This window comes from Paenibacillus sp. GM2FR (assembly GCF_002803325.1).
Classification (GTDB): domain Bacteria; phylum Bacillota; class Bacilli; order Paenibacillales; family Paenibacillaceae; genus Paenibacillus_AQ; species Paenibacillus_AQ lautus.
The window spans coordinates 3,743,401-3,974,086 of sequence record NZ_MKZM01000008.1; the positions used below are offsets into that span (position 1 = coordinate 3,743,401).

General features: G+C 49.7%; 200 protein-coding genes, 3 pseudogenes, 1 riboswitch and 2 other annotated features (2 of these 206 running past the window's edge). Of the genes and pseudogenes, 63 read left to right on the forward strand and 140 right to left on the reverse strand.

Annotated features, from left to right (window positions below; all coding sequences use genetic code 11):
* From PAEVO_RS16960 to PAEVO_RS16970, 3 genes are all read right to left on the reverse strand, one after another.
* A protein-coding gene (locus PAEVO_RS16960; protein WP_100538596.1) for an ABC transporter substrate-binding protein crosses the window boundary here: on the reverse strand, window positions 1-1,223 show its 5' portion. 397 nt of this gene lie to the left of the window's left edge; the window shows 1,223 of its 1,620 coding nt (coding positions 1-1,223); it begins with the start codon at window positions 1,221-1,223; its stop codon lies off the left edge, out of view.
* 329 nt (window positions 1,224-1,552) lie between these two features.
* The gene (locus PAEVO_RS16965; protein ID WP_100538597.1) at window positions 1,553-3,826 is read right to left on the reverse strand and encodes a helix-turn-helix domain-containing protein; all 2,274 of its coding nucleotides are present in this window, start codon (window positions 3,824-3,826) and stop codon (window positions 1,553-1,555) included.
* Window positions 3,827-3,972: 146 nt separating this feature from the next.
* On the reverse strand, window positions 3,973-4,317 hold the full coding sequence (locus PAEVO_RS16970) for a winged helix-turn-helix transcriptional regulator (protein ID WP_100538598.1): 345 nt from the start codon (window positions 4,315-4,317) through the stop codon (window positions 3,973-3,975).
* A gap of 200 nt (window positions 4,318-4,517) precedes the next feature.
* On the opposite strand from PAEVO_RS16970, the gene PAEVO_RS16975 reads away from it, so the two are divergent.
* Together PAEVO_RS16975 and PAEVO_RS16980 are read left to right on the forward strand one after the other, a co-directional pair.
* A complete protein-coding gene (locus PAEVO_RS16975) occupies window positions 4,518-5,693 on the forward strand; it encodes an MFS transporter (RefSeq protein WP_100538599.1) in 1,176 nt (391 codons plus the stop codon).
* Window positions 5,694-5,849: 156 nt separating this feature from the next.
* Complete coding sequence (locus PAEVO_RS16980; RefSeq protein WP_100538600.1) at window positions 5,850-6,719, forward strand: cupin domain-containing protein; 870 nt, start codon at window positions 5,850-5,852, stop codon at window positions 6,717-6,719.
* A gap of 90 nt (window positions 6,720-6,809) precedes the next feature.
* Here the strand turns inward: PAEVO_RS16980 and PAEVO_RS16985 are convergent, their stop codons facing one another.
* From PAEVO_RS16985 to PAEVO_RS17000, 4 genes are read right to left on the reverse strand one after another with little or no spacing between them, the layout of a single operon-like run.
* Window positions 6,810-7,463, reverse strand: coding sequence for a metallophosphoesterase (locus PAEVO_RS16985; protein WP_100538601.1), 654 nt, complete (start codon window positions 7,461-7,463; stop codon window positions 6,810-6,812).
* Complete coding sequence (locus PAEVO_RS16990) at window positions 7,460-8,539, reverse strand: ABC transporter ATP-binding protein (RefSeq protein WP_100538602.1); 1,080 nt, start codon at window positions 8,537-8,539, stop codon at window positions 7,460-7,462. The genes PAEVO_RS16985 and PAEVO_RS16990 overlap by 4 nt, the downstream gene beginning before the upstream one ends.
* Window positions 8,540-8,592: 53 nt before the next feature.
* Complete coding sequence (locus PAEVO_RS16995; protein ID WP_100538603.1) at window positions 8,593-10,305, reverse strand: ABC transporter permease; 1,713 nt, start codon at window positions 10,303-10,305, stop codon at window positions 8,593-8,595.
* A 9-nt stretch (window positions 10,306-10,314) separates the two neighbouring features.
* A complete protein-coding gene (locus tag PAEVO_RS17000; RefSeq protein WP_100538604.1) occupies window positions 10,315-11,439 on the reverse strand; it encodes an extracellular solute-binding protein in 1,125 nt (374 codons plus the stop codon).
* Window positions 11,440-11,601: 162 nt separating this feature from the next.
* Between PAEVO_RS17000 and PAEVO_RS17005 the strand changes: the two genes are divergently transcribed.
* Window positions 11,602-12,531: a LysR family transcriptional regulator gene (locus PAEVO_RS17005; RefSeq protein ID WP_100539490.1), complete on the forward strand. Its 930-nt coding sequence runs from the start codon at window positions 11,602-11,604 to the stop codon at window positions 12,529-12,531.
* Between the two features lie 95 nt (window positions 12,532-12,626).
* Window positions 12,627-13,988, forward strand: coding sequence for a dipeptidase (locus PAEVO_RS17010; protein WP_100538605.1), 1,362 nt, complete (start codon window positions 12,627-12,629; stop codon window positions 13,986-13,988).
* Window positions 13,989-14,391: 403 nt separating this feature from the next.
* Here the strand turns inward: PAEVO_RS17010 and PAEVO_RS33515 are convergent, their stop codons facing one another.
* Window positions 14,392-14,598 carry a hypothetical protein gene (locus tag PAEVO_RS33515; RefSeq protein WP_133120333.1) on the reverse strand — a complete coding sequence of 69 codons (207 nt, stop codon included), beginning with the start codon at window positions 14,596-14,598 and terminating at the stop codon, window positions 14,392-14,394.
* 251 nt (window positions 14,599-14,849) lie between these two features.
* Window positions 14,850-14,978 carry a hypothetical protein gene (locus PAEVO_RS34670; protein WP_279300458.1) on the reverse strand — a complete coding sequence of 43 codons (129 nt, stop codon included), beginning with the start codon at window positions 14,976-14,978 and terminating at the stop codon, window positions 14,850-14,852.
* 201 nt (window positions 14,979-15,179) lie between these two features.
* Here PAEVO_RS34670 and PAEVO_RS17015 point away from each other — a divergent pair, with 201 nt between their 5' ends.
* Window positions 15,180-16,319, forward strand: coding sequence for a zinc-dependent alcohol dehydrogenase (locus PAEVO_RS17015; RefSeq protein ID WP_100538606.1), 1,140 nt, complete (start codon window positions 15,180-15,182; stop codon window positions 16,317-16,319).
* A gap of 237 nt (window positions 16,320-16,556) precedes the next feature.
* Here PAEVO_RS17015 and PAEVO_RS17020 read toward each other — a convergent pair whose 3' ends face one another.
* Entirely contained in the window at window positions 16,557-16,928 is a 372-nt protein-coding gene (locus PAEVO_RS17020; RefSeq protein ID WP_100538607.1) for a hypothetical protein, read from the reverse strand.
* An 88-nt stretch (window positions 16,929-17,016) separates the two neighbouring features.
* The gene (locus tag PAEVO_RS17025) at window positions 17,017-17,937 is read right to left on the reverse strand and encodes a phosphotransferase family protein (protein ID WP_100538608.1); all 921 of its coding nucleotides are present in this window, start codon (window positions 17,935-17,937) and stop codon (window positions 17,017-17,019) included.
* A gap of 213 nt (window positions 17,938-18,150) precedes the next feature.
* Between PAEVO_RS17025 and PAEVO_RS17030 the strand changes: the two genes are divergently transcribed.
* The 3 genes from PAEVO_RS17030 to PAEVO_RS17040 all read left to right on the forward strand — a co-directional run bounded on the left by PAEVO_RS17030 (window position 18,151) and on the right by PAEVO_RS17040 (window position 20,010).
* The gene (locus PAEVO_RS17030) at window positions 18,151-18,648 is read left to right on the forward strand and encodes a DinB family protein (RefSeq protein WP_100538609.1); all 498 of its coding nucleotides are present in this window, start codon (window positions 18,151-18,153) and stop codon (window positions 18,646-18,648) included.
* A 61-nt stretch (window positions 18,649-18,709) separates the two neighbouring features.
* The gene (locus PAEVO_RS17035) at window positions 18,710-19,702 is read left to right on the forward strand and encodes a helix-turn-helix transcriptional regulator (protein ID WP_100538610.1); all 993 of its coding nucleotides are present in this window, start codon (window positions 18,710-18,712) and stop codon (window positions 19,700-19,702) included.
* 5 nt (window positions 19,703-19,707) lie between these two features.
* Window positions 19,708-20,010, forward strand: coding sequence for a putative quinol monooxygenase (locus PAEVO_RS17040; RefSeq protein WP_100538611.1), 303 nt, complete (start codon window positions 19,708-19,710; stop codon window positions 20,008-20,010).
* Window positions 20,011-20,074: 64 nt separating this feature from the next.
* Here the strand turns inward: PAEVO_RS17040 and PAEVO_RS17045 are convergent, their stop codons facing one another.
* The gene (locus PAEVO_RS17045; protein WP_100538612.1) at window positions 20,075-20,902 is read right to left on the reverse strand and encodes an AraC family transcriptional regulator; all 828 of its coding nucleotides are present in this window, start codon (window positions 20,900-20,902) and stop codon (window positions 20,075-20,077) included.
* 119 nt (window positions 20,903-21,021) lie between these two features.
* On the opposite strand from PAEVO_RS17045, the gene PAEVO_RS17050 reads away from it, so the two are divergent.
* From PAEVO_RS17050 to PAEVO_RS17060, 3 genes are all read left to right on the forward strand, one after another.
* The gene (locus PAEVO_RS17050; RefSeq protein ID WP_100538613.1) at window positions 21,022-22,371 is read left to right on the forward strand and encodes an alpha-L-fucosidase; all 1,350 of its coding nucleotides are present in this window, start codon (window positions 21,022-21,024) and stop codon (window positions 22,369-22,371) included.
* A gap of 227 nt (window positions 22,372-22,598) precedes the next feature.
* Window positions 22,599-23,486 (forward strand): ATP-binding cassette domain-containing protein, encoded by an 888-nt coding sequence (locus PAEVO_RS17055; protein WP_100538614.1) that lies wholly within the window; start codon window positions 22,599-22,601, stop codon window positions 23,484-23,486.
* Complete coding sequence (locus PAEVO_RS17060; RefSeq protein ID WP_165789679.1) at window positions 23,483-24,271, forward strand: ABC transporter permease; 789 nt, start codon at window positions 23,483-23,485, stop codon at window positions 24,269-24,271. Before PAEVO_RS17055 ends, PAEVO_RS17060 begins: the two co-directional genes overlap by 4 nt.
* 408 nt (window positions 24,272-24,679) lie before the next feature.
* On the opposite strand, the gene PAEVO_RS17065 is transcribed toward PAEVO_RS17060, so the two are convergent.
* The 4 genes from PAEVO_RS17065 to PAEVO_RS17080 all read right to left on the reverse strand — a co-directional run bounded on the left by PAEVO_RS17065 (window position 24,680) and on the right by PAEVO_RS17080 (window position 27,320).
* Complete coding sequence (locus tag PAEVO_RS17065) at window positions 24,680-25,477, reverse strand: TetR/AcrR family transcriptional regulator (RefSeq protein WP_100538616.1); 798 nt, start codon at window positions 25,475-25,477, stop codon at window positions 24,680-24,682.
* A 145-nt stretch (window positions 25,478-25,622) separates the two neighbouring features.
* The gene (locus PAEVO_RS17070) at window positions 25,623-25,982 is read right to left on the reverse strand and encodes a VOC family protein (RefSeq protein WP_100538617.1); all 360 of its coding nucleotides are present in this window, start codon (window positions 25,980-25,982) and stop codon (window positions 25,623-25,625) included.
* 271 nt (window positions 25,983-26,253) lie between these two features.
* Window positions 26,254-26,991, reverse strand: a complete 738-nt coding sequence (locus PAEVO_RS17075; RefSeq protein ID WP_100538618.1) for an SDR family oxidoreductase — start codon at window positions 26,989-26,991, stop codon at window positions 26,254-26,256.
* A 65-nt stretch (window positions 26,992-27,056) separates the two neighbouring features.
* Complete coding sequence (locus tag PAEVO_RS17080; protein WP_100539491.1) at window positions 27,057-27,320, reverse strand: Atu4866 domain-containing protein; 264 nt, start codon at window positions 27,318-27,320, stop codon at window positions 27,057-27,059.
* 198 nt (window positions 27,321-27,518) lie between these two features.
* Here PAEVO_RS17080 and PAEVO_RS17085 point away from each other — a divergent pair, with 198 nt between their 5' ends.
* Window positions 27,519-28,448, forward strand: coding sequence for an AraC family transcriptional regulator (locus PAEVO_RS17085; RefSeq protein ID WP_100538619.1), 930 nt, complete (start codon window positions 27,519-27,521; stop codon window positions 28,446-28,448).
* 107 nt (window positions 28,449-28,555) lie between these two features.
* Here PAEVO_RS17085 and PAEVO_RS17090 read toward each other — a convergent pair whose 3' ends face one another.
* The 3 genes from PAEVO_RS17090 to PAEVO_RS17100 form a co-directional block, all read right to left on the reverse strand.
* Window positions 28,556-29,389 (reverse strand): carbohydrate ABC transporter permease, encoded by an 834-nt coding sequence (locus PAEVO_RS17090; protein ID WP_098748258.1) that lies wholly within the window; start codon window positions 29,387-29,389, stop codon window positions 28,556-28,558.
* Window positions 29,390-29,405: 16 nt separating this feature from the next.
* Window positions 29,406-30,296, reverse strand: a complete 891-nt coding sequence (locus PAEVO_RS17095; RefSeq protein ID WP_100538620.1) for a carbohydrate ABC transporter permease — start codon at window positions 30,294-30,296, stop codon at window positions 29,406-29,408.
* A gap of 98 nt (window positions 30,297-30,394) precedes the next feature.
* Window positions 30,395-31,795, reverse strand: coding sequence for an ABC transporter substrate-binding protein (locus PAEVO_RS17100; RefSeq protein ID WP_100538621.1), 1,401 nt, complete (start codon window positions 31,793-31,795; stop codon window positions 30,395-30,397).
* 402 nt (window positions 31,796-32,197) lie between these two features.
* On the opposite strand from PAEVO_RS17100, the gene PAEVO_RS17105 reads away from it, so the two are divergent.
* The 3 genes from PAEVO_RS17105 (at window position 32,198) to PAEVO_RS17115 (ending at window position 34,623) form a co-directional block, all read left to right on the forward strand.
* Window positions 32,198-32,683, forward strand: a complete 486-nt coding sequence (locus PAEVO_RS17105; RefSeq protein WP_100538622.1) for an anthrone oxygenase family protein — start codon at window positions 32,198-32,200, stop codon at window positions 32,681-32,683.
* A 282-nt stretch (window positions 32,684-32,965) separates the two neighbouring features.
* Window positions 32,966-33,652, forward strand: coding sequence for a G1 family glutamic endopeptidase (locus PAEVO_RS17110; RefSeq protein WP_100538623.1), 687 nt, complete (start codon window positions 32,966-32,968; stop codon window positions 33,650-33,652).
* Window positions 33,653-33,735: 83 nt separating this feature from the next.
* Window positions 33,736-34,623, forward strand: coding sequence for a DUF2268 domain-containing putative Zn-dependent protease (locus PAEVO_RS17115; RefSeq protein WP_165789680.1), 888 nt, complete (start codon window positions 33,736-33,738; stop codon window positions 34,621-34,623).
* Between the two features lie 74 nt (window positions 34,624-34,697).
* On the opposite strand, the gene PAEVO_RS17120 is transcribed toward PAEVO_RS17115, so the two are convergent.
* Both PAEVO_RS17120 and PAEVO_RS17125 read right to left on the reverse strand, forming a co-directional pair.
* Window positions 34,698-35,924, reverse strand: a complete 1,227-nt coding sequence (locus PAEVO_RS17120; RefSeq protein ID WP_100538625.1) for an amidohydrolase — start codon at window positions 35,922-35,924, stop codon at window positions 34,698-34,700.
* 52 nt (window positions 35,925-35,976) lie between these two features.
* Window positions 35,977-36,567, reverse strand: coding sequence for an ankyrin repeat domain-containing protein (locus PAEVO_RS17125; RefSeq protein WP_100539492.1), 591 nt, complete (start codon window positions 36,565-36,567; stop codon window positions 35,977-35,979).
* A 206-nt stretch (window positions 36,568-36,773) separates the two neighbouring features.
* On the opposite strand from PAEVO_RS17125, the gene PAEVO_RS17130 reads away from it, so the two are divergent.
* Complete coding sequence (locus PAEVO_RS17130; RefSeq protein WP_100538626.1) at window positions 36,774-37,643, forward strand: LysR family transcriptional regulator; 870 nt, start codon at window positions 36,774-36,776, stop codon at window positions 37,641-37,643.
* 83 nt (window positions 37,644-37,726) lie between these two features.
* Here PAEVO_RS17130 and PAEVO_RS17135 read toward each other — a convergent pair whose 3' ends face one another.
* The 8 genes from PAEVO_RS17135 to PAEVO_RS17170 form a co-directional block, all read right to left on the reverse strand.
* Entirely contained in the window at window positions 37,727-39,577 is a 1,851-nt protein-coding gene (locus PAEVO_RS17135; RefSeq protein ID WP_100538627.1) for an ABC transporter ATP-binding protein, read from the reverse strand.
* Window positions 39,561-41,336 (reverse strand): ABC transporter ATP-binding protein, encoded by a 1,776-nt coding sequence (locus PAEVO_RS17140; protein WP_100538628.1) that lies wholly within the window; start codon window positions 41,334-41,336, stop codon window positions 39,561-39,563. The genes PAEVO_RS17135 and PAEVO_RS17140 overlap by 17 nt, the downstream gene beginning before the upstream one ends.
* 350 nt (window positions 41,337-41,686) lie before the next feature.
* Window positions 41,687-43,744 (reverse strand): HelD family protein, encoded by a 2,058-nt coding sequence (locus PAEVO_RS17145; RefSeq protein WP_100538629.1) that lies wholly within the window; start codon window positions 43,742-43,744, stop codon window positions 41,687-41,689.
* A gap of 202 nt (window positions 43,745-43,946) precedes the next feature.
* On the reverse strand, window positions 43,947-44,780 hold the full coding sequence (locus tag PAEVO_RS17150; protein WP_100538630.1) for an ABC transporter permease: 834 nt from the start codon (window positions 44,778-44,780) through the stop codon (window positions 43,947-43,949).
* A complete protein-coding gene (locus PAEVO_RS17155; protein WP_100538631.1) occupies window positions 44,777-45,733 on the reverse strand; it encodes an ATP-binding cassette domain-containing protein in 957 nt (318 codons plus the stop codon). Before PAEVO_RS17155 ends, PAEVO_RS17150 begins: the two co-directional genes overlap by 4 nt.
* A 60-nt stretch (window positions 45,734-45,793) precedes the next feature.
* On the reverse strand, window positions 45,794-46,612 hold the full coding sequence (locus PAEVO_RS17160) for an NAD(P)H-binding protein (RefSeq protein ID WP_100538632.1): 819 nt from the start codon (window positions 46,610-46,612) through the stop codon (window positions 45,794-45,796).
* A gap of 35 nt (window positions 46,613-46,647) precedes the next feature.
* Window positions 46,648-47,559 carry a helix-turn-helix transcriptional regulator gene (locus PAEVO_RS17165; RefSeq protein WP_100538633.1) on the reverse strand — a complete coding sequence of 304 codons (912 nt, stop codon included), beginning with the start codon at window positions 47,557-47,559 and terminating at the stop codon, window positions 46,648-46,650.
* A gap of 268 nt (window positions 47,560-47,827) precedes the next feature.
* Window positions 47,828-48,586, reverse strand: a complete 759-nt coding sequence (locus PAEVO_RS17170) for an MBL fold metallo-hydrolase (RefSeq protein ID WP_100538634.1) — start codon at window positions 48,584-48,586, stop codon at window positions 47,828-47,830.
* Between the two features lie 124 nt (window positions 48,587-48,710).
* On the opposite strand from PAEVO_RS17170, the gene PAEVO_RS17175 reads away from it, so the two are divergent.
* Window positions 48,711-49,142, forward strand: coding sequence for an Lrp/AsnC family transcriptional regulator (locus PAEVO_RS17175; RefSeq protein WP_100539493.1), 432 nt, complete (start codon window positions 48,711-48,713; stop codon window positions 49,140-49,142).
* Between the two features lie 92 nt (window positions 49,143-49,234).
* On the opposite strand, the gene PAEVO_RS17180 is transcribed toward PAEVO_RS17175, so the two are convergent.
* The 15 genes and pseudogenes from PAEVO_RS17180 to PAEVO_RS17250 all read right to left on the reverse strand — a co-directional run bounded on the left by PAEVO_RS17180 (window position 49,235) and on the right by PAEVO_RS17250 (window position 69,015).
* Window positions 49,235-50,506 carry a Gfo/Idh/MocA family protein gene (locus tag PAEVO_RS17180; RefSeq protein ID WP_100538635.1) on the reverse strand — a complete coding sequence of 424 codons (1,272 nt, stop codon included), beginning with the start codon at window positions 50,504-50,506 and terminating at the stop codon, window positions 49,235-49,237.
* A gap of 35 nt (window positions 50,507-50,541) precedes the next feature.
* Window positions 50,542-52,164 (reverse strand): extracellular solute-binding protein, encoded by a 1,623-nt coding sequence (locus tag PAEVO_RS17185; protein ID WP_100538636.1) that lies wholly within the window; start codon window positions 52,162-52,164, stop codon window positions 50,542-50,544.
* A gap of 48 nt (window positions 52,165-52,212) precedes the next feature.
* Complete coding sequence (locus PAEVO_RS17190) at window positions 52,213-53,097, reverse strand: carbohydrate ABC transporter permease (RefSeq protein WP_100538637.1); 885 nt, start codon at window positions 53,095-53,097, stop codon at window positions 52,213-52,215.
* Between the two features lie 19 nt (window positions 53,098-53,116).
* Entirely contained in the window at window positions 53,117-54,076 is a 960-nt protein-coding gene (locus tag PAEVO_RS17195; protein WP_100538638.1) for an ABC transporter permease, read from the reverse strand.
* Window positions 54,077-54,811: 735 nt separating this feature from the next.
* Window positions 54,812-55,849 carry a LacI family DNA-binding transcriptional regulator gene (locus PAEVO_RS17200; protein ID WP_100538639.1) on the reverse strand — a complete coding sequence of 346 codons (1,038 nt, stop codon included), beginning with the start codon at window positions 55,847-55,849 and terminating at the stop codon, window positions 54,812-54,814.
* A gap of 209 nt (window positions 55,850-56,058) precedes the next feature.
* Complete coding sequence (locus PAEVO_RS17205; RefSeq protein ID WP_100538640.1) at window positions 56,059-57,243, reverse strand: MFS transporter; 1,185 nt, start codon at window positions 57,241-57,243, stop codon at window positions 56,059-56,061.
* Between the two features lie 150 nt (window positions 57,244-57,393).
* Complete coding sequence (locus PAEVO_RS17210) at window positions 57,394-57,696, reverse strand: ArsR/SmtB family transcription factor (protein WP_100539494.1); 303 nt, start codon at window positions 57,694-57,696, stop codon at window positions 57,394-57,396.
* 54 nt (window positions 57,697-57,750) lie between these two features.
* Window positions 57,751-58,965: a glucuronate isomerase gene (locus PAEVO_RS17215; RefSeq protein ID WP_100538641.1), complete on the reverse strand. Its 1,215-nt coding sequence runs from the start codon at window positions 58,963-58,965 to the stop codon at window positions 57,751-57,753.
* 29 nt (window positions 58,966-58,994) lie between these two features.
* Window positions 58,995-60,566, reverse strand: a complete 1,572-nt coding sequence (locus PAEVO_RS17220; protein WP_100538642.1) for an extracellular solute-binding protein — start codon at window positions 60,564-60,566, stop codon at window positions 58,995-58,997.
* A 317-nt stretch (window positions 60,567-60,883) separates the two neighbouring features.
* Window positions 60,884-61,797, reverse strand: a pseudogene (locus tag PAEVO_RS17225) (alpha/beta fold hydrolase).
* Window positions 61,798-61,835: 38 nt separating this feature from the next.
* Window positions 61,836-62,594: a MerR family transcriptional regulator gene (locus PAEVO_RS17230; RefSeq protein WP_100538643.1), complete on the reverse strand. Its 759-nt coding sequence runs from the start codon at window positions 62,592-62,594 to the stop codon at window positions 61,836-61,838.
* A 172-nt stretch (window positions 62,595-62,766) separates the two neighbouring features.
* Window positions 62,767-63,930, reverse strand: coding sequence for an MFS transporter (locus PAEVO_RS17235; RefSeq protein ID WP_100538644.1), 1,164 nt, complete (start codon window positions 63,928-63,930; stop codon window positions 62,767-62,769).
* Between the two features lie 405 nt (window positions 63,931-64,335).
* Window positions 64,336-65,898, reverse strand: coding sequence for a 2-isopropylmalate synthase (locus PAEVO_RS17240; protein ID WP_100538645.1), 1,563 nt, complete (start codon window positions 65,896-65,898; stop codon window positions 64,336-64,338).
* A 102-nt stretch (window positions 65,899-66,000) separates the two neighbouring features.
* Window positions 66,001-66,230: a binding site (T-box leader), on the reverse strand.
* An 81-nt stretch (window positions 66,231-66,311) separates the two neighbouring features.
* Window positions 66,312-67,382 carry a bifunctional 3-deoxy-7-phosphoheptulonate synthase/chorismate mutase gene (locus tag PAEVO_RS17245; protein ID WP_100538646.1) on the reverse strand — a complete coding sequence of 357 codons (1,071 nt, stop codon included), beginning with the start codon at window positions 67,380-67,382 and terminating at the stop codon, window positions 66,312-66,314.
* A gap of 427 nt (window positions 67,383-67,809) precedes the next feature.
* On the reverse strand, window positions 67,810-69,015 hold the full coding sequence (locus tag PAEVO_RS17250; RefSeq protein ID WP_100538647.1) for a DUF418 domain-containing protein: 1,206 nt from the start codon (window positions 69,013-69,015) through the stop codon (window positions 67,810-67,812).
* A 351-nt stretch (window positions 69,016-69,366) separates the two neighbouring features.
* Between PAEVO_RS17250 and PAEVO_RS17255 the strand changes: the two genes are divergently transcribed.
* Window positions 69,367-70,056 (forward strand): response regulator transcription factor, encoded by a 690-nt coding sequence (locus tag PAEVO_RS17255; protein ID WP_100538648.1) that lies wholly within the window; start codon window positions 69,367-69,369, stop codon window positions 70,054-70,056.
* Complete coding sequence (locus PAEVO_RS17260) at window positions 70,053-71,510, forward strand: HAMP domain-containing sensor histidine kinase (protein ID WP_100538649.1); 1,458 nt, start codon at window positions 70,053-70,055, stop codon at window positions 71,508-71,510. Before PAEVO_RS17255 ends, PAEVO_RS17260 begins: the two co-directional genes overlap by 4 nt.
* 64 nt (window positions 71,511-71,574) lie before the next feature.
* Here PAEVO_RS17260 and PAEVO_RS17265 read toward each other — a convergent pair whose 3' ends face one another.
* Window positions 71,575-72,531 carry a 3'-5' exoribonuclease YhaM family protein gene (locus PAEVO_RS17265; RefSeq protein ID WP_100538650.1) on the reverse strand — a complete coding sequence of 319 codons (957 nt, stop codon included), beginning with the start codon at window positions 72,529-72,531 and terminating at the stop codon, window positions 71,575-71,577.
* Between the two features lie 185 nt (window positions 72,532-72,716).
* Here PAEVO_RS17265 and PAEVO_RS17270 point away from each other — a divergent pair, with 185 nt between their 5' ends.
* Window positions 72,717-73,613 carry an NAD(P)-dependent oxidoreductase gene (locus PAEVO_RS17270; protein ID WP_100538651.1) on the forward strand — a complete coding sequence of 299 codons (897 nt, stop codon included), beginning with the start codon at window positions 72,717-72,719 and terminating at the stop codon, window positions 73,611-73,613.
* A 162-nt stretch (window positions 73,614-73,775) separates the two neighbouring features.
* Here PAEVO_RS17270 and PAEVO_RS17275 read toward each other — a convergent pair whose 3' ends face one another.
* Window positions 73,776-74,696: an aldo/keto reductase gene (locus PAEVO_RS17275; protein ID WP_100538652.1), complete on the reverse strand. Its 921-nt coding sequence runs from the start codon at window positions 74,694-74,696 to the stop codon at window positions 73,776-73,778.
* A 216-nt stretch (window positions 74,697-74,912) separates the two neighbouring features.
* Between PAEVO_RS17275 and mgtE the strand changes: the two genes are divergently transcribed.
* The 3 genes from mgtE to PAEVO_RS17295 all read left to right on the forward strand — a co-directional run bounded on the left by mgtE (window position 74,913) and on the right by PAEVO_RS17295 (window position 78,498).
* Window positions 74,913-76,268 (forward strand): magnesium transporter, encoded by a 1,356-nt coding sequence (mgtE, locus tag PAEVO_RS17280; RefSeq protein WP_100538653.1) that lies wholly within the window; start codon window positions 74,913-74,915, stop codon window positions 76,266-76,268.
* Window positions 76,269-76,606: 338 nt separating this feature from the next.
* Window positions 76,607-77,203: a DUF1349 domain-containing protein gene (locus PAEVO_RS17290; protein WP_100538655.1), complete on the forward strand. Its 597-nt coding sequence runs from the start codon at window positions 76,607-76,609 to the stop codon at window positions 77,201-77,203.
* A 218-nt stretch (window positions 77,204-77,421) separates the two neighbouring features.
* Complete coding sequence (locus PAEVO_RS17295; protein ID WP_100538656.1) at window positions 77,422-78,498, forward strand: SDR family oxidoreductase; 1,077 nt, start codon at window positions 77,422-77,424, stop codon at window positions 78,496-78,498.
* A gap of 72 nt (window positions 78,499-78,570) precedes the next feature.
* On the opposite strand, the gene PAEVO_RS17300 is transcribed toward PAEVO_RS17295, so the two are convergent.
* Window positions 78,571-78,945 (reverse strand): winged helix-turn-helix transcriptional regulator, encoded by a 375-nt coding sequence (locus PAEVO_RS17300; RefSeq protein ID WP_100538657.1) that lies wholly within the window; start codon window positions 78,943-78,945, stop codon window positions 78,571-78,573.
* 34 nt (window positions 78,946-78,979) lie between these two features.
* Window positions 78,980-80,326 (reverse strand): aminotransferase-like domain-containing protein, encoded by a 1,347-nt coding sequence (locus PAEVO_RS17305; protein WP_100538658.1) that lies wholly within the window; start codon window positions 80,324-80,326, stop codon window positions 78,980-78,982.
* Window positions 80,327-80,505: 179 nt separating this feature from the next.
* On the opposite strand from PAEVO_RS17305, the gene PAEVO_RS17310 reads away from it, so the two are divergent.
* The 4 genes from PAEVO_RS17310 to PAEVO_RS17325 all read left to right on the forward strand — a co-directional run bounded on the left by PAEVO_RS17310 (window position 80,506) and on the right by PAEVO_RS17325 (window position 83,893).
* A complete protein-coding gene (locus tag PAEVO_RS17310; protein ID WP_100538659.1) occupies window positions 80,506-81,138 on the forward strand; it encodes a nitroreductase family protein in 633 nt (210 codons plus the stop codon).
* Between the two features lie 126 nt (window positions 81,139-81,264).
* Window positions 81,265-82,248, forward strand: a complete 984-nt coding sequence (locus PAEVO_RS17315; RefSeq protein ID WP_100538660.1) for a glycoside hydrolase family 43 protein — start codon at window positions 81,265-81,267, stop codon at window positions 82,246-82,248.
* A 168-nt stretch (window positions 82,249-82,416) separates the two neighbouring features.
* A complete protein-coding gene (locus PAEVO_RS17320; RefSeq protein ID WP_100538661.1) occupies window positions 82,417-83,082 on the forward strand; it encodes a YczE/YyaS/YitT family protein in 666 nt (221 codons plus the stop codon).
* A 139-nt stretch (window positions 83,083-83,221) separates the two neighbouring features.
* Window positions 83,222-83,893, forward strand: a complete 672-nt coding sequence (locus PAEVO_RS17325; RefSeq protein WP_100538662.1) for a hypothetical protein — start codon at window positions 83,222-83,224, stop codon at window positions 83,891-83,893.
* A 127-nt stretch (window positions 83,894-84,020) separates the two neighbouring features.
* On the opposite strand, the gene PAEVO_RS17330 is transcribed toward PAEVO_RS17325, so the two are convergent.
* From PAEVO_RS17330 to PAEVO_RS17345, 4 genes are all read right to left on the reverse strand, one after another.
* On the reverse strand, window positions 84,021-84,659 hold the full coding sequence (locus PAEVO_RS17330) for an SdpI family protein (protein ID WP_100538663.1): 639 nt from the start codon (window positions 84,657-84,659) through the stop codon (window positions 84,021-84,023).
* Window positions 84,643-84,927: an autorepressor SdpR family transcription factor gene (locus PAEVO_RS17335; RefSeq protein WP_100538664.1), complete on the reverse strand. Its 285-nt coding sequence runs from the start codon at window positions 84,925-84,927 to the stop codon at window positions 84,643-84,645. The genes PAEVO_RS17330 and PAEVO_RS17335 overlap by 17 nt, the downstream gene beginning before the upstream one ends.
* 227 nt (window positions 84,928-85,154) lie before the next feature.
* On the reverse strand, window positions 85,155-85,664 hold the full coding sequence (locus tag PAEVO_RS17340; RefSeq protein ID WP_100538665.1) for a GNAT family N-acetyltransferase: 510 nt from the start codon (window positions 85,662-85,664) through the stop codon (window positions 85,155-85,157).
* A gap of 143 nt (window positions 85,665-85,807) precedes the next feature.
* Window positions 85,808-86,389, reverse strand: a complete 582-nt coding sequence (locus PAEVO_RS17345; protein WP_100538666.1) for a TetR/AcrR family transcriptional regulator — start codon at window positions 86,387-86,389, stop codon at window positions 85,808-85,810.
* Window positions 86,390-86,673: 284 nt separating this feature from the next.
* On the opposite strand from PAEVO_RS17345, the gene PAEVO_RS17350 reads away from it, so the two are divergent.
* Entirely contained in the window at window positions 86,674-87,942 is a 1,269-nt protein-coding gene (locus tag PAEVO_RS17350) for an MFS transporter (RefSeq protein ID WP_207797485.1), read from the forward strand.
* 246 nt (window positions 87,943-88,188) lie between these two features.
* Here PAEVO_RS17350 and PAEVO_RS34415 read toward each other — a convergent pair whose 3' ends face one another.
* From PAEVO_RS34415 to PAEVO_RS17370, 4 genes are all read right to left on the reverse strand, one after another.
* On the reverse strand, window positions 88,189-88,338 hold the full coding sequence (locus PAEVO_RS34415) for a hypothetical protein (RefSeq protein WP_243390808.1): 150 nt from the start codon (window positions 88,336-88,338) through the stop codon (window positions 88,189-88,191).
* Between the two features lie 138 nt (window positions 88,339-88,476).
* Complete coding sequence (locus PAEVO_RS17360) at window positions 88,477-89,778, reverse strand: DUF1963 domain-containing protein (RefSeq protein ID WP_100538667.1); 1,302 nt, start codon at window positions 89,776-89,778, stop codon at window positions 88,477-88,479.
* Window positions 89,779-90,142: 364 nt separating this feature from the next.
* Window positions 90,143-90,997, reverse strand: coding sequence for an NAD-dependent epimerase/dehydratase family protein (locus tag PAEVO_RS17365; RefSeq protein WP_100538668.1), 855 nt, complete (start codon window positions 90,995-90,997; stop codon window positions 90,143-90,145).
* 846 nt (window positions 90,998-91,843) lie between these two features.
* The gene (locus tag PAEVO_RS17370; protein ID WP_100538669.1) at window positions 91,844-92,026 is read right to left on the reverse strand and encodes a GapA-binding peptide SR1P; all 183 of its coding nucleotides are present in this window, start codon (window positions 92,024-92,026) and stop codon (window positions 91,844-91,846) included.
* 544 nt (window positions 92,027-92,570) lie between these two features.
* On the opposite strand from PAEVO_RS17370, the gene PAEVO_RS17375 reads away from it, so the two are divergent.
* Entirely contained in the window at window positions 92,571-93,218 is a 648-nt protein-coding gene (locus PAEVO_RS17375) for a transcriptional regulator (protein ID WP_100538670.1), read from the forward strand.
* 1,081 nt (window positions 93,219-94,299) lie between these two features.
* Here the strand turns inward: PAEVO_RS17375 and PAEVO_RS17385 are convergent.
* From PAEVO_RS17385 to PAEVO_RS17400, 4 genes are all read right to left on the reverse strand, one after another.
* Window positions 94,300-94,911: an SRPBCC family protein gene (locus PAEVO_RS17385; protein ID WP_100538672.1), complete on the reverse strand. Its 612-nt coding sequence runs from the start codon at window positions 94,909-94,911 to the stop codon at window positions 94,300-94,302.
* Window positions 94,912-94,991: 80 nt separating this feature from the next.
* Window positions 94,992-95,960, reverse strand: coding sequence for a helix-turn-helix transcriptional regulator (locus PAEVO_RS17390; RefSeq protein WP_100538673.1), 969 nt, complete (start codon window positions 95,958-95,960; stop codon window positions 94,992-94,994).
* Window positions 95,961-96,268: 308 nt separating this feature from the next.
* On the reverse strand, window positions 96,269-97,192 hold the full coding sequence (locus PAEVO_RS17395; RefSeq protein ID WP_100538674.1) for an NAD(P)-dependent alcohol dehydrogenase: 924 nt from the start codon (window positions 97,190-97,192) through the stop codon (window positions 96,269-96,271).
* Between the two features lie 149 nt (window positions 97,193-97,341).
* Window positions 97,342-100,158, reverse strand: coding sequence for a winged helix-turn-helix domain-containing protein (locus PAEVO_RS17400; protein ID WP_100538675.1), 2,817 nt, complete (start codon window positions 100,156-100,158; stop codon window positions 97,342-97,344).
* A gap of 223 nt (window positions 100,159-100,381) precedes the next feature.
* Between PAEVO_RS17400 and PAEVO_RS17405 the strand changes: the two genes are divergently transcribed.
* Window positions 100,382-101,254 carry an AraC family transcriptional regulator gene (locus tag PAEVO_RS17405; RefSeq protein WP_100538676.1) on the forward strand — a complete coding sequence of 291 codons (873 nt, stop codon included), beginning with the start codon at window positions 100,382-100,384 and terminating at the stop codon, window positions 101,252-101,254.
* A 157-nt stretch (window positions 101,255-101,411) separates the two neighbouring features.
* Window positions 101,412-102,482 carry a hypothetical protein gene (locus tag PAEVO_RS17410; RefSeq protein ID WP_243390809.1) on the forward strand — a complete coding sequence of 357 codons (1,071 nt, stop codon included), beginning with the start codon at window positions 101,412-101,414 and terminating at the stop codon, window positions 102,480-102,482.
* 90 nt (window positions 102,483-102,572) lie between these two features.
* On the opposite strand, the gene PAEVO_RS17415 is transcribed toward PAEVO_RS17410, so the two are convergent.
* The 23 genes and pseudogenes from PAEVO_RS17415 to PAEVO_RS17525 form a co-directional block, all read right to left on the reverse strand.
* Complete coding sequence (locus PAEVO_RS17415; RefSeq protein ID WP_100538677.1) at window positions 102,573-103,661, reverse strand: NAD(P)H-dependent flavin oxidoreductase; 1,089 nt, start codon at window positions 103,659-103,661, stop codon at window positions 102,573-102,575.
* Window positions 103,662-103,967: 306 nt separating this feature from the next.
* Window positions 103,968-105,227 carry a tyrosine--tRNA ligase gene (gene tyrS, locus PAEVO_RS17420; RefSeq protein ID WP_100538678.1) on the reverse strand — a complete coding sequence of 420 codons (1,260 nt, stop codon included), beginning with the start codon at window positions 105,225-105,227 and terminating at the stop codon, window positions 103,968-103,970.
* 90 nt (window positions 105,228-105,317) lie between these two features.
* Window positions 105,318-105,548 (reverse strand) — a binding site (T-box leader).
* A gap of 118 nt (window positions 105,549-105,666) precedes the next feature.
* Window positions 105,667-106,482, reverse strand: a complete 816-nt coding sequence (gene tetB(58) / locus PAEVO_RS17425; RefSeq protein ID WP_100538679.1) for a tetracycline efflux ABC transporter Tet(58) subunit B — start codon at window positions 106,480-106,482, stop codon at window positions 105,667-105,669.
* Entirely contained in the window at window positions 106,479-107,510 is a 1,032-nt protein-coding gene (gene tetA(58), locus PAEVO_RS17430) for a tetracycline efflux ABC transporter Tet(58) subunit A (RefSeq protein WP_100538680.1), read from the reverse strand. The genes tetB(58) and tetA(58) overlap by 4 nt, the downstream gene beginning before the upstream one ends.
* Before the next feature lie 307 nt (window positions 107,511-107,817).
* A complete protein-coding gene (locus tag PAEVO_RS17435; RefSeq protein ID WP_100538681.1) occupies window positions 107,818-108,765 on the reverse strand; it encodes an ArsR/SmtB family transcription factor in 948 nt (315 codons plus the stop codon).
* A 247-nt stretch (window positions 108,766-109,012) separates the two neighbouring features.
* Window positions 109,013-110,410 carry a family 43 glycosylhydrolase gene (locus PAEVO_RS17440; protein WP_100538682.1) on the reverse strand — a complete coding sequence of 466 codons (1,398 nt, stop codon included), beginning with the start codon at window positions 110,408-110,410 and terminating at the stop codon, window positions 109,013-109,015.
* An 89-nt stretch (window positions 110,411-110,499) separates the two neighbouring features.
* A complete protein-coding gene (locus PAEVO_RS17445; RefSeq protein WP_100538683.1) occupies window positions 110,500-112,242 on the reverse strand; it encodes a glycoside hydrolase family 2 protein in 1,743 nt (580 codons plus the stop codon).
* A 66-nt stretch (window positions 112,243-112,308) separates the two neighbouring features.
* On the reverse strand, window positions 112,309-113,313 hold the full coding sequence (locus PAEVO_RS17450) for an aldose 1-epimerase (protein ID WP_100538684.1): 1,005 nt from the start codon (window positions 113,311-113,313) through the stop codon (window positions 112,309-112,311).
* 12 nt (window positions 113,314-113,325) lie between these two features.
* A pseudogene (locus tag PAEVO_RS17455) lies at window positions 113,326-115,105 on the reverse strand (glycoside hydrolase family 2 protein).
* A 49-nt stretch (window positions 115,106-115,154) separates the two neighbouring features.
* Window positions 115,155-116,090 (reverse strand): carbohydrate ABC transporter permease, encoded by a 936-nt coding sequence (locus PAEVO_RS17460; protein WP_100538685.1) that lies wholly within the window; start codon window positions 116,088-116,090, stop codon window positions 115,155-115,157.
* 15 nt (window positions 116,091-116,105) lie between these two features.
* Complete coding sequence (locus PAEVO_RS17465; protein ID WP_100538686.1) at window positions 116,106-117,077, reverse strand: ABC transporter permease; 972 nt, start codon at window positions 117,075-117,077, stop codon at window positions 116,106-116,108.
* Between the two features lie 29 nt (window positions 117,078-117,106).
* Window positions 117,107-118,840, reverse strand: a complete 1,734-nt coding sequence (locus PAEVO_RS17470; RefSeq protein ID WP_100538687.1) for an extracellular solute-binding protein — start codon at window positions 118,838-118,840, stop codon at window positions 117,107-117,109.
* Window positions 118,841-119,467: 627 nt separating this feature from the next.
* Window positions 119,468-120,421: a glycoside hydrolase family 43 protein gene (locus tag PAEVO_RS17475; protein WP_100538688.1), complete on the reverse strand. Its 954-nt coding sequence runs from the start codon at window positions 120,419-120,421 to the stop codon at window positions 119,468-119,470.
* Between the two features lie 310 nt (window positions 120,422-120,731).
* Complete coding sequence (locus tag PAEVO_RS17480) at window positions 120,732-121,382, reverse strand: formylglycine-generating enzyme family protein (protein ID WP_207797511.1); 651 nt, start codon at window positions 121,380-121,382, stop codon at window positions 120,732-120,734.
* Window positions 121,383-121,442: 60 nt separating this feature from the next.
* Window positions 121,443-121,811, reverse strand: a complete 369-nt coding sequence (locus PAEVO_RS17485) for a DUF4180 domain-containing protein (protein ID WP_100538690.1) — start codon at window positions 121,809-121,811, stop codon at window positions 121,443-121,445.
* Between the two features lie 2 nt (window positions 121,812-121,813).
* Window positions 121,814-122,473 carry a TetR/AcrR family transcriptional regulator gene (locus PAEVO_RS17490; protein WP_100538691.1) on the reverse strand — a complete coding sequence of 220 codons (660 nt, stop codon included), beginning with the start codon at window positions 122,471-122,473 and terminating at the stop codon, window positions 121,814-121,816.
* A 285-nt stretch (window positions 122,474-122,758) separates the two neighbouring features.
* Window positions 122,759-124,216, reverse strand: a complete 1,458-nt coding sequence (locus PAEVO_RS17495; RefSeq protein WP_100538692.1) for an ABC transporter substrate-binding protein — start codon at window positions 124,214-124,216, stop codon at window positions 122,759-122,761.
* Window positions 124,217-124,286: 70 nt separating this feature from the next.
* Complete coding sequence (locus PAEVO_RS17500) at window positions 124,287-125,183, reverse strand: carbohydrate ABC transporter permease (protein ID WP_100538693.1); 897 nt, start codon at window positions 125,181-125,183, stop codon at window positions 124,287-124,289.
* Entirely contained in the window at window positions 125,183-126,109 is a 927-nt protein-coding gene (locus tag PAEVO_RS17505; RefSeq protein WP_100538694.1) for an ABC transporter permease, read from the reverse strand. Before PAEVO_RS17505 ends, PAEVO_RS17500 begins: the two co-directional genes overlap by 1 nt.
* A 32-nt stretch (window positions 126,110-126,141) precedes the next feature.
* Window positions 126,142-127,407 carry a Gfo/Idh/MocA family protein gene (locus PAEVO_RS17510; RefSeq protein WP_243390810.1) on the reverse strand — a complete coding sequence of 422 codons (1,266 nt, stop codon included), beginning with the start codon at window positions 127,405-127,407 and terminating at the stop codon, window positions 126,142-126,144.
* Window positions 127,408-127,454: 47 nt separating this feature from the next.
* Window positions 127,455-128,546, reverse strand: a complete 1,092-nt coding sequence (locus PAEVO_RS17515) for a DUF4832 domain-containing protein (protein ID WP_100538696.1) — start codon at window positions 128,544-128,546, stop codon at window positions 127,455-127,457.
* Window positions 128,509-129,852 (reverse strand): acyltransferase domain-containing protein, encoded by a 1,344-nt coding sequence (locus PAEVO_RS17520; protein WP_100538697.1) that lies wholly within the window; start codon window positions 129,850-129,852, stop codon window positions 128,509-128,511. Before PAEVO_RS17520 ends, PAEVO_RS17515 begins: the two co-directional genes overlap by 38 nt.
* Window positions 129,830-131,194 carry a DUF4832 domain-containing protein gene (locus PAEVO_RS17525; protein ID WP_100538698.1) on the reverse strand — a complete coding sequence of 455 codons (1,365 nt, stop codon included), beginning with the start codon at window positions 131,192-131,194 and terminating at the stop codon, window positions 129,830-129,832. The genes PAEVO_RS17520 and PAEVO_RS17525 overlap by 23 nt, the downstream gene beginning before the upstream one ends.
* A 357-nt stretch (window positions 131,195-131,551) precedes the next feature.
* On the opposite strand from PAEVO_RS17525, the gene PAEVO_RS17530 reads away from it, so the two are divergent.
* Window positions 131,552-132,574 carry a LacI family DNA-binding transcriptional regulator gene (locus PAEVO_RS17530; protein WP_100538699.1) on the forward strand — a complete coding sequence of 341 codons (1,023 nt, stop codon included), beginning with the start codon at window positions 131,552-131,554 and terminating at the stop codon, window positions 132,572-132,574.
* A 211-nt stretch (window positions 132,575-132,785) separates the two neighbouring features.
* Window positions 132,786-134,768 (forward strand): DUF4832 domain-containing protein, encoded by a 1,983-nt coding sequence (locus PAEVO_RS17535; RefSeq protein ID WP_100538700.1) that lies wholly within the window; start codon window positions 132,786-132,788, stop codon window positions 134,766-134,768.
* 138 nt (window positions 134,769-134,906) lie between these two features.
* Here the strand turns inward: PAEVO_RS17535 and rpsN are convergent, their stop codons facing one another.
* From rpsN to PAEVO_RS17555, 4 genes are read right to left on the reverse strand one after another with little or no spacing between them, the layout of a single operon-like run.
* Complete coding sequence (gene rpsN / locus PAEVO_RS17540) at window positions 134,907-135,176, reverse strand: 30S ribosomal protein S14 (protein WP_100538701.1); 270 nt, start codon at window positions 135,174-135,176, stop codon at window positions 134,907-134,909.
* Between the two features lie 27 nt (window positions 135,177-135,203).
* Window positions 135,204-136,016 carry an AAA family ATPase gene (locus tag PAEVO_RS17545; protein ID WP_100539496.1) on the reverse strand — a complete coding sequence of 271 codons (813 nt, stop codon included), beginning with the start codon at window positions 136,014-136,016 and terminating at the stop codon, window positions 135,204-135,206.
* A 48-nt stretch (window positions 136,017-136,064) separates the two neighbouring features.
* The gene (locus PAEVO_RS17550; RefSeq protein ID WP_100538702.1) at window positions 136,065-136,397 is read right to left on the reverse strand and encodes a DUF3024 domain-containing protein; all 333 of its coding nucleotides are present in this window, start codon (window positions 136,395-136,397) and stop codon (window positions 136,065-136,067) included.
* A 35-nt stretch (window positions 136,398-136,432) separates the two neighbouring features.
* A complete protein-coding gene (locus tag PAEVO_RS17555; RefSeq protein WP_100538703.1) occupies window positions 136,433-136,681 on the reverse strand; it encodes a type B 50S ribosomal protein L31 in 249 nt (82 codons plus the stop codon).
* Between the two features lie 257 nt (window positions 136,682-136,938).
* Here PAEVO_RS17555 and PAEVO_RS17560 point away from each other — a divergent pair, with 257 nt between their 5' ends.
* The 4 genes from PAEVO_RS17560 to PAEVO_RS17575 all read left to right on the forward strand — a co-directional run bounded on the left by PAEVO_RS17560 (window position 136,939) and on the right by PAEVO_RS17575 (window position 142,346).
* A complete protein-coding gene (locus tag PAEVO_RS17560) occupies window positions 136,939-137,646 on the forward strand; it encodes a response regulator transcription factor (RefSeq protein ID WP_100538704.1) in 708 nt (235 codons plus the stop codon).
* Between the two features lie 131 nt (window positions 137,647-137,777).
* Window positions 137,778-139,103 carry a HAMP domain-containing sensor histidine kinase gene (locus tag PAEVO_RS17565; RefSeq protein WP_243390811.1) on the forward strand — a complete coding sequence of 442 codons (1,326 nt, stop codon included), beginning with the start codon at window positions 137,778-137,780 and terminating at the stop codon, window positions 139,101-139,103.
* A gap of 96 nt (window positions 139,104-139,199) precedes the next feature.
* Window positions 139,200-139,964 carry an ABC transporter ATP-binding protein gene (locus PAEVO_RS17570; protein WP_100538706.1) on the forward strand — a complete coding sequence of 255 codons (765 nt, stop codon included), beginning with the start codon at window positions 139,200-139,202 and terminating at the stop codon, window positions 139,962-139,964.
* A 6-nt stretch (window positions 139,965-139,970) separates the two neighbouring features.
* Entirely contained in the window at window positions 139,971-142,346 is a 2,376-nt protein-coding gene (locus PAEVO_RS17575) for an ABC transporter permease (RefSeq protein WP_100538707.1), read from the forward strand.
* A gap of 76 nt (window positions 142,347-142,422) precedes the next feature.
* On the opposite strand, the gene PAEVO_RS17580 is transcribed toward PAEVO_RS17575, so the two are convergent.
* Entirely contained in the window at window positions 142,423-142,848 is a 426-nt protein-coding gene (locus PAEVO_RS17580) for a DUF5946 family protein (RefSeq protein WP_243390812.1), read from the reverse strand.
* A 258-nt stretch (window positions 142,849-143,106) separates the two neighbouring features.
* Here PAEVO_RS17580 and nikA point away from each other — a divergent pair, with 258 nt between their 5' ends.
* From nikA to PAEVO_RS17605, 5 genes are read left to right on the forward strand one after another with little or no spacing between them, the layout of a single operon-like run.
* Entirely contained in the window at window positions 143,107-144,636 is a 1,530-nt protein-coding gene (gene nikA, locus PAEVO_RS17585) for a nickel ABC transporter substrate-binding protein (RefSeq protein WP_100538709.1), read from the forward strand.
* Window positions 144,637-145,584, forward strand: a complete 948-nt coding sequence (nikB, locus tag PAEVO_RS17590; protein WP_100538710.1) for a nickel ABC transporter permease — start codon at window positions 144,637-144,639, stop codon at window positions 145,582-145,584.
* Window positions 145,581-146,429, forward strand: a complete 849-nt coding sequence (nikC, locus tag PAEVO_RS17595) for a nickel transporter permease (RefSeq protein WP_100538711.1) — start codon at window positions 145,581-145,583, stop codon at window positions 146,427-146,429. Before nikB ends, nikC begins: the two co-directional genes overlap by 4 nt.
* Window positions 146,426-147,226 carry an ABC transporter ATP-binding protein gene (locus tag PAEVO_RS17600; protein ID WP_100538712.1) on the forward strand — a complete coding sequence of 267 codons (801 nt, stop codon included), beginning with the start codon at window positions 146,426-146,428 and terminating at the stop codon, window positions 147,224-147,226. The genes nikC and PAEVO_RS17600 overlap by 4 nt, the downstream gene beginning before the upstream one ends.
* Window positions 147,223-147,984 (forward strand): ABC transporter ATP-binding protein, encoded by a 762-nt coding sequence (locus PAEVO_RS17605; RefSeq protein ID WP_100538713.1) that lies wholly within the window; start codon window positions 147,223-147,225, stop codon window positions 147,982-147,984. Before PAEVO_RS17600 ends, PAEVO_RS17605 begins: the two co-directional genes overlap by 4 nt.
* 82 nt (window positions 147,985-148,066) lie before the next feature.
* On the opposite strand, the gene PAEVO_RS17610 is transcribed toward PAEVO_RS17605, so the two are convergent.
* From PAEVO_RS17610 to PAEVO_RS17630, 5 genes are all read right to left on the reverse strand, one after another.
* Complete coding sequence (locus PAEVO_RS17610) at window positions 148,067-148,309, reverse strand: Spo0E family sporulation regulatory protein-aspartic acid phosphatase (protein WP_100538714.1); 243 nt, start codon at window positions 148,307-148,309, stop codon at window positions 148,067-148,069.
* 225 nt (window positions 148,310-148,534) lie between these two features.
* On the reverse strand, window positions 148,535-149,263 hold the full coding sequence (locus PAEVO_RS17615) for a helix-turn-helix transcriptional regulator (protein ID WP_100538715.1): 729 nt from the start codon (window positions 149,261-149,263) through the stop codon (window positions 148,535-148,537).
* Between the two features lie 154 nt (window positions 149,264-149,417).
* Window positions 149,418-149,512: riboswitch (cyclic di-GMP riboswitch) on the reverse strand.
* Window positions 149,513-149,660: 148 nt separating this feature from the next.
* Complete coding sequence (locus tag PAEVO_RS17620) at window positions 149,661-150,317, reverse strand: YitT family protein (protein WP_394054310.1); 657 nt, start codon at window positions 150,315-150,317, stop codon at window positions 149,661-149,663.
* Window positions 150,318-150,495: 178 nt separating this feature from the next.
* Window positions 150,496-151,362, reverse strand: coding sequence for a phosphosulfolactate synthase (comA, locus tag PAEVO_RS17625; RefSeq protein ID WP_100538716.1), 867 nt, complete (start codon window positions 151,360-151,362; stop codon window positions 150,496-150,498).
* 112 nt (window positions 151,363-151,474) lie between these two features.
* Entirely contained in the window at window positions 151,475-152,785 is a 1,311-nt protein-coding gene (locus PAEVO_RS17630) for an MFS transporter (protein ID WP_100538717.1), read from the reverse strand.
* A 199-nt stretch (window positions 152,786-152,984) separates the two neighbouring features.
* Between PAEVO_RS17630 and PAEVO_RS17635 the strand changes: the two genes are divergently transcribed.
* The 10 genes from PAEVO_RS17635 (at window position 152,985) to PAEVO_RS17680 (ending at window position 163,671) form a co-directional block, all read left to right on the forward strand.
* Entirely contained in the window at window positions 152,985-153,695 is a 711-nt protein-coding gene (locus PAEVO_RS17635) for a 2-phosphosulfolactate phosphatase (protein ID WP_100538718.1), read from the forward strand.
* 121 nt (window positions 153,696-153,816) lie between these two features.
* Entirely contained in the window at window positions 153,817-154,200 is a 384-nt protein-coding gene (locus tag PAEVO_RS17640; protein ID WP_100538719.1) for a YhjD family protein, read from the forward strand.
* The gene (locus tag PAEVO_RS17645) at window positions 154,197-155,465 is read left to right on the forward strand and encodes a DNA polymerase IV (RefSeq protein ID WP_243390813.1); all 1,269 of its coding nucleotides are present in this window, start codon (window positions 154,197-154,199) and stop codon (window positions 155,463-155,465) included. The genes PAEVO_RS17640 and PAEVO_RS17645 overlap by 4 nt, the downstream gene beginning before the upstream one ends.
* Window positions 155,462-155,803 (forward strand): YolD-like family protein, encoded by a 342-nt coding sequence (locus tag PAEVO_RS17650; RefSeq protein ID WP_100538720.1) that lies wholly within the window; start codon window positions 155,462-155,464, stop codon window positions 155,801-155,803. Before PAEVO_RS17645 ends, PAEVO_RS17650 begins: the two co-directional genes overlap by 4 nt.
* Window positions 155,804-155,993: 190 nt before the next feature.
* Window positions 155,994-156,950, forward strand: coding sequence for an ABC transporter permease (locus PAEVO_RS17655; RefSeq protein ID WP_100538721.1), 957 nt, complete (start codon window positions 155,994-155,996; stop codon window positions 156,948-156,950).
* 12 nt (window positions 156,951-156,962) lie between these two features.
* A complete protein-coding gene (locus PAEVO_RS17660) occupies window positions 156,963-157,892 on the forward strand; it encodes a carbohydrate ABC transporter permease (RefSeq protein WP_100538722.1) in 930 nt (309 codons plus the stop codon).
* Window positions 157,893-157,981: 89 nt separating this feature from the next.
* Window positions 157,982-159,478 carry an ABC transporter substrate-binding protein gene (locus PAEVO_RS17665; protein ID WP_100538723.1) on the forward strand — a complete coding sequence of 499 codons (1,497 nt, stop codon included), beginning with the start codon at window positions 157,982-157,984 and terminating at the stop codon, window positions 159,476-159,478.
* Between the two features lie 140 nt (window positions 159,479-159,618).
* Window positions 159,619-161,382, forward strand: coding sequence for a sensor histidine kinase (locus PAEVO_RS17670; protein ID WP_100538724.1), 1,764 nt, complete (start codon window positions 159,619-159,621; stop codon window positions 161,380-161,382).
* Window positions 161,357-162,118, forward strand: a complete 762-nt coding sequence (locus tag PAEVO_RS17675; protein WP_100538725.1) for a response regulator transcription factor — start codon at window positions 161,357-161,359, stop codon at window positions 162,116-162,118. Before PAEVO_RS17670 ends, PAEVO_RS17675 begins: the two co-directional genes overlap by 26 nt.
* A 32-nt stretch (window positions 162,119-162,150) precedes the next feature.
* On the forward strand, window positions 162,151-163,671 hold the full coding sequence (locus tag PAEVO_RS17680) for an ABC transporter substrate-binding protein (protein WP_100538726.1): 1,521 nt from the start codon (window positions 162,151-162,153) through the stop codon (window positions 163,669-163,671).
* A 166-nt stretch (window positions 163,672-163,837) separates the two neighbouring features.
* Here the strand turns inward: PAEVO_RS17680 and PAEVO_RS17685 are convergent, their stop codons facing one another.
* Window positions 163,838-164,269: a DnaJ family domain-containing protein gene (locus tag PAEVO_RS17685; RefSeq protein WP_100538727.1), complete on the reverse strand. Its 432-nt coding sequence runs from the start codon at window positions 164,267-164,269 to the stop codon at window positions 163,838-163,840.
* A gap of 351 nt (window positions 164,270-164,620) precedes the next feature.
* Between PAEVO_RS17685 and PAEVO_RS17690 the strand changes: the two genes are divergently transcribed.
* From PAEVO_RS17690 to PAEVO_RS17705, 4 genes are read left to right on the forward strand one after another with little or no spacing between them, the layout of a single operon-like run.
* Window positions 164,621-165,670 (forward strand): iron-siderophore ABC transporter substrate-binding protein, encoded by a 1,050-nt coding sequence (locus PAEVO_RS17690; RefSeq protein WP_100539499.1) that lies wholly within the window; start codon window positions 164,621-164,623, stop codon window positions 165,668-165,670.
* The gene (locus PAEVO_RS17695) at window positions 165,663-166,703 is read left to right on the forward strand and encodes a FecCD family ABC transporter permease (protein ID WP_100538728.1); all 1,041 of its coding nucleotides are present in this window, start codon (window positions 165,663-165,665) and stop codon (window positions 166,701-166,703) included. The genes PAEVO_RS17690 and PAEVO_RS17695 overlap by 8 nt, the downstream gene beginning before the upstream one ends.
* Complete coding sequence (locus tag PAEVO_RS17700; RefSeq protein WP_100538729.1) at window positions 166,700-167,731, forward strand: FecCD family ABC transporter permease; 1,032 nt, start codon at window positions 166,700-166,702, stop codon at window positions 167,729-167,731. The genes PAEVO_RS17695 and PAEVO_RS17700 overlap by 4 nt, the downstream gene beginning before the upstream one ends.
* Window positions 167,731-168,546, forward strand: a complete 816-nt coding sequence (locus PAEVO_RS17705; protein ID WP_100538730.1) for an ABC transporter ATP-binding protein — start codon at window positions 167,731-167,733, stop codon at window positions 168,544-168,546. Before PAEVO_RS17700 ends, PAEVO_RS17705 begins: the two co-directional genes overlap by 1 nt.
* A gap of 134 nt (window positions 168,547-168,680) precedes the next feature.
* Here the strand turns inward: PAEVO_RS17705 and PAEVO_RS34885 are convergent.
* From PAEVO_RS34885 to PAEVO_RS17770, 13 genes and pseudogenes are all read right to left on the reverse strand, one after another.
* A pseudogene (locus PAEVO_RS34885) lies at window positions 168,681-168,812 on the reverse strand (YfzA family protein); the annotation flags it as partial.
* An 80-nt stretch (window positions 168,813-168,892) separates the two neighbouring features.
* Window positions 168,893-169,519 (reverse strand): ABC-2 transporter permease, encoded by a 627-nt coding sequence (locus PAEVO_RS17715; RefSeq protein ID WP_100538731.1) that lies wholly within the window; start codon window positions 169,517-169,519, stop codon window positions 168,893-168,895.
* Window positions 169,512-170,378: an ABC transporter ATP-binding protein gene (locus PAEVO_RS17720; protein WP_100538732.1), complete on the reverse strand. Its 867-nt coding sequence runs from the start codon at window positions 170,376-170,378 to the stop codon at window positions 169,512-169,514. The genes PAEVO_RS17715 and PAEVO_RS17720 overlap by 8 nt, the downstream gene beginning before the upstream one ends.
* Window positions 170,375-170,758 (reverse strand): GntR family transcriptional regulator, encoded by a 384-nt coding sequence (locus PAEVO_RS17725; protein WP_100539500.1) that lies wholly within the window; start codon window positions 170,756-170,758, stop codon window positions 170,375-170,377. The genes PAEVO_RS17720 and PAEVO_RS17725 overlap by 4 nt, the downstream gene beginning before the upstream one ends.
* Before the next feature lie 207 nt (window positions 170,759-170,965).
* Window positions 170,966-174,079: a beta-galactosidase, LacZ type gene (gene lacZ / locus PAEVO_RS17730; protein ID WP_100538733.1), complete on the reverse strand. Its 3,114-nt coding sequence runs from the start codon at window positions 174,077-174,079 to the stop codon at window positions 170,966-170,968.
* 23 nt (window positions 174,080-174,102) lie between these two features.
* On the reverse strand, window positions 174,103-174,924 hold the full coding sequence (locus tag PAEVO_RS17735; protein WP_100538734.1) for a carbohydrate ABC transporter permease: 822 nt from the start codon (window positions 174,922-174,924) through the stop codon (window positions 174,103-174,105).
* Window positions 174,921-175,778: a carbohydrate ABC transporter permease gene (locus PAEVO_RS17740; protein WP_100538735.1), complete on the reverse strand. Its 858-nt coding sequence runs from the start codon at window positions 175,776-175,778 to the stop codon at window positions 174,921-174,923. Before PAEVO_RS17740 ends, PAEVO_RS17735 begins: the two co-directional genes overlap by 4 nt.
* 200 nt (window positions 175,779-175,978) lie before the next feature.
* Complete coding sequence (locus PAEVO_RS17745; protein ID WP_100538736.1) at window positions 175,979-177,289, reverse strand: ABC transporter substrate-binding protein; 1,311 nt, start codon at window positions 177,287-177,289, stop codon at window positions 175,979-175,981.
* Window positions 177,290-177,474: 185 nt separating this feature from the next.
* Complete coding sequence (locus PAEVO_RS17750) at window positions 177,475-179,265, reverse strand: cache domain-containing sensor histidine kinase (protein WP_100538737.1); 1,791 nt, start codon at window positions 179,263-179,265, stop codon at window positions 177,475-177,477.
* The gene (locus PAEVO_RS17755; RefSeq protein WP_100538738.1) at window positions 179,262-180,833 is read right to left on the reverse strand and encodes a response regulator transcription factor; all 1,572 of its coding nucleotides are present in this window, start codon (window positions 180,831-180,833) and stop codon (window positions 179,262-179,264) included. The genes PAEVO_RS17750 and PAEVO_RS17755 overlap by 4 nt, the downstream gene beginning before the upstream one ends.
* 239 nt (window positions 180,834-181,072) lie before the next feature.
* Entirely contained in the window at window positions 181,073-182,086 is a 1,014-nt protein-coding gene (locus PAEVO_RS17760) for a zinc-binding alcohol dehydrogenase family protein (RefSeq protein WP_100538739.1), read from the reverse strand.
* A gap of 16 nt (window positions 182,087-182,102) precedes the next feature.
* Window positions 182,103-183,047, reverse strand: a complete 945-nt coding sequence (locus PAEVO_RS17765) for an aldo/keto reductase (RefSeq protein ID WP_100538740.1) — start codon at window positions 183,045-183,047, stop codon at window positions 182,103-182,105.
* Window positions 183,034-183,894 carry an amidohydrolase family protein gene (locus PAEVO_RS17770; protein WP_207797486.1) on the reverse strand — a complete coding sequence of 287 codons (861 nt, stop codon included), beginning with the start codon at window positions 183,892-183,894 and terminating at the stop codon, window positions 183,034-183,036. Before PAEVO_RS17770 ends, PAEVO_RS17765 begins: the two co-directional genes overlap by 14 nt.
* A 139-nt stretch (window positions 183,895-184,033) precedes the next feature.
* On the opposite strand from PAEVO_RS17770, the gene PAEVO_RS17775 reads away from it, so the two are divergent.
* From PAEVO_RS17775 to PAEVO_RS17785, 3 genes are all read left to right on the forward strand, one after another.
* A complete protein-coding gene (locus tag PAEVO_RS17775; RefSeq protein ID WP_100538742.1) occupies window positions 184,034-184,909 on the forward strand; it encodes an AraC family transcriptional regulator in 876 nt (291 codons plus the stop codon).
* A 140-nt stretch (window positions 184,910-185,049) separates the two neighbouring features.
* Window positions 185,050-185,505, forward strand: a complete 456-nt coding sequence (locus tag PAEVO_RS17780) for a MarR family winged helix-turn-helix transcriptional regulator (RefSeq protein WP_243390814.1) — start codon at window positions 185,050-185,052, stop codon at window positions 185,503-185,505.
* A gap of 59 nt (window positions 185,506-185,564) precedes the next feature.
* Window positions 185,565-186,386 (forward strand): NmrA family NAD(P)-binding protein, encoded by an 822-nt coding sequence (locus PAEVO_RS17785; protein WP_100538744.1) that lies wholly within the window; start codon window positions 185,565-185,567, stop codon window positions 186,384-186,386.
* Between the two features lie 226 nt (window positions 186,387-186,612).
* Here the strand turns inward: PAEVO_RS17785 and PAEVO_RS17790 are convergent, their stop codons facing one another.
* From PAEVO_RS17790 to PAEVO_RS33875, 8 genes are all read right to left on the reverse strand, one after another.
* Window positions 186,613-187,980: a sensor histidine kinase gene (locus PAEVO_RS17790; protein WP_100538745.1), complete on the reverse strand. Its 1,368-nt coding sequence runs from the start codon at window positions 187,978-187,980 to the stop codon at window positions 186,613-186,615.
* Window positions 187,977-188,651 (reverse strand): response regulator transcription factor, encoded by a 675-nt coding sequence (locus PAEVO_RS17795; protein WP_100538746.1) that lies wholly within the window; start codon window positions 188,649-188,651, stop codon window positions 187,977-187,979. The genes PAEVO_RS17790 and PAEVO_RS17795 overlap by 4 nt, the downstream gene beginning before the upstream one ends.
* Before the next feature lie 348 nt (window positions 188,652-188,999).
* Window positions 189,000-190,208, reverse strand: coding sequence for an outer membrane protein assembly factor BamB family protein (locus PAEVO_RS17800; RefSeq protein ID WP_100538747.1), 1,209 nt, complete (start codon window positions 190,206-190,208; stop codon window positions 189,000-189,002).
* 188 nt (window positions 190,209-190,396) lie between these two features.
* Window positions 190,397-190,597: a helix-turn-helix transcriptional regulator gene (locus tag PAEVO_RS17805; RefSeq protein WP_100538748.1), complete on the reverse strand. Its 201-nt coding sequence runs from the start codon at window positions 190,595-190,597 to the stop codon at window positions 190,397-190,399.
* Window positions 190,598-190,607: 10 nt separating this feature from the next.
* Window positions 190,608-190,988, reverse strand: coding sequence for a DUF2178 domain-containing protein (locus PAEVO_RS17810; RefSeq protein ID WP_100538749.1), 381 nt, complete (start codon window positions 190,986-190,988; stop codon window positions 190,608-190,610).
* The gene (locus tag PAEVO_RS17815) at window positions 190,981-192,204 is read right to left on the reverse strand and encodes a hypothetical protein (protein ID WP_100538750.1); all 1,224 of its coding nucleotides are present in this window, start codon (window positions 192,202-192,204) and stop codon (window positions 190,981-190,983) included. The genes PAEVO_RS17810 and PAEVO_RS17815 overlap by 8 nt, the downstream gene beginning before the upstream one ends.
* On the reverse strand, window positions 192,201-192,950 hold the full coding sequence (locus PAEVO_RS17820; RefSeq protein ID WP_243390815.1) for an ATP-binding cassette domain-containing protein: 750 nt from the start codon (window positions 192,948-192,950) through the stop codon (window positions 192,201-192,203). Before PAEVO_RS17820 ends, PAEVO_RS17815 begins: the two co-directional genes overlap by 4 nt.
* Entirely contained in the window at window positions 192,913-193,071 is a 159-nt protein-coding gene (locus PAEVO_RS33875) for a hypothetical protein (protein ID WP_165789681.1), read from the reverse strand. The genes PAEVO_RS17820 and PAEVO_RS33875 overlap by 38 nt, the downstream gene beginning before the upstream one ends.
* A gap of 169 nt (window positions 193,072-193,240) precedes the next feature.
* Between PAEVO_RS33875 and PAEVO_RS17825 the strand changes: the two genes are divergently transcribed.
* Window positions 193,241-193,672, forward strand: a complete 432-nt coding sequence (locus tag PAEVO_RS17825; protein WP_100538752.1) for an N-acetyltransferase — start codon at window positions 193,241-193,243, stop codon at window positions 193,670-193,672.
* A 179-nt stretch (window positions 193,673-193,851) separates the two neighbouring features.
* On the opposite strand, the gene PAEVO_RS17830 is transcribed toward PAEVO_RS17825, so the two are convergent.
* From PAEVO_RS17830 to PAEVO_RS17860, 8 genes are all read right to left on the reverse strand, one after another.
* Window positions 193,852-194,334, reverse strand: a complete 483-nt coding sequence (locus PAEVO_RS17830; RefSeq protein ID WP_100538753.1) for a hypothetical protein — start codon at window positions 194,332-194,334, stop codon at window positions 193,852-193,854.
* Window positions 194,331-195,128: a DUF3100 domain-containing protein gene (locus tag PAEVO_RS17835; RefSeq protein ID WP_100538754.1), complete on the reverse strand. Its 798-nt coding sequence runs from the start codon at window positions 195,126-195,128 to the stop codon at window positions 194,331-194,333. The genes PAEVO_RS17830 and PAEVO_RS17835 overlap by 4 nt, the downstream gene beginning before the upstream one ends.
* A gap of 24 nt (window positions 195,129-195,152) precedes the next feature.
* Window positions 195,153-196,415, reverse strand: a complete 1,263-nt coding sequence (locus tag PAEVO_RS17840) for a M20/M25/M40 family metallo-hydrolase (RefSeq protein ID WP_100538755.1) — start codon at window positions 196,413-196,415, stop codon at window positions 195,153-195,155.
* Window positions 196,416-197,013: 598 nt separating this feature from the next.
* Window positions 197,014-197,259 (reverse strand): hypothetical protein, encoded by a 246-nt coding sequence (locus PAEVO_RS34420; protein ID WP_243390816.1) that lies wholly within the window; start codon window positions 197,257-197,259, stop codon window positions 197,014-197,016.
* 162 nt (window positions 197,260-197,421) lie between these two features.
* Window positions 197,422-198,036: an SGNH/GDSL hydrolase family protein gene (locus tag PAEVO_RS34425; protein WP_243390817.1), complete on the reverse strand. Its 615-nt coding sequence runs from the start codon at window positions 198,034-198,036 to the stop codon at window positions 197,422-197,424.
* Between the two features lie 49 nt (window positions 198,037-198,085).
* Window positions 198,086-199,624 (reverse strand): extracellular solute-binding protein, encoded by a 1,539-nt coding sequence (locus tag PAEVO_RS17850; protein WP_100538756.1) that lies wholly within the window; start codon window positions 199,622-199,624, stop codon window positions 198,086-198,088.
* Window positions 199,625-199,715: 91 nt separating this feature from the next.
* Window positions 199,716-200,627, reverse strand: a complete 912-nt coding sequence (locus PAEVO_RS17855; protein ID WP_100538757.1) for a carbohydrate ABC transporter permease — start codon at window positions 200,625-200,627, stop codon at window positions 199,716-199,718.
* A gap of 31 nt (window positions 200,628-200,658) precedes the next feature.
* A complete protein-coding gene (locus PAEVO_RS17860) occupies window positions 200,659-201,564 on the reverse strand; it encodes an ABC transporter permease (RefSeq protein WP_165789682.1) in 906 nt (301 codons plus the stop codon).
* A gap of 306 nt (window positions 201,565-201,870) precedes the next feature.
* Here PAEVO_RS17860 and PAEVO_RS17865 point away from each other — a divergent pair, with 306 nt between their 5' ends.
* Window positions 201,871-204,162, forward strand: coding sequence for an AraC family transcriptional regulator (locus PAEVO_RS17865; protein WP_100538759.1), 2,292 nt, complete (start codon window positions 201,871-201,873; stop codon window positions 204,160-204,162).
* A gap of 109 nt (window positions 204,163-204,271) precedes the next feature.
* Here PAEVO_RS17865 and PAEVO_RS17870 read toward each other — a convergent pair whose 3' ends face one another.
* The 7 genes from PAEVO_RS17870 to PAEVO_RS17900 form a co-directional block, all read right to left on the reverse strand.
* Window positions 204,272-205,897, reverse strand: a complete 1,626-nt coding sequence (locus PAEVO_RS17870; RefSeq protein WP_100538760.1) for a hypothetical protein — start codon at window positions 205,895-205,897, stop codon at window positions 204,272-204,274.
* A 459-nt stretch (window positions 205,898-206,356) separates the two neighbouring features.
* Window positions 206,357-207,025 carry an SGNH/GDSL hydrolase family protein gene (locus PAEVO_RS17875; RefSeq protein WP_100538761.1) on the reverse strand — a complete coding sequence of 223 codons (669 nt, stop codon included), beginning with the start codon at window positions 207,023-207,025 and terminating at the stop codon, window positions 206,357-206,359.
* Entirely contained in the window at window positions 207,022-210,069 is a 3,048-nt protein-coding gene (locus PAEVO_RS17880; protein WP_100538762.1) for an alpha-mannosidase, read from the reverse strand. The genes PAEVO_RS17875 and PAEVO_RS17880 overlap by 4 nt, the downstream gene beginning before the upstream one ends.
* A gap of 93 nt (window positions 210,070-210,162) precedes the next feature.
* Window positions 210,163-211,788: an ABC transporter substrate-binding protein gene (locus tag PAEVO_RS17885; RefSeq protein WP_100538763.1), complete on the reverse strand. Its 1,626-nt coding sequence runs from the start codon at window positions 211,786-211,788 to the stop codon at window positions 210,163-210,165.
* 104 nt (window positions 211,789-211,892) lie between these two features.
* Entirely contained in the window at window positions 211,893-212,789 is an 897-nt protein-coding gene (locus PAEVO_RS17890) for a carbohydrate ABC transporter permease (RefSeq protein ID WP_100539501.1), read from the reverse strand.
* An 11-nt stretch (window positions 212,790-212,800) separates the two neighbouring features.
* Window positions 212,801-213,715 carry an ABC transporter permease gene (locus PAEVO_RS17895; protein ID WP_100538764.1) on the reverse strand — a complete coding sequence of 305 codons (915 nt, stop codon included), beginning with the start codon at window positions 213,713-213,715 and terminating at the stop codon, window positions 212,801-212,803.
* Between the two features lie 477 nt (window positions 213,716-214,192).
* Window positions 214,193-215,041 (reverse strand): helix-turn-helix domain-containing protein, encoded by an 849-nt coding sequence (locus PAEVO_RS17900; RefSeq protein WP_100538765.1) that lies wholly within the window; start codon window positions 215,039-215,041, stop codon window positions 214,193-214,195.
* 145 nt (window positions 215,042-215,186) lie between these two features.
* Here PAEVO_RS17900 and PAEVO_RS17905 point away from each other — a divergent pair, with 145 nt between their 5' ends.
* Window positions 215,187-216,128 (forward strand): MTP-1 family protein, encoded by a 942-nt coding sequence (locus tag PAEVO_RS17905; RefSeq protein ID WP_100538766.1) that lies wholly within the window; start codon window positions 215,187-215,189, stop codon window positions 216,126-216,128.
* Between the two features lie 333 nt (window positions 216,129-216,461).
* Window positions 216,462-217,541 (forward strand): substrate-binding domain-containing protein, encoded by a 1,080-nt coding sequence (locus PAEVO_RS17910; RefSeq protein ID WP_100538767.1) that lies wholly within the window; start codon window positions 216,462-216,464, stop codon window positions 217,539-217,541.
* Between the two features lie 355 nt (window positions 217,542-217,896).
* On the opposite strand, the gene PAEVO_RS17920 is transcribed toward PAEVO_RS17910, so the two are convergent.
* From PAEVO_RS17920 to PAEVO_RS17965, 10 genes are all read right to left on the reverse strand, one after another.
* Window positions 217,897-219,411 (reverse strand): glycoside hydrolase family 43 protein, encoded by a 1,515-nt coding sequence (locus tag PAEVO_RS17920; protein ID WP_207797512.1) that lies wholly within the window; start codon window positions 219,409-219,411, stop codon window positions 217,897-217,899.
* A 47-nt stretch (window positions 219,412-219,458) separates the two neighbouring features.
* Window positions 219,459-220,349 carry a carbohydrate ABC transporter permease gene (locus PAEVO_RS17925; protein ID WP_100538770.1) on the reverse strand — a complete coding sequence of 297 codons (891 nt, stop codon included), beginning with the start codon at window positions 220,347-220,349 and terminating at the stop codon, window positions 219,459-219,461.
* Window positions 220,350-220,374: 25 nt separating this feature from the next.
* Window positions 220,375-221,298 (reverse strand): ABC transporter permease, encoded by a 924-nt coding sequence (locus PAEVO_RS17930; RefSeq protein WP_009593292.1) that lies wholly within the window; start codon window positions 221,296-221,298, stop codon window positions 220,375-220,377.
* Window positions 221,299-221,382: 84 nt separating this feature from the next.
* On the reverse strand, window positions 221,383-222,909 hold the full coding sequence (locus tag PAEVO_RS17935) for an ABC transporter substrate-binding protein (RefSeq protein ID WP_100539502.1): 1,527 nt from the start codon (window positions 222,907-222,909) through the stop codon (window positions 221,383-221,385).
* Window positions 222,910-223,017: 108 nt separating this feature from the next.
* Entirely contained in the window at window positions 223,018-224,637 is a 1,620-nt protein-coding gene (locus PAEVO_RS17940) for a helix-turn-helix domain-containing protein (protein ID WP_100538771.1), read from the reverse strand.
* Window positions 224,638-224,653: 16 nt separating this feature from the next.
* On the reverse strand, window positions 224,654-226,417 hold the full coding sequence (locus PAEVO_RS17945) for a sensor histidine kinase (protein WP_100538772.1): 1,764 nt from the start codon (window positions 226,415-226,417) through the stop codon (window positions 224,654-224,656).
* A 263-nt stretch (window positions 226,418-226,680) separates the two neighbouring features.
* Complete coding sequence (locus tag PAEVO_RS17950; RefSeq protein WP_100538773.1) at window positions 226,681-228,390, reverse strand: ABC transporter permease; 1,710 nt, start codon at window positions 228,388-228,390, stop codon at window positions 226,681-226,683.
* Window positions 228,387-229,415 (reverse strand): ABC transporter ATP-binding protein, encoded by a 1,029-nt coding sequence (locus tag PAEVO_RS17955; protein WP_100538774.1) that lies wholly within the window; start codon window positions 229,413-229,415, stop codon window positions 228,387-228,389. Before PAEVO_RS17955 ends, PAEVO_RS17950 begins: the two co-directional genes overlap by 4 nt.
* A gap of 87 nt (window positions 229,416-229,502) precedes the next feature.
* Window positions 229,503-230,609 carry an extracellular solute-binding protein gene (locus PAEVO_RS17960; protein WP_165789683.1) on the reverse strand — a complete coding sequence of 369 codons (1,107 nt, stop codon included), beginning with the start codon at window positions 230,607-230,609 and terminating at the stop codon, window positions 229,503-229,505.
* A gap of 41 nt (window positions 230,610-230,650) precedes the next feature.
* A protein-coding gene (locus tag PAEVO_RS17965) for an MBL fold metallo-hydrolase (protein ID WP_100538776.1) crosses the window boundary here: on the reverse strand, window positions 230,651-230,686 show its 3' end. Its footprint extends 783 nt past the window's final position; 36 of the gene's 819 nt are visible here — the last part of the coding sequence; the start codon falls outside the window, past its right edge — the gene reads right to left on this strand; its stop codon occupies window positions 230,651-230,653.

The following is a 230,686-nucleotide window of genomic DNA, read 5'->3' on the forward strand; positions in this document are numbered from 1 at the left end:
TCGGCAGGAGGCAAAACGGCATATGTACCGTCTCCGTTATCTTTAATATTCGGACCGATGGATCCGAACAACACTTGCATACCCACCTCGGGAGCATAGAGCTCGTTGATGAATTTCATGGCCGCTTCCTTGTTCTTGGTCTTGGCGGACATCACGATATGGTTGGTTCCATAGTTCAGGGAGTAATGATCATAACTCCAGGACAGCTTCCCAGCATAATCTGCCGACACCTTCATCGGCGGCATGGAAGCATACTGCGGTGCCAGCTGTTCGCCGAAACGGTCGGAAGCCACCCATCCCCAAGTGAAGCCGACCTTGGCTGTGTCCCCTTCGCCGCGCGCAATGGATTGATATTTCGTATAATCATGGGTGAACACTTCCGGGTTAATCAGCCCGGCCTTGTACAGCTTGTTCAGGAACATGACCATCGTTTTGTACCGGTCATCGGTGAGGAAGTTCTTCACCTGTCCGTCCTCCACGAAATAACCCTGCCCGCTGCCGTCTGTCAGCGTGATGCCCATGCTGCCCAAGAGGACCGCAGGGTTAAAATATCCGCCGATGCCTCCCGGCCAATCCATCGGAATCTCGTCATTGGGATCGCCATTGCCGTTGGCATCCTTCTCTTTGAAGGCCACGAGCACTTCATACAGCTCATCCCATGTCGTCGGCATGCTCAGGCCGAGGTGATCCAGCCACTGCTGGTTAATGAATTGCCTGCTGGCGGAAGCCGGCCAGAACCGCTGGTATTTCGGAAGACCGTATATTTTGCCGTCCGACTGCGTTGCAATCACTTTGGTATCCGGTTTTTCATTAAACATGTTCTGTACGTTGGGTGCTTGATCAAGCATGCCGGACAGATCCTGGAAGAGCCCCTGGAACTGTGCAAAGTCGGCATCCGTAATGACGTTCGGCCCGATAAACAGATCGGGAATATCTCCGCTAGCCAGCATCGTCCCTTTCTTCTGTCCCCAGTCTGCGGTAATCTCCTGCCATTCGATGTCCACGCCCGCCGTTTCCTCAACCTTCTGCAGCCATTCCATTTCGGCCAGCGGCTTCGTGAGCGGGTGCTTGGTAATGATGGCGGTGAGCTTTACTTTGCTGCCGGTTTGCTCTCCGGGCGTCTCGGCCGATTCGTTCTGGTCGCCTCCTGCCCCGCTGCAGCCTGTTAACAACATGGCCGTGATGGCGACGAGCGAGATGAAAACGTTTACCCTTTTCTTCATTCCATTACCTCCTGGTTTGGTTTGTTGGTCTGGTCCATAGGAAATGCAGCCATGTCTTGGCCTTGCCTTGGGACACATATCACTCTAAACGGAGGGGAAGAGCCCCGTAAACGAACAGTTTTTTAAGCATCCTCATTTTTTGAAAGCGCTTATAATCAATCGATTGAAAGCGTATCCAGTTTGGCCCGCTGAAGGTAATTCAAATATTGTATATGTTCAAAAATTGAAGCTGCTTTGCTTAAAAAAGCGCCGGCACAGAAGCTTATAAAGAAAAAAGTTTATAAAAGACCGCTGTAAAGCTGCCTTAGTCGGCATCAGCGGTCTTCGTTTTATGCTTTATGTGTATTCCGATATTGTCCGGGTGTCGTGCCCACCATCTTTTTGAAGGAACGGATAAAACTCGAGGTGTTGGTGTACCCGACCTGTTGGGAGATGGCTTCAAGGGTCTCCTCGCTGTTCCGCAGAAGCTGAATGGATTTCTGGATGCGAAGCTGATCGATATACTCTTTGAAATTTTGCCCCATCGTTTTTTTGAAGTGATGGCTGAAGTTAGAGACCGACATATCAAAATAATCGGCCATCATCTGCAGCGAGCAGTTCGGATCCATTCCTTTCTCCGCAATGAGGGACAGAATCTCTTCCTGCGATGCCGAACGGGACACGGGGAGCGTTTCGCTGATCATGTCGCACAGCTTGGCACAACTCTCCCTGATAATTCCGATCATCTGCTCCAGCGTATAACGGTGGTTAAATGCCGCCTCGGTTAGCCGAAGCAGGCTCTGATCGTCATGACGGAACCGCTGGAGGCCGTTGAAGATGACGGTAACCGTATTGAGGTACACGCTCCGTATCATATGCGGCGGCAGGCTGTCATTGCTTAAATAACCGATCAATCGCTCCGCCAAAGAGGCCAGCATGGCCGCATCGTTCTTGAGGATCGCAAGTTCGAGGGATTGCAGGATTTCGGCAAAATAGGATACGGCTCCGGTTTGGGGGACCTCGAGGTTGTCAAAAATCAGCACGGTCGCTGTCTTCCGGATGCGCAGAAACTCCGCCGTGCGGAGCGCCTGCAGGTAGGAGAGATGGAGGTCCACCGGCAATTGAGCTGCGCTAGGCTTGCCAATCCCAATCACCGTTCGCCGGCCCGTATACTCCAATATTTCATCTTGCATCCGTTCCAGACAGGATTTGAGGGGGAAATTCTCCTCATGGGAGCACACCAGAATCAATTCCTGTTGATAGATGCTTTTAAAGAAATAGCCTTGGACATCATCCGGCAGCCGTCCTTCATAGTTCCGGCAGTAATCCAGTATCTTCTCTATCCCTTCTCCATCCGCTTCGCAGCATAGTACGGCAACCGTGAAGTAATCATGATGAAACCGGATACCGACCTTTCCTGCTTCCCGTTCAAAATCATCCCAGGCTGCAATATGCCCGCTCACCAGCTCAAACAGCAGGTTATCCCGCATAATCGGCAAAGATCCCTTCATATGCTCGTCCAGCTTGCTGTTGGCCAGCGAAAGCTCCTCCAACGTATATTTGATCGTATCGATTTCATTCATGTGTTTCCGCTCCCGCGGTTCAAAAACTTGAACGGCGAGATCAACCAAACGGCGGATCGGCTGGTAGTTCTTCCGGATGGATACGTAGATGATGAACATTTCAAGCAGCAGAATCAGCCCGACCAGGATGGCCGTATTCAGCTGAATCGTCCGAATGCCCTGCAGGGACTCAGTTACCGGCAGCAGACTCACATATTTCCAGCCATTCTTATCCGAAACGGAGAACGACACCAGATAGTCCGTTCCGCTGATTTGGTAAATGCCCGAAGAGGATGCTGACTCTTCCCCTATGCCGTGCACAAGATTCCTGAAATCATCGGAGGATTGGTATGACGTATCATTGGAGGATACCAATCGCCTTCCCTGGCCGTCAAACACATAAAAATCACCGCTATAGGTTTCCGAAACGGACTTCATCATCCGGACAATCGTATCCTCCCTGACCATGATCATGACGGCTCCGGGAGAATTCGAGCCTCCTACCGGCAGCGGCTGTACGAAGGTCAGCATTCTGACCCGGTTATTGCCGGGCACAACCACATTCTCCACAGGCCTGACGATAGGAGAATTAAGATCATTCAGGGTCTGGATCATATCTTCATGCGCCCAGTTTTCATAATAGTAACCGACGCCCGGAATGGAAAGGTCGTCCAGACTGTATGCGCTTCCAGTTTTGGAAAACAAATAACCGATGTTCTTCACATACAGCAAGGTGTTGTAAATAAACGCATCGGTTGCATTGTATTTTTTCATCTCATTGGCAATAAGCACCCGCTGGTAGTCGCTTTCCTCCGCCTTATACATCTTGAATTCCCGGTTCTGCACCAGTTCAAACGGCAGATTGTACACATACCTTGTAAACGTATCCATCGATGTCATGAACTGCTCCGTAATATGCGCATTCCAGTCCATTTCCTTCTCTTTCACCACTTCTGCCGAATACGGATAGTAATAACACAGGATGACAATCACGGGAAACATCAGCACAAGCAAATAGGAAATCAACAATTTTGTCAGCAGGTTAATCTTATGGATTCGCAAGCGGCGACCACCTCCCTGTCCTTCATACCCAATCTGAAAATGTTATCTATAAGAATACGTAATTTTCAAAAAAAAGAAAACTCATTTCCTGTTATAAACCTTGGGAAATGAGTTTTCTGATATGTGTACTATTTTTGTGGCAGCAGTCAAGAGGATTGCTCCACGCCCCATTTTTCGGCCCACTTCTCCATCTCCTGCAAAGAATCCAGGAAGTCCAGCCCTTTCTCGGTCAATGAATACTCCACGGAGACCGGAACGGTAGGGAATACCTCGCGTCTTACGATCCCGCTGCCTTCCAAATGCCGGAGCACATCCGTTAAGGATTGCGTCTTGATGATGGCTGCATCCCGATGAAGCTGATTAAACCGTTTCGGTCCTTGAGCTAATTGCGCGATGACGAGAAACGCCCATTTGGCTCCAAGAATTTGCAGCACCGAGCAGATATGATTGAACGCTGGCTTTTCCTGAAAGTCTTCTCTTATCGGTTCCACTGCCTCACCCCACCACTAACTAATCGTAAGTTAGTCAAAATGATTGGATAATATCCAAATACTTTGCCTTCTTACATAATATATGCGCGCTACTTATAATACAAACACAAAGAGATTTCAAGTTATACCAACCCGCTTGCAACATGTGCTAGCCATGATCGCAGAGGGTATTGATCTCCTATCGAGAGGATGAATTAGATATGAATCGATTTACGATATATTTATTGGCGCTTGGGGTTTTTCTTACCGCCACCTCGGAACTGGTCGTCTCGGGTATTCTGTATGCGATCGCTGACGACCTTCATATTTCCTTGGCCTTTGCCGGCCAGCTGATTACCGCTTTCTCGCTGGCTTTTGCGATCGGGACACCGTTTCTGGTCTCGCTGACCGCTCGGATGAACCGTAAAAAAGTACTGCTCGGCTCGCTTCTGCTGTTCATTGCCGGCAGTCTGGTTTCCTATTTCAGCACCGAGGTATGGATGCTCATGGCCTCCCGTGTCATCCTTGGTGTTAGCTCAGGCGTCTATCTCGTTGCCGCAATGGGGACCGCAGCCAAAATGGTGTCCCCGGATAAGTTGGGCCGTGCCATCGGCACCATCGTGCTGGGTTTCAGCAGCGCCATGGTGCTGGGCGTTCCGATTGGAATATGGATCACAAATCTGCTGAACTGGCAATCCATCTTTTTGCTGCTGGCTCTGCTCAGTCTGGTGGTCGCCTTTGTCCTGATTAGACTCCTGCCGGATGTTGAAGGGGACGCACCTATTCCCTTTCACCAGCAATTCAAAGTGCTGGGGAGCGTGGTCATCGTGAGCGCACTGCTGCTCACGTTCTTCCGGGAATCGGGTAACTCGGTACTGTTCACGTATGTTACGCCATTTATCCAGGATATTTTCCATATGGGGCCGTCAGGCATCAGCATCATTATGCTCGGCTTTGGACTCTTTGGAGCAATTGGCTCCAGGCTCGGCGGATATGGGGTCGACCGGTTTGGGCCTGCGAAAGTGATTACCCTCAGCACGCTCATTCATATCGCGGTATTCGCGCTTCTTCCGCTGCTCGCCGGCCAATCGTTCATAGGGCTCGTGCTGATGGGAATCATGGTGCTGTCCATGTTTGCGGCGGGTCCGGCCGTTCAGAGTTATTTTATCCAGCAGGCTCCGGGCTCTTCCAATCTGATTCTCAGCCTAAACACCTCCATTGTGCATCTCGGGTTAGCCGCAGGCGCGGGTGCAGGAGGCTTCATGGTGAATACAACGTCCACGCTTCAATATCATCCATGGCTCGGTGGATTTGTGCTCGCGCTCGGCCTGGTTGCAGGACTGGTCAGCTTCTCGGCTGGTCGGAAGTCCCCGATTTCCATACCGAAATCGGCCTGACCTCGCCTGCCCACCATAGGATTTAAGCGCAAGCCGCCCTGCCAGCGGGCGGCTTGCATCTGCTGATTCATAAAATGGGCTCACGGATGTTTGCCCATGGGCATAACGTGTGTTATGGGTCAACGCCTATTACATTATGAAGGGCAGGAATCAATAGTGGCGGTCTCTTATATGGATTTCACTTCTCCCTCCGTTCGGTATACTTACGATATGAGCAATAACCCTTTTTTCAAAAAAGATAGTCAGAATTACATTAATTCTCTCTCCGTAAAAGAATTAAACACGCTTGGCAACGCTTCCCTGCTGGATATATATCTCAGTACCGGAAACGTAGTGGAGCCGCATATCCATCAGAATGCAACGGAGCTGGTCTATGTCGTTTCCGGCTCAGCCATCGTCTCCCTTATCAATCCGTTTACGAAGGAGCTGCTGAACTTCACGGTAACGCCGGGTCAGGTTGCGCTTGTGCCCCAAGGCTGGTGGCATTATGAAATGGCGACGGTTGACAACACGCACCTGATCGCGGTCTTTGACGCGCCGGTGCCTGAATTCATTGGAGGTTCGGATCTTTTGAGATTGACGCCGGCCAGCGTGTTCGCTCACACCTACTGCCTAGATGAAGCCAAAGTCAAAGAGACCTTGGCGCCGATCACCGACACGGTTGTCATCGGGCCGCCCAAAAACTGCCGGCAGCAAGGGCAAGTGCAAGGACAGATGAAACATCAGCCTCATGCGTCTCATCATAATCAGCACTATTATCATCAAGAAGGCACTGTGAACCGTGATTATGAGCTGCTACAACAACAGCAGCAGCAGCAGTTGTTCCAGCAGCAGTTCCAGGCTCAGGATCAACCGCAGCATGGAACGTATGCTGCTGAACCACAGCGACTACCAACTCAAGAACAAGTGCAGTTCCGTTCGCAGCAGCAATTACAAGAACAACAGCGTCAGCAGTTCATTCAACAACAGCAGCAGTTGCCATTCCTGCAGCGCCAGCTCATTGGAAATGGCTGGGATCAATTCTGATCAACCCTCTGGTGATGAGTCCTCCATAGAAATACGCAGCATCACGATTCAACAGCGATGCTGCGTATTTCTTGTTTATATGGAAGTATATTATTTAGGAAGACCGGATGCTCCCGTTATTTTCATCTTCCGGCACGTAATGTTCTCAGGCCGCATAACCGATATGGACCACTGTATACCCGAGGTCAGATTAATCAGACTTAAATAATATCCGTGTCCTGCGCCGGTATCGATACCCAGCTTACCGTCGCCATACCAGAGCTCCTCTGGCGGTACACCCAACCGAAACGTAGAAGTATGACCAAACACAATCATCTTATCCAACCATCGGGGGGACAGAAGAAACGGCTCGCGAATTTCCGTTAATTCTTCCGGGCTCTGAGCATGAAGCGGAATTCCGGGCCGAATGCCTGCATGCACAAACAAGAATTGATTATACTCGGTCCATAGCGGCATTGTTGTTATGAACTGCTGATACTTCTTGAGCCTGGGAGCCGCAAGCCCTGCTTGTTCCGGTCGGTGATGCAGCCATTTGCGTTCGTTATTACCCTGCAGCGCAATAGCACCGGAATCTCGCAGTTCCTCCACATAATCCAGTGTCCCTGCTGAATCCGGTCCCTTATTTACATAATCCCCAAGCAAGAACAAGCGGTCCACCTCCGGATCATAATGTACATGCCGCAGGAGAGTTTCAAGCAGATAACCGTAACCATGGACATCCGAAACCGCGTACACCTCGCTCATGGGGCTAACATACTGCTGTCTGCATAGATCATGGTTTGATCCGGAGACAGTCGTATCAACAATTCGCTTCCGGCATCCACGCTGCAATCATGGAATAAATGAATGGGCTGCTGATCTGCCGTTTCCACAATGACTCTCCATCTTGTTCCTTCGTATACCGTCTGCACCACCGTCACCTTCAGCAGGCTCCCTTCCTGCGAAGCTTCGCCGCGCCAAATCCGGATGGATTCAGGATGGACCATCATCACGGCCCTGCCGTCTCCCTTATCCACGCCGATGCGGAGCCCGGCTATCGGACTCCCGGCAAGCATGGCCATAGGCTGTCCATCCTGGGTCAGTTTGGCTTCCAGCTGATTATGGTAGCCCATGAGCTGCGCAACCCAAGGGCTTGCCGGTCTCTCAAACAACACCCTCGGCTCTCCGAATTGGTCAATTCCTCCATCCCGTAAAATCAGGATTCGATCAGCGACCGTAAATGCCTCCATACGATCATGCGTCACATACAGGGTAGCGATGGATAATTCGCCGAGCAATCTGGCTAATTCACCGCGCATATCCGTTCTAAGTTTGACATCCAGATTAGACAACGGTTCATCCATTAATATCAGCTTTGGCTCTGTTGCCAACGCTCTCGCTATGCCTACTCGCTGCTGCTGACCACCAGACAGTTGGGCCGGCAGGCGGTCCAATAAGCCTTCCAGCTTCAGAAGCGACTGGAGTCGATCTAATGTATTCGCTCTGTCTTTAGTGTCTAACTTTCGGCGTTTCATCCCATACTCCATATTTTGCTTCACCGTCATATGCGGCCAAAGGGCATAATCTTGAAACACCATATTAATGGGCCGGTTCTCCGGGGGAATATAGTGTCTCCCCCGTTCAACGGTGACCCCCGCCATCTCTACCTCGCCTGAATCTATGCCCTGCAGTCCGGCAACCATCTGCAGCAGCGTCGATTTTCCGCAGCCGGATGGACCGAGAATGCAAATGCGCTCCCCTTCCCTCACTTCAAACGTGATCGGCTTCAAGACTTGCTGCGAGCCGAATGACTTCGATACGCCCTTTACCTTTAAGATCATTCCACTCTCCATCCTTTCTAAGTTGGATCACGTCTATCGATACCCATTGCCGTCTACCGCATTCTATTGCCATCCAGCCATCGAAATACAAGACGTCCCGCAGCTTGAAGCAGTACGATGATGAGCACCACGGTGCCGCAGCTTACAACGGTAGCAGCCGTAGCATAGCCGTAGCGCGAGAATTCAAAAGCTCTGTCGATAACCAGTGGCATCAGTGAATAATTAGCCGGTTTCAGCATCGAGGCCAGGGCCAAATCAAACACGCTGGTTCCAAACGAAGCCAGGATCGCGATAAGCAAAGACTGACGCACCATGGGCAGTACGATATCCCGCATCCGTTCGAATATGCTCGCCCCTTGGATAGCGGCTGCCTTCAGCATCGTGCCGGACAAATTGCCGAACGCTCCAAGCTGGACCCTGACTGCGTAGGGGATGGCACCGGCTATACCCGCAATCACGAGCAGCGAGGGGGTTCCGTATAAATGGAGTCCTAAAGGCTCCAGCCATTTCTGATTCCATATGAAAATATAGCCAATCCCGAGCACAACGCCGGGGACCGCGAGGGATATGATGGAGAACAGCTGAAGCATGGGCTTTAGCCTAGACTCCGTGAAGGTCAGCATGTAGGCAACAACAAACCCGATCAGCATGCTAAACAATGCGGCTGCGGCTGCAATTGCGAGTGAATGATACATTCCTTCCAGATAACCGAGCAGCCGGTGATCCCCAGCCTGTCCTGCAAATAATTCACGATAATGATCCAGCGTGAAATTGCCCGGATTCAGGCCTCCGCCTGCCTGTTTCAGCAGAGATACCGCTGCACTCGTCCCAATCGGAATCCCGAGACTCAGGAAAAGAAAAACCGTAATGGACAGATTGTACATCCAGGCAAACCGCGGTTTAACCTTCTCCATTTTGACTGCTCTCGCATTCAGAAAGTCGAATCTGGATTTACGGAGGGTCACCATCAGCAAAGTCATCGCCAGCACCAGGATCAATACCAGGTAGAATGCCAGCACTCCCGCCATATCAAAACGTACAGGTGACTGGTAAATGGCCGAGTAAATGGAGTAGGTCAGCGTCGGGAATTTATACACAGTTGCCAATGCGGCAGGCAGCCCGAAATCGCCGATCGAATCCATAAAGACCAGGGTCCAGCCCGCAACATAAGAAGGGAGTGCCAGTGGCAATTCGACGGTTCTCCATACGGTGAAAGGCCTCGCGCCGTTCAGCCTGGCTGCATAACCGAACTGCCTTATATTCCACTCCGAAGCTGCCATAATAGCCAAGTAAGCTAACGGGAATTTGCTTAGGGACATGACAAACACAAGTCCGGCAGGCTGAAATATAAATGAGGTGACCCATGTCAGCCCCAGCCACTGATGAACCAGTCCATCCGCACTGGCAAACAATACCCAGCCCTGTGCAATCATGAACGATGGCGCGATCAGCAGAACCCACGCCGTCATATCCAGCAATCTTGCTGTTGCAAAGTTCCATCTTGCCCGGATGGTAGCAAGTACGCCTCCAAGGATCGTACCGAACGTAGCCGTCCCCAGCGCTAATGTGACTGAATTCAGGAGGGATTGTTTCCACAGAGGTCGATGAAATATGTCTCCGATCAAGCCCAAGCTGCTGGACTGGATCTGACCGAAAAAGAGTCCAGGGAAAATCACGTTGATTAGCACGGCAAGCAGCGGCAGAAAAATAAAAACAAACAGGAGGAGGGTTACCCCGCCTCCATAGCGAGCTTCCGAAGTATTCATGTTATGTGCCTACCTTACGTTTTGATCCGCAAACCAAGTCTTGATCTCAACCTCATGCTCTGAGGCCCACTTCGCAGAAGGCAGCATAAAGGCTCCGTTCGGTTCACGTTCACTTCGCGTTGACACACCTTCAGCGAGCGGCGTAAAGAAGCTGTCCGTTGAATCCTGATTCGTTAACATCTGCTGTGTCTCGGGTTTTAGCATATATTCCACAAACGCCTTGGCCGCTGCCGGGTTCTTGGTATGTTTGCTGATCGTTACAACACGCAAGCTGCCTGGCGCACCCTCGCGCGGCCATATCACCTCAATAGGCTCACCTGCAAGCTTCAGTTCATAAGCATTGTGCTCCTGGAGTGCCGCAACCTCGATTTCTCCGCTTAACAATGCTTTTCCGACCGGACCATTCTTGGGGTAGACATGCAGCTCCTTCTTAAAACGCTGCTCATATTTCTGCTCTGCCGCTTCGACACCCCATTGCTCAAAAAAAGCAGATACAAGCGGATAGGCAGGCGCTGCTACGGCCGGATCTGCATGACCCACAGGGCCGTCATAGGCAAAAAATTGCTCCCAGGTCGTCGGTGCCTTCTCCGGCGTTACCAGCGTTGTGTTATAAGCGATGACCCCGGCCGCATGAATGCCGACAGGAAAGTATGAAAAATCTTTGGGCACATAACTCCTTCCGTTTTCGGACAGATTCCCCAGATTCTCAGGCTCCCAGTCAGTCATCAGGAAATCGCGATCTGCCAAATTGCGCACCGAGCCGTGCCCATCCATCATCAGGACGTCCCACTGCGGGTTACCCTGCTCGGCTTCTATTTTGGCCAATGCTTCTCCCCCGCCGTAATGCACGGCTTCTATCTTGAAGCCTGTCTCTTCCATAAACTTCGGAGCAATGAAATCTACAAAATCATTTCCGTATAAGTAGATCGTTTCTCCGGTATCCTCTGCGTCGTCGCTGTTCAAGGATACGTCCGACTGTCCGGCGGTACTTCCGCTTCCGCTGGTAATAGGTCCGGTCGTTTCCTGAGATCGAACCGTTTGCTGTCCATCCGATTGCGCGCAAGCCGACAACATCATCATCAACGCAGTTAATGCAATGAATATCCCGTGTTTAAAGCCTCTTTTTTGGTTCATGTCACCCTCCTGTTTCTGATTTCCTTCTTGGTTCCATTTCAGCATAACGCGCCAAATTCAATTAAAAATTATCGCTGCGTTAACAAAGAGTTAAATAATATCTATCAAATGTTAGATAAGATTAAGAGTATCAATGATGAAATGGAAAGAGAGGATAGCAACATGAACTTACAGCAATTAAAAGTATTTGTGCTTACCGTGGAGTTGAGGAAGCTGTACCTTGTGGCTCAGAAGCTGGGCATTACCCAGCCAACCGTCACCTTCCATTTAAACAAGCTGCAGGAAGAGCTTGGCCTTGCCCTGTTTCACACCAAGTCCTACCATGTCATCAAGCTTACGGAAGCCGGTCAAGCCTTTTATCATTACGCATCGCAGATCCATTCCCTGTCTGAGGAAGCTTCATCAACCATGGATGTCTTCCGCGGAACCGCTGCAGGAGTACTCGCCATTGGCAGCACCCATACTCCCGCTACCTACCTGTTACCGCCGTTTCTGCAACAGTTGAAACTTAATTATCCGGGATTGTCCATCCAGTTGGATGTCCGACCGGCAGCTTATATCATCGAGAAAGTCAAAAAATACGAGCTCGATGTAGGCATCATATCGAACACGCAAGTAGATGAGCCGGAATTTATCGTACAGCCGCTGGTCCATGATGATCTGGTGCTTATATTTGCCTCGGATCATCCCTTCGCCAGCATAAGTGATTTAATTCCGAGCGATCTGGTCGAACATCCCTTAGTTTCGCATGAACCAGGCTCCATCAGCAGACAGCTTATTGACCGCTGGGCTGACAAACATCATATCCACCTTCAAATATCATTGGAAATCTCGGGAACCGAAGCACTGAAAGCAGCCGTTCGGCACCGTCTGGGGTATGGCATGATCGCAGAAGCTGCCATACAAGAAGAACTGGCAGAGGGGAAACTCCAATCACGACCTATTCCGTCCTGGCTGCCCGAGCGCCGGATTTATGCCGTTCGCCACCGCAATAAGCTGATCAGTCCCGCGCTGCGGATGTTCTGGAGAAACCTTTTGGACAATTTTGCATCACAACAGCCGGAAGAGAGTCATGACACGATTCAAGATTAATCCCGCTATATTTCGTATTCTTCGAAAAACGGTTAGAATAGTAAGGTACGGCATCTATCGAATGCCAATGTATATTGAAGGAGGATCCCTATATCATGAGCGTTGATTATAAAGCGTATTTCGCTGAACACCGCGAAACCCATCTGAATGAGTTGAAGGAATGGTTGTCCATTCCGAGCATTTCGGCCCTGTCCGAGCATAAAGGCGATGTGGCAAAGGCTGCCGAGTGGCTCGCAGGCAAGCTGACCGAAGCGGGACTTGAGCATGTGGAAGTTCATCAAACGGCAGGACACCCTATTATTACGGCAGACTATTTGCATGCCGAAGGCAAACCGACCGTGCTCGTCTACGGCCACTATGACGTACAGCCTGTAGATCCGCTTCATCTGTGGGAAACGCCGCCCTTTGAGCCGGCTATCCGCAACGGTAAATTGTATGCACGCGGAGCAACGGATGACAAAGGCCAGCTGTTCCTGCATGTCAAAGCCGTTGAAGCCATTTTGAAGCAAGAGAAAGAGCTTCCGGTCAACATCAAGTTCTGCATTGAAGGCGAAGAAGAGGTGTCCAGCCCGAACCTCCCGCTCTACCTTGACAACCATAAGGACAAGCTGGCTGCTGACGCCATCGTGATCTCGGATACGTCCCTGCTCGCACCTGGCAAACCGGCCATTTCTACAGGCCTTCGCGGATTATGCTCCCTGGAGTTGTCTCTGGAAACAGCTAATACCGACCTTCATTCCGGTACATATGGCGGCGGGGTACCCAACGCCCTGCATGCCCTCGTCTCCCTGCTCTCCTCGCTTCATGACGAGCAAGGCCGCGTCGCCGTAAAAGGCTTCTATGACGGCGTGCTCGAGCTGTCGCCTGAAATGCGCGAGGAATTTGCCAAGCAGGAATTCGACGAGGATAAGCTGAAGCAGGATCTCGGCCTCGATTCCCTGTACGGTGAGGAAGGGTTCTCCTTCGTTGAACGCGTGGGAGCGCGTCCGACCCTTGAGCTGAACGGCGTATATGGAGGGTTCCAAGGAGAAGGCAGCAAGACGGTCATTCCGAGGGAGGCCCATGCCAAAATTACGTGCCGTCTGGTAGCAGACCAGGATCCGCAAGCGGTGCTTGACGCGATTGAAGCCCACTTACATGCCCACACTCCCGTCGGATCGAAGATTACCTTTAAGCCGAAGGAAAAAGCATTCGCCTTTAACATCGATCCATCCCATCCGATGCTGCAAAAAGCCGCGGACGCGTTCGAGCATGTCTACGGCACGCGTGCCCTCTTTACGAAGGATGGCGGGTCCATCCCGATCGTGGAGAAGCTGTCCAGCACGCTCGATGCACCTGCCGTCATGATGGGCTTTGGCTTGCCGGACGAGAATCTGCACGCTCCGAACGAGCATTTTAATTTGGAGAATTTCGATCAAGGCTTGCTGACGATCGTAGAGTATCTGAAGCTCGTGTAACTTTTGACACCCAGCACAGTCCGTAGAGTAAAAGTAATATTCTAAAAAAAGAACGCGTATGGCGGGAGAACCGACTCCCTGACAATACGCGTTCTTTGGTTTGTATGAAAACCCCCTTATTACGCCATTCATAAGCTTATCCTTGGGGGCGGCTTGATGACCGAAGAAAATGGCCATGTTGGCCTGCAGCTTCGATTAATCGAATAAATCAGCCATGGGCGTGTCCTTACAAACAAACATATGCTGTGAACATCGCGGATTTTGGGGTCGCGGGTCCTTCCCAGGGGGTGTGCCCCTATGCGGCCCCATCACTTATTAGCTGCATCCCCAAACATACGGCTGTCATCCCCAAACAAACAGCTGCCATCCCAAACATACGGCTGCCATCCCAAGCAAACGGCTGTCATCCCAAGCATACCGCTGCCATTCCCAAACATACGCCTGCCATCCCAAGCAAACGGCTGTCATTCAAAACATACGGCTGCCATCCCCAACATACAGCTGCATCCCCAAACATACCGCTGCCATTCCCAAACATACCGCTGCCATTCCCAAACATACGCCTGCCATCCCAAGCAAACGGCTGCCATCCCAAGCAAACGGCTGTCATTCAAAACATACGGCTGCCATCCCCAACATACAGCTGCATCCCCAAACAAACAGCTGCGAACGGACCACAGATCTGTTATTTGCCACGATTTAGGCCAATCTCATATGGTAACGGACACCCAGTCCGCTATTCAACCTTTTCGCTGCGGAAAAACGGACTTTTTAAGCATATAACGAACCTCATGTCCGCTAGAATCGAAGTTTAGCTCTTATCGGATCAAATAACGTCCGCTGAGTCCGGTGAATCCGAAATTACATTTGACACGCTGTCCACTCCCCCTTCTCTCTCGTTAATGTCAGCAGCTCATTATTCACTTCGTTTTGTATATCCCGTTCTTGCGAGCTAAGATTCTCCAAATAACGATTAGCCTCATTCATCATTGCTCTAAGCCCCTCCATTTATGGAATCAGCAGTAATCTTATCACCGTGATCGTCCTATGGTTCAGCATTGGCCTTTCTTCTTCCACAAACTATGTTGTTGCGCTAGCAGCGCATATGCATTCATAGCGATGGGGATGTTAATAAAAGTGCATATCGGGTATTAACAAGATAACATCTGTACATCGCTGAGGAGGGAACGTATGAGAGCAGTCACATTTCAAGGCGCAAAAGACATTCAGGTCAAACACGTGGAGGATCCTTCCATCCAGACTCAGGATGATATTATCGTCCGCATCACCTCTACGGCTATTTGCGGTTCCGATCTTCATATATACCTAGGGGCTATGCCTGCGACTAAAGATTACGTGATCGGCCATGAGCCTATGGGGATAGTAGAAGAGGTCGGAGCTAACGTAACCCGCGTGAAAAAAGGCGACCGCGTCGTTCTTCCGTTCAATGTTTCTTGCGGCCACTGCTACTATTGCAATCACGATATGGAGAGTCAGTGCGACAATTCCAATGGCAACCCGGATGTTCATACCGGAGGTTACTTGGGTTTAACTGAACGCTATGGCAACTATCCTGGCGGGCAGGCTGAATATTTGCGCGTACCGTACGGGAACTTTATGCCGTTTGTCATCCCCGAGTCATGCGAATTGGAGGATGAGGCGCTTCTCTTCTTGTCCGACGTTCTGCCTACGGCCTATTGGAGCGTGGAGAATGCCGGCGTGAAGCCAGGCGATACCGTCACGGTGCTCGGCTGTGGACCGGTCGGTCTGATGACCCAGAAATTCGCCTGGATGAAGGGGGCTAAACGGGTAATCGCCGTGGACCGCCTTCCTTACCGGCTGCAAAAAGCAAAGCGAATGAACAACGTTGAGATCTACAATTTTGAAGACTATGATGATATGGGCGCGTACATCTGCGAGATCACCAAGGGCGGAACAGATATTGTGATCGACTGCGTCGGCATGGACGGGAAGAAGTCAACCATGGAAGCCATCGGTCAAAAGCTGAAGCTCCAGGGCGGAACGTTAAGCGCAATTGATATTGCCATCGATGCCGTTCGCAAATTCGGTACCGTTCAGCTGACCGGCGTATACGGCTCATTGTACAACATGTTCCCGCTGGGCCATATTTTTGAACGGAACATTACCCTTACCATGGGACAAGCCCCCGTCATCCATTATATGCCGGAGCTGTTCAAGAAGATCACCGCCGGGGAATTTGATCCAACCGAGATTGTATCCCACCGACTTCCACTGGAACAAGCAAGCGATGCCTATCGGATATTTAGCGATCATGAAGAAGACTGCACCAAGGTGGTTCTGAAGCCGTAGCGTCAATTCACAGCGACAAGAATAAACCAAGCATCTCCTCTCACAACCTTTGGATTGGATAGGAAGTGCTTGGTTTTTTGTGTCCCGTTTCATGGAAATTAGTGATTTTGTGTCCCGGTTCATGAAACTTAGTGAGTGAGCTAAAATCTTCCGGATGCGTGTTGGAGGTTTCGACATAACCTCAAGTCTCAAGGGATGCGTGTCTTCAACGGCAAACACATACGCCGGGTCGCACGCCTATTCGGTTGCTTTTCTGGGATTCACCCGAATGATCGTCCCGCATGGATCGGATATCCAGTAGCCCTGCGAGTTCTCGTAAACCTCCACCTCATCCCTGCGATCCACCTGACGCTCTCTCAAATAGGAAGCGGCCGCCTCGGGATGATCCGTAGTGACCTCTAACCAGACATCCTGCTGAGCATAGTGAGTCATGCAATCCAGCCATAAATTGTTGGGGCCGTGCTGAAAGAGGTGTGAACCATCCTTGAAGCCCAAATAAGGCAGCTGCAAAACCTCTTTGTAAAAATGCACCGTTTCCTCATACTTGTACTTCGGAATTTTAAGGGCAATATTGTTTCCGCCGACAAACCGAATATCCGCTGATGACATGAGTACAAACCTCCGTCTGTTTTTTTATTATCGTATCATGCTGTGGCTTCAATAAATTCTTCTAGATTGCTATCCTGTCAATGATAGGCTAAGACGACCTCGGCATCGGTTTATACCAGTTTGGTATATGCGTCTGAAACCCCTCATACCAGTTCAGTACCTCTTGCGCCTGATTCAGCATAACCTCCACTTCCTGCTCTCCGAAGGGAATCGCCCAATGAATCGAGGAAATCTGATTGCTCGCGATATAAAGTGCCATTAATCTGAAGAATGAATCCGGTACCTCTCCACCTTGGAAATATCCGTGAATACGACCGGATGCAAACCACGGGCTAATTACGGCATCCCATGTAATCCGGTTAAACTCCTCCCAAGGATCACCGGAATCCGCCCGGTTGAAATCGATGATGCCCAGTTCACCTTCTGGAGTAACCACCATATTGCCGATATGATAATCCCCATGCTGAAAAGCACAGGGCCGCTCCTCAAGCAAATAGCGATGCTCCTCCATATAACGAATCATGTTGTCCGCACCTGGGAGTCGGATGCCACAGCTCCCATAATTTTTGATGTACCTATCCATCTTGGAATGATAATAAACCGCCCACGTATCAAAGCCGCTTTCAGCCGGAATTCGATGCATTTCGCTTAAATATCTGCCTGCCTGAACGCCAAGCCGGTACTGCTCCTCAGAATCCAGCAAAGGAATCACATCCCTTGCATCTTCTCCCGGAACCCATGTGAACAGGGAAAATACTTGCCTGCCCTCATGGCAGACGCCAAAATCAATCGGACGGGACATTCGCATTTCGATAGGATCCAGCTTTTTTACCGCTTCAAACTCCCACCGCTTTCGCTCATATTGAGAGATATCGGATAATCGAAGGAGCCACTCCTGGCCTTCCGTATCCTGAACATAGTATTTACGATCTGCCGACCAGCCCTTGGCAACCGTTTGAACGGTCAGCCATTGATCTGCCCCCGGGATTTCGCGAATCGTGTCCTGCATGCTGCACACCCCCTATATTCGATATCCGGCACGATCTTTAAATCTCATACATTATAAATGAAGAGGGTTCTATAGACCATGCAGATAATTTCCGGCTAAACACGGAAATACATAAATTCATCTTCTCCCCATAATCACTGACCGTAATTGTCAGGAATGATGTAATATACTCGACTTACAGCATCCATCCTAATATAAAGCGAGGGTTTACACATGAACATGAGCCTAGAGGATTTTACGACAGAATGGTTAAAAGAGGCACGGATCACGGAACAAGTCATGGACGCATTAACCGACGATTCGCTCAAAACCGCCATGACGGATCAGCATCGCACGCTCGGTCAGCTGGCATGGCATTTGGTCATGTCGGTTCAGTACATGACCATGCTCGGTCTACAATTTGAAGGCCCGTCCCGCGAGCAGGAAATCCCGGATTCCGCCGCCGAGATTCAGAACAGCTACCGCCGGATCCGGCATGCCTTTCTGGATGCCGTGAAATCACAATGGAGCGAGGATGATCTTCGCGCTACCCGTGAATTCGACGGAGAGCCTTGGACCAATGCGGCATTCCTGCATTTTACCCTGGTTCATCAAGCGCATCACCGCGGACAGATGACGGTGCTGATGAGACAAGCCGGCCTGCGGATTCCCGAGCTCTACGGTCCGACCTACGATTCCTGGATCGACAAGGGCATGGACCCGCTCGTGTAAAAAGGATACAATTTATTCGAAGTAACATGGGGATTCTCCCCATCTGGAAGGAGCACGCTTGATGTCTAAAGCGGATAATATGCTGTCGATTCTGTGGATGCTCCGCTCGGGCAAAAAGATGACCGCACAGCAAATTGCCGATGAACTGGAAATCCATGTTCGAACGGCGTACCGCTGCATCGATTCGTTATGCGCCAGCGGCGCGCCCATCATCGCCGATTCCGGGCCGAACGGCGGCTTTCGGATCCTCGGACAGTTTGCCGAATCCCCACTGATGTTTGATGCAGAAGAGCAGAAGGCATTGGTGCATGCTTCGATCTTTGCCAAAGAAAGCGGCTATCCGTTTACCGACGCGCTGCAGCGGGCGATTGACAAGCTGAAGCTGTATACGAACGAAGAGCAGCTTTCTCAGATCGAACGGCACAGCGGCGGCGTCTCGGTGTTGCAGCCTCCTGTCCATAAGGGGCTGCGGCCGCTGCTTCAGACGCTTGAAAGTGCCGCGGCGCACGGGCAAACCCTGAAAATGACGTATTCGAAGGGCAGGGAAGGCGCCAGCATTACCCGAAACTTTGACCCCTACGGCATCATCCACTGGAAGGGTCAATGGTATGCCGCCGGCTTCTGCCATCTGCGTCAAGAGATTCGCAATTTCCGCGTGGATCGGATCATTGGGCTGGAGCCGACAGAACATGTATTTGAAAGGCCCGCTGATTTTTCGGCCAAGGATGTACTGCTTGGCAGTCTGCTGCCCGATCAAGGCAGCCATGAACGGCTGGTCCATGTCGTCATCCAAGGCCACGAGCATGTTCTGAATGAATTAAGTCAGCATTGGTTATTTGGACATACGCTTGTGAAACGCTGTGATGGAGAAGCCCATTTCCGACTGGATACGTCTTCGCTGACGTCCTATGTTCCCTATTTTCTTCTCCCTTATGGCAAATCTTTAACCATTCTGGAGCCCGCTTCTCTTGTTCTGAAACTGTCAGAAATCACGACAAGCATGGCGCTCCATTACGAACGCATGTTAAGCGACATGACCAAAAAGGAAGGGTGAACCCGATGGAGAAATTCGCGATGTACGGAAAGTTGATCGCCCATCCCGGAAAACGGGATGAACTTGCAGAGATCCTGCTCGAAGCAGCAGCGATGCTTAGCGATAACAAAGATTGTGAACTCTATATCGTCAACGTTTCGGACAGCGATCCGAATGCCGTATGGGTCACGGAATTGTGGAGCAGCCAAGACGCGCATGCCGCTTCATTGCAGGGAGCCGATACGTCCGAGCTGCTCCAGCGCGGACGGCCGCTGATCGCCGGCGCGGAGCCGCTCAAGCTTAAACCGCTTGGAGGAAAAGGTTTTTAGATATAGCTGGTCTGAAGAAAAGAGGCTTTCCCCGAATCGAATTTCTGGGATAGCCTCTTTTTTGCTATATATTGTTCCGGTATTCCGAGGGGCTGTAACCAACCTCTTTACGAAACGTTTTCGAGAAATAGTTCGCCGATTCAAAGCCGGTTGCGTCCGCAATTTCTTTGATGCTCAGAGGGGTCGTTCTCAGCATGAGTTTGGCCTGCTCCATCCGCTTAAGGCTTAAATATTTCTGCGGCGTGATCCCGAAATGCCGCTTGAAGTACTTAATAAAATAATTCGGATGCAAATGCAGCGTCCCCGCCATCTGCTCCAGCGTAATCTCCTCATGCAGGTGATTCTTAATGTACTGCTGCACTTTGTGGAGCCTGCCCATATCTTCCATTTTGTCCTTATGAATCTGCGGGTGCTGGTGTTCGAACACTCGGGACAGGATGTCCAGCATCACCGACTTTTCCCGCAAACGCGCGGCGATGGTATCGGAGCGATGCGCATCGACCAGCTGCTGGAATAATGCCGGCATCTCTGCGTTCCCCGACAAATCATAGCAATAGGGAACGTTCAGCCAGGAAAATACATCGGAATCGCCTACGGTCGCCGAGAAGTGCGACCAGTATTTAAGATAGGGGCGGCCGCTGATGACAGAGTAGGATTGCCTGGTCCGTGCCGGCATCAGAACCAATTGACCCGGAACGGGATACAGCTCCTCATCGCCGATTTTCACCCATCCTTCCCCATCCAGGATAAAATAGAGCTTGTTGTAAGACACGGTGTAGTCGAATTCCTTCCACTCCGGCCAGCACTGCGTTCTTTCGGCCTCCCAGATCTGAACCTGCATGTTCAGGAGCATCTGCTGAATGGCTTCATGTTCATTTCGTTCATTCTTCATCTTCGATTATCCTCTAAAGTTATTATAATACCCGTCAGAGTTAAGTAATTATCTATTCATACTAACACATTCTTGTTAAAATCAAACTCGACAATTCCAAGAATCGGAGGTTTGAATCCATGACAACGACTACCACTCCAACCAATCAAGTCATCCAGGAACGAAACCAGCGTGTGAAATGGTTCCAGAACGACCGTTTCGGCATGTTCATCCACTGGGGGCTCTACTCGATCCCAGCCAGAGGCGAATGGCTCCGAAGCTCGGAACAGATGAGCATCGAAGACTATCAGACCTATTTCGATGAATTTGATCCCGTTGACTATAATCCGCGGGAGTGGGCCAAAGCGGCCAAAAAAGCAGGCATGAAATATGCGGTGCTGACGGCCAAGCACCATGACGGATTCTGTTTGTTCGACAGCAAGCTGACGGAATATAAATCAACGAATACCAAAGCCGGGCGGGACCTCGTGCAGGAGTTTCTGGAAGCTTTCCGTGAAGAAGGCCTTAAAGTCGGCCTCTACTTCTCGCTGATCGACTGGTACCATGAGGACTATCCGGCCTATGGAGACCGTATTCACCCCATGCGCGCGAACGAAGCCTTCAAGCGCGATCCTAAAAACTTCGACCGATACCTGGATTACATGCACGGGCAGGTCCGAGAGCTGCTGACAGGCTACGGCAAGCTCGATATTATGTGGTTTGACTTCTCCTATGGCAACATGCGCGGCGAAGTGTGGCGCGCCACCGAGCTGATGAAGATGATCCGCGAGCTGCAGCCGCACATTCTCATCGACAACCGGCTCGAAGGCAGCGGCGAGAGCGGAGGCAGCATCTATACTACCGATCCTTCCGTTTACAGTGGAGATTTCGCTTCACCTGAACAAATCATTCCGCCGCACGGCGTCGTGGATCAGACAGGTGCCCCGATCCCGTGGGAAGCCTGCATCACGCTGAATAACAACTGGGGGTATGCAGCCGCCGACCGCAATTACAAATCGGCAACCACGATCATCCGCAAGCTGGTGGAATGCGTCAGCAAGAACGGCAACATGCTGCTGAATGTTGGACCAGACGCTAGAGGCGTCATCCCGAGGGAGAGCCTCGACGTGCTGGAGGAAATCGGTGACTGGATGAGCAAGAACGGCGACAGCATCTATGGCTGCGCGGCCGCTGATTATCCGAAGCCGGATTGGGGTCGGTACACCCAAAAAGGCAATAAGCTGTATGCCCACGTCTTTGAGGAGTCCATCGGACCGATCAATCTCATCGGCATGGCCGACAAGGTGAAGAAGGCCCGTCTGCTCGCGGACGGATACGAATTGTTCCTCAGCCGCCCATGGAGCGCAGCGGAATTCATCGAGGACGCATTTGTGAATTTCGCGCGGCCTGAACACTTCACCTATCCGCTCCCCGACAAACGCAATACCGTCATTGAACTGGAGCTTTATGACGAATCCGATCGTTCGTAACGATAAGATCGCATATACCATGAACTAATTCCTATAAGAGCCTGACTTGATGTTTTGTTACATCGCGTCAGGCTTTTTTTTATGCCCCGACACCCCTATCCTCCTGGAACATCAAACCATTCCAAACGCAAAAAAATCGTATTGCACAATAACTGTTTATGCTATATACTAATTATCAATTAAACTGTTTATTATATATACAATTAATTAAAGGAGATGTTCTGACAATGAGTAACTATGCTGTTGAGATTCGGCAACTTCGCAAAAGCTTTGGGCACCAAACCGTGCTGGACGGGATCGACCTGGGCGTGCCGCAAGGAAACGTATTTGCTCTTCTGGGTCCTAATGGGGCCGGCAAAACAACCCTGATCAACATCCTGTCCACATTGGTGACGCCCGATGCCGGCAGCGTGAGGATTAACGGATTTGATCTCCGCCATCACAAGCAGGATGTGCAGCAGTCCATCAGTCTGACCGGCCAATTCGCTGCCGTTGACGAAGTATTGACTGCGGAAGAGAACCTGCGGATGATATGCAGGCTGTCCGGTCTATCTGCAGCGGAAGCGCGCCTGCGAACCGCCGAACTGCTCGAACAATTCGATCTCACTGCTGCTGCCGCCAAGCGCGTGAAGACGTATTCGGGCGGGATGAAGAGACGGCTTGATCTTGCGATCAGCCTTGTCGTTCCGCGGCCCGTGCTGTTCCTGGATGAACCGACCACGGGACTGGATACACGCAGCCGCCGTACCCTGTGGGATATCATTCTGCAATTGAAGAGCCAGGGCATCACCATACTGCTGACCACGCAGTATTTGGAGGAAGCGGATCAGCTCGCGGATCGGATCGCGGTCCTGGATGGCGGGCGAGTCGTTGCTGAGGGAAGCCCGGCCGAGCTGAAGGCCCGGGTCGGAGGAGAAGTGCTGGAGCTCCGTAACGAACACGAAGAGGTGATTCACAGGATTCCGACAAGCGGCAGCATCGGGGACGTCGCGCAGACGCTTCAAGAGTTCACTCGCCTGATACCGAATGAGACGCGCGTAAGTCTTCATAGACCGAATATGGATGATGTATTCCTGTCGCTAACCGACAAGAAATTGGAGGAAATCATATCATGAGAGCAACAGCTTCGAATACAAAAACAACGTCCTTCGCGGTCACCCAGACCGTCTTTATCGGTCGCAGCTTGCGTCACAGCATCCGGAACGCGGAGGCGATGATTACGGCAATGATGCTGCCAATCATGTTGATGCTGCTGTTCACCTATGTATTTGGCGGCGCCATTGATCCCAGCGGACAGTATGTAGACTACGTGGTGCCGGGAATCATTCTGCTATGCGCAGGTTTCGGATCGTCCAGCACGGCCGTCGATGTCTCCCAAGATATGACCAATGGCATCATTGACCGCTTCCGGACGATGCCCATTCAAAGCATGAGTGTTATTACAGGACATGTGGTAGCCAGCCTTGCCCGAAACATGCTGGCAACTGGCGTCGTTATCGCTGTGGCTCTGCTCGTTGGTTTCAGGCCTTCAGCCGGACTTCTGGATTGGATTCTCGCCATCGGCTTGATCGCGCTCTTTATCTTTGCTTTCACCTGGCTTTATGCCGCCATCGGCCTCGTTGCAGGCAGTCCGGCAGCGGCCAGCAGCTATGGATTCGCCCTGCTCTTCCTCCCCTACCTCTCCAGCGCCTTCGTTCCTACGGAGACGATGCCGCGATGGCTGCAAGGGGTCGCAAGCAATCAACCGATCACGCCGGTGATCGAGTCCATTCGTGGGTTGCTGACGGGAGGTTCCATCCAGGGTCATATCGGCTGGGCAATAGGATGGTGTCTGTTCATCCTTATCGGCTCCATGGTATGGAGCATGTGGACCTTTAAGAGAAAAGCTGGGCGACGCTAAATATGCATAGGGGGCGACAGCTATCCAAGGATGCCCCGGACCATGCATCGTGCGCATATTGGAGCAGTGCGCACGATGTAGCATTGCTTTTTTAAGAGCCACTCTGGACATGGCATCTGCCTTCCAGCGGATGTCATGTCCGTCCCGGAACGATATCTACCAAACCCGACGCTTGTTAAAACATCCGCTTTGGCCTAATCAACCAGCAAAAAAACCGATCCTCATGCGAGGATCGGTTTTTTTACCCAGCTGCGGCGCGCTTTTACGGCACTTTCTTACGGCAAGTTCATACTCCACACTCTTACTGCACTTTCTTACTATACACTCTTATCTGCATGCTCTTACGGCACTTTCTTATTGCACTCTCTTATCCACCACGACCTGTAACTGTAACTTTGGCCGATATCATTACTTGTCCGACTTTCCCGGCTGTGTCTTGGTCTGGAGATAATGATCAATGCCGTCCAGAATGCGTTCTAACCCGAAATCAATGTCATTGCCAATCGGATTCACTTCCTCGTTGTCTTCCGTATAGACCCCCGACATCACAACCGGATACAGGAACGGAAACCGATCCGGCTTCATAAGCTGTTTCAGCGCTGCCGTATAATCGATTCCACTGAACTGTTCCGGGGTGGAGCCTGCCTGTATGGCGCGGTCCATATCCCGCTGCATCATGCCGCTTGATCTAGCGTAATTGCTTAACAAGAGAATCAAAGACATCCGCTCATAATCATTCAGCGGCAGATCCGTCATGAACCGCAGACCCCAATCGATAAATCGCAGATTATTCGGCGTAATGGGAATACCCGTAATCGGAATGTCTCCAAACCAGGGGTGATCCCGGAATACCTGCATCGTCGATTTGACGTAGACCCGCATATTCTCGCGCCAGTCGGCAGAATCTTCCGGCGGAATGGGAATATCGCACGCGGCGTTCTGCATCAGCAGCAAAAGGTCGTCCTTACTGGAAATGTACCGGTACAGCGACATGGCGGTAAAACCCAAGGAGGACGCGATTCGATTCATGGAGACAGCGGAAAGCCCTTCTTTATCGGCGATCTCGATAGCCGTCTCCACAATCTGCGACAGGCTCATCTCCCGTTTCGGTCCCCGCTGCGGCGGCTTTACCAATCCCCAGCTAAGAGCCGCCCCTCTGGGCAGCTTGGATCCAATATCCGAATCCATACTCTCATCGTTTGACATAAACAGTGTATCCTTTCTGCATCCTAGCTTCTGATGGCAACTGCTAATTGTTTATATTATAAACAGTATATCACATGTGTTCACCCTTATGAACCAGGTAGAATATGAGCACGCATGCGAGGATACCGACTTGACCCACGTATACTCAATCATGTGACAGATGCATCAAAATGTTGACCAGCTTCCCGAACGGATCGCGGACAAAAAAGCGTCTTACTCCCCAAGGCTCATCAACCGGTCCATATTCAATGGAAAAGTCTGACCGCCTCATCGCATCCAGCACAGTCTCTAGCTCATCCACTTCGATCGACAGATCCGGGACGGGCGTGCCGCCGCCTCCCTCGGAAGCAAAGCTGATCTGTATGCTCATCCTCTCCTGCGAGCCATAAGTGGTGATCCAGCCATGATCCATTAACATATCCAGACCCAGCACATCTTGATAAAACGTCTTGGCTGCGGCGACATCCTTCGTTGCGACATTTGCGACAATGCGTTTAACTCCCAACTTATACTCCTCCATTCATCACGCTAAAAATATCATTACAGCTACGTTATACACACCCTCATGTAGCTACACGACTAAAGTATAACAAATCCTTCCAACAAAAAAAGCTGTTGAGATTTAATTCAACAGCTTTTTCGTTAGCTCCCTGATGCAGTTGTTGTTCCCTTCCCTCATGCAGAAGCCTGACGGCTTGTGCTCAGACCTTAGCTTTTTCGGTAATATGAACCAACGCTCCATAGGGGGTTGTTCTCATCATGGACGTATCCTTGAATTAAGCGGAACTCGAGGTCGGCCTGATGATGATTTCATTCACATCGACTTCCGGCGGCTGCTCGATGGCGTATAAAATCGCATGCGCAATCGAAGTCGCCGGGATGGATATTCTTCGATATTCCTTCATGACCTGTCTGGCCGTATCATCGGATATACTGTCGGCCAGCTCCGAATCCGTCACGCCCGGCGATATTTGCGTGACCCGAATACCGCTGCCGACCTCCTGGCGCAGGCCCTCCGAGATTGCGCGAACCGCATGCTTGGTGGCACAATAAACGGCTGCGGTTGGCGATACTTCGTACGCACCAATGGAAGCGATATTGATAAATTGGCCAAAGCCCTGCTTCTGCATCACCGGCAGCCCTGCTGCGATACCATGGAGGACGCCGCGGATGTTCACATCGATCATCCGGTTCCACTCGTCCACCTTCAAGGCCTCCAAGGGTGATAGAGGCATGACCCCGGCATTGTTGAGCATGACATCCATCCGCCCGAACTGGCTTACCGCCAAGTCGATGAAAGATTCCATTTGATCGAGATGAGCCACATTCAGCGATTGGTAAACCGCTGAGCCGCCTTCCCCATTCAAATCGGAAGCAAGCTTCTCCAGCCGGTCCGTTCTTCTTGCCCCAAGAACCACATGGGCGCCATGATGAGCCAGCAACCGGGCTGCCGCTTCGCCGATCCCGCTGCTCGCGCCTGTAATGGCCACGACTTTTCCTTTTACGTTAGACATACAACTCTCCTCCTGATCCTGTTCTGAACTTCCAAGCCAAGCCGTCTTCTGCTATAAACGCACGGTCAGTTTTCCCGATACAATACCATCCCTGCATGATAGAGAACGCCGTCCCGAAAATCACCGTCAGCCGTAAATCCGGTGTCATCCACATATTCGATATGATCGCCTTGAATGAAATAGCGGCCTTGATAGGCGCTTTTGCGCCGACCCCGTGCTTCATCATAACGACCGTTCGGCAGCAGCTCGTGGCGGATATATCCGTCCTTGGTCACCCACATGCCTGCATAGGGATGCTGCACCCCATTCGCGTTAAGAGCTGGATCCATTGCATATACCCCCATTCCTCTTATCTGATCCTCTTGAATTTCATGAATAACCGTCCTGTCTTCAACCATCGAGGATATTCTTATTATGCGTTCACACAGCATTCATTCGGTAGCCGAATCCACCACGATTCTTGCCTATTCCTACAAACTTGATTAAGATTAAATCAGATACCATCGGAGGAGGTTTATCGAACCGGGATGTTAGATCATGAAGGAATCAGTCTGCAGAACGAACTTGCAGGATACATAGAAAAATACACGGGTACTGACGGTACGCATGCTACGGCTATAGCCGATCTATCTTTTATACGGGCATCCAATGAGTCGGAAATGATTCACTCGATTCATGAGCCCGCACTGTGCATCGTGATTCAAGGCAGAAAACTAATCATGCTGGCACAGGAATGCTATTTTTACGACCCGTCCAGTTATCTTGTCGTCTCGCTGCAATTGCCCTTATCCGGCCAAGTGATTCAAGCATCACCGGAGAAGCCCTACCTGTGCCTTCGGCTGGATTTGGATCGACATCAGATCTTCGATTTACTCAAATCCTGCCAAGGGACTCCTCCTAAGAAATCCGATTCCAAAAAAGCCCTGTTTGTCAGCCCGATGAATCAAGCGCTGCTGGATGCCGTCGTCCGACTCGTACGCCTTCTGGATACGCCAAAGGATATTCCCGTCCTTGCTCCTCTGATCACGAAGGAAATTCTTTATCGAATCCTTCAAGAAGAACAAGGCCAATCCCTGAAACAGTTTGCCGTCAGCGGCAGTCATGCGCAGCGAATCGCGGCAGCGGCCCAGTTGATCGAGCAGCATTATAATCAGCCCTTACACATCGCTAACCTGTCCGCAGCCGTCAATATGAGCCCTTCTTCGCTTCATCATCACTTCAAGGAAATCACCGCCATGAGCCCGCTTCAATATCAAAAACAAATCCGATTGCAAGAGGCCCGCCGGCTCCTGCTCTCGGAAACATCCGAAGCCGCGGATGCCGGCTTTCAGGTCGGCTATGAGAGCCCCACTCAGTTCAACAGGGAATATGCCCGCATGTTCGGTTTGCCTCCGATCCGAGATATCAAGCGTCTTCGCGATTCATTGGACCTCGGCCCCAGGCAGGGCCATGCTTGATTGGGACAATACAGCTCACGGTAAAGATTTCGCCAAACACAAAAAAACGGCATGGCTGCCGTTTTTTCTACTTTGGGCACCCGATGCCCTGCATTCTTTTATTTTTCCTATCCCTTCGTTCCGCCCTGCAGCCCGAAGCCCTTGGACATGAATTGCTGGGAGAGAATGTACATGATGATCGCCGGGATGGCGTACAGCACCGAGAAGGCGGCCAGGCTGCCGTAATCGACCATGCCATACTGCCCGAAGAACTGATAGAGCTTCAGGGAAGCCGGGAATTTCTCAGGCGACTGCAGCAGGATATACGGGACGAAGAAATTGCCCCAACTGCCCGAGAAGGTAAATATCGCCACCGTACAAATACCCGGAACCATCAGCGGTGCCACGACCTTGCGCATTCCCGTAAACACCGAAGCCCCGTCCACCCAGGCGGCTTCCTCCAGATCGCTCGGCACGGAATCCATGAAATTCTTCATCATCCATATCCCGTATGGCATGGACGACGCTACATAGAACAAAATGACGCCCAAAATATTGTCATACAGCTTCAGCCCCAGGAACAGCTGGTAAACAGGCACCATCACAGCCGTAATCGGGAGCGATGTCATAAATAGAATGGTCAGCATAAAGGGTTTCTTATATTTCATCTGATAACGGGATAGCGGATAAGCTGCAAGCAGCGCCAGAAGAACAACCAATACGGCTTGGCCAAGCGACATCACCAGACCAATCAGGTAAGCACGCTGGTTCTCGCTGCTGGTCATCACCTCGACATAGTTTGCGCCGGTAACCTTGCTGGGCATCTTCAGCGATTGCATCGCATTCGGATCGACGGAAGCCACGAGCACCCAGAGCAGCGGCAGCACAAAGCATATGCCGATCCCCGTAAGGATCGCGTACGGCAGAATACGATAGATTAATTTACGTTGTTTGGCATTCATATGATCTCACCTCTGGTTACTCTTTCATCGACCTGATATACAGCAGGCTTAAGACAATCCCGATCAACAGCAGCAGCAGCGAAATGGCGGTTCCATAGCCTAATTGATAGTTTACAAACGCCTGATTGTACATAAAGATCGGCAGGGTTGTCGTGGAGTTGCCCGGACCGCCTCCGGTCATCGCATAGATGAGCCCGAACACCCCGAGCGTCTGTAAAGTAACCAGCATCATGTTCGTTGTAATGGTGCTTTTGATGTAAGGGAGGATGATGCGCGTGAAGATTTTCCACTTGGAGGCTCCATCCACCACCGCCGCTTCCTCGATTTCGTTAGGCACGTCATCCAGCGCTGCTTGAAATACCAGCATCGAGAAAGCCGTGCCGTGCCAAATATTCGCAAGAATGATCGTCAGCATCGGGACGGTAAACAGCCAGGTCACTTCCGAAAATCCAAAAAAAGTGATAATTGCATTGAGCGTGCCCTCATCCCCGAAAAAGCTGTACAGGCAAAGGGCGCATACAATCTCGGGCGTCACCCAGCCCGCCAGCACAATCGTTCCAATCACCCGCCGAAACGTCTTGTTCCGCTGCTTCATCAGCAGCGCGATTAGAAATCCCAGCACCTGCTGCCCGATCACCGCCGAGCCGATGAGGAAAACCAGCGTGTTCCAGATACTGATTCGAACCGTGGGGTCCTGGAACATCCGGGTATAGTTGTCAAGGCCGATAAACTTGAGCTCCCTCGCCGCTTCGCCGGTTAACGCCAGATTGGTGAAGGAATAGAAGAACGTTAACAGGATGGGATATATAAAAAACACGAGCATAATCGCGATTGAAGGCAGCAAAAAAAAGAGCCAGGTATACGTTTTTCTTCGTTTCGGGTAAACGTCCACGGACAGACTGCTCATGTGTGGTTCTCCTTCCATACGGATGATCTGAAAAACCGCTTGCCCAAGCCTCCGCGATGAATGGAGTGCTTGAGCAAGCTGGTTTTGCTTATAGCCGATTATTTCTCCACGATATGATCCGCTCCGACAATGCGGGTGACGTCCTGCGCATATTTATTCATGGCATCCGCAGGCGACGTTCCCGTTGCCACGGACTCCACCATCGTCTGGATTTGAGTCGACACTTCCGGATACTTCTCCTGCGCCGGTCTGAACTCTGCGTTCTGCAGGTATTCGGTCGCGATTTCGTTGAACGGCATTTTCGTATATTCCGGATCCTTGGCAACATCGGCACGTACCGTGATATTCCCCGAGGACATGACAAGCTTCTGAGTATTTTCCTTGTTTAGCGCATACTTGATAAATTCCCAAGCCTCGTCTTTATTCTTGGAGTTGCTTGGAATCGACAGCGCCCACCCTCCGGCCAATGTAATCGAACCAGGGTCCTGCCCTTGGCTGGTCGGCATCGGTGCGAAACCAAGCACATCTTTGTATTCAGGCCATGGCGCCGCACCTGATTCCATATAGTTGCCCGTAATCCAGGAGCCATCAAGTGAAATGGCCAGCTTGCCCTGCGGCAGGTATTCGCGGGAAGCCGTGTTACCTGCCTGGCCATTCAATACTTTGGAGAGCGGCGGTCCGAGCTTCTCTTTATTCACCGTCTCCACAAAAGTCAGCGCATCCAGAATGCCCTGGCTTTTCGTAATCCATTTGCCGCTGGCATCGTCATACAGTCTTTCGCCTGTTCCATAAAGCAGCATTTCGTAGGTTTGCATGGAGGTTGCTTCGCCTGTAGCCTTGCCCATGTTCATCCAGATCGGCACAACGTTAGGCACCTTCTCCTTGATCGTTCGCGCAGCGCTTAAGACCTCTTCCCAATTCTTAGGCTGCCAATCCTCCGGAAGACCCGCTTGTTTGAAAATGTCCTTGTTGTACCAGAGTCCCCTGGAATCCGTATTGTACGGAACGCCATATACCTTGCCATCGCTGGCGGTGACCCCCTTCTTCATCGCTTCGATAAAGGAACCGTTGCCCCAGTCCTCCCACGCAGCCAATCTATCGTCAAGAGGCTCCAGATAACCTGCACTTGCATCAGAGTTAAGGATAAAGGTATCCTCTGTCACAATATCCGGCGCCGTATCTTTAGACTTGAGCGCCAAGGCCACCTTGGCAAAATAATCGCCTTCCGATGCCTGAATCGGTGTCGGCTTAATCTCTACACTTTTATCGGGGTAACTGGCCGATACTTCCTTAAGCCATTTATAGAACGCTCCGTTCTCGCCGATTCCGTCATCCCGAAACGTAACGGTAATGATTTTCTTAGCCGTTTCTCCATCCTTTCCCGGCTCCGGATCACCTGTATCGGCCGGCGTTCCCTTCCCCCCGGTACAACCGAATAACAAAGAAACGCTTAATAAAGCCGTCGTTACTAGCCAAAATCCCCTCTTACCTGACTTCATACGGATCCCTCCTTTTGGCTGCAGCATATTTGATATATTATCCAAAATTTGTATACGCTTACGAGAGCGTATATATAACTCTATTTTGAAAATAGTGTGGATATTCTGAACTTTTTTTCGTTGAAAGGAGGCCACTCGATATGAAAGCAACGTGCAGCAGCCATTCCTTCGGCATTTTCTCTTCATATTCTTTATTTTCATAACGGGCGACATAACAAACTAATTACCAGAAATAGAAAATATTAATATGTATTTCTGAGTCTATAGATTGATTATGAAGTCTCTGCATGTTTAGGTCTTTACTTTTGCTGGAAACCCCATTATATTTGTATGTACAAACAATTAAATGAACTTACTGGAACCATACCCGTAATAACCTATGACATTGGAGGTATACCATCCATGAGTGACCGCTTGATTTTTTTGTTGGCTTTATTCTCGGTAACTGGATCAGGACTCATAGCCGGGCTGTTCTTCGCTTTCTCGTCTTTTATAATGACAGCGCTGGCCCGGATTCCGAACGAACAGGGGATCAACGCCATGCAGTCCATTAATGCAACCATACTCAACCCGACGTTCGGTGCACTGTTTACAGGTACTGCCCTAACGAGTATCGTCCTTGCAGTCCTATCCCTTATGCGCTGGGGGGAACCGGGCTCGTTATACTTGCTTACCGCCAGCCTGCTCTATTTAGCAGGATTCCTCGTAACGATGGCGTTCAACGTCCCGCTAAATGACGCACTGGCCGCCGTTGACCCGGGAAGCAGTGCTGGTGGCGAGGTGTGGAACAACTACCTGAAACGCTGGTTGCCCTGGAATCATGTACGAACCATCACTTCTTTAGGGGCGATGATCCTGTTTGTTTTTGCGCTAAGGCATCTTAACTAGCATGCGATAATGAGGTGTCGATGACCCCATAAGCCTTAAATGCCTGTCCATCGTTCCACATGTTATGAAATGCCGATTCTAAACTTGCGCCCGTCGCTTGATCCTCGATGATAACCGAGACATCGCCGTTCTCTCCCATGGACATTGAGTTTGCTGCAGGGAGGGCTTTACGAAGGAACAACGTTCCTCAAAGCCGTGCAATAACTTTCTAACAGATCACCCATACCAACTCTACCGATTCTTCATTAGATATACTATCAATCTAGTAAAGGCGGTGGAGATATGGGGATTCTCACGATAGATCAGTGGAATCATACATGCCAACTTGACACTTCAGCCAAGCCGCGTCGTAACATCGGATGGATATCAAGCAATTGGAGCGGGTACAGCATCACTGAAAAAAAAGGGGCTTTCAAACGGATCTCCGCCAAATGGAATGTGCCGTTTGTTCGTCCAAGCCGCGGGGCGTCCTACTCCTCGGCTTGGATCGGCATTGACGGATTCGGCAACAGCAATCTGATACAGACCGGAACGGGTCATGAATTCATAGACGGCAAGGCTCATTATTATGCTTGGTGGGAGATTCTCCCCGCCTCGGTTACGATCATTCCGCTGCCCATTCAGCCGGGCGACCGTATGCTTGCCAGCATCATCAAGCGCAGCGGCTCGAACTGGTTGATCTGTCTTCGAAACGTATCCCGGAACTGGACCTTTCGCACATTGCAGCGGTACAATGGTCCACAGACCTCGGCGGAATGGATCGTCGAAGCGCCGCAGGTCAATGGGGCTCTTGCGACCATGGCACGATTATCCCCCGTCGCCTTCTCCTGCTGCCGCGTCAATGGGAAAAGCCCCAAACTCACGGCGGATGATGGGGGCATTATGCTTCAGAATCTAAGCGTCACCTCCATTCCTTCTAATCCGAACAAGGCAGGAGACGGTTTCATTGTCAAAAGCGTTCGTCAATAAGGGGCTTGACCTTCACGCAGCGTAAAGGATTATCCTCATGATAATACGGAGCAGCCATGCTCCGGTTAGAGGAGGAAATCAACATGCAATTGATCGCTATCGATACACTAACCCATCAACAACAAGCTTTGAAATCTGCGCCTGAGCTGCGGAGCTCCGCATATGAGCAGCTTGTGAATCAGCCGCTTCAGCCGTTTATGGACACGATACGTAAGCGTATGCCTCAAGGGCAGGACGATTACGATATGACGCAGCTGCTGGGATTATACCGCTTGGCCGCTCATCCTGAAGAGGCGCTCCAGGCTTTGTCCCGACTTGAACAAGCCGGCTCCTGGAGCCGGTGCAAGGAAGCCGTGATGAAGGCTTATACTGCATTGAAACCGCAAGCTCACGGCATTGAGCTGGGGGAATTGCTCTTCACCCTGGCGCTCGGTGATCATGAGCGGTTCGGCCCGCATCCCGGATATACAGGCTCAGGGGGAACGCCGGGGCAAATCATGGTTGTTGTGTGGCCGAACGATTATAATCTGCCAAGGCTCGCAGCCATTACGGCACATGAATTCCATCATAACGTCCGGCTCTCTTACGAGCCATGGAGCGCAGAGACAACGGTCGCTCAATACCTTGTGCTGGAAGGACTCGCCGAAGCTTTTGCCGCCGAGATGTACGGGGAGGATCACTTGGGACCCTGGGTTCATTCCCTGGACGAGGACCAGCACAGCGAGCTCCTGCCGCGCTACCGGAAAGCGCTGCACATAACCGGGTTCAATGAGATACGAGGTTACATGTTCGGGGATCTGGAAGGGGACTTTTACGGGTTCACGAAGATGGGCATTCCGCCTTATGCGGGTTACGCCATCGGCTATCGGATCGTAACCGAATATTTGAGGCAGAGCGGTAAATCCGTGGTGGAGGCTACTTATGTTCCCTGGAAGGAAATCATAGCGGAGTCTCCCTACTTCAGGGAATAACAACTCCGTAGCCCATTAACCAACAACAGCCGCTGCACACCGGAAAAGCCCGGCATGCAGCGGCTGTTTCTATATCATGCTTCGTAAACCGGTTTTCCCTTGAACAGCACGGCCCGGCGGCGTGACCTCCTGGCAACGGCTTCTGCGGAGCAGCTGGCTTCTACGATCACCGCGTCCGCCGCATCTCCGACATTAGGCCAGGCATAACGGCCGTCCTGTTCTAACGGCGTCACGCCTCCCGTAATAAACCCGAGAGCCTGTCCGAGCGAACGCTCATCGTACATATGGAAGCGTTCGGCCAGCGTGCCCGCCTTGTCCAGATTATCCCCTTTGCCAAACGGGGACCAATGGTCCATAATGCTGTCTTGCCCAAGCGAAATGTCTACGCCGCAGCGGTGCAGCTGCGGAATCGGGATGGTTCGGCCAAGCGGTACGGAAGAGGTGACGGAAATGCCCAGATCCGCCAACCGAATCGCCACTTCATCCACTTCGCTTGGTGAGACGTCCGCGAAAGCCAGCGCATGGCTGAGCGTGACTCTCCCGTTCCAACCCGCTTCCTCCGTAAGGTCAGCTACATACTTAAAGGTATTCAGCCCTACATGCGACGACTCATGCAGGTGCAGGTCAATGCCGGCGTTGGCTTCAACCGCCAGCTCCATCACGGTGTTCAGTGATTTCTCCATGTTCTCATCCACCGTTGTGGGATCCAGACCACCAACAAGCGCTGCTCCGTTCCGGAGCGCTTCCCTGACCAGGGAGACGGACTGGCTTCGAAGCAAGCCGTGCTGAGGAAATGCTACAATCTCAACAAAAGCTTTTTCCCTGTATCCTTCAACCGCCTGCAAGGTGGCCTCTAAATTTCTCAAGCCAACAACAGGATCCACATTGCAATGGGAGCGGATATGGGTAGACCCGTAGCGCAGCAGCAGATCCAGCAGCCCCTCCGCTCTTTCCTTGGCGGTAGGAAGAAGCTTCGGAAGCAGTCTCTCTTCCTCCTCGATTCGGCTGAATATTCCGTGAGCCGGACGGCTCGGTGCCTTCCAAGGGCCTCCATAATAGGTTTTGTCCAGGTGGATATGCATATCCCTAAATGATGGGAGCATTAGATCCCCCAACATGTCCCGAGTCGGCAATAACGTATCAGGCAAAGCATCCGCCGGGCGGATCTCTGAGAAAGCCCCATTCTCTATTTTCATATGAAAAAGTCCCGTTTCGGTTCCGATCACGACGTCATCTTCGCAGCGATAACCTGTTTCCAGACGGACATTCAGCAGCCAATATGCAGTGCTCTGTTCGTTCATAGCGTTCATCCCCTTCTCGCTTATACTGCCTTCTATTTGACTTGCTCTTTGTTTATAGCGTCGCATCCAATAGGATGCGTTCGATCTCTTGGTATCCCCGCTCCCTGGCATGCTGCAGGGGAGTTACGCCATTCCCGTCGGAAATCCGAGGGTCCGCTCCATGATCCAGCAGCAGCTTCACGATACGCTGATAATTCTCGCTGCCGTCACCCAGAATAACAGCCTCCAGCAGTGCGGTCCAGTTCAGATTATTGATATGGTTCACATCGACGTCGGTCCGGGTCAGCAGCTCCTGAACAATCTTCACATGTCCGCGGTCAGAGGCCGGAATGAGAGCCGTCCCGCCATAACGGTTGGTCAACGTCACATCCGCATCAGCATCGATCGCCAACTGCAAAATTTCCATCATTCCCTCAGCACCGGCGTACAAAAATACATTGTTCAGTTGATGATCCCGAATATTGATATCGGCGCCTGCCTGGATCAAAGCCTCTACCGTTCCGACATGATTATGGTAGGTTGCAGCCATCACGGCCGTTCTTCCTCGCTCATCCGTCGCATTGATGTCTGCGCCGGATTGAAGAAGCTGTCGTACTTGCTCCGTATTGCCTTGCTCGGCATATTCAATGAGTTCACGATTCATATTCTGCACCTCTTCTTTCTCCGGATTGGGTTGACAGGCCGACAGGAAAAGGATCAATAGAATGGCTGATAAACGCGGCACTCGATGCTCCCTCCTCTTTCTATCGTGTATATTGGTATGCTAACATGAGACAGAACCATATGAAAAATACTTAAAAAATTGAATTCACTAAGGTTTTTCATATACAAGGAGGGTTGCATCAACCTATGGACATCAGACAGCTCCGCTATTTTATTGCCATCGTGGAGGAAGGTACGATCTCGCTTGCCGCCAACCGGCTTCATATATCCCAGCCGCCTCTCAGCCAACAGCTGAAAGCAATGGAGGAAGAGCTCGGGTCCGTCTTGGTATATCGTAGAGGGAAGCGGCTTGAAATCACCGAATCGGGTAAAGCGCTGTATAAATATGCGCTCCAGATGACCCAGCTCATGGAAGAGGCCAAAGCCGAGGTGAAAGAGGTCGGGAACGGCGATAAGGGTACGCTGAGTCTTGGCATCAATACATTATCTTCGTTAGAACTGCCGTCATGGCTGCATGAGTTCAAAGCAAGATACCCCCAGGTTTCGTATAAAATTCAGCAGAACGAGTCGTATCAGCTCTGTGAGCTCGTGAGAAACCGGTCGCTTGAAGTAGCGATCGTTCGCCTGCCGCTTGAATTGGATGATTTCTCGATCCTTCATCTGCAGACGGAGCCTTTTTATATGCTCACTTCTGAGCCATCCATCGAACAGGAGATAACCCTCCCGCATATTGCGCAGTATCCGCTCATTCTGCCAAGTACGGAAGGGTTAGGCGTGTATTATACGATCCAGATGGCTTTCTCGGAACAGAAACTGCAGCCGAACATCGTAGCCGAATGCTCCGACATTTCGCTGCTGCTGCGTTTGGTCGCTTCGGGTTTTGGCGTGGCGATTGTTCCCGAAACGCTGGTCAAGCAGCACGTGCCTGCATCTGTTCATGCCTTCAAAATCAAGGACACCCCGGCAGCGGCTTCCACAGCCTTGATCTGGCTGAGGGATCATCACGTCTCCAGAACGGCTCTGAACTTCATTGACTTGTTGTCAAGCGCCTTATAAATACGGCTTCCCTAATCGCACGCTCATAAAAAAAGAGGACAGCGCTAATGAAAGCTCCGTCCTCTGGCAAGAATCTGATGCGGTTATTTTGTACGATTCAATGAACGGGCAGTCTCATGCTCCTGCTTCTGTCCTTGGGAGTGAAGATACAGCTCTTCATAATACCCATGGGAGTCCAGCAGCTCCTGATGCGTGCCTTGCTCCACGATCCGACCTTTGCTCATGACCAGAATCCGGTCTGCCCCCATGATGGTAGATAGGCGATGGGCAATAACAAGGGTCGTTCGCCCTTCGGCCACGAGCTGCAGCGCGTTCTGGATCAGCTGCTCCGTATGCGAATCCAGGTTGGCGGTCGCTTCATCAAGAATGAGAATCTTGGGCTGGAAGACGATGATCCGAGCGAAGGAGATCAGCTGCCGCTCGCCGGCGGACAGGCCGCTCCCCCGCTCCGACAACCGGGTGTCATAGCCTTCCTTCATCCTCATGATGATCGAATCCGCACCGATAAAGCGGCAAGCCTCGATCACCCGTTCCCTCGAGATGGTCTCATCGAACAACCGTACATTGTCCAGCACCGTCCCGGAGTAGAGATACGGCTCCTGCTGAACAAGGCCTACCATCCGGTGCAGATCGGACTGTGCGAGCTCTCTGATGTCGATTCCATCAATCCGAATGCTTCCTTCGTTCACGTCATAGAAACGGCACAGGAGACTGATGAGCGAGCTTTTTCCCGCTCCGGTGGTTCCGACGATTCCGATCATCTCTCCGGGGTTGATATGGAGATCCAGGTCCTGAATAACCGGCGCTCCGCCTTCGTAACCGAACGTGATCCGGTCAAAGTCAACGCGTCCCTCGACGCTTGCTTTCTCAATGGCCGCCGGCTTGCGTTGATCGGTAACCTCAGGCTGAATCGCCAAGAGACCCCATATCCGGTTAATCGCCACCGTCGCCGATTGCAGCGTATTCCACTGCTGGGTGATCGTGTTAATCGGCTGGAAGAATAAACGGATATACGTTATGAAGGCGTACAGCACGCCGAACTCCAGCGTTGTCCCCAGGACGGCTTGTCCGCCGAGCCACGTCACGAACGCAATGGCCAAGTTGTTCAATATTTCGTAGGAGCGGTTAAACAGCACATTCGTCCGGATCTCCCGAATATTGGCCTTGAAGTAAGAGCCGTTCCGTTCCTCGAACTGCTTCTCCTGCTCCTTCTGCTGATGGAAAACTTGAATCAGATTCATCCCCGAGAGATTCTCGGCCACAAAGGCCACCAGCCGGGATAACCGCGTTCTGGCCATCTGGTAGGTGTGGCGCATATAACGCCGGAACGCAATGGCGATCCCTGCAATGATCGGCAGCAGGATCAAGCAGTATAAGGTCAGCGTGACATCGAGCTGGAACATCAGGATCAGAATGAAGATCAAGGTGAAGCCGTCGCGGAACAGGCTGAGCAGCACCTGGTTAAAAAATTGATTAATCGCTTCGGTATCACTGGATACATGCGTAATCAAGCTACCGCTCGGCACTTTATCGAAATAAGACATCGACAGCTTGGATATATGGGCAAACAGCCGTTTGCGAATGCTCGCTACAATGCTCTGCCCCGCCTTTTGCAGCAAATTATTTTGCAAATAGGTGAACACCATACTGAGCAGCGATAACAAAAAATAAATGCCGCAAATGACCATCAGGCTCCGAAAATCGTTCTTGCCGACCATCAGATTATCATCGATTGCGATTTTCATCAGGTACGGCTGCAGCAGCTCTGCCGATATGGCAATCAAGGTGCAGCCGATAAACCCGGCAAAGATCAGCCGATATTCCTTCATGTAACCCGATAAAGCACGGAATGTGGATATATACTTGGGCTTGGACTGAGGGGCATTCAGATCCGCCTTCTGGTCCAGCTGCCAATTGTTAATGGCCTGTGCCATGATGCTTCATCCCCTCTTCCTGAATGTCATGCAGCGTTCGGTACAGTCCGTCCTTCGACAGCAATTCCTCATGCGTACCCCGCTGAACAATCTCTCCCTGATCCAGGACGATGATCTCATCGGCATGTTTCAGTGCACTGATCCGGTGCGCAATAATGATCGTAGTCTTCCCATCGCGGATATCCCGGATCGTCTCCATGATTTCCGTCTCCGTCACCGCGTCGACCGCGCTTACGCTATCATCCAGAATGAGGATCGGTGCATCCTTGATCATGCCCCGTGCAAGGCTTGTCCGCTGCCGCTGTCCTCCGGAAAGCGTAATGCCTCGCTCCCCAAGGCGGGTTTCGAACTTGTCCGGAAACTCTGCGATGTTGTCATACACCCGAGCTTTTCGTGCCGCTTCCTCAACGATTGCCGGCTCTGTGTCCCGTTTATAGAAGGCAATATTCTCGCGGATGGTCGAGCTGAACAGGAAGCCATCCTGGGGAACATAGGCGATCCCTTCACGCAGGCTTTTTAATGTAAGCTTCCGAATATCCTCCCCCCCGATCAGCACTTTCCCCGGAGGCGGGTCATAGGTACGCAGCAGCAGCTTCATAAGCGTAGTCTTGCCGCTTCCCGTTCGGCCAATGATGCCTAGCGTCGATCCTGGCGGAACATCCAATTGAATACCGCGCAGAACCTGTCTGGCCCCCTCCTCTTGACCATCCACATCGTCGTAGGAAAAGGATAAATCACGCACTTCAATGCCCGGGATCTCCTGATTCAGCTCCTTGGCGCCGGGCAGTTCCTTAATATCGGCCTGCTTGCCAAGCAGGTCGTTCAATCGGTCAAGCGAAGCCCTCGCGCGCTGAACGACATTAATAACATTGCCGATCTGCTGCAGGGGATTCATCAGCATGCGAATGTAAAGCGTCAATGCGACAAAGTTTCCGACCGTAATGCGTCCCAGAATCGTCAGGTAACCGCCGAATAAGAGGGCGATAATGAGTGAGGTGGCGCCCAGAAACGGAATGATCGATTGAAAGAGCGATGATACGCGTACCAGCCGCAGCTGCTTGTCCCGGATGCGGTCCACCGTCGTCCCAAAGCGCCGCTTCATCGTATCTTCCACCGCGAACTTCTTGGTGACGCGGATCCCGCCAAACTGCTCCTCCGCGGATTCCGTCATCAAGCCCAGCGCTTCCTGCACCTGCAGCGATCTTCTTCTGATAATCGGTCCGAGCCAAACAACAATAACCGGAATCAGCAGCAAAGGGGCGATGCTCGCAGCCACCAGATACAGCGGTACGTTCGTGATCAGCAGCATGACGATCGTGGAAACCAGCAGGATGGAGGAGTTTGCCGTCTGATTGATCCCCATCGAGATGGCTTCCCTTACCGTAGTCACGTCATTCATGAAATAACTTAGCAGCTTGCCAACGCCATGCTTGGAATAAAATCGCTCACTGAGCCCCGTAAAGTGGACAAACAATCGGCGCCGGTTCATAAATTCGAAATACCGCCCCGTGTACATAACCAGAAACTGGCCGATCCCGCCGATGACGGCAAAGCCGACGCCGATGCCCAGCAGCGTCCAGCTGTAACGCACGATGCCATCGACAGACAATAAACCATCCTTCAGTTCATCCGTAAAATGGCCCAGCACCCTTGGGAAATTCACGTGAATGATGTTGGCTACCAAATGGCAGCAAATCGACAATACATAAAACGGCCACGTCTTCCTGAAAAAATCTCCAAGTATTCGATGAGAGTCCAATGTCCCATATCACTTCCTGTCCCGTTGTTGGATTGATTAGCCCGTTACGTTCCTCCTTCCATACGTTTGCTGTGCTACTCTCATATTAATAGGTTCGAGAAATAAATCAGTCCTCCTTCCTAAACGCCATATGATTTATTCAAATTCAGACATAACCAAAACGTTTATCGAAGTAATGCCTAAGAAGCGGCGCTAAGGTTAAGTTCTCCTGCGATGATCGAATGGGCTCAGCTTCGCTGAAATCTTATGCATGGTCTTAAGAAAAAAAGCCGCAAGCATCGGTTGCGACTTCCTTAAAAGGTGTTTCTATGGATGACATGGATGACGCTATCCTGATTTTCGGCTCACGCTCACACGGCCAACCAAGCTGCCGGCTCACCCGAATAGGTCAGCGAAAGTTTATGCATGGCCCGGGTACAAGCAATGTAGAGTAAGCTTCGGTCCATCTCGGAACGATAGTTTTCGCCGTCCGCAAAAGGAACGATAACCTGATCGAATTCCAGGCCCTTGGCCATATGGGCGAAGGTGATCGTAATCCCATCCTGAAAGCGGTCGCTGCTAAAATCGAGCAGATTCACGCTGCCCCCAAGCTCACTGATGGACTCGTACACCTGCCGGGCCTGCGAGGACGTTTTGCATAGGATCCCCATCGTCTGCAGCCCGGAATCTAAAAAGTGACGGCTAAGCTCTTGAATGAACGCCAGCTCCTCCCGGGCGTCACGACACCGGATCACCTGCGGTTCTTCTCCATGCCGCTCCACGGGAATCATGGTGCTGCCCGGACGGATTCGCTTCGCAAGTCCCATAATCTCCAGCGTGGAGCGATAGCTTTTTAACAGTTCAATCGTATCGGCATGTGGAAACACGCCCTTGATATCATGCAGTGAAGTGGACGTATATACGTTGACCGACTGGTTGCTGTCCCCAAGAATCGTTTTTTTGCACGAAAACCATTTGGAGAGCACGGCATATTGAATCGGTGTATAATCCTGCATTTCATCGACGAGCAGATGCTTCACCATATCGTATGATGTGCTTCCCTCCAAATACATTTTGAGATACAGCAGCGGAAAAACGTCAGCATACTCGATCGTTTTCCTTCCGATCATGACGAACATGTCCGGTTTGTTCCTATGCGAGAAGAATTCCTTGTACATGCTGAGCGCATTTTGAAATTTGAACATTTTTTTGATCGCGGTTTTGACTTTATTGGCTTCTGCGGTTGTCAGCCTCTCTCCATCCTCCGTACGAACCCGGCTTGACAGGATGGAGGCCGTCTTCTCCAATCGCTGCCTGAGCGGCATGGTCATGGTGCCAAGGTAACCCTCCATGATCTCCGAAGCCGAAATGCATACGCCCTTCAGCTGAATATCCGCAGGCAGGAAGAACTGCTCATCGGCATATTTCATATAAGCCTCCAGCTCGTGCACGAAGTGCATCCCGGCCTTATACCGGATCCGTTCAATAGCCTGCTCGTCATGGGCGTGCACGATTTCGTCCACCTGTTCGGAGAAGGTCTGGAACTGACATAATCCTCCCAGCTCTTTGGCAGCAAGCTCCTCCATCGTAACCTCCATGATTTTCTCTTCGCCAAGCTCTGGCAGAACGTTGGATATATAATCAGAGAATACTTTATGGGGGGATATAATGAGCACGTTGCTGGAATTCAAAGTCTCCTTATGGCGGTACAACAGAAAAGCTACCCTGTGCAGAGCCACTGAGGTTTTGCCTGAACCTGCCGCCCCCTGTATGATCAGCTCATTTGCGGTTTCGTTTCGTATGATGGCATTTTGCTCCTGCTGGATGGTAGCCACAATATTCTTCATCTTCTCGTCCGACGTGCTGCTGAGCTCCTTCTGCAGCACGTCGTCATTGATGTTCATGGAGCTCTCAATCATATATTCCATTTGACCGTCTTTGATTTTGTACTGCCTTTTGACGGTAATTTCGCCTTGCATCCTGCCCATGGGGGCTTCATACGACGCAGGACCGACATTGTAATCATAAAACAAGCCTGCTACCGGCGAGCGCCAATCATAGATGAAATGCTCCTGACTCCCTCCGTCCGTGAAAGAATGGATGCCAATATAGTAAGCATCTTCTTCCATCGTTTCATTCGTTCGGAAATCCACCCTGCCAAAATACGGCGAGGCGAGCAGTTTGCGAATCCTTTGCAGCCTCGATACCGTCTTCTCTCCCGTATCAATCGACAAGGAAATATCAACCCGGTTGGCCGCCCGTTCCGCCGCATCCAATTGGGCCATGTTCACCCACAGGTATTTCTTCGCTTCAATGATCTCCTTATACGAGTCGGACACCTTCCCCTCTAATTCCTCCGATGCTCGATGAAGCTCCTTGAATACAAACTCAAGATATGCCCGCTCCGCGCTTTCGCTTCGATTCAGCATTCCGATTTCCCCCTCTTTGCTAAAGAATAGCTTTAAGTATAGGGGTTTCCCGAAAAAAATATAGACTTATACTTTCCGTTGTAGTATTGTGTATTTATCGTGGGTCCAAAAATAGTGATACGATTTACATCAACCGCAAATGACATACCATAGATAAAAAACCAGGCTGCATGCTCATGCAAACCTGGTTTTTTTGTGTCTCTTACCGCTCGTTTTTTGTCTGATACAGATACAGCGTGAGCGGGGCGAAAATAGCGATAATCACCACGCAGACCCCGATTCCGAACATGCTCACGGCCATGGTAGCCGTGCCGTTCATCAGTCCCCTGACCGTGGCTGCCGCCATGCTGATCGGATTCAGATCGATAAGAATGCCCGTCCATTTCGGCATCGTCGACGAATCCACCAGAATGTTGCTGGCAAACAGCAGCGGATATATCGCGATCATGCTGGACCCCGACACCGTCTCCGGCCGCTTGGCCACAACGCCGATCAGCGCAAATATCCAGCTGACGCTGAATGCAAAAAACAAAATGAAAGCAATGGCGCATACCATTTGGATGGCGTTGCCCTCGGGGCGGAAGCCCAGCGCAAGCCCCGTACCCAGGGCAACGATAACGCCGACCGTAAAACGCAAACCATCCGTAAGGATGGAGCCGATGACGGAAGCGGGCTGCCAAAAGGGCAGCGTTCGGAAACGATTGTACACCCCTTTGGTAATATCCGAGCATATCGTGGTTCCGCTGTACACCGTCATGGGAACGACCGTCAGGATGAGGATGCCGGGCAATAGGAATTGAATATAAGCTCCGGTTGACCCGGCCATGGCACCGCCGAACAAGTAACTAAATATGAGCAGCAGCAGAACCGGTGACAGAACCGCATCCATCACCAGACCAAACCCGTTATGCTTCGTATGCTGCCAAGTTCTCCACATAAAGATTCGGATCGCCGTCAGGGCATTGGGATGATCGATATCGGCTTGACGAACAGGCAGCACGCCGTTCTTATTCGCTGTATGTTGGCTTACACTCATGGCTTGCCTCTGCCTCCCTTCGACTTCGCATGGGTCAGTGACAGAAAGACCTCATCCAGACTCGGTTCACTTAAGGCGAAATATTCAATGGCGAATCCGTTATTCATCAGCGTACGCAGAGCCTCAGTGGCGGCACTTGCGTCCTCCACCGGGATTTTAAGTACCAACGGATGATCATCCTCCAATACGTTCAGCGCGTGTGCCTCGTTTAACAAAGTACCGACCCTGCGCTGATCGGCCGGTTCGATGAATTGGATGGTTAACGTTCTGTTGCCAACGGAAGCCTTTAATTGGCGGGGCGTCCCTTCCGCAATCAAACTCCCCTTATCCATCACGGCAATCCGGTCCGCTAACTGGTCAGCTTCCTCCAGATATTGCGTCGTCAGCAGCACAGTGGTTCCCCGCTTCAAAAGAGACCCTACAACCTCCCACACTTGATTGCGGCTTTGCGGATCGAGGCCTGTTGTCGGCTCATCCAGAAAAATAACATCGGGCTCGGTAACGATACTGGCGGCAATATCCAGCCGCCGCCGCATCCCGCCAGAGTAATGCTGCACCGCGCGCTCCTTCGCTTCGCTGAGTCCAAAGGATTCGATCAGCTCCTCGCTTACGGATCGAGCCGTTTTCGCCGAATAACCGTAAAGCCTTGATATCAGCATTAAATTCTGAAGACCGGAGAGCCCTTCATCCAGTGCTGCAAACTGGCCTGTCAGGCTAATCCTTCTCCGAACGTTCCGGGCATTGCCCACAATATCAAAACCGGCCACGCTTGCGAAACCCCCGTCCGGCTTAACCAGGGTGGATAGCATGTGGATGGTCGTTGTTTTTCCGGCGCCGTTCGGGCCTAACAAGGCAAACAACTCTCCTTGTTCGACTCGCAGATCGATTCCTCGAACGACCTCCATGCCGTTGTAAGATTTGCGAAGCTCCTTCGTTTCAATGGCGTAAGGCAAGTTTCACAGCTCCTCCTCTTCCTATAAAAATAGCCTTTAGAATGTCATGCTGGCTTACTCTTAAAAATCGTCCAGATGATCACGGACCCAATCAGCAAGCGTGGCTGCTGGCCGCCCCGTGACTTCCTCCACCGTCGGCAATACGGTATAACCGATCTCGGGCGGATTTTTTCCCATTTGCACAAAAAACTCAATCGATTCCTCGTCATAGCCTTGCGCTCTCCATTGATCTCTCGCCTGTTCCTCGGTCAGTTCGACAAAACGGATGTCCTTGCCTGTTACCTCGCTTATGATCCGAACCGCTTCCGTTCGCGAGAGGGCTTCCGGTCCCGTAAGGAAATATTCTTGGCCATGGTGACCCACCTCAAGAAGTGCGGCGACGGCAACCCGCGCAATATCGGCTTCATGGATTCTCGCACTCAGCGCATGGCCGAACGGCTCGCGGACTACCCCCTCCGTGCGGATCGACTCCTGCCAATCCACCAGAATATTCGCCATAAATTCCCCTGGCTTAAGCAAGGTCCATTCCATTTGGCTCTCTCGAAGGGCAGCTTCGACAGGACCTTCTTCATAGCCTACCAATACCGTTACCCGCTTTATGCCTGCCTCCTCGGCAAGCTCAATAATTCGCGGATCCGTCTGCAGGGACCCGTACGCCTCATCACTGGAGATGATCAAATGCATGGCCGTTACGCCTTGCAGGGCGGGAATCAGGCTTTCCGGGTCATTGAGATTTCCGGCAACCGCCTGAACGCCCTCCGGTACTTTCGCTTGCTGCGGATTGCGTGAGATTGCTCTCACTTCGCTGCCTTGCTGCACAAGCTGCTGCACGATGTGTTTTCCTACGGTTCCTGTTGCTCCTGTTATCAAAATGGTCATTTTGAACTTCCTCCCTGATATCGTTGGGTTACGATTCATATTTTTGGATTGTTCATCATTACATAACGTTTACGGATTTCCTCCATCTCCTGCAGCAGATCTTCTTTCAGCTCCGGCGGGGAGATGATCTCCACCTTTGAACCGTAGCTTAAGATCACCGAGATGGCATAAGCTTTGGTGTAAAAAATAGTTTGGACATCAAGAAGCCCCTCGCCGGAGATGAAGGCCTCCGGAAATTGCTCGGTCACCCGCGGTCCGGCGGATGAATCGAAGCGGAGATGAGCCTGTATCCCCTGCACCGCCTCCCGATCCTCCCGCTCTAGGTTACCTCTTGGGAGGAACGTGTCGGTGGATACTTCAAGACTGGATATGCGCGATACTCTGAAAATTCGTTTCGCCTGCTTTAACAAGCAGTAAGCCTCCAAATACCACACGCCTTGTTCCCAGTACAGCTGCAGCGGCTCCACTTGCCGCTCCGAGCAGCTGCCGGATGTACTTGTATACTGAAGTGTTATCAGGTTCGAGCATTCCATGGCATTCAGAATGGGCTGAACCCATGCCCGCTCATGCTTCGACGTGCTCATATCGAATAGGATTTGTTCATGACATCCTCCGTTCAACAGGGCAGGCTGCAAGGTTCCGAGCTTATTCATAATGCTGGTGTATCTCCCCTTCACAGTCCCTTCGATGCCCTTTAAAAGATTGTAGATGGCCAAAAAGTCATCAACGGAGAAGTGCTGCCTTGTCAGATAGAACCCGTTCATTAATTCAAACCCGCCATCCGCACCGGGATAGGAAGCAACCGGAATGCCGGCCTGATTAATGAGGTCCACATCGCGGTAGATCGTACGAACCGAGACCTCATACCGGGCGGCAAGCGCCGTGGCCGTCACTCTTTTTTTGGTCAACATTTCCATTGTAATGCCTAGCAGCCGGTCGAGCTTCATCGTTAACACTCCTCGCGCTTCGTACTTTTTGACTTCTGAATCGAATATTAAAACATAAATCCTGACATCTAGTATGTCAGGATTAAATATCGTTCCTGTTGGAATAGGGATTATTTTTGATGAAAAGCAGTAGATGAGGTGGGACAACAAAAAAGCTCCGCATCACGGAGCTTCCTGCATAGATTATATCATGTTCAGACAGTCCTACTACTACAGAAACCAGCGGCTGACAGCAGCCTTTCCCGCTGCTGTGCTTAGCTGTTGCGTATTACACTTTCCATTCGACCCATTCACCATCCTGCGGAATTTCAATTTGATCGCGCAGACCTTCCGCTGCCAGACGACCGGACAGCTCCTCTCTTGTCACAAGGCAGTGGTTGATGGCTTCCATATGGACCGCAACCGCCTTCGTGTAGGGAGCATGACGCAGCAGTTCGATCACATCGTCCTCATCCATGATAATCGGGTCTCCTGTGAGAAACCGGGCACCGCCGGCGTTGACAACCGTCATATCAGGCTTGTGGACATCCAAAACTTCTTTCACTTCATCACACCAGATGGTATCTCCTGCTATATACAGGGTCGGCTGTCCTTCTGCTTTCAAAATAAAACCGGATACCTGTCCCATCATCTGACCGATCTCACCCGTGCCATGATGACCACCGGTTCGGATTATCGTAACCCCCTCATATTCCAGGGTTTCCTGGACTGCCGTCACGGACGTAAAGCCTTGCGAAACCAAAGTATCCTCGTCCCCCGGTTGACACAGGATCGGCTTCGTCTTTGGCAGTGCATCAATCGCAGCTTGATCCCAGTGATCCTGGTGCAGATGCGTAACCAGCACCACATCCGGATGGACCTTGTCAGTCACGGAGAACGGCAGCGGTACAAGCGGATTCCGTCTGTCATTCGCGGAGTTGATGACCGGCGGGTTCGCCTTGGCTTCGCTAAACATCGGATCGACCAGCAGTTCAAGATGGGCGTACTGTATTCTTAACGTAGCATTACGTATCAGTTGAAGTTTCACTTTCATTTCCCCTTTGTTTCATTTAATATGGTTCTGAACCCATTATAGAGAACGCTGAACTTCCCGCCTACAGCTTCGTGAAAGGTATTAGGGGGACTCACTTTCATCGTGAAAGGATATGACCATGCCAAGCGCTCATGAACTCGACGAAGTCGATCTTCGCATATTACATCACCTGCTGGAGGATGCGAGCCTGTCCCACAAAGCCATCGGAGAGCGGGTGCATTTGACGGGACAAGCTGTCGGGGCCCGTGTTCGTAAGCTGCAGGATCTGGGTGTCATCGAAGGCTTTACGCTTCGTTGGAACCCGGACAAAATCGGTCTGGCCGTACATGCTTTTATCACCATGTTCTTGGCGTTAAATACGGCTCATTCTCCCTTCTTATCCTTTGTTCAGTCCCACGACATGGTCGCCGAAACCCACCGCGTCAGCGGTGAGGGCTGTTATTGGCTCAGGGTACGGGCGGGCTCGCCCAAGGAATTGAATGATTTTCTGGAAGAGCTTCTGAAGTATGGGAATTATAAAGTCAGCCTGTCCATTGATCAGGTGAAATAAAAAAGAAGAAGCCGCGGATCTACGAGATCGGCGGCTTCTTCTTGTTATCTATTATGAATTTCTCACATGATGTATTTTTAATATAATTCCATTTATTTCACCGCGTTTTCTTCCGCCATCAATTCCTGCGCATATTCGTTCAAATTGATGGATTGGCCGTGATTCAGCCTCGATTTCTCTGCCGCGAACGCAATAAGGTGGCTGCGTACGGAGGCATTGGCCGACGTCAGGCTCTCCTGCCCATTATAGCTCCGAACCTCTCTCAAGAAGCTGGACACAATTCCGCTGTCGCCCCCGCCATGTCCGCTGGACTGTGAAGGAATGGTAATCTCCGTTTTCTGTCCGGTCAGAAAATCGTAAACCGTAATCTTTCCTTCCTCTCCCCGAAGCTCGCCGCGGGTGCCCATGATCTGAATTCTGCGCTCCTGTTCATACGTAAATCCACACATGCTGAACATCGCGGTGGCGCCGCCCTCAAACTCCATATTGACAACCTGATGATCGACCACGTTGTTATCGCTCCGATAGACGCAGCGGCCATAGTCCGTATCGCGAAGCCCTTGGATGATGTTCGGCTTGGTCAGCTCCTGGGTGAAATGCCCCGCCCATCCCTTGTATTGATCGCTCAAGTAAAACCGAGGTGCCGAATATGGACAGGTTGGTTCCACCTGGCAATCAAGGCAGCGGTCGGCCGCACCTTCGGGGGCCTGCTCCTCACGGAAATGCATCAGAGAGCCAAACGAAGTGACCTGCGTGCAAGGACGGTCCATCAACCACGACAGCACATCCATGTCATGGCAGGATTTGGCCAGTATCATCGGGCTTGCCTTGTCGGAGTTATTCCAATTCCCCCGCACAAAGCTGTGGGCAATATGCCAATATCCCACATTCTCGTTCAGCTGGATCGAAGCCACCTCGCCGATGGTCCCTTCCTGAAGCACGCGTTTGATGGTACTCCAAAAAGGGGTATATCTCAGCACGTGGCATATGGTCAAAAGCCTGTTGTTACGTATAGCAGCCTGCTCCATCTCTAGACATTCCTTCGGTTCCGGAGACATCGGCTTCTCCAGAAGCACGTGATACTGTTTCTCCAAAGCCTGCATGGTTGGGCCATAGTGCATGCGGTCCTGCGTACAGATGACGGCGATATCGGCAAGCTGTGGCTCTGCCAGCAGCGGCTCCCAGGATTCATAACACCGCTCCGGCGGGATTCCATGCTTCTCGGCAAAACCGATGCGCCGCGCCGGATCGGCCTCGGCTACGGCCACGAAGGTCAGCTCATGCGGGTAATCCAGGGCATAGGGGGCGTAACCCCCGGCGCCGCGCGCGCCTGCCCCGATCAATATGGCTTTCAATTGTGTCATATCATGTCGCTCCTTTTAGGTTCTGGTACTCGCATTTATTCGGTATATCGGTCTGCCGCGGACTGGTAAATGGCCAGATAGCGCTCCGACCCCATCTTCTGCAGGTTTGCTACATATTGATCCCAGTTCTCAAAGGACTCGTTGCCGGCTATGAATTTATCCCGCATCTCATCCACGTACGTGTGAATGTCGGTCTGGATACCGGTAAGCTCGGACTGCTCATCGGCCGTAAAATTAAACGGCGGCCAAACCTTGTCTTGAGGGATGACGTACGGCTCGGCTTTTTTTGCGTTATCTCCGGACGTCGGCAGACCTTCCGCTCCCTTGAAATACTTCTGTGTCACGAAGCCCGGATAATATCCGCCAGGCCATATCAGATACTGCCCTACCGCCTGGTCCAGATTGAGGCCGTCCGGATTGTTCTTGATCTCGTCCACGTAATCCACATTGCCTTCTGCATCTTCCTTATACGTATCGTCTTTCCAGCCCATGAAGAACATGCGGATGCCTTCGTCGCTGTAGAAGTAATCCATCCAACGGATCAGCGCGGCCGGATTCTTCGCTTTATCGGTCAGGACAAACATCCCGATGTTCCCCAGCGGAGAGCCTGTGGCGCTGAACATCTGATCGCCGTGCGGCCCCTTCAATACCGGAAGTCCTACATAACCCTCCTGGTTGTAGATGGCGACCGGGTCCACATTATCAACCACGCCGAGAAGACCCTCTACGCCTTTGGCGTCCACCTCCGTGCTCTTCACGGACATGATGTCCTGCTCCAGCAGGCCGTCCTTGTAAAGCTTGTTCACGAACTGAAGCAGTTCCTTGTATCTTGGATCCGTCGGAATGAACCGGACCTTTCCGCTCGCCGGATCGGTATCCACGTTAATGTTCGAGGTTCCGTGATAATTGAGGCCGAACGAACCGCGCAAATAGTTGACGATGCCGGCGGTTCCCACACCACCCCAGGCATATTCATCCTTCTGGCCGTTGCCGTTCGGATCCTTCTCCTTGAACGCCTTCAACATATCGTAGAATTCATCCAGCGTCTGCGGCTCTTGAAGGCCAAGCTTGGTCAGCCACTCCGACTTCACCCACGGCGTTCCGTACAGCACGGACCGGAACTCCGGATCATACAGCGTCGGCAGCCCGTAAATGTTGCCGTCGGGCATCGTAATCCCCTTCTCAATGACCGGATACTTCTCCATCAATGCCTTGAAATTCGGCGCATATTGGTCAATTAGGTCATTCAGCGGGATAAAAGCGCCCTGCTTGCCGTATTTCAGCAAATCTGCCCTCGGGAATGCGGAAGCATAGAACATCTCCGGATAATCGCCGCCGGCGAGCAGCAAATTCCGTTTTTCCGCCAAGTTGTCTTTGTGCACCGTGTCCCACTGTACCTGAATATTGGTCATTTTCTCATATTCCTGCCACAGCTTGATGTTGTTCCAGTCGGCGTTGGCAAAGAACTTTCCGGCAAATCCGGTCACCGTCATCTTGTCACTGACAATCGGAAACCCGGTCTCATTCATCGCTGTTTTCCCTTCACCCGCGGAGTCCGATTCAGCCGTTCCTCCCGAACCTTTCGAACTGCAGCCCACCGCCAGCGATACCGACAACATGCAGGTCAACAGAAGACTTCCCCATTGCTTCAGCTTCATCCGTAATCCTCCCCTTTTCATGTTCCATCCATCTATCCATACAAGGAATTATCCTTTGATGGCCCCAATCATCACGCCTTTGACAAAATACCGCTGCAGGAACGGATAGAGCACCAGCACGGGAATATTAGCCACGACCAGCACCGCGTACTTTATGCCCTCCACTTCCCTTTGCTGCTTGATCGCCGATTCGGTCGACATTTTGACCATGTCGTTCGTTTGCCCCTGAATCAGAATTTCGCGCAGGATGAGCTGCAGCGGAAATTTATCTTTATCCGATAAATACAGAAGTGCATTGAAGAACGCATTCCAATGACCGACCGCATAGAACAAAATGGTCACCGCGATAATCGGCATGGACAGCGGCAGTATGATCCGGGTCAAAATTTTAATGTTCGAGCATCCATCGATCGTCGCGGCCTCCTGCAGTTCGCCGGGTATGGACTGCTGAAAGAAGGTACGCATAATGATGATGTTCCAGATCGATACGGCATTCGGGATAATCATGACCCAGAGCGTATTCAGCATGCCGAGGTTCTTGATCAGCAAATACGTCGGAATGAGTCCTCCTCTGAAAAACATCGTGAAGACCAGCAGCGCCATGATGGCATTTCGGCCGACAAAATCCTTCCGCGACAGCGGATAGGCCGCAAGGATGGTCATCGTGAGATTAATGAACGTGCCCAGCGATGTATACACCAGCGTGTTGGTAAAGCCGCTGATGATATCCTTGTTCTGAAATATTTTCACATAGGAATTCAGGTTGACTCCCTTGGGCCACAGCAGCATCTCGCCCCTCAGAACCGCCTGCGGGTCGCTAAACGATGCGCTGAGCACAAAGACCAGCGGGTACATAACAATGATGGTAACCAGGATCAGAATCGTATAGTTGATAACATTAAACATGCGGTCCCCTCTGGTTTCGATTTGCATGGCTCTTTCGCTCCCCTCTTTACCAAAGACTGGTCTCGCTCACGCGCTTTGAAATAAAGTTCACGGCAACCAGCAGGACAAAATTGATGACGGAATTAAACAATCCGATGGCTGCGGAGAAACTGTACTCGGCATTCTGAATCCCCATTCGGTAGACATAGGTGGCAATAATGTCGGAGCTCTCCATATTCAGGTTGTTTTGCATCAGGAGCACCTTCTCAAACCCGATGCCCATAATGCTGCCCATGTTCAGGATCAAGAGGATGATGATCGTTGGCATAATGCCTGGGATGTTAATATGCCATATGCGCTGAAGCCTGGTCGCACCATCGACACGTGCGGCTTCGTGCAGCTGGCTGTCTATGCCGGCAAGGGCTGCTAAATAGATAATGGAGCTCCAGCCCATGGTCTGCCATACATCCGACAGAACGTACAGGGATTTGAACCAGGAGGGCTCCGTCATGAAATTGATCGGCTGACCGCCGAACATTTCAATAAAATGATTGATGATGCCGTAGCGGGGCGATAGGAAAATCATCATCATGCCGACAACGACCACGGTAGATAGAAAGTGAGGAGCATACGTGATGGTCTGCACGAATTTCTTGAAACGTTCAGCCCGAACCTCGTTCATAAGCAAAGCCAGAATAATCGGGATCGGAAAACCGACAGCAAGGCTGTATAACCCGATGCCCAGTGTGTTCTTGATCAGGCGCCAGAAATAATAACTGTTGAAAAAGCGATCGAAATGCTCAAAGCCGACCCACGGACTGCCCCATATCCCTTGCGTTGCTATAAAGTCCTTAAAGGCGATCTGGATGCCGTACATCGGAACATACTGGAACAGGATGTAATAGGCGATGACCGGTGAAATCAGGGCATATAGCTGCCAATTGCGTAAAACACGATTCCACAGTAAGCGCTTACGTTTCGTTTCAGGTACCTCGATTGCTGCGGGCTGCAGGGTCGTATTAGCCAATGAGCATCACCTCGTATGTATGGATTGGGTTAACCTCTTAATCCTAGCAAAGCCATCTTGACATGCCATCAAAGCACGGGGTGTCCGTTCATTCAGCGGATCAGTTCCAATTCACATGCATGGAGCTTGGAAAGTACTCGTTTATGATTTCCCTCCTTTTCTCTGCATTCCGTCATATGACTAAGCTACCACCGCCTCAGCTATCCATAAGTCAATACGGTTATTGTGGCGCACTATATGTTAGGTATAGTAACACCAAATCATGATATAAATAAAACCCGAATAAGTCAGGTATTATTTCATTTCTTTGGATTGTTTTTGGATAAAACTCCGTTATTTTGGATTATATTTGGATAAATATTGATACACGAAAGGCTTTACGCAGACAATGCGAAGGGCCCTAATTCATGAATGAGAGGAATTAATATATTATTAACATTTCTTTATATCAAGGGAATGAAAACGCAATCAATAATAGGGTGAAATGAAACGAAGAGTACTTTTTTTCGAATTCCTAAACCAGAAATCCCATTCCAAATATTTCATTGATTTGCACTCATGATAATATAGCGATATGGCATTGTCAAACATTTTTTTGGACTCTTTTGGCACAAAAATATTGATATTTGGGTGAAAAAGCGTGAAAAACAGCTGCTGGATTTCAAGCCGGCAGCTGTACGACGATCCTCTTATATATTATATGTCAACTAATCATACATGATGGGGTAGTTAAATTCATTCTCTAGTAAAACTGGAGGACTCCCGAACAATCAATGAGCATGGCAGTAATATTTTGGTTGCCACCTTGAAGTGCCCGTCCAAATAATCCACGATGGATTTGGCAGCTACCCTGCCGATTTCGTACTTCGGTACGGAGACGGAGGTTAACGGGGGCGTTGTATATTGGGCTACATCAATATTATCCATCCCCACGATCGCGATATCTTCCGGTATGCGCCCTCGATTCTCGACAACGGCACGCATGGCCGGAATGGCAAGCATGTCGCTGGCACAAAAAACAGCCGTTGGCCATAACTCTTTGGGAAGCCCCCCCAATAACTCGGACATCTTGCTGAAGCTCCGATCCACATTCCATCCGGTATTCATCAGCCACTCCTCGCGCACTTCCAGGTTGGCTTCCAGCATCGCGAATTTATATCCGACATACCGTTCTTCGCTCTCCATCTGCTTGGAATACGCAGGGCCCCCGATATAAGCGATTCGCGTGTGTCCCTGGTCAATCAGGTGGCGTACGGCTGCCCTTGCTGATAAAATCCGGTCACAGTCTACAACCGGCACGGTCAGCCGGTCATCATTCAAACTCACGCCCATGATGGCAACCCCGGCCTGCTGTATCAGTTCAAACAGCTCCTTGTCGTACCAACTGACCGCTACAATCCCCTGAGCGCCTGTCTCCCTCAGCATGTGGCGTATTTTGTCCGCATCGCCGACTTCCTCGCATGTACGAACGATTGCCGGGGGCTGTCCGAGTTCCTCCATTTTTTTATGGAAACCGGCAAGAACCGTTGAGAAATACGGGTGGTCGTCCATCAGGTTTTGGGGAACGACACAGACAACCCGCTTATCGGCCATGCCGTTAATATGCACGCTTTGGGATGGCTCAGGTAGTTTATAACCAAGATCAAGCGCCGCTTGCCGGATTTTCTGCTTGGTATCCTCGTTGACCGGACGGCTTGCATCATTGCTGATGGCCCGCGAAACCGTAGATATGGATACCCCGACCCGTTCGGCGATATCTTTAAGCTTAGCCAATCGCATCTCCTCCTTCGCAAAATTTGGAACCAAATTTTCCGCCATCCATTGATCATAGCATAAACTTTCTCATTTCGGGGCGTCAAATTGATGTCCGGTTCTTCGCTGGAGAAGGACGATGTCTTATGGATTCTTACGTTTTCAGACCGTCTTAAAGATGCAGCATATCAGGCTCCGTCACGGCGTAGCCGTTGCCAGCGGTTATCCCATTAAGCTTCCAATGGGGCGCGCGCCGCGCTCTCCTGCTTCCCTAATCGGAAAAGAACAAACGACACTATCATGGCTATGGCAACGCCCCCGGCACCGATCCAGGTAATGGATGACAAGGACCATTGCTCGACGGCAACCCCTCCGATGCCTGCGCCCGCAGCCATGGCGAGCTGCATCACGGACTGGTTCAGGCCCAGCATAACCCCGGATGAATTCGGCTCCAGCCGGACAAGGTTATACTGCTGCGTCGGACCGGAAGACCAGGCAGATAACGACCATATAACAAGAATCGCAAACACGAGAATGACAGATACGGCTGCTTGGGTAAAAGTCAGAACGATTAGCGCGAGAATATGCAGAATCATGCCACCGGATAAAGTAAGCGGTACTCCCCATCGATCCGTACTGAATCCACCGAACTTGGAGCCAATGAGGCTGGCAATGCCAAAGGCAAACAGTGCTGCACTAATCAGACCTTCGTTCAGGCCGCTAACAAGAAGAAGGTAGGGAGACAGGTACGTATAGGCAATGGAATACCCGCCCAGCCAGAAGAACGTGATCGCCAAACCGAGTGCAACTTTAGGCTTCTTGAGCAGCGCGAATTGCTGGAGCAGCGGTACGGGAGCATCTCCTTTTGTTTTCGGAATCGCCTTATGCAGCACAATCATGGAAACAACCCCCAGAATGGCAATGAAACCGAACACTGACTTCCATCCAAAAGCAGCAGCTACGACACGGCCGAGGGGGACGCCAATGATCAGGGAAGCCGTGAAGCCCATGATGACCGTAGCGATCGAACTCGCCTGTTTGCCCGACGGCGCGATTTTGGCGGCAATCCCGAGTGCAGTTACAACTACCATCCCTGCGCCCACCGCCATCATAACGCGCGCAATCACAAATGGAACATACCCCGGAAGGGCAAATGACAGTAGATTCGCAATCACAAAAATGCCTAATGAATAAACCAACAGCTTCCGTCTCTCCACTCTAGCGGTTAGCGCCATAAGAATGGGGGTCAAGATCGCATAGACCAATGAGAAAATCGTGATTAGCTGACCAGCAGCGGTTATTGTAATCCCTAACGAATCTGCAATTTTATCCAAAACTCCCGATATAATATACTCCGACGTTCCTACTAAAAAACTAACGATAGCCAAAAAATAAATCTTCCAAGCACCCGTCATAATATGAATTACACTCCTTTATTTAATATTTATATATCGCGAATTGTCGATATGTTAAACCGATAAAAATACATATCGCAATATGTAGATGTGAATTACGGAGCAAGACTGAATACTCCTTATTTCTTAAGGAATCATTCAGTGCCTGCGCTATATCTCCTGCTTCAAATACTCTCCGATTTCCCGGATAACCTCTTCATCCCGCGTATAATACGTGAATTTCCCAAGCCGCTCTGTCTTGATCAGACCTGCCCGATGTAGAATCGCTAAATATTGCGATGCGGTGGACTGCGTCATATTCAGTTTCTCGGTCACCTGGCTTACGCATACCCCGACTTTCCTCATATCAATCCCTTCATGGGGCGTAAAATGTTGTTCCGGTTCCTTGAGCCACTGCAATATTTCAAGCCTCGATTCATTGGACAATGCTTTAAACACTTCGATTGGTTTCATACGTATCATTATATCGAGAATTATCGATATGTCAAACTATTTTCCTTATTTTCCTCAGTCATGATCCTCCGAACGAATGCCATAGCGTCTCATGGCACTCGCGTAGAACCATTCATTTGCCGTATGCAGTGCCGTCTCCTCGTCGATCCAGCCAGATAGGACCCGCTCCCACAGAAATTCGGCGGCCAGCTTCTTCACAAGCAAAATCTTGCCGTAACTCCATTCCATAGAGCGGGCATCCGAGACGATAATCGAGCTCTTGCTTGCCGGGAGTGCCTCCAGACGGTACTGCATGCTGTCCCGGTAGGTGCTCGCTCGGAAATTGAACCACCACATGCCGCCGACATGAACGTTCGGGAAATTCCAGGCTGCCTGCACCGCATCGAGATTGTTCAGCTCCGATGCAAGCACAAGCTCAAATTCACAACGGTACGACTCAAACAAAGCAGTCAGCTTTAGAATCCGCTCTGTATCATTGGCAGGGAACGCCGCACCGCACCATGATCTCTCCACTCCCAAAAACAACTGAACGAGCAGGCCGTTCCGAGCCGCAGCACCACATAGGACGTGCAGCAGCTCCATTAGAATGTCGTCACGCCCGCTTGCCGGCCCAATTTCCTTACGGATGTGCGAGCTCGATTCATACCGCGGCAGCGTTGTCATGATGCCCGGGAGACCAGCTTCGCGAAATTCGCCGAGCAGCAAGTCAATCTCGCCTCCCACATCCAGAAAGGTCCTGGCCGGATCATTAGATTGCACGATCCGGTCAACCCATGGACCCAGCACTCCGTCAATCCGGGGGATCAATACGGCATCGTCCCGCATGCCTTGAAACGCCGCATGTTCCGGATGATTCACGACAAACCGGCGGATATTCATTCGGTCTGCCGTTTGCTGTGCCCAGCCTTGTTCGGCGGATGTATGCTGAACGCGAGCCATGGCTTCCCGCACCGAATGTTCATCCTTGATGATGACTCCGTATAATTCACGCATAATGGAGGTGAATACCCAGTTCATCAGCGTGCTTCTCGTTGATCGATAGGCTTTTAGAAAAGCTGCAATTCGCTGCTCCTCAGGCAATTTATCGGCCTCATCCGGGTAGCCACCGGCTTGGAGCTCTCGATAGAACCAGAAGTAATGGGCGATTTCCCAGAAGTCCCTTGCACCAAGCCGGTCACCGATAAGATGGGTATGGGTATCGAAGACCGGCAGCCCCATGATTCGCTCGAAGAATACAGCTTGTTTGCCGCTCCTGTCATGCAAGCTCATGTGTACATCTCCTTTTCTTCATGAATCGATTATTTCCGGTTTTCCGAGACGACAACGCCCTTTCCTTCGTTGTAGCGGTCTGTGGCTTCCTTAATAATCTCAAGGCCGCCCTTCTTCTTGTACTCCTCAATCACTTTCGGCCAATCCGAGATCGGCTCTCTGCCGTAGATCATCTTGATCATATGATCAAGAACCAGCTTTGGCCCCACGTCATCGCCTTGCGGCGCGGTGTCCGGATATTTGGAATAAGCCTCCAATGCCGGGGAGAAGCGGATCGACCCCAGCCCTTCCTTGAAGACCACCGAATCCATAAACTTGATCATGTCCTGCCCGTCCTCGGTCAGCTCTTCCTTTGCCTTGTTGTACACCATATCGTGGACGAACCAGAACATGCCGCGGAAACCGTCTTCGTCCATGGCTTCAGGCGTGGATGGCGGCGTAAACTTGATCGCGCCGTTCTCCCGGGTGAAAGTTTCGCCTTCAATGCCGAACGAGAAATATGTCTCTGCCTCCGGCGTCAGCATCCAGTCAAAAAACTTGATAATGCCGATGGCCTTCTCTTCTGAGACCTTGCTGTTAATATAGTAAGACGTATTTATGCTTGAATACAGCAAATGGCCTCCGGTGTTCTCCGGACCGCGCGGCGATGCAATGATATCAACCTTGGCGTCCGGCACGGCATTTTTCAGCTTACCGCGGAAGCCTGACAGAAGCTGGGCGTTGGCGGACCACATGCCGGATTTGCCGCTTTCAATGTTTTTGCCGTAGTCACTGGAGGTCAGGGTCGCAAAATCCTTAGGAATTAGTCCTTCATCGTACATGGTCTTATAGGTCTCCAGCGCCTTTGTCATATTTTCCACGTCGAAGAACTTGGGAACGACCTCCCCGTTCTGCAGTTCGTACTGGGATGGCAGCACATCGAACGCTCCCAGAATCGTGTCCGCATATTTAAAGTTCTCCCGCATTTGATATGGGAACTCAACGCCTTCCTTCTTCATCGCACGCATCACGTCCAGAAATTCATCCACCGTCTTGGGTGCCGGGAGCCCTGTCTTTTCCAGCAGATCGGTCCGGATATACAGCCCTCTCCGGGACGGGTTGGACAGCCATGCCGGTATTCCGTAAATTTTGCCGTCATAGCTTGTCTCCTGCCAGGCTTCCTTCGGCACGCTCTTCATCAAATTCGGAGCATGCTCCTTCAGCAAGTCGTCAAGCGGCATAAATACGCCTGCTTCCACGGAACCGGACATTCCCTTGCTTGTAGCCCCTCCCACGTTCTGAACGACGTCAGGAATATCATTAGAGGCAAACATTAAAGTCATTTTGCTGTCGAAGTCCTTCAGCGGCAGCATGGTCAGTTCAATATCCGTATTGGTCAGCTTTTCAAGCTCCTTCACCCATCTCTCTTCATTTACGTCCTTCGAACGCTCGGCATGTTTGTTTCCGCTGGTTGCCATGGACATCGTGAAAGACAGCTTGCCATCAGCGGCAGCGCCGGAAGAACCGGAGGTTCCGCCATCCGCTTCCTTGGCACCATTACAGCCGACCGCGGTTAAGGCAATTAGCGTGCTCATCAAAATCAAACTCCATTTTCTTCTCATCCACATCGCTTCCTTCCATATTTCTGACAGATTGTTTACCTTTGTCGCTTCTGCATCGCGGCTCGGATTTCGAGCTGCCCATCTCCCTATGAACCGGAATATCCCTATCCCCCTGAGCGTCTCACCTCAAACCTAAAGCGCTTTCATAATAACATCCAACTCCCGAAAATTAACATGTACTTTCTTCTGATCGCATGTGTTTTCCTATGCTGTCCGTTTGCTGGGAGGAGAACAACCTCTCTACACCCCGTTCATGTATTCTTTAAAGTACCGGGTTATGAGGATAAAAAAAGACGGCCGAAGCCGTCTGTCATTGACTAGATAAGTTCGTTATCAGAATGCTGATCAACAAAAGCAAGTATTCTTGCATTCACCTCTTCCGGAAACTCGCCATTCATGGCATGCGAGGCGCCAGGCCAGTTCTCGATTTGAATATTCGGCACATGGGTTTGCCTTGCTGCACCGCTCTTTGCGAGTTATGCATTGTGCTTTTTTCTGCCATTAGAGCCAATACGGGGATATGAATGTTCTTCAAATCCTCCGCGCTCATCAAATCCGGCGTCGGCAGGCTGATCTTATAATTTGCCATACCCGACTCTATCAGCCTTGCAATTGGTTCACTGTCATCCGCTTTGGCTCCGCCTGAAATGCAGCTCAGCATTTTCTCTCTGATAAACTTGGGAACGATCGGTACGGATGCAGGAATTGAGGCAGCCATCATTTTAAGTGACAGAGGCGCAAAAACAAGGACCGGATCCAATAAACTGATCGTTGCCACTTTCGATGGAGCGTGTCTTGCAAGATTCATGGCCGTCCAGCCTCCAATGGAAACGCCTATGAGATGGACGGTTTCTACATCCACTTTGCTCAATGCCTCACTCAACCAACTGGCTTGATCCTCAGCATTTCGGATCGGCTGTGTTTGACAGCTCATTCCCGGCTCTCCCAGCAGATCGAGAGTATACACCGGCCGTTCCTTCATAAGTCCAGGCAGGTTCGGCTCCCACATCGGAGTGGATGACGAGCGTCCGGGCAATAGCAGGAGCGGCTCTTTCCCCTTATGTTCTTCTTTGGTAAATCGATAGATCCGTACACGGCCAAATGCAGTTTCAATATCTTTCGTTTCAAGCGGCGGAGGGAGAAACTTCATGGCAGCTTCATAAGCCGCCTCAAACTTTGCCTTTCCCTTCTCTGTGAGGAAACGCCCGGTAGGCTTATCATTTGTCACCATCTGTCTCTCCTTTCTTCAAAAAAGACTGATGAGCCGCTTCAATAAAAGAATCGCAATGTTCCATGAGAAAACGGTCCTCCTGCGGCCAAGTTTGCTTTGATGCATAACCTGCCCGATAAACGTCTAAGATCTCCCCGTTGTCCTGCGTAGCATTTTGAACCAAAGCAATGCCACTTCTCGCCGAAGACATATCCAGCTTCGCTGCCAGGGTCAATCCCATTGTTGGTCAGCAAGAACGCCTCCAGAACCAGTTCTTTCCACTTCCAATATACTTGGAGTGCGGTCTCGAGATCCGGAAAAAACTCTTCGAAAGCCTGTGCTGCCTGTGGTGGAAGCGACATATCCTGATAATCCAATAAAATATGTTTCCTTCTGTTCACAGTGAGCCCCAGCATCGTCTCCAGGTTCATAGGATGATTCGTCTCCAGGCTCGCCACCATCGCATCTATATAGGCCCGGTCACTTCGGAACTCCATCTCTTTCTTGAAAAGAACGTCGCTTTGACGCTGCAATATCTGCTTAAGATCCCCTTTGGCTCCGAGAGCCAAGCACTGATCTTGTATTTCCTTTAAGGTGAATCCCAGATTTTTATAGAATAGAATTTGCTGGAGTTTCACCAAATCATGTTCGGTATAATATCTGCTGTTCTTATCTCCGCTGCGAGTCGCCACAAGCAATCCGATTTTATCGTAGTGCTGCAAAGTTCTGACGGTGGTACCACATATCTCTGCCAACCGACCTACCGTATACATTGCTTCTTCCAGATGCCGCACCTCCTGCATCCTATTCTTACACATGACGTTGCGTCATGTGCAAGCAGGGGCGTTTATTTCTTCATAATAAAAAAAACGGCATTTCTGCCGTTTAGTGGTGATGCGAGCAAGTGGGTCGTGGAAGGGTTCTCGGAGTCCCTGTTTGATAAACCACCAGCCCCCGTTATAATCGGTGATGGTGGTTTCAGGTAATCCATCATTGATCGGAAGACAAAGGCTGTGCTTTTCCTCCACCTCGCGCGGCTGGCAGCAGGGACAGCAGGCCGAGAACAGCCAGCAGTGCCCCAACCCATAGAGGCGATGCCAAGCCATAATCGGCATCGATCGCCATTCCTCCCATGGAGGAACCAACGACAACGCCGAGGCTGATAACGGACCCATGCACCGTCGTAACAAGCGATCCCGTATCGGCAACCCGGGTGACCCGGGTCGCCATGGCCGGGTTCATGGGCACACCCGCCAAACCAACGATCACAACCGCAATCATAGCTATCGCCTGGCAGTGCACAAATAATCCGAATACCACTAAAGCCGCGGCTAGAGCGACCAACCCAATGGTGAGGATCTGCATCATATATCGATCTGCCAGCCTGCCGGTGACCATGTTGCCAAGCACCGTTGCCACGCCGTAAACGCCAAGCAGGATCGGAACCGCCCGAGCGCCAAAGCCGGCGAGATCGGTTAAGATCGGCGAGAAATAACTGAATGCGGCAAAGGTAGCTCCGATAATCAGCATGCTAGTCGCATAAGCAGCCCATAGATGGCGATTCTTTAGGGCGACAAACTCTCCCCGGATGCCGGACGATTCAGGTCTGGGTAAGGACGGGATCGTAAACTGCCCTACCAAACCGGATACCGACACCAGAACCACCACGGCCCAGAAGCTGGCGCGCCAGCCGAGCAGCTGCTCGATCCACATCGCCAGCGGAAGTCCGATCGCCGTTGCCACCATTAAACCGCCGAGGACGATCGACGCCGCCCTTCCACGCGACTCCGGACCGACGAGGGAAAAGCAAATCGCAAGCGATACGCCAAACGCTGCCGCAGAGGAGATGCCCGTGATCACTCTGGCCGCCATCATTACTTCATATGTGGACGCGACAGCGCCCAGCGTCTGACCGACAAGGAAGATGGCAGCCAAGATCATAAAAGCCTGTTTGCGCGGCACCTTTAAAAGCCCCACCGTCAGCAGCGGCCCTCCTATAATCATGCCGACAGCATAAGCGGTAATGAGATACCCGATGGCTGCAACCGAAACGCCGAATTCTGCTGAAAGCGAAGGCATCATGCCTGCTACCATAAACTCAGAGGTTGTCATCGAGAAGATCATTAAACCCAATATATAAATGGAAAATGGCAATGGGAACAACTCCTATCATGATGATTCTATAGTTTTGTAACTTTCGGTACAAAAATAAACGCAATAACTCCGACTATTTTACCGTTTGGTACAGAACCTTACAAAAAAATAATACACCTCGCCCACTCTAAATTTCTGCATGGATGAACATGCCATTTCGCAGCAAGGACGTATCCCTCCGAATTCTTCGCATCATGAGCGGCTCCTCTCCTATAGTTTCCAGCTCATTATATATATTTTGTAACGATCGGTCAATAAGCATGTTTCTAAAAAACAATCCGATGCGGGCGGCCGCATACCCCCCATCTACATTAGTAGTAGACGTGAGGTATCCACCCTCCGCACCAGCATTACATTACTGTTATGACTTGGCCTTTGGTGAACGCAACCATCTCATAACATGAACTATCGTGCATCCACCGGCGCTTGCACCTGCGCATCCTGGCCGGCATCAAGCAATACCGCGTTAATCCCGTTAAGAAAAGCCAAAGCGCTTGCCTTAATGATATCCGTATCCATGGCGCGCCCGGAATAGACTTTGCCTTGATATTCGATTCGGATATTCACCCGGCCGATGGCCTCTTTTCCCCTGGACAGACTGTTGATTTTGTAATCCTTCAACTGTACGTCCAAACCGACCAACGCTTTCATGGCGCTGTACAGCGCATCGATCGGGCCATCCCCCACCATGCTGTCCCTGAACGTCTCGCTGCCTTTTCTCAGCTTCACGGTTGCCGTCGGATACAGATCATTGGTCACGACCTGGAACGAATCCAGCTCATACAGATGACTGCTGACTTCTTCATGGGTACGATGCTGGGTCACCAGATAAAAAACGTCATGGTCATATACTTCCTTCTTGGCATCGGCAAGCTGCAGGAATTTCTCAAACAGCGCTTCAAAATCTTCGCCTTCGCCTGTCTCGAAGCCCAGCTTCTCCACCGCATTCTTGAACGCATGCCTTCCGGACCGCGCCGTCAGGATCAGCTCCATGCTGTCGGCGCCGACTTCCTCCGGCGACATAATTTCATAAACCTGCTTATCCTTCAGCAGACCATCCTGATGAATACCGGAAGAGTGCGCGAATGCGTTCTCGCCCGTAATCGCCTTGTTCACCTGCACATCCAGGCCCGTCAAATGCGTCAGCAGCCGGGAGGTTCGGATCAGCTCCTTAAGCCGGATGTTGGTGGAGGCCTTAAAGTGATTCTCCCGGACCTTCAGCCCCATGACCACTTCTTCAAGCGACGTATTGCCTGCGCGCTCCCCCAAACCGTTGATGGTGCATTCCACTTTCTCGGCGCCGTTTCTCACTGCGCTGAGCGTATTTGCCGTAGCAAGCCCCAGATCGTTATGACAGTGAACGCTGAGGACAACCTGATCGTTCAGATTCTTCAGGCGCTCGTTGATTTTGCGGATCAATTCGCCGAATTCATCCGGAACGGCGTAACCGACCGTATCCGGCACGTTAATCATTGTTGCTCCGGCCTTCACGACGGCTTCGATCGTTGTCCACAGATATTCAAAATCGGACCTGGAGGCATCCTCCGTCGAATACTGCACATGGGGCAGCAGCGTTTTGGCGTACTTCACGGCATCCACGCCCATCTGAAGCACGGCATCCTTGGAACGGTTGAATTTCTTCTCCACATGGATGTTCGAGGTGCCGAGCACGATATGAATCAGCGGGTTTTGCGCGAGCTTAATGCTTTCATATACGGCATCGATATCGCCCTTCACCGCGCGTGCAAGCGCAGTAATGGAGACGCTGTCTCCCACGGTTCTGGCGATTTCCTGAACCGCTTGAAAATCCCCTGCCGAAGACGCGGGAAAACCCGCTTCGATAATATCGACGTTCAGCCGCTTTAGCTGCTGTGCAAATTCGATCTTTTGCTGTACGTTCAGTTTGGCGCCCGGAACCTGCTCTCCGTCGCGCAAAGTCGTGTCCAATACAATAATGTTGCGTTCCATTTGATATTCCTCCTCGATAATCGATCGTTCATTTCGTTGATTTATATCAAGCGGGGTTGGTTAAACCCGGAATTTAACCAACAAAAAAACCCCGCCTCTACGTATAGAGGCGGGGTTGAACCCGCGGTACCACTCTAATTCATTTTATGCAAAATGATCTTCTTCGATGGCCATCACCATCTATCCCTATAACGGTGGAACTCCGGCTAACCCTACATGATCAGGCAGCTGTTCATAGACGAGTTCAAAGGGAACGACATTACCGTTTCACACCTGCCAACGGCTCTCTGAAAAGTCATTTCGCTTTTACTATTTCTAATCAAAACATTTCGATATGAATTTTGATAACTATCTTAAGGAATGAGAATCGTTTTGTCAACCCTTTATCTTCCAGAGGCCAAAGAATGCATGGTTTACAGCAATCCGGACTTCTTCACATTCGCCAGGAAATCATGGAATTCCGGAATATTCAGCTGCTGCGCCGCATCGGACAACGCCGTAGCCGGATCGGGATGAACTTCGACCATCACGCCGTCCGCACCTGCAGCTAGAGCCGCTCTGGCACAAGGAGCCAGGATGTCCTTGCGGCCTGTGGAATGGGTCACGTCCACCAGCACAGGAAGATGCGTTTCTTGTTTCAGAATCGGCACCGCCGAGATGTCCAAGGTGTTTCTCGTCGCCTTCTCGTACGTCCGTATGCCGCGTTCAATCAGCATCACCTGCGTATTGCCGCGAGACACGATGTATTCCGCAGCGTGCACGAACTCATCGATCGTAGCCGCAAGACCGCGTTTCAACAGCACCGGCGTCTGAACGTCGCCCGCCGCTTTTAACAGCTCAAAGTTCTGCATGTTCCGCGCACCGATCTGAATAACGTCAATGTATTCGCACGCAAGCTCGATATGCGCAGGGTCCACGATCTCGCTGATCGTCTTCAGCCCGAACTCGGACGCCACTTCCTTCAGAATTTTCAGACCTTCAATGCCCAAGCCCTGAAAATCGTAAGGCGACGTTCTCGGTTTGAACGCGCCGCCGCGCATGACGGTTATGCCTGCTTCCTTAAGGGCAGCCGCAACCTGGCGTACTTGCTCATAACTCTCAACGGAGCACGGCCCTGCGATCATGACCGGCGTGCCGCCGCCAATGATGGTGCTGCCCAGTTGAATCAGGGTATCTTCCTGTTTCTTCTTCCGGCTCACCAGCAAATGCTTCTTGTGATCGACTTGCTGCAGCTTCAAGGACGCCTGGAAAATCTGTTTAAATAAATGACGCACCGTTTCATTATCAAAAGGACCTTGGTTATGCTCCACCAGAGTATCCAACATTTTTTTCTCGCGTACCGGATCAAAATCAGGAACTCCCTGCTTTTGCTTCTCCTGACCGATCTCCTGGGCGATCCGTGCCCGTTCCGACAGCAGCTCCAGCAGCTGAAGATTAACGGAATCGAGCTCCGATCTTAATTGTTCCAAACGTCCTTGACTCATCTGAAATCTCTCCCTCACCTATTTTTCTAGTTTATGAAAACAAAAAGACCCCCCGCCCGGAAAGGGACGAGGAGTCGTGGTACCACCCTTATTAGATATGCAAAAAAAAGCAAACACATCTCACTTGAACCTCTTAACGCAAGGGTTACGGGTAAACCTACCATCTGCACGAAACATGCAGATTATCAGCATACCAGCTCCGGAATGAACTTCAGCGGAGAACCTTCGCCCGGGCGCTCTCAGTCGGTGGCGGCCCTTTCCTGTCAGGAACGTTCTTTCGCTTACTCTTTCCATCATCGCTTGTTATAACATATCGTGTTGGTTAATTAAGAAGCATTGTATTACACCCGGGATCGATAATGCAAGAGTTTTATTTAAAGCTTGGGTGCTTTGATGCAGCGAAGACTTAAATGGGCGGCCTTGTTCTTCAGGAAGAAACATGCACCCTTTCTCTTTGTTTCACCGGATTTCCCCAATACGTAAACATGCGCCAAACGTATTCAAATGGTCCGATCGGAAGCCGCTTTAACCAGGCTCTACTGAATACAACTTGCATAGCGAAGATAATGAATACCATCACCATCTGCCAGATCGGTTCGATCATTCCGTACCACCCCAATCCGTAGCTGTAAAAGATCAATCCGCAAAGGATCGATTGCAGCAAATAGTTGGTGAAAGCCATTTTTCCCGGATAAGAAAATAGATCCAACACCTTCTGCCACGATTTGTTCTGGTATAAAAGTGCAAACAATCCGATATAGCCCAGGGTCAAGAGTGGTGCCCCAACGAATAAAACGACGGCCTCGCCCCAGGATGGAAGTCCTTCCGCCAGCGACATCACGAGTTGAAGGACAAGACCCAGACCTCCGCCCATCGCGACCAATCGGATGATCCCCTTCCGGTTCTTCCGGACCTCATGCAAAATACGGCGCTTGCAGAAGTAGGCACCCATTAGGAACATCCCTAATACTTGCGGGTAAAAGACCACCATATTCAAGATGGAGCCGATGTAATCATTCAGCCGCTGAGCGATGATCTTGGCCATCGTCCCCTCACCGTATATGGCGGCATCCCGCTCCTGGAAATAGATTCCGATCTGATGGGCATCCGCCTGGCTAAACGGCTCAAAGACTTGTCCGGCCGAAGAGCTCAGCAGGCTTGCTCCCGTCAGGAGAACGGGAACGAGCAGCAGCAGGGACAGTGACCAGATCAGCAGCGTTCTCGGCTTGCAGCGTTGAAACAGCATCAGTAGAAAACCCATGAGTGCATAGTGGGTCAGAACGTCTCCGTACCAAATCAGGATTCCATGGATCAGACCGATCAGAAGCAATGCCGTCAACCTTCGAGCATAGATGCGATTAAAGTTCCGGCCTTTTGCCTGACTGCTCTCCTGTAACATCACCATGCCAAAACCAAACAGGAAAGAGAAAATCAAAATAAATTTGCCGTCAATGACAATTCCGCGCAGCAGCATCAGGACTTCATTGTACCAGCCTGACCATAATTCGACCCCGAAAGAAATCGTTTGTAGCGATGTCGTAAAAAACGTAATGTTCACCAAAAAGATGCCTAATAGTGCAAATCCCCTCAAACTGTCAATGAGCCTTATTCTTGGCTGTAGATTCGTTGCCATCATTGTACCTCCTTATCAATGTGCCTTCAGGTTAAGGTACAATCATAAAGAAAGGATAAAGAAACTCATCTACTAACCTGTAAATTTACAGTAGCTTAAACATCACTCCGCATGCGGATCATTCTTCCGATCGCTGTTGCCCCCAGATTTCTATCTATCCACTAAAGAATGGTTGAAATCCGTGAGCAAAGGCGACCGCTGCCGCTTCTCCAGAATGATTCCGTCTGCTCCGTTGAAGTATGGGCACTTATAAACTTCAAGTAATCCAACTTTCTTTATTCATTCTTTAGAAATGACGTGTACACTAATCAGATATATTTTAAAAGCTATTTCTTGGAGGAAGTAATCGATATGGCAAACGAAACGATCCTATTGGTAGATGATGAAGAAGAGATCATCTCTTTTATACAAGACGCGCTGGAGCTTGAAGGCTATCACGTACTGACTGCCGGAAGTGGACGGGATGCATTGATCCAGAGCAAACAACAACCGTCCCTGATCATACTCGATGTGATGATGCCCGAGATGAACGGCATTGAGGTCTGCGAGCACCTTAGGGAAAGGACGCAGTGTCCCATTGTGTTCTTGAGTGCTTGCCAAAGTGAAGTGGACCGGATACGAGGGCTGGCTGCGGGCGGGGACGATTATCTGCTCAAGCCCTTCAGCCTCGCGGAATTGAAAGCCAGAATCCATGCCCATCTTAGGCGAGAACAGAGAATCCACACGCAAAAAGAACAAGGCATCCTGCGGTTCCAAGCCCTGACGATCGATTGCAAGGGACATGCTGTTAGCTGCAACGGGCACAGCATCGCTCTGACGAATAAGGAGTATCAGATCGTGGAACTGCTGGCGATGCATCAGGGGCAGGTCTTTTCCAGAGAGCAGATTTACGAGAAGTTATGGGGGTTTGACGCCGAGGGGGACGACGCTACCATTACCGAGCACATCAAGAAAATCCGGGCCAAGCTGGCCGCCCATGCACAGAACCGCAGCTATATTCAAACCGTATGGGGCATTGGCTACAAGTGGGATCCCAAATGATGAAGCAGCGTTCCATCAAAAACACGTTCGCCCGCCATTTCGTCTCGATTCTGGCCTGCAGCCTGCTGGCTACGCTTGTAACCTGGGGGCTGCTCGTGCTGCTGCTCGGGTACCTGTTCAACCATGACATCGCGCTCCCGGCGAATCATTACGAAGCTCAAATCCCTGTTATTTCGGAATACGTCGAGGCCCGGGGCGATTCGGTCATCAGCACGCAGGGACAAGCCGATCTGGAAAAGGTAATCCCCTCGCAGGGCATGTCCTACCTCGTTGTGTCCCTTACCGGCGAACCTTTATACGGGGATCTTCCTCTCTACGAATCGCTTGACCGGCGGAAGATCATGGCACGCTTAAACCAGATCCACAGAAGCATGAATCAAGTCGTTAAGTACATTCCGGTTGTCTCCAGTGACGGAGATCTTGCAGGGGCTCTTCTGCTTGGATACAACCTGAAGGTGACGGCAGCCAATCCGGCGCTGAATCCTTTGGTAACCTTCGGGTTCCTGGCCTTTTTTCTGACCCCTTTTCTGTATATCATCCTGTTCACTCTGATATTCGGAAGGCGATTCAGCCGAAAGATCAGCACTCCGCTGCAGCAGCTTCTGCAAGGAGCCGAACAGATTAAAGAGCGAAACTTACACTTTTCCATGACAGGAACATCGTCCATAACGGAAGTTAACCGGCTTACGAATGCTTTTGAGGACATGCGTCAAGAGCTTGAGCAATCCATCGAGCGGGAATGGAGATTGGAGCAGGATCGAAGCACCATGTTTGCGGCTCTCGCTCACGACCTTCGGACACCGCTTACGATTATTCAAGGACATGTTGAAGGCCTGGAGCAGATGAGCGGGGAGTCTTATGAAACCAAACGATCGCAATATCTGCAAGTCATCAAACGCAACACGGCACGTGCTTCGAAACTTCTTCAGGATATGAACACCATCGCAGAAATTGAAAAGGTGTCTTTTCGGCTCCAGCCCCTTCCCGTGGATATTGAGGAGCTGGCGGATGAAAAAACCATGGAATATACCGCTTTATGCAGCAATATGAACATAACCTTCCATACAGAAATCAATGATAACCGAATGAACAAGAAACCCGTCATCTTGGATCCTTATCGCATCATGCAGGTTCTGGATAATCTCGTTTCGAACAGCATTCGATATACCCCTGAAGCCGGACAGATTCTATGGCGTATCGAACTCACCGAGCAGCAGGTGATGATGTCTGTTACGGATAATGGAGCAGGCTTTGGGAAGCAGCAAGATCTGCAGCAGGTATTTAAGCAGTTTTATCAAGGAGAACATCCTTCCTCCAGACAAAAAGGGCATTCCGGTCTGGGGCTGTATATCGCCAAACTTCTAATTCAGCATCATGGAGGGCATATTTCCGCCGAGAATACCTCACCTTGCGGGGCGACAATCCGCTTTACCATACCGATCCAAGAATCATAAGCCTCCCGAGGCATCATAAAGAGGCATCCTGCCCGATCCCATGAATCGGGGGATGCCTCAATCGTTATACCTTTAACCGATAAATTGCCTTATTGTCGAGTCCGCGGATCATCGGTGTCCATGGCTCCGTTTCAAGCGTCGTATCCAGGGCGTCCTCCACCATCTGCAGCTTGGCGTCCAGCAGGTCGATATGGTGCAGCGCGACGGCTTCGGCCGTTTGCGGCTGAACCGGGCTCCCCCACTCTCCGAGGTTATGGTGGGAAAGTACGAGATGCTGCAAGCCCAAAACCACTTCGGATTCCAGCGCGATGTCGTTCTGAATGGCCGCTTCCACGATCCAGTTGGATGCCAGGGCGATATGTCCGATCAGCTTTCCCTGGTTGCTGTAGTCCGTAACGATGCCCATCTGGGCGATCATCTCTTCCGGCTTTGCGATATCATGCAGGATAATGCCGGCCTTGATCAAGTCCGGATTCAGAAACGGCCGCTGCTTGCAGATGAAATCGCCAATCTCCAGCATGCGGACAATATGATAGGCAAGTCCGGCAAAATAGGCATGATGATAGGTTTTGGCAGCCGGATAATGCATCAGCTTCTCTTCCACCTTCGACACGCAATACTGCACAATGCTTCGTACCTGCGGCTCCGCAATCTCGTTCATCGTAAGTTTAATTGTATGTAACAGATCCACGGGGCGAATTGGCGCAGCCCTCACAAAATCGGTCAAGGAAACGCCATCCTCATCCGTTGCCTTGCGGATTCGGCTGATTTTGACTTGAGGCTGATCCCGGTAGCTCAGCACGGTTCCCTGGATTTTGACTAATTGCATCGGCAGGAACGTTTCTTTATCCTGAATGGTCACATCCCAGTACTTGGCCGAAATCTGGCCGCTCGCATCCGAGAGAATAATGTCAAAATAATCTTTCGGCGGCGTGCCGTTGGTCTGTCTCATATTTAATTCCTTCAGCAAGTAAAAACCAACAAAATCATCTTGAATGCTAAGTTTATTAATAGGTTTCATCTGGTTCCTCCCCAAAAAATCCCGTTAAGTTAACTATAACAAAGTCCCGTGCAATGAGTCTATCACACTGAAATATCCGCTCTGCAAAATCACAGAATCATAAGCCGAACTTCAGCAGTTGACTTTGACACCAGTGTCATCGTTTAGCATGGGGTTAGACTTATCGAGAGGAGCTATAATTCAATATGAAAAACAGTACGCAAAGTCAATCATCAGTGACGATCATAGGCCTGGGACCGATGGGCCAAGCGATGGCACGCACGTTTCTAAACCATGGCCACGCAGTCACCTTGTGGAATCGTACGGCCAGCAAAGCCGATGAGCTTATCAAACTGGGAGCTGTCGGAGCCTCTACAATTAAGGAAGCACTGGATGCCAATGAGCTAGTGCTTCTAAGTCTTACCGACTACAGCGCAATGTACGCCATCCTGGAAAATGCCATAGAAAGCCTCGCCGGCAAGGTATTCGTTAATCTAAGCTCGGACACCCCGGAGAAAGCCCGGGAAGCAGCCAAATGGCTGGCCGGACATGGTGCTTCGCATCTAACAGGCGGTGTGCAGGTTCCTCCGTCGGGAATCGGCAAGTCGGAATCCTTCACCTTTTACAGCGGACCCTTGGATGTCTTCGAGGCACACAAGGAGGTGCTTGAAGTGTTGACTAGCACGGACTACAGGGGGGAAGATCCTGGACTCGCCGCGCTGTATTATCAGATCGGAATGGATATGTTCTGGACGGCTATGCTCAGTTATCTCCACGCTGTTGCAGTAGGACAAGCGAACGGCATCACGGCAGAGCAATTGAAGTCACATGCAATCAGCACGATGGCTTCGCTGCCACAATTCATTGAGTTCTATACCCCGCGCATCGATGCAGGAGAATATCCGGGGGACGTAGATCGGCTCGCCATGGGCGTTGCCAGCGTTGAGCACATCGTTCATACCACACAGGATGCAGGCGTTGACGCTTCATTGCCTGAAGCGGTTCTGGAGATCTTCAAGCGGGGGTTGGCGAATGGCCGTGAAGGGGACAGCTTTACCAGCCTGATTGAATCGTTCAGGAAAACCGCGGCATCATCGCATTGAACCATCCCGCGCATCATCGAGTGAACTTTAAATTTCGATTCTTGCCTGAGAAGCGAATGGTTGATCGGTTTCCAACAAGATACGGATGACACAAGAAAAAGCACCCGCGGGTGCTTTTTCTGTCATCGCCTTTTCGCATTCGAGTCGAGGCCAGTATTAATTTTAAGATTTCCATGCACCCGGATGGTCGTCTTGAACCAAATCCAGCTCCACGGCTCTCGCGTTTGCCTCCACCTGCTCGACGCTCTTGCAGCCTGGAATGACGCAGCTGACAGCCGGATGCTTCAAGCACCAGGCCAGCGCCCACTCGGCCATATTCACGCCCTCCGGCACTTCGTTCTGCTTAATCTCTTCCACAAGCTTCAGCTTGGCGTTGATCTCGTCCTGGTCACGGTTCTTGCGCACGTTATCGCTGAAGACCGTCCCTGGCTTATACTTTCCGCTTAAGTACCCGCTTGCAAGCGGAACTCGCGCCAATACTCCAAGATCCTGCTTCAAACATGAAGGAAGAACCTCTTCCTCCGGAGCTTGCTCCAGACGGTTATACACGACCTGAATGGCTTTGGCATTCACCTCCGCAGCCTTATCCGTTTGATAGATGTTTCTGTTACTTCCAATAGAAATGCCCAGATTACGGATGGTTCCCGCCTGAACCTGCTTGTCCAGCATCGTCCACATCTCATCATTGTTGAACACTTCATCCGAGCCGGAATGGAATTGATACAGGTCGATGTAATCGGTACGAAGCGCTTTAAGTGATTCCTCGAGCTGAATTCGAATCTGCTTCGTATCCCATGCGTTCTCCCACTGCTCATGCCATCGATGACCAAACTTCGAGGCAATGACCCAATCCTCGCGGCGGTCGCGCGACAAGAAATCACCGATGAAATTCTCGGACATATGATGAGGACCATAACATTCGGCTGTATCGAGCAGATTAATGCCTAGCTCCTTCGCATGCGTTAAAATGGCATCGACTTCCTGTTGGTTGAAATCCTTCCCCCAATCACCGCCAAACTGCCAGGTTCCCACACCGACTACCGATACTTTCAGATCGGTTTTTCCGAGACGTCTGTACTTCATATACTCACCCCTACTCTTAGATTTGTGCGCCTATATCTTATTTGAAATTGCAACCGTTTGCAACTGATGCTGCGGACTCTTTTTTCTCGTCCATCACCTATATTTTTCATCCGCTCGCCGTATCCGGATTGTTTAATAATAAGTCGTTATGGTGAACCCTATAATACGTAATCATTTCGTTATTATAGAACGGAATCAGAAAGGAGGATTGTCGGCGTGAATACTCGGACACTGGAGCAATGGATGCCGGACATTATAGAGAGTCTGAAAGCAAAAACACCCAATGACTTTCAGCGAATGATCGATGAATTTCTTCCTTATGACCTGGCCAGAATACATAGCCATCTCAGCGATGCGGACCAGACCCGATTTCTGCAGTTTCTGAACGAGGAGCAGCTGGCCGATATGATTCAGGAAATGGAGCATGACCAGCAGATCGAAGTTTTGGGCAGGCTGGGCAAAGAAAGAACGGCCATCATCATGGACTTGATGGATAACGACGACCTCGCCATTTTGCTGGATGAGCTGTCACCTGAGCAGAAAGACGAATTCCTCAAGGGAATGCGGGACGAGGAATCCCAATTTGTCTTGAACCTGATGAAATACCCGCCGGAAACTGCGGGCCGAATCATGACCAATCGTTACGTGTGGATTCCCCAGCATTACACCGTATCCGAGGTCGTCCAGAAGCTGAAAACCTACGTCTCCATTTCCGAAACGATCAACTATCTGTACGTCATAAACCAAGACAAGAAACTGATGGGCGTGGTGTCTTACCGGGGTCTTATCTTGGCCGAACCGGATGAATATATGGTGGATATCATGCACAGCCGGGTGCTGTCCGTACCTGTGGATGCCGATCAGGAGGAAGTCGCTCAGATGATCCAAAAATACGATCTGGTCGCCATCCCCGTCGTTGAACAGGATAACAAACTTGTAGGCATCATTACGGTTGACGATATTCTCGACGTCGTCATCAAGGAAGCCGATGAGGATATTCGAAAAATGAACGCCACCGGGGGCAAATCCATTGACTTCAACACCAAAGCAACCGTTGCCGCCTTTCGAAGATTACCGTGGCTGATCCTGCTCTTATTCATCGGTCTGATCTCGGGAACGATCATTTCCCGATTTGAAGAGACGCTGGCACAGGTTGTGGCGCTAGCCTTCTTCATGCCCATGATTGCCGGAATGACCGGCAATACCGGCACGCAGTCGCTAGCTGTTATTGTACGCGGCCTGACTACGAAAGAAATGACCAAATCGCTGGTGTACCGGCTGTTAGCAAGAGAGCTGAAGGTCGGCTTGATGATCGGGGTCACATGCGGGATCCTGATATCCTTGATCGCATATTTCTGGCAGGGCAATCTCTATCTGGGGTTTGTGGTCGGAAGCTCGTTGATTGCAACACTCATCGTGGGCACGATGGCAGGTACAATCATTCCGCTCATTCTGTTCAAATTCAAAATTGATCCGGCCGTGGCCTCGGGACCGTTAATTACAACCATTAACGATATTCTCTCGCTTGTCATCTACTTTGGCATCGCGACCCTGTTTCTGTCCTATATCTAGCCGACCGCCGGGATGAACATTCCCTTTCAAAAAAAAGACTTCCGATTCATTCACCGGAAGTCTTTTTATTTGGAATCCGGCAGTTCGATGTCGAGGATATCATCAACTCAAAAACGGCTGGGTCTTATGAAAACTTACGGAACAAGCATGATGATACATTTCCTTTTCTACCTTTTTTTTCTTGCAAATGATGCCACCTGGTTTATTATATATGTAGTTCAGATCAAGAACTTAAACATGCTAAATACGAAGTACATAGAGTATATGTTATATGCTAGAATCTGCCCGGCTTGGTTCAACATGAAGTTTGCATTCAATCCAATAGAGGAGTGATGGTTATGAGTATGAATTTATTTCATCCCGAAACAAGACAGAAATTAATGTGGTTGAATGAGCCTGAGCATTGGGAGTTTACATCAGATGACCGGCTAATCATGGATGCCCCGTCGAAGGCAGACTTTTTCAAAGACCCTGGAGGAAAACATATAGCTCATTCTGCCCCCTATCTTCACCTTCAGGTTGATTCTACCTTCCAGCTAGTAACGCAGCTTCAGGTAGATATGCTCCATTTATATGATTCCGGGTGCTTGATGTTGATGGCAGACGAGAATAATTGGGCCAAGCTATGTTTTGAATACAATGGTGAGTATGCTACGATTGTGTCCGTTGTTACCCAGAACGGCTTTTCGGATGATTGTAATTCCGAGCGTGTATTCGTTAGCAAGCCTTATCTAAAAATAACGAAGAAGGATAGAACTATTTCTTTTTACTACTCATCGGATGGTGAAGCTTGGAAATTGATTCGATACTTTGGAATGGATGCCTCGACTCCATTTACAGCGGGTGTGGTAGCCCAATCACCGATGGGAGCAGGTTGTCGAGTCCAATTTCTGTCTTTGTTTTTATCTGAATCGGATGAGAAAAGCAGGTTTTAGTATAATATATTCAAAATAATAACATTTTTCTCACTCGAACTGGCCATCATGAAAATGATAGGGTGAGCTCATCGTATCTCCTTAGATTGAAAAATGGTTGGCATAACTTAAACATTACCAAAAAGTAATTATATCACTTCAAAGTGCGTACTTCTCAAGCCGAACCCTAACGTGCAAAATGACATTAATCAAGAACATCACGTTAGGGAGATGAACCTATGAATACAGATCAACGTTCACATCATTCGCAAAAAACAGCTTTGGTTGTAGGGGCCAACGGGGTGATCGGCCGCAACCTCATCGAGCACCTTTCGACGCTTCAAGGCTGGGATATCGTCGGCGTATCGCGCCGAGGCGGAGATTCCACGAACCGCGTACGTTATATCTCCGCCGACCTGCTTGATCGGGAGGATACGATTGCCAAATTAAGCTCTTTGACCGAAGTGACGCATATCTTCTATGCGGCTTATCAGGACCGGCCAACGTGGGCCGAGCTTGTCGCACCAAATCTGGCCATGCTTGTCCATGTCGTGGAAGCTATCGAGCCCATTGCTGCCAATCTGCAGCATGTCAGCCTGATGCAGGGCTACAAGGTATACGGCGCGCATCTCGGTCCATTCAAGACGCCGGCCCGGGAGACGGATGCGAACCATATGCCGCCAGAATTCAATATCGATCAGCAGAACTTTTTGGAGGAACGGCAGCAAGGCAAAGCCTGGACCTGGTCCGCGCTGCGTCCATCCGTTGTCAGCGGATTTGCCCTTGGAAACCCGATGAATCTGGCGATGGTCATTGCCGTCTATGCCTCGATTTCAAAAGAGCTCGGCATTCCTCTGCGTTTCCCAGGTAAGCCGGGAGCCTATCACAGTCTGCTGGAGATGACCGATGCCGATCTGCTCGCCAAGGCCACGGTTTGGGCTGCTACCGATGAACGATGCGCCAATCAAGCATTTAACATCACGAACGGGGACCTGTTCCGCTGGAACGAGTTGTGGCCGAAGATTGCGAATTATTTCGGCATGGAAACCGCGCCGCCCCTGCAGATGAATCTGGAAACGGTCATGGCGGATAAAGAGCCGGTCTGGAATCGTATGGTTGAGTTGCATGGACTTGCGGAGCACACGTATCAAGAGGTTTCATCCTGGAAGTTCGGTGATTTTGTGTTCTCCTGGGATTATGATTTCTTTGCAGACGGTTCGAAGGCACGCCGCTTCGGTTTTCATGAGTATGTCGATACGGAAGCCATGTTCATGAATATCTTTGACGAGCTCCGGCGGCGTAACGTTATTCCATAAATCATCGCGCAAGCTGCATGACGAAGAGCCGACTATACGTGGAATAGTCGGCTCTTTCATTTATCACACCTTTTAATGCCGATCCTCAAATGCCGGCTTCTCCAGCACCATGGCCGATTCCCCATACTTCCGTTCGATATGAATATCTCCCCATCTGCACATCAAATGAAGAATTTCCTTCAAGCTCCAGCCATACTCGCTCAATTCATACTCCACCTTGGGCGGAACCTGATTATACGTCTTGCGTAATATAATGCCCTCCTCTTCCAGCTCCCGCAGATGCTGTGTCAGCATTTTTTGGGTGATCTGGGGAATCAGGCTTAAAAATTCGCTGTTGCGTCTTTTACCGAAGGTAAGATGAAATAGAATGACCGGTTTCCACTTTCCGCCGATGACCTCCAGCGTAGCTTCGACCGCGGTGTTGTATACTTTTTCCTTATGCTCCATGAAAAGCCTCGCTCCTTCGTTCCACGATATGGCATTACCAGTGATTTCCGACCTCTCGCTTTACTTCTTCCACTATAACACGAACCCCTTCCTCGATCTGATCCAATCGCGCTCTGGAAATACTGATACGTATAAACTTCTCGCGCATAAGGTAGTCGGACAGATAAAAAAGCTTGCCGGACACCACATGAACGTTCCGCTCTTGCAGCCGCCTGATCAATCGCTCCAGGTTAACGGTCTGCGGCAGCTTAAACAGTTTATATATGCCGCCGTCGCCGGGCATGGCTTCAATGAATCCGGTTCCCTCGTACCGCTGCAAAGCGGCATTCAGGGCTTGCATTCGGGTTTCATACTGGCTGTAAATTTTCTGCTTATGCCGCTCGTACATCCCGTTGCTGATATAAATTTCGAGCGCCGCTTGGGACAGCAGCGACGTATCCCCATAACTTTTGAAAGCATGAAACGTTTCAAGCAAACGTTCCGGCAGGACGACGGCTCCTAAGCGTAGTCCGGGGAAAATGATCTTGGAGAAGCTCTTCAGGTATACGACGTGCGATGTTCTGTTGTACGCATAGACAGGATCATATCCCCGTTCTTCGCCTAGATCGGCCATATAGTCGTCTTCGACGATATAGACGTTATATCGGGTCGCCAGTTTCGCAATGGCCTTCCTCTGTTCGGCGCTGTAGGAAGTGCCCAGCGGATTATGATATCTCGACATGGTATAGAAAAATTTAATATGTCCGGAGCGGAAATGCTCCTCCAGAGCCTGCAGATCGATGCCAGCTGCCGTGCGCGCGATTCCGATAACGGGTACTCCTTCACTCTCCAACAACTGCAAATAATTATTGTAGCTAGGCTGTTCGACCAGAATGACGGACTTTCCGCCGGGAAACGGCATTTTAGTCAAAATCTCAAGTGCCTGCTGGGCGCCCGCCGTAATCATGATCCTCTCCGCGGTAGTGAACACTTGAGCTCCTGCCAGATGGGAGACCAGCGTATGGCGCAGTTTCTCCATCCCTTTCGGATCGCCATAGGTAAACAGCTCGTATTTATAGGTATCAATCGCCTTGTTCAGGCAATGCTGAAAATCCAGATACGGGAATACATTCACGTCCGGAGAGGCCGATGCAAAATCAATCCAACTCTTATCCATGTTATCCGAATCCCCGTCTTTCTGGACGACATAATAGCCGCTTTGCGAAACCGAATAAATGGCGTGCCGTTTCTCAAGCTCGGAATAGGCACGAATCACCGTACTGATGCTGCACCCGTAGGATTGTGCCGCACTTCGAACGGAAGGCAGCTTCTGCCCTGAACGGTATTGGCCTTCCTGAATTTTTAATTCCATATCGGTAAGAATGGATAAATACTTTTTCACGATCACGCCCCCTTGTGACTCTTATTATACAGGACCTCACCACTGTATCGGTACAGTTGTGAAAATAGGGAATGGTTTCAAACGCATCATTATCCTATATTTCAAGTAACCGTTCGCCGCTTGGGGAACACCTTCCCAGCTTTAAGAATGAAGATAACTGTGATAGGGAGCTGATTCGTATGTCATCCATCTCGCATACCGATTTTTTAACTACTGTACGTGAACGTCAAGCGGTTAAACATTTTGACCCGCAGCACAACCTCCGTCATGAAGAGATTCAAGAATTGCTTGAGATTGCGAGTACCGCACCTTCCGCTTGGAATCTGCAGCATTGGACGTATCTTGCCATTACAGATAAGGCAGCCAAAGAAAAACTGCTGCCCATCGCATATGGACAAAGGCAAATCGTTGAAGCCTCCGCTGTCATCGCGGTGTTGGGAAACCTGCAGGCCCATCAACATGCTGAAGCGATATATGACCAAGCGGTTCAGGCAGGGTTCATGCCAGAGGAGGTCAAAACGAATCTGGTTCGGCAAATTATGAATTCGTACACCAACGCCCCTGAACTCGCCCAGGAAGAAGCGATACGGAGCGCTTCCATGGCCGCCATGCAGCTCATGCTGGCTGCAAAGGCACGCGGTCTTGATTCATGCCCGATGGGCGGATACAACGCAAGCCTACTCACGGAAGCATTCGGGGTTCCGCGCCATTTGGTTCCCGTTATGCTGGTTGCGATCGGTAAGAAGACCGTTCCGGCTCATCCTTCTACCCGTTTACCGGTAGAAAAGACGGTAATTTGGAATCACTTCTAAGGCTCAACTAAAAAAGATCTAATATTTTTAGGTGAAAAACCTAATTTTATTAGGTTTTTTGAGTGGAAAGCGTCTGATAGAATAAATACAAGCGCTTACAATGCAACGATTCAAGGAGGAAACGTGATGACCAAACCCGTACAGCCTAACGAACCGATCGTAACCCATATCTATACCGCGGACCCTTCCGCCCACGTATTCGAGGGTAAAATTTATATTTATCCATCCCATGACCTGGATCACGAGAACACGTCCAATGATAACGGCGACCAGTATGACATGGAAGACTACCACATTCTCTCGATGGATGATGTGTATGCTCCATGCGTGGACCATGGCGAAGCCCTTCATGTGAAGGATGTTCCATGGGCGAAGAAGCAAATGTGGGCACCGGATGCCGCCTTCAAGAACGACACGTACTACTTATACTTCCCTGCCAGGGATCATGACGATATTTTCCGACTTGGCGTAGCGACAAGCTCCTCGCCTTCCGGCCCCTTTAAGCCGGAGCCTCATTACATCCCGGGCAGTTACAGCATTGACCCTGCCGTATTCGTGGACGACGATAACCGGGCCTATATTTACTTCGGTGGCCTCTGGGGCGGACAGCTGGAACAATGGCAGACCGGATCGCATATTCCGGATGCGGAAGGACCTGCCGCGGATGCGCCTGCCATCGGACCGCGGGTCGCCGAGCTGAGCGACGACATGCTTACTTTCAAGGAGACGCCGCGAGAAATATCCATCGTCGATGAGAAGGGCAACCCGATTGTCGCGGGGGATGAAGAGCGAAGATATTTTGAAGGACCTTGGGTCCATAAATACAACGGCACCTACTATCTTTCTTATTCTACCGGCTCAACACACAAAATCGTCTACGGCACGAGCCAAAGTCCAACGGGGCCTTTCGAGTTCAAAGGCACGATTCTAACACCTGTTATCGGCTGGACGACCCATCACTCCATCGTTCAGTTTCAGGATAAATGGTATCTCTTCTACCATGACAGCTCCCTCTCCGGCGGGGCCGACAACAAACGCAGCGTCAAGTTCACCGAGCTGACCTACAATGAGGACGGCACCATTCAGACGATTGATCCGTACGGTAAATAAGGCAAGAGGAAGGCTGGATTCCATGACTATGGAGTTCAGCTTTTTCCGGTTCAATTTTTTTACAGCTGCTTCGCTGTCGTTGTTTAGTGATATAATGAAAGCTGCTATCATTTTTTGATGTTAGTCGCGGCGGATCCATCTATATCACACAGAAGAAGGAATGCAACCATGACAAGGCAGCTTATGAAACGATATATCATCCTGATTGCAGGACTATTCTTAATGGGACTTGGCACGGCTCTCGTGACCAAAGCCAATATCGGAACCTCCCCGATTGCCAGCGTACCGTATGTGCTGAGTTTAAAATTCCCCCTCTCCATGGGACTGATGACCATCCTGTTATGCCTGCTGTTTGTAGTGATCCAGGTCCTCCTGCTCGGTAAGCAGTTTCCCAGGATGCAGTACCTGCAAGTGTTTGTCGGTGTTCTGTTTGGCCTGTTTCTGGATATGGGGGCGTATATCGTAAGTTCGCTCAACTTTACGATGTATTTCATGAAAATTTTAGCATTACTGACGGGCTGCATGATTCTGGCGATCGGCATCTATCTTCAAATCATCGCTAATTCGATCCTGAACCCGGGCGAAGGCATCGTGAAAGTCATTTCTGAAAAACTAGGTGCCGAATTCGGGAACATCAAGATCATATTCGACTGGACCCTGGTGTCCATCGGTATCGTCATCTCGCTGTTTGCTTTCGGTTCGATTGAAGGCGTACGCGAGGGTACCGTTATTTCGGCTTTTTTGGTTGGCTATTGTATCAAATTGCTGCGCCGGATCATGTTTCGTTGGCGCAGCAAAAGAACCCGGGAAGCAGTGCTTGAACAGAGCCCGTAATTTTCATGAGATAGCCTGTGGTTAAACGATCACCTATTTGATTATAATGAGTGGTAAGAGACGAAGAACGTCCCAGCGCATTCCTAATTTGGAATGAAGCCGGGGCGTTCTTTTTTTATTTAGGGAGGTATGCGGTCGAATGGATTTTCGGAAGGCATATGGGATTTTTATGTATTATCATCTGAGCAACAGGACTGGAGAAAGAAGAGGCCGTCTGGAACGAGGGCATGGTGAGGCCGAAACCTTGTTTTGCCAAAAAGTCTGGTGGCCGCTGCGTGGTCACTTTCGCGATTTACATCCACAATTCGAGGTGCTGGATTGGTGCGGACGATCCTATTACTGCAGCTTCGCTTTCATCACTCCGCATCTGAGACTGATCATTGAGGTTAAACCATTTAGCACGTATACAACCGAGACGGACCGGCAGAAATATTGCGACGAGCTGAATCGGGAAACCTTTTTATCCGCCATGGGGTATCAGGTGATTTCATTTGCTTGCGATGATGTGACCGATCGTCCGGAACTGTGCATCATGCTCCTGCGGAAGGTCCTGAGCCGCCGGTATCTGGCAGAACCACATTCAACAAGCGTATCGTCGGTAACGGAACGCGAAATCATCCGGTTTGCATGCATGCTGGCACGGCCCCTGCGCCTGATTGACGTGAAAACGCATCTGCGACTGAATCATCGTACAGCCCTTCGCTTCCTTCACTCTCTTTGCGATAAGGGTCTGCTGATTCCCGTAACCGGATCGCAAGGCAAACATGTCGTGAAATATAAGCTTCATCCTCGTGCGGCGCAGTGTCTATAACTACTACAACGGAGGCATCTCGAACAGCAAGGCTCGCACTCTGCCGTAAAACAAACAAGCTGACCCATCGTTTATGGAGTCAGCTTGTTTTGCGATTCGTTATAGTTCATATGTTGCAGCCCGGCGGTTACACGCCCCTTTTAAACAAAGAGAAAGAGTAAATCGCTGGAGCCGCCACAATCAGTATAATGACAGGAACAATTGCGACGGCAAGATTCACTTTCAGAAACGCCGTCAGGATCATGAACGCTCCGCCTGTCATCCACAGGTACCCGGCAAAACGATGCGTTTTATTCCAATTATCCTGGCTGTTCAGCGTCCAAGGCAGCTTGATGCCCACCGTATAGTTCTGTTTGCTCTTCGGCAAATAATTGCCGGTGACCACGAGGAGCATGCCCACGAGAGTCGGTGCAATCGTCTGGATCGGCAGCTCGGCCCCCATGGCCTTGAACAGCGTGATCGGCATGAGAATGAGAGACAGCGCGGGGATAAGCCATAGACCCATCGTTCTTAAAACCGGGGCAGCGTTCATTTTCTTAGGATCGTTGTTAAGCGCTACATGGACAATGACGTTAATAACCGCCGTAATCAACGGAAGCACAAACGCCGCAACCGCCTTCGACACGTAATTATCCGGATTGCCCGCCGCGTCCCAGTGAACAGCCACCTGCTCAGGCAATTGGCTGTACAGCGTCATCGATAAAATAATCGGCAACAAGCATATCAGCGTTGTTATAACCAGCATTGAACTATTCTTTTTCCTCATCTTGTTTCCCCCCGTTAAATTGTGAAAACCACAGCATGATTTCTTCGAAGACGGACACGTTGATCTCATAGTAAACATAATTTTTATATTTTGTTTCAAATATCAGTCCGGCCTTCTTTAGCTGTGACAAATGATACGAAATGGTCGCCCCGGTCATATCGAAATGCTGACCGATCTCACCGGCTGACATTTTGCCGCGTTTGAGCATAACCAGGATGTCCCGTCTCACCGGATCAGATAACGCCTTGAATGTTTCCGGAAACCCCAATGTGCATCACCAGATTTCTATTTAGAATTTCATCTAAATACATTATCTCTCATTCCTGCACCGAAATGCAATACCTATTTTGAAAAAAATCTAAATAGAAAGTAAAATGGGCATCCCGACATGCCCAACGCCTTGATCCAAGAAATCGTTGATTTCCTTAAAACAACAAAAGTCCGCCTCGGACCAGCATACGTGCTGATCCTCAGCAGACTAACTTCATGGCTTGTTTATCCAAGCACCTTCTCAAATACCGGAAAGCTTGCCGCTCTTCCCGGGAATTTCACTTCTCCCCGCAGGTCATAACCTAAGCCCTGATACAGCCTGAGCGCCGCCGTATTCTTGGCATAGGTGTCCAATCGAAGACTTCGGTAACCCTCGCGTGCGCCATATTCTTCGGAGAAAGCTACCAATTTTCGCGCAATGCCTTGTCCGTGTGCTTCCGGATCGACAGCAAGGCGATGCATCATCAGATGCGGTCCCTCTACCTGCCTCCAGTTAATGGTCTGGTACTGTTCAGCCTGCGATTCGTCGAGGACAACGATCCCCAAAATACGGCCTTCGCCCTCAGCCGCAAACAACGTTCCACGCTGTAAATCCTCACCGATGACCTCCCGGTTCGGATACTGATCATCCCATTGATCGCTGCCTCCAGCCTGCATGACACTAACGCAGCGTGCAATCAAAGCCATGATTTCTTGAAGGTCCTCTATTCGTCCTGTCCGTATGTTTATATTCATCGATGCACCTACTATTGTTTTTTTAGAACAGTTTACTATGATTGGACGACTGTAACAACACGACCGTGAAACTCGATAGCATCCTACGAAATCATTCATTTCGTGGAATAGCACCTTTTAAACGTTCCAGTTAGGATGACCATTTATCTAAGCAATGTAAGAGTCACCTCTATCGTATTATTTACGAATGCGCGCTCTGGACGGGATTTCAACATGACGGTCAGCCCAATTAGCGATACGATGAGCGCTTGTGATAAAGCTTTGGCGTTTGTGTCACTCGCAAGCTCGCCCGATTGTATACCTCGTTCAATGGTTTCTTGAAATATGACCGCCAGGTACATCTGATGCTCCCTTGTGAGAATTTCAAATTTCTCATCATGAGGCGCAAGCTCGACCATCGTATTAATGCAAAAGCATCCTCGGCTGCGGCTTTCGGAATATTCCTCATTAACCACGTTCTCAAAAAAAGCTCGAAACGCCTCTCTAACCGTTCGATGGTTTTGTAGCCTGGTTCGCACCTCGGAAGCATGCGACCTCGTATATTTGCGCAGAGCGGTTTCAAACAGTTCCTTTTTGTCTCCAAAGGCAGAGTATATACTTGGCCGCTGAATGCCCATTCTGGAAGTCAAATCGCTCAATGAGGTAGCCTCATATCCCTTCTCCCAAAATAGCTGCATTGCGGCATCTAATACGTTCTCTTCATCAAATTCGCGGATTCGCCCCATAATGAATTACCTCTCGTTACTTTTTATTTTTAGGAAACTCCATGATCACAACTGCATGTAAACAGCTCATTTTATTACCAATCAGTATAATTAATTTTATGATGTACCGATGCTCTTGTCAAATAACGATTTTCTTTATATGTCAGGATAAAACCAACATAATAGATGTCATCCTAATCGTCAAAAATAAACGTGTTGACACGGCATGAGTTTATAAGATATATTTATCGGGAAATTTACCATACTGATCGGTACATAAAAATGAAAGGGTTGAATATACAAAAATGGAGGATATTACAGAAAAGGTAGCCGTCAAAAACGACACAGGGGCGAATGCGTTACAGGTGACGGTGACCTCGACCGAATCCGTTTATCGTACTCCCCTGACTCGTAACGTTACGTTATTGTTTGCGATTGCTTGCGGTATGTCGGTAGCCAATATCTACTTCGCACAGCCGCTGCTCGATCAACTATCGAACGAGTTCAACATGGACTATTCCATCATCGGAATTCTGATTACCGTCACACAGGTCTTTTATGCATTGGGCCTGCTGCTGCTGGTGCCTCTGGGGGATTTGCTGAACCAGCGCCGATTGATTATCGGTCAGATGGTAATCTCCATAATGGCTCTGGTTATCGTTGGTACTGCTTCCTCCGGCACGATGCTCTTCGCAGGTTTGGCTTTGGTCGGATTGCTTGCCGTTGTAACGCAAACCATTGTGGCATTCGCTGCTGCCATAGCTGCCCCTGCTGAGAGAGGGCGTGCCGTAGGTATGGTAACCAGCGGAATTGTGATTGGCATCCTTCTTGCGCGAACCATTTCAGGGGTTTTGAAGGATCTTGCAGGGTGGCGTTCGGTTTATCTGGTGTCTGCCGTGTTGATGCTGCTGATGGTTTACGCATTATATAAGGTGCTGCCAAATGTTGAGCGTAAGGTAAAGACTCTTTCCTATTCTCAACTGCTAAAGTCGGTACTGATATTGTTCCTGCAAGAACGGTTATTACGGATCCGTGCTGTATTGGCTATGATGATTTTTACGGCTTTCAGCATTTTGTGGACCCCATTGGTACTGCCCCTGAGCTCGCCACCGCTATCCCTTTCGCACTCGGCTATCGGCGCGTTTGGTCTCGTGGGCGTCGTGGGTGCATTGGCTGCAGCAAAGGCCGGTAAGCTGGCTGATCGGGGTTATGGACAAAGAACGACGGGGATTGCATTGTTCCTGCTATTGCTGTCATGGCTGCCAATCAGCTACACGGAACGGTCGCTGTTCGCCTTGGTCATTGGCATTATTCTGCTGGACTTGGCGGTACAGGCCGTGCATGTTACGAATCAGAGTATGCTTTTTGCATTGCGCCCGAAGGCGCGCAGTCGGATGGTTGGCGGGTACATGATTTTTTATTCCATCGGAAGTGCTGCCGGTTCCATTGCTTCAACCCATATTTACGCACACTTCGGCTGGAGTGGGGTATGCGTGCTCGGGGCCTCTGTCAGTGCTGTTGCTCTTGTATTTTGGGCTGTGACCAAAGGTACTGCGGCACCCGTAATTAAATAAAGCTTATGACCTATACGTGTTAAAAATCTTAAAGGAGAGATTCCCCATGGAGATAGGTATTACTTCGTTTGTAGAGGCAAATCGGATGTTCACACCGGTGAAGTGATGAGTCACGGACAGCGATTAGAGAGGGGGTTGAGAAGATGATCCTTGCCGATGAGGTGGGGACTGGATGTGTTTCTCTATATATAGTTATGGATGCTTTTCCTCAGAATAGCAAAAGACACGCCGTATGGCGTGCCTTCATCAAGCTTTCCTTATGGTGTTTTTCCCCAGGATCACCTCGCCTGTCGTCTTATTCCAGGACATCGGAATGCCTAGCTGTGATGTAATCAACTCCAATGGAAACATGCTCGTATTGGCCAGAAATGGAACGCTGACGTCATCACGTGTCACCTTTCCGTTCACCAATGCAACTGCGGGATCACCGGACTTAACTGGATACGGTATTCCCTCCATATGAGAAAAACCATACTGGAAAGGAAAAACTAGCATACCGATCTAGTAACTGTTCAAATCGCTGCTAGAGCAAGCCTACGTCTGCTGAAACAAGGTTGCCGTGACCTGGCAGTCCGCGCACAGGAACATATAATAAATGCCTTCCCCATACTCCTCAATCTGTTCCCAATCCAGCTGCCCAATGAATGTCATGCTTCGGGAACAGCAAGGGCAGGAAGGGTATACGGCGTCCTGAATCCAAGCCGGGTAGCCGCCGATTTGCGAAACCGCCGGACCGAGCGTCCAATAGGCCGCATAATAGCTGTTGCGAGGATGGTGTGCAAGCCGTAAAGACTGCGCCGCCGCTGCATAGCTTCTATCATCCTCCTCGGAATCAGGTTCCGGTACATAACCCTGTCTACTATTAGCTTGGCTCCATTCGGATTTCCCATGGAAATCCACATCCATATAGATCGTATCGTAACAGCTGCAGGTCACGCAGGTGCTCACCCGCAGCCTCTCTCCAGACAATCCAAGGAATCGAAGCTTCGGGTGGCTGATGTCCAGATCCGTCAGGGTGGTCAGGCGACGCCCGCACCATGGACAGAGCGCGGAATTCTCCTTCAAAAATTGTGCGGGTTCGTGTTCCGCTATCCATGTGCTTTCGGACAGCACCCTTTTCTCTATGGCGAAGCTTTCATTGAAAAATAACCGGCGCTTGCCCCCATTCTCCGTAAGCTCCCAGCCCCCCTCATGCGCGTAAGCTTCAGGCGGGACATATAGTTCCTCCGCCCAGGATGGAGAATCGGACCTCCATTCTTGAAATTGGTGCACAACCTGATCATCTCCGATCCAAGCCAGGGCAAGCAGCAGATGGTTGCGATGATCGCTGTCCTGCTCTACTTGTTGCAGCAGCTCGTCCCGGCTCCGGGCAGAGGCATCCTTGAACAGAATGCCGGGGTAATAGATACTACGTTCCAGCAATGTTGGTATGCAGGTTTCAAGCGACTTGTTCTGATAGCAGATCAGGGACACAAGAATTTCCTGACAGGTGTCCTCATCGCCCGCTTCCAGCAGATCAAGGGCAAAATTCAGCATACGTTCGGCCTCGCCTGGAGATAACGCCGAATATACCTCTTCTCTTTTCTGCGGATAGGGAATATATCGAATCAATGGATCCCGCTTCAGCGGGGCATGCATGATCTTAAGGACCTCTACGGGATCTGTAATCCCTTCGTATAAGTTGATGTCTCTCCGATTTTGTTCTATGTAACGCTGCCGTTCCTTACGCTCCATCTCCTGCTTGCACGGCATGCAATAACCGCCGGTCTTGGCCGCGGTTGCCGGTAGTATCCTTGCGGAACAGCCTTCGCTTCGACATGGCAGCCGTTCTGTCATGCTAGCCCCTCCTTATTGAGTGTGAGTCAAATCAGCTCGATTTCGGCCCAGTCATACTCATGGCCATCCATCCTTTCTATTAACTATAGCTTTCTTTTCATTCCCATATCAACAAGGAGCTCTTTGAATCTACCACTGACCGGCAGGCATTTGGCTTCTTGCATATTAGGGAGCGAAATGACTGGAAGTCTTATAGCGTCTCCATGGAGTCGTGCGCACTGCTACCTGTGCGAACCGTGCGCGGCTTGGGACATGCTCTAGATGTTACCCTTTCAGATCGATCACGGTGTGTATTGTGAACAGCATACTCTTTTGTGTATATACTCTTAACGGCAGGAATCGGTTGGCGCATTGTTAAGCTCTCTCAACTCAGCGATTGCCCGAACCCTGTTCGCCACGTAGGATGTAATGGCTGCCAGCCGTACTCCATCCGGGCTTTGGCGTTCGAAGCGCCGCGCTCGCCGCGCTTGCTCCCCGCTTGATATGCTGGAGATGGCGCTTGCAGCGCTTCGGCATACACCGGCAGCCATACCGTTCCCGCAGCCGGCTCATCATCTACGATATTAACCGGACCCGCCGGCCAGTCCAATGCCTGCAGAGCGGCATTCGCCGCATCCTCGATATGGAGAAATGATATAACGCCGTCCGTTGCCGGAAGAGCTCGAGTTCTTACCTTTTCCGCCATGACCCCGTTGGCGTCGTACCACGTGCCGGGACCGTAGAACATGCCGTACCTTAGAATGACGTGGTTTGGCATTTGGGCAACGGCATGTTCCAGCGATATGATACCGTCTATCGTGGACTTGCGAGGTGCAGGCGCCTGGATATCCAGGGGGGCGTCTTCGGCGGCGGGATGCTCCCCCGGCTCGTATGCCCAGGCAATGCTCTGGGCAATCATTCGTGTAACGCCATGGATCTGCGCGGCTTCTACCAGATGGCGGGTACCCTCCATCCGAATCCTCGCATTATCCTCCAGATTCCATTGGCTTAACGAAGTGAGCTGATGGATAACGACATCCGGCCGTACTTCCCCGATCGCAGCTATCATCCCTTGTCGATCAAAGGCATCCGCCACGATCGCTCTTGCTCCCCATGATTCGATCAACCCTTTCCGCTGAGGATTGTGGGTCATGCCTGTAACTTCATGACCGGCTTGCACCAGTTTGGGAAGCAACCGCTGGCCGATCACTCCGGTGGAGCCCGCTACGAATATCTTCATAAATGACAACCTCCCGCGTACTCGATATAAAATGAATGTGGACCTTCGGGATTGAAAGACGTTAGAAGGGCCGTGGTCCCATTGGATATTGGCGGTTTGACAGTTCTTATCTTAGCATGATGGAAAGGCATCCTTAAGGGCCACTTTTCATCGGGAAGACCATGCCAATTCATCCGATCGTTAGGTTTGCTCGACAAACGAAATCACTGATTAAGTAAGTGCTTTGGACTTGCAATAGACAAAGCGTACAGGGTACTCGCAGTTTGACAAATGCACAGAGCATCGTAGTTTGACAAGCACGACAAGGCGCACTGTGACATGCGTGGATAGAGCACCCGCCGTTTGATAAGTGCGCACAGTATCGTATTATTACAAGCGCGATAGGATACTCGTATTTTGACAAGCACTAAGCACACGCAGCACTCGAGTTCGACAAGCGCGTTAGAGCACCCGCTGTCAGTGAACAAAGCATTTACTTAGACAAGTGCACCGTAGTTACAAGCACGACAAAGCACGCAGCACCCGAGTTCGACAAGTGCAATAGGACCCGCTGTCAGTGAACAAAGCATTTACTTAAACTCGACAGAGCGCGCAGCACTCGAGTTCGACAAGTGCGATAGAGCACCCGCTGTCAGTCAACAAAGCATTTAGTTAGACAAGTGCCGTAGTTTTACAAGCACGACTAAGCACGCAGCTCCCGAGTTCGACAAGTGCGATAGCACCCGCTGTCAGTCAACAAAGCATTTACTTAGACTCGAAAGAGCGCGCAGCACTCGCATTCTTCGTTCAACGCAAAAACGCACCACATCAAGTGGTACGTTTTTGGGAACCAGCCTTCTCCTGTCATTACTCTTGGTCTATTACATCACTTACTGATACATGCATGCGGCTGTGCAGCTGCTGGCACTCCGGCTGATCGCACACGCCATAGAAGGTAGCGATTCGATTGGTATCCACCGTATCGATTTGAGCATTGCAATGCCTGCACAAGATGACACCCATATTCACCCTTTTAACAGAATTGTCCATACTTCACTCATCCTTTCTTGGTATCAGATTGTGTTCGAACTTCCCGCCATCAGCTTCCTGATCATTTACAGACCGAACCTCCATTCTCGCTTCAAACTCTTCTGGTTTCAACTCACCTCCAATTATGCATTTTTAATAATCATCTCATGTTATTAATGTACAATATAAATAAATAATACACAATATATATTCGTAAAATAGTCTAATTTCGTTATATATGACGTCATATTTATGGGGGCAACATAAAAAAACCACTCTCGATCGTAACGGAAAGCGGTTCATGGCCTAAATTTGCAAATATCACGCCAGCATATGCTTTTTTAATCAATTGGAAGAACTATATCGCTGTTAAGCATAGCCTGAAAGCAATACCTATTGCTAAACCCGCAAAACACGAGTTATACTAGCCATCATAAGGACGTGAAGAACACGCCGCTTCTACGCAAAGTGCCCCAATGAAGGATTGGGGTTGCATTGTATGGGGCGGCTTTTTTATTGTCTAGCGCAATCGCATTCCATCTATTACTAAGGAGGGAAACTGGTCATGTCACGGTTTGATCAACAATATGAGCTCTGGATACACACGAATATCTTGAATGAAAAGAATCCCCGCAGGCTCGAAATCCTTCATAAAGGGTTAGGCCACGGCACCGTAGAGTTCCTGCGCTCGGTATGGTTTCCGGCGATCGGTAATTTCAATGACTTGCATCCGGAATGGGAAGTACGCGATTTCAGCAATGGTTATCGTTATTTGGACCTTGCCTATATGCCCGGTGATGGAAGAGGAGGCATCGAAATCCAAGGATACGGACCGCATGCCCGCGATCTGGACGTCAGAAGGTTTAAGGATTTATGCCGCCGTCACTGCTTATTGGCACTGGATGGTTGGACATTCCTTCCCATTGCCTACCCCTCCATCGTCGATGAGCCAAAACAATGCCAGCAGCTCATCTTATCCTTCGTCGGCAGGTTTGTGGCGTCGGATGTGCCTGCGTCCTTAAGTTGGCTGGAAGCAGAAGCTGTCCGATTTGCGCGACGATTGCTGCGCCCGATAACCCCATTAGAACTCGCGAATCATCTTAGGGTGAGTGACCGGCACACCCGACGCTTATTGCATAAACTGGTCGAGCTCCAGATTCTGGACATAGCAAGCGGAAAACAACGAGCTCGTACCTATAAACTGCGCTTGTAATGGCAGTCACTGACGGGAGCATGAATCAGTTCTTGCAGGTACTGCAGATATTGCAGTTCTTGCAGTTCTTGCAGATATTGAAGGTATTGCAGTATCCGGAGACGAATGTTAGTTACACTAAGCGGACATCAGATACGTTATTTCGAAAAAAACAGCCACTTTAGCCGAACTTCTGGACTCAGAATCCGCTATCTACTATAAATACCACGATTAACAGCCATTTTCTATGTAATAGCGGATCTGGTGTCCTCATTTAACCCCAAACCCATCATTCGAGACTTAATAGCGGAACCTCTGTCCTCAAACGTTGCAACAGTCAGCCAAACACGAGCCCATACCTACCAACTCCGCTTGTAATGGCAGTAAGGACGGAGCATGCAACAGTCCTTGGAAATATTGCAGGTCCTGCAGTTCTTGCATTCTTGCAGTTCTTGCAGGTCCTGCAGTTCTTGCAGATATTACAAGCATTGCAGGTATTGAGGGTATTGAGGGTATTGAAGTTCTTGCAGATATCCAAGATACAAATAAACAAACTAATGGACACCAGATCCGTTATTTCGAAAAAAACAGCCACTTTACCCGAACTTCCGGACTCAGAATCCGCTATTTACTTTAAATACCACGATTAACAGCCATATTCTATGTAATAGCGGATCTGGTGTCATCATATTACCCAAAACCCATCACTCGAGACTTCATAGCGGATCCTCTGTCCTCAAACGATCCAACAGTCAACACCCTTATTCAGCGGCCTGGTATTCCTCGGACAAACAAAATCTCAATCTACTAACACAATACAACCATCAATTCAATCTAATTGACCGATGCAATCAGTCCACAAGTCAGTTCCATCGATGGATAAAATCCAATTAATCGATACAATCCGTCCATCAATACATCCTCGTCCTTCGATTCATTCTATCCGTTCGACACAGTAGGTTAATCGTTACAAATCGGACGGGCGGTCGATCCACACAATCCATCCCTCCATCCATCCATCCATCAATTCAATTCAATTCAATTCAATCAAATCAAGTTCAATCCAATCAATTCACCCTTAGAACCGAATAACTGAATCTGTTCATTTGGGCACCATCACCCGGCTTTGTATGGTAGTCAGCATCTCATCCCAATAGCGCCTCATGATCTCTCTCATATAAACGTCATCCAGCATCTCCTGGTGAATCGCAATGGTCGTGTTTCCCGTTTTCGTGGACAACACATAAATTTGCAGCCGGGATGGGTTGTCCCACTCCTTGCGTTTCCAAGTTAAGCGCAGCTTATGGTAAGGTACGACCACCGTAATTTTGCCGGACACGCCTTCCTTTGACTCATACTCATGCCCGACCTGCAGCTCCAGAGAAGAGACATCTCCGATCCATAAGGGCAGTCCCTCAGAAGACATGAGGAAATCCCAAACTCTCTCTTTCGTCACGGCCATCGTCTTTCTGACCCCGATCTGCACCCCGGCATCTTTGGATACGCCGACCGGCACACGCCCCATGATCTGCTCATACATGACAGCGATCCATTCGCCCCATTCATCGGATATCCGATGCTGCTCAACGATATGGTTTCGGATCTGCTCGTGTGACCAGAGCGGACCCACTTCCTGCCCAAGGACTACGATCCATTCTTCCCACGAACGTTCCGTTGCCTTCATCACTTCTTGTTTAAAAATCGTGCCTGCCATCGTGCTCTCTCCTCCCTGACGCAATCTGATGGAGTTTATTATATAATACAAACACTGACAAAGAAGGTCAGTGTTTATGCTTAGGATTGATAATATTTTAATAGGGACTCCGCAATGTCGATCATGCCTGATTTCAGTTCCTCGGGCCCGATGATTCGAATCTTCCCGCCAAACGACAAAAGGTAGTAGGCAACTTGCGTGTATAACGTATGCTCATCCAGCCTGAACACCGCATCCTCCGCCGTACGTTCGACGAGGGCTTGACTGAGCAGCCAGTGCGCGCATAGATCGTCCAAAGCTTGAGGGATCCCTTGGATATGCACGGAAACCAAATGAGGATTGGATTCGGTACCTTGCCCCGACAGTAAGCTCTCCAATACATACTCCCGCGGGGAAAACGGCGTCGGACGTTCAAACGTGTTGTCGGTATGCCGGATATCGCTCATACGGTCGACACGGAAACAGCGAATTTCACCGCGCAAATGGCAATAGCCCACCGCATACCATTTGCTTTTCCAATGGACGAGCCCATATGGATCTATGGTACGCGTTTGCCTGACACCGTCATAGCCTGTTGCGTAATCGATTACCAGACTGGTTTGCCGGTCGATCCCCGCCTCGATCTCATGCAGCATGGAGGTAAGCCCGGATGCTGCGGGCGGATGGATGGCCTCGATGCTGTTCTCGTGAAGCGCCAAACGCTCCAGCTGCTCCGGATTCGTATATCGTTTTATTTTAGAAACGGCTCGATGGAGCGGATCGATGGACGGATACCCCGCTTCCCGTGCGAATGCGGCGGCATGAAGAAGCGCCTTTTGCTCATCGGCATCAAAAAACAGGGGCTCCAGCTTGATATGTTCAGGAATGTAGTACCCTCCATCGCGTCCAATCTCCGAAATGACGGGTACACCCGAAATGCACAGGGCATCGATATTCCGGTAAATCGTTCGGATATGCACGCCCAGTTCCTCCGATAGCTGTTTTGCCGTGATTCTTTTTCGCGATTTCAGTAGCCATAGAATAGCCAGCATATTATCGGCTTTAGACATCGTATGCAGCAGCCCTTCCCTTGGAATTCATATATGTGATCACATTATATATCACTTCCTAGTAGAAGGTTTAGAGATTTCTTCCTGCTATAATCCGGATGTTGATCACCGCTTCCCCTCATTCCGATGAGAAAAGCCGACCCTCTGCAGGATCGGCTAGTCAATGAGTACCATCGTGCGGTGGCACTGCTCCCTGTGTCAGCACGGTGTGGTCCGGGGGCATGCTTGGATGGCTGTCTATATCCTTGAATGATGCCTTGCTTCATCTGCTGTCATAATCATGCCCCGCCGTGAATGATGACTTTTCCTCAATGATCATGGTCCACCGTGATGACAACGCTGCCCCTCTTGCGTCCTTCATCTACGTACCGGTGCGCCTCAGCCATTTGCTCCAATGCATACCTTCTGTCGATGACCGGCTTGATCTTCCCTTTTCCAAGCAGCTCCGCAAGCAATCTCAGATCCTCCATCAGCACCTTGGCCACCCCTTGCCCTTCAACGGTTACATAGCTCCCGCCCGGGGTGAGCAAATGCTTGCATCTGGATTTCGGCAGTTTACCGACCGCATCCAGGATGATGTCGTATCGCGCTCCGCTTGTGGTCAAATCCTCTTTTGTATAATCAATGACCTGATCGGCTCCGAGCGACCTCACCAGCCCCACATTCACGGTACTGCAAACGCCGGTAACAACTGTTCCATAGTGCTGCTTAGCAAGCTGTACGGCTAACGTCCCCACCGCACCGGACGCTCCATAAATCAGAACCTTGTGCCCCTGCCGGATGTTCCCTTTTCTAAGAAAATGCAGGGCCGTCGTTCCTCCGAAAGATACGGCGGCGGCATCGTCATAAGTCACATGATCGGGCTTCATCAGCAAAAATGAGTCTTCGCGCATGCAGATATACTGGGCATACGTACCGAATCGCATTCCCCTGAATGCCAAGACCTGATCGCCTACCTTGAACCGCGTAACATCCTTGCCTATCGCTTCTACTTCCCCTGCCAGCTCCACCCCGAGTATCGGTTGTCTTGGCTTTCTCAGACCCAGCACCAATCGCATGGGAATCTTATACACAAGAGGACTGCGTAATCCCCGTACTCGGCAATCTCCCGAATTGACGGTGGTGGCGTAAATTTTGATCCGAATTTCGCGCTCTTTTGGGATAGGCTTCTCTACCTCTTGCAGCTTTAACACAGCCGGTGATCCATAAGCGGTGCATACCATTGCTTTCATGGGTTTCCTCCAAACCTGCATTTGCAATCAGTATATCTGCCGTCAGGCACTGGAACATAGATACTTAAGTATGGTTTTCTCATGAACAGCGATATCGGAAGGGAGATAGCTATCGATGAATATCCATTCTGCGACCGACCGTCAGTCACTCACAGTAAACCCAGCTCTCGTGCGCGCGCTACAGCTTCGGTACGGCGCGTGGCCTGAAGTTTATCGAAAATCATCCGGTTGTGCCCTTTCACAGTGCTGAGGGCAACAAAAAGCCTCTCGCTAATCTGACGATTCGATAGTCCATCGGCAATAAGCTGCAGAACCTCCAATTCCCGCCGGCTAAGCGGCTCAATCAGAGACTCCGCAGGCTGAACAAACCCTGGAACGAATACTGATGTAACTCCACTTTCTAGTCCTTCAACATCAAATGCATGCAGCAGCCGCTCCAGATAATCATGGATGGGCCATAACAGCTTCTGCTCCGGCCCGTCTACAGCTCCTCTTAAGGGCAGCTGCTTCGGTTTGTCTACAACTTCCCTTAACAGCTTCTGCTTCGGTTTGCTCACGGCTTCCCTAAATAGCTTCTGCTTCGGTTTGCTCATAGTTGCTGCGCTTAGTAACTTCCGCATCGGCTGCCCTTCATCGATAAACATCCGGATGAAGCCGCCCGGCTCGCCCATCTCCAGCACATCCGCAATAACCTGTGCCGCTCTCCGTTTCTCCCCATGGGCGTGAAGGGCTAAAGCCTGCAGCACCATCACCTTAAGCTGCTCGTCCGCCCATCCCTTAACTTCCATATCTGCTCGTAAATGTTCAAGTATTACCAGTGCTGCCGCCGTATCCCCCTGTGCGAGCAGCACTCGGGCTTGGCTGAGCTTGAGATCATACTTCTGGGCAAGCTGCGACGCTGAACGGACATTCCCTTGCTGCAGCATGGCTAGCACTTGTGCCTCGGCAATATGGGGCAGCTGATGCGCGAAATGATGCTGACGGGCGAAGTGATCCGCCTTGGCTAACATGGCAGCCGCTTCGCTCACCGCTCCCCGTGTAAGCTTCAGCCTTGCGAGAAACACCTCGCAGGCCACGACCCTGTCTGTATGCTCGAACTGCCCGGCCAAGGAGAGGGCCTGCTGCCCATGCTGTTCCGCTGCATCCAGGTCATTCCACTCACGGCATATTCGGGCCAGGCCCAAATGCGCTTCGCATGCTGCCGGCAGTGGAGGGTCACCTGCCAAATGCAGAACACGCCGATACGTCTCGGCCGCAACATATAACTGATTCTCCGCTTCCTGAATGATTCCGAGTCCGAGCGTCGCCATCATGTCGATCATCATGTGCCCAATCTTCTGACTGATGGTTACGGCTTCCTGATACGCCTTGCCAGCCGCGGCCCGATCCCCCTGCAACTGGTAGGCGTATCCCAGCGTCCATATCGTGGCCGTGCGGACAGGCAGATTATGCGGATTCAAGAATTCCAAAGCCCGGCGCGATTCGGCCATGATGGTATCCGGCTGATGTTTGCTGACAGCAAGGGTGGCACGTATAGAGGCGATATGCCCTATAAGATCCCGGGTATAATCGTCCTCCGCAGCATGCAGATGAGTCTCGGCGGCTTGAAGTTTAGGTTCGATACCGGTCATTTGGCCGACCATTAACATCGCAGAAGCATGCATCACGTTTAAAGCGGGCCTTGCATCCAATTCCTCCTTAGGCAAGGAATCCAGCCAATGGAGCACAGGGCCTATCGCTCCACGGAAAACCAGGGGCATCCCCTCCCCTTCAATCAGACGTGCTGCCCGATCCACATCCTGCGCGGCAATCGCATGGTGGAAAGCTTCCAGCAGAAGTTTATGACGTTCATGCCATTCACTTGCACGACGATGCAATTCGGATACATCCCTCTCTCCGCCAACCGCAGAAGTGCCCTTTCGAGATAGACGCTGCCGCAGTGCATCCGTGAACAGGTGGTGATATCGGTACCAGCGCCTCTCCTTGTCGAGCGGAACAATGAATAAGTTAACGCGCTCCAGGTACTCCAGGGTCTCTTGCCCGGAGATGGCGTTCAGCGGAGAATCACGAGCTTCGCTCATCAGAACGTATTCGCATAATGAACCGCACAGCCGGTCAAGGATGGAGGTGTACAGCAAAAAATCCTGAATGCCCTCAGGCTGCTGCTGCAGCACTTCTTCGACCAGATAGTCCAGTACATCACGGTGCTTGCCGCCGAAGGATCGGATGAAGGTGGCCGCGTCTTGATGGCCCTGCAAGGACAACGCCGCTAATTGCAGGCCGGCAATCCAGCCCTCCGTGCGGGATTCAAGGAGCGCAGCATCCTCCGCTGACAAATCCAGTCCCATGACGCGTCGCATGAATTCAGAGGTTTCAGCGGATGTGAAACGCAAGTCCGATGTCCGCACTTCCGTCAACTGGTCCCGGGCACGCAGCCGGGCCAAGGGCAGATCGGGATCGTGACGGCTGGCGATAACCACATGCATCTGCGGCGGCATCCGCTCAATGAGAAAGCCCAGAGCGCTGTCGATCGGTTTGGAATCCACCACATGGTAATCATCAAGAACCAGAATGAAACGGTCCGGTAGGATCGCAATGTGATTAAGGATGGCCGTGACGATAGCTTCGACCGGCAGAGGAACAGGGGACGGCGCTTGAAGTTTGCTCATGACGCCCTCTCCGATATCAACCCCGATGGTTTGCAGGGCAGCCGCAAGATAAGCCAGGAATCTTGCCGGCTCACGGTCTCCCTCCTCCAATGACAGCCAGGCGGCTGGCAGCGGGGAGCCTTCGGTCCATTGGCTGAGCAGCGTGGTTTTACCGCAGCCTGCAAAGGCGGAAATCATAGTCAGCTTTCGTTGCAGAAGCAGCCCCTCGTTCAAACGCTCGATCAAGCGGGGACGAAGAACAGCCTTGGATCGGGGAGGAGGTATATACAGTTTTGTAGACAAAATAGGCGTGGACATCATAACCCCCGTTATGCCGTCATTGCAGCATTTTTTAACATATATATTATGATAAAATGTTCGACGGCTTCCCGGAATTCCCTCTTGTACGTTAAATCCATTCGCTTAGGGTTTGAGTATCAGAAGCATGATTTGCAGGGTTAGGCATACGATGTATCCGAAATGCTTGAGGCCCTGTAATTGATCCTATCATCCCTATCATTCATGCAAAAGGAGGTTTCAGATGAAAATTCACCATTCGATTCCCTGGCGTGACAATTTGTATCTGTTCAACTATCGAAGCGTCCATACAGAGCCGGTGGAATATTTTCATTATCATGAAGGATTGGAGATCCTGTACATTCACGAGGGCGCCGGAAAATATATCGTCAATAATCAAACGTACTCGCTGAAGCCTGGCACCCTGGTGTTGATTAAACCTTTTCAAATTCACCATATTAAAGTCATCGTACCGCCGAATTACATTCGCAGCCTGCTGAAAATCAAAGCGTCCGTCATCGAGCGTTTCCTCACCGCACTCCCACAGCTGACAACCGCTGTTTCACAATTGCTGGAGCATCCGTGGTCCAATCAGGTGTTTCATCTGTCGTCCAAGGATGCCTTATATTTGGAAAATCAGTTTTTGCAGCTGCATGAGATGCTGGCCAGCGTTCCGACCAAGGTTCAGAAGGAAGTTGTCGCCTTGTTTTTATTTCATTTCTTCACCTACTTCAATAGCCATATTTACTCGCCGGATCGCAGCGGGGGCTTCAAGTATCATACAGCCGCTGGTTCGATCGAGCCTGTCGGCGCCATGGTAAGGTGGATTGACAAGCACTATCATCTATCCTTTACGATTAACGAAATGGCTGCAGAGCTTCATTTCTCCCCCAGTTATTTGTCCAAGCTGTTCAAAGAGCAGATGGGCATGACCATCATTGAATATACAAACAACAAGCGTTTGGATGAAGCCAGAACGCTTCTTGGCTTGCCGTCTCTGACAATCGAAGACATCAGTAAACAGACCGGATTTAACTACCCCTCGTATTTTATCGCGATGTTCAAAAAAAAGTACGGCATGACGCCCCTTCAGTATCGAATGCAGACGAAATTATGATATTTTCGAACAGCAATGTGATATTGGGATTGGATTATAATTAGAGCGCTTAAACAATAGTTCTGATTGTGAGGTGATGTGTTTCGCACAGAAAAAACGCAAGGCAAAAATGCGACGGTACGATGAATAGTGTCCAAAATAGCGGGGAGGTTTCATGATGATCAAGCCATCATTCAAGTTTGGCATGGTATCTTTATTTTGCTTCATGCTTGTATTCGCATTCTACCCTGGTCACATTGTAAAGGCGGCAACCAAAACGGTCCCGGCCGGTGACGTTGCGACGCTGCGGAGCTACTTAGCCAGTGCGAATCCCGGCGACATTATCGAAGTGTCCGGGAGCTACTCGGTGTCGGATGGAACCATTGCAACCTCCAGGAGCGGATCGTCAGGCAATTACATCACGATTCGCGGCACGGGCGGCGGGGCTACCTTTCATTTCACGGCATCGGCGGGAAATGCCGCATTCCATATCAAAAACAGCTATTACAAGCTGGAGAATGTGACGATTAACTCCAATGCCAAATCGAACAAAGGGCTTCTAATCGAAGCCTCACATGGTTACGTAACCAACGTAACGGTCAAAAATACGACGGCAGAAGCGTTCAAGATTCGGAAAAACAGCCAATACTGGCTTGTCTCGAACAGTACCGCACAAAGTGCGGGGCAAGGCGGAAAATTCGGCGAGGGCTTCTATGTGGGGGATGCCGATCAGAACTGGACCACACTGCCGAATCCGGATCGAAGCGGTTATATTACGTTCCTGAATTGCAGCGCCATACAGACCAAAAACGACGGCTTTGATTTCAAAGAGGGCACGCATCATATCAAAGTGATCGGCAGCACGGTTGACTTTCAGAATACGGTACCGGAATCAACCGTGGGCAACAACGGAATATTCATGCGGGCCAATGATGTACAGATTATCAACACCACGGTCAAAAACAATGCAGCCACGGGCCAGGCGTTCAGAACAAGCAAAACCACGGCCTCGGACGGAGTGTCCTACGGAAGCAATTTGGAGCTTAAGAACGTAACCGCATCCAATATGTCGGGAGCGATGATTTACACGAACTATACTTCGAACAAATTATATACCGACTATACAATGACCGGGGTTGCCGGGGGGCTCTACGCTTCCGGTTCCAAAACAGCGACGTCTTCCAATCCATCCTCCTTCGTGGAGATGACGTGGAGCGGCGAAGGCGGAGATACTTACGGCGGTTTCTAGCAAAAAGCTTTACAGGCCGCCTCAAGGTTTTTCCTTAGGTGGCCTGCTGCTTCATGTTTTCCTAAGCGTATAGCATAATCCGCTCTCATTTTAAATGATCGGATTCACGCAGAACAACAGTGCTTCCCGGATCGTCTCGGCCACAATATCCGCTGCCGTTTGTCCCGAAGTCAGCCCTCTTGTGCCTTGCCCCGCCCACAATGACATATACTCCGGATTATCTTGGCGATTAGCTGCGTTTCGAATGTCACGGGTCACCGTATTCTGCGTAGGAAAGGGCAGCGGCTCCATGCCGCTCTCGTCCCATTGCCTGATGAATGCATTGCGGATGCCCCTTGCAGGCCGGCCCGAGAACGCTTTGGTGATCACCGTGCTCTCTTCCGTACTCCGAAGCAGCGCTTGTTTGTAAACCTCATGCGCACCCGATTCAACCGCGGTCAGGAATCGCGTCCCCATCTGAACGCCTTGGGCTCCAAGAACAAGCGATGCCGCGAGTCCGCGTCCATCCATCACGCCTCCGGCGGCAATCACGGGAATCTTGACGCGATCCACGATTTGCGGTACCAAGGCAAACGTTCCGATTTGGGCACCCATCGTGTGCTCCGAAATGTCAAACGTTCCACGGTGTCCGCCCGCTTCGCTGCCTTGGGCAACGACGGCATCACACCCTGCCTGCTCAGCCAATATGGCTTCACGGACCGTGGTTGCCATCGCAACAACCCGAAGCTCGGCTGCTTTCGCTTGCTGCATATGAGGCTCATCCAGAATCCCGAATGCCGTACTAATGACGGGCACCTTCTCTTCGATCAGAACCGCGAATTGCTCCTCGAACCAATCCGGGGTAGTTACGAGATCCTTGCCTGCATGGGGAATGCCAAGGTCATCCCGCATCCGGTTTAGCTCCTGTTGAACTTCTCCGATTCGCTCTTGGCCATCCGGGGCACTGGGCGCAAAAAGATTGACGGCAAAAGGCTGATCCGTCCGCTTGCGAATCTCCTGAATGCTCTGGCGAATGGCAGCCGGCTCCATATAAGCCGCACCCAGCGTCCCGAGTCCGCCTGCGTTGGATACGGCGGCGACCAGCTCAACTGTCGTCGGTCCCCCGGCCATTCCTGCCTGAAAGAGCGGATAACGGATTTGGAACAGCTCACACAGCTCGGTCTGCAGTTGAATGTTCATGATATCATCTACCTCCTTTAACACTACAGATATTATCCTATTAAAAGAGAGAAACTTTCAAATAAAAGAATAACGCCAATCGACGAACCCTCTCAAGACAGACCTCATATAGCAAATGTTTACTGGCGAGATCAGGAGGGTAAGCCTCCGAAGTTATTCTTTCCCATCTCTAGTAAAAAGGCCAACCAGAAGATTCTGGCTAACCTGTTAATGTAAAAGCCGCTAAGCACCTTGAAACGTGTTTAGCGGCTTTTTACGGGTGTTTTCGTCCAGGGACACCGTTCTCCCCGATGGTTATACCGTCTTCTAGGACATTTTCACCAAGCTGTAGTTTTTCTTGCCTTTGCGAATGATGATGAACCGGCCGCCAATCGCTTGGTCGGCTGTCACCTCGTGACCGACGTCGCTGATACGCTCGCCGTTCATCGAGATGGCGCCTTTGGTGATATCCTCGCGAGCTTGCCGCTTGGAAGGCTCGATGCCCAGATCCACAAGCCAGTCCACGATATTCTTCGTTTCCGGCGTGGCTTCGAATGTCGGCATCTCCTTGAAGCCCTGCTCAATCTCATCGGCCGTAAGGGATTTAATATCGCCGCTGAACAAGGCCGCCGTAATGCGCTTGGCTTGCTCCAGCATCTCCTCGCCGTGCACGAATCTCGTCATTTCCTCAGCCAGCATTTTTTGCGCTTCGCGTTTATGCGGCTCGCTCTGCACCTTTTCGGCCAGCTCATCAATTTGCTCTTTGGTCAAGAACGTGAAGTACTTCAGGTATTTCACAACGTCGCGATCGTCGGTGTTCGCCCAGAACTGGTAGAACTCGAATGGCGTTGTTTTGTTCGGGTCGAGCCAGATCGCGCCGCCGGCCGTTTTGCCGAATTTTGTGCCGTCGGCCTTCAGCATGAGCGGAATGGTCAGGCCGAATGCTTTTGCCTCAGGTCCTTCCTTCTTCCGGATCAGGTCCAGGCCGCTTGTAATGTTGCCCCATTGGTCCGATCCCCCGATTTGCAGCTGTACGTCTTCATGCTGGTACAGATGCAAGTAGTCAACCGACTGCAGGATTTGGTAAGAGAATTCCGTGAATGAAATGCCGCTGTCAAGCCGGCTCGCAACCACGTCCTTCGCCAGCATCGAGTTAATGCTGAAGTTTTTCCCGTAATCGCGCAAGAATTCGATAATGTTGATTTTATGCGTCCAGTCGTAGTTGTTGACCATGCGGATTTGATTGTCGCCCTCGGTTACGAAGAGCTTTTTCATTTGTCCGGTCAACGCGTCGACGTTAGCCTGAACCTGCTCCAGTGTCTGCAGCGAGCGCTCGGTTTGACGTCCGCTTGGATCGCCGATGGTGCCGGTCGCTCCCCCGATCAGAATGACCGGACGATGGCCGGCAAGCTGGAAGCGTTTGAGCATGATGAAGGGAATCAGGTGACCGATATGCATGCTGTCGCCCGTTGGATCTACGCCGCAGTACAGCGAGATTGATTTTTCATTCGTAAGCTCCCGGAGGCCTTCGGCATCCGTCTGTTGGTTGATCGCATCGCGCCATTCCAGTTCGTCGATAATATTCACAGTGTTTACACTCCTTCAATTCAGTAATTTCCTTATAACGAAACGCCCAACTCGTTGAAAAACAAAAAATCGCCCCTTGTCTGTTATAGACATAGGGACGATTATTAACCGTGTTACCACCCAGATTGCACGAATGATCTGCACGCTGCCGCGCGTCATTCATGCCGCTCATTAGACGAGATATCGTTCGTCGTTTCCGCTCGGCATTACCCGAGATACTCCAGAGTGTAATTCGCCGCCTTGGTGTGTACCGGGTTCCATCACCCCCCGGCTTTCTAGAACAGGGACCAAGCTGCTACTGGGCTCTTTCAACGTATGTCGCTTATAAGATTACAGACAGTATAGTGAATTCATAATTCGATGTCAACCTGCGTTTCGGACAGATGTCCTGCTTTCCCCGGCAGCATGGGTAAACACCGGTAGTTTTGCCCTCTTGGTATCAAGTGCGGCGCATGTACGCACGAACCGTAATGGGAGCAAATATGGCCACGATGACCGCGGCGCCAACCAAGGATATCGTGAGATCCCAGCCCACAGTGCCGGCGTTGGTGAGATCCCGAACGGCTGTCACAAGATGCGAGATCGGATTCATATTGACGAACCACTGCAGCCAGCCCGGCATCGTATCCACCGGCACGAACGCGTTGGAGAGAAACGTGAGCGGAAACAGCACGATCATCGATATCCCCTGCACGCCGGAGGCGGATCTTGCAATCACGCCGCAGAAAGCAAAGATCCAGCTAATGGCCCATGAGCACAAAATGACGACCACCCCCGCAAGAGCAACATATCCCAAGCCGCCCTCGGGCCGATATCCCATAATATATCCCATCGTAAAGGTAAGCACCGTTGCAATGGTATACCGAATCGTGTCTGCCAGCAGGGCACCAGCCAACGGTGCGATGCGCGCAATCGGCAGCGATTTGAATCGGTCGAATACGCCTTTATCCATATCCTCGCGCAGCTGAACGCCTGTGACGACGGAAGTCGTAATCACGGTCTGGACGAGGATGCCGGGAATGATGACGGGCAAATAACTCGCCACGTCACCGGAGATGGCGCCTCCAAAAATATAAGTGAACATCAGCGTAAAAAGAATGGGCTGAAACGTGACGTCAAACAACTGCTCGGGCGTGCGCCGGAGCTTCAGCAGCCCGCGGTAGGCCATCGTCAACGAATTTCGGATCGTCTGCCCCAAACTCGTGCGGTTCTTAAGCTGACGTTCCGTCCCAGGCTGAATCATGGTGCTGCTCATACCCGTGCCACCTCTCTATCATTGGTTTCATAAGACCCTTGGGCAGCGTCTTCCTTCACGCCGTGGCCTGTGATCGTCAGGAACACCTCATCCAGGGTCGGCTTCTGCACACTCATCTCGGACAAGCCGATTCCTGCCGCGCGCAGCTCGATCAGCAGATCTGTAACAAGACCCGCATTAGCCATCGGAGCCGTAATCTTTCCGGCTTCCGGCGATACATTGGCATGGACGCCCAGCATTTGTTCCACGGTATGGCGGGCGCGATCCATGTCCTGTGAATGCTGGACGGTCAAATGCAGCGAGGAAGTGCCTACCGACATCTTCAGTTCATCCGCCGTCCCCTCGGCCACGACCCGGCCGTAATCGATAACGGCGATGCGGTCTGCCAGTTGATCCGCTTCTTCCAGATACTGCGTGGTCAGCAATACCGTTGAACCGGTATTCACCAATCGGCGGATCGTATCCCACATCTGGGAACGCGTCCTGGGATCCAGCCCCGTCGTTGGTTCATCCAGGAAGATGAGCGGCGGCTGGGCAATCAGGCTTGCGGCCAGATCCAGTCTTCTCCGCATGCCGCCGGAGAAATTTTTCAGCGGCCGTTTCGCGGCTTCCGACAAACCGAATTCCTCTAGCAGCTCATCGGCCTTGCGCCGTGCCTCCGTACGCCCCAAACCAAGCAAACGGGAGAAGATAATTAGATTCTCCGTGGCGCTGAGCGATTCGTCCACCGACGCGTATTGGCCGGTTACCCCGATCAACTGACGAACGACCTGCGATTCCGCCTGCACGTCATGTCCGAAGATTCGGGCCGAACCCGCATCCGGTCTTAGCAAGGTCGCCAGCATCCGGATGGTGGTCGTCTTGCCTGCCCCATTCGGACCAAGCACTCCGTAGATCGTTCCGGTACGCACGTTCAGATCCACGCCATCCACGGCACGGTTATCGCCGAATGTTTTGACCAGCCCGTAAGCCTCAACGGCCAAGTCGCCAGGTGTAGGCTCTATTTTCTTTCTGTATCCATGCTCCATTATGATTTCCTCCTCTTTGTTAATGGATGATGTTTGAATCGTAGCACCCCTATTTAAACGGAATGTAAACCGGGAGATGAATGGGCTCTTCTTATGAAATGATCCTCAATCGATAAGGATCCATGGTGTACTCCGACTATTACTGACGGTAAACAAAAAAAGCGACAGCACAGAAATACCTTCTGCACTGCCACTTTTTCCTTTATAAAAACGGGAAACCTCTCCGTCAAAAAGGCTACCGCCCTAAAGCTTGCCTCTTCTGCCTCTACCTCTACACTAAGCCTTCGGCCATTTCCAAAAAGCATGGTTAAAGGTCTTCCCCATCCTGATCCATCGTATATTTTACCTGCATGATGATATTCTGTTCGTGATCTCCAAACTGGCGGCCGAACAGATTCAGCCCTCCTTGATTCACGGCATCGGGCTTGATGCCGATGCGCAGCCGCAATTTGGGGCTCGCGGCAATATTCAGCTGATCCAATGTAACGCTTGATACCTTCTCCATGTCCAGCGTCGTCTTCTCATCATCGACGCGCCATGTTTTGAGAAACCCGTACTGCGTTGCCCAATCGTACCACCAATTCGGGTTCAGCTTGCCGCGCCGATCCCCGAAATCGCCGGGGCTTGTCCACATGCCGATCTCCACGCCATTGACCCACACCGAAATATTCGAAGGCCAGTTATGATCATAATTAGGGGCCTCGGAGCACATCTCCATGGACAGTTCAAGCGACTCGATGCGGGCTCCGGCCGGAATATCCATCGGCATCAAATATTCCAGGTATCCCTTGCGAAGCCAGATGATCTGGGCATTGACATGCTTGGGATGGTAAAAGCTCGCCGGCTCGTCTTCCTTTATGATATACCCGTCGGCATTCGCCATTCCGCATGTAGGCGATACTTCGCAATCGCTGTAATGGCCGATCGGCATATCGACCTCATAGACATGCGTGACTCCCTTAGGGACCGAATTCTTCAAATTCAACGCAATATGGATATCATCATAATTCCGGCTGCACACTTTCATTGCCCCGCGCGAAGCCGGAAGCAATTCCGTATTGATTAATTCGGCCGCTTCCAGCACTTTGATGTTGCTCGCCACCGTCGAAACGGGAAGTTTGAGTTTCTCGGCGATTTCGATGATATTCAAATTCTTGGAATTCAAAAGCCTTAGAATATCAACCCGAGAACGCGTTGACAAGGCATGAGCTACCGTGACCAGTCTTTCCGGGTCGTTAAAACCAAGTTCCAGCACAAATCCGCTCTCCTTTAAACATATTCATTACCATTCATCTTATCTCTTAGTGAAATGAAAAACAATCATGCTTGCAAAGGCTTGCATCCACCATTCCCCTGCCTTTTGCCATAGGACATAAGTCTAGACTGGTCGAAGAAAATCATTCCTTTCTTAGCCAGAAATGGCCTCCGGGAGAACCGGAAGCCATCCATGATCAAGCTTGTTACGCTTTATTTTTTCGGTCCACTAAGCCATCCGCTGTGTCCTAATTCGCCGGCTTGATGTCGAAAAAGTCGATTTCTCCGTATCCTTCGCCTTTTGAGAAACGTATCTTGTTCACGCCGGCCTTTAACTGAACCCTTGCCGTGGACAGGCCCCAATTCTCCCAGCCTTTATTCGTGATATGGAACTTGCTTGGCGTTCCGGCATTCACGCTGAGCATAAGATGGGACCAATTCCCACCGGCCGTTCCGTTCGCCGTGCGGGCCAGCAGAACGTATTCGCCTGCGGATGGGGCATGCACCGAGAATTCCACATAGCTCTCCGGCGTATCGATATGACCGGCCTTCATCCCTCCCGAGCCGTTAGGACTTTGGGATGCATAGGCGACACCGCCGAATGTTCCCTCCTCACCCTCGTAGCGGGTATGTGTTGCTTCGCCGGAAGGCAGGGTTATCGGAGCATTCGGATTCGCAGGAACGCCGAGGTTTGGCGTATGGTCGGCATGCCACGTGAATTTCTGCGTTCGAACCTCGCGATTCCACCCGGCATTATTGTATTTGGCGACATGATAGAGTATCCAGTCCTCCGTACCGTCGGGCGACTTGGTAAACGAATGATGACCCGGTCCGAACAGACCGTTACCGGACTTGAATATAGGCTGGCTGCGTTTGCTCCATGATGCCGGATTCAGCAGATCGCTGGTTGTGCTGGCCGTTATGAGACCCAGGCAATAGTCGTTGGTCCAGCTTCCGCTTGCCGAGTATACCAGGTTGATGAGACCGTTACGCACAACCACCTGAGGCCCTTCGTTTACATGTGGGGAATGATTCGTTTCCCAGCTGTGCGTAGGCCTTGCGATTTCAACGCGGTTCGAATCAATCGTCCAAGGATTGCTCATGCGGGCGATGTACAGATTCTGCCGCACATTAATGTCCCCTTCCCAGCCGGACCAGATAAAATACAGCTGACCGCCTGTTTGCAGCACCGTGCCGTCGATCGCCCATTTGTTCGTCGGGTCCGTAATCTGGCCTTTGTACTGCCAGGTTCCCTGCGTCGGGTCCGCCGACGTGTTCTCCATGACATACATGCGGTGGTTGACGTTATCCCCGTCATCCTTGGCATAGTAGATATACCAGGCGCCATTGATGTAGTGCAATTCGGGAGCCCAGATGCTGCAGCAGCCCGTTTCCACGACCCTCGTCGGAGCTGCATCCATAGTGGTAAGCTGTGCGGACTTCCATATGGTCACATTTCCGCCGGTCGTTTTTGTGAAGTAGTAAAACCCGTCGGTGTGTTTATATACCCATGGATCTGCTCCCTCCTGCATGACCACGTTGTAGAAGTTATTTTGAAGCGTAGCCGCATGTGTCGCCTGACCCATAGGAAGAATAAGGAATGCGCATATCGTGAGCCATAATTTATTCCGGTAATTCACCTTCATCCTTCGTCACGTTCCTTTCGGATAATATGCAATCATACACCACACAGAAATGTAACACCGCCTACTTCGATAACGGTCATGACAACAGCTCAATCTTCAATCGCGGCCTTACGGGAATTGATGCGGCGAATCACGTCGGGATCGAATTTTGGACGTCTGTCATAGGTATACAATCCGTTCACTTCCTGCTCCACGTCGTACAGCTGGGTATAACAAAAACCGAACATCATCGGATGATCCAGCAGAACATTCGTTAAGCCCGCATAACGCGTTAGAAACGCTTCTTCGGATGTCGGCCTGTCGCCGTAACCCCAGGACTTCTCGTCTTTTTGGTCCGGATTCCACCATATGCCGCCATATTCGCTGATGAAATAAGGCTGGCCTTCATACTGCTGCCGATTCGGGAAGCTATTGTAAACCTCTCCACCGTTCTTCATCGGCTCATATCGCTTCTTAAAGGTCTCCGGGTTCTGGTCGTAATCATGGATATCGAAAATATCCGTTACGACATGGAAGTTGCCGCTCGTATCAATCACGGGACGCGTCGGGTCCATTTTCTTCGTGACCTCGTATACAATGCGCAGTACGTCGTTATTTTGCTTGGCACCGTCACGGTCCCATGTCTCGTTGAAAGGACACCAGCCGATGAGGGCCGGATGATTGAAATCGCGCTCCATCCCTTCAAGCCATTCCGGTAGGAAATGGGACAATCCCTCCGCCGTGGTAATGTCGAGCCCCCAATTCGCATGCTCTCCCCACACCAGATATCCTAACCGGTCTGCCCAGTATAGAAAGCGCGGTTCAAACATCTTCTCGTGAAGCCTTGCGCCGTTAAAACCCAGTCCCATCGAAATTTCGATGTCTTTGCGGAGATCCTCATCGCTCGGAGCCGTATAGACTCCATCCGGATAGAAGCCTTGATCCAGCACAAGGCGCTGAAATACGGATTTGCCGTTGATGCGGAATGCCATTCCGTCCAGCATAACGGTTCGGAGCCCGAAATAGGATTGGACGGTGTCGCTCACCTGATCTCGTCCTTGCAAGGTTAATTCCAGATCGTACAGCCTGCCCTGCCCCGCTTCCCACAAGTGAACCTCCGACAGTGGAAGGGTAAGTTTGACGGAATGCCCGGATACAACAGCGCTCGCATTCCCTACGGCTCTCCCCTCGTACAGGGCGGATGCGGACAGTTTATGGCCAGCTGCGTTCCCGTTGATCCTAAGCTCGAGGTGGGCACAGCCATTATCCGGGTCACCCACCAGCTTCATGTCGGACAAATAGGCCTCCGGCACTTGCTCCAGCCATACCGTCTGCCAAATCCCCGTCGTACGGGTATAATCACAGCCATGTGAGTGGAAGCGTCCGCTCTGTTTCCCGCGCGGCTGGCGTCCGGAACGGACGTCATCCTCCGCACAGACGGTAATTACGTTCTTGCCCGGTATCACATGCGAAGTGATATCAAAGCTAAAGGGCGTATATCCCCCGCGATGCGATCCTACGGATACACCGTTTACCCATACTTCCGTCTCGTAATCCACAGCCCCGAAGTGAAGCAGGATGCTGCCTTTCCATTCTTCAGGCACGGTAAAATCCCGTTTATACCATACGGCTGCCATGAAATCCTTATATTCAACGCCGGCCAGCTTGCTTTCGGGACAGAAAGGAACGGTGATCGTTCCGAACAGATCATGTCCCGGCTCATGGAATCCGCGCTCCTTCCCGCTTCTGCCATGATCGATTTCGAATTGCCAAGAACCGTTCAGATTCATCCAGTCGGGTCTCACCCATTGTGGACGGGGGTACTCCGGACGCGGCAGTGTTAATTCAGACATGTTTAACTCCTTCTTTTATGTTGAATTTGTTTGCATTTATCTCTTGGCTGGCTGTCACGTGCGGCTTTAGCCTCGGCTTTCCTTGACATACAGCCTGCTGGTCTCTTCCCAGATTTCATTCGGCTCCAGGCTGAAACACCCGATTTCTTCGGCTTCCATATCCATATTGGGTGCATTGACCAAATTGATCTGCGGCTCAGGGCAGAAGAAACCCTCGGTCGCTTTGTTATTCCAGATCATCCATTGTTTATAGGAGGTCCCTACGTCATAAACCAGCGTTACCTTCTCCGTCCCATCGGTAAGCTCCATCCGGTTCCTTCCGTTTTGAGGCGCGGCGGTATAGTGATTGTCCATGCTTTCAAAGAACGGATAGACGCCGGAACCTTGCATGGCCTGCTCATTCGCGGACAGCTCCTGGTGGGAGCTGGTGGGCAGCATGCGCCCATCCAGCTCCCATCGCTTCCCGACGGTCAGCTTTACGCGGTAATCCCGGGCGTGGCCTTGCCCGGTAAATGGCGCGTTAACGGACGTATGAAACGCCAGCAAACACGGCATCGCTTCTTGGCCTGTATTGGTGATCGTTACCCGCTGGGATAACCCCTGCTGGCTTAAGCCGTACCGAAGCTGAATATGGAAGCGGAACGGGAAGCTTCGGAATACCGGATGCCGTTCATCCACGCGGACAGACACCGTCACATAAGCCTCCTCCCCGGAATGCCCGTATTCATCGACCTCCCATGGAATGTTGTACAGAAATCCATGCAGATGATGACCGGTTGCCTCTTCATTGACCGGGAGCTGATGGACTTTACCGTTCCACCGGAACCGGCCATCTTGATACCGGTTCGGGGGAAACAACACCGGAATGCCATGAATCATCGGTCTTGCTTTGAAGCCCGGCATTTCCTCCAGCGTCGGTTCATGGAGAAACCGGTAGTCCTTATCGAGGTCCCGGAACGATATCAAATTCCCGCCGATATCCGGGAGCATGACCGCTTCATAAGCTCCTGCCCGCAGGAATACGGCTTTCTCGTTATGGTATACGCCTTCATAGGCATGCGTCGCGTCCATTTTCTCCACCTCCTATTGGCCCGTCATGATTTTGCGAATGGTTTCGAGCGGCGCCTTCGGCTTACGGTCATACGTAAGCAGGCCGTTGATTTCCTGCTCGACGTCCGTCAGCTGCGTGTAGCAGTATCCCTGAACCACCGGGGATGAGAACATCGGATCCACCACGGCTTTGAGCCGGATCAGGAAGTCCTCCTCGTTCTCGGCTCCGGAATACCCCCAGCCCTCCCATTCGCTCTTCTTGAAGGCAATGCCGCCAAACTCCGATACGAGAATGGGTTGGCCGTCATAAGAAGCGCCGCCGACGAATATTCTTCGGTTCGCCGGCATCGCTTCCACCGCGGACGCGGCTGTTGCATACCGTTCTTCCAACACTTCCTGGCGGCACTCATAGTCGTGAATGGTAACCAGGTCCGTGGTCATATGCTCCCATCCGTCGTTATATACAACCGGTCTGCTATCGTCCAACGACTTGGGTTAGATGGTACATGGCGAGCCCATGCTGCTGCTGGCGCTTATCCATCTGGACATTGGGAACACCCCAGCTTTCATTCAGCGGGACCCAGGTTATGATGCAGGGATGGTTATAGTCCCGCTCGATGATCTCCTGCCATTCCGCCGTGAAGCGGCGAACATACGACTCGGAATATTCGTACGCGTTGGCCGCCTCGCTCCATAGCAGCAGGCCAAGCTTATCGCACCAGTACAGGAACCTGGGGTCCTCCGTCTTTTGGTGCTTTCTTACGCCGTTGAACCCCATCTCCTTCGTCAGCTCCACGTCGCGCTTTAATGCCTCGTCCGACGGCGCCGTCAGGATTCCCTCGGGGAAGTAACCTTGATCCAGCACCAGCCGCTGGAAATACGGGCGATTATTCAGGCACAGTTTGCCGTTCTCGATCGATACCTTCCGCATCCCGAAATAGCTGGATACTTGATCGACGACGTTCCCATCTTGAACAAGGCGGAATTCGATATCGTACAGGTTGGGATGCTCGGGGCTCCACAGGCGTCCCAGACCATGGTCCGTAAAATCGCTCAGCCCGATAGTCCGCAGCTGCTCCGGGTTTCGGATTGCATATTGATCTTCGACAACCAATTCACCTTTATACGATACGGTGATCTGCAGTTTGAGGTCCTCCGTCGCCTTATAGCCCTCAAGGAAGGTCCGGATGCGAATTTCGTTGCGGTCGATGTCGGGCGTCATCATCGTTTTGCTCAGATGTACCGGGGACACCGGCTCCAACCACACGCTTTGCCAGATGCCGGTCGTACGGGTGTAGAAGATGCTTGCCGAATGCTCAAGCCAGTATTGCTTGCCCCGCGGCAGGGTGACGTCGCGGCTGAAATCCTCCGCCCGCAGCACGAGCGTGTTGCTTCCTTTCACGAGCGAAGCCGTAATGTCCGCCTGGAATGGTGTATGCCCGCCTTCATGCATGGCTACTAAGTGCCCGTTTACCCACACTTTGGCCATATAATCCACGGCACCGAAATGAAGCACGATCCGTTTTCCGTTCCAGTCCTGCGGAATTTCGAACGTTCTGCGGTACCACACGACATCATGAAAGGAAGGATCTTCGATGCCGCTCAGCTTGCTTTGGAACGTAAAGGGAACGTTGATCTTCCTCGTAAAGGAAGCCTGCGCTTCCGCCTGATACCACCCTGCATCCTCGCCGATGGCTTCATCATCAAAACGGAAATCCCATTCGCCATTGAGGGTTAACCACTCTTTGCGCTGAAACTGGGGTCTCGGATATTCATGGCGAACCTTTTGTGCCTTGCTAACTTCTGTCAACATGATGCAACTCACTCCTAATGATTCAATCTCTATCTATACGGTTGAAGATCTAGCCTTTAATCGAACCCACATAAACGCCTTTCACGAAATACTTTTGCAGGAACGGATACACCATTAATATAGGCACCGTTGAAACCACGATCGCGCAATATTTAACCAGCTCCCGGAACGCGGTCGAGCTCTGGGCGCTGTTAATAACGACTCCGCCCGCGCTGCCGATCGTGGTGGCCGTCGAATCATTGGCGACCAGAATCTCCTTCATTAACAGCTGTAACGGAAACAGTTCCCTGTCCTTCAGCAGGACCATGGCATTAAACCATGAGTTCCAATTGCCAACCAGATAGTACAGGAAGATAACGGCCAGCGTGGCTTTCGACAGCGGCAGGATCACGGTGATGAGGATGTTGGCCTGGCTTGCGCCATCAATCAATGCCGCTTCTTCCAGCTCTCTCGGAATCGATTGGAATCCGGTTCTTAAAATGATGATATTCCAAGTGCTTAAAGCAGTCGGCAGAATCATCGCCCACAGATTGTTGTACAAGCCGATGTCCTTCATTAACAGAAACCAGGGAATCAGTCCTCCGCCGAAAAACATGGTGATCGTAATCAGAATCATGATGAAATTCTTGAAATACAAGTCCCGCCTGGAGAGGACGTACGCGCCCAATATCGTCATGACCATATTGACCAAAGTGCCCAGTCCCACATAAATGATCGTATTCATGTACCCCTTCAGCAGGCTGTTGTCTTTAAACACCAGCTTGTAACCATCGAGCGTGAATCCCAGCGGCTTTAACAATACCCCTTTATGTGCCATCAAGGCGCTGGGATCGCTGACGGAAGCAAACAAGATATGCAATATGGGATAAAAACACACCAACGTTAACGCGGTTAACAGCGTATAGTTCGTAAAGTCGAATATGCGGTCTCCTATGCTTTTATGCTTCCTGCTTCGTTTCACTTTGAGTTGCTTGATATCCTCCATAACCTTCCCTCTCTCTTACCATAAGCTGGATTCAGACCTGCGTTTTACGATGGTATTTGTCATCCATAACAGCCCGAAATTCACGATGGAGCTTATTAATCCGACGGCAGTGGAATAGCTTAGGCTCGCTTCCCTCAAGCCCCTGCGGTAAACATAGGAAGCGATGACATCCGCCGTATCGTAGATTAAAGGATTATAGAGCAGGATAATTTTCTCGTAACCGGAAGCCATCAATCCGCCGATCGCAAAGATAAACAGGATGATGATGACCGGACTGATCTGGGGCAGCGTAATGTACCACATTTTTTTCACCCTGCCGACCCCGTCGATATCGGCCGCTTCATATAACGAAGGATCGATGGAGCTCATCGCAGCCAGGTAAATGATGCTGTCCCATCCGATGCTCTGCCAGATTCCGGAGAAGGTATAAATCGGACGGAACAAATTGGAATACCCGAGAAGGGATGAGTAGTCTTTTCCCGTTATGAATGAGAGCAGCTGCGTGACGACCCCTTCATTGGCCGTAAAGATGTGAATGATCCCGCACACAACCACCAGTGAAATAAAATGCGGCATATACGTAATGGTTTGTACGGTCCGCTTAAATTTGGAAGAGCGAACTTCATTCAGCAGCAATGCCAGGATAATCGGTGCCGTAAATCCAAACACGATGCCCCACACATTCAGCAGGAGCGTATTCTTGACGACTCTCCAAAAATAGGGTCCGGAGAAAAAATCGATGAAATGTTTGAATCCCACCCAATCGCTATCCGCGAATCCCAGCAAGGGCTTGAAATCCTTGAATGCGATCATGACGCCCCACATCGGCCCGTAGCAGAAGATCAAGAACCACGCCACGACGGGAAGGGCCATCAGATAGACGAACCAATTCTTTTTCAGATCCTTTTGAATCAACCGTTTGGTATTCTTGGGCTCCGAGGGCGTCTGGACATGGTCTATTCCCCTGTTTTTCCGTAATATCTCCATGAATCAACCACCTGTTCTTATTATGAAAACTATCGTTGGTTATACCGATCCAAGGCTGCCTGATGGAGACTTAAGAATTCGTCCAGCCCCATACTTTGCGCTTCCTTCAAAAATTTATCGTAAGCATCAACCGGCAATTCGCCCATAATGATCTTCGCAAAGTATTCTCCGCGCAGCGTGGACAATTGGTTTCCAAGCTCGGCTTCGCGCGAGGCTTCTTCTTTCGTGAAGGTGATCGGCGGCATCGCCATGCTGGTATCCATGTTTTCCGTCCAATTCTTTCGGATATCTCCGGAATAGCTTCCTTTCGCCGAGATCAACGGGTTGGCATTATGCTCATCGCGAATGTTCGGCCAACTGTGCCAGCGGTATTTCCAAAGTGTGACGTCGACCGGCTGACCGTCCGGATCATTGTAGATGTAACTGTTTTCAGGGTAATAAGGCATTCCTTGTTCATCCACCAAATGCACCGTGCCGTACTCGCCAAAGTTAATGAGCTCCCAGCCTTTTTTGCTGAAGTTGAAATCCAGCCATGCCATTGCAGCTTCGACATTTTTGCTCTGAGTGGTGATGGCTGCACCGGTTCCGGTTCTTTTGAAGTTTTTATAGGTGGTTGCGGATTTGTCCCCTTCATTCAGAACAGGATTCAGCGCCCCCACGAAATCAATATCGTTCTGCACTTTCCAGTAGCTCCACATCGTATCCGGTGAGTCCATCATGACGGCCGTATCGTCGGATATCGCGCTGGCCATCCGTTGATTGAAATCGGCGGTAGCCCAATCCCGATTCAGCAAGCCTTCCTTATTCCACTGCTGCATCGTCGCGAGATATTCCTTGGCTTTCGGTTGTGCAGGACCCCATGCGACTTTGCCGTTCTCATCCAGGAAGGTCCAGTCCCAGACGCCATATGCGCCATTAATGATGCCGGTAAAGATTTGGCCGTACGTCGATCCGTAATTCAGCGGTGCTTTATATCCGACTTCCTTGGATTTCTTCAGAAATTCATACCATTCATCTATCGTCGTCGGGACTGGAAGTCCTGTCTTATCCAGCGCTTCCTGCTTGATTAACGTGCCGAACCAGATCCATTCGGAATATGGAGCGATCCCGTAGAAGCCCAGCAGCCTGCCATCATCGGTTACGGTCGTTTTTCTTCTCGTTTCGTCCGAGTTGCGCCATGCCGAATAATTCGGGGCATGCTTTTCCATCAGGTCGGTCAAGTCGAGGTAAGCGCCGTCGTTTACCCCCGCTTCCAAGCCTCCCGGATAACGGCCCGGGTCAATGATGATATCCGGCAGCTCGCCGGAGGAGATCATCAAGGTAAAGGCATCCGCTTCCTGCCCGACGGGCGGCGTAATGAAGTTCACCTTAATGCCGGTGAGCTTCTCTACCTGCTTCTGAACCAAGTGATTATTCATATCCGGGATGTTGGAGTTGGCAGGCATCCATACATCCAGCACCACATCGCCTTTAACGGGATAAGCAGAATAATCGCTAGGAATGACTTCTTCGAAAACGTCGCCCAGATATGTATCGTTCAGTGTGCTGTTGACCTCATCGATTTGCTCCTGCGTCGGTGCTTTATTGCCGCGTATGTCCCCGCTGATATCTTCAAACGTCACCTCATTCTTCTCTACGCCTTCCTCTTGGGTTACGGTATTATCGGGCTCGTTATTTGCCTTGCCGCTGCAAGCGGTTACCGTCGAAATGATCAAAATGGATATGAATAACAGAGTGAAATAACGCTTCATCGTTCTGTTCATGCTTAACCTCCCATGATATGAATAATTGCGAGCACCCCCAGCATTAGCGCCTGAGAGGATCAATATTCCGTGGTTTTTTCAGGGGTGCCAGTTTAAGGCTTGCTATCTTTCGTTCTTCAATCTTCGTAGTGTCTAAGCCCCCCCCGGTCTGAAATGCAACTCCTCCTCTTGGCCATTCCAATGGATCCCCTCTCACATGTAAATTGACGGCATTACCAGTCCCTACACTTTCATTTAATACAATTATCCTGTATCTTTAACCGAAGTATAAGCATACTACTTCATTCTGTCAACGCTTTCATACATAATTTCAGTAATTAAAATTAGTCATTTTCTTTATTCTTTGTTTTGTTTATCGAGATATCGGAAACAATCCATAAACTGATAACCCTTATCCCAAAAGGAATATCCGATTAAAAATGCCGTTTTTGTTATGAAATCACGTTCCCCTCACGATTCACTCTCATTCGTAATAAACCCCCATTCATTACAGATAATCTGTAATGAATGGGGGTTTATCGAATCCTGTGAATATTCACTTACACCCTTGCGGCATCTGACGCACCTTTGCCGTCATCATCGATCCTCTCGGGATACCTGTTCGTTTACGTTATGAAGCCGCATACATTATTCTCCGGACGGTATCGCTATGGCCTGCGAATCACTGGCCGGGACACCGAAGTCCGGGGTTCCATCTTGCTTCCAGCCGAATTTCTGGATACGGGTCGAGCGTAAGGCCGTATCTGCTCCAGGCTCTGGAAGCGCATGGTAAACAATCCAGTCCTCCTTGCCATCCGGTGATTGCGTGAAGCTGTTGTGACCGGTAGCGTACACCCCGTTCTCCACGCTTTTGCAAAATACAGGCTCCATGGATTTAGACCAGGATAGCGGGTCCATCGGATCCGCAGTTTCATCCATCGTGAGCATTCCCAGCGCATAATCCTCGGACCAGGTAGTGCTGGCCGAGTACACCAGGAAGATGCGGCCGTTCCGCTGAAGGACGACGGGTCCTTCGTTAATGGCCATTCCGCCTTGTTTTTCCCAGGACAGGGTCGGGGCGGTAAGTAATACATGATCTCCCGTCAATGTCCAAGGGTTTGTCATGCGCATGATGTATAGAGCGGAGCCATAATCCGGGAAATGACCGTACCCCGCATACAGGAAATAAAGCTGATTGCCTACGGTCATGACCGTACCGTCCAGGCCGGGTACGGGGGTCGGCAGCGCGCCCTTCCATGTCCATTCGCCTTCCATTGGATCAGGCTCCCCGTTCTCCAGCACGCATATTTGGCGCGACTCGTCGCCTCCCCCGTCATTCGCTGTAAAATAAATGTACCACTTGCCGTCCAGATGGTGGATTTCCGGCGCCCACAGGTTATAACTATGGCGTCCGCCGGCTTCCGGAGACCAGATCGTTTTCTTCCGTCCCTCTGCAAGTCCGGTCAAGGTTGCCGATTGTGTCAGCTCCAGATATCCGCGTCTCGTTGCCATAAAATAGTAATAGCCGTCCGTATGCTTCCATACCCAAGGATCGGCTGCTTGCTCTACGATCGGATTGTTGAATGTTGGTCCATGTACCATTTTCTTATCCTCCTTATCCCTTGAATTTCCTGGTTTTTGATCAACACTACGGCAATTCACCCCTGGCACCCCTTAACTCCCCACACCCCCCACGAAAAGTTAAACCCAATCTTACTGATGTCTTCCAGCCTTGTCTATACGCAATTATACGAAGATTTATCGCGTTAGATTATGTAACATATCTAGTTATAGTGAAGGATTGACCTAGCATCTATTACTATCTGGAGAAAATTGACGGCGTCTCGATACGTTTATTGGAAATTCATTAGGTGCTGCACGATCAAAAAAAGCTGGTCCCGAAGGATCAGCTTTATCGTGAAATCGATCTCGCCAGTCGAAACCCGAGATCCTCAATCCGAAACGTCGGGTGGCTTCGCCGGCGGCATGTCGCCCCGCAGCCCCTGGCCTCTTCCGCCCAGCTCCCGCCGCGGAATACTCTGTATGAGCCGTATACGTCCGGATCGTATACATCCCAGCACCACTCCCACACATTTCCGAGCATATCGTAAAGCCCCCACGCATTGGGCCTCTTTTTGCCTACCTCATGCAGGGCGCCCCCGGAATTCCCTTCATACCAAGCGATGTCATCAAGCTCTCCGTAACGATAGCCATCACTCCCGGCTCTGCACGCATATTGCCATTCTGCTTCCGTCGGAAGACGGTAGCCATCCGTTTCCCAGTTACACTCCACACACGCACCATCTTCCGTGACCGAATAACATTCGTTTAGACCTGAACGCCGAGATAGCACGTTACAGAAGTGAATTGCATCGTTCCATGATACATCGACGATCGGAACCCGCGTGACGTCAGCAAAACCTGCCCACGGTGGCATAAGCGAGAAATACAGCGCCTTCGTAACAGGAACCGGTGCAAGCTGAAAAGCGTTCACCTCGACCGTCCACGAAGACTTTATACGGTCGTCCCTTAATTGAATTGCGCCTGCTGGAATGTTCTGCATCGGATATCCTTTTAGATAAAACCCAGGTACTGACAACCGTCTTCCTCCCGTTTTCGTCTCTTAGCTCAACCTGCTTAACCGTTCTATTCCTTGTTGTTCGCTCGGCAAGAAAAAGAAATCGTTCCCCTTATTGCATTCATAAATGAAGTCTTGCAAGCTTTGGCTTGGATAAACAGAAAAATCTCCGATAATCGCAACCTTCACATGATAATTGATATACTTCTGAAGGATTTCGCCTGCAAGGCGCGTCTTCAAATCGAAGAAGGCTTCGCTGAATACCGATTGGTTCATCACCATACGACGGCTGCCCGTTTCATATTGCACGGTTGCCATAAGATCCAATGCGGATTGCACATCCTCTATTAATATCTCATTGCTGCGTACGACCGCTATCGTTCCTCCATCTGTTTCAATCTTCTCTATATTCATAGTCACCCTCCTGTTTGGGTAAGTCTTCTTACATAATCCTCACATATGTACCGGTTATCCTCGTCCTTGACGGGCGGAACGTTCGCTACTCTAAAAAAGCTCAGGCCAATAACCATCGCCATCAGCCCATAGGCGGCATCGCGGGAATCTTCAACGGACATCTGCCCCGTCCGGTTGCCGTACTCCATGATCTTGGCGATGCCTTGGAGATCAGCCTCGTAACTCTTCGATACAACTTCCTGCAAATTGCGATCCAGCATGGCTTTTGAGAAAAACTGTACAAAGAGCTTAGCTTGATCAGCATAAGGGATATACATCTTGTCGACCCCCTCCAGCTGCGACACATTAATCATTCGATCCGCGTCATCGCTGAGCGGGGGAAGCATAAACTTCAGGGCAAGATCCATCATTTCTCCCGGTGTCATCGTATGCTCAATGCCGGATTCGATCTTCAGCCCATAGTATGCCAAGAACGACTTGAAAGCTTCGATCGTCAGATGATCCTTATTCTTGAAATAATATGTGACAACTCCTTTGGAACAGTTTGCATGATCGGCCACCTTATCCAGTGTCATGCCGTCAATTCCATACATGCTGATGCAGGTTAACGTGGCATTAACGACCTCTGCCCTGCGCTTCGGTCCCATTCCTAATTTGGGCATAATTTCTTCACCTGTATCTTTGTTGATTTTATTTATACTGAACAGTCGGAATAAAAAAAGTGTACATAAGAATGGCACTTATTGTCAATGAAGGCTTTGGATCAGACCCAGTGCGCAGCCTTTTTTGTTATAAAACTCCTATGAATGAAATCCTCATATATAAATAAAGAGGTATTTCCTTATTCAGAAAATACCTCTTTAAGTTTAAACATCTGCTATCTCAATTCAGCCTCCTAGCTTGCAGTTTAGCCTGTTAGAAGTACAACAAAAGTAGACATTACGCTTTTATTTCCCAGCCAAAAACTCGTCCAACTGACGCTGGATCTCAGCGACGTAGTCATCAATGCCCGCCGCCTTCAGCTTCTCGATGGCTTTGGGATACTCCGTCTCAAAATCGACGAAACCGGAACGGATAGCGGCTAAATCCTTACCCGCGACTTCTTTCAGGGCCGTCTCGATTAACTTGACCTTTTCGTTATTGAATCGGAATCCCAAGGATTCGGATCGAACAGCCTGATCATCCCAGCTCTTATACTTATCGATGGACTCTTGTGCTACATTCGGCCCGAACAATTGGTAATTTTGATTTCTAAACATCCATTCATAGAAGAACTCGCTAGCGGTGAGTTTATTGATTCTTCCATCCACAATCTCGTAATCCTTGCCTTCAACGCCATAGAGAGCAAACAGATAATTCTCCTGGGATTTATAAATCCAATTCACGAACTTCATGGCTCCTTCCGGATTAGGAGCATTCACAGGTATGCCCAGCACCTCTCCGCCTGCAGCCGTCACATAACGCGGTTTATCCTCGGCTAACAGATACGTTTTAACCTCGGCCTCCGGCGCATTGGCTTTGATGGCATCGACAATTTCCATTTCCTTGCCCAGAGATCCTTCAACCCATAAGTATAAGCCCGTCTGCATGCGGGAGTCTCTCTCGTTGTATTTGATGGTCAAATCCTCTGTATATAACCCCGCATCATACATGCCGCGGTTAAACTTCGCGACTTCCTGGAACGCTTCCGTTTCATAGTAGCTGTATGCTTTTTTGCTTTCTTCCCCGAATACAACCAAATCTTCGACGGCGATCCAGTTATATTGTTCATCGGTAAAATATCGGGTCAACGGTTTAAAGATAATATCGGCGGGCCCCTTCATTTCAGGGAATTTCTCTTTCGCCCTGGTTGCGAATTCCTTTAAATCGTCAGCCGTCTTCAAGTCCGTCATCCCCACCGCTTCGAGGATATCCTGACGAACGGCCACCAGCTGGTACATGGCGGAGGATGGTGCATATGCGGATGGAATGCCATGAATCTTCCCATCGATCGTTGCACCCTGAAGCTGCTCCATCGGCAGGACTTTTAGCATATCCTGGCCATATTCCTCGATTAAATCATCCAATACCATGGCTTGTTTCTTGTTGACGATCGTAGAAAGGTCCGGGAGGCCATCCCAATATAAATCGATCGGTTCATTTGCGGCCAGCATGATATCTTTTTGTTCCCAATACTGAGCCCACGGCACAAATGTGACTTCAACCTTCAAACCAAGATCGGCTGCCATCTTCTCCGCGAATTCGTTATCCAGAAATTCGCTCATCCGATCGCTTCGCTCCCCCGGATACAGAATCGTGACGGTTTCAAGCTCGGCTGCCCCCTCTTTTCTGCCGCTGCATCCCGCCATGACCGAAACGGACGCAATCAATAAGACCAACAAGATCAGCATGTTCCTTGCTTTCATGAAAGACCCTCCCTAATAAAATGGTTAATCTATGTTAAAAGCCGGTATCGGCCAGTAACCACGCAGGCGTCTATTCTTTGACCGCACCGGCCATAATCCCGTGCACGAAGTATTTTTGAATGAAAGGGTACAGGAATATGATCGGACCGATCGTAATGACCGTAATGGCCATCTTCACGGTCTCCGCTGGCAATGTGATGTTACCTGACGCCCCTGATGGAATACGTCCCGAGCTTATCGCATTGACGTTCGACAGAATGTTGTAGAGGAAATATTGCAGCGGAAATAAATCGCGTTCGTTAATAAAGATCAGAGCGTGCCACCAATCATTCCAATATTGAAGCGCATACATTAATCCAACCGTCAGCAATGCGGTCTTGCTTAATGGGAGGGCTATTTTTACATAGATCGTAAAATAATTGGCGCCGTCCATCTCGGCAGCTTCATATAAAGATGGAGAGATGCTTGCAAAGTACGTGCGCATCAGGAACATGTTCCATACGCTGAAGATGGAAGGCAGGATCAAGGCCAGAATGCTGTTCTTCAATCCATAATAATTGACGCTGACCATGTACCACGGAATTAAGCCGGCCGAGAAGATAATCGTAAAGTTGCTAATAAATGCGAGCACGTTGCGGTATCTCAGCTTTTTGATCGATAGGGAAAATGCAATCATGCTGGTAATCAGCAGAGCCCCTACCGTACCCACAGTGGTTACAAACAGGGTTACCCCGTAGGATTTGAGCAGTTTCATCCCACTATTAACAAAGATATATTTATAGGTATCCAAGCTGGGACTTAAGGGGATCATCGAATAGCCGTTTCTCGCAACGGCCTGTTCCGAAGAAAAGGATACGCTTAAGGTTAAAACAAGGGGATACAGACACACGAGCGCGAATAAACCGATGAAAACATAGGCAAAGGCTATTACCAATTGATCGCCAAGCAATCTATTCTTTTGTTTCATCAAAATAGACCCTCTCCGTCATTTATTTTCTTAGCCGATTGGTTTGCAGCCGTAATCAGGATCAGTCCCATCAAGGACTGGAAGAGCCCGATTGCCGTAGAGTAAGAAAAGCCCAGCGTGCGCATCGACTGATAAACGTATGTATCGATAACCGTTACTTCTTCAGCCAGGACCGGATTGTTGCCGACGATGCCGTAAATCATCCCAAAGTCCCCGTAGAAGATTCTGCCGACGCTCAGCAAGCTCAAGACGATGATCGTTGGTTTCAGCATGGGCACGGTCAAGTAAAAAATCCGCTGCAATTTGTTGGCGCCATCCACCTTAGCCGCTTCGTACAAGCTTCCATCAAAATTGGACATCGCTGCCATATAGACAATGGAACTGTAGCCGCTCCATTTCCAAACGCTCGACAAAATGATGATCCATTTCCAATATTTAGGCTCGGAGTACCACCTTATCGGCTCGGCTCCAAAGAACTCCAGTATATTGTTGGCAACGCCCACATCCGTGGAGAAGATGCCGTACAGAATCGCCCCAACGACGACCCACGATATGAAATAAGGAAAAAACATCATGCTTTGAGCGACTTTTTTGTAGGTTTTATGCCGGATTTCATGGATCAGAATGGCAATGCTGACGGGAATGATAATGCCTAATATGAGACCAAAAAAGTTGATATACAGCGTGTTATAGGTAACCTTCCATCCCATGCTGTTTTCCGAGAAAAAGTATTTGAAATTGTCCAGACCTACAAATTCACTGCCGAAGATGCCATCAACCACATTAAAATCGGTAAAGGCCATCCATATCCCGGCAAAAGGGATATAGGAGAACATGATCAGCACGATCAGGGCAGGCACGCACATCAGATACAGTATTCTGTTTTTCGTTATTTCATATAGAAACCCCTTAACCACGGAACCCATTTCATCACTACCTTTGCAATGTGATTAAACGATTATGCCAAAATGCTCTGCTGCAGCCTCTCCTTAAGTTGATCCAGATCGACCACGGTACCCGTAATTCTCGCCTCTTCCGCGGCATAGGCCATGATATGGCTTTCGACGGACATGTCGATGGAGGATCTGCTGCTGAAGTCGGCATTCCCCAGATTCTCCAAAAAGTCGTTCATCAGACCGGTATCGCCGCCGTTATGTCCACCGCTCACCGTTGCCGGCCGAATGACGGTTTGCTGAACGGGTTCTGCCATATTGGAGTTAAAGCGGGTGACTTCGATAATGTTCAAGTTATCGTCGCCTCGAATTTCCCCATGCTCGCACATGATTTTGAGCGTACGGTACATTTTGTTGGTGAATCCGCTTAAATTAAACGTTGCCGTTACTCCGTTTTTGAACTCGATCACGGTGACTTGATGGTCGCACACATCATTGTCAAGCCGATAAACACAGCGTCCGTAAGGACTCGTTGCGAGCGCTTGGAGCAGTCCATCTTCGCTCTGATCCGCCGAAATGACGGTAGCGGGCCATTGGCCCCTTATAGGCAAATAGGCTTTTCTTGCATCGAATCGGCAGTTTGCTGCTACCTTACAGTCAAGGCATCGTTCCGCACTGCCTGCCGGTGCATTCTCCGCCTTAAAATAAGTCAGGCTGCCATAGGAAGAGATCCGTTTCGCTTGACTGTCCACCAGCCAGGCCAGAATATCCATATCATGGCAGGACTTCTGCATGATAATCGGACTGGCCAGGTCGCTTCTCCTCCAGTTGCCTCGTACAAAGGAGTGCGCCATATGGAAATTGCCGATATTCTCGTTATGCTGAATGGTCACGATCTTGCCGAGCTCTTGGCTATCGATGATTTTCTTGATTTCCGCAAAGAAGTTCGTATATCTGAGTACATGGCATACAATCACTTTCCGACCTGTTTCATTGGCTTTTCGTTGTATTCTCAAGCTTTCTTCCGGACTTGGCGAAATGGGCTTTTCCAGCAAAATATCATAGCCAAGATCAAGCGCTCTCATCGTTTGCGCGTAATGATCACGGTCCATGGAAGAAACAATGACGGCATCGCAAATTTTGCCGAGCCGATAAAATTCATCCACGGATTCAAATTGTTTCTCCAAGGGAATCTGAAACTCGTCCGCTGCCGCCTTTCTTCTGCTGTCATCCGGTTCAACGACCGCAACAATGTCCTCGCTTGGGTATGCATGCCTTGCGTAGATCATGCCTCTTTGTCCTGCGCCGATTAATGCTAACTTCAAATCCATAACCTCCAGCAAACTCGTATTTGTCCTAACCATCTTGTTCGAAACATCTATTCCTGTTCTGGAACCACAGGATCTTCCAAGGGATAATATCCTTCCGGATAATAAGTATCCCAAATATTCATGAGCGGATCCTCATCGGATAGTTCGACTTGTATTGTGCCTGCCTCATAATACCCATCCTGCTGCGGATTCTGTATATGTAGGGGGATATACGACCGGTCTTCGAAATAGAGTGCTATACTCAGCGTATATCTTCCCGGTAACATATCCTTCAAGGGGACCATCTCGTTATGGACAAGGTCCCCGGTTAACCAGGAATGCGTGGCTGCGTGCAAGGGATATTCGTAGGAAACCTCCCCCTGCTTTAACTGCACCCATAACTGAAATTCCCGATAAATTCTCGAACTGCCCCCGTTGACAAACCAGAATCGCAGCGGCAAACTCCCACGGCTATATACGGTTTCCGGATAAGTCAGTCTACGTAAAGCCAGATGATATCCAAGCCCTATATTCAGATTGGAGAGGCCGGCGTGCCAGCGATATGCCTCGCGTCTGGTATGAGGGCCGCAAATGTCATCGGTTACATGAAGGACCACCTGGTAGCGCTTCCATGCCTTCTGCAGCTTATGTATGGCAAAGGCCTCACAGCATTCGATCCAATTCTCCTCACTGCACTTCACCAGCAGGCCAAACCCTCGACTGCGTTCTCTTAGATGCTGAATCAGTCTGTCATTCTGCAGTTCGGCTAGCAGCGTCTGCACCTCAAACGACTCCATATAAGCGTTCCATTCTTCCTTACTGTCAGCTAAGGTTGATATCAGAACGGCTGTTAAGCGTCTGTCGGAGTCAATATAGCTCCCGACTTTTCGGATCAAAGCCGCAAAACAATCAGGCGCGTAATCCGGAGCCCAGATCGGCAATTCCGGTACCAGGACAAGAATGGGATTTTGGGCCGTATGCAGTGCTTCATGGATCGCTTCAAGCCTGTATTCTCCTCGAACCGGCTCAAGCGTTCTCCAGGAAAAGGAGACGTATTCGAATTGCCCCAGGCTTGTATCAAACTCCCTGTTCAATAGGGGTTGCGGTCGGATTTTTACGGTTTTATACTTCTCGTAGTTTTCGAGCGAGTATTTCCCCATCCTCTTCTCTCCTTTGCAAATGGCTGTCAACGGTTCTGTGAAATTGCTCGATATCTGCATCGGTTATATACGGCCGGCTGCCAATCCTTTCAATATCTTCCCTTAATACAATCATGCTTAATGTGTTAAAACGGGCTCCCGTTTCCATATACGCCGCTGCTGCTTTTTGCAGTGAGGTTGTATATTCGCCGGGGCTTCGGACCGGATCTGCCCTCCTGTCACCAAACGCTTCATAACGCAGCATGCCGTCCCCTTCCATGGTCGGATAGTTATAGAATTGTTGTTGAACGAGGACGATATTGCTTTTTTCATGGTCCAGGATAAGCGACAGCCTTGTATCATAAAGCCAGCTTGAGCTCCAGAAGCCTTTGACGGGTAACTCCGGAAAGTACTGGTCATAGAATGCAGCAGCCATCTCCATGGAACTCTTCAGCCTGTCCGGTGTGTATCCGGGTCCGGATGGAATGTGAAGCGCTAACAGCGTATCCCCTTTTTGAAGTACCGGTTCCCATTCTTTCTTTAGGATCGGCGTCGTTTCTCTTTCAACGAATCCCATGGGATTTATCCGATTAGCAATAACAAACTCGGCGTTCTCGTGCCATTCCGAGGTGAAGTTTCCTTGAAGATCATATACATCATTGATGCCGTTCCGTTGTCCATCACTGCGAAATTCTTCGCCTGCGTGCCGAAGGGCCATGACCTCCTGCGTGTTCACATGACGGAACATGGTGAAGGGATCCTCAAATCGGTAGGGGATAAAATAAAACCGGTCTAACAAAAAGATGGAGCAGGTATAAAAATTCATCACCCATGGAAAATCATGAACCTTGGCATCGCCGTGCAGCACCAACTTTTCCAATTGAGGCTTCAGGGGCTGTTGAGGGATCTGCTCGTAGTAGGCTTTAGGTACGGAACGCGCCTCCAGCTTGTTCATGGAAGGAACAACGCAGGCCAGCAGCAAAAGAAAGGAGTATAATTCTCCGTATTGCTTCATGCTTCCTGGTGTCATATTCGTATAATGAGTCTCATCACAGCGATTGCGCAAAGTGCACATATCCTCCACTAAAAATTGGGTGAAGTGAAATAGTACGGCGTCCTTTTCTATCGCCTCAACCCCATGAATGAGCCATTGCCGGGTATGTTCAGGAATTTGATGCTGCTCAAAGATTCCAGACAGGAAATCCCTGGGAATGAGATGGGGCTTGCCATCCGGTTGATAGCGATCGTATTTCGCTTCCAAGCCTTCCGGCAGGTAATCAAAATCACAAATGGTTGTACACTCTTTAAAATTCATCCGACTCTCCATATGCCTTCCTCCCTTGTTCAACGAATAGCTTGCCCATCGGGTAATAGCCGTCGTTGTTTCCCTCGATGGCCAGCTGGATATTCCCGATTTCCTTCACACCGGTTTCGATGCCAATCTCCAAACGATATTCACCTTCGGACATATTACCGGGTAAACCCAAACTTTCTTCCCAAACAATATCTTCGTCCGGCAGCCACTCCCTGATATCCTCCCCGCTGTGCAGCGTATAGGTTTGATCCTGGCCAGTAAGCCTCACGACCAGCGGATAATGATTATAGATCGGGGCTACTCCTACATTAGCCCACAATGCACTGATTTTTAGCTGACCACCCGCATTCACCCTCGAATCGTACGTGAATTTCCTCAATTCAAAGCGGTATCCCATCTTGTTCAGCCAAGCCTTAACCTTCTCTTTCCACGGTTCGGGGACTACCGTTCCTTTATTGTTAAAGGAAGAGATGTGCCACTTCAGCGTTTCTTGAATGATATAATCCATATCCCAGCCCTGAAGATACCAATCATTCATGTGCCAGCATGCTTCAAATAGAATCGGAGCCTTCTCCCAGGCATCTCCCATCTTGAAATTCTGAATATTCTGGGGATAGAAATCCGTCATATGAGACCACTGATTTCCATGAAAGCCGCCCATATCACCCAAGCAATCGACGCGAAAGCCCACTTTGGCTTTGCGCTCTTTTACAATGCTGATCGACAGGGGATCATGCAGCAGAGCTTGGAGAGGCGTTATTTTAAATCCGTCCAAGTAGGCATCTGTAATGCGTTTAATGGCCTCCGGCTTTAAAAATTCGGTCCCGCCGCCTTCTCCCCAGGCCCCTACAATCGTCAAATCAATTGAGCTTATGACCGGGTGTCCGTCAAACCGTGCGGCAAACGCCTGGATAAAGCTAGACCAATACAGCACATATGGTGTGGTCTCTGGGTCTACTCTCCAGAACGGAAAGTCGGGCTCCTCCGGATATTCCGCACGATACCAAGCCGGTATATCATCTTCTTCGCTTAACGCGTATGGGGAACAGCGAACCACGGCCGTACAGCCCATCGATTTTGCGTAGTCCAGCTTTTCCTCAAGGACTTCCCACCTGTATTCCCCTTGGCGAACTTCCACGTCCCGCCAGCGCACGCTGCAGAAATACACTTTGCTGTCGGGATGATTATACGTTCTGCTGTCTTCCGTGAACTTATATTTCTTGTGCTCTTCCCTTCGATTGTCGCAGATCCGATCCAGGTTCCCCATTAACCCCGGTGCTGCTGTAAAACCAATGCCCGGGTTGTTTAGGATGTCTTCTAACCTAATGGGGTAAACCGTTACTGCTTTGTCCATGTTCTGATCAGCCCCCCCGCCGCCTGCTTACCATACGTCGTTGTTTTGTTACGTTAATTTTACGTAACAAAACAACGTAAATTCTTGCAATCGTTTCGTGATTTCATGTTATATCATCCCTATATATCCTTGCAATAACAATTTTTAATTTTTTAAAATTTCAGGTAACATAGCACGACAGAAACATGTTATGATTGATTTTAATCATGAATACATATAAACTTAGAGAACGTAACAAACTCACGTAACACGAAACGCAACATAACGATCAACGAGTCCATCATTGTTTACCGTGTAACATTCCTATAAACTCTAAATGGTGACTATTCGTAACTTAAAAGGAGAATGTGTTTATTTATGAGTACCATTCGGGATGTTGCTAAATTAGCAAATGTATCTACTGCCACCGTATCCAGAGTTTTAAACAACGATACAAAATATAAAATCACGGACGAAACCCGGGAACGAGTTTGGCAGGCGGTTACGCAGTTGAACTATAAAATCACTTCAAGTCCCAAGCGAAAAGTTTCAACCAAGGATCATTCCGAAAGTAAGTCGCATATCAAAATTGGTTGTGTACTAAGCGTTACAAAAGATAAATACAACGATCCTTATTTCATGTCGATCTTATCTGGTGTGGAAGAGCGATTGCTGAGTGCGGGATATAACATTTCCTTTATTCGGACTGGAATCGAACTGAATGACAGCAAGATCCTTTTCAATACCTTCAGCGAACCGATTACCGGTCTGATTCTTATGGAATCGTTGAACAGCGAAACCTATGAGTATATACGCAAGCAGGTTCCTTATATCGTGGGGATTGATACCGAGCGCGGGGATATCGATAATGTGGGCTATGATCATTACAATGTTGCTTCGATGGCCGTCAATCATCTCATTGACAAAGGCCACACCCAGATTGGTTATATCGGGGGAAGCGGATTAACGAATAACCTGAAAGACAGCCGCCGTTACCGAGGCTACTACGCCACCATGCATGCTGCCGGAATGTCGGTGAATCCCGATTGGGTTATTGATTGCATGTGGGATGAAGCGGTCTGCATTGAAAAAATAAATCATTTATGTAAAACCAAAAATGGCCCGACCGCCTTCTTTGCAGGCAGCGATCTAATGGCCATGGCCGCCCTCAACGGCTTGTATAACAACGGCATTTCCGTTCCTAATGAAGTGGCTGTCATAGGTTTATCCAATATCGAGGTATCCAAGTATTCCAATCCTCCTCTGTCAACGATCGATGTACCGACAAAAGAAATTGGCATGGTTGCCGTCGACAACCTGATCGACAGAATGAACGGAAATCATCTGCTCCCCAAGAAGGTCATTTTGCCTACCCGCTTGGTCGTACGCAGTTCCACTTAAAGGGAGACTAGGAAGTCGAAATGAATACATTCATCAACGCATTGCACATGAAGCACCGGACACGGTGCTCTTTTTTTCTGGGGTGTAAGAAGTTAGGAAGCTGCATTGGAAAGGAGGTGAGAGCTTCGGATTCGGTAGAATGAATCCAATGTTAACAAGACGTTTGGACTTGCAGCTTTATGACACCAATCATCCTGTGAGGAGGTTTGACATGAAAGCATGGGGTATTCACATGAAAATGACGTTCGCTATTTTTACGATGACGGCCATTCTCCTTACCTTGTCCCCTTTTTCCCTCTTTATTTCGACTGCAGAAGCCGCTTCGATCGTTGTCGATGGTGATCCGAGTGACTGGGAAGGGCTTCCGGTGATTTCCACGAATTCGGGAACCGCTAGCGTCTTAAAGGCTTCCCACGATGACAAGAATCTTTATCTGCTTGTGGAAGGCTCAGGACTTAGCACGACAACGGGGAGCTTCTGGCTGAATACGGATCAGAATGCTACGACCGGATATCAAGCCTTCGGATGGGGGACGACCGGCATTGAATGGCTCTTCGAAAATCAATCGCTTTACCGCTACTCCGGGAATGGCAGCAGCTGGAATTGGGATTGGTCTTCCACCCTCCCTTCTTCTCAATACGTGCGCACCTCATCTATTATTGAAGCCGCACTCCCTCTCGCCACACTTGGACTTGCTGCAGGCAGCAGCGTGAACATGGGTTACCTGGACAACCATTCGGATGTCAATCGCCTGCCAGCGCAGAACCAGCCGCTTCCCGTTTATACGCTTAATGAAGGTAATCCCGGAGAAGAAATGATCGAATTTCACCCAAGCGAGCTGAATGATCCGCTCAATAACCCGTTTAAGGGTTGGGCTCCTTCAGCCAAATCAACCCATTACCCTCAGGACCACCGTCTCGTGTATGCCGGTGTCACCTGGAAGGAGCTAGAGCCAACAAAAGGCAACTATGATTTCAGTGCGATTGAAACGTCCAATCATTTCGACTATTGGCAAAGCCGCGGCGTCAAGGTGGTGCTGCGCTTTATTCTGGACAGTCCTTCGGGCGCGCCTCACCGGGATATTCCTGACTGGCTGTACAATGACATGGTGAGTTTGGGACAATCTCCAGGTAAGGCCTACCAAGATGAAACCGGTGGTATGGGAGCCGGCAACAACACGGGGTTCTCCCCTAATTACAGCTCCGATTATCTGATCGCCCGCCACAAACTTGCGATCGAAGCGATTGCGGAGCATTACGACACGGCTGACAGCCCGATCGCTTTTGTGCAAATCGGTTCACTCGGCCATTGGGCGGAATTCCACACCTGGCCTTATATCGGACCTAATGGGGAAAGCAACTATACGGGCGCATTTCCTCCGAACCCCATTTCCAACCAGTACATTCAGCACTATATCGATGCGTTTGCCGATCAGGAGGAGCATACGCAGCTATTGATCAGACGAAGCGTCGAATTGGCCAATAATAATAACAAGGGTCTGATTCTCGGCATGTATAATGACGTGTTCGGAGATCAGCCGAGCTTTGATTCCGAATGGGGATGGTATACCGGCACACAGAACGGTTATTGGGATGATATCGGCCAGCAGCAGCCAAACCATGCCAACTTCTGGGACACTCGCGTCTCTGGCGGCGAATTTTACGGGGGCGCCTATGGTCTGAATGCTGCGCTCACGACAGGGAGCGGCTTTAATGAGACGCTGCGGCAAACCGAGCTTAGCAAACCAAGCTGGCTTGGACCGAATTCTCCAGCTTCCTTGGCGCTGGGCAATCCTTTGCAGGGCAATATGGATACGCTGAAGAAACGAATGGGCTATCACTTTGTTGTGAACAAGGCTGCATATCCGCAAGTGAATACCGGAGACACGCTCGATGTATCCATCGTCGTGGAAAATAAGGGGGTTCAACACTTCCCGTTCCACTGGCCTGTTGAAGTTCAACTGCGCAGCGGGGGCCATATCGTAGCACGCCAGTCCACTTCTGCGGACTTAAGAACCTGGAGGACTGGTTTGCATACGGCCTCAGGCTCTATCTCCACCAACGCGCTGCCACACGGAACCTATGAGCTGGCCATCGCGATTCTTAATCCGTCCACGAACCAACCCGGGGTTGATTTTGCTAATACGGAACGCCTTTCAGACGGAGCCTATAAGATCGGCACATGGACAAAATAAGGAAAGCCGCGGGCTGATCCGAAACGATGAACAACAGCTATCGGGAATAACCCGATAGCTGTTGTTCACCTAAGAATTCCAATAAAACCGTCCCTTTACTGAGTTCTGTACAGATTAGGTAACCGTGAACCTGTCATGCTACCAGCTGGACTTCTTCACGCCCGGAATTTGTCCCTTATGGGCCAGTTCACGAAACACGATTCGGGAAACGCCGAATTTACTGATGTAACCTCTTGGTCTGCCGCTGATTGCACATCGATTGTGCAGCCTTGTTGCGGAAGAGTCGCGTGGCAGTTTCTGCAAGGCCTCATAATCGCCCCTTTCTTTCAATTCCCTGCGTTTCTGCGCATATTTAGCAACTATCTCCTGTCTTTTTAGTTCCTTCACGACTTTGGATTTTTTCGCCATTCGTCATCATACCTCCCTTTATTTAAGTTAAGAACTTGCTGCAGCAGGCTTATATTCATCGCAAGATTCTTGGATATGTCTCCTTTGCAGCGGTTGCCGCTCTATAATCGCTTTTCGTTTGGCTTTCAAAATAATTTGCTCAATGTCGGCAAAGCTGCAGCCTTCAAGCTGCTCGCTAACTTCAGTTATAGCTGCCTCATCACATTGAAATTCTCCAATCAGGATTTGGATATATTGCTGCCTCTTTCCCTTGTCCGGTAACGAATACGTCATCTTTGTATCGAATCTGCGCCATACCGCCTGATCCAGATCCTTCTCCAAATTGGTGGCCGCCATCATAATGCTCTTATCCCCAAAGTCATCGAGACATTGCAGTAATGTATTGACGGCACGCGCCATCTCCTTAACTTCATCGTTGTTGTCCCTCGTCCTTGCAATGGCATCGAACTCATCAAGAAACAGCACGCAGGGGAACATGCCTGCATAATCGAATATTTTGCGGATATTGCTGCCCGTTTCACCCAGGTGGCTATGGATGATCGCATCCAGGCGAACCAGGACAAGCGGAAGTTCGAGAACGTTAGCCAGATAGAAAGCCGTTAAGGTTTTTCCGGTTCCAGGGGGGCCGTACATTACGACTTTGTTAGGAATGGGAACGTGAAACTTCTCAAATTCCTCCCTCATTCCCAAAATCGAAACAAACTCATCCACGATTTTTTGATTAAACTCGGACAAGATCAGATGCCTTGCCCTTTTGGCGCAATCCCTAGGCGAATAATAGGTTGCCATATCAATTCCCTTGGCCCGGGGAAGACGCGGGCCAGCATTGCTTTTGCTCATTGTCGGCTGCTGCTCCTTCACTGCATGAATCATGGTATTTAAATGGGGTTATGTGACCCAGATGACCTCTTGCGTATCCATTTCCACCTGCTCCAGCACATCTTCAAAATCATTGCTGGGCGGTATGGAAGATAGGGGAGCCCACTCATTGCCGTTTTGTCTGGCGTATACGCGCCATCCATTTTCCTTCAGGCAAAAATGAACCAATTCGGTGGAATCCCATTTTCGTTGAAGCCAATCAGGTCTTTCTTCCGATAGAATAACGGTCCTCTCATTGAACCGGTAGGTTAAGCGTACCTCCGCTCTTAAATCACCAGGAACCTTAAGAGCGATATAAGCTTCAAGAATGGCGCTTATTCTCTTCTTCGTAAAGCTATCCATCGACGCCTCCTATCGATCCATAGTTCGTGACTGGATTACTTTTTATAATGTAATCGCTGCTTAAACCTATCGACACGCCCGCCGATTTCGGCATTCTTCTGTTTCCCCGTAAAGAAAGGATGCGATGCAGAACTCGAATCCACACGTATAACCGGATAGGTATGACCGTCTTCCCATTCCATCGTTTCCGAAGAAGTCTTCGTAGAAGCGCTAAGAAATTTATAACCTACGCTCGCATCCAGAAATATGACCTTTTGAAAGGTTGGATGTATTCCTTTTTGCATTGAAATCCTCTTTTCCTTCCGAGTCGCTTGACTCTTTCTTCCATTAATCGTAAACATTACGAATAAGTATATGAATGAATATAAGATAAATGATCTCCGCTGTCAACCTAATGACTGGATTCAGGCATGGAAACGCTTCTTCACTGCACACCAAGCCTTCAACTGGTAAGATTCCCCTTGTTTTCCCTATCCTTCATTCCGGCCCATGCTATAATGGATTCACCATTTCAAGCATACGGAACAGGGGCGACTTATGAATGAATTCTGCTAAAACAGTACTGATCATTGAAGATGAACAGGATATCTCGCGCATTGTGAATGACTATTTACGTGTTCAGGGATTCAGCACGTTCATCACGGAGAATGCCGGCGACGGATTGCAGGCAGTCCGCCACCGGCAGCCGGATTTTATCATTCTCGATCTGACATTGCCTGATGCTGACGGCATTGAGGTGTGCCGCAAGCTCCGCACATTGACGGCTGCGCCCATCCTTATTTTAAGCGCCCGCAGCAGCGACACGGACAAAGTCCTTGCCCTGGGTTTTGGTGCCGATGATTATATGACCAAGCCCTTCTCGCTCAGTGAACTGGTCGCCCGCGTTCAGGCACATTTGCGCCGAATCGCGGATCCGAAGCTTCAGGTATCCCCACAGCAGCGATTGCAATTCGGCGCCCTTTCGATTGATAAAAATGCCCGCAAGGTCATGGCCGGACAACTGGAAATTTCTTTATCCGCCAAAGAATTTGATTTGCTGTACTTTTTGGCTTCCAACCCTAATCAGGTGTTTACCAAATCGCAGCTGCTGGATCATGTATGGGGGTATTCCGCTTATGTCGAGGATAATACGATCACGGTCTACATAAGAAGACTACGCGATAAACTGGAACGAACCGAAATCAAATCCTCCTACATCAAAACGGTGTGGGGCGTCGGTTATAAATTCACTCCCGATGGAGATGAGTAGCCCCTATGGACTGGAAAACTTGGTATTCAAAACGACGCTGGGCTGCTGGTATATCTATCATCACGATCATACTCTCTGTCGTCTGGCTCACTCTTATTAGCTCCTCAAACAAGCCGGCTCTGTCAACAATCATGAAGCACATTCGCGTACTGACGAATCCGATCGTCCATTCCCTGGAAAATGAGCATGCGGAATTGCTGCTATCCGATGCCCCGATCCGGCGGCAATTAACCGACTGGATTCAGGAGACGCGGGTCGGCCTCAAGGTTGTTTTTCCTGATGGAACGGTGACATATGATAGCGAAAATTCATCGAAACAACGAATTAATCCACGCTTCGAACTGGACTATACGCTTCGTATTTCCGATAGGAAACCGCCCTACTATCATCTCGCTTTTCCGCTGCAGGATGCCAGCACCAAAACCTTTGTGGGTTACGCCCAATTTGCGGTCCCGGCTTCTGCCTTGGCCCCAGTAATGCCCTCCTTCGACTCATTTAGCTTTGTGCCATGGATCATGCTCTCACTGGCGCTTTTGACGCTGCTTTATTTATTCTTCTCCATCGGACGCCGGGTGCGGCATGACCTGATCCAGCCTGTTGCCGAGCTTAAGCCTTACGCGGAAGCCATATTGAAGGGCGATTACGAGCAGCGCGCCGAATGGACAAGCGGCAACGAGGTCGGGGAGCTTTATGCCGTATTTGATCTCATGCGTGAAGAGATCCGTCATTTACATATCCAGCAAGCTGCGCACAACCAGTCGCATAAAGAACTCATATCCAATCTGTCTCATGACTTGAAAACTCCGCTGGCGACAATCAAAGCATATATTGAAGCCATTCGCGAAGGGATGTGCCCCGATCTGCCAAGTGCGATGACTTACCTTGAAGTCGTGCACGCAAATACTAGCAAAATGGCCGTGCTCGTCGACGATTTGCTGCTGCACGCGCTGCATGATCTGGAACAGATTGCTGTACATCCGATCGATCAATACAGCGCTCCAACGCTGGAGCCTATCTTTAGGGCATTGAGCCATTACATACGAACGATGGGCGTACGCTGCGAAGAGCCTACTGCAATTCCTAACTTACTTGTCCGCTTCGATGCTGTACGGATCGAGCAGGTCATTGCCAATCTGGTCACAAACGCACTGAAGCATACGGAACCCGGGGATACGATTCGTCTCGCTGTTGAAGAACAAACGGAAACATCCTGCTTACACATCATCGTCTCCGATACTGGCAGCGGGATATCCCCGCAGGATATGCCTTTTATTTTTGAACGGTACTACCAGGGTAACGTTTCACAACGAACTGCCGGCCAATTGACCGAGCGCCAAGGGGTCGGACTTGGTTTGTCGATTTGCAAATATATCATGGAGGCGCATGGAGGCGCGATCTCTTTTCACAGCCAACAACAGCAGGGAACGACCTTCTGCTTAACTCTACCTCTCAGCTGACTCCTGTCATACTTTATTTATAATTTGATAACAAATGTGCAAGATTCGTCCTCTATACTTTGATGGCAGTGGGAGATAAAGAGAGGAGATCATATTATGCTTTCAAGCAAAACCGTTATGCTCCAAGCCGGTCATTTATGCAAAACCTACACCACCGGCAAGGAACAATTTCATGCCATCCGCAATGTCGATCTGTCCATATATGAAGGAGACTTTACCGTCATCATGGGCGATTCCGGGTCGGGAAAGTCCACCTTGCTGTACTTGCTCAGCGGACTTGATGAAGTAACCACCGGAGAAGTCAGTTTGCAGGGACAGAGCCTGGACCAATTTTCAGCCAAGGAGCTTGCACGTTTTCGGGCAAATCGGATCGGCTTTATCTATCAAAACAGTAACCTTGTACCGGATCTGTCGCTGTTCGATAACATTGCCCTCCCTGGATATATCGCTAATCAGGACAAGGAACAAGTACGGCAAAGGGCACATGAGTTGATGGTTAATCTGTCCCTTGGTAAACAGAGCAGCAGGCTGCCTTCCCAAGTATCCGGAGGTCAGCAGCAGCGGGCGGCAATCGCAAGGGCGCTCATCAATAACCCGGACATCATCTTCGCCGATGAACCTACCGGCAGCCTGAACTATGAACAAGGCGTTACGGTGCTTGATATATTGAGCCGGATGCATGCGGATGGTCAATCGATTGTCATGGTCACCCACGACATGAAGGCAGCCTGCCGCGGCAATCGCCTCATCTACATTCGCGACGGCAAGATCGGCGGCACGCTGGATATGGGGCCCTATACGCCGGAACAAGCGTCCGAACGGGAAGCGATGATCTTTGCTTATGTCACCGGGAGGAGGTAGTCAGAGATGCGATCTATATTGATACTGTGCTGGGGCAACCTGCGCAAAAGAAAAATGCAAAACACGCTGATTGCATTGCTTATTGCCCTATCCGCTCTATTAGTCAGCACCGCATTCACGGTCTTGATGAATACGGAAAATGTATTCAACGATCGCCATACGGCTGCTCAGGGTGCCCATGAAGTCATAAATATGACCCGCGGGCTGCATGACGAACAAATGGTGGCCGACTGGTGGTCCAGCCAAGAAGGCGTAACCGCCTCCAGCTTAATCCCTTACAAGCCGTGGACGGGACTGGTCTTTAACGGGGAAGAGTTGCCCAATCTTTATCTGTATATGATCAATACCCCTCCGATGCCGCACGGGGTCAACAATCCTCTTCCCGGTTCAGGCCCTGAGCATCTGACCGTTCCGGAAGCCGGCGAGATCTGGATCCCCACCTCGCTTGCCTACAAATACGACATGCACATCGGCGATGAATTGATGTTCACCTCAGGGGCGGTACCCGTACCATTCACGATCGGCGCCATTGTCATCGACATATCCCATGGCGGTCCTTTCTCGACCACGGCCCGCATATGGATGAACGAAGCCGACTATCGGTCAACCATGGGCAGCTTGGATACGCCGGAACACTACATGTTGTCGCTTCGCTATGCGCATCCCGAACAAAGCGGGCAATATTGGCAGCGCTTTGAGCAGGCGCTCGGATCGCCGTTTTTGGAGGAACGCGTTTCGTTTGCCGAACTGTCGGCCTTTTACTTTATCATGAACAAGGTGATCGGCTTTGTGATGAGTTTCCTCGGTTTGGTCATGATCGTCGTCGCCTTGCTTACGATCGGCTTTACAATCACAGACACGATCCTTGCCAATTACCGCACGATCGGCATTCTCAAATCAATTGGCATGACCTCCGAACGAATCATCGGCACTTATATGCTGCAGTACGGGTTCATGGCGGTTATCGCCTTGGTACCCGCTCTGATTGCAAGCCGCCTCCTTTCAGATGTCATCATCCAGAATTCCCTGTCTTTCCTCAAATCCGACACAGCAACTGTTCCCGTTCAAGCGGCAGACGTTGCCATCTGGACTGGCCTCGGCCTATTGCTCATCATCCTTCTATGCGTCCTTCTGTATGCTGCCAAGACACGCCATATCGAGCCCATTCAAGCGATCCGTTACGGCATGTCGGAGTCTTCGCACAGCCGTACCCATCAGCATGGTGGAAGACTGCTGGATCGATGGTCCGTACCCACGGTCATCGGCTGGAAGCATGTGAGCGGCAACAAAAAAAGCGCAGCACTGATCTTTCTGCTAATGAGCATCACGGTGGCTGTTCTCGTCTTTGGCGCCGTGCTGGTAACCAGTGTCTATCGCATTAGTGAAACGTCGGCTCAGTGGGGTTATGACGATGCGGATATCGCCATTATGGTTATCAATGGGGAGCATTTGGATCGAACTGAAATGCAATCTTATATCGAAAACGACGCTCGGGTTCTCAACCTGAACTGGTCCGGGTCAGCCACCGGCGCCATCGCTGAGACCGGGAGGGATGGCAACCCTCAACAGACGTTCAGCCTCCCTTTGACGGTCGTGGAAGGAAACATGGACGAGATGGGTTACGCCTCGCTGGCAGGACGTAATCCTGCACTGCCTAATGAAATTTCTATCGGAATCAATATCGCCCGTAAATTGCAAAAAGATATCGGCGACGTACTCACGATCTACATTGAAGGAAAACCGCATCAATTGCTGATCACCGGCACGTTTCAGTCCATCTCGAATATGTCGAACACCGCTCGAGTCACCTCGGACCTGGTGGAGCAGCTAAATCCGGACGCGGGGTTTATTCAGCTAAAGGACAATAAGGACAGCGATGCGGTTGTGCAGCAGCTGAACGAACGCTATGGCCCCTCCATCCAAGCGCTGAAGCAGGAAGTGCTGCTTGATTCCGTATTCAAAGAAGCTGCGGCAGTTTTGCTCATTCCGATGAGCATGCTGGCCCTTTTGTTCATGGCCGTCACTTGTCTTATTGTTTATACGACTTGCCGTTTACACATACGGAAGGAAACGAAAACATACGGCATCTATGCCTCGCTTGGCCTGACTGCAACCGACATCCGTCGCGCCCTGACAAGCGGCATTGCCGGACTGGCTGCGCTCGGTGCGCTTGTTGGTATCGCTTGCGGTGTCTACGCATTGCCGGCCGTGCTGCGCGGTCTGCTCTCTACTTATGGGATTGTCAAGCTGCCGCTTATCATGGAATGGCCTCTGGCCATTGGCCTGGCTCTAATCGCACTTGTTATCGCCGTCAGCGGCTGCTGGTTGGCTTCGCGAATCCTCCGCCGCACCTCCCTTCGGGTGTTGGTAATGGATTCATGAGGACAAAAGATGACCTCCGAATTTCGGAGGTCATCTTTTTTACTTCTTGCCTTAGTAAATCTTAATGTTGTTTCTCTTATTTTAATTCATATCGTATTTGTTCTTTCCACTTGATGATATTTGCGATGGCGTTTGTTCCACCGCCCAAGTAGATATCTTCTATGGTCATTGACCAAAATTTAGATTTGCGTTTTCTTTCGTTATTCGGAAGAGGGTTTGTTATTTTACCCACCTTGGTTACTAACTCTCGATTTTTCTTGAGTATATAGGCGGTATCCCAATCATGATCATAAGCATCCGTAAATAAATCAACCAGCAATCGGTAACCTTCCTCTGTATAGTTGGAAGGATGCTGCAGCATATAACATGAAACAAGCCAAAAATGTAAAGCATATAACGCTGGATCACGATGTTCCCAGACAAGAGGAAAACCGAATAATTCATAGCATGAAAACCCATCGATCCCCTTAGCTCCACACTCCATACATCTTCCAGACTCCATTACTGTTCGATTATCAACCACTTTTACAATCCCCCCATCAAAAACCCTACTTTCCCCAAGATTAATAGATTGACGTTACGTAAGGTCAACTTATTGCATTCAATCCCCTGCCGAATCTTAAAACCACCAGTAAAACAAGGGGATTTGATCCTTTTCCCCCGACACCTTGAAATCCAAACAGAAAATTTTCTTGTCACAACAGGATCATTAAGCTATTATTTAGATCGTAATGTTTACGAATAAAGGAGCGATCATCATATGTACATAAGAAATCACTTTCTGAAGCTTGGCATCCTATTGGTATGCATCAGTTTGATCAGCGCTTGCGCCCGGCCCTCCCAACGCGCCGAGGAGAAAAAGCACATTGATTTTCTCTATAATTTCTCAACGAAGTCTTTAGATCCTCATGTTGATTCAAGTTATGTTCCGTTACGGGCGGGGATAACCGAAACGCTGGTACGGCTGGATGAAGAGAATCTGTCGATCGCGCCTTGGCTGGCGGAAAGCTGGGAAGGTGAGGATGGTCAGCACTGGACGATTAAATTACGGGAGAATATTACGTTCCATAACGGTCATGTCATGGATGCTGATGCGGTGAAGGCTTCCCTTGAACGGGCATTAAAAGAGAGTGTAGCTATTCAGAATGCACTCAAAATCGAAAAGATTGAAGCGGACGGTTACACACTGCAAATCACAACAAAGCAACCGTTTCCCGAGTTTGTCTCTGAGCTTGTTAATCCTAATGTATCCATTATTGACGTAACGGAAGAAGACATTATAAACCGTCCTATAGGAACCGGTCCTTTCGTATTAAAGTCGTTCTCGCCGGGGAGCAAGCTGGAGCTTGAACGCTATGACGACTATTGGGATGGGGCTTCCAACCTTGATTCCGTGACGTTTGCCTTTAACGAGGATGCCAATGCCCGTTCGCTAGCGCTCCAATCCGGTCAGGTGGATATCGTGTATCGCCCGGAGACAGAAAGCTTAGAATCATTGCAAGCCCAGGGTGGAATTAAAGTGGAGTCGACTGCGACGTTCCGCGTGCATCAAATGACCATGAATATGGAACGCGAAAGTTTACAGGACGTTCATGTTCGCCGCGCGGTGGATGCCTTGATTGATCGGCAGAAGATTGTAGATACCATTCTGTTAGGCTACGCTGAACCCGCTATCGGCCCATTTTTACCTTCATTGCCCTTTGCCCCCACTTACGAACAGAGCGAAACGGGTGCAGACATCGCTGTGAAGCACTTGGAGAAAGCGGGATATTCACTTGTGAATGGGAAAATGCAAAAAAACGGTGAACCATTGACTTTCACCTTATTGACCTATAGTGCAAGAGCAGACTTGCCTTTAATAGCTCAAGTTTTTCAGTCGGACGCCAAACAAATCGGAATCGACGTTGAGATTCGCCAGATCGATATCCCCGAGGAGTATATGGCTTCTAACCGCGATTGGGATCTCGCTACGTACAGTAATCTAACGGCCCCGCGCGGAGACGCCGGTTATTACTTAAATGCAACGTATCACCCAACGGGCGCTCTCAACTTTTCCGGTGCTCAAAGTCCTGAACTGACGGCCATTATTGATCAACTCAATCAAACCGTGAACCAAGAAGAACGTGCTTCGCTTTCGGAACAAGCCGCTGATTATGTTCACAACAACATGATTAATTCGTTTGTTCTGCATCCTTCGACCATTGTTGCCTATAACGAACACAAAGTGAAAAACTGGCTGACTACCCGCAGTGAATATTACATGATTACAAACCGGTTGGATGTGAATTAAATGCTCCGAATCCTTACTCGTAAATTCGCGGAAGTCTTATTTTTTTTGTTATTTATTACGTTTATCAGCTTCTTGTTCATTCGACTTGCCCCTGGCGATCCGGTCTTAACCATTTTGAACGTGGATGAATTATCCGTAAGTCAGGAGCAGGTAGAGGCCCTAAGAGAGGAAATGGGATTCAATGAGCCGCTGCTTGTCCAATATGGACTTTGGCTGGTTAAATTTGTTCAGCTTGATTTCGGCAGCTCTTATATCACGGGTCAACCCGTAATGGACGTCATTTTAACGGGACTGCCGGCTACACTCGAACTAGCGGTCGGTGCGTTGATCGTTATGCTGGTCGTATCCATCCCGCTCGGATCGCTGTCCGCCCTTTACCGGAATAGCTGGATAGATCAATTGAGCAGAATCCTATCCATTCTTGGAGCCGCCGTTCCAAGTTTTTGGCTTGGCCTTATTTTTATCGACTTATTCGGTGTGCGCTTGAACTGGCTGCCCATTATGGGAAGAGACGGATGGATTACCCTGGTCTTGCCGTCATTGACGCTTGGTTTGGCGATTTCCAGTGTATATGTTCGTTTACTCCGCTCCAGCTTGCTTGATTCGCTTAGCCAGGAATTTATCCGTGCCGCGAGAGCGCGAGGTCTGTCGGAGAGGAGAATTTTTTTCGTGCATGCCTTCAGGCACAGCCTCCCTCCTGTCATTACCTTTTTCGGCGTCAGTTTAGGAAGCTTGATCGGCGGGGTGTTAGTCATTGAAGTTCTATTTGCGTACCCAGGGGTAGGAAAGCTTGTCGTGGATGCCATACGCCAACGAGACTATCCCCTTATCCAGGGCTACATTTTAATGATGGCCATTATTGTTTTTATGGTAAACACAGGCGTGGATTTGTCTTACCGATATTTAAACCCTGAAATGAAGCTCAAAGAAAGGGGAATACAGGGATGAAAGGCTTGTCTTCACCATTGCCAAAAATAAAAAAGCCGGGCTGGCAAGGGAGCTTCGCACTGGCTAGTCTGTTCCTTGTTTTATTGGTTATCGTTTACGCATTTATTTTCTTAAGACATGATCCAACATTAACAAACCTGGATCATCGCCTTCAAGGATCGAGTCTTCGGCATCCGCTCGGAACAGACCAGCTCGGCCGGGATGTTCTTACCAGGCTCTTGCTGGGAGGACAACAAACGATGGGTTTCAGCTTACTGGCTCTGATGGTTTCTCTTGTGATTGGAGTCCCGTTTGGTCTTATTTCAGGATTTAAACGAGGGGTCGTGGATCGTATTTTCATGCGTATTGCCGATGGATTTCTGTCTTTCCCCGATACGATTGTCGCGATTGTTCTGAGCGGATTGCTTGGAGCCGGGATCAGCAACCTTGTGCTTGCCATTGTGATGGTAAAATGGGTCAGTTATGCCCGGCTTGTTCGCAGCACAGTATTATCGGAGTCCCAAAAAGATTACGTTCTGATTGCTCGAACCAATGGTTTATCTTCGGGCAAAATCATGCGCAAGCATTTATTTCCTCATATCGTGGGACATGTTCTTGTACTGGCAAGCCTTGACCTTGGGAAGATTATCCTGCTCATTTCCGCCTTTTCATACATTGGACTCGGGGCTCAGCCTCCCACTCCGGAATGGGGAGCCATGCTTAACGACTCTCGGCCCTATTTCCAATCAAAGCCTGAATTAATGATATATCCCGGTTTATCCATTGTATTCGCTGTACTGCTAACGAATATGCTGGGCGATTATTTACGCGACCATTTTGATGTAAGAAAAGAGGTGCGATCATGACGCTGTCCGTCGAGCAAGTTTCCATAAGCAGCAAAGACAAGAAGATTATCGATAACGTCACACTCTCCATCCGTGAAGGAGAATGGTATGCGCTGGTTGGACAAAGCGGCAGTGGAAAATCCCTGCTCTCCCTGGCAATTGGTCAAATGCTCCCACCTAATTTGCGGGTCGAAGGGAACATATACTATAAAGAACTCCATCTTTTGTCTTTATCACCTAAACAAATGAGAACCGTTCGCGGCTCGAAACTAGCCTATATTTTTCAAGATTACCAAGGTTCATTTACACCCTTCAGAACGATTGGCCAGCATTTTGAAGAATACCAGAAAGCTCACGGTATCTCCGATTCCAAAACTCGGCGGCTCAGCGCATTCGCTGCACTAGATTCCGTTGGGTTAGACGAATCCATGTATCATCGGTATCCGTTTCAATTAAGCGGAGGGCAGCTTCAACGGGTCTCCATTGCTATGGCGCTTCTGCTGTCGCCGGATTTATTAATTGCCGATGAAATCACCACGGCGCTGGACAGTGTGTCCGGCCATAAGATTTTGGAGCTCCTTGCAATGAAACAAAAAGAGACAGGCTTTGCCATTCTATTCATCACCCATGATTGGCGCCATGTCAAACGTTATGCCCACCGTCTGGCTATCATGAAAGAGGGCCAAATCATTGAATCGGGCGAAAAAGACTTTGTTCTTGCGCATCCTCGGCACGAGTATACCCAAACATTGATCCATGCGGCCCCAACGCTAAATCACCGACTTTCATCGGGTGTACGGGAGGCGGAGATTGTATGAAGCTGTTATCTGTTAAACAACTTACGAAATCATATCAGGGACAGAAAACTGCCATTAACAACCTCTCCTTCGAACTGAATCAGGGGGAATGTCTTGGTCTTGTCGGGGAAAGCGGCTGCGGCAAAAGCACGCTCGCCCGCTGCTTGCTGCGAATCAAGACGATCGACGAAGGCGCGATTCATTTCAAGAATGAAGCGATTGAACAGCTTAATGAGCGGCAATTGCACCCTTACCGACAAAAGATGCAGATCGTGTTCCAAAATCCATCCGCTGCTTTGAACCCCAAGCTCAAGATAAAGGATTCACTGATAGACCCGTACGAGCAGTACCGGAAGAAGCTCAGTCTCCGGCATTTTTCCTATACCTCTAAGGAGGCCTTCGTCAAGCAGCTTCTTGACGCCGTTGAACTACCCGAGCGTTTAGCGAATCAGTATCCGCACGAATTAAGCGGAGGACAACGCCAGCGTGTAACGATTGCGCGTGCGATAAGCATCGAACCGGAACTTGTCGTGTTAGATGAACCTACGGCAAGCCTAGATGTGATCACACAGGGGGCCGTTCTGGCTTTATTGACGAAGCTTCGCTCTTCTTTAAATTTGTCTTACTTATTTATTTCACATGATTTGGCTGCTGTAGCCCAAATGAGCCAACGAATCTTGGTTATGAAAGACGGCAGGCTTGTGGATCAATTCAACCGCGATCATTTGTTCTCGGATGAACGGCATCCGTATACCCAGGAGCTTATTTCGATCTTTTAGATAGAGTACCCACACGCGGCTGCTAGCAGAAATACATAAGGCACAGAAGGTATCTTCTGTGCCCATTCTCCTCTATCTCTTGTCATTGTCTCTCAAATACGCTGACTTCCCCCTTGTGCCCTTCCTCTTTCTTTTGGATATATTCCTCTTGGTTTTTTAATTGCATGTAACGAACAATCAGCTTATCCAACGACTGTGAAATGGCGACAACATCTTGATGCACCAATTCGAAACTGCTGGCCACCCGCTCAAGCTCTCTTCGGAGAAGTTCGAGTTTTTTCGCTACTTGTTCGAGCTCGCTCTCGATAGAAATCATCTTGTTCATCCACCCCCGTCGTAACAAGTGATTGATGACCGTTGCCACAGTTCCTGGGACAAACTTTTTCAAACCGTAAGAATTGAAGCTCTTATCTTATCGATAACGCGAATCAGCTACAGCTACAGCTACAGCTACAGCTACAGCTACAGCTACTTATCATTATAAAATTCGACGCAAACAAAAAAAATACCCAGAATTGGGTAATCTTTGTCTTAAGAATTTTTATGACGGTTATGTAAATTTTTTAAGAAATCCTCCTTTATGGTTGACTCTCGTTTTTGCATATATCTTTTTAATAAAAGTACGAACCGTGCTTTGACTAATACCATAAGTATCAGCAATTTCAGGTACATTTTTATTCTCCAGCCACCCATATGCTATTTCTTTCTCTCGATTCGTTAATTCATATTGGTGAAAGTGAGAATAGATCAGCTCCCTTTGCAGAATGGGATCCTTTTGAGGTAACTTTTCTTCAATATTCTTGGCCAAGTGTTCAATGAGTGGTATGGCAAATGTAACCTCGTGTAAATAATGAAAACTTAGGCCCAGGTAGCCTATGATCACATTTTTTATTCGAAGGGGAGTACAAACACACGCCAATTCTGAAAACAAGCGATTACTATGCTCGGCCCCAACTACGACAGAAAGCGTTTGTTGTTCCATGGATAATGAAATGGCATTATTTCCTGCGTCTTCCATTGCCAATGAGGTCCCACTTTTCATATTATTTCTCTCGAGAAAACTTTTTAACGAACCCGTTCCGCAATAATCGATGACGGTTCCATCCATATCTGTTATAACAAATAGATAGGGTATAGACAGCAAATCGTTCATATTCCTTGTTTCCTCTTGGAGCAAATAAAGAATTTCTTTCCGTTCAATCAACCTTTCTTTTATTTCAGTCATACTGAGGATATTAGGAAAATGATTGTTTGCTTCTACCAGTGTTCTTTGACCCATTATTTTCCCTTCTTCCCTTGTAAGAATAAGCGATTAATAATGGAATCGATCTCCTATTCATCGCCGCGGCTGCATTCGGCAGCTCCTAGCGAAAAATAAAAAACCCCCATCCATTATGATAACCACAACAAAACAGACGGAGGCTTCCGTCGTATTCGGTAACTGGCTGGCATCGCGGTCTTAAGTAGCTCCACATTAGCCCCTGTAGCTTTGCGTCGCCACTTTTCAGTGGGTTTGCTATTATCGTACTACGAAGTGTGAATTTGTCGAATATTCAAACATGTTATGACATATTCAAACTATAACTTACATTGTTTTTCATTTAATATAGGCCGCACGACCCAAATTTCCATATTTTTGTTATATTTGTCAATCACTCTTATGTCCATACACAGAATCACTTTTTGCGCCAAGCGGGTTCATAGATCGACTTAGGAGGAGGAAACTGATGAATCCAGTTAATGATCCGGGTCGATATCCACTGGCATACAACTGCAAGGATAATAATTTTCCAATCGATCACATAGGCCGTGAAGGCGAATATGATTCCATTCATCCAGAACAATGAGGTACCGGGGTTAATTCTTTTATACTTATAAATGGCTAAGGCAACATAACCGATTCCCCCATTCGATACCCTCTGCTTTATGAGGATGGCGACACCTGTTCCGAGAATAACCGAGCCAAATAGAAGATCGATCCATACGTTGCCGAACGGGGGTTCTAAGAACACCTCGAAGAAATTAACGGAAACGGACGTCACCGTTATAACAAATATGGTCCCGAAGGCACTGACACCGTCAAGATAAGGGACTGTAAAGGCGAGGAAAATAAAGTTGGCTAGCCACAGTCCGAGACTCATTGGGATCTCGAACGCATGGTTCAGAAGCACCGCGATCCCAGCTCCTCCCCCCGAAGGAATGGCGTGAGGAAACAAGAACATGGCCATGGCAAAACCTTGAATGATGGAGCCGGCGGTAATGAAGAAGAGTTTCTTAGAAATATGACGCAAGAAAAAGGGGTTCTTTCGCCCGGGTATGATCTGTAAATTCACACGGAATCATCCTTCATAGATTAGAGTAACAAGCCAGTCCTGCTTTTTTAGTGTATGCTTGTTCCCTAAAGGGGATTCCGGGATAGATCTCATTAACGAAAATATGTATAGGCTGACTCTGGAGATATCCATAGGCAGCCCTCTAGTATTTATCATTCTCTTGTGGTTTGGTCTATGTTTAAATTACGTAACAAAATCCATCTGTATGTTTCTCTCTCACCCCGAGTTCAAACGTATCTTGACGAAGTCCCCGGCGCATCGTTTCAAGGGAAAGCACTTCGGTGGGTTGGATATTCCCCAAATGTACATTCGATCCAAATTTTTGGAGAAGCATCGCTTGCTGCTGCTTAAGAGGTGCCTCCCAAATCAGCTTCCTTGCATCCGACACGTTGTCGATGATATTATTTATCATTTCTTCCTGGCACTCGCCATGCTTATCGAAAATACCGATACCTAGTCCGGACTCGCGAGCTTCAACGATGATAAACTCGGCGCCTACGTCTAAATCCGCTTCCATCGTATACGCGAGCATTTCGGCGTCGATGTAGGAACCGGATTGTTTCTTACCATATTCCGTAAAGACCCGAAGTCCGCGTTGTTTACCTTCCCGGATAAGTTCCGTTCGTTTTTTTCGAGACATCTCAATCGTACCGTCAGATACTTCTATAGCGTTAAATCCAAGACGGCAAACGGTATTAAAAAATGCGGGGACGGCCTCTTGCTGCACAGCTGTCTCAAGCAAGGTCCCGCCGGGCATGACCGTAATTCCATGTTGTTTGGCTAAATTGATCTTGTATAGCAGCATTTCCGTTTTATACAGCGGAGCCGTCCCAAAACCGAATTTGACGCAATCGATGTAATCCGAGGCTGTTTCGATCACATCTGAAAACATGTTTCTACCCAGGCCTTTATCAATAACCATCGTCATCCCGCGTTCCATGACCCCGTAGGTGTCGTGGTCTTTTTTGCCGTGTTCGGGATTTTCGCGCAGCCCGCTCGGATCACATATTTCCATGGGCCAAACTGTTCGCAGGGAACTGTTCATTCTAGGATCTCCTCAATTCTTTTTGATTTAGTCGTTTAATCCAATGACATTGGCATAATATGCTCATACCCATTGACAGGTGCCCATCTTTTGTCATAAGGGATTTGTCCGGTCATCCGATCTGCCGAGGCGGCTTAATCAAAAAGAACACCAAACCTAAAGTAACCAAGGATAGTGAAGATACTGTTATAAAAACAACATGATCCGATTTATCCATCATCCACCCGAACAAGGGTGGCCCTGCGGCAACCCCCAAAAATCGCAAGCTATTATAGAGGGACGTAATCATTCCTCGCTCACTTTTCTCAACAGCGCCGGTAATCATCGTATTTAAGCAAGGAAGAAGCATTCCGGTTCCAATGCAGCTGACTGTCAGCAGCCCGATAAACATGTAAATGTTCTTAAAAAAGAAAAGTGTAGCCGCCAGAGAAAGGGTCATGGCAATCAGCCCGATATTCATCAGCCAACGAATCAGCAGGCCATTTTTCTTGATCAAGCTTCCGGTCGTATAGGAAGTGATAACCATCCCAAGTAATGGAATGGCCAAAATCAAGCCCTTCATGACCCCGTCAATGTTGTAAGGCTTGTCTTCAAGAATGTTGGATAGATAAAATAGTACGCCAAACAAAATGAATAGCCCTAGCGAACCGGCAAAAAAAGCGGTGATGAGCCAGCGGCCTTTTTCTTTAAAGATGTCTCTGATTTTTCCAAGGTATTTCCTTAGTTCTTGCTTTGAATGTTGTTTCGATTCTTTGATCATAAAAATGACGGCCAGTAACGACAACGCACAGAACACGGGAAACGCGAAAAAGGATGCATACCATACGATCAGCATAAGCAGGGAGCCGATGATCGGGCTGAGTACCTTCCCTGCCCCATTGGAGGCTTCGATTAGGCCCAGTGCCTTGCTTTCCGTCCCGCCATCGTATAAATCGCCGACGAGGGCCATGGCAATCGGTGCTGTTCCGGCGGCCGCAAGCCCCTGAATTGCCCTCGCGGAGATAATCACCGCAAAAGAGTTCCAGATGGCGCCGAATCCTGCCAGAATACCGGCACCTCCATATATGATCAAGGCAGGGATAATAATAACTTTGCGTCCAAATCGATCGGACAAATAACCAATAATCGGAATAAACAAGCCTGCTGCCAAGGAGAAAATCGTAATGATCAAGCTGCTTTGGAATTTACTGATACCCAGTTCCCTTTGCATTTCAGGAAGCCCCGGGACGAGCATGGAATTGCCGAAAACGAGCACGATCGGGATCGTCGCCAGTGCGATAAACTCCCACACTTGACCCTTTGAGCCTTTAGAAGATTTTGATTTTCCCGAAGATTCGTTGTCTTTTGTCTCCGCGGAGTCGGTCTGCAGGTCGATATCGCTATGAAAGCTGATATTCAGTTTTCGCTTTTTGGTCTTTTCCATGGTATCGCTCCTCGGACTTGAAATTCGTGTAATACAGGGCATGTTCTTGATTTGTACATGCTTCCTAATTATCACCACATCCGGATTTAATATTCCCTCATTGCTGCCGAAGCCTTAGAGGATTTGAGCACTCCTTGGATTTGGGCCAATATACTGTTACTAACATACCCCCACTATGCCGGGTGAAAGGGGATACGACATGCCGATAAAGATTATTCAAGGACACCATCATACGTTGGACGCATCACACATCAATGTTGTAATTGATGTCATAAGGGCTTTTACCGTAGCGCACTATGCCTTTATCAATGGGGTTCAGGGTATCATTCTGGCAGGAACTCTGGACGACGCCTTACGCCTAAAGAAAATCGATCCTGACTTTTTATTAGCGGGAGAGATACAGGGGCTGCCGATTCCGGGGTTTGAGCTGGATAATTCGCCTGTACGTTTACACAACTTTGATCTTCGGGAGAAATTTCTGATCCAGAAGACAACTAATGGAGTTACAGCAACCTTAAACGCGCTGAGCACCGAGCACCTATTCGTTACCGGGTTCACCAATGCAAGAACAACAGCAGCGTTTATAAAGAGAAACTTATTAAAAGAAGATGACGACATGATGATTAATTTAATTGCTTCGCATCCGTCTGGCGATGATGATCTGGCCTGTGCACAATATATAGCGGAGATTCTCCAAGACACTAACCGTATATCTGCCGAGGACACCATTGAACGGATTCGAAAGTCGGAAGCGGCCGGGAAATTTTACGATCATGAAAAGCCGGAATTTTTACAGGAGGATATTTCGTTTTGTATCAAAGAGATCCCTTCCGACTTTGTAATGAAAGTGAATCTGAATAAAAACCATCCGTTGATTGAAAGGTTCCAGGTCGGGGTCTTTAATCACTGATTATGATTGGTACCGCTTGTGAGTTCTGGTTCGTCATCATAAGGGTATAATTTACATTGATAAAAGAACGAATGTTCGCATATAATACAAACAAACGTTCCCGTCAATGAGGTGGTTAATGATGTTGAGTATTGGGTTGAAACCAGATGAAACCCAACTGGTGAAGGATTATATTTTATTACCCCTTTTACTTGATGTGTTAGAGCATGACCGTTCGATCCTATGTAGAGCCGATTTAAAGACCCTAGAGCTAACGAATGCGATCATCGACCATTTGCAGGCAGCCGCATTGTCCGATTTAGCTCAAGCTCGTAGAAAAATGCGTGAATATGCCATTAAGGTTTACGAGGATCGAAAAACAAGGCTTGGGATTGAGGTTGAATTCATCTGTAGAGGGTATCATCACAAGCTGTCCATACTGTGGGGGCTGATTGAGGCAGAGATCGAGCAGCGATCGTACACCTACCTGGGGCTAAAAATCGCAGATAAGGGGAGTCCGTTGTGAAATCATCTAACCGAGTGATCATGTTAGGGGATTGCCAGTCCTTTTATGCATCTGTTGAGAAAGCAGACCACCCAGAGTATAAAGATCGCCCTTTGGTCGTTGCAGGGGATCCGGAAAGACGTTCAGGCATCGTGCTGGCTGCTTGTCCGCTTGCTAAAGAAAAAGGAATAACGACGGCAGAGCGATTAGGGGAGGCGCTGTCAAAGTGTCCGGATCTTGTCGTCATCAAACCCAGGATGCAGAAGTATATTGACGTTTCGATGCAAATCACGGAGATATACAAGAGTTATACCGATTTAGTTGAGCCTTACAGTATCGACGAGCAGTTTCTAGACGTTACCGGTTCGCTGCATCTGTTCGGCACACCCGATGAGTTAGCCCAAACCATTCAGCGTCATATCCTGGATGCTACGGGTGTTTACGCCCGCTTCGGCATCGGTGAAACCAAAATCCTTGCTAAAACGGCCTGTGATAACTACGCCAAGAAAAATCCGTCCGGCATCTACACTTTGTCCAAGGACTCGCTTGCGGATACCCTTTGGAAACTGCCCGTTAGCTGTATGTTTATGGCCGGCAGCAAGATGACCCGCCACTTTAACGTCATGGGGCTGCCCACGATCGGCAGCGTGGCTCAGACGCCTCTTGCTAAATTGAAGCAAATGATGCGCCGTAAATTCGGTAAAAATTCCGATATTTCAGCCGAGATGTACTGGCGAATTGCCAACGGAATCGATGATAGCCCGGTAAGGCCAGGTACGCACCAGGTTGACCCTAAATCGGTTGGACACATGATGACCCTCCCTCGGGATTATACCAAGCTGGAAGAAATCAAGGTCGTGCTGCTTGAGCTGACAGAGCTGGTTTGCCAGCGATGCCGCGGCCTTGGTTTTATGGGGCATGTGGTGTCGGTCGGTTGTATGGGGGCCGACTTTGACCGCCCCACGGGATTTAGCCGGCAGATGAAAATGGAGGATCCATCGAATATTACGAATCAGGTTTACCGCTGGGCATGCCGGCTGCTTGAAACGTATTGGGACGGCCTGCCGATTCGGAGGGTCGGTATTAGCTTGTCACAGTTTTCCCCGGATACGGAATACCAAATATCATTGTTTGATACAGGACGGGAGCGGTCGATGGCACTTGAACGGGTGACCGATGCCCTAAAAAATAAATATGGGAATTCGATTGTGATTCGAGCGGTATCCAAAACAGACGCAGGCCAAGCGTTGGACCGATCAGCCAAGATAGGAGGACACTATAAATGACAACACGAAAAAAGCTTGAGGGTAATGGGCTGTGGGAATCAAGCCGGATGATGCTGCCGGAGCACAAAGAAACCATCATTCGTAGGCAACTGGAAGAGGGGCGGAAAGATCGGCCAACGCTCGATCCGCAAGAAATGGAATTAATCGAGAGTGCGCTCGCCGAGTCATTTCATGAACACCGTATGATTACCGTGAGGCTATTCGATGAATATGAGGACACGGAATTAACTGGGATTGTCGTGCTGATCCACACGTTTAGACGGGAGATCAAACTGTCCATGGCCGAAGAGGAATCGCGTTGGATTAAAATTGATGAGATCATTTCAGCAGTATCATAGTGGATAATGAATACCTCTGATCCCGATCAGAGGTGTTTTTCTGTTGCCTATACAATCAATAAATCTTTCGAATCTAACGTTTGTTGACTATAGTATCAAGTTTGTTATCTGGAAGCATCGAATCTTCCTCTTATACAATGAAACTAACAAATGCACGACAAGCGAGATAACACCGTAAGGAGTGACAAACATGAGCTCTAAAGCCGAATCAAAAGAAAAACGAAAGCGCTTACGAATACGCTGGCACAAGCAGGATACGGAACTAACCCTCTTGGCGTTGCCGACCACGATTTGGTACATCCTGTTTAGTTTCTTACCGATGTTCGGGATCATTATCGCCTTCAAAAATTTTAGGATCAGCGGCGGCTTTTTGAGCAATGTGTTTAACAGTCCATGGGTCGGCTTCAAAAACTTCGAATTCTTGTTCAAATCGAATGACGCTTGGATCATTATTCGAAACACGATTGGATACAACATGGTGTTTATCGTGCTAGGGATTGTTCTGCCCGTTCTATTCGCGATTATGATCGGACTCCTCCATAGCCGCAAAGCAAGCAAAGTCTATCAGACGATGATGTTCCTCCCCTATTTCCTCTCCTGGGTAGTCGTATCTGCGGTAGGCTGGGCATTCTTAAGCTTCGATAAAGGGATTGTCAATCAAATGCTCGTCAGTATGGGCAGCGATCCTATTAACTGGTATATGGAACCGAAATACTGGCCATTGTTTTTGATTCTCTTAAATGTCTGGAAGGGCCTGGGATATGGTATGGTCATTTATTTGGCAACCATCACGAGCATTGACAGCACCTATTATGAAGCAGCCGTTATTGATGGCGCTTCGATTTGGCAGCAGACAAGATTTATTACATTACCCATGCTCAAGCTAGTGATCGTCATGATGTTCATACTGGCCGTCGGACGCATATTTTACACGGATTTCGGCTTGTTCTTTCAGGTCACGCGAGATTCCAATTCGCTGTTCAACGTGGCGACCACCATCGATGTCATGGTGTATAAACAACTGAAAACCGCCACCGTAGGGATGGCATCCGCAGCCGCATTCGTACAGTCTGTTCTGGGATGCGCAACGATTCTGATCGCTAACTGGATTGTTCGCAGAATCGATCCGGATAGCGCGATGATGTAAGGAGGCAAGACGATGACACCAAAAACCACTTACGAGACGGGCCTTGAAAAGTTCAACCGTACAAACAAAGCCGTCAACCTGTTCTTCAACCTGATATTTATCATCTTGGCGCTGCTCTGCGTCATACCCGTAGTTGTTGTTCTATCCATTTCCTTTTCCAGTGAGGAGTCCATCCGTGAGACCGGATATCACCTGCTCCCGGTTGCTTTGTCGGCGGAGGCTTACGTCTATATCGTCAAGCAGGGAACGATGATTCTGCGAGCGCTTGGGGTATCCGCCCTCGTTACCGTGGTCGGTACCGTGCTCGGCGTGTTGCTGACGGCCTCCATGGGTTACGTGCTCTCTCGCCCAAACTACAAGCTCAGGGGCTTTCTGACCTGGGTGGTATTCATCCCCATGGTATTCAACGGAGGCTTGGTATCCAGCTACTTCATTAATACGAATTTGCTAGGGCTAAAAGATAGCGTCTGGGCACTTATACTACCGCTCGCGGTTTCATCGTTCAACGTGATCATATGTAAAACCTTCTTCAAGAGCACGATTCCCGATGGGCTGATCGAATCTGCTGAAATCGATGGCGCGAGCCAGCTGCGAATCTTCTTCTCCATCATTCTGCCGATCTCATTGCCGGTCATCGCCACCATCGGACTGTTTCTCTGCTTTGCTTACTGGAACGACTGGTTCCAATCGATGCTGTATATCGACAACCAGAACCTGTATTCTCTGCAAGCGCTGCTCAACAGCTTAATGAGCAATGTCGATGCACTGGCCAAGAATGCCGCCAGCATGGGCGTAAGCTACGCCATGCTCGTTGCGACGATGCCGAAGGAATCCGCCCGCATGGCGGTCGCCATTCTCATCGTGCTGCCCGTAGCATTCGCTTACCCTTTCTTCCAGAAATATTTTATTTCCGGGCTAACAGTCGGCGCTGTGAAGGGCTAATTGGGAAATAAGCCAAGCAAAACTTGGTTTATGATAAATCACGCTGTACAACACTTAAGCGATTTAACTTCAATAAGGGGGAATTGGAAATGAAGAGAGCTTTTAAGTTCATCTCTACTCTGTGCGTAATGGCACTCATGTTGACCGCTTTAGCAGCCTGCGGCGGCTCGAAGTCTCCAGCAGCGACGGATGGATCTGCGGAGACAACGGACACACCGAAGGAGAACACCGAAACAAGCAAAGATATCCCGACGTTGACCTGGTGGACCATCGGCGGCCAGGTGCCGAACAATTTCAACAAAGCGGTTGATGCCATGAATGCCTACACAGCCGAGAAAATTGGCGTGAAGGTCGACATCAAGGTAGCAAGCTGGGGCGAATGGGACACCAAAATGAACACCATCGTGAATACCGGCGAACCATTTGACATCATGTTCACGAACAGCGGTAAATACAGTAAGCAAGTCACTATGGGCGCGTTTGCCGATATTACGGATCTGGTTCAGAGCGAAACGCCCGACTTGTATAAACTGATTCCCGAGAAGGTATGGGAAGGTACAAAAATCGGCGGCAAATATTATTCCGTTCCGACTTACAAGGATTCCGCGCTGACGCAGTACTGGGTATTCGATGATAAGTATGTGCAAAAGTACAATATTGATATCAACAATATCAAAACGCTGCAGGATCTGGATAAGCCGCTCCATGACATGAAGGCTGGCGAAGGCAAAAGCTTCTATCCGCTGCCGATGACGCAAGGCGAAGGCTTGAACGGCTTCTTTAACGACTATGACGATTTAACCCTGGGCTTCCCTCCCATCGGCGTAAAAGCGGACGATGCATCACGCACGGTGGTCTCTGTACTCGAGCAGCCTGATGTTATGGCAAATCTGAAGCTGCTGCATCAATGGTACCAGGATGGCATCATCAATCCGGATGCTCCGACAAAAACGGAGAACGACAAAGGCAGACCATTCTTTGCAGCCCAAGCATTCCCGGGAGCCGAAGTCAGCTGGCAAATCAATGATGCCGTTGAAAAGTACGATATGGTTCAGCATTATGGACCTATTTATACAACCAGTACGATTCAAGGCTCGCTCAACGCGATTTCGGCCAATTCCAAATATAAGAAGGAAGCTTTGAAATACCTTGAATTGGTGAATACGGATCCCAAACTTCGCAATATGCTGGCCTTCGGCGAATTAGGCGTAGACTACAACAATGTGGATGGCGAAAAGGTGATTGAGCGTACATCCGATACTTGGCCGCTGGCAGCCTACACCCAAGGCACATTCTTCAATTTGGCGGTGACCAAGGGCGCTCCTGAAGATCAATGGGAGCAGGTTAAAAAGCTGAACGATGCAGCGACCTCTTCTACGATCCTAGGTTTTGCGCTGGACATCACCGATCTTCAGACCGAAGTGGCGAACTGCCAGGCCGTATGGGATAAATACAAATATGAACTGATCACAGGCGCATCCGATCCGGAGAAAATGGTGCCGAAGATTACGGCTGAATTAAAGTCAGCCGGCATGGACACGATTATGCAGGCTGCCCAAGAGCAAATCAACACTTACTTCAAGTAAGATTACAATCAAGCGCATCCCTTAATGAGTCTCTCTTAAGGGGTGCTTTTTCCCTTACGATCTATGAAGCCAGGCATTAATCGTGTTAAATTGAGATTAGCAACACTTGTTTCAACGACCTGCTGCAATCGAGGTGTCGTATGGGCTCTTTTTTACAAATCAAAATATATCGTCACAAGTTTATTGCCTATGTCATCTTCGTCGTGGCCATCGGACTCACGCTGGGTACGCTGACCTGTGCCATGCTGCTGAATCAATGGGTTGGCAATGCCCGTATCGAGGCGGCTAATGCCTTCTCGCGTGTAGAGAATGAGCTGCAGTATGATGCCGACCGCATCGAGGCTTACATGCAGCGAATCTATTCCAATCCCGGTCTGATGGATGATGCTCGCAGCTTTTTAAGCAGCAGTGCTGAGGGATACTTAACCAGCAGGCTGCAGAACAGCCAATTCTCACAGCCGCTGGTTTCTTTTCCGGAGGATGTTAAGACCTATCTGTACAGCTGGGCGCAAGGTGAAATTACGCAGATAAGCACGCATACCGACAAGTATGGCAATGTCGTCCGTTTTAATGATAACGGAATTGCAAGCTTTACCTTCGGGCTTCCGAATACGGATGAAGCTTTTCGCGACACCCTGATGAAGGGATTCGTATATCGCAAGAAACTGTCGGATCCAACGTCAGGTTCCCAGGAATTCGGAGAGCTGCGCTTCTTGGTCAGCAGTGAGCAAGTCTTTAAATCCGTTCAAAGCTTTCGATTGGGGAATGCAGCTGCCGTCAGCCCTTCCGGTGAAATATATTTGATCGGTAACGAACAGGACCGGGATCTGGAGGAATTATCCCGACTAGCCGCGGCGAGTGGACGCAGTCACGGTATTATTTCTAAAGGTGTTTTGAAACATATCTTTTTTGTCTCCTTCCCATCCGCCAAGTTTAATTTCAAATTCGTCAGCATCATCGATTTATCCATGCTTATTCGTCAGCATGCCGGGATGCTGATCACCATCTTTCTGATCATATTGGCGGCCATGATTAGTGTGCTTCTGCTCATTGCATACAATATGCGGGATGATGCCCTCTTCCTGCGCCGTATCATTCAATCGATTGGACGCGTGAAGATGGCCAATTTTACGCCTAACCGCCCTGCCCGTTACCGTCGGAATGAATACGGCATGATCGCCCGGGAATTGGACGATATGATTCAGCAGCTGGATAAGCATATCCGTAATGAATATCTGTTAAAGATCAAACAGCAGGAAACTGAAATGAAAGCGCTTCAACACCAAATCAACCCTCATTTTTTATACAACACGTTAGAGGTTATCCGCTCCACGGCTCTTGTCAATCAGGACAGGGACACCGCCGACGCCATTGCAACGCTGGGGACGCTCTATCGCGACATCGTCAAAAAGGAAAATATCATTTCGATTGCAAGCGAGCTGGAATTGCTGCAGAAGTACTTGGAGATTATGGAGTTTAAGTATCCCGAGCGCTTTTATTATCAAGTCAATGTAGAGCCGGCGCTGCTCTTCATCCCTACCGTGAAATTCTGGATGCAGCCTTTGGCTGAGAATTTTTTCATCCATGGCTTTAACGCGAATCATGAGTTTAATTTGTATGTCGTTAATGGCTTTGAAGCTGAAGACGGTTATGTTCTGGAGTTCGTGGACAACGGACGCGGGATTCCTCCGGATCGTTTACATACCGTTCGAAGCACACTGTCTAACCATGATGAGCCTTCTTCCCATAGTATCGGGCTGCGCAACGTATATACGCGCCTTCACTTTTTCTATGGTGACGGCTTTTCGATCGAGATTGCGAATAATGAGGAAGCTGGAGTCAACATTTCCGTGCGGATTTCAAAAGAGGTGATTGAACATGTACAAACTGATGATTGTGGATGACGAACCTCAGATTTTGGAGGGAATGAAGCGAATCCTGGATTGGAAACAATACGGATTTGGTCGGATCGAAACCTGCGAATCCACGGAGGAAGCCATGTCCAAAGGGGTCGACCTGCTGCCGGATGTCGCCATATTCGATGTTTGCATTGGCAAGGAGCTTGGATATGAAGCGATCCGCAGGCTGAACGAATTTCAAATCCCTACGAAATATATCATTATGAGCGGCTATAGTGAATTTACATATGCCCAGGAAGCCATTCGCTGTGGCGTCAAAGACTATCTGCTCAAGCCTGTCGAACGCACCAAGCTGCAGCAAGTGATTGAGAAGATCATCGTCGAAGATCTGGGCGGTGCGATCGGTAACAGGAACGGCGAAAGCCTGAACAAGGACCCGGTATTAGGTGTAAGCTATGACAGCTTATCCAAGCTGGTCAACCGCATCCTGCTGATGATCAGGACAGAGTATGCTCAGAATATCACCTTGAAATCCGTGGCGGAGCGTTTCCAGATGAACAGCACCTACCTAGGACAATTGTTTCTTAAAGAAACCGCCATGAAGTTTTCCGAATACCTTATGGCTTACCGCATGCTTCTTGCACAAGAACGAATTCAATCGACAGATGAGAAGATTTCCTACATCGCATTTTCCGTCGGCTACAACAATCTCAACTATTTCTATACGCACTTTCACAGCTTTTTCCGAAAATCTCCTTCTGAACTGCGGGGAAAAGGTTAACAACAAACGCGGCGAAAAAAGGAGGATAATCGATGTTAAGGCACCCAAGACCCCGACGCGTCTTCATGATCATCAGTCTCCTATTGCTGCTCACATCATATACAACCGGCTGCTTCCAGCAGCCTGGATCTAACGACGAAACGTATGATGGGGACACGGTAAACCTGATCTATTATACGATCGGTGAGCCTGACAAGGATCTGCAGCTCGTCAATGATAAAATCAATGAAATCATGGCTCGTAAAATCGGCGTGACCATCACCTATGTCAAGGTAAGCTGGCAGGAGTATGAAGATCGGCTGAACACGCTGATATCCGCCGGAAGTCCGTTTGATATTGCTTTTGCACCCGATTATGCAACCACCGCGATGCGCGGCGCCTGGTTAAAGCTGGATGACTACCTTGCCGGCCTGGGCAAGGAAATGTACGACGCCATTGACCCTATCTTTTGGCAAGGGGTACGTATGAATGATGGCAGCATTTACGGTGTGCCGACCAATAAAGAGTTAGCCGTGCTGGATCAGTGGATGTACCCCGCTTCCATCGTGAGTAAATATAATATCGACATTACCAAGTACAATACGCTGGAATCGCTTGAACCGCTGCTTCGGATGATTCATCAGGAAGAGCCGGCCTACATCCCCATGGAATTGGATCGGGATTCCCACAATTTCTTCGCTCTATATGGATACGAATATATTATGAACCATAAATTGCCCTTGATGATCAAATCACTGGACCCGAATGCTCAGGTCGTGAATATCTTCGAAACCACGGAAGCGCGGCAGGTGCTGGAGACGTTACGGCGTTATTACAAGGAGGGCTTCATTAATGAGGATGCCGCCCTGCGAGAGCCGGGAGGACTTAAACGAGGGGCCAAAGTGTTCTGGAAGTCTTCAGGCGGCGGTCCGCTCTCGGAGACAACTTGGAGCAAGGATCGCGGCTACAAGATTGTAGCGAATCCCGTAACCCCAAGCACCGTCACGACGGAATCCGTCCGGGGAGGCATCATGACGGTGAATGCCAATACCAAGCATCCGGTGGAATGCATTAAATTCCTGAATTTGCTCAATACCGACCCGGAAATACGAAACTTGTTTAATTATGGGATTGAAGGCGTGCACTATACACTGGATGAACAAGGGCAAGTCGTTCTAACTACGGACAAGGACAGCCATGGCGACCCGATTCCGGATGCGCCTGCAAGCCGCTATGCAGGAGTGCAATACACGCAGGGGAATTGGTTTATCCTGAAAACCATGGGCGGCGATAACCCGGACCCCCTCGACAAATGGGATCAATTCCGCAAATACAACGCTGGCGTCGTCAAGTCCACCGTGCTCGGCTTTACGCCCGATCTATCCAAGCTGACCGTCCAAACCGATCACATCGAGATGGTCTGGCATAAATATTATCCGAGCCTCATGACAGGCTCCGTCGATGTGGATACGATCCTTCCCAAATTTAACGAGGAGCTGAAGCAAGCAGGCATGGACGACGTACGGCAGGAAGTGCAGAAGCAGCTGGATGCTTGGCGGAATGAAATGAGGTGAGTGCTGGGAGCTCGGCTCTCCGATCGGGTCGACCTTGACCCCCACATCGAGACATGGATCATATTCAAAAAAGGACCCTGAAGCGATAGCTTCAAGGTCCTTTTCGTCGTTTTCTTCACCTGGTCCCCTGAACGGTAACGGGGAGAAGCACATTTGAGTTCATGAGCTATTCCCATTTATCATAGGCTGCGTGCAAATTCACTTCGGACAGGAGTCCTTTTTGCAGCTGTGGATTCGGAACCATTCGATTGTACTTTATAATCTTTTGATTAATGGCCTCGAACGCTGTCTCTGGAATCGCATTCGACTCTTGGCGCTCCAAGAGCCGCTTGATGTCGGCGGCGATTTCTTTTCTCAGCTCAACCCATGCTGGCTGGTAATTCGCGTTCTTCATGATCCCGGTTAGAACATCTCCGTCTTCGATCTTAATCGGCTTTCCCTTCAACGGCAAATCGTCAAAGCCGCCTTCTCTGGCAAATTTGTCGATGGCCGATTCCAGCAGTCCGCTGCTGGTCGACATGGGGCGTCGTTCCTTTTCTTCACTTTGATTTTCTTCAGGAGCAAGAGCTGAATTTTTTGGATCATCATTCCGTTCCATTCGGTCACCTCCGTCTTAACATAACAGGGAAATAAATTCTATCCTTCGACGAAATATCGAAATGAACATTATATATTCCCTCTGAAATGCCATGAACGATTATCCAAAATATAACATACTGCTTCTAAGTTTAACAGTTCCTTTCAGTTGTGTATATTCCATCAAATGGGATAGGTCATGCATTAAATGCTGCAAAGTATGATCGAGAATTTTTCATTGACAAGCCATCCACACCAATATATGATAATGATTATCATTTTCATGTGCTAATTTGTACCATTTTATTAGAAGGAAGGTTTGTCCGTGATTAAAAAACGTGAAGTTTCATTAAGGGCATTATTTATTTCGGCAATGATCCTGATTCTGCTGGTCGGCTGTTCGAGCCAGCCATCAAGCTCAACACCTGCACCGGCTGCGACGGAAAAGGCTTCGTCAAGCACAGAAACGCCTAAGACGGAAACACCTGCTTCCCAAGATACAGATGTTGAATATCCGATCGTAATCAAGCACGCTTTTGGCGAGACCGTCATTAAAAGCAAGCCTGAACGTGTAGCTACGATTCAATGGGCTAATCATGATGTGGCTCTTGCTCTTGGCGTTGTTCCTGTAGGCTTTTCTGCCGCGAATTACGGCGTTCAGGACGACAGCGGACTTTTGCCTTGGACCGCTGAAAAGCTTAAGGAACTTGGCGTGAGTGAGCCTAATGTTTTTCAGGATACGGACGGCCTTGATTTCGAGGCCATTTCCGATGCCGACCCGGATGTCATTCTGGCAGCCTACTCCGGAATTACGCAGGAAGACTACGATATTCTAACCAAGATCGCTCCGGTCGTGGCGTACCCGACGACTCCTTGGCTCACGACTTGGCGGGAACAAGTGATGTTAAATGCAACCGGCATGGGCATGAAAGCGGAAGGCGAACAGCTCATTAAGGATACGGAGAACCTGGTCAAGGAAAAAGCAAGCGAGCATCCTGAGATGCAAGGTAAGAAAGTAGTTTGGGTCAATTTCTCGGCGAAAGACATGTCCAAATTGCATATCTATACCCCTGCTGACCCTCGCGGCTCTTTCCTGATGGAGCTTGGAATGGAATATCCTGAAAGTGTTACGAGTCAGATTACCGATGCTACCAACTACTCGCTGAATTTAAGCGCTGAGAACGCTGATGTCCTGAACGATGCGGACATTTTGGTCGGATATGGTGATGAGAGTTTATATGAAGCCGTTAAAGCAGATTCCCTGCTTGGCAAGATTCCGGCTATTCAAAGAGGCTCCGTCGTATTTATTGGCAACGGCACACCACTGGCGGCTTCCGGAAATCCGAACCCCCTTTCCATCTCTTACACCATCGATGACTATCTGGAATTACTCGCAGGAGCTATTAGCAAAGTAAATGAATAGTTCATCCGTTTCAGAAAACAAAGTGCTAAACTCCCGCATTCCGAGAAATTTCACATGGGTTCTGGTGATATGTTTGGTTTTGCTCGGTATAAGCGTGCTCGCATCGTTCACCTTAGGCTCCCGGCCGATCCGATTTCATGAATTGATGGACGGATTATTTCATCCGGACATCGATTCCTACGGAGCAAACGTGGTCCGCAAAAGGATTCCTCGAACGATTTTCAGTTTGTTTTGCGGTGCGGCACTCGGCGTTTCCGGGGCACTTATGCAAGCCGTCACTCGCAACCCGATTGCAGACCCGAGCATCCTGGGCGTCAACACCGGCGCAGCATTGTTTGTGGTTTGCGGAATTGCGTTCTTGAATATTAGCACCGCAAATCAATATATTTGGCTAGCTTTAGCTGGAGCAACCATTACCGCAGTGTTTGTATTCGGAATCGGTTCCATGGGGCGTGGCGGTGCTACGCCCCTTAAGCTTGTGTTGGCGGGAGCCGCCACAAGCGCCGCCCTCTCTTCGTTAGTTAGCGCAATCATGATTCCACGCTCCTATGTCATGGATCAATTCAGATTCTGGCAAGTGGGCAGCGTGGGTTCAGCGAACTGGAGCGATATGGCTACGTTCGCACCGTTTCTCGGAGTCGGCATGCTGTTAGGCATCATTTCGTCCTCGGCATTGAATGCGTTGGCGCTTGGAGACGACGTCGCGACCGGACTGGGCGTTCGTACAGGAGTACTGCGGCTTGGTGCGGCTTTTGCCGGAGTTCTTTTATGCGGGGCGACTACGGCGCTGGCAGGGCCCATCGGTTTTATCGGGCTTTTGTCAACGCATGTCATACGCCTTCTTCTTGGCTCCGACTTGCGTTATATTATACCGATGTCTGCCATTTCGGGAGCTGTCATATTAACGATATCCGATGTTATCGGCAGGCTGGTCGGCAGCCCCGGAGAACTTGAAGTCGGGGTAGTCACAGCCTTTATCGGGGCACCGATCCTAATCATATTAGCTATGAAAGCGAAAGTGCGTTCATTATGAAAAATAAAACTGTTGCGTTCATTATGGCAGGCAGGCGTCAAAGACGCCGTCGATGGATTCTTGTTACCAGCTTCCTTGCGTTACTTGCCTGCGCGCTCTGCTGTGCCATGCTTTTACTCGGGAGTACCATTTATCCCGTACAGGATGTCGTCCGGGCACTTTCGGGAGAGAACATCAAAGGGGTATCTTTTGCTTTGAATACTATACGCCTGCCGAGAATGCTGGCCGGCCTTTTAGCCGGATTTGCTTTTGGCCTGGCCGGTAACACCTTCCAGACGATGCTGCGTAACCCTCTTGCGAACCCGAATGTCATCGGGATTACTTCCGGCTCGAGCGCGGCGGCCGTTTTTTGCATTATCATTCTTCATACAAGCAATGCTGTTGTTTCCATTGCTTCGGTGGTCGCAGGTCTGGCTACCGTAACCCTCATTTATCTGTTGTCTAGGGCAAAGCCTTTTTCCGTCGGACGATTAATTTTGGTCGGTATCGGCATGCAGGCCATGCTGAACGCAGCCATATCGTATCTTCTCTTGGTTGGCGCGGAGCAAGACATTCCGACAGCGTTCAGATGGCTTAGCGGAAGCCTTAATGGCTCCCAAATGCATGAGCTTCCGGCTCTGGTGATATCGGTTCTGATTGGTACGCCTATCGTTGTCATGCTGGGGAAACATCTAAGTGTACTGGAACTGGGAGAACAATCCGCCGCGTCTCTCGGCGTGAATACGGACCTGACCCGAATGGTCCTTATCTTAAGCTCCGTCTGCATGATCGCAATCGCTACCGCTACCACGGGTCCCATCGCTTTTGTCGCTTTCTTATCGGGACCGATCGCCAAGAGATTGGTTGGCGTCGGGTTTTCGAACGCAATCCCGGCGGGACTTGTTGGCGTGAATCTGGTTTTGGCTGCCGACCTGGTCGGACAGTTTGCTTTTGAGGTCCGATTTCCTGTGGGCATCATAACCGGAATCCTCGGAGCGCCTTATTTGATTTTCTTGCTGATCCGAATGAATCGAAAGGGAAATTTATAATGAAACCTACGCATATTTTTAAAGCTGAGCAAACGGTAGCGGGATACGATCATAAAACCATCATTCACGACATTAATCTTGTCATCCCCAGTCATAAGATCAGCGTGATTATTGGAGCCAACGGGTGCGGAAAATCTACGCTTCTGAAAACCATGGCAAGGCTGATAAAACCTACATCTGGTCAAGTTACGCTGGACGGAAAGCCTATCGGCCATATACCGCCCAAAGAGCTGGCTCGTGTATTGGGTCTGCTGCCGCAGTCTCCCATTGTTCCTGAAGGGATCTCCGTCGCGGACTTGGTGGGACGCGGAAGGTTTCCACACCAGTCGTGGTTTAGCGGGTGGACAAAAAAAGATGAAGAGGCCGTTTCCGAAGCGATGGAAATCATGAATATCACGGAGCTTGCCAATCATCACATCGACGAGCTGTCCGGCGGTCAAAGACAGCGCGTCTGGATCGCTATGGCGCTGGCGCAGCAAACCGATATTTTACTGCTCGATGAACCTACAACCTTTTTAGATATTACTTATCAGATCGAAATTCTTGACTTGCTCACAGACCTAAACCGAAAATATGGAACGACGATTGTCATGGTTCTGCATGATATCAACCTGTCCGCCCGTTATGCCGACCATATCTTTGCGCTCCATAATGGATTGCTTGTGGCTGAAGGTACGCCATCACAAGTCATTACGAGCACGATGATCAAAGACATATTCGGGCTGGATTGCTCGGTAATCCAAGACCCCGTGTCAGGCTCTCCCCATGTGATACCCAAAGGACGATATCATGTTCAGCATGAAGGGTCTCCTTAACATTCTGATGGCATCGACGGTGTGGGTCTTCAACTACCCGTTTATGCCTTAACAATGAAAGGCCCGACATCGTTTAAAGTCGGGCCTTTTGTGCATTTTGGTATTTCGTCTTTTTCTTCTCTGGTGTCGTGAATTCATTTTCTAGAAACAAGGTCCTTTACTGCACCTATTAAAGCTGCCGGGAGTAATGTAACGGCAAAATTGACAGTGAATAAGTTGTGTTCTTGGGTTTTATAAGGTGTGAACCATTCCGGAAAGAACGAGCTTTATGTTGTGTATCTTTCAATGGATGTGCTCTCCTTTTTTAGCATTTATCACCTAATTTTAATATGCATCCGCGGGACTCTTATAAGTCTTTTCTAGTAAATAGGCTTACCGTTAAGAAATAGGAAGCGATGAATACGGCTACGATACCAATTAGAATAAGAAGTAAGGTTTGGTCGCTAATGACGCCTTTCTCGCTCACCATATTCATTAGCACCGCTGCAGGTTGTGCCAGGATGATTAAGGAGATCATGAATACGGCATTGATAATTCCGGCTCCTTTTTTACTAAGCGCGTAAAAAAGAGGCATATAGATAGAAATGAGAACAAGCAGCATTCCTACTGAAACCAATATGGACCATACCGTATAATCCGGCTTTTCAAGCTGCGGGAATGAAAGATTAATGAGCTGGTGAATCCCGTAAGAAGCAATGACCCCAAAAAGGGTATATATGACGGCTGTTATGTATTTGGCTAGAACAATATGTTTGCGACTAATCGGCAGCGTGACCAGAAATTTATGGTTATGGTTTTTGATATCGATCATCGTAGCGAGAATAATGGAGCCGAAAGCGGTATAGATTCCTACAAAATAAATAGACATTTCACTTTTTGGTATAAAAGCGACACTGAATACAGCGAGATAAAGAAGAATCGTCCACAGTGAGCTTTTTAAAGCGATGAGGTCTTTGCGAAGCAAATTAAGCATGAACTCGTCCTCCCTTGGCCGTGAAGTACATAATGTCTTCTAAGGATGGTTTTTCTAAAATAGCATTATTGCTAAACAGCTTCGCGGCCTTTTGTCTATTATCTACTAAGCCCTCAAAACCAAGCGCCGTTTCACGAATTCCGATAAACTCCTTACGAATATCCGAATCAATCAGTTGCAAGTCGCCCTTCACGATCGCGTATCTCTCAAGCACATCATCTTTCGCTTCATTGAATACGAGTTTTCCGTCATTGACGAAAGTAATGTAGTCAGCTATGCGGTCCAAATCCGTCGTAATATGGGTCGAGAAGATAATCGTATTTTTTTCGTCCTGCATCATATCCGCAAGCAGATCAAGCATTTCCCTTCTGAACACAGGATCGAGTCCGGAAGTCGGCTCATCCATGACCAGGAGTTCAGCCTCATGGGATAAAGCAATGGCAAGGGAGAGTTTGATCTTCATTCCCTTGGATAAATCTTCAACCTTCTTCTTAGGAGACAATTCGAATTGTTCGAGGCAGCGGTTAAATTTCTTTTCATTCCAATGGCTGTAAAAAGGTGCGATCATTCTCTTCGTATCATGAATCGTAAGATGCTCATAATAGAAGCAATCATCCGAGACAATGCCGATGCGCTGTTTAATGTCGACTTCATGATTAGGCATATCCAGGCCGAGTATTTTTACACTGCCGGAATCGGGACGGATCATGCCGAGCATCATCTTGATTAAGGTGCTTTTACCAACACCATTCGGACCAATGAGTCCGGTAATGTAGCCTTGTTTCACATCCAGAGATACATGATCGACTTTGAAAAGAGGGTATGTTTTCGTTAAATTTCGTAATTCGATTGCATTCATGGTGTTTGTTCCTCCTCGAACAGTAGAGTCAGATGATCGATTACATCTTGTTGACTCATGTTTAATTCCTTGCTTTCTCGAATGATATTGATCATTTGCTCTTCCAATCGCTTCATGCGCTGCTCCCTGATGAAATCTTTATTTGCCCCTGATACGAAACATCCCTTGCCTACGACGGAGTCGATTAGCCTTTCGTTCTCCAATTCTTCATAGGCACGCTTAGTGGTAATAACACTAACCTGCAAATCCTTAGCAAGCTGCCTAATGGAAGGGAGGCTGTCGCCTGCGCGCAATTCTCCGCTCAGGATACTCTGTCTAATCTGGTTCATAATCTGTATGTAAATCGGATCGCTCGATGCGTTGGATAATATGATTTTTATGCCGTTCACCCCACTGCTGTTAATTAAGTGCATACCGTATATATATAATATATACACTATTCCCTCTTGTGTCAATTCATCCATCTGGGCAGTGATTCTTGTCCATTTCGGTAGCTAAAATAAAAAAGCCGAAGCCCTTAAATAAGGATTTCGGCGTTTTCTATTCCCCCAACCCTAATATTAGGGCAACGGTTATCGAAGCTTACATTAAGCTCTGCGAATCGTAAATTCAAATAACATGTCCGTCGAAGGATCGATTTGATACTCTTCATGAACCGGAGCCCCCCAGCTGTCGTCACCCCCAACCCCCATTTGCCGCCCGGCAATGGTAACAACGGTATGGTGAACGTTCGGCAGCTCATAATGATGCGTCGCATTCTCCAGCTCGAATGCGGTATACGGCGATATATTGGCTTCTACCGGTGCTGCCGATGGGGCCTCAATCGTAATGCCATGGCCTTGATCGCTAGTTATGGATACTTCGCGCACCCCCGTACGATTGCCCGATTCCTGCGGTACCAAGTAGGCTGATACATTATCCGCCGCACGATTGCGGAAGCGACACAATCTAGCTCCGAACGCACGGTCGATATAATTCTCTTCCGGTCCGTTTGCATACCAATCCAGGTTGTCGTAGTCCGCCGGTACTTTGAACGTAAGGGCAAAGATCGGCAGCTTCGGCAAGCCCGGTTCTCCTTGGTACCCCGCCTTTACCTGAATGCTGCCATCGGTAAATACCGTGTACGATACACGCACCCGTATTTCCTCGGACACGCTCAGTTTATACACGTAGGTCACGGTCGCGCGGTCCGAGTTCTCCATAAGCTCGCAGCTTAACGTTCTTCGGGTCAGGCTTGCAGCATACCAAAGCGCGGAATCGAAAGGCAGTCCCGCTCCTTTATCGTTATCCGTCATCGCTCTCCAGAAGAGCGGCACCGGCGGCGAAGAGATCATCTCCCGTCCCGCATACTTGATGGATATGAGGGTCCCTGCCTGCTTCGAGAACAAAACGGAGAAATCACGTCCATGAACGCCGATATTTACGTCCCCTTCAACTACACGGAAATCATTCGCAGCCGTATCGTGCGAAACTCCTGAATCTGATTTCAGGCGTTCCGCCTCCGACGCTTGCGTATGGTCAGGAGCGTCAACAGCCAACGGGTTCTCCACTAAAAATACATGCTGTCCAAAAGCAATTTCGTAGCCGGCTTCCGCCCATAACGATTCCTTCTTGAGCACGAGTGAAACGTCCAGCGTATACTCACCGGTTGGATACCCAGCCTCAGGCAATTCCAGCTCTACATATCGCTCTTCACCGGGATCAACCTGGGTGCATACCGCTCCGCTGTAGATGTTCCTTCCCTCTAAACTCAGGCAATATTTAACTTCATAAGCATCCAAACCCACAAACAGGTTCTCGTTTCGGATCGCGACGCCACAACGATCCGGAATCAGCTTGACGTTCTGATACAGGAATTTCACTTCCTGCATTTTGGGGGACCATGTCCGATTCGCATAGACGATGCCGTTGCCGGAGAAATTGTAATCAGTTGAACGATCATCAAAATCCCCTCCATAAGCCATAAAAGGCTTGCCATAACGATCACGTTTCACGATAACCTGATCCATGAAATCCCAGATGAAGCCGCCTTGATACATCGGAAACTTCTGCTCCAGCTCCGTATATTTATGCAAACCGCCGACGGAATTGCCCATGGCATGCATGTACTCGCAGCTGATGTAGGGCTTGGAAGGATCGTTTTGCAAATACTGTTCAATATCCGCCGGTTTGGCATACATGCGGCTCTCCATATCGCTCGCATCGTCATACTCCCGGTTATGGAACACCCCTTCGTAATGCACGAGCCGGGTAGGGTCCTTCTCCCGAAAAACATTCGCAACGTTCCGAATGACTTCTCCGGCATAAGACTCGTTGCCGCAAGACCAGATCAATATCGATGGGTGGTTTTTATCTCTCTCCATCATGGAAATCGCACGGTCCAACACGATATCCTGCCATTCCGGCCTGCTGCCCGGTATGTTCCAGGATGGCTCAACGGCCCCCATTTTCTGCCATGATCCATGTGTCTCCAAATTCATCTCGTCGATGACGTACACGCCGTACTCATCACACAGCTCATACCACAGCGTCTGATTCGGATAATGCGACGTCCGTACGGCGTTGATATTCGCCTGCTTTAATGTCTTGATATCCCACAGCATATCCTCTTTCGTAATGCAGCGTCCGCGGCGGGAATTGAATTCGTGCCGATTGACACCTTTGAATACAATGCGCTTGCCGTTTAAGTGCATCACTTTGTCGATCATCTCGAATTTGCGGAAGCCTACCTTTTGCGGCACAACTTCCACAAGGTTTCCGGATGCGTCATAGACGGATACGTACAGCGTATATAAATTAGGTTCTTCTGCGCTCCACCGCTGGACCTTCCCGGCAGCTAACGCAATCGACGCCGTCCCCCCGGAAGCTCCGGTCTCGCCCCGGACCACTGGATTTCCTGCTGGATCCTTGAGCTCAAGGACTACCTTCGAAGCGGACTTGCCCCTGAGCTGCATGGCTGCCTTCAGCGTTCCAAGTTCATACGTTTCATCCAAATCGGTTTGAACATGCAGATCCTGCACATGAACGTCCGGTACCGTATACAGATACACGTCTCGAAAAATACCGGAAAAGCGCCAAAAGTCTTGATCCTCCAGCCAGCTTCCAGTGCTGCGTTGGTAAACCTCGACAGCCAGCTTATTCTCACCCTCGGTTAAGTACGGCGTGAGGTCAAATTCGCTCGGCGTAAAGCTGTCTTCGCTGTAGCCAACAAACTCCCCGTTGAGCCATACATAGAAAGCCGTTTCAACTCCCTGAAATGAGATATACAGCGGACGCTGCGACCAGCTTGGAGGAACGTTGAAAAACTTCACATAACTGCCCACCGGATTGTGGTCCTCTGAGATCATCGGGGGTCTAAGAAACTCCTGACCATCCCAGGGGTACATCGTATTCACATACTGCGGCTGCCCATACCCCTGAAGCTGGATATGTCCGGGAACCTCAATATCATCCCATCCTCTGCAGGAAACGTCCATTCTATAAAAATCCGCTTGACGTTCCTTGGCATTATGAGCATAACTAAACTTCCAGCTTCCATTCAGGCTCCGGCGCCAAGGCATCTCTCCAAGCTGTTCGGCTTCAAGTATCGTTTCGTAATACCGATGATCGGAGTGCGCGGGCATCCTGCTTACCGCAAATATGCCGGGGTCGGACAACCAGGCAAGGCTTGGCGCGACTCCTCGTTCAAGCTGCTGTTTCATCTGTTTCCCTCCATTTTCCAACTTTATTTCACTGAACCTGTCATTCCGGCAACAAATTGCTTCTGCATCATGAAGAACACCAGCGCCGTCGGCAGCGTCGTAATGACAATCGCGGACATGATCAAACCATAGTCGGGAGCATAGCCTGATCCCAGATTCGATATCAGCAGCGGCACGGTCATATTCTCCGGCGACTGCAGTACGATCAGCGGCCACAAATAGTTGTTCCAGCTGTTCAGGAAGGTAATAATCGCTGCGGCGGCATAGGTCGATTTCATCGTCGGCATATAGATGCGGAAGAATAAGCCGATCTCCGAAAGCCCATCGATGCGACCGGCTTCCATCATATCCTTCGGAAACATTTTTGTGCTTTGACGGAAGAAGAAGATGAGAAACGCCGTCGTGAATGTCGGCAGGATGACAGCCCCTGCCGTATCAATGCCTAGAAAGGGCACAACCCCCGATACTTTGGCAAACATTTGAAATAAAGGCACCATGATCGCCGCGAACGGAATCATCATCGAGGCCAGCAGGATATTAAATACAATATCTTTGCCGCGGCTGCGGTACATCTCAAATCCATAACCCGCCGCTGATGCTACCAGCAGGGAAAGCACGGTAGTCACCACCGAGATTTTCGCGGAATTCCAGAGAGCCTGCCACATGTCCACGGAGCTGAACAGATTGTTGATATTCTTGACCAGGTGCGAACCCGGCAGCAGCGTCCCTTTCGTTACGTCCACGGACGGATTGGTGGCGCTGACAACCATCCAGATAAACGGGAAGATGGAGACCAGAGCAGCGATAATTAAAAACAGGTAAGTAAACACGCGTTTGGTTCTCATGATCTCTTATCACCTCCAACTTTGTTCTGGATCATCGTCAATATGACCACCATGAGTACAATCGAATAGGAAACGGTAGCCGCGTATCCGAAGTCAGGCGTGTATTCGAAGGAAAGGTTGTAAATATATTGCGATATCGACATCGTTGCGTTTCCGGGACCACCCTTGGTGATGTTAACTACCTCGTCAAACAACTGGAGCGTTCCAATGGTCGATGTGATCGTCGTAAACAAGATGATCGGCTTCAACAGCGGAATCGTAATTTTGAAAAACTGCGTGAAGGCATTCGCACCATCGATGCGGGCAGCTTCATATACGGATTTATCAATATTTTGCAGTGAGGATAAATAGAAAATCATATTATAGCCCGTAAAACGCCAGGTGATCGCAATGATAATCGTCACTTTGGCCCAGAAAGGGTCGGTAATCCATTGAATCGGCTCCTGGATGAGATGAAGATTCACCAGAAATTTATTGACGATGCCGTCGGCTCCGAACATGTACTTGAAAACGACGGAGTACGCGACAAGCGAGGTTACCGTCGGCAGGAAAATCGCCGTTCTGAAAAAACCTTTGAACTTCAATCGATCGTCATTGAGCAGCACAGCGATAAAGAGCGCCAGCACCAGCATGACCGGGACCTGAACAAGTAAATAAATAAATGTGTTCTTGACGGCCGTAAGGAAGGTGGTATCGCTGAACAGGCGAATATAGTTGTCTATACCGACAAACTGAAGATTGCTGCCTCTGCCTGATTTGAAGGATAGGATTAACGCTTGAACCATCGGATAAAAATAAAAAATACTAATCATGACAACCGGTACAAGGACAAAGAACCAACCTGTCAAACGCATCCGCCTTTGACTGTTAAGGCCCTTGTGAATTTGCGGGCTTAGCCTGGCTTGTTCTGTATTCACACCACTCCACACCCTTCTGTTGATCACATTTCTTACGGATAGAGAACATAAAGCCCTCGCTCCCCTTCCTTCAGCAGATGTCCACTTTACAGGAGAAGAAGGAGCAAGGGCATATATATGGTACTGCCTGAGTGTGTTTAACGAATTTGCGTATCGGCTTGCGTCTGCGCATCTTTCAGAACGGTATCCACATCTTTACCGCCGAGATACGCCTGCATGGCAACGACCATAATATCCTCGATGGCGTACGTGTTCATGCCGTAGTTCACGTTAGGAATTTGTTCAGTCCAAGTCGCAAAGTCCGATACGACTTTTTGCCCTTGGAAATACTCATCCGCTGCCGCGTAAGCTTCTCCGCCTGCGGCGGCTTTCAGGGTGCCGATCACCCCGACTTTTGTATTCAATGTCTGATACAGCTCAGCGTCGGAAGCAAACGTCTTCGCGAGGAACTCCGCTGCTGCTTCTTTGCCGTCTACATTCATCACATACCAGGAGCTGCCGCCCAGGTTGGAAGCATGGACAGAGCCTTCTGTTGCCGCAAGCTTAGGCAGCGGGGCTACCGCCCATTTACCGGATTGGGAAGCTTCGGCTTTGATCGAAGGCGTGATCCAGTTGCCGGTCGGCACGGTAGCCACTTCACCGCTGTTGAATGCTCCAACGAATTGACTCCAGTCTGAGTTCACCTTCACGATGCCGGAATCCATCATTTCTTTGTACAATTCAAAGGCTTCCTTCAATGGAGCATTGCCTGCAATCGTCGGCGTTTGGCCATCTTCCGCCGTGTACCATGCCCCCGCGGATTGGATCATCATGCGGATGAGTCCCAGATCATTAGGATCTAGCGTAATCATGCTTTTGCCGGTTTTCTCTTTGACGGCTTTGCCGATCTCGATGTACTGCTTCCAGTCGATGTCCTGCAGGTCGTCCAGACTGTAGCCTGCCTGCTCAAGATAATCCGTTCGTACGTACATTCCCGTCACGCCGGAGTCAAACGGAACGCCGTACTGCTTGCCGTCAACGCTGGTCGGGCCGATCTTGTAATCCGCGAAATCGTCCACTTTCACGACGTCCGTCAATTCGTAGAAAGAATCCGGATACGCTTGCAAGAAGCTCTGTGCACGGTAATCCTCAATGAGCACGATGTTAGGCAACCCTTTGGTGGAACCGGAATTCAACCCGGTGTTCAGCTTTTGAACGATATCGGCCTGCGCATTCTCTACAACATTAATCGTGACGTCCGGATTCACTTGGGCATAAGCTTCTTTAGCAACATTCATGGCGGCAATATTAAATGCCGGGTCCCAAGCCCAAACCGTAATCTCTTTTGGAGCAGCACTGCCTTCACCGCTAGAGCTGCCGTTGCTGCTAGAACCGCCTTCCGTACCACCCGAGGAACATGCCGACAAAAGAACAACACTGGCCAGCAGTAAACTCATAAATTTTTTCAATGCGTAAACCCCCTTTTTAGTCTGAAAACAATAAAAGATGGAAGCGTTTTCTCTACTACGCCTCCATCTTATCATTTTGTATTCGTTTTCATTGGCACTATCTTTGTCAGCTTTGGTGCTATTATTGGATCCTGTTTTCGCTTTCATACCGGCTCTGGTACTATTTTTAGGTTCTTGTAATATCTTTAGCTTTGGGTCAATGGAAGCGTAATGATGATTTTTGTTCCTTCACTGCGTTTGCTTATAATGCTGACCCCGTATTTCTCGCCGTACATCAATTTAATTCGGTCATCCACATTGCGTATCCCGATGCCGGAGAACAGTTGGCGTTTACTCATCGGCGCAGGCAGCGGGTCTTCTTCCGACGGGTTGTGTTCCAGATTCATTCCGTCCCCGTCATCTGCAACTTCACATACAAGCTGATCCTCCTGGACGGCAATCATGATTAGAATCCTTCCCTCTCCCTTGATGTTGAACCCATGGAAGAATGCGTTCTCAATAAAAGGCTGAAGAATGAGCTTCGGCATATGATAATCCAGGCTATCCGGCTCCACAAAGTAATGAACGCGGATTTTCTCTCCGTAACGCACATGATTGATGTATACATAATGCTTCAGCGTCTCCAGCTCCTGCCGGACAGGTATGGTGGAATGAATATCGCTGACCGTATTTTGCAGGAGCGATATGAGCGCGTTAATCGTACCCGCAGCTTTTTCCTTATTGCCCTGCTGCACCAGAAATTTGATCGAAGCCAGCGTATTGTACAAAAAATGCGGATTGATCTGCATTTGAAGCGCCGCCAGCTCCGCATTTCGCTGCTGCTTCTGGGTTTCCATCAATCGATCCACATAATCATGCAGCGCATCGAGCATATAATTATACGCCGTTCCCAGTTCCTTGACTTCATAACTGCTGTTTGCAACATCGACATGATGATCGAATCCGCTCGTCGGAATGCTCGACATTTGTCCAACGAGGACACGGAGTGACTGCGTCATCCGCCGGGTGATCAGAAAAACAATGATAAGTGATATCGCAACGATGGCCATGATGGTCAAGGTGACGGCTTTGGCATTCACCATCTGTCCGGTCACGGCTTTCTTGTCGATCATATTGACCAAATAAAATTCAAATTCCGGCAGGTATTCCGAGAACACAATTCGTTCGTTCCCCATCACATAGGCAGATTGATTGTCCTCTCCCTCGCCCTGATCCGTTACGACCTCTTGAAGCAGTCCCTCATCCGACATCCCGATCAATTCGGTCCTGTTGCTGGATACAATGACCCCTTCCTCGTTCAACAGCACGACGTCATTGCCTTCGCTTGTAAAATTCGCATAGAAGGGTTTAAAATTCCGGTCGCGAATGATCACGTACAGAGTGCCGTAAATTTTGCCGGTCGACTGATCAAAGAGAGCTTTGGAAGCAACGAGCATGGGCTCCTGTGCGCCTGCGCTATGATCCTCGCCGCGATAGAGCTGATATAAGATTTGCGCAGGATGAGCCATGGTTGCTTTTGTAATCGGGTGATCCTTCAATTCCTCGGCTGAGACAGACCAATACCAAGGATCGGTAGAATAACTTCTGCCATTCGCTCCAACGATCATGATGCCAACGTCATAGGCGCTAAAGTTGGACTGAATCGACTTCATGCCCTCTGTCATCTGGTACGTTTTCATCGCAAGCGCCACAGCCTCCGTCTCTCCGCCTGATAAGTAGCTGCGGATTGCCGCATTCTGGGCGATCATGGTGGCACCGGTTGCTATAGCGTTATTATAGGACTCCAGGTTTGACTTCATCTGGTTCAACAGCTTGCCGTTCGTGATGCTGAAGGTCTGCAGAAATAATTTTTCCGACATGCTGATGGTAATGGACAGCGTCAGGAGTGATACGGTAACGATGCTGATGAGGGTCACAAGAAACAGCTTAAGGAATAGGCCCTGTTTTCTAAGCTTGTTTATAGCATTTGCGATCATGATTCCCGTATCTCCCGCATGTCTTGTCTCCGAAACTGGCTCGGGGAGATGCCGGTCTGCTTCTTGAACACCTTGGTGAAATAACTCTGATCCGAATATCCCACGCTTGCGCTGATATCGGAAATCGTGTGTTCCGTTGTCATGAGCAGCTCCATGGCTTTTTCCAACCGAATTTTATTGAGGTACTCACTGAAACCTTCTCCGTTATACGCAGCGAAATAACTCGACAGATAAGAAGCGTTGAAGTGAAATTGCCTGGCCACCCCCGTGAGCGTGATGGGATCTGCGTAATGGTCCTGTATATATTCGAGCAGCCGGGTCATATTGGGATTCACCGATGTATTCGTCTCGCCTATCGCGCGTTCAGCTTCCTGAATAAAGGTTTCAACAACGGCGATGGCTTCTCCGGCATACCTGGCTTCGTCTATTTTTCGGAAATAATCGTATTTGGCATTCTCCAGGCTCCCAGTCTCCACCTTCATTTTTCCAAACGTGGTTGTTACGTTAAATATGAAATTCCCCAGAAATGATTTAAATTCGAAAATATCCGTACGATAATCCATCGAACGCAGGTGAACGTATTCCAAAAAACCGGTGAAGGCCTTCTGGTACTGCCTACGTTTCAACTGCTCCATGAATTCACCCATGTCATATTCGAGATACGCATCCGGAAGGGCCGGCAAATGTTCATGTTCAATCAAAGTCCGATCCTCCAGGAAAAAGCCATATCGCATGAGTTTTAAATAATTGTCATGATAAATCTCACCAAGACTCTTAAATTCTGTGAAGCTTCGGCTGATCACGAAATGCGTCTCTTTCGAAAAATGTGCCATTTGGGAGATGAGATGCCGGAGTTCAATAACAAGCTCGTCCCAGCGTTCAGGACTTACATTGAGCAGAAAAAGCGCCGTATCGTTGATAAACTTCAACCGCATATACACGATCTCGGACAAAGCAAGCTTCTGGAGTCCTCGTTCCAGTTCGTTTCCGAAACTCCATTTGTCACCGGAATCTTTCATATGTTTCATATCCGCCCCAAAGAACAAATACTGTCCATAAGGGAATTTCGAATCCAACACCACAGGTTCCAGCGCAGTCTCATATCCGGTCATAAGTTTCTCAATGGCTTGCAAGATCTGCCCTTCCTCTCGATCCGCGCTTGGATCATCCTCCGGCTTCATGGCGACCATTTTGGCCGTCGTCTTATTGAGGATGGATAACAGATAATCGGCTTCCAACTTCGGCTTCAGGATATAGTCCGCTACACCACTCTGAAAAGTAGACCGGACATAATCGTACTCACTGAAACTGCTGAGCACGATGATTTCAATGTGAGGATACCTTTCCTTAACGAGCTTGACCAGTTTCTCCCCGCCCATGACAGGCATTACGATATCGGTAAGAATGACGTGAGGATTCACCTCATCCATCAAACTCAGTGCTTCAGAACCGTTAGAAGCCTCTCCGACGATTTGGTACCCTTCCTGTTCCCAATTGAGCAGATGCTTAATTCCCTGCCTGACAAGCATTTCGTCATCCACGATCATGATCTTGAATATGGGTTTCATACCTGTCCCCCTTGCAGCTTTGTAACCTTTCGCATTCATACATGTATGAATACCATTAAAAAAAGCCCTGAGATTACCAGGGCATATCCCTTTCATACCCGCCGTGATTTCTAATGTAACCGTTTACGATTTGCTGGATATGGCAAAATCCTCATCCGTCAATGGAAGAGAACCTGCGCGGAAAGAATGAAGACATACTGTTATCATACACTGCAAAATACAATTAAGAAATAGATGGTTCAAAGTTCCACCATCGCCTTAATCACCTTGGCGGAAGGACGGAGCCAGCCCTGAAATTCTTGGATTAAATCGTCAAAACGGCATCGATGGGTTATGTACGGATTTACATCAATGCCGCCTTCCGTGATCCGCTTCATCACATCATGGAAATCATCCCTGGTCGCGTTACGGCTGCCCATCAGCGTTAATTCCCGTTTATGGAATTCGGGATCCTGAAATGTAATGTCTCCTTGGATCAAACCGACATACACCAGGGTCCCCCCGTGTGCCACCCTATGAAAAGCGTTGTTCATGGATTGTTGGTTTCCCGTTGCGTCCAAAACGATGGAGGGAAATTCACCATTCGTTAAAGCCGAAAGAACGGACGGTTCTTCTCCCGCCTGGATGGTATGATCTACCTTTGCCCAGGCTTTGCAGAAGGCTAACCGAGCAGCGTTCATATCCATGGCCATAACGGTAGCCCCCAACGCTTTGGCAAAAACCATGATCCCGAGTCCGATCGGACCGGCTCCGATGACTAAAACCGTATCCTTGCGGGTCACGTTCGCCCGTTTAACGCCATGAGCCCCGATAGCAAGCGGTTCTATCAAGGCAGCCTGATCCAAGGTCAGCCCTTCCGTCCGCATCAAATGGCGAATCGGAACGGAGATGCGCTCGCGCATGCCGCCATCGATATGCACGCCCATCACCTTCAACGATCTACAACAGTTTGTCTTGCCTCTAAGGCAAGGCAAACATTCCCCACAGTGAATGTAAGGAATGACGCAGACGGTGTCTCCAGGCTTCAATCCCTCTTCGTTAGCTCCGACTTTTTCAATGATACCGGATAGCTCGTGGCCGAGAATACGCGGGTACGTAAAAAAAGGCTGATTACCACGATAGGCATGCAGATCCGTGCCGCAAATCCCGATCCGCTTGATGCGGACGATGGCTTCTCCTTCGAGCAATGGAGGCTCGGGCAAATCCTCGCGGTATTGAAATTCCCCGATCCCTTGACATACGATTCCCTTCATCCCAGCAGCCTCCTCTTCATAATCCGATGCCTTCATTGTATTCGGGACGTCCACTTGTCCAGGTCCGCCCTTGTACGGGCTCCAATATCTTCAATACTTCGGATAAGAGGGTTTGATCCAGCGGCTCTTCCGTCCAAGCAGCATTACGTTTTATATTGTCGGGATTGGCCGTACTGACCAGCGTCGTCGGGATCTGTTCATTCGAGGTTGAGAATTGCACGGCTAGCTTCGCAATATCCGTTCCAGCTTTAGCACAATACTCAGCCGCACGTCTGCAGGCTTCCTTGATTTCCGTTGAAGCCGGATGCCAGGACGGCGCTCCTCTGGGACCGAGAAGGCCCATAGATAAGGGAGATGCATTGATGAGCCCAATTCCCTCTTCGTCAAGCAGCGGCAGCAAACCGGTAAGCGTCTGATCGTTCAAAGAATAATGGCAGTAAGAAATGATGGCGTCCACTTCGACTTGTGGCAGCAGTTTTTCAAACAGCTGCAGAGGCAAACCGCAAATCCCTCCAAACCGGATTTTCCCTTTTTCTTTTAAGAGCTGGAGTGCAGGAAGGGCCTCCTCCATCACAACGGATGCGGGAGCGAACTCAATATCATGCAAAAAGAGAATGTCTACGTAATCGGTTTGGAGTCGCTTCAAGCTCTCATCCATACTGTCGATAATCCGCCTGGACGTGAAATCAAAATCATTCTCGCCATAACGGCCTGCTTTCGTTGATAGGATGAACTTATCCCTCGGTACCTGCTGAATAGCTTTGCCAAGCACGGTTTCCGCCTTCGTCAATCCGTAATAAGGGGATACATCGATCAAATTGATGCCCGCCTCCATGGCTGCGTGCACGGTGCGGATTCCCTCGTTGTCGTCGGTTTCCCGAAAGACGGAGCCTAGCGAAGAAGCTCCGAAGCCTAATACGGAAACATCCAGACCGGTTCGGCCTAACTTACGGTATTTCATGATGAACACCATCCTTTTCCAACTTATAGAATGCCTTGGCATTCAGACCGAACAATCGCGCATGTTCCCGTTCCCCCCATGGCTTCGGCAGCGCTTCTGCCAGTACGTCAACCACTTGGTCATATTCAGCCGATAGCAGGCACACAGGCCAATCGCTGCCGAACATGACCCGATCAGGACCGAACATCGCCGTCACTTTATGTACATACGCATTAAAATCTTCCTGGCTCCACCGGCGATGCTCCGCCTCGGTCACCATACCGGAGAGCTTGCAGTAGATGCGCGGAAAACGGGCGATTTGTTTCATGAAGCTCTCCCAGGGTTCGATCTGTCCGCTTCGGATCGGCGGCTTGCCCAGATGATCGATGACTCCGCGGATGCCGGGGACCTGTTGGATTAACTTCAGCAGCGGCTCAAGCTGATGACTCCGAACAAGAAGATCAATCGGAACATCATCCTTGACATATTCGTTCAATGCTTGGATGAATGAAGGCTCCAGGATCACATTGGCATCCGGCATATCCTGAATCATGATGCGAAAGCCGATAAATTTCGGGTGTTGCCGAAATCGCTCATAATGCCGGCGGTGCTCCGGATCGAACAGATCGATCCATCCTACCACTCCGACAATGGAAGAATCGCGATCCGCCAACGATAACAGATAGTCCGTCTCTTCCACAGTCGGTGCCGCCTGAACCGTTATACTGCCGTCCAATTGGTGCGAATCCAAATGCGGCTTAAGATCGGAGGGCAGGAAGTTTCGATAAAGCTCCGGAACCTCCGGCGTGATCCATTCATAATCCCCTCGCTCAATCAGCCAATAATGCTGGTGGGCATCCAATCTCATAAACATCCCTGCCTTTCAGGTGTCATGTTCGCTATCTTTATTGTACGTTCAAAATCTGTGTACAAAAATAGCTCAGGATTGCATTTTTATAACTTATTTTGATATGGTTGTTCTTATTAGAGGATAAGGAGTGGTGGTCATGACTCCCCTGCGTAAACCATTTCAAGGGGATCCCCTGTTTCCGATGGAATTGGTTCATCGGACTAAGAAAAGCCCCCAATTGGAGCTGCCCCATCATTTGCATGATCTTTACGAATTGGTTTATGTGTACCAGGGAAAAGGTACTTTCCTTATTGAAAACAAGCTGATGGAGAAGAAAGAAGGCGACCTTTTCATCATACCTGGAAACACGATTCACAGCTCTTTCCCTGACCCGGACCAGCCGATTGTTTCGAGTGCTTTATTCTTTGCGCCTTCGCTTGTCCTCGGTGCGAATGGAAGCGATTTGCAATACTCTATCCTCAGCTGCTTTGAATATGCTCAAAAAACAGGGTCCTATCGTTATGAATTGCCCAAGTCGAACCAAACCTATATCGAGGACATCCTGAAAGGGATCTCGGAAGAGATCCGACTTGCCCAGCTGGGATTCCGTGAGGCGCTTGTACTTCAGCTGCGCTCCTTACTGCTGCATATCAATCGCTATATCAGTACCCTGTCCGCAGAACAAACGGCCCACTCCCAGATTGGCCCCGCCTGGCTGATGGATTCCATCCAATGGATTCACGAACATCTGGACCAGCCTATTGGACTAGCTGCTCTGTCGGCCAAAGCAGCGGTAGACCCCGCCCATTTTTCCCGCATGTTCAAGAAGTACACCGGTTTGCATCTGACGGGTTACATCCAGGCAAAACGGATCGCCCGGGCCAAAGAGCTCCTGCGAAATCATGAGGAGTCTGTCGGGCATATCGCTGAAATCTGCGGATACGCCACGCTAACGCACTTTCATCGCAATTTCAAAAAATTGACGGGCTTGACCCCCGGAGCGTACAGGAAGCAGGCTGTCTCGCATCGTTAAAGCACGCCAACAAGCACTTGCGATCATGCAAGTGCTTATTGCTTTACCTGGAACGAACGGATTCAAGAATTTCGTCCGTTGACAATAGCTTCCTCTAGAATTACATTAAATATAGTTAAGGACTTAACTATATGGGAGGCATGATCACTTTGGACGACCTGCAGCAATACGTGCTGGATTTGCCGCTGCCCACCCTTGCTTTTTTCACCCTGGTGGAGACAACGGCAAAGCTGGTCGACGTATCCGAAAGCTATTGGAAATCGCAAGGGCTGAACGGAGCCAGAATACGGATTTTGGTTGAGCTTATGAAAGAGGGAGGAACGATGCTTCCTTCCAAGTTGGCCAAAAAAATCGGTGTAACCAAGCCCAATATCAGTCTGCTGCTTACCCCCTTGGAACATGAAGGCTTGATTCGCCGGGAACCCCATCCCCGGGACGGTCGAAAGTCGGTCATCACCATTACAAGCGAAGGTCAGCGTCTATTGATCCACAACCTGCCCGCGAACAGGCAGCGGATATCCGAAAAAATGAACGTGCTCACTGAACCTGAATTAAATCAGCTCCTGGGCCTTCTCCAAAAATTAAAGGAAGCGTAACGATATTTTTACGCCGATTTAGTTAAGCACTTAATCCGATAAGGAAAGGATGACATTCGATGTCTATCGTCATTACAGGAGCCAGTGGACGGCTCGGCCGTTTCATTATCAAAGAGCTTCTTCACCATGTTCAGCCCGATCAAATTGTTGCTTGCGTTCGCCAGATGGAGTCTGCGGCATCATTGGAGGAGCAGGGAATTGCGGTCCGATTCTGCAACTACGATGAACCCGCCTCCCTGAAGGAGGCATTCGCCGGCGCTTCGCGCCTGTTGTTCATTTCCAGCCCCCACCCCGATGACACCGTTCGTTTGCGGCAGCATGCCCATGTGATTGAAGCCGCAAAAAAAGCGAACGTCGGCCATATTTTATACACCGGCTTCGCCTTTCCTGAACATAGCGACATTTCAATGACCCATTTGCACTTGGCTACCGAGCATGCCATTCGCACAACCGGAATTCCTTATACTTTTCTTCGCAGTGGTTTGTATATGGACTTTATTGAAGCGCTGGATTTACATGCGGCCATATCGACAGGCAATCTTCGCGTACATCCGGGATCGTGGCAGTTCAACGCGGTTACGCGTTCCGATCTGGCGGCCGCCATAGCGGGGGTACTATCCGTTGAGGGCCATTCGAATAAGACTTATGAGCTTGTTGCGCCAGCCGTTTGGAGTTTCGACAATGTGGTCTCCACTCTTTCAGAGCTAACGGGCAAACCGATATCCCTATGTCCCATCAACGAGGTGCAGCATTGGATATTTAGCTTTTTAAGAAAAATCGATACGGCTTCCACTTCTGGCGATCTGGAGCATTTATTGGGCCGCCCGGTAACACCCCTGATAGAAAGCCTCCGATCTTATATCGGGGCAAGTCAGATCTAACTAACGTTTACATGTTCAATTCATGGAGCCCGATTTGTGCAAAATGTACTCTAGTACATGGGACAAAAAAAGCACAGGCTCCATGGTCTGTGCAAAATATGGTTCACTTCGCGATTCCCCTGTTCATCGTACCTTTGAAAAAATCGCATCCTTTGATTCGGTACGATCTGTGTTCACTTACCGTCATCATCGTATTTTTTTGCGGATCGCTGCCCCATGAATCTGACTAATCCATTGGCGTCATGATTGGCAAGGTGACAATGAACGTCGTTCCTTGACCAAGTTCGCTTTCCACTCGGATATCGCCTTGATGAAGCGACACGATCTGTTTCACAATGGCAAGCCCCATGCCGCTGCCCTCATATTTACGACTGTGAGAACGATCGGTTTTAAAGAAACGCTCGAATATACGCTTCTGATCCTCAAGAGAAATACCTATGCCCGTGTCGGATATTCGGACTGTCACGTTTTTAGTATCTTGTTTGATGCTGACGTTGATCACGCCGCCATCCTCGGAAAATTTGATGCTGTTGCCAATGATGTTCGTCCATACCTGGTTTAATTGATCATGATCAGCCGTTACTTTAACGGTCTGTAAATCAAGCTCAAAATGAATGCTGCGGGCGGTCCATTGCGGCTGGAGCGCCACAATGACCCGCCTGATCTGTTCATCCAGGCTGAGCGTGATGAGCCCCAGCTGCTGTGACTGGGATTCAAGCAAACTCAGCTTAAGCAGGCTATCGCTCATTTTGGACATCCGTTTCGCTTCAGCGATGATAATATCCAGATAACGACTTCGCTCGTGTTCTGAGAGGTCTACTTGCTTCAGTGCTTGAGCATAACCGGATATCGAGGTGAGCGGTGATTGTACTTCGTGCGACACGTTCGTTACGAATTCCCTGCGCAGCTGCTCCAGCTGCTGCAGATCGTGCATCATGTCTTCAAAGCTGCGAGCCAGCGTACCCAGCTCACTTGTTTGCTTAATATTCAGCTTGACGCTGAAATCTCCAGCTGCAATACGCCTAGTCGCTTGGGTCAGCTTTTTGATTGGCCTTACCAAGTATATGGAGGCAACGAGAATCAATAAGCTCCCTGTAATCAGAGAACTGGTTGCAAAGATCAATCCCCACTTGACAACAAAAGAGGTAGATGGGGGGGCGAGCATTTCCAAAAACATCGCTTTCGTTCCCATTTCCGTTTTCAACGGCAACCCTAAAAGAACCGTAGCAATACCATTCGGCGTGTCTTGAACAACGCCTCCTTCTATTACTTTCTTTAGTTTTTCCATCGTTACTGCAGCAGGTTGATGTCCGTTAAGTTTACCGTAAGACTGGAACTGACCCGTTGCTTCGTAAATGCGAATATAATAGGAATCGAGCTGCTTCATTTCACTGACGAACAGGTCCGCTTCGCGTAACGGAAGAGTTTTGTAAATCCGGACGACGTCTTGACCGAAGTTGCGTAAGTTGATTTGCGCGTTCTCGTTCAACTCTTCTTTGAACATCCAAGTAGACATAAAAAATGATAGGATCGTGCCCCCAATAACGGACACTAGAAATGTCAGGACTACTCGAATATATAAGGATCTGATCATTCGTAGACCTCAAGCCTGTACCCTAGCCCGCGCACCGTTTCGATCCGAAAATCAGGTGTCGTCGCAAACCTTTCGCGAAGACGTTTAATATGTACATCAACCGTTCGATCATCTCCTGCGTAATCGATTCCCCAAATCTGATCGATCAGCTGCTCGCGCGTATAGACTTGTCCGGGTGTTCCAGCCAGCTTATACAGCAATTCGAACTCTTTGAGCGGCAGCGTGAGCGACTCCGTCCCTCTAATCACCTTATAGGTCTGCCTGTCAAGAATGACGTTGCCGAACTGGATCGTCTGCGTGGAGCCCATCCGGTATCGTTTCAGCAATGCCTTAACGCGAACCGTCAACTCCAACGGATCGAACGGTTTCGTTAAATAATCGTCCGTCCCAAGTTCGAAACCCTTTACTTTCTCCCATGTTTCGCCTCTTGCCGTTAGCATAAGCAGCGGCAAATCCGGATTGGCTTTTCGAAGCTCCTTGCATAACGTCCAACCATCCATCATCGGCATCATATTATCAAGCACGACAAGATCAACGGGTGTTGAGCCATAGACGCTAAGCGCTTCCTTGCCGTCAGCGGCTTCGACTGTTGTGAATCCGTCGTTGCGAAGAAATAAACAGACGAGTTCGCGAATGTTCGCATCGTCGTCAGCAACCAGTATAGTAGGCATTGCTTCCCTCTTTCCTTAATTTCAATCCTATAATGTAATAACTATTGTACTATTATATATACAAGGGTATGGAGTTTGGTTTCAAATTGAACCTCGAACCGGCCTCACCAGCGAATACCTAGCTGCCGTTCTCAGGCAATGTAACTTCATTCTCTCCGCGTGGTGCTTAAGTAAGTTTAATCAAGGAAGATGAACTGCTCGTGACGTCAATATGAACGGAATATGAACGAACCAAAATGGTGAATGACCAAAAAGTCGACCTATTTAGGTCGACTTTTAGTCTTAAAGTAACTTTAAGTATGTTGTAAGTTTAGCGAATTGTGAATCATTTTTAATATTCGACATGCGTTACTGGGAGGCAGCAGCTTTCTTGACGCCGCTGATCTGCCCACCATGCTGAACGACTAGCACGTCTTGTCCGATGAGCGTCGGCAATGGTGTGCCTTTGTATTGAGCGGAAGCCAGCGTACGTCCGCTATTCGTATCGATCGTTAACAGCTTGCCGTTTTCCAGTCTTACATAGGCGATGCCTTTATCTCCGAGGGACCATTCGGCCACTCCCGCTTCAAATGCATAGGTTTTATCCGGCTCGGCTTTGGAACGACTATCCGTCGGGAATCGGGAGACTACAGCTTTGTTTTGAGTTTCATCATACTTTTCAATGACATAGAAATATTCCCCGTCGGATACGACATCGGATGCACTTTGATCTTCCACGAAATCCACGGGTATGTAGGACCGGGTAGCCATTATTTTTCCGCTGTTCAGATTCATTTCATCGATATTGGCTGCAAATCCGGCATCGATGCCTTCGGTTACGTCACGCGTATAGAGCGATTTGTCATTCGAAAAGAGAATGTCTTGATGGTCTCCGCCGGTCTGTGTCCATTTTACTTTGCCGTTCTGGGCATCAATCCCCTGTAACCCGCTAGTGGTCAAAGCGCCATGGATGATGGTGGAGACAACAAGGATTTTTCCCGTCTGGAGTACTTTATACCCCTGGTCGCTGCCCTTCAATTTCCACTTCACCTTACCGCTTGACGCGTAGTACGCCGTCAACCCATACGCATCCCCGACATAGATCACACCGTCGGCTGCATGCAAGCTGTAGTTCACGTAGCTTTCCTTCTTTCCTGGCTGGGATTGTGTTTTAACTTTCCATTGCAGCTTACCGGTTGCAGCATTGAGCTTAATCAGTCGGCCTGTCGCATCCGTAAACCATACCGATTTGCCATCCGTTACGGTCTGTGAGACGGCTGCGGCGGGATACGTCCAGCGGGTTTTGCCTGCCAAAGCGTCAAAAGCAATATATTTCTTACCAACGGTATAGAATAAGTTATTCTTAATTAATGTAGCTTGGGTGTCGATCCGGCTGGGATCTCCCAACGTCTTCGTCCAAATCGGTTTTAGGTTATGGGAAGACTTGTCCACAGCAGACGCAGCAGCTGCGACATGCTCGGACCCGGACAGAATGGTAGAGATTGGCGATGCAAGAAGCGCCACGGCCATACTGGTTACAACAAGACGAGAGACCGTTTTATTTCGAATAGTATACATGGATGTATGCCTCCTATGACTAAATATACAGATCTGACGTTGAAGATAAGAATTGAGTATCGAATCTATTCGTTAGTATGATTGTAGTATGACTTATAAGTTTTTTCAAGAACTAATTGGTTTTTAAGCGGACATAAGAAATGACGCATTCGTGGGATACTCGAACCCATTAAATGCATCACCGTGGTTTAATCGAATATGAACAATTCCTCAATAGCTGCTCCCACCGCCCGTGAAATATCGATCGCCAGCTTTAGGGAGGGATTATATTTGCCCGCCTCCAGACGAATGATGGTTTCCCTGCGAACTCCAACCTTGCCCGCCAACTCATCTTGGGTCATTCCCGCTAACTGCCTGTACTTTTTTAAATTGCATTTGAATGGTTCCATGGGCATCCACCTAACAATATTTATCCAGATAATAAAAAGTTATGGAATACGTCAGAAACGTAGCTGCCCAACCCGCTGCGCTCACAATGATCATGAATTCTCTTGTTCCGAAGGAGAACATGCTGCCGATTCCGATCATAAACAGACATGCGGCCGGCACCCACATGGTGATGGACCTCGCCTTCTGGGCATTCATGTAGTACCGTTCATCCGGCATCTCTTCTGCCAGCTTCCCATGGAAATAGAAACTGAAAAAGCTAAAAAAACTAAAGTAAAACAAAAACGAAGGATCATGGGTCTTAAAATACTGCAGTCCGTTAAACCCCAACAAACCAAGCAGCCATCCGTGCTTACCAATTCGTACGTAACGCTTTCGCTGTCCCTTATACATTCCTGATTCCTCTCCTGCGGTTAAAAATCAGAGCCATCTCGATCCCCACCAACAGAGCGACCATATAAACGGCGCTCTCTATGCTTATAGCCGTGACCGCCAATAGGCTCATCATGAGCGGAACGGCATATTTACGGGGATGATGCCATAAATCGCTCTCCACCCGCCAATGGAATACGGGATGTTTCCATTCGAGCCAAACGGTCGAAATGGCGCATTGGGCGGCAAATAATACGCTAAGTACATAATACATGATTTCTACCGATCCATGAAACATATGCCAGCATGCTAAGTAGATCGTGTATATGAATAAGTTTACTGCCAGTATAAACAATCCGTATGCAACTCCGATACGTTGAAATTGGCCGGGCAGCATTTGGATTTTCCGGTGAAGCCCCCGATTGCTGGACAACAGGATGCCGATCGGTGTGTTGAAAGATAGGACCGCGAATCCGAGCGGCAGGAACGAGGCAAGTTGCATCTGCTCCAGCATAAACGCCATGAAGCCTGCAAATAAACATAATGCGATCGTATTGTATAGATAGCTTTTATGGAAGAATAGGTAGCGCCCTAAATACCGGAGGAACGAAGCGTTTCGAATCGGCGCTGCATGGAGCTCCGTCATCTTCAAATCCTTGTAATATCGGTACGGATCCGTTCGATACAGGATGAGCCATTGAAGGGTCGTGCTGATCAGCATTCCCAACAAACGATGGGACGGGTCATGGAGCAGGCAAAGCGCCGCTTGCAGCAGCATCCAGAAACAGGCCGGCATCCTTTTCCCTCTGTTCAGCAGAGCGAATACCACGAAGGCGGTCAACCCCGCATTCAGGAAGCTAAGCAGAAATGCCAGCGCATGCATACCCGTAAATTGAGAAACCGACATATAAAGAACGAGGATGTACGAAGTCTTGGTGACCAAGGTATATAATGCTACCGCAAAAAAATAAGCTGCGTTGAACATGCTTGGCCTAGATGGAAGCATGAACGCCCCCTTCAGCTTCCTCCGGTTATCGTCCGACGATAAGGTTCTCACCACCATGCCGAACGTAAATACGGAGATGGCCGTCATGAATACATTCAAGGCTACATGGTAATCGATATCGAGGCTGCTCATCGCCGCATATAAAACAAGCAGGGCTGCGGTATGCTTCCACAAACGGTCGTAGCTTGACCCCAGGAACTTTTTGGCGAATCCATGAAATGTCGAGATCACTTGTTCAGTACCCCTCTAATAAACTCGGGATCCATGTCGCCCTGCAAAAAGGTATGACGGATCGATCCGGCTTCCAAAATGATGATGCTGTCCGACGTAAGGCATAAACTCTCCAGAACGTGGGAAGAAAACAAGATCGCCCCATGTCTCCTGTACTCGTTCATCATTCGATACAGAAATTCCGTGCTTTCGAAATCCAGTCCGTTGACCGGCTCATCCAGCAGCAGCAGCTCGGGACGCAGCGCAAATCCTGTGATCAGATAGGCCTTTCTCCTGCTGCCCATCGATAATTGGCCCAAGAATGAGTTCCTGTAATTCTGAAATTTGAATCCTGCAACGAGCTCGTCCAAGATTTCGTTACGAACCTCTTGTCCGTAGGATTGAAACACATGCCTTACATATTCCTCGAATGTAAAATACTCGAACGACTCGTCCTCCGAGAACACGGTATACCGGCTTCGTTTAAATGCAGGGCTTGTCAGCGAAGTTTCCTCGTTCTTCCACAACAGCCGCTCCAGCGAATAATGCCGGTGAATGCCGCTCAGGACATGGAGCAGCGTGCTTTTACCCGCCCCGTTCAATCCCACCAAACCTATGATCTGATGGGGGCCAATCTCCAAATTAAGATTCGAGATGACGGCGTCTGTTTCCGCACGGTACCAAGCAGCTAATCCCTTCATGCTTAATAAATGCCGCCGCTCCTCCCCCTCATTGCTTGCCGACTTTCCAACCTTTCCAGCCTGCATAAACAAATAGAACGCCTCCTGCCAAAAATAATAAAGCCAGCGGGTACGACTGTTGAGTAAGTCTCTGAATGCCAATACCGATCCAGAGCAGTCCCATCGCGAATCGAAGAATGATTTTCATCGCAAACGCCCCTTCCAAAAGTGATGTATTTGTAACTTTACGTGATAAATATATCACTTTATAATTTGAGGGTCAAATGGGATCGTGAATTGACATGCAGCAGGAAAGCTTTTACAATACGTGGCGTATATCCGTAACAAAAGTTAAATAAACTGGAGTGAATAATACGATGCAGATTCGATTGATGACCGATAAGGATATGGACAGCGTCATTGACATTTGGCTGGCCGCCTCGAAGGAGGCCCACCATTTCATCACCCCCGAATACTGGGAATCCAAGCAAAAGGACATGCGCGACGTGTATTTGCCAATGGCCGATACCTATGTGCTGGAGGAAGCGGGCGCCACGGTAGGCTTTATATCGACCGTTCAGCATGCCTTGGCCGCTTTGTTTGTTCACCCTGGCGATCAGGGCAAGGGATATGGCCGGGCTCTTCTTCAATTCGTGAAGGAACGCAGCCCTAAACTCGAGCTCAAGGTATATAAAGAGAACGGGAACGCATTTCGTTTTTATTCCCGGAACGGCTTTGCCGTCGTTGAAGAAACCATCGACGAGGATACCGGTCAGACGGAATTCGTCATGGCCTGGGAAGAACGATAAATGGCAACATGCGCCTACATATTCAAACAGGCAGAAGGTGACCGGAATGGTTCGGTCACCTTCTGCCTGTATTTTTTTACTGAACCTTTTGGTGTCTCAGAGCGAATATAAAGGTGAGGTCGCATTAAAGGAGGAGCAAGCTTACAAGGTTCAGACTTAATGCTTGTAAATAGATTCATTTACTTACCGGACAAATAAAGGCCGAGCTCTGATAACAGCGCGCTTCCCACGTACGTGCCCGTGAACACGAAAACCGCAACGATGGCGACGCGCCACGATGTTTTGCGAAGATCAACCAGCCTGTCGGCAACGGAAATGCCGGCAAACGCCAAGATCGGGGTCGTAATGGACAAGAAGTTGACGTTGGCAATGGCATCCACGAACACATCGGAGATCAGGCAGCAGATCAGCGAAACGATCGATACCCAGCCGAGAACCGGGAAGTCCTGCAAGAATTTCAGCGGAGCTTTTTTCATGAGCGTCGAGATCAGAACGCCGATGAAGGAAAAAAGCCACAGCACGGCCAAGCCCGCTATCGTCCCTAACGTAATATGACCTTCGCCGTTTTTGATGAATTTCATTTGCTCCGTAAATAAGATAAGACCAACGCTAAGCAGCAGGACGAGGGCGTATTTTGCGTATTTATTCAAACCGGTGCTCATTTCTTCTCACCTCTGACCATTAATTTGTACATAAACCGCTGCAGCGGCACCGCGAGAAATACCATCGTATACGTTCCGAGGAAGCTGGTAAGCAGCTGGCTCGCAGCAGCGTATCCGTTAATGGTCTCCGTCATCTCAGGAGAATGCGCGACTAGCGCGGAAGAAGAGCCTGTCATCATACTGGCGGAGCCGACGCCGGAGGACATGGCTAACGCTTCGATCGAGAAGCCGGCAGCAAGCATGACCGGCGCAAGAATGCTGAAGAACAGCGTGCCGAAGAGGGTGCCTATAATATAGAGGGACAGCACCCCGCGGCCTTCGTCGGAGTCGAGCGTATATTTCTCGGATATGTAGGCAAGTTCCCCTTCCCTCCCAAGTCCGAGCGTAGCGCCGATGGCTTCCCTTCTCAGGCCGAGCAGAATGGCGATCGGAAGTCCGAGCAGAATCGTACCCAGGTTGCCGATTTCCTGAATGATGAACACCCAGCCAACTTTTAATATATCTTCAATTCTGGGAGCAACGTCGGCGCCGTATCTCGCCATAAGCGGCAGCATAATGAAGATTAGATACTTGCTGGAGAAACCGACGTTCTCCTTGCTGTAAATTTTCCGCATAAAGCCTTTCCGGAATATCGACAAGCCGAGCACCATGGTGATCAAAATGGCGAATACGAGTGGGAGCAGGCTGATTTTTACGGAGCCCACCTGGATCGACTGAATGCCGATAAATTCGGCAACCGCGATTACAATGAGCACGAATGCAAGCAAATAGAGATACTGTAGTTTTAACTTCATGCCATGATGTCCTCTTTTCTGTTCTTAGTTGGAGCTAACTATCGACGCAAGGAGCTGCTCGTATTCGGCAAATGTACGACGGTAGAGCTTCGATCGATCGATACGTCCGCTCATTCGCTCCAGCACCTGGGTTAAAAATCTCGGGAACACTTCATAGATAAACTCGGGATCGATATCCTTGAAATCGTCGCCGTGGATCGTTCCCGTAAAACCACTGTAGCCGATCTGAATGCAAGGCATCATGAAGGCCAGATCGCCAATGTCTCCTGCCGCGCTGATGGCGTTATTGTTCCAAATACGGGAGATCTCCTCGTTATCCTGGAACGCCTCTAGCACGAATTCGGACAAATACCGGTCCTGAACGAACGGCAAATATCCCATCTGCGTCTTAATCTCGACCTCGCCTTGAAGTGCCAGCGCGCTGCCCTTGGCCGCATCGTCCATTTTGGAGGCCGCTTCCTTCATGTAGTCGACCGACTGGGTGCGCAAATCGCTGCCCACCGTAATCCGGTTGGGAATGACGTTTGTCGACATGTCGGATTCCAGGACGATCGGATTCATGCGAACCTTCTCACTGTCCTTCATTTGCTGCCTGCTGAGCCCTAACGCCACATTGAACAGGGTTGACATGCTGTAGGCATTTTTGGCGGAGAAAGGATCGAAACCCGCATGGGTTGCTTTTCCGGTAAACGTATAATGCTTGTATAGGAATCCAGCCAGGTCGCAGTTGATTTCGATCGTGCGCTCTGCAAACTCACCACCCATGGCGTGTACGCATAGTCCGATGTCGATATCGTCGAACACGCCGAGTTTCATCGCTTCGGGTTTCCCTCCGTAATAGGAGATCTTACCGCTGGCAAGCAGCTCGTCCCTATAGGCGAGATCCAAATACTCCTCAGCAGGAATGAAAATAAACGTTAGACTATAATCAAGGGCTTCGTACGCCTTTGATTCAACATAATGTTTGTACAAAGCCAGTGCGATCGCCACCTGCGTATAATGACCGCAATTGTGTGCCGCTCCCGTCTCCTTATCCGATTGCCAATGCGTTGGAGCGTAAACGGCGTCCAATTCCGCAATAAAAGCGATATTCAGCGGCTTGCCGCTGCCGAGGGTTGTCCGAAGCCCGGTTGTACTGAATGATTGCAGCTCGATGCCCGGATTCACCTTCTTCAAAAAATCGGTCACGGTTTGATGGGTCTTAAATTCCTTGTAGCCAAGTTCGGGGTTATCGAATATGGTCCGTCCAACGCCTGCAATTTCTTCGTACTGTTCTTTAAAGCTCATAGCTGCCTCCTTCTTGATGAAAATAATTCTTATGTTATTTTAATTCTCTTAAATATGTCAATAAAAATCACGTTATATTATTTTTCTATAAAGGTAATCAGAATTTGATATAACTCGATCTTTCCACAGCCATGATTAAAACAGCCAACAGCTTAACGCCTATTTTCTACCATTATAAAAAAATTACACCTTTTTTTCTGTAAAGCGTTAAAAACCTCTGACTTTATTTTCAATGTAAGAAAAGTGAACAAAACGCGTTAAAAATTTTCAACCGAGTTATGACTCTAGCCCAAACTGCTGGCCCTGCTGTATCTTGGCGTAAAAAACATTCACCTGGTGCCGACGCTCCCTCCCTTCCTCTAGCCAAACGCGGCCGAAATTCTCGTCGACAAGTTCGGAATCGGCGGCATTACAAATGTGGAAGAGGATATGAAGAGATTCCTGGGCACGTAAAAGAGCTTTCGTGCAAGAAAGACCGTCAGGGGAGTTCGCCCTGACGGTCCTTTTTGAGTTTGGAGGATATTCAAGATTTTGCATTCGTGTCTCTGCTTAGTTTTGTTGTAGCCGCATCTCTCGCATTTCCCGATAAATGAACGATTTAGAACACGCATTCCGTGGCGATTAACGGACGCTTAAGCAATTCCCATCCGGTATTGGCGGATATAAAAGAGGCAAGCTCCCAGCCCATTCGGTAATGCGTCTGATAACCGGGATGATATCGGCCGCCCCATCCTTCCACCTCTGGATGAATCAGTCCTAAATCCACTACAAACACCTTCCTATTTCCACTTTGATTGAAATAGGTCACCACCTTATTCACACTCGCCAGATAGTTGTTATTCATGGTTCCAACACAGCAAAAGATATAGGGATCGTTATACTTTTCCAGGATAACCCGGATGAATTCAATATACGCGGCAATATATGCCTCATCATCAATTGGCGTAGAATAATCGTTTTGGCCCAAATTAATGACAATTCCATCAGGAATATACCGGGAAAAGTCCTATGGCGCCGTCCCTTTGCCGAGCGTCCCGAAAAAATGTTCCGGCAATCCTTGTTTGAACCCTACCGCATCCTGCCAAACGCCAATCCCGCAAATGGCCATCGTATGATATTCCGCATTCAGCATTCTGGCGCTGATCCCGACATAGGACATGTATCCGTCGTCAAGATGCGGAGCTTCAGCAAGCACATGCGGATGGCCGATCCCTGCTCCATCCGTAATGGAATCCCCAAAGTATTCAAGCCGGAGTGGTTTTGCCGCGGGCGGGGCAAGGAAGCTTCCGCCGTCAGGCAGCGAAAAATGATGAAAGGCAATACTTCCGCTCAGAATCCCCGTTCGCTTGTGGATCTCTAAAGTGTGTTCACCGTCCGGCAGCCCCTGTTCGATTATGTATTCATGAACCCCCTTCTTCAGATTGATCCAATTACGTGCGACACCGTCCACTACGATTTCAACGTAATCCTGGCCGTCGGAATCCTCAGCCGTCATCGAGATGGCCGTACCTCGGAAGGCAAGAAACACAGCGCTGTTGACCCATCCGCATTTCGGATTCTCTTTCTCGGTCAGATGGAATCTCCCCATCAGCCTGGCAAATTTGGTAAAGCTAAACTCCAACATCATCCCCCCCTCAGACTCGAAGTCAAAAAGTCGAATTTCAACACTTTTATTTTGCCAAGAAGGCGTCGACCTGACGCTGCAGCTCATTCTGGATTTTCGTGAGCACCGCTTCGCCTTCCGTTTTGAACTTGGCGAAGTATTCATCCGGATCAAGTGCCCCGTTAAATAATCCACTATAATATTTGGCTTGGATGGTCGCGAACTGGGCCACTTCGTTCTTTACTGGCGTCGGATCGAAGGTGAAGCCGGTCATGATGTCCTTCGTGAAGTTGTCAGCTTGCGTAATGAATTGTCTGTACTCTTGAGTCTCTTCGTCAGTACCGACCCACTCCCGCTCTAACGTGGGATTCAGCATAAGCTGGAACGAGACGATGCCGCCATCGTTGTTCAGCGTGTCATATTGGTGCTCGCCGACTGATTTCCAGTTCACACCTTCAATGCCGTGCTCCAACAGATCGTAATTTTCCTGCCGGTTCGCCCAATCGAGGAACATCATCGCACGTTCTTTATGCTTGCTCGTCTTTACAATGCAGATGAAATTATCCATCTTGAAATTGGAAAAGTTCTTTCCGGGGGTTAGATCAAACAGACGAACCGCTTCCAGTTCTCCGCCCGGCACGACCTGCTTTAACTGGTCATTGTACGCTTTGGGAATGCCAAAGGTCATTTGGGGCGTGGCCGCTACTTTGTTTTGGAGCTGCATTTCTCCCGGACCGCTTTTATTCGTCAAGACGTCCTGCGACATGATTTTATCAACAAACAGCTGGTGGACATCCTGGATATTGGACCAGATCTTAGGTTCCTTGGTTTCGAAGAAATTGTAGACCTTCCCATCGTTGCCCTTGTAATACAGCATCAAGCTGGCTCCCGCAAAATTTGTCGGGCGAATGTTGACGCTGGTATCGTCCCGGATCAGCCAGTTGACCCAGCTGTAGGTGACGTCGTCCGCGCCAGCAAGGAGCGGGGTGATCCCAGAGTTACTGTCGCGAACGGCATAGAGATAAGCTTTTAGATCCTCATACGTCTTCACGGGCGGCAGATTCAGCTGCTCTCTCAAGTCCTTCCGGATGAAGACCGACCTTTCCTGGGTATAGGCGCTTCCCAAAGGAACGCCATAGATGCTGCCGTTGATTTTGTTCGCTTCCCACATTTGTTGCGGTCTCGTCTTTTTCACGTTGGAGCCGTATTGGTCCAGAAGCCCGCTTAATTCCTCGTAATACCCCTGCGCAGCCATCGTTTCCAGATGCAGCCATGGGGCGTCGAAAATCAAATCCACACTCTCTCCCGAAGCCAGCATAACGTTGGTCTTCTGATTAAGATCGGCAAAGTCGATGAATGTAAATTTAACCTGTGTATTGATTTCGGCTTTTAACCTCTTGTTGACCTCTTCCAGCACCTGCTCGAAGTTCGCCTCCTTCGCCCCCGGAATGACAACCTCCAAAGTGACCGGCTCGAGGGACGGATCGCTGGTTTCCCCGGAATCTTTGGGCGCGGAGGCGTCCCCGCCGGATCCGGAGCACCCGGACAAAGCGATTGCCAGTCCGAGCAGCGCCGTCACCATGAACTTGCGTTTTGATTTGGCCATGTACATGACTCCCTTCAAATAATCAACTTATATATCCGCGGCTGGGCCAGTCTATATCGATACGCTCGGCAATCCGCGTAAAGCCCCAGCCTCAGCCTTTCACCGAGCCGAGCGTCAGACCTTTGACGAAATATTTCTGAACCATCGGATAGAAAAATATAATCGGACCGATCGTCAGGCATACTGTAGCCAGCTTGACCCCTTCCGCCGGCGGCAGCGTCAGTACGTTTCCATGATTGAGCGACGTGAGCTGCATCTGCGACATGAGCTGCCGAAGAAGCAGCTGGAGCGGGTACATATCGCTGTTATCAATAAACAAAAGCGACAGCCACCAATCGTTCCAATATTGCAGTGCGTAGAACAAGCTGATCGTTGCTATAACCGGCGTTGAGATCGGCCTAATAATTTTGAAGAAGATCGTCCACTCTCCGGCGCCGTCCATGTTAGCCGATTCGTTCAGCTCATAAGGCAACGAGCGATAGAACGAGACGAAGATAAACGCAAAGAACGGATTCATGACATAGGGGAGCACAAGCGCCCATAGCGTGTCTTTCAGATGCAGCCACTGAACGACCAGAAGATAGAAGCCGACGAGCCCCGAGCCGAAGACCATCGGTACATAGGTCATGAACGAGAGGAAGCCGCTGTATCGGTTCTTCGGATGGGCCAGCACGTAAGCAAACAACGCAGTGACAACGAGGCCGATCACGGTTCCGATGGCTGTTACTGCAATGGTGACGCCATAGCTGGTGAACATTTGCTTGCCTTGAAGGAGGAACCGATATGACTCCAACGTGAACTCATCTGGCCAGACGGAGTATCCGTGGAGCGCCAGGCTTCGGGTGCTGGCAAACGAATTGATGACCATGAGCCAGAACGGGAACAAACAAACCAGCGCAAATAGAATCAATAACAGCCCGAACAACCATATCGCCATTTTATCGGAGAAACCGCTTGTCCGTCGGATTCGTGCAGACGGAATCATAGCAACCGGACGATTCATATGAAATTCACCTCCCTTTCATTTCACGAAATTAAAATAACCTGGAATCCTTATCGATTTTCCGAACCAGTGCATTAAACGAAACGACGGCGATAAGCCCCATGATAGACTGATAGAACACGATAGCCGATGACATGCTAAAATTGCCAAGCTGCCTTAACGCCCGGTACGAATACGTATCGATGACATCGGTCGTCGGGAATAGAATCCCGTTATCCCCGATAATTCCGTAGATCATGCCGAAATCCCCGTAGAAGATCCGTCCGACTCCCAAGAGCACGAGGATAATCATTTGCGGCTTCAGCAATGGCAGCGTAATGAATTTCATCTGCTGCAACCTCGTGGCTCCGTCCAGGCGGGCGCTCTCATAATAATCGGCGGAGAAACCGGTAATGGCAGCAAGCAGAATGATAGAGTAGTATCCGGCACTCTTCCAGATTCGTGTCAAAGTTAGAATAATCGGCCATACCCATGGGGTCTGGTACCAATCCACGGTGTGAAGTCCGCTCATATTCAGGACACGGTTAATCAGGCCGTCCGTATTGTTGAAAAGAATGAACGTCATATACCCTACGACAACCCATGAAATAAAATAAGGCAGAAAGACGACGGATTGGATCGTACGCTTAAACCATTTCAGGCGGATCTCATTCAAGAAGAGTGCAATGATAAGGGCAAAGGCCAACTCGAAAAGAATGAACATCGCATTTAAATAAACGGTATTGACCGTAACTTGAATCCAATCCCGATTGGAGAAAAAGAAGCGAAAGTTGTCCAGCCCCACCCAATCGCTGCCCCATATGCCCTTGCTGATCTGAAAGTCCTTGAACGCCAGCAGGTGTCCGGCCAGAGGAATGTAGGAGAAGACAACGAGAAAGATGATTCCCGGTATCGCCATCGAATACAAGTTCCGATTCTTTACTAAATCCTTCAGCATTCTCAATTTATAGTATCACTCCATTCGATCTGGTCTGTCTGATGTGGCCATACCCTGACCATGTTTATTATGTGCGGAAGGAGGACTTCGGAATAGTCCTCATTGTGTCACAAGGGGTACTGAACTTTAGGATTGGGCGGTAATCCGGCTTCCGGGATCATCTTAATTTCTACTTTGTCAAAATGAGGACTTCACACAAAGGTCAGGATATGATTGAGTAAGGAGGTCCCGGTTCGTATCTTCTATCGAGGCAGTATAGATCTACCCTTAAACCGTCAATCCATCAGCAAGGGGTGCTGGCATTATATGAAGATCAAACCTATATTACAGAAGACCTATTTTCGGACCTTTCTATTACTAACCACTGTTCTGATCTGTTCCATTATTCCTTTCGTCTATTTACTGTCTGCGGAATTCGCAAAATACACCATGCTGGAGGTGCGCAGCAATTCGCAGAACGAAGTCAACAACCTGGCTTCGAAGGCCGAAATGATTCTCGGCAATTTGAAAGCTTACGGGCTCAGCATGTACGCCGATCAGAATATTCAGAACTGGTTCTTCGATGCAAGCAAAGATCCGCTCATCGACCATGCTGCGCTCGTCGCCCAATCCAACTTCATGTCCACCGAACCGCTCATCCAGCGATCCTATCTGATTAATTTGAAGAACGATCTTATCGTCGATTCCAAAGTCGGAATCGTCCGCACTGAATCCTTTGCCGACCAGAGCATGCTGGAGCGTGTAAAATCATTCCACCGCCAATATTTGCGCTTCTTTCATCATTCGCTGGATGGCTCGGACTCCCTGGCCCTTATTCTGCCTGCTACCCCCGAGAAGCCGTCTGACTTCTATCTCGTACTCCTGATTGATAAACCGCTGCTGTCGAAGCTTCTGTTCGGCCAAACGGTCTCCTCGGAGCAAGACATTCGGATTCTCGACAAGGATGGGTTCGTCCTGTTAGGCGCGTCCAATCCTGCATTGAACGAACAGCTTTATCAAGCAGGGCGGGAGCAGCAGAACAGCCATTTTCAAGTTCGGCTGCCGCATCAGAAATGGTTCGTCAATACAGCCAAGCTGACTACTGAAAATTGGTCCGTATACTACTCGACCGAGTATCATATTTTGACGCGCCATATCTCCTTATTCCAGCAAAAATTGATAACGTATACATTGCTGCTATTGGCAATCCTCTCCTCGTTGTTCTTCTGGAGTTCTCGCCGTTCCTTGCGTTCCATCACCTTCTTGTCGGAAAAGCTGCGGGGAAAGGTTGCATTCGCCAACTCCACGTCTGATGCCAAGCCGGATATTCAATGGATCCACGACGGCATCGATATGCTGCTGAACAATGTGGAGCAGCTTCATGCATCCATGAGAAACCAATCCGAGCTCGTTCGAACGGAGTTTCTCGCCCAGTGGATGCTGCACGGGACGCCGGGTACCAAGAGCTACGAATATATTCAGACCCGGACCAAACTGGCCTCCTGTGAAGTTTTGTTTTTGGCCGTTCTTCGGATCGAAGCCTATACGGTCTTTTGCGAACGTTACGATTTCCCTTCCCGGAAATTGATGAAGTACGCCATACGCAATATTAGCGAAGAAGTGATTGGCGCAGGTTCTTATGCGGCCGAAGGCTTGGATATGGGTGGCGACCACATCATTCTGGTCGTTGGTGGCCCTGCATCGGGCGGGCTTCAACTTCAACGTCTTCTGGAGGAGACGCAGAATCAGGTGGCACGCATCCTGAACGTGGATACAACCACCGCCGTTAGCAATGCTTATGACTTCGGCGCCAATATCCGAAACATCTATGACCATATCCACGAATTGACGAAGCTGCGATTTCTTAACGGAGAGAAGCAAATTTTTCTGGAGAGTGATTATGAAGAGTTTATGGCAGGGTATCCTTCTGCGTCTGAGGCGCTGGAGACAACCGAGATCATCAAGTCGATCCGTCGCGGCCGCCCGGAGACCGCCGTCGTTCTGCTGCGTCAGCAGATGAAGCACGTCCATGAGCTGCCTTATCGCGACTGTAAGCTTAACCTGACCTACTTTACCTACGATCTGCTCAAAAACTTTAACAAGTCCAGCGTCCTGCACGAGATCAGCAGCATCCACCAATTGCTTGAGCGGTACAGCACGCTGTCCGAGTTTCAAGCATGGCTGGAGAGCATCGTCACGATGCTTGCGTCCGAGACGGAAGTTCCGAAATCTTCAAGCCGCAAGGAAGAGATCGTCTTGGAGATTAAAGAATACGTGGACAACCATTTGCAGGATGCGCAATTGTCGATCGAGCAGGTAGCCGACAATTTTTCCTTCTCCGTAAGTTATATCCGGCAGTTATTCAAAGAGGTCATGAACGTGTCATTGTCGGAGTACATACTTCAGGAACGAATCGAGAGAGTGAAAGAGAAACTGATCTCCAGCCAGCTCTCGGTGCTCGAGATCGCAGATCAATGCGGCTTCATATCCAAAGGGCATTTTTTCTCCGCATTCAAGAAGTTCACGAATCTCACTCCGAAGCAGTATCGGGAAATCCACGCGGACTCCACTGGTAAAAATATCGCTCCTCCCAGCTTATCATGGAGAAGCGGCAGCTAAGGACGCTGTTCCCCATGAGCAGACTCAAGCCGAAAAGGACCTCTCCTGTAAAGCCCTACAGCACTTTATGGAAAGGTCCTTATTCGGTTATTTTAAGTGGTCTGGCGCTCTATTGACCGGTTGTTCCTTGAACCGGCTCAAGCCCTAGCTTCGGATTCGCCAAGTCGAGTTTATACATGATTTGATTGTAGTTATACCGCGGCGTTGGGACATGATTCGTGAATGTATTCGTATAGGTTCCTTCGAAATAGATGACCCGGCCGCCGTCCTTGTTGAAGTGTTTATGCTGGGCTACGTTATAAAAAGTATAGTCGTTATGCGTAACGATATGCTTGGCATTGGTCCAAGGACCTTGAGGCGATGGTGCTTCCGCGTACCAGACTTCCCCAAGTACCGATGTCTTGCCTAGTACCTGCTGCGCGATCATCACGTAACGCTGCCGATATTCATTCCATTCAATGGAGCTTTGGGCGATTTGAACGTCTTCACCAGTATCGATATCCTTCAATTGATAATAATGCGGGTCATCAGCGTTTATCAGGCCTAATTGGATCAGCTCTTTCTCTTGTTCTTGGTTGAGCGGCTGAGTGTCCATTTTCCAGCCCCATACAAGCTTGCCATCCGCATCGCGTTCCAGCGACGTTTCAGCCCCGTTGTATGTCGTTCCCGGCGTCAGGCAAGTAAACGATTCGTATTGGGTATAGTCGATGATGGCGTCATAGCTGGCCGCAACGCGCAAATTCGGAATTCGGTGTTCGGTAAAGAGCCAGTATCCCTTACCACCCTCCTCGTAGTAGGTCGCCTGTCCGCCCGGATGACGCCAGTCGTCTTTGGAAGGGAACTGGACAACTTGTTCAAATTCCTTCGTCTTGTCGTTAAAGGCGAGAATGCCGAAGGCGGTGGGTTCAGGATTGTGCGTGCTGTAGCCGGCGAGCAGACGCTCCTGCCCGGCGCTGTCCTTGGCGGTCATCAGACCGAATACCCAGGCTATGCCTGCACCATCAGGCAGAGGCGGCACCAAACTTTTGACGAAACCATCTTCATTCGTAAAATAGTCCAGATTCACCCCGACATCCGGGTCCAGTCCCCCTTTACTCGGAAGCTCGGAAGTCGCACCCGTCACGCGGAAGTTCCCCAGCGGATAGGCCGGTCTGTCCGTATCGCCCCAGAACCAGTACAGTTTATTGTTGTACTCGATCGTCTGCACGGAATCCTGTCCCATGACCAAGCCGTTGATCAGCGGCTCCTTAATGGGTGGCTTCTGGCCAACGAGTAAGCTGTCGCGATAAATGCCTTGGCCTGTCAGTCGGTACAGCCGCTCTGCAATGTTGATCCGATTCATCTCGAGCGTAATCATGCCCCCGGGTGTGATCTGTACGGCCTGCCCCCGGTTGCCGAACATGTCGGCGGGGATGTCGTAGCCGTCACTCGACATATGGAAGAAGACCGTCTGATCCATCAGACCTGGCTCGTCGAATGCCACAATACCGGCACTGTCCGTATAATACAGCACACTGTTCGTCGTCTTCAGTTGGACATGAGGAATGCCCCTGCCTGTCTCGGCATCCACGACCTTGATCATGAATGGCTTCTGGACCTTTATCTTCTCGCTGCTCACATCCTGCTCGGCGCTGCTTCCGGCCGCCTGCGCTGCCATCGCGGCCCCCGGCGCCGTCATGGCCATCAGCAGGATGCACGTCCATATCCCCGCACGTTTCCATTGTTTCATTTTCATTTCTCTTACCTCCCGACCTTTATCGTTTTGATAAAAAGAAATCGTTGCATTGACACGATACCGTCTGTTCAAACCATATCTGCAGCCATGGGTACGAAATAACTCTGGATGCGTTTGCTATCGCGGTCAAGCAATCGAAGTGAAGCTAAAGCGGCATCGCTTCTCCGTGGATGAACTCCTCACTAACCACCTCCTTTCGCAGCATGGGAGCAATGTTTGAGATCGAGCAATAAAAAACGTCTATCAACGTGCATTTTCAATGAAGCCAGACCACATTTAGCGGAAGTTTTTCTTGGGATATGAGGAAGCCCCGTCTCGAAGCTTATAATGTAAGCGAATACATTATTCTTTGTGAGTAACAGCCGCTCAAGCTCGCGCGGCTGTTCTCTGTGTAGAAATGTCTTTCGAACCCATAAATCTGCTGATGAGGAATTATTCCAACAACTAAGACAGTTGACGTCAGGAGCCGATTCGCATGCGAGACCAATCGAAGCCGATCGCCTCCAGCAGTGCGCGCGCAATTAGCAGATGACCCGTCAAGCTCGGATGCACCCGGTCGGACGCCAGCGCAGTAGGATGCACGTAGTCGAAATGGCTGGCGAAAGCGGCCTGCGTATCCACAAACAATGCGCCTACCCGCTCCGCAACCCTCTTGGCTGCGCGTCCGAATTCATCCATCCGGCTGCGCATACGATCTTGGTCGTTCGGCTCCAGATAGAACGGCGTCATGATCACGAGTCCTTGCAGACCGGGCAGCGCTGAACGCACTAATTCTTCCAGGGTCTGCTCATATTCTTCAAGGCTCACATGCGACTCCGGAATCGCAGGTTGGTCGAACTGCCGCCATACATCGTTGATGCCGATCATGACCGTTAACCAATCCGGCTTCAGATCCAGCACGTCCGTCTGCCATCTGGCCTGCAAATCCCGAACCGTATTGCCGCCGATTCCCATATTCGTCACGCGAATAAAGAGCTCGGGATATGCCGCCTGCAGCATCCCGTCTACGAGTGCGGCATACCCTTTACCGACGCCCTGGAACAGCCCTTCCCCGTATGGATATTTACGCTCGCAATCGGTGATCGAGTCGCCAATCATGACCAGGCGTTGTCCTTCTTTCAGCTTCATCCCTTGTTCCTCCCATTCAATTGGAGTCGAATCGTCTTCACCTCGAACGGACGGAACTGAAGTTGTACGTTTCCGTCCTCATGCGGCAATTCCGCATTCTTTTCCTCCAGCATATTTGCTTCATAAACGACCTTAACGGACAGCCCAACGTGAAGCTCGCACGCTACGGAGGCTCCCTTGCTCTCGTACAGACGGACGATCCAATCGCCCGATCCGTCTTCGGCAAGCTTGACCGTCTCCGCGATCACATTGGCTTGATCGATGCAGAGCAGCGATTGCTCCTCCCGGCTTCCTCCAGACACGAGGCTGACAGGATAGTTCAGCTCGTAGGCTTCCCGCACGACAGGACTGCCCAGGAACGCGCCGTTCCAGAACGTAAATCCATATGTAAAATGATGTGTCCCTTGATCGGACGTCTCATCCGGCCACGTCGGAGCCCGAAGCAGCGTTAGGCTCATCGTGTTGTCGTTGACGGAAATCCCGTATTTGCAATCGTTCAGCAGCGCGAAGCCGCGATTCGCTTCAGCAAGCGCCGACCACTTATGCTGAACCACTTCGTAACGATCCGCATCATGCGGACGCGAAGCATGATTCGGCCTCTTGACGTAGCCGAACTGAATTTCCTGCAGCGACTCGTTCGCATGAACGCGAACAGGGAAATCGACTTTTAGCAGCTTGTTCTTCTCTCGCCAGTGAATCGTTGTATGGAATTCCACCCGGCGGCTGCCGGCACAAAGCCGGATATCCTGGATCAGGGTCGATTGGTTCAGTTCGCGCTCAACCCGAATATTCGCGAAGAGCGGGCCGTTCGCGGTAACGGATACCTTGGCGCTTGTTTTCAGCTCGATGGGTGCCAAGCGGTAGCGCCGATCGATCTCCCAAGCATCGAAATCCGAATTTTGATCCCGGTACATCCGCATGACGTTGCAGCGATCCGCCGCCCATTCCGTGCCGGTCTCCTTGTCAAAAATACGCGTAAACTCGCCCTGTTCGTTCATTTCGAGCACGATCCATTCGTTCTCCATATGCGATTCCGTTGCAAGGACTGCAGACACGGCAGAAACATCCGCCGTTTCCGGTCCCGCCTTGTATGTCGACCAGCCCATGGAAGGAGCTTCCACCTCGGCATAGCGAACGCCTTCATGTAGTTGCACCGGCATAACCGCTCCATTCCCGTCCGCAATTCCGTGGACGCCGGCAGGCAGCGCGACCAGTTCTCTTCTCGGCCAGGACAGGGAATTAAAGACGGTAACCCGGGAGACATCGTCGTCCGTGAGCGCATCTCTTGCGTCTGAAGCCATGTCATATACGTTCTGATTCAATTCCTTCAGCTCAAGTTGGGCTTCCTCATGGACACGATGAATGGATGAGCCCGGCAGAATATCGTGGAATTGGTGCAGCAGCAGCACCTTCCATAGTTGATCCAGATCCTCGTAAGGGTAATTCCGGTTATACAGCAGCTCCGCGGCAGCCCCCCAAAGCTCAGCCTCGCGGAAACCGATTTCTGCCTTTCGGTTCAGCTTTTTGATGATCGCTTGCGTCGTATACGTCCCGCGGTGAGCGGGATAATAGAGCTCTCCTACGTATTTGGCATCCGGAATGCCTTTTTCGATCTGATCCTCAAAAAATTCGATCGGCGAGCCATGCTTCGTCTTGGGAACGCCCTCCAAATTGCCGAGCCTGCGCATAAACTCGAGATCATCCCGATTGGAGCCGCCACCCCCGTCGCCGTGCCCGAACTGGGTGAGGCGCGTGGAAATACCTTCAAGCTGGACTCGATCGCTCCACTGATGAATTAAGAACGACGGGTTGATCCGAATCGGGTAGTAGTCGCCGTAGTTCATCAGATGCGTCAAAATTTGCGAGCCGTCGATTCCTTCCCACATGAACGTATTATGCGGGAACGGGTCCGCTACATTATCATAAGTACCGAACAATTTTGTAGACGCGAAATAATGGATCCCGCAGCCCTTCATGATTTGCGGCAGGTTTCCGGAATAGCCGAATACGTCAGGCAGCCACAGCATCTCGTTGTCCACGCCGAATTCATCCTTGAAGAACCGCTTGCCGTGCAGCGCCTGGCGGATCAGGCTCTCGCCGCTGGGCAGATTCGTATCAGGCTCCACCCACATGGAGCCTTCGGGAATGATCCTTCCTTCCTTCACCGCCTGTTTGATTCGCGCATACAGCTCCGGATACAACGTCTTGACCAGCTGGAACAAATACGGCTGGCTCTGGGTGTAAGTATATTCCGGATATTCGTCCATGAGCGCCAGCTGATTGGACAGGGTCCGCGCAATCTTCCGCTTCGTCTCCGCGATCGGCCACAGCCAGGCGACATCCAGGTGGGACTGTCCCATCAGGTACAGGGTCGGCGCCGTTGAACCGTTCACGCAGGAGAGGAGCGGCTCCATCAACTTCCGGCACTGCTTTGCGTTCTCACAGAGCGATTCCTGACGCAGGGTCAGATCAATCGTCGCGAACACCTGAGTCAGACAACGATCAATCTCCGCAACCCGGAGGGATTTGGCATCCAGATGATTGCGAAGATCGTACAAACACTCCAAATCGATGAAAAACTGGTAGACTTCCTCTTCCAAAACGCAGAGCTGCGACTCTCCGAACGTCGGCTGAGAATCCGCATGGCCGGCGTACGCCTCCGCGACGATTTCAAATGCCTCGCCGGCTTTCGCCGAACGGGTTAAAGTGACGTAATGATGGTTAAGGTCCTTTGCGCCGCTCACGATACCGTTTATGTATACGGTCGCTTCAGATCCAAAATCAAGCATGGCCACAAGCCGCTTGCCTTCAGCCTCCTCGGGAACGATGACGGCCCCACGGAACCAGCCGTATCCCCAATTTTCTCCCCACCGTTGGCCCGAAGCGAAACTCTCAAACGGTTGTCCATCCATTTCATGAATGAACAGTTGTTCCATGGTCGTAAAACCGGAAAAATCGATAGAAGAGAGCTTCGTCATCATAAATGGATCTCTTTTGTTTAGCAGCTTTTCCACATGGAATAATATCTCTTTTTTTTCACTCAAGGTTTCTCACATCCTATGGTTTCGTTATCTATGATCCTATCGCCTTGCGACATACCGCCCCTCCACAGCGGCCATCCAGCGGAGGGACGTTTTCTATTCGTTTCCTAGAGCTCTTTGTGCAGCATCATTATAGATTTTCAGCGCTTCATCAATGCTGCCCATTTTATTGACCTTATCGATGAATGCCTGCCAATTGTCGAAGCTGTTCTTGCCTGCTACAAATTTGGCCTGTTCTTCCGTAACGAACGTCTTGATCGGGTTCATAATTTCCGAGATTCGCTGGCTTTCACTGCCCGTGAGTTGAATCGACGGCTCGCTCAACCAGGAAGGAACATAGTCGTTCTCGGGCATGGGCAGACTCGTCAGGAATTCCGCCTTCTCAATCGGCACCTCTTCATATTTGCCGTTAAATACCGTATAATCGGTCGCGGCAAAATCCACGAACGCTCTTGCATCACTCACCATCTGCAAGCCGGGGTTATGGTTTCGGCTTGCGCGCATGCCGTATTTATCGCCCTCCAACCAGGGATCCTTGGCCGTTTTCAGCGAGTCGACAAAGGTCGGAACGCCGTCTTCCCCGATCGTATAGGTCGTGCCCTCGATTCCCCAAGTGATGAGCTGGATCATTTCATCCGAATATTGATAATCGATGAATTTGATCAATTCTTCAGGGTTTTTAACTTTCGAGCTCACGCCGTAGACCCCCCAGCCCAGGTCAGGGGTATTGCCGTTCACAACCTCCTGCCAGGCTTTTCCGTACTTCGGATTGTCGGGATACAGCGAAACCGCGAAAATCTTCCCGTCGTTGGCCGTTCTCGTGTATTCAGCCGGCGTCGTAAACCACTGCGTCAGCCACATGAGGTTGTCGCCGTTCAGCGCTTTTCTTTTCAGCGTATCGTCTGTATCAATGGTATACTCCGGATCTAACAGCTTCTCCGCATACAGCTTATTCGCAAATTGGAGCGCATCTTTATATCCTTCATCCAGAACTCCGTATACGTATTTCTCGCCGTCCCAGAAAATTTCATCCCGGATATGGTTCGCGGAGAACAGCGATCTCAAGCTATTCCATTTGGTCGCAACGGGATATTTATCGGGGTAGAGCTCTTTAAGTTTTTTGGCAGCATCATAAAATTCATCGAGCGTTTCCGGAATTTTGATGTTATTGGCCTCGAACACGTCATAGCGGTAAGCAGACGTATTCTGGATGAGCATGCCGCGATCCTCCGGGAATCTGGGCGTGGAGGTTTCTTTAAAGGTGAACATGTTGCCGTCGGCATCCGTCACCCGCTTCATCCCGTTCTTTACCTTGCTAATGTAGTTCATATAATTCGGCATTAAATCTTGATACTGGCCCAACTCGAGCAGTTGGCCTTGTTCGGCCATTTCGGTCGTATCATAGAATAACGGCGTCACGAAGAAGTCTGTCAGATCGTCGCTCGCGATCATAAGCTTGACCTTCTCGTCATATTCGGAAGAAGGAATATAGTTATATTCAATTTCTACCTTCTTGCCCATATAAGCTTCCATGCGTTTGTGCCATTCCTTGCCCACCAGACTATTCGGATTATCCACGCCGTTTGCCGGCAGCGTGACCGAAAAGCGCATGACTTCTTGATTCTCTTCATGGGTATCGGATGTTTTGGAATTATTCGAACATCCGGAAAAAACCATCAGTAGGGCCAAGCCGAGGACAAGCATTTTTGCCAATTTGTTCATTCCATTTCCCCCTAATTTGCACAATGAACCGCTTCTTCAAATCTGCTATTCATTACAGGTCACGACTGCGCACGCAGCTTGCTTACACCGCCGCATCCGCATTTTTAGCCTTTGATGGAGCCGACGAATATCCCTTTGGTGAAATGCTTCTGGAAGATCGGATAAATACACATGATCGGAAACATGGTAATAATGATGACGCTCATTCGTACCGCCTTGGGATCAAGCGTTTCCCCCGGGGCATTGATGGCGACCGCGCCGCCTCCTACCCGTCCTTGAATCGCTGTCGTATCCAAGGTAAACAGGTAGTTTCGGAGCACCATCTGCAAGGGATACTTATCCTGATCTCGCAAATAAATCAAAGCCTCGAACCAACTGTTCCAGCTTCCGACCAGCCCGAATAGAGCAAAGGTTGCAAACAGCGCTTTCGACAACGGCAGTATGATCCTGAAGAGAACCACCAAGTCACTCGCCCCATCGATATAGGCGGAGTCCTTCAGTTCAGAAGGAATATTCAGAAAGAAGGTCCGAAACAGAAACACATTGTAAGCACTGATCGCACCGGGGAGAATCATGACCCAGACCGTATCCAACAGATTCAAACCGCGCATAAGCAGATAGGTCGGTATTAAGCCGCCGCCGAAAAACATCGTAATCATGAGAAAAATGGTCAGAAATTTCTTGCCCGCAAATCCCGGGATCGTGAGCGGATACGCCATCAGTGCCGTAAACAGCAGCATGATGCCCGTAGAGCCGGCCGCATAAAGGATCGAGTTCAGATATCCTTTAAAGATGTACGGATCCTGAAATACCGTCGTGTACGCCTCCAGATTAAATCCCTTGGGCCAAATCGTTACGCTCCCCGAGGAGATGTAACGCGTGCCGCTAAGCGATGTGGCGATAATGTTCAGAATCGGATACAGCACAACAATCAGGATGAATAGCATGATAACAATATTGAATACATCGAAAGCTCTGGAGCCCAAACTAGCCTTTTTCAACATCCCACCACCTAGAACAAACTCGTCTCTGATACTTTCCGGCTTAACCAATTGGTCAAGTAAAGGATCGTAAAGGAAATAACCGACATGAATAATCCGATGGCCGTCGTGTACTCGTATTGAGCGCCTAGTATACCTTGACGATAAACATAGGATCCGATGACATCTGCTACTTCGTAAGTCTCAGGCGAATAGAGCAGGATGATCTTCTGGAAATCGCTCCCGAGGACTCCTCCGACGGCGAAAATCAGCAAAATAATGGTGGTCGGCTTAAGCGACGGCCATGTGATGTGCAAAACCTTCTTCCACCGGCCTGCGCCGTCTACCTCGGCCACGTCATACAGGGTAGGATCAATTCCGCTTAATGCAGCAAGGTAGATGATCGTGCCGAACCCGACGCCCTGCCATATGCCGGAAGAGATGAAGATGGTCCGGAAATAGTCAGGCTCGAGAAGAAACATGATCGGGTCTCCGCCGAAGAAGCCGAGAATATGGTTGAACAAACCGTCTCTCGCCGTAAATTCCTTAAGCATCCCCGCAACAATGACGACCGAAATAAAATGCGGGAAATAAGAAACCGTCTGCACAAGCTTCTTAAAGCCCTTGTTTTTCAGTTCATTAAACAACAGAGCCAGTATGATCGGTGCGGGAAATGACCAAAATAAAGTATACAAACCGAGAAGCAAAGTATTCTTTAAAACCCTGAACGCCATCGGATCGTTAAAAAAAGAAGTGAAGTATTTTATCCCCACCCACTCGCTCCCCCAAATCCCCTTGGAAGCATTAAAATCTTTGAAAGCGATTAATATTCCGTACATCGGAAAATAGTGAAAGATTAACAGCGTCAGAAAGCCGGGAAGCACCATAAGGTAGAGATAGCGGTGCTTGACGATCCTGGCCACCAGCCTGTTAGTGGTTATCTTCAAAGGAACACCTCCTGACTGTTAGAGGTTGTTCAAAAAGTCCCGCTTTGATCACGAAGTAGCACTGAAAGTTTATTCGACATCGAATCTTGAATTCAGCCGGGCCTTCCGGTGCTCACGTACCCAAAACGTACGCTCCGCTCCTCAGCCCCTAGCTTCATCCAACCTTCTCGGTGCTGAAAGTCTGGCTTTTTGAACACGCACTATTCACTTAACACGTTGTGATCGGATACAGCTGGTGCTATTGCTCGAGGCCGCATGAGCCTGGCCATTTGGTTCGTTTTATATGTAAGCGCATTCATTTTCACCCCCAGACCGTATCCTAACGTTCGTCGAAAACGCATTTGCTTCCGGCTACCGTCCCCTATTGATGTGATTATCATGATGCCTTATAACTTGTTATGCTAAGTAGAAAATAACACATACTATTTTCATCGTCAATACATAAAAATGTTTATATATTCACCTTTAATTAGCATACTATCTTCGGTTTGTCCCGAACTGACGATATCGATGAGGCGTTAGGTTATGCCTCCGCTTGAACAAGTCGTAAAAGTAGCTGACGTTGTCAAGTCCAATCTCAAGGCTGATGTCCACGATGTCCATATCCGTATTTAGCAGCAAATTCTCGGCATAAGACACTCTCAATTCATTAATGTACTGGGTCGGGGACATTCCCAGATGCTTCCTGAACATCCTGCATACATAGGCATGCGATTTGCCCGACAGCTGGACAAGCACAGCCGTTCCCCGCGTGAAGTGCTCTTTCTTCCTCGCCTCTCGGCATAGTGACTTAAACCACTCCGGCTGTCCGGTAAGCTCAATCGGATCCGCGTCAGCCTTCATATACCTGGAGAACAGGTCGGTCAAGATGGCTCTTACCTCCGCTTTGACGACCAGCTTCTTCTCCTGCGGGATCAGACTGAGCTGGTCCAGCCGGTACCGCACATATTCCTTCTCCGTTTTGGACAGCAAGGTCGACGGCGGCATGGCCGGCCCAAGCAGTCTTTCGCTCGGGAACCCTCCTCCCAAGAAAGCCATGAGGTCGTCCAGGACCTCGCGATGGAACGACAAATTGATGAACTGGCAATCGCTGTCCATCGTCTGCTCATAATAATGAACGTCTCGGTCCCGTATGAACACGAGTGTATTTTCCTGCAGCAGCTGCCTTTTCCCATTAATGACATGCACAACGCTTCCTTTCAGGATAAGAAACAATTCAAAGAAGTCGTGCGTATGCATGCCAATCGTATCGCGCACCGAAGCGATCAGCCGATAGTGGGCCTGAATTTCAGAATCAATGCCGTCCGCCGCATAAAGCTTCAACATAGGCGATATCCCTCCTTGTTTGTATACCGATAACTTCCTCCGATGTCAAAGCACCATAAAGCGTTCCAAAATAGAGCAAGATCGGGAGCAGCTCTTTCGATTAGGATAGAGTGGTTATTGAAGCCTGAAAGGAGATTTGACACGAATGAACTTACTGGAACTGCGTCACCAATTCGAAGCAAACCAACGCATTTATGAAAGCGCCAAGCTTGTCTTCCACGGAGTCGAAGGCTTCGATGTCTACAACCCTACGATTCCATTTCAATGGAACGGCAAGCGCTACATTTACGGACGCGTGGAGAAGCGACATGAGTGGGCGAGGTCGTGGGTTCGCTTGTTCGAGCAGAGCGGTCCGGACGAGTGGACGGCCGTGCCGGATACGATGATTTACCAGCTTGAGGACCCTTATATTAGCGTGATCCACAAACAGCTCGTATTGGGCGGCACGCATGTCCGTTACAAGCAGGGACGGCTCGATACGTTCTACGGTTATTTCTACAAAGGCAGCGATCTTCACGATCTCTTCTACTTCACGACCGGTCCGGATTATATGAAGGATATTCGGCTCGTAGAGCTCCAGGACGGGAGGATCGGCGTCTTCTCCAGGCCGCGCGGCGAAGGGATTCGCAAGGAATTCGGAAGCGAATCCTTGGTAGGATTCACCGTCATTGACAGCCTGGACGACCTGTCTCCCGAAGTCATCGAGAACGCCCCTTATATCCGCGGATTATTCAGCAAGGATGAGTGGGGCGGCTGCAACCAGGCCTACTTGCTCGATAGCGGGAAGATCGGCGTCATCGGCCATATCTGCTACGCCCAAGGAGATACATCGACTTATATGAACATGGCCTTCGTATTGGACCCGCAGACGAATCATTTCTCGAATTTGAACATCATCGGCACCCGTCCTTGTTATCCGGATGGCCCCGCCAAGAAGCAGCATCTGACCGACTGCGCGTTCACCGCCGGCATCGAAATGCGTCCCGACGGCAAAGTCAATCTGTACAGCGGCATCGGCGATACCGAAGCGGCGCGCATCGTCATCGACTACCCGTTCGAGAAGGAAGGCGCCATTGTAACCTTATAGAAGAAATTCCAAGATCGAGCTGCTGGATTCCCCAGCGGCTCGTTTTTATGTCCGATTGCGGCTTGGTTTAGCACCATTCTTTTTTCTGCCAGGTGTTAAGGTTAAAAGTTATTATTATAAGTCAATCAAAACACATACTTTATTCGACCCCATAGTAATACAAACCATCATAAAATTCAAAGATTTTATATCATTTCGCTCCTTTCTTGCTTAATTCCCGAAAAATTCCGGCCTATTCGACAAAATCTTTTTCCGGGTTACGCTTCAAGTACGTATACTTTTTAAAGTAATATGCGCTATAATTGAGGAAATGTTGATACGAGGTGAACCTACTTGAGCAAGAAGGACTTGGCTCTGCCAAAGTACCAGATGGTAAAAGACTATGTCTTATCCCAAATCGAGAATCAGGAATTTACGAAGGACGATCGGATACCTAGCGAGTCGGAATTTTCCAAGCTGCTGGATGTCAGCTCCATCACTGTGCGTAAAGCGTTGTCTGAGCTGGTGAACGAGGGCGTGATCTACCGCGTCCGAGGTAAGGGGAGCTTTGTCGCCAGCCAAGCAGCCGTCTCAGAGAAGACCTCCAATCTGGTGGCCTTCGTCATCTCCGGCGTCGACCTGTACGACAGTTCGTATATGCAGATCATGAGAGGCATTCAGTCATTTCTAGGCCAGCATGGCTGCAAGCTGATCATCGAATTCGTGGAGAACGACTTCGAACAGGAACGTGAGCTCATTCTGGGGCTGATTCAAACGGAGCTAAGAGGATTACTCATCTATTCCTCCGATCCCGAAGCTGCGAAGGGCTATCTGGGAGAGATTCGCAAAAAATCGATTCCGTTCGTTATGCTTGATCGTTCCCCTTCCGGCTATCCGGTCAACGTTGTCACCTGTAACAACCATGACGGTGCTTATGAAGCGGTAGAATACTTGATACAGCAAGGACATCGACGAATCGGATTTGCGGCTTACGACTATCATCTGAGCCCGGAGGTTGACCGATATAACGGTTATTGCAACGCCATGTCGGATGCGTCCATTCCGATTCCCGATTCGCTCTTGTTCCTGGATAAGGAACTGGACTATGCTGCACTGGCGAGCCTTATCCATAACGGAGAACTGACCGCGCTGTTCTGCGCGAACGACAAGCGGGCCCTTGAGGTAATCGAACAGCTCACCGCACTTGACATTCGTATCCCCGAACAAGTATCCCTCATGGGCTTTGACGATTTCGAGAGCTCCAAATTCGCCAAGGTCGCCTTGAGCACGGTGAAGCAATATTTCGATGTCCTTGGCTATGAGAGTGCCAAGCTGCTGTTCGAAATTACCGAAGGCTCGTCTTACGGCAATAAGAAAGTCATGCTGCCTACAAGCTTGGTCATACGTGACACGATCAAGCCGGTCCAAGGTTAAGGCAACGCCAAAAAAGGCAATGGATTCCAGGATATGCTGGAGTCCATTGCCTTTCATGTCTAACCGGATATTCGATCTGTCCATGTGTACGCGGGTATCATTTCGTACAGGATACTCATAAAAGTTTATTGACGCATATGGAGGCCACAGAGGATGAGCACTGGGAGAATGTCGCCCCGCCTATATGCCAGATGCTCTTAATAAAACAAAATTTAGCAGATAAGATTCTGAATGAACAAGCTTCATATAATGTCCAACTTCTGGGATCTCTTCATGTGGGTTGGTTTTTCTCTTCGAATAAGCCAGCAGATCTGTTCGACAATATGATATTTTGATGCCCCTTAAATACGTCTTCTTATGATGCCCCATCCTCAAGGACTTGGTAATCAAACCAATCAAAATGTGCCGGCGAAACGGAACGAACGCCGTTGCCTGTGGCATACATGGCGATGAGCACGCCCGTAAACCCGCCGGCAACTTCCGTAGCCAACATGGCACATTCGCCTTCACCGAACCAACAAGGCTCCTGGCCACAGTCGGCAAATCCGAACGCATACTTCTCTTTGTCGGCTTGAATGGTGAGCACAACCGAATCCGAAGACCAAGGCGCCTCGTTTTCGACTTTCCATAAGCTTCCGATCCTTCTGCGAAAGATCATCTTTCGGCGACCATCGATTCGCGTCACAGCCATCTCGTAATGGAACCGCTCGTTCATGAACACGGTTAATCCAGCTTCCTCGCCGTCCCGCTGCGGCACGAAAGTCAAATGCGCTGAAGCCTTCATGTTAAAATGCTGCTGTCTTCTTCCGAGGAAGGCCGGTGCGTCGTCGTTTAATGTTGCTGCTGAACCGTTCAATGTCAGGCAGCTCTCCTTCTCGGTCAGGGACCCATGATCCGGATGTGGTGACCGAAGAAAATTCCAATATGGCGCGAGCTCCGAGTCTATAAAATCATCTCTTACAGGAGGGCTCGATACGGGTTTCAATCGGAGGTTCCCTGATGGCATCGTCTCATGAACGACGCCGTTCTCTCCAATAACAGGCCATCCGTCCCCTGTCCAGGATACAGGGGCGAGAAACGTTTCTCTGCCAAGATGATGGCGCTGAGGATAACCGACGGGCCGTATGCCGAGGAAGACCGCCCACCAGCTGCCGTCGGGGGCTTGAACCAGATCCGCATGGCCTGTAGCTTGAATCGGCTTTAACAGACTCCGATGAGTCAGGATCGGGTTGTGCGGACAGCTCTCGAACGGACCGTCGGGCCGCTTGCCTCTGGCCACGGTCACCATGTGTCCGTATTCTGTTCCTCCTTCGGAAATAAGCAGGTAATACCACGCCCCGACCCGATACAAGTGCGGGGCCTCCGGATATTGCCCGCCAGTTCCGTTCCATAATAAACGGACCTCGGAGAGCTTCTGTCCAGTTTCTATATCAATCCGGCTTTGATAGATCCCCTGGTTCCACGATGTTGTATAATAAACCGTTCCATCCTCGTCAAAAAACAAATCGGGGTCAATCCCGGGATGGTCAACGAATACCGGATCGGACCAAGCCCCGCAAGGATCCTCCGAGGACACATAGAAATTCCCTCCCACAGAAACATTGGTCGTGGACATGTAGAACATGCCTTGATGAAAACGGATGGTTGGAGCGTATATCCCCGTCGAGGTGCCTGCATTTCGAAGATCCAATTGCTCCTTCCTTGTCAAGCAATGGCCGATCTGCGTCCAATGCACAAGATCCTTGCTGTGAAAAAGAGGAACTCCCGGAAAATATCCAAAGGAACTCGTTACAAGATAATAATCGCCGCCGACCCTGCAGATACTGGGATCGGGGTGAAAGCCGCTAATCACAGGATTTTGGTATGTCATTTCCACAATGGTTTCTCCTTATTCGTTCATTGAATCGTCGCAATGGTTTACTTCACCGCTCCGATCGTAATCCCTTTAACGAAGTACTTCTGAAAGAACGGATACGCGATCAGAATCGGCAATACCCCTATAGCGGCAATCGCCATACGTACGGTCGTGCTTGGTAATTCCATGATGGCTTGCCCTGCACCCGTGCTGGCAAGGTTACTGTTGCTCGTCAGAAACTGGATATCTGTCATCATTTTATTCAGAATCGTTTGGATGCCAAACAATCTCGTGTCCGTTAAATAGATCAGTCCATTAAACCAGTCGTTCCAGTATGCGATGGCTTGAAACAGGCCGATGGTTGCCATGATAGGAAGCGACAGCGGAAGAACGATCCGGTAAAATGTTTTAATTTCACTTGCCCCGTCGATGCTGGCCGCTTCGAGCAAGGCTGAAGGAATGGAAGTTATGAAGAAGGTCCGCACCAGAAGAACGTTAAAACCGTTCATGAGCAGTCCCGGTATGAGCAGCCCGAACAGCGTGTTCTTGATGTCGAAGAGCTGCGTATAGACCATATAAGTTGGAACCAGCCCGCCGTTGAACAACATCGTAAAGAATACGAAGAACGTCCAAAAGTTCTTTAAAGGCATGTCGTGGCGGGACAACGGATAAGCCAGCATGGAACTGATCGCCAAACTGACTGCCGTACCGATGACCGTGATGAGAACCGTGATTCCATAGGCCCTTCCAAGCTCCCCGACATGCGTCCACAAATAATGGTAGGCATCCAAACTTAACTCCGTTGGAAAAAAGGAGTATCCGTTCTGGATAATGCTTGCTTCGCTGCTCAGCGAAGATACGATCAGCAAAGCAAATGGAATCAAACATGCCGCCGCAAACAATCCTAGGATCACATGGGCGGACCACTGCAACAATTTGCTTTCATAAGCCATATTGTATTGCACCTCTATTCTCGGTCTAGAACAACGCGTTCTCCCTATTGAATTTACGCACGATATAGTTGGCACTCAGAACAAGTACGAACCCGACAATGGATTGGTAGACGCCCGCTGCCGAAGCCATGCCGATATCCCCCATGATCATCAAACTTCGGTACACGTACGTGTCGATAACGTTCGTTGTATCGTTGAGCATGCCTGAATTCATCGGCACCTGATAAAATAATCCAAAATCGGAATAGAACATGCGGCCGATGCTCAGAAGCGTAAGCATGACGATCACCGGCGTAATCAACGGAATCGTAATTGACTGAATTTGCCTCCATTTCGAGGCCCCGTCCAATCTTGCCGCCTCATAATACTCGGGATCGATGCTGATAATGGAAGCCAGGAAGATAATACAGGAGAAACCGACACTCTTCCAAAGTTGGACCACCGTCAAGATCACCGGCCAATATTTCGGTTCGGTATACCACGAGATGCTCTCGATTCCGAATAGGGGAAGTATGGTCTTGTTCATGAAACCCGTCTCTAAACTAAGAGCCGCATATACCAAGTAACCGACCACAACAAAAGAAATAAGATGCGGCAGCACAATGACGCTCTGGTAGAAACGCGACAGCACCTTGACTCTTATCTCGTTCAGCAAGATGGCGACGGCAATGGAAAGCACGGTGCCAATCACGATGAAGGCGGCATTATATAAAATCGTATTCCGCGTGATGATAAAGGCGTCTGTCGTTTTGAACAAATATTCAAAGTTTTTAAAGCCGATCCAGTCGCTTTCAAAAATTCCGGCCGAGAAATTAATATTTTTAAAAGCAATAAACATGCCGAACATAGGAGCATAATTGTTGATAATGAGATAAGCGATTCCCGGGAGCATAAGGAGATATAGAGGCGTGTATTTCCTGAACCGTTTCAGCCCGCTCCTTCTGGTCATAGGTGCACAACCCTTCTTTAATAAATTACCGCACGAAAGTGATGATCCAATCGGCATCGACTGCCGATCGGATCGCCCCGTCGCTTATTGTACTCCGTTTTCGCTAGCCCACTCGTCAAGCTGTTTTTGTTTTTCCTCGATAATTTTATTGATGCCAGCATTTTCAAGCTTATTGAGGAATTCAGGCAGCGTCTTATCAACATCCAGGATTCCGCTTTCCAATGCTCTCCGGTATTGCTCAAGCACACTATTGCATGCGGCTACTTCATTCTTTACGGGTTCAGAATCGAATGAAAATCCGAGTGCTTTCGATTTTGCCGCCGATTTATTAAATTCGTCCATCTGTTCATAAATACCAAGGTCGTCTCCCTCGAACACATAGGTTAGAAACTGATTCCCGTGCATCCAGCCATAGTTTTTGTATCCAACGTTATCGCTTGTGACGCCGTCAGGATATCGGATCATATTGTCATGGCCTTCGACTTTGACATAGTGCTTGCCCTCGATGCCCCAAACCATCAAATTCGCAATCTCTTTATCAGTATATAGCAGGTTCATGAACTGCAGTGCTTTCTCAGGGTTTTCCGAATTGGAGGTGACACCGACGGCAACGTTCGTGACCGTATCCGTCTTGGCGACAGGCTGCAAGGTACGAACGGCGGTCATTTCCATGCCGACGTTCCGGCTTTCCTGGACTTCGAATCCGGGTTTCATCGCGGACATCCAACCCGCTGCCTTTCCATTACTCACCAACACGTTTGTAGACTCAGGGCTGGTCGCGGCATCTTTCATTAAATATCCGGCGAGATACCACTCCCGAAGCTTCCGTAGAATGTGCTCATATTCTTCTGAAGCGAACAAGTTAACGACTTTCAAATCGTCAAGACCGTTGTTCAGCAAGACCCCTAGACTATTGCCGAGCGGGTCATGTATAGCATAGGTGCTCATAATCGAACCATTCGACAAGTTGGCCGCTCCGGCCATGCCCGGTTCGTTCTCTTTAATGATCTTGAAAATGTTCTCGAAGTCATCGAAGGTCTGAACTTGATCCAGATCGATGTTATGTTTATCCACCAAATCCTTTCGCATGACAAAGCCATAATCCTGTGCTAAGTCCCTTATGCTTGGTACCCCGTAACTTACGCCTCCCACTTTGGTTGCATTGTAATAGTCGGTGCCGAGGACGTCGATAATTCCCTGGGCGTTTTTCTCCATGATATTTCCGATCGGATAAAGTACGCCCTTGGCCACTTGAGTACTGTAGTTTCCGAGCATCGCAATCATATCCAGCTTCTCGCCGCTGGACATCATCAGATTCACTTGATTGGCGAATGCGCTGTTACTGATGGGCAGCAGCTTTACCGTCACATTGATTTTTTCTTTGGCAATCTTGTTGATTTCATCCTGAACGAGCTGGATGTCGGCCGGTACGCTGTCAAATGTCGGGTATGCATAGATCACTTCATAAGGAGCATCGGATGCACCCGAGGAAGTCTCGCCGTCATCTTTTGAGCCTGCTGCGGAATTTCCTTTCGAATCGTTCCCCCCGCAGGCCGATATCATGACCATCAAAGCCAGCAACAGACTAAACCATCCCCACTTTTTCTTCATATCCATCCCCCGTACTGTTTTTTTATGGATTCGGATCATTCCGAGCCTGCTTTCATTGTACGGGCCACCATGTCCAACAACTACTCCGATTTCGACATGGAATTTGCATCAAATCGACTTTTCCTTGATCGAGCCGTTGGCAGCTTGCTTGCGGTAATCGGCAGGGCTCATGCCGAACTGCTTTTTGAATCTCCGAGAGAAGTGGGCGAAATTCGAATAGCCGGTTTGCGAAGCGATAGCGCCGATCGGCAAATTGGTTTTCAGGAGCAAATCTTTTGCCAGATCCAGACGCCTCCTCATGATGTATTCGGTGACGGATGCCCCGGCCTCTTTCTTGAACAAACGGTCCAGATAATCAGGATTGAGAAAAACATGGTTCGCCACCGTTTCTCGGGACAGCTCTTCCGATTCGATCCGTTCCTGAATAAACTGTTCCACTTTATCGATGATGGAGTCCGTTCGCTGCAGAGTCCCCATCGATTCCATCGCTGTGTTGACGGTATGCCTCACCCAGAGGATCATGTCCGATACCGAACGGACGGCCCGTTGGTATAATCGTTCGGACGCTTCGTCTTCGAAGAGGAGATGGGCCTCGATTCCTTTAAGCTTCAATACGTAAAATACCATCTGGAGAAAGTTGTGATGAAAGCGTTGAAGCGTCTCTGCCCCGGGCCCTTCGGTCCCGATCCAGCTTTTCAAAACAACCTCGGCCTCGATCACAACCTGATCACCTTGTCCCTCTTTCAGCATGATCGACCATGCATTCATGTCCGGGATCTTAATGGCGTCATGGATAGGCTGCTTGCTCCCCCAAACGAAGACCTTATTCGTAAACGTCACATTGCCTTTGTCCCATCGCACCAACTGGCCGACCATTTCTCTCACTTCATGGCCGAACACCGCATTCCCAATATAGATCGATACGTCGCAATAAAACCATGCCGTGCACGATGCTATGAATTCCTCGCTGCGATTCCGCAGCGTCTCTTTAAGCGATTCCGCTTCCCGTTCAAAAGGAATTAGCGCGAGAAGATTACCTTCAGTTAATCCGAACAGCAGCCCGTTTCCGTGAACATGCAGTATTTCTTCGCCGCTGTTCATCAACGCGTATTCGATGATCTTCTCGTCGCGGGGAGAAAACGTTTTGTGATAGCGCTGCACGGAGATCAGGATGGGAAGGAGTCTCATACGCCGGTCGAAGGGAATATTTCGCTCTTCCGCCGCCCTTTGAATGTGTTCGGGATGTGAAGGGATCGTATGGTTGATCACGTCAAGCCATAACCGTTCCGCTAGCAGCGGTTGATGACGCGCCCAGAACTGGCCGATCCGGCTATATTGCTGCACCTCTTGATCTTTCATGATTTTTTCCACGACTTTGCCGATCACTTGCTGGAGCTCATCGCCCGGAATCGGTTTGAGCAAATAATCGAAGCTGCCCAGCTGGAGCGCTCGCTGCGCCAGTTTGAACTCGGCATGGCATGTCATAAACACGGTCTCCGTTTGCGGGTAGTTATTCCTGACCCATGCAAGCAGCTCCAGCCCGCTTTCTTGAGGCATCTCGATATCGCACAAAATAAGATCAACCCGTTCCTGTTCAAACACTTCCTTGGCTTGGCGGGCATTATAAGCGGTAAAAACGGCTTCGATTCCTAAGCTTTGCCAATCCACATCCGACTTTAGCGAGTCGGTTAACAGCTTCTCATCGTCAACGATCATCATGTTTAGCATCTTGGAATGCCCCTTTCTATACTGTCGTGCCCCCATCCGGCGAGAAGGGAAGCCTCAGTTCAACCATGGCTCCGTGCGGTTGAACGTTTCGCAGCTCCACCTTTGCCCGATTTCCGTAGAGAAGGCGCAGCCTTTGCTTCAAGTTCCAGAAGCCGATGTGCTCTCCCTCCTCGTCGATGATCCGTTCATCGGCAGCGATTTTATCAATCATTCCCTCTTTAAAACCGGGACCTGTATCTTGAATCTGAATGATGAGTCCTCGTTCCGGAGACTCATCCATTTCCACCCGGACTTGAACCCGAACCGGCTCATCGAGTGATATGGCGTGCTTCATCGCATTCTCCACGAGCGTCTGAATGACAAGCGGGGGAACAGGAGTCCGCAGGAGAAAGTCCGGCACCTCAATTTCATGGACAATTTGGCTCGGAAACCTCAGCTCCTGAATGTTCAGATAATTGCGAATATGCTGGATTTCATCCTTTAACGAAACGAACGTCAAATTGCTTTGAAACATGTAGCGAAAATAACGGACCATATAAAGCGACATGTCCTCAATCCGCCTCACATCGTTTCTGCGGGCCAACGTATGTATCATATTCAGAGCATTGATGTAAAAATGCGGTTTGATCTGCAATTGCAAATGCTGAAGCTCCGCTTTTTGCTTGTTCAATTGCTCTTCATAAATGTTGATCCGGAGGCTTTTGATTTGTCCGACCATGCTATTGAACGTATCGTTCATGACTCGAAACTCGATGGAGGTTGGATACTCCCGGATTTGCGTGTCGACATGGCCTTGTTGGATCCGATTCATCGCTCTGAGCAGTCGGTTTATGGGAACCAGCAGCCACTTTCGAAGCAAAATCAATCCGATGATCAGAATAACCACGGACCCGAAAGGCAATAGGGTAGAAATGGTTTTTAAGGTGGGCAGGTGCTGCAATATCGTCTCTTCCGGAATAAAAGCATACAAGCTGAACTCGCCCAACCGCGAGTGTTCCCCGACCGTCAAATAACGGCTGGAGGTTCCCGTTAAATAATAGGACTGCGGATTGAGCTGCACCTCGACGCCGCTATCGCGGATGAAGGTTTGATTGACCATCGCTTTTCCTCCGTCATCGATCAGGAGGGCGGCTCCTTTATTCCCAACGCTTAGCAGCTCAAGCGGGGTTTGAAAGGAACGAGCATTCAACCAAGCGCCTACTGTCGTACCGTTTTTCATCTTCCATAGACGGATAAGGTAGGTTTGGCCGTTATGATTCTGGACGTACCATTTCTTTCGATTTAATTCCAAAGGGGATGCGCCAGCCTTCAAAGTCTCGTATACATGCGACCTAATATACTGCCGGTCCTCGTACGTCGAGCGGGTCTGGAACGAATAATAATAATTGTCGCTGGAAGGCTCGTATACGTACAGACCGTCTAGGACGCTATATCGTGAAATCGAGCTGGAGAGATTGGCAGCAACGCGCTGGGAAGCGAAAAATCGTTCTTCCGGATTCAAAGCATAATCCAATTCATTCAAATCCGTTCCTATCATCAATTCAATGAGATAATCGTCAGCCTCTTTCAGTTTTGCATCAATTTGATCCCTGTAGAGTACCAGCAAATCCTTGTTGGAACTTGCTACCTGATTACGGACTACATCAATGGCGTAAATGTTGGAATACAACAGAAATCCGATCAATGGCATGACGACCAGCAGTAATCCTCCAATCATCCTGACCCGGATCGATTGCCACGTTAATTGTCTAAGGCCTCGGTACCTTGGCTTGATATTCATCGTCAGGCCTCCCCAATAGTAAGCGGTTTCGCAAAAGAAGAATGTTTCCGTTATCATAGCTCAGGAATGATTATAGTATAAAGGGTAAACTTGGATTCGTCTTTATAGGTGATGCATGCCTTGCTGACTTTAAAGCTATACAGATACCTATTGAAATAAAAAAGATGACTCCTGTTTACTACAGGAATCATCCCAAAAGTGATTCACGACGGATCGCTCAGTCCCGATGACCGCGATTCTATGTGCAAGTAAAGTCATTGCCCTCAAGATCTGCTGTTTCTTCCATAAACGAAATATAAAGTAACGGAGGACATGATCATCAGTATCACCGAATACACCAATGTCAACGCTTTGGTATCTGCTAGCGCCTGCGCATCCGTACTGTTCTTGATGACGATTCCTAACGGCTGGTACAAAGGATGATAGAGGAACACGGTAACGTCATAATCGGCCAAAATTCCGTTGAAATTCAAGGCAAGAACAGCAAGCGTCGACGGTAGAATGATCGGCAGCAATACTTTTCTGAACGTATAGAACGGTTTGGCACCCAAATTCCTTGCAGCGTCTTCCAGATTGCTGTCCAAGCTGAAGAAGGAGGCCTTGACCATTCGCAGGGTGAAAGGAATATGGACGATGACATAAGCAATCAGAAGCATCCAGACCGTGCCAACCAGCACCGTATTCCCGATCATCAGCTTTGGCGTGTTAAAGGTTACGATCAGTCCGATTGCAATCAGCGTTGACGGCAGAATCCACGGAATCAGCAATGCGTATTCCAGGGCAAGCGCCCACTTGTTCTTATATTTATGTAAGATCCTTGACGCGGCCAGCGCCAATGCGACGACAATGACCGAGGCTCCCGCGGCATATAGAATACTTACGAGATAAGGCTTGAATGCCGACATGGATGAAAACACTTGAATATAATTATCCAACGTGAAGCTGTTCAAATTCAACGTGGCGGTCGAGATACTGGCCGCATCGGTGAACGAAAAGATGATGATCAGCACAACCGGAACGATGTAAAGAACAAACAGGCCGTAAGCCAGAATATGAGCAGCTATGTTACCGGATTTGCTGCGGATTTTTTGTTTGACCAGCTCCGATTTGACTTTGGAGACCGACATGAAGTTGCCCTTACGTTCGAACCGGATCATCACGGTCAACAACACCAGTGTGGCCACTCCGAGAATAAGAGCCAGCAGCGCAGCCAAGTCTCTTGACGTCATGCTTCTCGAGAATGTCAGAATCATCGGCGTAATCGTCTGGAATTCCTTGCCCCCCAGGATAAGCGGCGCGGACGTCGCAGCCAGGCCGGTGAGAAAAGTCAGGATCGTCAGCGCGTAGATCGTAGGCTTCAGGACCGGAAGTACGACCCGCCATAGGATATACCCCGTAGACGCCCCCATATTTCTCGCGGCTTCCACCGTTTGGAAGTCGATTTTGCGAATCGCATTGCTCAGGAACAGAAAGTGATTGGACGTGCAGGCGAACGTCATGACGAATAGAACCGCCCAATAGCCATGAAACCATGTCGTATCAAAGGAAGGGAACAATTGAACTAAGAGCTTGGTCATAAACCCCTCTTCGCCATAGACGAATTTATAGCCGGACACCAGCACGACTCCGCTGTAAATCAGGGTCGTAAAGTAACCCAACCGCAAAATCTTCGCGCCTTTGATATCGAAATATTCCGAAATCAAAACCAGCGTAATGCCCACCACATTTACCGTAATGACAAGCGAAAAAGCGAGAATAAAGCTGTTGTATAAACTTCTCATCGCGCGTTCGGACGACAGCAGCTTCTCTGCCGCTTCCAGCGTAAATTTGCCGTCCTTAAAGAATATTTCGCCGTAAATATTCAAGTTCGGATAAATCAGGAAGGCAATGACAAACCAGACAATCAACCCGTATAAAAGGATCGAGAAAGGGTTTATGGAAGCCAGCCGGGTGCTCAGGTTCCGGGCTTTCATGCTTCCCCCTCCTTCATCGGATATTGCAAAATATCGCGGGCCAGGAGGTAGATGTCCACATCGTCACCGACCTCATGATGGACGAGCGGGCTTTCTATTTCGATGATTTTTAACCGTCCGCCGCCGGCAATCTCCAATACGTACTTGCTGTATAAACCGTAAAATTCCCGGTCCGCAATCTTGCCTTTCAGTTGGACCGTATCGATCCCCTGCAGGGGTTGCAGGCTTACCTTCTCATTGCGGATATAGGCGATATTCCCTGGCTGAACAATATCCTTTAACCGGCTGTTCTCTACCATCCGTGGATCGATCCGATTAATATCTCCTATGAAATTGCATACAAACTCGGTTTGAGATTGATTGTAAACTTCCATGGGCGTGCCCACTTGCTCCAGGACCCCATGATTGAATACGCCAATCCGGTCGGACAGCGTTAACGCTTCTTCCTGGTCGTGCGTGACATAAATCGTTGTGATCCCGAATTTCTTCTGCAATTGTTTCAGCTCATTGCGCAGCTGTACCCGCAGCTTGGCGTCCAAGTTGGATAAAGGCTCGTCCAGTACCAAGATGCTCGGCTTCAAAACCAGCGCCCTGGCAATCGCAACGCGCTGCTGCTGGCCGCCGGATAGTTCCGATACTTTCTTGAACAGCTGATCATCTTTCAGATCAACCTTCCGGGCAATGTCCTTTACCTTCTGGTCCACTTCCGCCTTCGAAGACTTCTTGACACGCAAGCCAAAAGCGATATTCTCGTACACATTCATCGTCGGAAACAGCGCATAGCTTTGAAATACCATCCCGATCTCTCTTTTTTCGATCGGCAAACGGGTAATGTCGGTGTCTTTCAGCAGGATCTGTCCGCTCGTAGGCATAATAAACCCGACCAGACTGCGGAGGGTCGTCGTCTTCCCGCAACCCGAGGGACCGAGGAACGTGAAGAATTCCCCTTCCCGAATATGCAAATTAAGGTTTTTGACCGCATGAAATTCTCCGAATTTAATGTCAACGTTCTGGAATGTAATCATATTATTATCTTCCTTTTTGTTGGACTTGAATGAACGGCTGCATATTGGCGTTCCCAATATGCAGCCGGCTTGACTCCATTCCGTTATTTAGTGCATAATCTCCAACTCGATTTTCTCCGCCCACAGATCCATGTTTTCGGCAATAAAGGCCCAATCGAAATCTTGTGGTTTTAACGAAGTAAACAGCTCCTTGACGGAATCATTGGCTTGCTCGACCGCTTTCGTATTTGCCGGCATGGCATTGAACTCAGCCGCAAATTCTCCTTGAATTTCGCTGGATCCGAGCCATTCTACGAACCGCTCCGCCGTTGCCTGTTTCTTCGTTCCGTTCACGAGCGCTGCATGTTCCACGACCATCGGTACGCCGACTTCGGGACTGACAATGCCTGCCTTCACTTTATATTGCTCTTCCTTCTGCTGCAGGGTTCCGGAAACGAGCGCCCCTAGCGGCGTTTTGCCGCTGGCCAAATTGGCATAGAAGTCTTCGCCCTCGACTGCGCTGACGCCGTTGTCATACAACTGCTGAATTTCATTCCAGCCTTCCTCGGATATACCAAGATCACCATTCGGATCTTGGAAACGGGTCAGAATGCCCGCTACAATAAGACGAGGCGTATTTTGTCCAAGCAGCGTAGGAGCTTCGTACTTCCCTTTGTACGCATCGTTCTTATAAAGGTCGGTCCAGTCCTTTGGCGCGGTATCGGCCGTGAATTCGTTCGGGTTATACCCAAGCAGAATCGCTTGCTTCACAAGGCCATGATAGTAGCCTTCCGGATCGTTCAAGCCCTGCTCCACATCTCCGGCCCAGCTTGGAACAAACTTAGCCAGAACGTCTTCCTTTTTCAAATTCTCATAAAGCATATTGTTCAAGCCGTATACGACGTCCGCGATCGGGTTGTTCTTCTCGGCAATCAACCGGTTCGTTAAGTCGGCGCCGCCCGCTCCGACAATTTCGATGGCAAAGCCCGCACCTTTCGCTTTCTCAATCAGCCATTCGCCGCGGCCGTCAGAGTTCGCATTCGTATACACGATCAACTTTTCATTCTGGACCGGTTCCGTAGACGACGATTCCGACCCGGCCGGAGCCCCGGACTCCGAAGTGCCCGAGTTTGCATTGCCGGCATTGTTGCCGCCTCCGCAAGCCGATACAATCACACACATAATGAGAAGTAGCGCCATTGAAAGTTTTCTCATGATTCCCTTAACTCTCCTTTGATCGTGTCATTTTATTTGGTTTAAATGTTGATGATCAATCCGTCATATGCCGGCAA

Bases quoted from the DNA above. Each gene is read 5' to 3' on its own strand.
- PAEVO_RS16975 (WP_100538599.1), top strand. From the start codon at position 4,518: ATGAATCGATTTACGATATATTTATTGGCGCTTGGGGTTTTTCTTACC.
- PAEVO_RS16985 (WP_100538601.1), bottom strand. From the start codon at position 7,463: ATGAGCGAGGTGTACGCGGTTTCGGATGTCCATGGTTACGGTTATCTG.
- PAEVO_RS16990 (WP_100538602.1), bottom strand. From the start codon at position 8,539: ATGATCTTAAAGGTAAAGGGCGTATCGAAGTCATTCGGCTCGCAGCAA.
- PAEVO_RS16995 (WP_100538603.1), bottom strand. From the start codon at position 10,305: ATGAATACTTCGGAAGCTCGCTATGGAGGCGGGGTAACCCTCCTCCTG.
- PAEVO_RS17000 (WP_100538604.1), bottom strand. From the start codon at position 11,439: ATGAACCAAAAAAGAGGCTTTAAACACGGGATATTCATTGCATTAACT.
- PAEVO_RS17005 (WP_100539490.1), top strand. From the start codon at position 11,602: ATGAACTTACAGCAATTAAAAGTATTTGTGCTTACCGTGGAGTTGAGG.
- PAEVO_RS17010 (WP_100538605.1), top strand. From the start codon at position 12,627: ATGAGCGTTGATTATAAAGCGTATTTCGCTGAACACCGCGAAACCCAT.
- PAEVO_RS33515 (WP_133120333.1), bottom strand. From the start codon at position 14,598: ATGACAGCCGTTTGCTTGGGATGGCAGCCGTTTGCTTGGGATGGCAGG.
- PAEVO_RS34670 (WP_279300458.1), bottom strand. From the start codon at position 14,978: ATGATGAATGAGGCTAATCGTTATTTGGAGAATCTTAGCTCGCAAGAA.
- PAEVO_RS17015 (WP_100538606.1), top strand. From the start codon at position 15,180: ATGAGAGCAGTCACATTTCAAGGCGCAAAAGACATTCAGGTCAAACAC.
- PAEVO_RS17020 (WP_100538607.1), bottom strand. From the start codon at position 16,928: ATGTCATCAGCGGATATTCGGTTTGTCGGCGGAAACAATATTGCCCTT.
- PAEVO_RS17025 (WP_100538608.1), bottom strand. From the start codon at position 17,937: ATGCAGGACACGATTCGCGAAATCCCGGGGGCAGATCAATGGCTGACC.
- PAEVO_RS17030 (WP_100538609.1), top strand. From the start codon at position 18,151: ATGAACATGAGCCTAGAGGATTTTACGACAGAATGGTTAAAAGAGGCA.
- PAEVO_RS17035 (WP_100538610.1), top strand. From the start codon at position 18,710: ATGTCTAAAGCGGATAATATGCTGTCGATTCTGTGGATGCTCCGCTCG.
- PAEVO_RS17040 (WP_100538611.1), top strand. From the start codon at position 19,708: ATGGAGAAATTCGCGATGTACGGAAAGTTGATCGCCCATCCCGGAAAA.
- PAEVO_RS17045 (WP_100538612.1), bottom strand. From the start codon at position 20,902: ATGAAGAATGAACGAAATGAACATGAAGCCATTCAGCAGATGCTCCTG.
- PAEVO_RS17050 (WP_100538613.1), top strand. From the start codon at position 21,022: ATGACAACGACTACCACTCCAACCAATCAAGTCATCCAGGAACGAAAC.
- PAEVO_RS17055 (WP_100538614.1), top strand. From the start codon at position 22,599: ATGAGTAACTATGCTGTTGAGATTCGGCAACTTCGCAAAAGCTTTGGG.
- PAEVO_RS17060 (WP_165789679.1), top strand. From the start codon at position 23,483: ATGAGAGCAACAGCTTCGAATACAAAAACAACGTCCTTCGCGGTCACC.
- PAEVO_RS17065 (WP_100538616.1), bottom strand. From the start codon at position 25,477: ATGTCAAACGATGAGAGTATGGATTCGGATATTGGATCCAAGCTGCCC.
- PAEVO_RS17075 (WP_100538618.1), bottom strand. From the start codon at position 26,991: ATGTCTAACGTAAAAGGAAAAGTCGTGGCCATTACAGGCGCGAGCAGC.
- PAEVO_RS17080 (WP_100539491.1), bottom strand. From the start codon at position 27,320: ATGGATCCAGCTCTTAACGCGAATGGGGTGCAGCATCCCTATGCAGGC.
- PAEVO_RS17085 (WP_100538619.1), top strand. From the start codon at position 27,519: ATGTTAGATCATGAAGGAATCAGTCTGCAGAACGAACTTGCAGGATAC.
- PAEVO_RS17090 (WP_098748258.1), bottom strand. From the start codon at position 29,389: ATGAATGCCAAACAACGTAAATTAATCTATCGTATTCTGCCGTACGCG.
- PAEVO_RS17095 (WP_100538620.1), bottom strand. From the start codon at position 30,296: ATGAGCAGTCTGTCCGTGGACGTTTACCCGAAACGAAGAAAAACGTAT.
- PAEVO_RS17100 (WP_100538621.1), bottom strand. From the start codon at position 31,795: ATGAAGTCAGGTAAGAGGGGATTTTGGCTAGTAACGACGGCTTTATTA.
- PAEVO_RS17105 (WP_100538622.1), top strand. From the start codon at position 32,198: ATGAGTGACCGCTTGATTTTTTTGTTGGCTTTATTCTCGGTAACTGGA.
- PAEVO_RS17110 (WP_100538623.1), top strand. From the start codon at position 32,966: ATGGGGATTCTCACGATAGATCAGTGGAATCATACATGCCAACTTGAC.
- PAEVO_RS17115 (WP_165789680.1), top strand. From the start codon at position 33,736: ATGCAATTGATCGCTATCGATACACTAACCCATCAACAACAAGCTTTG.
- PAEVO_RS17120 (WP_100538625.1), bottom strand. From the start codon at position 35,924: ATGAACGAACAGAGCACTGCATATTGGCTGCTGAATGTCCGTCTGGAA.
- PAEVO_RS17125 (WP_100539492.1), bottom strand. From the start codon at position 36,567: ATGAATCGTGAACTCATTGAATATGCCGAGCAAGGCAATACGGAGCAA.
- PAEVO_RS17130 (WP_100538626.1), top strand. From the start codon at position 36,774: ATGGACATCAGACAGCTCCGCTATTTTATTGCCATCGTGGAGGAAGGT.
- PAEVO_RS17135 (WP_100538627.1), bottom strand. From the start codon at position 39,577: ATGGCACAGGCCATTAACAATTGGCAGCTGGACCAGAAGGCGGATCTG.
- PAEVO_RS17145 (WP_100538629.1), bottom strand. From the start codon at position 43,744: ATGCTGAATCGAAGCGAAAGCGCGGAGCGGGCATATCTTGAGTTTGTA.
- PAEVO_RS17150 (WP_100538630.1), bottom strand. From the start codon at position 44,780: ATGAGTGTAAGCCAACATACAGCGAATAAGAACGGCGTGCTGCCTGTT.
- PAEVO_RS17160 (WP_100538632.1), bottom strand. From the start codon at position 46,612: ATGACCATTTTGATAACAGGAGCAACAGGAACCGTAGGAAAACACATC.
- PAEVO_RS17165 (WP_100538633.1), bottom strand. From the start codon at position 47,559: ATGAAGCTCGACCGGCTGCTAGGCATTACAATGGAAATGTTGACCAAA.
- PAEVO_RS17175 (WP_100539493.1), top strand. From the start codon at position 48,711: ATGCCAAGCGCTCATGAACTCGACGAAGTCGATCTTCGCATATTACAT.
- PAEVO_RS17180 (WP_100538635.1), bottom strand. From the start codon at position 50,506: ATGACACAATTGAAAGCCATATTGATCGGGGCAGGCGCGCGCGGCGCC.
- PAEVO_RS17185 (WP_100538636.1), bottom strand. From the start codon at position 52,164: ATGAAGCTGAAGCAATGGGGAAGTCTTCTGTTGACCTGCATGTTGTCG.
- PAEVO_RS17190 (WP_100538637.1), bottom strand. From the start codon at position 53,097: ATGCAAATCGAAACCAGAGGGGACCGCATGTTTAATGTTATCAACTAT.
- PAEVO_RS17205 (WP_100538640.1), bottom strand. From the start codon at position 57,243: ATGACGGGTGCTTGGAAGATTTATTTTTTGGCTATCGTTAGTTTTTTA.
- PAEVO_RS17210 (WP_100539494.1), bottom strand. From the start codon at position 57,696: ATGAAACCAATCGAAGTGTTTAAAGCATTGTCCAATGAATCGAGGCTT.
- PAEVO_RS17215 (WP_100538641.1), bottom strand. From the start codon at position 58,965: ATGAGCTTGCATGACAGGAGCGGCAAACAAGCTGTATTCTTCGAGCGA.
- PAEVO_RS17220 (WP_100538642.1), bottom strand. From the start codon at position 60,566: ATGAGAAGAAAATGGAGTTTGATTTTGATGAGCACGCTAATTGCCTTA.
- PAEVO_RS17230 (WP_100538643.1), bottom strand. From the start codon at position 62,594: ATGTGTAAGAATAGGATGCAGGAGGTGCGGCATCTGGAAGAAGCAATG.
- PAEVO_RS17240 (WP_100538645.1), bottom strand. From the start codon at position 65,898: ATGGAACGCAACATTATTGTATTGGACACGACTTTGCGCGACGGAGAG.
- PAEVO_RS17245 (WP_100538646.1), bottom strand. From the start codon at position 67,382: ATGAGTCAAGGACGTTTGGAACAATTAAGATCGGAGCTCGATTCCGTT.
- PAEVO_RS17250 (WP_100538647.1), bottom strand. From the start codon at position 69,015: ATGGCAACGAATCTACAGCCAAGAATAAGGCTCATTGACAGTTTGAGG.
- PAEVO_RS17255 (WP_100538648.1), top strand. From the start codon at position 69,367: ATGGCAAACGAAACGATCCTATTGGTAGATGATGAAGAAGAGATCATC.
- PAEVO_RS17260 (WP_100538649.1), top strand. From the start codon at position 70,053: ATGATGAAGCAGCGTTCCATCAAAAACACGTTCGCCCGCCATTTCGTC.
- PAEVO_RS17265 (WP_100538650.1), bottom strand. From the start codon at position 72,531: ATGAAACCTATTAATAAACTTAGCATTCAAGATGATTTTGTTGGTTTT.
- PAEVO_RS17270 (WP_100538651.1), top strand. From the start codon at position 72,717: ATGAAAAACAGTACGCAAAGTCAATCATCAGTGACGATCATAGGCCTG.
- PAEVO_RS17275 (WP_100538652.1), bottom strand. From the start codon at position 74,696: ATGAAGTACAGACGTCTCGGAAAAACCGATCTGAAAGTATCGGTAGTC.
- PAEVO_RS17290 (WP_100538655.1), top strand. From the start codon at position 76,607: ATGAGTATGAATTTATTTCATCCCGAAACAAGACAGAAATTAATGTGG.
- PAEVO_RS17295 (WP_100538656.1), top strand. From the start codon at position 77,422: ATGAATACAGATCAACGTTCACATCATTCGCAAAAAACAGCTTTGGTT.
- PAEVO_RS17300 (WP_100538657.1), bottom strand. From the start codon at position 78,945: ATGGAGCATAAGGAAAAAGTATACAACACCGCGGTCGAAGCTACGCTG.
- PAEVO_RS17310 (WP_100538659.1), top strand. From the start codon at position 80,506: ATGTCATCCATCTCGCATACCGATTTTTTAACTACTGTACGTGAACGT.
- PAEVO_RS17315 (WP_100538660.1), top strand. From the start codon at position 81,265: ATGACCAAACCCGTACAGCCTAACGAACCGATCGTAACCCATATCTAT.
- PAEVO_RS17320 (WP_100538661.1), top strand. From the start codon at position 82,417: ATGACAAGGCAGCTTATGAAACGATATATCATCCTGATTGCAGGACTA.
- PAEVO_RS17325 (WP_100538662.1), top strand. From the start codon at position 83,222: ATGGATTTTCGGAAGGCATATGGGATTTTTATGTATTATCATCTGAGC.
- PAEVO_RS17330 (WP_100538663.1), bottom strand. From the start codon at position 84,659: ATGAGGAAAAAGAATAGTTCAATGCTGGTTATAACAACGCTGATATGC.
- PAEVO_RS17340 (WP_100538665.1), bottom strand. From the start codon at position 85,664: ATGAATATAAACATACGGACAGGACGAATAGAGGACCTTCAAGAAATC.
- PAEVO_RS17345 (WP_100538666.1), bottom strand. From the start codon at position 86,389: ATGGGGCGAATCCGCGAATTTGATGAAGAGAACGTATTAGATGCCGCA.
- PAEVO_RS17350 (WP_207797485.1), top strand. From the start codon at position 86,674: ATGGAGGATATTACAGAAAAGGTAGCCGTCAAAAACGACACAGGGGCG.
- PAEVO_RS17360 (WP_100538667.1), bottom strand. From the start codon at position 89,778: ATGACAGAACGGCTGCCATGTCGAAGCGAAGGCTGTTCCGCAAGGATA.
- PAEVO_RS17365 (WP_100538668.1), bottom strand. From the start codon at position 90,997: ATGAAGATATTCGTAGCGGGCTCCACCGGAGTGATCGGCCAGCGGTTG.
- PAEVO_RS17370 (WP_100538669.1), bottom strand. From the start codon at position 92,026: ATGGACAATTCTGTTAAAAGGGTGAATATGGGTGTCATCTTGTGCAGG.
- PAEVO_RS17375 (WP_100538670.1), top strand. From the start codon at position 92,571: ATGTCACGGTTTGATCAACAATATGAGCTCTGGATACACACGAATATC.
- PAEVO_RS17385 (WP_100538672.1), bottom strand. From the start codon at position 94,911: ATGGCAGGCACGATTTTTAAACAAGAAGTGATGAAGGCAACGGAACGT.
- PAEVO_RS17390 (WP_100538673.1), bottom strand. From the start codon at position 95,960: ATGTCTAAAGCCGATAATATGCTGGCTATTCTATGGCTACTGAAATCG.
- PAEVO_RS17395 (WP_100538674.1), bottom strand. From the start codon at position 97,192: ATGAAAGCAATGGTATGCACCGCTTATGGATCACCGGCTGTGTTAAAG.
- PAEVO_RS17400 (WP_100538675.1), bottom strand. From the start codon at position 100,158: ATGTCCACGCCTATTTTGTCTACAAAACTGTATATACCTCCTCCCCGA.
- PAEVO_RS17405 (WP_100538676.1), top strand. From the start codon at position 100,382: ATGAAAATTCACCATTCGATTCCCTGGCGTGACAATTTGTATCTGTTC.
- PAEVO_RS17410 (WP_243390809.1), top strand. From the start codon at position 101,412: ATGATCAAGCCATCATTCAAGTTTGGCATGGTATCTTTATTTTGCTTC.
- PAEVO_RS17415 (WP_100538677.1), bottom strand. From the start codon at position 103,661: ATGAACATTCAACTGCAGACCGAGCTGTGTGAGCTGTTCCAAATCCGT.
- PAEVO_RS17440 (WP_100538682.1), bottom strand. From the start codon at position 110,410: ATGAAGGTGAATTACCGGAATAAATTATGGCTCACGATATGCGCATTC.
- PAEVO_RS17445 (WP_100538683.1), bottom strand. From the start codon at position 112,242: ATGTCTGAATTAACACTGCCGCGTCCGGAGTACCCCCGTCCACAATGG.
- PAEVO_RS17450 (WP_100538684.1), bottom strand. From the start codon at position 113,313: ATGGACGCGACGCATGCCTATGAAGGCGTATACCATAACGAGAAAGCC.
- PAEVO_RS17460 (WP_100538685.1), bottom strand. From the start codon at position 116,090: ATGGAGGATATCAAGCAACTCAAAGTGAAACGAAGCAGGAAGCATAAA.
- PAEVO_RS17465 (WP_100538686.1), bottom strand. From the start codon at position 117,077: ATGGAGATATTACGGAAAAACAGGGGAATAGACCATGTCCAGACGCCC.
- PAEVO_RS17470 (WP_100538687.1), bottom strand. From the start codon at position 118,840: ATGAACAGAACGATGAAGCGTTATTTCACTCTGTTATTCATATCCATT.
- PAEVO_RS17475 (WP_100538688.1), bottom strand. From the start codon at position 120,421: ATGGTACATGGACCAACATTCAACAATCCGATCGTAGAGCAAGCAGCC.
- PAEVO_RS17480 (WP_207797511.1), bottom strand. From the start codon at position 121,382: ATGCAGAACATTCCAGCAGGCGCAATTCAATTAAGGGACGACCGTATA.
- PAEVO_RS17485 (WP_100538690.1), bottom strand. From the start codon at position 121,811: ATGAATATAGAGAAGATTGAAACAGATGGAGGAACGATAGCGGTCGTA.
- PAEVO_RS17490 (WP_100538691.1), bottom strand. From the start codon at position 122,473: ATGCCCAAATTAGGAATGGGACCGAAGCGCAGGGCAGAGGTCGTTAAT.
- PAEVO_RS17495 (WP_100538692.1), bottom strand. From the start codon at position 124,216: ATGAAAGCAAGGAACATGCTGATCTTGTTGGTCTTATTGATTGCGTCC.
- PAEVO_RS17500 (WP_100538693.1), bottom strand. From the start codon at position 125,183: ATGAAACAAAAGAATAGATTGCTTGGCGATCAATTGGTAATAGCCTTT.
- PAEVO_RS17505 (WP_100538694.1), bottom strand. From the start codon at position 126,109: ATGGGTTCCGTGGTTAAGGGGTTTCTATATGAAATAACGAAAAACAGA.
- PAEVO_RS17510 (WP_243390810.1), bottom strand. From the start codon at position 127,407: ATGGATTTGAAGTTAGCATTAATCGGCGCAGGACAAAGAGGCATGATC.
- PAEVO_RS17515 (WP_100538696.1), bottom strand. From the start codon at position 128,546: ATGGGGAAATACTCGCTCGAAAACTACGAGAAGTATAAAACCGTAAAA.
- PAEVO_RS17520 (WP_100538697.1), bottom strand. From the start codon at position 129,852: ATGGAGAGTCGGATGAATTTTAAAGAGTGTACAACCATTTGTGATTTT.
- PAEVO_RS17525 (WP_100538698.1), bottom strand. From the start codon at position 131,194: ATGGACAAAGCAGTAACGGTTTACCCCATTAGGTTAGAAGACATCCTA.
- PAEVO_RS17530 (WP_100538699.1), top strand. From the start codon at position 131,552: ATGAGTACCATTCGGGATGTTGCTAAATTAGCAAATGTATCTACTGCC.
- PAEVO_RS17535 (WP_100538700.1), top strand. From the start codon at position 132,786: ATGAAAGCATGGGGTATTCACATGAAAATGACGTTCGCTATTTTTACG.
- rpsN (WP_100538701.1), bottom strand. From the start codon at position 135,176: ATGGCGAAAAAATCCAAAGTCGTGAAGGAACTAAAAAGACAGGAGATA.
- PAEVO_RS17545 (WP_100539496.1), bottom strand. From the start codon at position 136,016: ATGAGCAAAAGCAATGCTGGCCCGCGTCTTCCCCGGGCCAAGGGAATT.
- PAEVO_RS17550 (WP_100538702.1), bottom strand. From the start codon at position 136,397: ATGGATAGCTTTACGAAGAAGAGAATAAGCGCCATTCTTGAAGCTTAT.
- PAEVO_RS17555 (WP_100538703.1), bottom strand. From the start codon at position 136,681: ATGCAAAAAGGAATACATCCAACCTTTCAAAAGGTCATATTTCTGGAT.
- PAEVO_RS17560 (WP_100538704.1), top strand. From the start codon at position 136,939: ATGAATTCTGCTAAAACAGTACTGATCATTGAAGATGAACAGGATATC.
- PAEVO_RS17565 (WP_243390811.1), top strand. From the start codon at position 137,778: ATGAAGCACATTCGCGTACTGACGAATCCGATCGTCCATTCCCTGGAA.
- PAEVO_RS17570 (WP_100538706.1), top strand. From the start codon at position 139,200: ATGCTTTCAAGCAAAACCGTTATGCTCCAAGCCGGTCATTTATGCAAA.
- PAEVO_RS17575 (WP_100538707.1), top strand. From the start codon at position 139,971: ATGCGATCTATATTGATACTGTGCTGGGGCAACCTGCGCAAAAGAAAA.
- PAEVO_RS17580 (WP_243390812.1), bottom strand. From the start codon at position 142,848: ATGGAGTCTGGAAGATGTATGGAGTGTGGAGCTAAGGGGATCGATGGG.
- nikA (WP_100538709.1), top strand. From the start codon at position 143,107: ATGTACATAAGAAATCACTTTCTGAAGCTTGGCATCCTATTGGTATGC.
- nikB (WP_100538710.1), top strand. From the start codon at position 144,637: ATGCTCCGAATCCTTACTCGTAAATTCGCGGAAGTCTTATTTTTTTTG.
- nikC (WP_100538711.1), top strand. From the start codon at position 145,581: ATGAAAGGCTTGTCTTCACCATTGCCAAAAATAAAAAAGCCGGGCTGG.
- PAEVO_RS17600 (WP_100538712.1), top strand. From the start codon at position 146,426: ATGACGCTGTCCGTCGAGCAAGTTTCCATAAGCAGCAAAGACAAGAAG.
- PAEVO_RS17605 (WP_100538713.1), top strand. From the start codon at position 147,223: ATGAAGCTGTTATCTGTTAAACAACTTACGAAATCATATCAGGGACAG.
- PAEVO_RS17610 (WP_100538714.1), bottom strand. From the start codon at position 148,309: ATGAACAAGATGATTTCTATCGAGAGCGAGCTCGAACAAGTAGCGAAA.
- PAEVO_RS17615 (WP_100538715.1), bottom strand. From the start codon at position 149,263: ATGGGTCAAAGAACACTGGTAGAAGCAAACAATCATTTTCCTAATATC.
- comA (WP_100538716.1), bottom strand. From the start codon at position 151,362: ATGAACAGTTCCCTGCGAACAGTTTGGCCCATGGAAATATGTGATCCG.
- PAEVO_RS17630 (WP_100538717.1), bottom strand. From the start codon at position 152,785: ATGGAAAAGACCAAAAAGCGAAAACTGAATATCAGCTTTCATAGCGAT.
- PAEVO_RS17635 (WP_100538718.1), top strand. From the start codon at position 152,985: ATGCCGATAAAGATTATTCAAGGACACCATCATACGTTGGACGCATCA.
- PAEVO_RS17640 (WP_100538719.1), top strand. From the start codon at position 153,817: ATGTTGAGTATTGGGTTGAAACCAGATGAAACCCAACTGGTGAAGGAT.
- PAEVO_RS17650 (WP_100538720.1), top strand. From the start codon at position 155,462: ATGACAACACGAAAAAAGCTTGAGGGTAATGGGCTGTGGGAATCAAGC.
- PAEVO_RS17655 (WP_100538721.1), top strand. From the start codon at position 155,994: ATGAGCTCTAAAGCCGAATCAAAAGAAAAACGAAAGCGCTTACGAATA.
- PAEVO_RS17660 (WP_100538722.1), top strand. From the start codon at position 156,963: ATGACACCAAAAACCACTTACGAGACGGGCCTTGAAAAGTTCAACCGT.
- PAEVO_RS17665 (WP_100538723.1), top strand. From the start codon at position 157,982: ATGAAGAGAGCTTTTAAGTTCATCTCTACTCTGTGCGTAATGGCACTC.
- PAEVO_RS17670 (WP_100538724.1), top strand. From the start codon at position 159,619: ATGGGCTCTTTTTTACAAATCAAAATATATCGTCACAAGTTTATTGCC.
- PAEVO_RS17675 (WP_100538725.1), top strand. From the start codon at position 161,357: ATGTACAAACTGATGATTGTGGATGACGAACCTCAGATTTTGGAGGGA.
- PAEVO_RS17680 (WP_100538726.1), top strand. From the start codon at position 162,151: ATGTTAAGGCACCCAAGACCCCGACGCGTCTTCATGATCATCAGTCTC.
- PAEVO_RS17685 (WP_100538727.1), bottom strand. From the start codon at position 164,269: ATGGAACGGAATGATGATCCAAAAAATTCAGCTCTTGCTCCTGAAGAA.
- PAEVO_RS17690 (WP_100539499.1), top strand. From the start codon at position 164,621: ATGATCCTGATTCTGCTGGTCGGCTGTTCGAGCCAGCCATCAAGCTCA.
- PAEVO_RS17695 (WP_100538728.1), top strand. From the start codon at position 165,663: ATGAATAGTTCATCCGTTTCAGAAAACAAAGTGCTAAACTCCCGCATT.
- PAEVO_RS17700 (WP_100538729.1), top strand. From the start codon at position 166,700: ATGAAAAATAAAACTGTTGCGTTCATTATGGCAGGCAGGCGTCAAAGA.
- PAEVO_RS17705 (WP_100538730.1), top strand. From the start codon at position 167,731: ATGAAACCTACGCATATTTTTAAAGCTGAGCAAACGGTAGCGGGATAC.
- PAEVO_RS17715 (WP_100538731.1), bottom strand. From the start codon at position 169,519: ATGCTTAATTTGCTTCGCAAAGACCTCATCGCTTTAAAAAGCTCACTG.
- PAEVO_RS17720 (WP_100538732.1), bottom strand. From the start codon at position 170,378: ATGAATGCAATCGAATTACGAAATTTAACGAAAACATACCCTCTTTTC.
- lacZ (WP_100538733.1), bottom strand. From the start codon at position 174,079: ATGAAACAGCAGCTTGAACGAGGAGTCGCGCCAAGCCTTGCCTGGTTG.
- PAEVO_RS17735 (WP_100538734.1), bottom strand. From the start codon at position 174,924: ATGAGAACCAAACGCGTGTTTACTTACCTGTTTTTAATTATCGCTGCT.
- PAEVO_RS17740 (WP_100538735.1), bottom strand. From the start codon at position 175,778: ATGCGTTTGACAGGTTGGTTCTTTGTCCTTGTACCGGTTGTCATGATT.
- PAEVO_RS17750 (WP_100538737.1), bottom strand. From the start codon at position 179,265: ATGATCGCAAATGCTATAAACAAGCTTAGAAAACAGGGCCTATTCCTT.
- PAEVO_RS17755 (WP_100538738.1), bottom strand. From the start codon at position 180,833: ATGAAACCCATATTCAAGATCATGATCGTGGATGACGAAATGCTTGTC.
- PAEVO_RS17760 (WP_100538739.1), bottom strand. From the start codon at position 182,086: ATGAAGGGAATCGTATGTCAAGGGATCGGGGAATTTCAATACCGCGAG.
- PAEVO_RS17765 (WP_100538740.1), bottom strand. From the start codon at position 183,047: ATGAAATACCGTAAGTTAGGCCGAACCGGTCTGGATGTTTCCGTATTA.
- PAEVO_RS17770 (WP_207797486.1), bottom strand. From the start codon at position 183,894: ATGAGATTGGATGCCCACCAGCATTATTGGCTGATTGAGCGAGGGGAT.
- PAEVO_RS17775 (WP_100538742.1), top strand. From the start codon at position 184,034: ATGACTCCCCTGCGTAAACCATTTCAAGGGGATCCCCTGTTTCCGATG.
- PAEVO_RS17780 (WP_243390814.1), top strand. From the start codon at position 185,050: ATGATCACTTTGGACGACCTGCAGCAATACGTGCTGGATTTGCCGCTG.
- PAEVO_RS17785 (WP_100538744.1), top strand. From the start codon at position 185,565: ATGTCTATCGTCATTACAGGAGCCAGTGGACGGCTCGGCCGTTTCATT.
- PAEVO_RS17790 (WP_100538745.1), bottom strand. From the start codon at position 187,980: ATGATCAGATCCTTATATATTCGAGTAGTCCTGACATTTCTAGTGTCC.
- PAEVO_RS17795 (WP_100538746.1), bottom strand. From the start codon at position 188,651: ATGCCTACTATACTGGTTGCTGACGACGATGCGAACATTCGCGAACTC.
- PAEVO_RS17800 (WP_100538747.1), bottom strand. From the start codon at position 190,208: ATGTATACTATTCGAAATAAAACGGTCTCTCGTCTTGTTGTAACCAGT.
- PAEVO_RS17805 (WP_100538748.1), bottom strand. From the start codon at position 190,597: ATGGAACCATTCAAATGCAATTTAAAAAAGTACAGGCAGTTAGCGGGA.
- PAEVO_RS17810 (WP_100538749.1), bottom strand. From the start codon at position 190,988: ATGTATAAGGGACAGCGAAAGCGTTACGTACGAATTGGTAAGCACGGA.
- PAEVO_RS17820 (WP_243390815.1), bottom strand. From the start codon at position 192,950: ATGCAGGCTGGAAAGGTTGGAAAGTCGGCAAGCAATGAGGGGGAGGAG.
- PAEVO_RS33875 (WP_165789681.1), bottom strand. From the start codon at position 193,071: ATGAAAATCATTCTTCGATTCGCGATGGGACTGCTCTGGATCGGTATT.
- PAEVO_RS17825 (WP_100538752.1), top strand. From the start codon at position 193,241: ATGCAGATTCGATTGATGACCGATAAGGATATGGACAGCGTCATTGAC.
- PAEVO_RS17830 (WP_100538753.1), bottom strand. From the start codon at position 194,334: ATGAGCACCGGTTTGAATAAATACGCAAAATACGCCCTCGTCCTGCTG.
- PAEVO_RS17835 (WP_100538754.1), bottom strand. From the start codon at position 195,128: ATGAAGTTAAAACTACAGTATCTCTATTTGCTTGCATTCGTGCTCATT.
- PAEVO_RS17840 (WP_100538755.1), bottom strand. From the start codon at position 196,415: ATGAGCTTTAAAGAACAGTACGAAGAAATTGCAGGCGTTGGACGGACC.
- PAEVO_RS34420 (WP_243390816.1), bottom strand. From the start codon at position 197,259: ATGAATAACAACTATCTGGCGAGTGTGAATAAGGTGGTGACCTATTTC.
- PAEVO_RS17850 (WP_100538756.1), bottom strand. From the start codon at position 199,624: ATGGCCAAATCAAAACGCAAGTTCATGGTGACGGCGCTGCTCGGACTG.
- PAEVO_RS17855 (WP_100538757.1), bottom strand. From the start codon at position 200,627: ATGAATCGTCCGGTTGCTATGATTCCGTCTGCACGAATCCGACGGACA.
- PAEVO_RS17860 (WP_165789682.1), bottom strand. From the start codon at position 201,564: ATGCTGAAGGATTTAGTAAAGAATCGGAACTTGTATTCGATGGCGATA.
- PAEVO_RS17865 (WP_100538759.1), top strand. From the start codon at position 201,871: ATGAAGATCAAACCTATATTACAGAAGACCTATTTTCGGACCTTTCTA.
- PAEVO_RS17870 (WP_100538760.1), bottom strand. From the start codon at position 205,897: ATGAAAATGAAACAATGGAAACGTGCGGGGATATGGACGTGCATCCTG.
- PAEVO_RS17875 (WP_100538761.1), bottom strand. From the start codon at position 207,025: ATGAAGCTGAAAGAAGGACAACGCCTGGTCATGATTGGCGACTCGATC.
- PAEVO_RS17885 (WP_100538763.1), bottom strand. From the start codon at position 211,788: ATGAACAAATTGGCAAAAATGCTTGTCCTCGGCTTGGCCCTACTGATG.
- PAEVO_RS17900 (WP_100538765.1), bottom strand. From the start codon at position 215,041: ATGTTGAAGCTTTATGCGGCGGACGGCATTGATTCTGAAATTCAGGCC.
- PAEVO_RS17905 (WP_100538766.1), top strand. From the start codon at position 215,187: ATGAACTTACTGGAACTGCGTCACCAATTCGAAGCAAACCAACGCATT.
- PAEVO_RS17920 (WP_207797512.1), bottom strand. From the start codon at position 219,411: ATGACATACCAAAATCCTGTGATTAGCGGCTTTCACCCCGATCCCAGT.
- PAEVO_RS17925 (WP_100538770.1), bottom strand. From the start codon at position 220,349: ATGGCTTATGAAAGCAAATTGTTGCAGTGGTCCGCCCATGTGATCCTA.
- PAEVO_RS17930 (WP_009593292.1), bottom strand. From the start codon at position 221,298: ATGACCAGAAGGAGCGGGCTGAAACGGTTCAGGAAATACACGCCTCTA.
- PAEVO_RS17935 (WP_100539502.1), bottom strand. From the start codon at position 222,909: ATGAAGAAAAAGTGGGGATGGTTTAGTCTGTTGCTGGCTTTGATGGTC.
- PAEVO_RS17940 (WP_100538771.1), bottom strand. From the start codon at position 224,637: ATGCTAAACATGATGATCGTTGACGATGAGAAGCTGTTAACCGACTCG.
- PAEVO_RS17945 (WP_100538772.1), bottom strand. From the start codon at position 226,417: ATGAATATCAAGCCAAGGTACCGAGGCCTTAGACAATTAACGTGGCAA.
- PAEVO_RS17950 (WP_100538773.1), bottom strand. From the start codon at position 228,390: ATGAAAGCCCGGAACCTGAGCACCCGGCTGGCTTCCATAAACCCTTTC.
- PAEVO_RS17955 (WP_100538774.1), bottom strand. From the start codon at position 229,415: ATGATTACATTCCAGAACGTTGACATTAAATTCGGAGAATTTCATGCG.
- PAEVO_RS17960 (WP_165789683.1), bottom strand. From the start codon at position 230,609: ATGAGAAAACTTTCAATGGCGCTACTTCTCATTATGTGTGTGATTGTA.